This window comes from Janibacter terrae NBRC 107853 (assembly GCF_001591405.1).
GTDB lineage: Bacteria > Actinomycetota > Actinomycetes > Actinomycetales > Dermatophilaceae > Janibacter > Janibacter terrae.
Genome location: NZ_BCUV01000007.1, coordinates 790,381 through 1,014,565, shown reverse-complemented (window position 1 = coordinate 1,014,565; position 224,185 = coordinate 790,381). Strand labels below are relative to the sequence as shown.

218 protein-coding genes, 3 tRNA genes and 5 pseudogenes (2 of these 226 running past the window's edge) are annotated in these 224,185 nt (G+C 71.3%); 103 read left to right on the top strand and 123 right to left on the bottom strand.

The features are described 5' to 3' along the window. The 3 genes from JT1_RS18745 to JT1_RS14550 form a co-directional block, all read right to left on the bottom strand. Nucleotides 1–738, bottom strand: partial view of an HNH endonuclease signature motif containing protein gene (locus JT1_RS18745; RefSeq protein ID WP_068327994.1) — the 5' portion only. The gene continues 639 nt to the left of window position 1, outside the view; 738 of the gene's 1,377 nt are visible here — the first part of the coding sequence; the start codon lies at nt 736–738; its stop codon lies beyond the left edge, outside the window. A gap of 122 nt (nt 739–860) precedes the next feature. After that, nucleotides 861–2,276 carry an acyl-CoA synthetase gene (locus JT1_RS14555; protein WP_068327991.1) on the bottom strand — a complete coding sequence of 472 codons (1,416 nt, stop codon included), beginning with the start codon at nt 2,274–2,276 and terminating at the stop codon, nt 861–863. Then, on the bottom strand, nt 2,273–3,631 hold the full coding sequence (locus JT1_RS14550) for an SLC13 family permease (protein ID WP_068327989.1): 1,359 nt from the start codon (nt 3,629–3,631) through the stop codon (nt 2,273–2,275). Before JT1_RS14550 ends, JT1_RS14555 begins: the two co-directional genes overlap by 4 nt. An 89-nt stretch (nt 3,632–3,720) precedes the next feature. Between JT1_RS14550 and JT1_RS14545 the strand changes: the two genes are divergently transcribed. The 3 genes from JT1_RS14545 to JT1_RS14535 all read left to right on the top strand — a co-directional run bounded on the left by JT1_RS14545 (nt 3,721) and on the right by JT1_RS14535 (nt 8,722). Beyond that, nucleotides 3,721–4,473 (top strand): IclR family transcriptional regulator, encoded by a 753-nt coding sequence (locus JT1_RS14545; protein ID WP_068327987.1) that lies wholly within the window; start codon nt 3,721–3,723, stop codon nt 4,471–4,473. Nucleotides 4,474–4,628: 155 nt separating this feature from the next. After that, nucleotides 4,629–6,443, top strand: a complete 1,815-nt coding sequence (locus JT1_RS14540) for a calcineurin-like phosphoesterase C-terminal domain-containing protein (protein ID WP_068327985.1) — start codon at nt 4,629–4,631, stop codon at nt 6,441–6,443. Nucleotides 6,444–6,628: 185 nt separating this feature from the next. Further along, a complete protein-coding gene (locus JT1_RS14535; RefSeq protein WP_068327983.1) occupies nt 6,629–8,722 on the top strand; it encodes a heavy metal translocating P-type ATPase in 2,094 nt (697 codons plus the stop codon). 12 nt (nt 8,723–8,734) lie between these two features. Here the strand turns inward: JT1_RS14535 and JT1_RS14530 are convergent, their stop codons facing one another. From JT1_RS14530 to JT1_RS14495, 8 genes are all read right to left on the bottom strand, one after another. Beyond that, a complete protein-coding gene (locus tag JT1_RS14530) occupies nt 8,735–9,073 on the bottom strand; it encodes a TraR/DksA family transcriptional regulator (RefSeq protein WP_068327981.1) in 339 nt (112 codons plus the stop codon). Nucleotides 9,074–9,093: 20 nt separating this feature from the next. Next, nucleotides 9,094–9,483, bottom strand: a complete 390-nt coding sequence (locus JT1_RS14525) for a type II toxin-antitoxin system VapC family toxin (RefSeq protein ID WP_068327979.1) — start codon at nt 9,481–9,483, stop codon at nt 9,094–9,096. Further along, a complete protein-coding gene (locus tag JT1_RS14520; RefSeq protein WP_068327976.1) occupies nt 9,480–9,749 on the bottom strand; it encodes a type II toxin-antitoxin system VapB family antitoxin in 270 nt (89 codons plus the stop codon). The genes JT1_RS14525 and JT1_RS14520 overlap by 4 nt, the downstream gene beginning before the upstream one ends. Nucleotides 9,750–9,782: 33 nt before the next feature. After that, nucleotides 9,783–11,144, bottom strand: coding sequence for an MBL fold metallo-hydrolase (locus JT1_RS14515; protein ID WP_068327974.1), 1,362 nt, complete (start codon nt 11,142–11,144; stop codon nt 9,783–9,785). A 24-nt stretch (nt 11,145–11,168) separates the two neighbouring features. Further along, a complete protein-coding gene (locus tag JT1_RS14510; protein WP_068327972.1) occupies nt 11,169–11,759 on the bottom strand; it encodes a rhodanese-like domain-containing protein in 591 nt (196 codons plus the stop codon). A 25-nt stretch (nt 11,760–11,784) separates the two neighbouring features. Then, entirely contained in the window at nt 11,785–12,594 is an 810-nt protein-coding gene (locus JT1_RS14505; RefSeq protein WP_068327970.1) for a sulfite exporter TauE/SafE family protein, read from the bottom strand. A gap of 70 nt (nt 12,595–12,664) precedes the next feature. Then, on the bottom strand, nt 12,665–12,853 hold the full coding sequence (locus JT1_RS14500) for a DUF8730 family Cys-rich protein (RefSeq protein WP_068327968.1): 189 nt from the start codon (nt 12,851–12,853) through the stop codon (nt 12,665–12,667). A 34-nt stretch (nt 12,854–12,887) separates the two neighbouring features. Continuing rightward, nucleotides 12,888–14,264 (bottom strand): MBL fold metallo-hydrolase, encoded by a 1,377-nt coding sequence (locus tag JT1_RS14495; protein WP_068327960.1) that lies wholly within the window; start codon nt 14,262–14,264, stop codon nt 12,888–12,890. Nucleotides 14,265–14,340: 76 nt separating this feature from the next. On the opposite strand from JT1_RS14495, the gene JT1_RS14490 reads away from it, so the two are divergent. Together JT1_RS14490 and JT1_RS14485 are read left to right on the top strand one after the other, a co-directional pair. Then, a complete protein-coding gene (locus JT1_RS14490; RefSeq protein WP_068327957.1) occupies nt 14,341–14,742 on the top strand; it encodes a DUF302 domain-containing protein in 402 nt (133 codons plus the stop codon). 31 nt (nt 14,743–14,773) lie between these two features. Beyond that, the gene (locus JT1_RS14485; RefSeq protein ID WP_068327954.1) at nt 14,774–15,040 is read left to right on the top strand and encodes a metal-sensitive transcriptional regulator; all 267 of its coding nucleotides are present in this window, start codon (nt 14,774–14,776) and stop codon (nt 15,038–15,040) included. A 13-nt stretch (nt 15,041–15,053) separates the two neighbouring features. Here JT1_RS14485 and JT1_RS14480 read toward each other — a convergent pair whose 3' ends face one another. Continuing rightward, nucleotides 15,054–15,254, bottom strand: coding sequence for a hypothetical protein (locus JT1_RS14480; protein WP_068327951.1), 201 nt, complete (start codon nt 15,252–15,254; stop codon nt 15,054–15,056). Between the two features lie 118 nt (nt 15,255–15,372). On the opposite strand from JT1_RS14480, the gene JT1_RS14475 reads away from it, so the two are divergent. Beyond that, the gene (locus JT1_RS14475) at nt 15,373–16,545 is read left to right on the top strand and encodes a ScyD/ScyE family protein (protein WP_169702021.1); all 1,173 of its coding nucleotides are present in this window, start codon (nt 15,373–15,375) and stop codon (nt 16,543–16,545) included. A 22-nt stretch (nt 16,546–16,567) separates the two neighbouring features. Here JT1_RS14475 and JT1_RS19000 read toward each other — a convergent pair whose 3' ends face one another. Beyond that, nucleotides 16,568–16,870, bottom strand: a complete 303-nt coding sequence (locus JT1_RS19000) for a rhodanese-like domain-containing protein (RefSeq protein ID WP_255218349.1) — start codon at nt 16,868–16,870, stop codon at nt 16,568–16,570. 33 nt (nt 16,871–16,903) lie between these two features. Next, nucleotides 16,904–17,257 (bottom strand): annotated as a pseudogene (trxA, locus tag JT1_RS18995) (thioredoxin); the annotation flags it as partial. Nucleotides 17,258–17,412: 155 nt separating this feature from the next. Here trxA (JT1_RS18995) and JT1_RS14465 point away from each other — a divergent pair. Continuing rightward, on the top strand, nt 17,413–17,631 hold the full coding sequence (locus JT1_RS14465; protein ID WP_068327945.1) for an Rv3202a family protein: 219 nt from the start codon (nt 17,413–17,415) through the stop codon (nt 17,629–17,631). Between the two features lie 191 nt (nt 17,632–17,822). Here JT1_RS14465 and JT1_RS14460 read toward each other — a convergent pair whose 3' ends face one another. The 6 genes from JT1_RS14460 to JT1_RS18020 form a co-directional block, all read right to left on the bottom strand. Then, nucleotides 17,823–19,160, bottom strand: a complete 1,338-nt coding sequence (locus JT1_RS14460) for a hypothetical protein (protein ID WP_169702020.1) — start codon at nt 19,158–19,160, stop codon at nt 17,823–17,825. 5 nt (nt 19,161–19,165) lie between these two features. Then, the gene (locus tag JT1_RS14455) at nt 19,166–20,092 is read right to left on the bottom strand and encodes a hypothetical protein (RefSeq protein WP_068327938.1); all 927 of its coding nucleotides are present in this window, start codon (nt 20,090–20,092) and stop codon (nt 19,166–19,168) included. Nucleotides 20,093–20,162: 70 nt separating this feature from the next. Continuing rightward, nucleotides 20,163–20,852, bottom strand: a complete 690-nt coding sequence (locus JT1_RS14450) for an ABC transporter ATP-binding protein (RefSeq protein ID WP_218005605.1) — start codon at nt 20,850–20,852, stop codon at nt 20,163–20,165. Next, nucleotides 20,846–21,163: a peptidase inhibitor family I36 protein gene (locus tag JT1_RS19185; RefSeq protein ID WP_369407444.1), complete on the bottom strand. Its 318-nt coding sequence runs from the start codon at nt 21,161–21,163 to the stop codon at nt 20,846–20,848. The genes JT1_RS14450 and JT1_RS19185 overlap by 7 nt, the downstream gene beginning before the upstream one ends. A 209-nt stretch (nt 21,164–21,372) precedes the next feature. Continuing rightward, nucleotides 21,373–22,620 (bottom strand): IS256 family transposase, encoded by a 1,248-nt coding sequence (locus JT1_RS14445; RefSeq protein ID WP_068327898.1) that lies wholly within the window; start codon nt 22,618–22,620, stop codon nt 21,373–21,375. A gap of 117 nt (nt 22,621–22,737) precedes the next feature. After that, nucleotides 22,738–23,238 carry a GNAT family N-acetyltransferase gene (locus JT1_RS18020; RefSeq protein WP_169702019.1) on the bottom strand — a complete coding sequence of 167 codons (501 nt, stop codon included), beginning with the start codon at nt 23,236–23,238 and terminating at the stop codon, nt 22,738–22,740. Between JT1_RS18020 and tcmP the strand changes: the two genes are divergently transcribed. Then, entirely contained in the window at nt 23,227–24,357 is a 1,131-nt protein-coding gene (tcmP, locus tag JT1_RS14435) for a three-Cys-motif partner protein TcmP (RefSeq protein ID WP_068327932.1), read from the top strand. The genes JT1_RS18020 and tcmP overlap by 12 nt on opposite strands. On the opposite strand, the gene JT1_RS14430 is transcribed toward tcmP, so the two are convergent. After that, nucleotides 24,344–25,090, bottom strand: coding sequence for a DUF5131 family protein (locus JT1_RS14430; protein ID WP_068327929.1), 747 nt, complete (start codon nt 25,088–25,090; stop codon nt 24,344–24,346). The genes tcmP and JT1_RS14430 overlap by 14 nt on opposite strands. Before the next feature lie 454 nt (nt 25,091–25,544). Here JT1_RS14430 and JT1_RS14425 point away from each other — a divergent pair, with 454 nt between their 5' ends. Beyond that, nucleotides 25,545–26,132 carry a recombinase family protein gene (locus JT1_RS14425; protein WP_068327926.1) on the top strand — a complete coding sequence of 196 codons (588 nt, stop codon included), beginning with the start codon at nt 25,545–25,547 and terminating at the stop codon, nt 26,130–26,132. A gap of 287 nt (nt 26,133–26,419) precedes the next feature. On the opposite strand, the gene JT1_RS18990 is transcribed toward JT1_RS14425, so the two are convergent. The 4 genes and pseudogenes from JT1_RS18990 to JT1_RS14410 form a co-directional block, all read right to left on the bottom strand. After that, nucleotides 26,420–26,623, bottom strand: coding sequence for a hypothetical protein (locus tag JT1_RS18990; RefSeq protein ID WP_255218334.1), 204 nt, complete (start codon nt 26,621–26,623; stop codon nt 26,420–26,422). A 9-nt stretch (nt 26,624–26,632) separates the two neighbouring features. Then, nucleotides 26,633–26,764: pseudogene (locus tag JT1_RS19180) on the bottom strand (DUF411 domain-containing protein); the annotation flags it as partial. Between the two features lie 97 nt (nt 26,765–26,861). Further along, on the bottom strand, nt 26,862–27,797 hold the full coding sequence (locus tag JT1_RS14415) for a cation diffusion facilitator family transporter (protein WP_068327919.1): 936 nt from the start codon (nt 27,795–27,797) through the stop codon (nt 26,862–26,864). Continuing rightward, nucleotides 27,797–28,174, bottom strand: coding sequence for an ArsR/SmtB family transcription factor (locus JT1_RS14410; protein WP_068327917.1), 378 nt, complete (start codon nt 28,172–28,174; stop codon nt 27,797–27,799). Before JT1_RS14410 ends, JT1_RS14415 begins: the two co-directional genes overlap by 1 nt. An 85-nt stretch (nt 28,175–28,259) precedes the next feature. On the opposite strand from JT1_RS14410, the gene cmtR reads away from it, so the two are divergent. The 7 genes and pseudogenes from cmtR to JT1_RS14375 all read left to right on the top strand — a co-directional run bounded on the left by cmtR (nt 28,260) and on the right by JT1_RS14375 (nt 35,115). Continuing rightward, complete coding sequence (gene cmtR, locus JT1_RS14405; protein WP_068326586.1) at nt 28,260–28,640, top strand: Cd(II)/Pb(II)-sensing metalloregulatory transcriptional regulator CmtR; 381 nt, start codon at nt 28,260–28,262, stop codon at nt 28,638–28,640. A gap of 2 nt (nt 28,641–28,642) precedes the next feature. After that, the gene (locus JT1_RS14400; protein ID WP_068327912.1) at nt 28,643–30,607 is read left to right on the top strand and encodes a heavy metal translocating P-type ATPase; all 1,965 of its coding nucleotides are present in this window, start codon (nt 28,643–28,645) and stop codon (nt 30,605–30,607) included. Next, a complete protein-coding gene (locus tag JT1_RS14395) occupies nt 30,604–31,248 on the top strand; it encodes a DsbA family protein (RefSeq protein ID WP_068327908.1) in 645 nt (214 codons plus the stop codon). Before JT1_RS14400 ends, JT1_RS14395 begins: the two co-directional genes overlap by 4 nt. Continuing rightward, nucleotides 31,229–31,860, top strand: a pseudogene (locus JT1_RS14390) (vitamin K epoxide reductase family protein). The gene JT1_RS14395 and the pseudogene JT1_RS14390 overlap by 20 nt, the downstream one beginning before the upstream one ends. A 143-nt stretch (nt 31,861–32,003) precedes the next feature. Next, nucleotides 32,004–32,597, top strand: a complete 594-nt coding sequence (locus JT1_RS14385) for a TlpA disulfide reductase family protein (RefSeq protein ID WP_082807692.1) — start codon at nt 32,004–32,006, stop codon at nt 32,595–32,597. Continuing rightward, nucleotides 32,594–33,352, top strand: coding sequence for a cytochrome c biogenesis CcdA family protein (locus JT1_RS14380; RefSeq protein WP_068265955.1), 759 nt, complete (start codon nt 32,594–32,596; stop codon nt 33,350–33,352). The genes JT1_RS14385 and JT1_RS14380 overlap by 4 nt, the downstream gene beginning before the upstream one ends. Before the next feature lie 515 nt (nt 33,353–33,867). Continuing rightward, entirely contained in the window at nt 33,868–35,115 is a 1,248-nt protein-coding gene (locus tag JT1_RS14375; protein ID WP_068327898.1) for an IS256 family transposase, read from the top strand. Nucleotides 35,116–35,501: 386 nt separating this feature from the next. Here the strand turns inward: JT1_RS14375 and JT1_RS18010 are convergent, their stop codons facing one another. The 8 genes from JT1_RS18010 to JT1_RS14330 all read right to left on the bottom strand — a co-directional run bounded on the left by JT1_RS18010 (nt 35,502) and on the right by JT1_RS14330 (nt 47,560). Next, entirely contained in the window at nt 35,502–37,388 is a 1,887-nt protein-coding gene (locus JT1_RS18010) for a protein kinase domain-containing protein (protein ID WP_082807691.1), read from the bottom strand. Then, nucleotides 37,388–40,546 carry a type I restriction endonuclease subunit R gene (locus JT1_RS14365; protein ID WP_068327891.1) on the bottom strand — a complete coding sequence of 1,053 codons (3,159 nt, stop codon included), beginning with the start codon at nt 40,544–40,546 and terminating at the stop codon, nt 37,388–37,390. The genes JT1_RS18010 and JT1_RS14365 overlap by 1 nt, the downstream gene beginning before the upstream one ends. After that, nucleotides 40,546–41,703 (bottom strand): restriction endonuclease subunit S, encoded by a 1,158-nt coding sequence (locus JT1_RS14360; protein WP_068327888.1) that lies wholly within the window; start codon nt 41,701–41,703, stop codon nt 40,546–40,548. The genes JT1_RS14365 and JT1_RS14360 overlap by 1 nt, the downstream gene beginning before the upstream one ends. Before the next feature lie 125 nt (nt 41,704–41,828). Next, complete coding sequence (locus tag JT1_RS19175) at nt 41,829–42,164, bottom strand: hypothetical protein (RefSeq protein WP_068327886.1); 336 nt, start codon at nt 42,162–42,164, stop codon at nt 41,829–41,831. Then, nucleotides 42,161–43,353 (bottom strand): IS3 family transposase gene (locus JT1_RS14350; RefSeq protein WP_169701965.1). Its coding sequence is split into 2 segments (ribosomal slippage): nt 42,161–43,066 and nt 43,069–43,353, totalling 1,191 coding nucleotides; the frame shifts between segments, so codons are not numbered across the junction. Before JT1_RS14350 ends, JT1_RS19175 begins: the two co-directional genes overlap by 4 nt. A 39-nt stretch (nt 43,354–43,392) precedes the next feature. Continuing rightward, complete coding sequence (locus JT1_RS14340; protein WP_218005604.1) at nt 43,393–44,895, bottom strand: type I restriction-modification system subunit M; 1,503 nt, start codon at nt 44,893–44,895, stop codon at nt 43,393–43,395. 736 nt (nt 44,896–45,631) lie between these two features. Further along, nucleotides 45,632–47,008 (bottom strand): replicative DNA helicase, encoded by a 1,377-nt coding sequence (gene dnaB, locus JT1_RS14335; RefSeq protein WP_169702068.1) that lies wholly within the window; start codon nt 47,006–47,008, stop codon nt 45,632–45,634. A 276-nt stretch (nt 47,009–47,284) separates the two neighbouring features. After that, nucleotides 47,285–47,560 (bottom strand): DUF2277 domain-containing protein, encoded by a 276-nt coding sequence (locus tag JT1_RS14330; RefSeq protein WP_068327878.1) that lies wholly within the window; start codon nt 47,558–47,560, stop codon nt 47,285–47,287. A 54-nt stretch (nt 47,561–47,614) separates the two neighbouring features. Here JT1_RS14330 and JT1_RS14325 point away from each other — a divergent pair, with 54 nt between their 5' ends. Further along, the gene (locus tag JT1_RS14325; protein WP_068327876.1) at nt 47,615–49,072 is read left to right on the top strand and encodes a DHA2 family efflux MFS transporter permease subunit; all 1,458 of its coding nucleotides are present in this window, start codon (nt 47,615–47,617) and stop codon (nt 49,070–49,072) included. A 49-nt stretch (nt 49,073–49,121) separates the two neighbouring features. Here JT1_RS14325 and JT1_RS14320 read toward each other — a convergent pair whose 3' ends face one another. The 3 genes from JT1_RS14320 to JT1_RS14310 are packed head-to-tail and all read right to left on the bottom strand — an operon-like array spanning nt 49,122 to nt 51,878. Next, complete coding sequence (locus JT1_RS14320; protein ID WP_068327872.1) at nt 49,122–50,333, bottom strand: MFS transporter; 1,212 nt, start codon at nt 50,331–50,333, stop codon at nt 49,122–49,124. Further along, nucleotides 50,330–51,376 carry a LacI family DNA-binding transcriptional regulator gene (locus tag JT1_RS14315; protein WP_068327869.1) on the bottom strand — a complete coding sequence of 349 codons (1,047 nt, stop codon included), beginning with the start codon at nt 51,374–51,376 and terminating at the stop codon, nt 50,330–50,332. Before JT1_RS14315 ends, JT1_RS14320 begins: the two co-directional genes overlap by 4 nt. A gap of 1 nt (nt 51,377) precedes the next feature. Continuing rightward, nucleotides 51,378–51,878 (bottom strand): lysoplasmalogenase family protein, encoded by a 501-nt coding sequence (locus JT1_RS14310; RefSeq protein ID WP_068327865.1) that lies wholly within the window; start codon nt 51,876–51,878, stop codon nt 51,378–51,380. Nucleotides 51,879–51,913: 35 nt separating this feature from the next. Here JT1_RS14310 and JT1_RS14305 point away from each other — a divergent pair, with 35 nt between their 5' ends. After that, nucleotides 51,914–52,396: a glutathione peroxidase gene (locus tag JT1_RS14305; RefSeq protein WP_068327862.1), complete on the top strand. Its 483-nt coding sequence runs from the start codon at nt 51,914–51,916 to the stop codon at nt 52,394–52,396. Nucleotides 52,397–52,402: 6 nt separating this feature from the next. After that, complete coding sequence (locus JT1_RS14300; RefSeq protein ID WP_068327860.1) at nt 52,403–52,687, top strand: sulfurtransferase TusA family protein; 285 nt, start codon at nt 52,403–52,405, stop codon at nt 52,685–52,687. Between the two features lie 109 nt (nt 52,688–52,796). Here the strand turns inward: JT1_RS14300 and JT1_RS14295 are convergent, their stop codons facing one another. The 4 genes from JT1_RS14295 to JT1_RS14280 form a co-directional block, all read right to left on the bottom strand. Beyond that, on the bottom strand, nt 52,797–54,209 hold the full coding sequence (locus JT1_RS14295; protein ID WP_068327857.1) for an alkaline phosphatase PhoX: 1,413 nt from the start codon (nt 54,207–54,209) through the stop codon (nt 52,797–52,799). A gap of 113 nt (nt 54,210–54,322) precedes the next feature. Beyond that, complete coding sequence (locus JT1_RS14290) at nt 54,323–54,808, bottom strand: SRPBCC family protein (RefSeq protein WP_068327853.1); 486 nt, start codon at nt 54,806–54,808, stop codon at nt 54,323–54,325. 29 nt (nt 54,809–54,837) lie between these two features. Continuing rightward, complete coding sequence (locus JT1_RS14285) at nt 54,838–55,170, bottom strand: ArsR/SmtB family transcription factor (protein ID WP_068327850.1); 333 nt, start codon at nt 55,168–55,170, stop codon at nt 54,838–54,840. Nucleotides 55,171–55,220: 50 nt separating this feature from the next. Then, the gene (locus JT1_RS14280; protein ID WP_068327843.1) at nt 55,221–55,613 is read right to left on the bottom strand and encodes a YciI family protein; all 393 of its coding nucleotides are present in this window, start codon (nt 55,611–55,613) and stop codon (nt 55,221–55,223) included. A gap of 52 nt (nt 55,614–55,665) precedes the next feature. Between JT1_RS14280 and JT1_RS14275 the strand changes: the two genes are divergently transcribed. The 4 genes from JT1_RS14275 (at nt 55,666) to JT1_RS14260 (ending at nt 59,385) form a co-directional block, all read left to right on the top strand. Continuing rightward, nucleotides 55,666–56,280: a DUF5701 family protein gene (locus tag JT1_RS14275; protein WP_068327840.1), complete on the top strand. Its 615-nt coding sequence runs from the start codon at nt 55,666–55,668 to the stop codon at nt 56,278–56,280. Between the two features lie 135 nt (nt 56,281–56,415). After that, nucleotides 56,416–57,588, top strand: coding sequence for a phytanoyl-CoA dioxygenase family protein (locus JT1_RS14270; protein WP_068327838.1), 1,173 nt, complete (start codon nt 56,416–56,418; stop codon nt 57,586–57,588). After that, nucleotides 57,588–58,358, top strand: a complete 771-nt coding sequence (locus JT1_RS14265; protein ID WP_068327836.1) for an SDR family oxidoreductase — start codon at nt 57,588–57,590, stop codon at nt 58,356–58,358. Before JT1_RS14270 ends, JT1_RS14265 begins: the two co-directional genes overlap by 1 nt. Nucleotide 58,359: 1 nt before the next feature. Further along, a complete protein-coding gene (locus tag JT1_RS14260) occupies nt 58,360–59,385 on the top strand; it encodes a Gfo/Idh/MocA family protein (RefSeq protein WP_068327834.1) in 1,026 nt (341 codons plus the stop codon). 1 nt (nt 59,386) lies between these two features. Here the strand turns inward: JT1_RS14260 and JT1_RS14255 are convergent, their stop codons facing one another. Next, complete coding sequence (locus tag JT1_RS14255; protein ID WP_068327827.1) at nt 59,387–60,610, bottom strand: NAD(P)/FAD-dependent oxidoreductase; 1,224 nt, start codon at nt 60,608–60,610, stop codon at nt 59,387–59,389. A gap of 121 nt (nt 60,611–60,731) precedes the next feature. On the opposite strand from JT1_RS14255, the gene JT1_RS14250 reads away from it, so the two are divergent. Next, on the top strand, nt 60,732–61,541 hold the full coding sequence (locus JT1_RS14250; RefSeq protein ID WP_068327823.1) for an alpha/beta hydrolase: 810 nt from the start codon (nt 60,732–60,734) through the stop codon (nt 61,539–61,541). A gap of 127 nt (nt 61,542–61,668) precedes the next feature. Here JT1_RS14250 and JT1_RS14245 read toward each other — a convergent pair whose 3' ends face one another. From JT1_RS14245 to JT1_RS14230, 4 genes are all read right to left on the bottom strand, one after another. Continuing rightward, a complete protein-coding gene (locus JT1_RS14245; RefSeq protein ID WP_068327821.1) occupies nt 61,669–63,180 on the bottom strand; it encodes a CoA-acylating methylmalonate-semialdehyde dehydrogenase in 1,512 nt (503 codons plus the stop codon). Nucleotides 63,181–63,245: 65 nt separating this feature from the next. Next, the gene (gene uriT / locus JT1_RS14240) at nt 63,246–64,673 is read right to left on the bottom strand and encodes a uridine transporter UriT (RefSeq protein WP_068327820.1); all 1,428 of its coding nucleotides are present in this window, start codon (nt 64,671–64,673) and stop codon (nt 63,246–63,248) included. Beyond that, nucleotides 64,670–65,560, bottom strand: coding sequence for a carbohydrate kinase family protein (locus tag JT1_RS14235; protein WP_068327817.1), 891 nt, complete (start codon nt 65,558–65,560; stop codon nt 64,670–64,672). The genes uriT and JT1_RS14235 overlap by 4 nt, the downstream gene beginning before the upstream one ends. Before the next feature lie 6 nt (nt 65,561–65,566). Continuing rightward, nucleotides 65,567–66,478, bottom strand: coding sequence for a pseudouridine-5'-phosphate glycosidase (locus tag JT1_RS14230; RefSeq protein ID WP_068327814.1), 912 nt, complete (start codon nt 66,476–66,478; stop codon nt 65,567–65,569). Nucleotides 66,479–66,581: 103 nt separating this feature from the next. Between JT1_RS14230 and JT1_RS14225 the strand changes: the two genes are divergently transcribed. Next, on the top strand, nt 66,582–67,469 hold the full coding sequence (locus tag JT1_RS14225; RefSeq protein WP_068327812.1) for a LysR family transcriptional regulator: 888 nt from the start codon (nt 66,582–66,584) through the stop codon (nt 67,467–67,469). Here the strand turns inward: JT1_RS14225 and JT1_RS14220 are convergent. The 10 genes from JT1_RS14220 to JT1_RS14175 all read right to left on the bottom strand — a co-directional run bounded on the left by JT1_RS14220 (nt 67,466) and on the right by JT1_RS14175 (nt 78,176). Next, entirely contained in the window at nt 67,466–68,488 is a 1,023-nt protein-coding gene (locus JT1_RS14220; protein ID WP_082807690.1) for a Gfo/Idh/MocA family protein, read from the bottom strand. The genes JT1_RS14225 and JT1_RS14220 overlap by 4 nt on opposite strands. After that, a complete protein-coding gene (locus tag JT1_RS14215) occupies nt 68,485–69,375 on the bottom strand; it encodes an ATP-binding cassette domain-containing protein (RefSeq protein WP_068327809.1) in 891 nt (296 codons plus the stop codon). Before JT1_RS14215 ends, JT1_RS14220 begins: the two co-directional genes overlap by 4 nt. After that, the gene (locus tag JT1_RS14210; RefSeq protein ID WP_068327806.1) at nt 69,372–70,412 is read right to left on the bottom strand and encodes an ABC transporter permease; all 1,041 of its coding nucleotides are present in this window, start codon (nt 70,410–70,412) and stop codon (nt 69,372–69,374) included. The genes JT1_RS14215 and JT1_RS14210 overlap by 4 nt, the downstream gene beginning before the upstream one ends. Nucleotides 70,413–70,416: 4 nt before the next feature. Continuing rightward, entirely contained in the window at nt 70,417–71,388 is a 972-nt protein-coding gene (locus tag JT1_RS14205; RefSeq protein ID WP_068327804.1) for a substrate-binding domain-containing protein, read from the bottom strand. Nucleotides 71,389–71,464: 76 nt separating this feature from the next. Continuing rightward, nucleotides 71,465–73,444 carry a 3D-(3,5/4)-trihydroxycyclohexane-1,2-dione acylhydrolase (decyclizing) gene (gene iolD / locus JT1_RS14200; RefSeq protein ID WP_068327802.1) on the bottom strand — a complete coding sequence of 660 codons (1,980 nt, stop codon included), beginning with the start codon at nt 73,442–73,444 and terminating at the stop codon, nt 71,465–71,467. Next, complete coding sequence (iolB, locus tag JT1_RS14195; RefSeq protein WP_068327800.1) at nt 73,441–74,367, bottom strand: 5-deoxy-glucuronate isomerase; 927 nt, start codon at nt 74,365–74,367, stop codon at nt 73,441–73,443. The genes iolD and iolB overlap by 4 nt, the downstream gene beginning before the upstream one ends. Continuing rightward, a complete protein-coding gene (locus JT1_RS14190) occupies nt 74,364–75,275 on the bottom strand; it encodes a Cgl0159 family (beta/alpha)8-fold protein (protein ID WP_068327797.1) in 912 nt (303 codons plus the stop codon). The genes iolB and JT1_RS14190 overlap by 4 nt, the downstream gene beginning before the upstream one ends. After that, complete coding sequence (gene iolC / locus JT1_RS14185) at nt 75,272–76,234, bottom strand: 5-dehydro-2-deoxygluconokinase (RefSeq protein WP_068327795.1); 963 nt, start codon at nt 76,232–76,234, stop codon at nt 75,272–75,274. The genes JT1_RS14190 and iolC overlap by 4 nt, the downstream gene beginning before the upstream one ends. After that, the gene (locus tag JT1_RS14180) at nt 76,234–77,151 is read right to left on the bottom strand and encodes a TIM barrel protein (RefSeq protein WP_068327793.1); all 918 of its coding nucleotides are present in this window, start codon (nt 77,149–77,151) and stop codon (nt 76,234–76,236) included. The genes iolC and JT1_RS14180 overlap by 1 nt, the downstream gene beginning before the upstream one ends. 2 nt (nt 77,152–77,153) lie before the next feature. Continuing rightward, entirely contained in the window at nt 77,154–78,176 is a 1,023-nt protein-coding gene (locus JT1_RS14175; protein WP_068327788.1) for a Gfo/Idh/MocA family protein, read from the bottom strand. A gap of 147 nt (nt 78,177–78,323) precedes the next feature. Here JT1_RS14175 and JT1_RS14170 point away from each other — a divergent pair, with 147 nt between their 5' ends. After that, complete coding sequence (locus JT1_RS14170) at nt 78,324–79,064, top strand: GntR family transcriptional regulator (protein WP_068327785.1); 741 nt, start codon at nt 78,324–78,326, stop codon at nt 79,062–79,064. 77 nt (nt 79,065–79,141) lie between these two features. Here JT1_RS14170 and JT1_RS14165 read toward each other — a convergent pair whose 3' ends face one another. From JT1_RS14165 to JT1_RS14140, 6 genes are read right to left on the bottom strand one after another with little or no spacing between them, the layout of a single operon-like run. Continuing rightward, the gene (locus JT1_RS14165; RefSeq protein WP_068327782.1) at nt 79,142–79,882 is read right to left on the bottom strand and encodes a hypothetical protein; all 741 of its coding nucleotides are present in this window, start codon (nt 79,880–79,882) and stop codon (nt 79,142–79,144) included. Next, a complete protein-coding gene (locus tag JT1_RS14160; protein WP_082807758.1) occupies nt 79,879–80,850 on the bottom strand; it encodes a vWA domain-containing protein in 972 nt (323 codons plus the stop codon). Before JT1_RS14160 ends, JT1_RS14165 begins: the two co-directional genes overlap by 4 nt. Continuing rightward, nucleotides 80,847–81,833 carry a VWA domain-containing protein gene (locus tag JT1_RS14155; RefSeq protein WP_169702018.1) on the bottom strand — a complete coding sequence of 329 codons (987 nt, stop codon included), beginning with the start codon at nt 81,831–81,833 and terminating at the stop codon, nt 80,847–80,849. The genes JT1_RS14160 and JT1_RS14155 overlap by 4 nt, the downstream gene beginning before the upstream one ends. Then, on the bottom strand, nt 81,833–82,306 hold the full coding sequence (locus JT1_RS14150; protein ID WP_068327772.1) for a hypothetical protein: 474 nt from the start codon (nt 82,304–82,306) through the stop codon (nt 81,833–81,835). Before JT1_RS14150 ends, JT1_RS14155 begins: the two co-directional genes overlap by 1 nt. Beyond that, a complete protein-coding gene (locus JT1_RS14145; protein ID WP_068327769.1) occupies nt 82,296–83,177 on the bottom strand; it encodes a DUF58 domain-containing protein in 882 nt (293 codons plus the stop codon). The genes JT1_RS14150 and JT1_RS14145 overlap by 11 nt, the downstream gene beginning before the upstream one ends. A 6-nt stretch (nt 83,178–83,183) precedes the next feature. Then, nucleotides 83,184–84,176: an AAA family ATPase gene (locus JT1_RS14140; RefSeq protein ID WP_068327766.1), complete on the bottom strand. Its 993-nt coding sequence runs from the start codon at nt 84,174–84,176 to the stop codon at nt 83,184–83,186. Between the two features lie 167 nt (nt 84,177–84,343). Here JT1_RS14140 and JT1_RS14135 point away from each other — a divergent pair, with 167 nt between their 5' ends. Next, nucleotides 84,344–85,696 carry an MATE family efflux transporter gene (locus JT1_RS14135; RefSeq protein ID WP_068327763.1) on the top strand — a complete coding sequence of 451 codons (1,353 nt, stop codon included), beginning with the start codon at nt 84,344–84,346 and terminating at the stop codon, nt 85,694–85,696. A 67-nt stretch (nt 85,697–85,763) separates the two neighbouring features. On the opposite strand, the gene JT1_RS14130 is transcribed toward JT1_RS14135, so the two are convergent. The 8 genes from JT1_RS14130 to JT1_RS14095 all read right to left on the bottom strand — a co-directional run bounded on the left by JT1_RS14130 (nt 85,764) and on the right by JT1_RS14095 (nt 93,914). Further along, nucleotides 85,764–86,408, bottom strand: a complete 645-nt coding sequence (locus tag JT1_RS14130; RefSeq protein ID WP_068327760.1) for a suppressor of fused domain protein — start codon at nt 86,406–86,408, stop codon at nt 85,764–85,766. Between the two features lie 78 nt (nt 86,409–86,486). Further along, entirely contained in the window at nt 86,487–88,112 is a 1,626-nt protein-coding gene (locus tag JT1_RS14125; RefSeq protein ID WP_068327757.1) for a DUF3352 domain-containing protein, read from the bottom strand. 136 nt (nt 88,113–88,248) lie between these two features. Continuing rightward, on the bottom strand, nt 88,249–88,695 hold the full coding sequence (rplI, locus tag JT1_RS14120; RefSeq protein WP_068327754.1) for a 50S ribosomal protein L9: 447 nt from the start codon (nt 88,693–88,695) through the stop codon (nt 88,249–88,251). Between the two features lie 30 nt (nt 88,696–88,725). Then, nucleotides 88,726–88,962, bottom strand: coding sequence for a 30S ribosomal protein S18 (gene rpsR / locus JT1_RS14115; RefSeq protein ID WP_007925814.1), 237 nt, complete (start codon nt 88,960–88,962; stop codon nt 88,726–88,728). Between the two features lie 97 nt (nt 88,963–89,059). Next, nucleotides 89,060–89,674: a single-stranded DNA-binding protein gene (locus tag JT1_RS14110; protein ID WP_068327750.1), complete on the bottom strand. Its 615-nt coding sequence runs from the start codon at nt 89,672–89,674 to the stop codon at nt 89,060–89,062. Between the two features lie 76 nt (nt 89,675–89,750). Continuing rightward, nucleotides 89,751–90,038, bottom strand: coding sequence for a 30S ribosomal protein S6 (rpsF, locus tag JT1_RS14105; RefSeq protein ID WP_068327747.1), 288 nt, complete (start codon nt 90,036–90,038; stop codon nt 89,751–89,753). A gap of 168 nt (nt 90,039–90,206) precedes the next feature. Then, the gene (locus tag JT1_RS14100; protein ID WP_068327745.1) at nt 90,207–91,538 is read right to left on the bottom strand and encodes a glycosyltransferase family protein; all 1,332 of its coding nucleotides are present in this window, start codon (nt 91,536–91,538) and stop codon (nt 90,207–90,209) included. Then, nucleotides 91,539–93,914 carry a transglycosylase domain-containing protein gene (locus JT1_RS14095; protein ID WP_068327742.1) on the bottom strand — a complete coding sequence of 792 codons (2,376 nt, stop codon included), beginning with the start codon at nt 93,912–93,914 and terminating at the stop codon, nt 91,539–91,541. 165 nt (nt 93,915–94,079) lie between these two features. On the opposite strand from JT1_RS14095, the gene JT1_RS14090 reads away from it, so the two are divergent. From JT1_RS14090 to JT1_RS14080, 3 genes are read left to right on the top strand one after another with little or no spacing between them, the layout of a single operon-like run. After that, nucleotides 94,080–94,688 carry a PadR family transcriptional regulator gene (locus JT1_RS14090; protein WP_245634838.1) on the top strand — a complete coding sequence of 203 codons (609 nt, stop codon included), beginning with the start codon at nt 94,080–94,082 and terminating at the stop codon, nt 94,686–94,688. Then, nucleotides 94,685–95,779, top strand: coding sequence for an inositol-3-phosphate synthase (locus JT1_RS14085; protein WP_068327736.1), 1,095 nt, complete (start codon nt 94,685–94,687; stop codon nt 95,777–95,779). Before JT1_RS14090 ends, JT1_RS14085 begins: the two co-directional genes overlap by 4 nt. A 48-nt stretch (nt 95,780–95,827) precedes the next feature. Beyond that, nucleotides 95,828–96,046 carry a biotin/lipoyl-binding carrier protein gene (locus tag JT1_RS14080; RefSeq protein ID WP_068327732.1) on the top strand — a complete coding sequence of 73 codons (219 nt, stop codon included), beginning with the start codon at nt 95,828–95,830 and terminating at the stop codon, nt 96,044–96,046. 76 nt (nt 96,047–96,122) lie between these two features. Here JT1_RS14080 and JT1_RS14075 read toward each other — a convergent pair whose 3' ends face one another. From JT1_RS14075 to JT1_RS14000, 16 genes are all read right to left on the bottom strand, one after another. After that, on the bottom strand, nt 96,123–96,404 hold the full coding sequence (locus tag JT1_RS14075) for a WXG100 family type VII secretion target (RefSeq protein ID WP_068327729.1): 282 nt from the start codon (nt 96,402–96,404) through the stop codon (nt 96,123–96,125). A gap of 50 nt (nt 96,405–96,454) precedes the next feature. After that, on the bottom strand, nt 96,455–96,733 hold the full coding sequence (locus JT1_RS14070; protein ID WP_169702017.1) for a WXG100 family type VII secretion target: 279 nt from the start codon (nt 96,731–96,733) through the stop codon (nt 96,455–96,457). A gap of 122 nt (nt 96,734–96,855) precedes the next feature. Further along, a complete protein-coding gene (locus JT1_RS14065; RefSeq protein WP_169702016.1) occupies nt 96,856–101,256 on the bottom strand; it encodes a type VII secretion EssC family protein in 4,401 nt (1,466 codons plus the stop codon). A 5-nt stretch (nt 101,257–101,261) separates the two neighbouring features. Next, nucleotides 101,262–103,655: a transglutaminase domain-containing protein gene (locus JT1_RS14060; RefSeq protein WP_068327720.1), complete on the bottom strand. Its 2,394-nt coding sequence runs from the start codon at nt 103,653–103,655 to the stop codon at nt 101,262–101,264. A gap of 19 nt (nt 103,656–103,674) precedes the next feature. Then, the gene (locus JT1_RS14055) at nt 103,675–105,090 is read right to left on the bottom strand and encodes a DUF58 domain-containing protein (protein WP_169702015.1); all 1,416 of its coding nucleotides are present in this window, start codon (nt 105,088–105,090) and stop codon (nt 103,675–103,677) included. 19 nt (nt 105,091–105,109) lie between these two features. After that, nucleotides 105,110–106,078, bottom strand: a complete 969-nt coding sequence (locus JT1_RS14050) for an AAA family ATPase (protein ID WP_068327711.1) — start codon at nt 106,076–106,078, stop codon at nt 105,110–105,112. A 13-nt stretch (nt 106,079–106,091) separates the two neighbouring features. Then, nucleotides 106,092–107,456 carry a hypothetical protein gene (locus JT1_RS14045; protein ID WP_068327709.1) on the bottom strand — a complete coding sequence of 455 codons (1,365 nt, stop codon included), beginning with the start codon at nt 107,454–107,456 and terminating at the stop codon, nt 106,092–106,094. A gap of 6 nt (nt 107,457–107,462) precedes the next feature. Next, nucleotides 107,463–108,179 (bottom strand): FHA domain-containing protein, encoded by a 717-nt coding sequence (locus JT1_RS14040; RefSeq protein ID WP_068327706.1) that lies wholly within the window; start codon nt 108,177–108,179, stop codon nt 107,463–107,465. Further along, entirely contained in the window at nt 108,176–108,658 is a 483-nt protein-coding gene (locus tag JT1_RS14035) for a hypothetical protein (RefSeq protein WP_068327704.1), read from the bottom strand. The genes JT1_RS14040 and JT1_RS14035 overlap by 4 nt, the downstream gene beginning before the upstream one ends. After that, on the bottom strand, nt 108,658–110,286 hold the full coding sequence (locus tag JT1_RS14030; RefSeq protein ID WP_068327701.1) for a serine/threonine-protein kinase: 1,629 nt from the start codon (nt 110,284–110,286) through the stop codon (nt 108,658–108,660). The genes JT1_RS14035 and JT1_RS14030 overlap by 1 nt, the downstream gene beginning before the upstream one ends. Before the next feature lie 7 nt (nt 110,287–110,293). Further along, nucleotides 110,294–112,072: an FHA domain-containing protein gene (locus tag JT1_RS14025; RefSeq protein WP_068327698.1), complete on the bottom strand. Its 1,779-nt coding sequence runs from the start codon at nt 112,070–112,072 to the stop codon at nt 110,294–110,296. Nucleotides 112,073–112,074: 2 nt separating this feature from the next. After that, a complete protein-coding gene (locus tag JT1_RS14020) occupies nt 112,075–112,905 on the bottom strand; it encodes a PP2C family protein-serine/threonine phosphatase (protein WP_255218332.1) in 831 nt (276 codons plus the stop codon). 5 nt (nt 112,906–112,910) lie between these two features. Beyond that, nucleotides 112,911–113,384, bottom strand: a complete 474-nt coding sequence (locus tag JT1_RS14015) for a hypothetical protein (RefSeq protein ID WP_169702014.1) — start codon at nt 113,382–113,384, stop codon at nt 112,911–112,913. Nucleotides 113,385–113,428: 44 nt separating this feature from the next. Then, the gene (locus JT1_RS14010; RefSeq protein WP_068327691.1) at nt 113,429–113,908 is read right to left on the bottom strand and encodes a hypothetical protein; all 480 of its coding nucleotides are present in this window, start codon (nt 113,906–113,908) and stop codon (nt 113,429–113,431) included. A gap of 79 nt (nt 113,909–113,987) precedes the next feature. Next, nucleotides 113,988–115,322, bottom strand: a complete 1,335-nt coding sequence (locus JT1_RS18620) for a WXG100 family type VII secretion target (protein WP_068327689.1) — start codon at nt 115,320–115,322, stop codon at nt 113,988–113,990. Nucleotides 115,323–115,433: 111 nt separating this feature from the next. Beyond that, on the bottom strand, nt 115,434–116,879 hold the full coding sequence (locus JT1_RS14000; RefSeq protein ID WP_068327687.1) for a CCA tRNA nucleotidyltransferase: 1,446 nt from the start codon (nt 116,877–116,879) through the stop codon (nt 115,434–115,436). Nucleotides 116,880–116,940: 61 nt separating this feature from the next. On the opposite strand from JT1_RS14000, the gene JT1_RS13995 reads away from it, so the two are divergent. The 8 genes from JT1_RS13995 to trxA (JT1_RS13960) all read left to right on the top strand — a co-directional run bounded on the left by JT1_RS13995 (nt 116,941) and on the right by trxA (JT1_RS13960) (nt 126,062). Next, complete coding sequence (locus tag JT1_RS13995) at nt 116,941–117,423, top strand: NUDIX hydrolase (protein WP_068327685.1); 483 nt, start codon at nt 116,941–116,943, stop codon at nt 117,421–117,423. Next, entirely contained in the window at nt 117,396–119,480 is a 2,085-nt protein-coding gene (locus tag JT1_RS13990) for a DUF6049 family protein (protein WP_068327683.1), read from the top strand. Before JT1_RS13995 ends, JT1_RS13990 begins: the two co-directional genes overlap by 28 nt. After that, nucleotides 119,477–121,147 carry a murein biosynthesis integral membrane protein MurJ gene (murJ, locus tag JT1_RS13985; RefSeq protein ID WP_068327681.1) on the top strand — a complete coding sequence of 557 codons (1,671 nt, stop codon included), beginning with the start codon at nt 119,477–119,479 and terminating at the stop codon, nt 121,145–121,147. Before JT1_RS13990 ends, murJ begins: the two co-directional genes overlap by 4 nt. A gap of 121 nt (nt 121,148–121,268) precedes the next feature. Beyond that, a complete protein-coding gene (locus tag JT1_RS18470; protein ID WP_169702013.1) occupies nt 121,269–123,194 on the top strand; it encodes a hypothetical protein in 1,926 nt (641 codons plus the stop codon). Nucleotides 123,195–123,206: 12 nt separating this feature from the next. After that, a complete protein-coding gene (gene sigM / locus JT1_RS13975; RefSeq protein WP_068327676.1) occupies nt 123,207–123,824 on the top strand; it encodes an RNA polymerase sigma factor SigM in 618 nt (205 codons plus the stop codon). Then, nucleotides 123,817–124,566 (top strand): RsmA family anti-sigma factor, encoded by a 750-nt coding sequence (locus JT1_RS13970; RefSeq protein ID WP_068327673.1) that lies wholly within the window; start codon nt 123,817–123,819, stop codon nt 124,564–124,566. The genes sigM and JT1_RS13970 overlap by 8 nt, the downstream gene beginning before the upstream one ends. Before the next feature lie 118 nt (nt 124,567–124,684). Next, a complete protein-coding gene (gene trxB, locus JT1_RS13965; RefSeq protein ID WP_068327671.1) occupies nt 124,685–125,704 on the top strand; it encodes a thioredoxin-disulfide reductase in 1,020 nt (339 codons plus the stop codon). 34 nt (nt 125,705–125,738) lie between these two features. Beyond that, complete coding sequence (gene trxA / locus JT1_RS13960) at nt 125,739–126,062, top strand: thioredoxin (protein ID WP_068327668.1); 324 nt, start codon at nt 125,739–125,741, stop codon at nt 126,060–126,062. Between the two features lie 101 nt (nt 126,063–126,163). Here trxA (JT1_RS13960) and JT1_RS13955 read toward each other — a convergent pair whose 3' ends face one another. From JT1_RS13955 to rpmH, 8 genes are all read right to left on the bottom strand, one after another. After that, a complete protein-coding gene (locus tag JT1_RS13955; protein WP_068327665.1) occupies nt 126,164–127,306 on the bottom strand; it encodes a ParB/RepB/Spo0J family partition protein in 1,143 nt (380 codons plus the stop codon). Beyond that, the gene (locus tag JT1_RS13950; protein ID WP_068327662.1) at nt 127,303–128,154 is read right to left on the bottom strand and encodes an AAA family ATPase; all 852 of its coding nucleotides are present in this window, start codon (nt 128,152–128,154) and stop codon (nt 127,303–127,305) included. Before JT1_RS13950 ends, JT1_RS13955 begins: the two co-directional genes overlap by 4 nt. A 449-nt stretch (nt 128,155–128,603) precedes the next feature. Continuing rightward, nucleotides 128,604–129,248, bottom strand: coding sequence for a 16S rRNA (guanine(527)-N(7))-methyltransferase RsmG (gene rsmG, locus JT1_RS13945; RefSeq protein WP_068327659.1), 645 nt, complete (start codon nt 129,246–129,248; stop codon nt 128,604–128,606). 27 nt (nt 129,249–129,275) lie between these two features. Then, nucleotides 129,276–129,914, bottom strand: coding sequence for a Jag family protein (locus JT1_RS13940; RefSeq protein ID WP_082807685.1), 639 nt, complete (start codon nt 129,912–129,914; stop codon nt 129,276–129,278). Nucleotides 129,915–129,968: 54 nt separating this feature from the next. Continuing rightward, nucleotides 129,969–131,009 carry a membrane protein insertase YidC gene (gene yidC, locus JT1_RS13935; protein WP_082807684.1) on the bottom strand — a complete coding sequence of 347 codons (1,041 nt, stop codon included), beginning with the start codon at nt 131,007–131,009 and terminating at the stop codon, nt 129,969–129,971. Then, the gene (yidD, locus tag JT1_RS13930) at nt 131,006–131,338 is read right to left on the bottom strand and encodes a membrane protein insertion efficiency factor YidD (RefSeq protein WP_082807683.1); all 333 of its coding nucleotides are present in this window, start codon (nt 131,336–131,338) and stop codon (nt 131,006–131,008) included. Before yidD ends, yidC begins: the two co-directional genes overlap by 4 nt. Next, complete coding sequence (gene rnpA, locus JT1_RS13925) at nt 131,335–131,709, bottom strand: ribonuclease P protein component (RefSeq protein ID WP_068327656.1); 375 nt, start codon at nt 131,707–131,709, stop codon at nt 131,335–131,337. The genes yidD and rnpA overlap by 4 nt, the downstream gene beginning before the upstream one ends. 11 nt (nt 131,710–131,720) lie before the next feature. Further along, nucleotides 131,721–131,858 carry a 50S ribosomal protein L34 gene (gene rpmH, locus JT1_RS13920; protein WP_068327653.1) on the bottom strand — a complete coding sequence of 46 codons (138 nt, stop codon included), beginning with the start codon at nt 131,856–131,858 and terminating at the stop codon, nt 131,721–131,723. Nucleotides 131,859–132,308: 450 nt separating this feature from the next. Between rpmH and dnaA the strand changes: the two genes are divergently transcribed. The 7 genes from dnaA (at nt 132,309) to JT1_RS13885 (ending at nt 140,415) form a co-directional block, all read left to right on the top strand. Beyond that, nucleotides 132,309–133,805, top strand: coding sequence for a chromosomal replication initiator protein DnaA (gene dnaA, locus JT1_RS13915; RefSeq protein WP_068329288.1), 1,497 nt, complete (start codon nt 132,309–132,311; stop codon nt 133,803–133,805). 752 nt (nt 133,806–134,557) lie between these two features. Then, nucleotides 134,558–135,691, top strand: coding sequence for a DNA polymerase III subunit beta (gene dnaN / locus JT1_RS13910; protein ID WP_068327649.1), 1,134 nt, complete (start codon nt 134,558–134,560; stop codon nt 135,689–135,691). Between the two features lie 35 nt (nt 135,692–135,726). Beyond that, nucleotides 135,727–136,812, top strand: coding sequence for a phosphogluconate dehydrogenase (NAD(+)-dependent, decarboxylating) (gene gnd / locus JT1_RS13905; protein WP_068327646.1), 1,086 nt, complete (start codon nt 135,727–135,729; stop codon nt 136,810–136,812). A gap of 1 nt (nt 136,813) precedes the next feature. Further along, on the top strand, nt 136,814–138,019 hold the full coding sequence (recF, locus tag JT1_RS13900; RefSeq protein WP_068327642.1) for a DNA replication/repair protein RecF: 1,206 nt from the start codon (nt 136,814–136,816) through the stop codon (nt 138,017–138,019). Beyond that, nucleotides 138,016–138,534, top strand: a complete 519-nt coding sequence (locus JT1_RS13895; RefSeq protein WP_068327639.1) for a DciA family protein — start codon at nt 138,016–138,018, stop codon at nt 138,532–138,534. The genes recF and JT1_RS13895 overlap by 4 nt, the downstream gene beginning before the upstream one ends. Nucleotides 138,535–138,586: 52 nt before the next feature. Continuing rightward, the gene (locus tag JT1_RS13890) at nt 138,587–139,141 is read left to right on the top strand and encodes an LURP-one-related/scramblase family protein (protein ID WP_068327636.1); all 555 of its coding nucleotides are present in this window, start codon (nt 138,587–138,589) and stop codon (nt 139,139–139,141) included. A gap of 236 nt (nt 139,142–139,377) precedes the next feature. After that, a complete protein-coding gene (locus JT1_RS13885) occupies nt 139,378–140,415 on the top strand; it encodes an IS481 family transposase (protein WP_068321680.1) in 1,038 nt (345 codons plus the stop codon). A gap of 79 nt (nt 140,416–140,494) precedes the next feature. On the opposite strand, the gene JT1_RS13880 is transcribed toward JT1_RS13885, so the two are convergent. Continuing rightward, the gene (locus JT1_RS13880; protein ID WP_068327628.1) at nt 140,495–141,355 is read right to left on the bottom strand and encodes an alpha/beta fold hydrolase; all 861 of its coding nucleotides are present in this window, start codon (nt 141,353–141,355) and stop codon (nt 140,495–140,497) included. Nucleotides 141,356–141,528: 173 nt separating this feature from the next. On the opposite strand from JT1_RS13880, the gene JT1_RS13875 reads away from it, so the two are divergent. Both JT1_RS13875 and JT1_RS13870 read left to right on the top strand, forming a co-directional pair. Then, complete coding sequence (locus tag JT1_RS13875) at nt 141,529–142,338, top strand: fumarylacetoacetate hydrolase family protein (protein WP_255218331.1); 810 nt, start codon at nt 141,529–141,531, stop codon at nt 142,336–142,338. A gap of 273 nt (nt 142,339–142,611) precedes the next feature. Beyond that, on the top strand, nt 142,612–143,382 hold the full coding sequence (locus JT1_RS13870) for an FAD-binding protein (RefSeq protein ID WP_068327624.1): 771 nt from the start codon (nt 142,612–142,614) through the stop codon (nt 143,380–143,382). 20 nt (nt 143,383–143,402) lie between these two features. Here JT1_RS13870 and JT1_RS13865 read toward each other — a convergent pair whose 3' ends face one another. After that, on the bottom strand, nt 143,403–144,638 hold the full coding sequence (locus JT1_RS13865) for a flavin reductase (protein WP_068327622.1): 1,236 nt from the start codon (nt 144,636–144,638) through the stop codon (nt 143,403–143,405). Between the two features lie 198 nt (nt 144,639–144,836). Here JT1_RS13865 and JT1_RS13860 point away from each other — a divergent pair, with 198 nt between their 5' ends. From JT1_RS13860 to JT1_RS13840, 5 genes are all read left to right on the top strand, one after another. Next, a complete protein-coding gene (locus JT1_RS13860) occupies nt 144,837–145,481 on the top strand; it encodes a TetR/AcrR family transcriptional regulator (RefSeq protein WP_068327613.1) in 645 nt (214 codons plus the stop codon). After that, nucleotides 145,478–146,116, top strand: a complete 639-nt coding sequence (locus JT1_RS13855; RefSeq protein WP_169702012.1) for a TetR/AcrR family transcriptional regulator — start codon at nt 145,478–145,480, stop codon at nt 146,114–146,116. Before JT1_RS13860 ends, JT1_RS13855 begins: the two co-directional genes overlap by 4 nt. 128 nt (nt 146,117–146,244) lie before the next feature. Beyond that, nucleotides 146,245–146,613, top strand: a complete 369-nt coding sequence (locus tag JT1_RS13850; protein WP_068327607.1) for a 2Fe-2S iron-sulfur cluster-binding protein — start codon at nt 146,245–146,247, stop codon at nt 146,611–146,613. Nucleotides 146,614–146,615: 2 nt separating this feature from the next. Beyond that, nucleotides 146,616–147,545, top strand: coding sequence for a catechol 2,3-dioxygenase (locus tag JT1_RS13845; RefSeq protein ID WP_068327605.1), 930 nt, complete (start codon nt 146,616–146,618; stop codon nt 147,543–147,545). Then, nucleotides 147,545–147,979 (top strand): GlcG/HbpS family heme-binding protein, encoded by a 435-nt coding sequence (locus JT1_RS13840; RefSeq protein WP_068327604.1) that lies wholly within the window; start codon nt 147,545–147,547, stop codon nt 147,977–147,979. The genes JT1_RS13845 and JT1_RS13840 overlap by 1 nt, the downstream gene beginning before the upstream one ends. Nucleotides 147,980–148,060: 81 nt before the next feature. On the opposite strand, the gene JT1_RS13835 is transcribed toward JT1_RS13840, so the two are convergent. Beyond that, nucleotides 148,061–149,008, bottom strand: coding sequence for an AraC family transcriptional regulator (locus JT1_RS13835; protein WP_068327601.1), 948 nt, complete (start codon nt 149,006–149,008; stop codon nt 148,061–148,063). Between the two features lie 242 nt (nt 149,009–149,250). Here JT1_RS13835 and JT1_RS13830 point away from each other — a divergent pair, with 242 nt between their 5' ends. From JT1_RS13830 to JT1_RS13805, 6 genes are all read left to right on the top strand, one after another. Next, entirely contained in the window at nt 149,251–149,703 is a 453-nt protein-coding gene (locus tag JT1_RS13830; RefSeq protein WP_068327599.1) for a hypothetical protein, read from the top strand. 40 nt (nt 149,704–149,743) lie between these two features. Next, nucleotides 149,744–150,751, top strand: coding sequence for a ferritin family protein (locus tag JT1_RS13825; RefSeq protein ID WP_068327597.1), 1,008 nt, complete (start codon nt 149,744–149,746; stop codon nt 150,749–150,751). 12 nt (nt 150,752–150,763) lie between these two features. Continuing rightward, complete coding sequence (locus tag JT1_RS13820) at nt 150,764–151,078, top strand: MmoB/DmpM family protein (RefSeq protein WP_068327596.1); 315 nt, start codon at nt 150,764–150,766, stop codon at nt 151,076–151,078. A gap of 97 nt (nt 151,079–151,175) precedes the next feature. Next, a complete protein-coding gene (locus JT1_RS13815) occupies nt 151,176–152,744 on the top strand; it encodes a YHS domain-containing protein (RefSeq protein WP_068327594.1) in 1,569 nt (522 codons plus the stop codon). A 1-nt stretch (nt 152,745) separates the two neighbouring features. Further along, nucleotides 152,746–153,072 (top strand): phenol hydroxylase subunit P4, encoded by a 327-nt coding sequence (locus JT1_RS13810; protein WP_068327592.1) that lies wholly within the window; start codon nt 152,746–152,748, stop codon nt 153,070–153,072. Nucleotides 153,073–153,188: 116 nt separating this feature from the next. Then, on the top strand, nt 153,189–154,286 hold the full coding sequence (locus JT1_RS13805; protein ID WP_068327589.1) for an NADH:ubiquinone reductase (Na(+)-transporting) subunit F: 1,098 nt from the start codon (nt 153,189–153,191) through the stop codon (nt 154,284–154,286). A gap of 12 nt (nt 154,287–154,298) precedes the next feature. Here the strand turns inward: JT1_RS13805 and JT1_RS13800 are convergent, their stop codons facing one another. Continuing rightward, on the bottom strand, nt 154,299–155,060 hold the full coding sequence (locus JT1_RS13800; protein ID WP_068327587.1) for an IclR family transcriptional regulator: 762 nt from the start codon (nt 155,058–155,060) through the stop codon (nt 154,299–154,301). A gap of 65 nt (nt 155,061–155,125) precedes the next feature. Between JT1_RS13800 and JT1_RS13795 the strand changes: the two genes are divergently transcribed. From JT1_RS13795 to JT1_RS13765, 7 genes are all read left to right on the top strand, one after another. Beyond that, nucleotides 155,126–155,944, top strand: coding sequence for an IclR family transcriptional regulator (locus JT1_RS13795; RefSeq protein ID WP_082807682.1), 819 nt, complete (start codon nt 155,126–155,128; stop codon nt 155,942–155,944). Nucleotides 155,945–156,141: 197 nt separating this feature from the next. Further along, a complete protein-coding gene (locus tag JT1_RS13790) occupies nt 156,142–156,936 on the top strand; it encodes a 2-keto-4-pentenoate hydratase (protein ID WP_068329284.1) in 795 nt (264 codons plus the stop codon). Between the two features lie 11 nt (nt 156,937–156,947). Then, nucleotides 156,948–157,922, top strand: a complete 975-nt coding sequence (locus JT1_RS13785; protein WP_068327585.1) for an acetaldehyde dehydrogenase (acetylating) — start codon at nt 156,948–156,950, stop codon at nt 157,920–157,922. Then, complete coding sequence (gene dmpG / locus JT1_RS13780; RefSeq protein WP_255218330.1) at nt 157,919–158,980, top strand: 4-hydroxy-2-oxovalerate aldolase; 1,062 nt, start codon at nt 157,919–157,921, stop codon at nt 158,978–158,980. The genes JT1_RS13785 and dmpG overlap by 4 nt, the downstream gene beginning before the upstream one ends. Next, nucleotides 158,977–159,765 (top strand): 2-keto-4-pentenoate hydratase, encoded by a 789-nt coding sequence (locus JT1_RS13775; RefSeq protein WP_068327582.1) that lies wholly within the window; start codon nt 158,977–158,979, stop codon nt 159,763–159,765. The genes dmpG and JT1_RS13775 overlap by 4 nt, the downstream gene beginning before the upstream one ends. 1 nt (nt 159,766) lies before the next feature. Further along, complete coding sequence (locus JT1_RS13770; RefSeq protein ID WP_068327578.1) at nt 159,767–159,997, top strand: tautomerase family protein; 231 nt, start codon at nt 159,767–159,769, stop codon at nt 159,995–159,997. Beyond that, nucleotides 159,994–161,448 carry an aldehyde dehydrogenase gene (locus tag JT1_RS13765; RefSeq protein ID WP_068327575.1) on the top strand — a complete coding sequence of 485 codons (1,455 nt, stop codon included), beginning with the start codon at nt 159,994–159,996 and terminating at the stop codon, nt 161,446–161,448. Before JT1_RS13770 ends, JT1_RS13765 begins: the two co-directional genes overlap by 4 nt. A gap of 59 nt (nt 161,449–161,507) precedes the next feature. Here JT1_RS13765 and JT1_RS13760 read toward each other — a convergent pair whose 3' ends face one another. Then, complete coding sequence (locus JT1_RS13760; RefSeq protein WP_169702010.1) at nt 161,508–162,734, bottom strand: MBL fold metallo-hydrolase; 1,227 nt, start codon at nt 162,732–162,734, stop codon at nt 161,508–161,510. Between the two features lie 230 nt (nt 162,735–162,964). Here JT1_RS13760 and JT1_RS13755 point away from each other — a divergent pair, with 230 nt between their 5' ends. After that, a complete protein-coding gene (locus JT1_RS13755) occupies nt 162,965–163,843 on the top strand; it encodes a hypothetical protein (protein WP_068327569.1) in 879 nt (292 codons plus the stop codon). A gap of 1 nt (nt 163,844) precedes the next feature. Beyond that, entirely contained in the window at nt 163,845–164,723 is an 879-nt protein-coding gene (locus tag JT1_RS13750; protein ID WP_068327567.1) for a serine hydrolase, read from the top strand. A gap of 10 nt (nt 164,724–164,733) precedes the next feature. Here JT1_RS13750 and JT1_RS13745 read toward each other — a convergent pair whose 3' ends face one another. Next, nucleotides 164,734–165,390 carry a hypothetical protein gene (locus tag JT1_RS13745; protein ID WP_068327562.1) on the bottom strand — a complete coding sequence of 219 codons (657 nt, stop codon included), beginning with the start codon at nt 165,388–165,390 and terminating at the stop codon, nt 164,734–164,736. Nucleotides 165,391–165,634: 244 nt separating this feature from the next. Between JT1_RS13745 and gyrB the strand changes: the two genes are divergently transcribed. The 7 genes from gyrB (at nt 165,635) to JT1_RS13710 (ending at nt 172,269) form a co-directional block, all read left to right on the top strand. After that, the gene (gene gyrB / locus JT1_RS13740) at nt 165,635–167,743 is read left to right on the top strand and encodes a DNA topoisomerase (ATP-hydrolyzing) subunit B (RefSeq protein WP_439645751.1); all 2,109 of its coding nucleotides are present in this window, start codon (nt 165,635–165,637) and stop codon (nt 167,741–167,743) included. Between the two features lie 106 nt (nt 167,744–167,849). Then, the gene (gene gyrA, locus JT1_RS13735; RefSeq protein WP_068327558.1) at nt 167,850–170,441 is read left to right on the top strand and encodes a DNA gyrase subunit A; all 2,592 of its coding nucleotides are present in this window, start codon (nt 167,850–167,852) and stop codon (nt 170,439–170,441) included. After that, complete coding sequence (locus JT1_RS13730; RefSeq protein WP_245634814.1) at nt 170,438–170,908, top strand: DUF3566 domain-containing protein; 471 nt, start codon at nt 170,438–170,440, stop codon at nt 170,906–170,908. Before gyrA ends, JT1_RS13730 begins: the two co-directional genes overlap by 4 nt. Before the next feature lie 89 nt (nt 170,909–170,997). Continuing rightward, nucleotides 170,998–171,074: transfer RNA gene (locus JT1_RS13725), tRNA-Ile, on the top strand. 23 nt (nt 171,075–171,097) lie between these two features. Further along, entirely contained in the window at nt 171,098–171,277 is a 180-nt protein-coding gene (locus JT1_RS13720) for a DLW-39 family protein (protein WP_068327555.1), read from the top strand. A gap of 13 nt (nt 171,278–171,290) precedes the next feature. After that, nucleotides 171,291–171,363 (top strand) — tRNA-Ala (locus tag JT1_RS13715). A gap of 75 nt (nt 171,364–171,438) precedes the next feature. Beyond that, on the top strand, nt 171,439–172,269 hold the full coding sequence (locus tag JT1_RS13710; RefSeq protein WP_068327553.1) for an alpha/beta fold hydrolase: 831 nt from the start codon (nt 171,439–171,441) through the stop codon (nt 172,267–172,269). Nucleotides 172,270–172,332: 63 nt separating this feature from the next. Here the strand turns inward: JT1_RS13710 and JT1_RS13705 are convergent, their stop codons facing one another. Then, a complete protein-coding gene (locus JT1_RS13705) occupies nt 172,333–173,313 on the bottom strand; it encodes a hypothetical protein (RefSeq protein ID WP_068327550.1) in 981 nt (326 codons plus the stop codon). A 117-nt stretch (nt 173,314–173,430) separates the two neighbouring features. Between JT1_RS13705 and JT1_RS13700 the strand changes: the two genes are divergently transcribed. Both JT1_RS13700 and JT1_RS13695 read left to right on the top strand, forming a co-directional pair. Continuing rightward, complete coding sequence (locus JT1_RS13700) at nt 173,431–173,952, top strand: peptidylprolyl isomerase (RefSeq protein ID WP_068329278.1); 522 nt, start codon at nt 173,431–173,433, stop codon at nt 173,950–173,952. A gap of 6 nt (nt 173,953–173,958) precedes the next feature. Then, a complete protein-coding gene (locus JT1_RS13695; RefSeq protein WP_068327547.1) occupies nt 173,959–174,861 on the top strand; it encodes a rhomboid family intramembrane serine protease in 903 nt (300 codons plus the stop codon). Between the two features lie 170 nt (nt 174,862–175,031). Here JT1_RS13695 and JT1_RS17990 read toward each other — a convergent pair whose 3' ends face one another. Continuing rightward, the gene (locus tag JT1_RS17990; RefSeq protein WP_082807681.1) at nt 175,032–175,388 is read right to left on the bottom strand and encodes a cell division protein CrgA; all 357 of its coding nucleotides are present in this window, start codon (nt 175,386–175,388) and stop codon (nt 175,032–175,034) included. A gap of 83 nt (nt 175,389–175,471) precedes the next feature. Here JT1_RS17990 and JT1_RS13685 point away from each other — a divergent pair, with 83 nt between their 5' ends. The 3 genes from JT1_RS13685 to JT1_RS13675 are packed head-to-tail and all read left to right on the top strand — an operon-like array spanning nt 175,472 to nt 177,895. Continuing rightward, nucleotides 175,472–176,221 carry a DUF881 domain-containing protein gene (locus tag JT1_RS13685; RefSeq protein ID WP_068327545.1) on the top strand — a complete coding sequence of 250 codons (750 nt, stop codon included), beginning with the start codon at nt 175,472–175,474 and terminating at the stop codon, nt 176,219–176,221. A 16-nt stretch (nt 176,222–176,237) separates the two neighbouring features. Continuing rightward, nucleotides 176,238–176,894, top strand: a complete 657-nt coding sequence (locus JT1_RS13680; RefSeq protein WP_068329276.1) for an aminodeoxychorismate/anthranilate synthase component II — start codon at nt 176,238–176,240, stop codon at nt 176,892–176,894. A 14-nt stretch (nt 176,895–176,908) separates the two neighbouring features. Then, a complete protein-coding gene (locus JT1_RS13675) occupies nt 176,909–177,895 on the top strand; it encodes a YihY/virulence factor BrkB family protein (RefSeq protein ID WP_068327542.1) in 987 nt (328 codons plus the stop codon). Between the two features lie 11 nt (nt 177,896–177,906). Here JT1_RS13675 and pknB read toward each other — a convergent pair whose 3' ends face one another. The 8 genes from pknB to JT1_RS13635 form a co-directional block, all read right to left on the bottom strand. Further along, nucleotides 177,907–179,829 carry a Stk1 family PASTA domain-containing Ser/Thr kinase gene (gene pknB / locus JT1_RS13670; protein ID WP_068327539.1) on the bottom strand — a complete coding sequence of 641 codons (1,923 nt, stop codon included), beginning with the start codon at nt 179,827–179,829 and terminating at the stop codon, nt 177,907–177,909. 70 nt (nt 179,830–179,899) lie between these two features. After that, nucleotides 179,900–181,354 (bottom strand): peptidoglycan D,D-transpeptidase FtsI family protein, encoded by a 1,455-nt coding sequence (locus JT1_RS13665; protein ID WP_068327536.1) that lies wholly within the window; start codon nt 181,352–181,354, stop codon nt 179,900–179,902. Beyond that, a complete protein-coding gene (locus tag JT1_RS13660; RefSeq protein ID WP_068329274.1) occupies nt 181,351–182,724 on the bottom strand; it encodes an FtsW/RodA/SpoVE family cell cycle protein in 1,374 nt (457 codons plus the stop codon). Before JT1_RS13660 ends, JT1_RS13665 begins: the two co-directional genes overlap by 4 nt. After that, complete coding sequence (locus JT1_RS13655) at nt 182,724–183,962, bottom strand: Stp1/IreP family PP2C-type Ser/Thr phosphatase (RefSeq protein ID WP_068327532.1); 1,239 nt, start codon at nt 183,960–183,962, stop codon at nt 182,724–182,726. The genes JT1_RS13660 and JT1_RS13655 overlap by 1 nt, the downstream gene beginning before the upstream one ends. Beyond that, entirely contained in the window at nt 183,962–184,462 is a 501-nt protein-coding gene (locus JT1_RS13650; RefSeq protein ID WP_068327529.1) for an FHA domain-containing protein FhaB/FipA, read from the bottom strand. Before JT1_RS13650 ends, JT1_RS13655 begins: the two co-directional genes overlap by 1 nt. Before the next feature lie 34 nt (nt 184,463–184,496). Beyond that, entirely contained in the window at nt 184,497–185,411 is a 915-nt protein-coding gene (locus JT1_RS13645) for an FHA domain-containing protein (protein ID WP_068327526.1), read from the bottom strand. Between the two features lie 116 nt (nt 185,412–185,527). After that, the gene (locus JT1_RS13640; RefSeq protein WP_068327523.1) at nt 185,528–186,076 is read right to left on the bottom strand and encodes a DUF3253 domain-containing protein; all 549 of its coding nucleotides are present in this window, start codon (nt 186,074–186,076) and stop codon (nt 185,528–185,530) included. 33 nt (nt 186,077–186,109) lie between these two features. Further along, nucleotides 186,110–186,607, bottom strand: coding sequence for a DUF4188 domain-containing protein (locus JT1_RS13635; protein WP_068327522.1), 498 nt, complete (start codon nt 186,605–186,607; stop codon nt 186,110–186,112). Between the two features lie 77 nt (nt 186,608–186,684). Here JT1_RS13635 and JT1_RS13630 point away from each other — a divergent pair, with 77 nt between their 5' ends. Together JT1_RS13630 and JT1_RS13625 are read left to right on the top strand one after the other, a co-directional pair. Next, nucleotides 186,685–187,308 (top strand): MerR family transcriptional regulator, encoded by a 624-nt coding sequence (locus JT1_RS13630; RefSeq protein ID WP_068327519.1) that lies wholly within the window; start codon nt 186,685–186,687, stop codon nt 187,306–187,308. A 315-nt stretch (nt 187,309–187,623) separates the two neighbouring features. Then, nucleotides 187,624–187,706 (top strand) — tRNA-Leu (locus tag JT1_RS13625). A gap of 59 nt (nt 187,707–187,765) precedes the next feature. Here JT1_RS13625 and JT1_RS13620 read toward each other — a convergent pair. After that, nucleotides 187,766–189,184, bottom strand: coding sequence for an amidase (locus tag JT1_RS13620; RefSeq protein ID WP_068327516.1), 1,419 nt, complete (start codon nt 189,182–189,184; stop codon nt 187,766–187,768). Between the two features lie 160 nt (nt 189,185–189,344). On the opposite strand from JT1_RS13620, the gene JT1_RS13615 reads away from it, so the two are divergent. The 3 genes from JT1_RS13615 (at nt 189,345) to JT1_RS13605 (ending at nt 192,599) form a co-directional block, all read left to right on the top strand. Continuing rightward, a complete protein-coding gene (locus JT1_RS13615; RefSeq protein WP_068327511.1) occupies nt 189,345–190,286 on the top strand; it encodes a helix-turn-helix transcriptional regulator in 942 nt (313 codons plus the stop codon). 133 nt (nt 190,287–190,419) lie between these two features. Next, a complete protein-coding gene (locus JT1_RS13610; RefSeq protein ID WP_068327508.1) occupies nt 190,420–191,646 on the top strand; it encodes a globin domain-containing protein in 1,227 nt (408 codons plus the stop codon). A 74-nt stretch (nt 191,647–191,720) separates the two neighbouring features. Beyond that, on the top strand, nt 191,721–192,599 hold the full coding sequence (locus tag JT1_RS13605; protein WP_068327504.1) for a crotonase/enoyl-CoA hydratase family protein: 879 nt from the start codon (nt 191,721–191,723) through the stop codon (nt 192,597–192,599). Nucleotides 192,600–192,638: 39 nt separating this feature from the next. Here the strand turns inward: JT1_RS13605 and JT1_RS13600 are convergent, their stop codons facing one another. Then, complete coding sequence (locus JT1_RS13600; protein WP_068327501.1) at nt 192,639–193,238, bottom strand: dihydrofolate reductase family protein; 600 nt, start codon at nt 193,236–193,238, stop codon at nt 192,639–192,641. Between the two features lie 18 nt (nt 193,239–193,256). Next, nucleotides 193,257–193,805: an NYN domain-containing protein gene (locus JT1_RS13595; RefSeq protein ID WP_068327499.1), complete on the bottom strand. Its 549-nt coding sequence runs from the start codon at nt 193,803–193,805 to the stop codon at nt 193,257–193,259. Nucleotides 193,806–193,879: 74 nt separating this feature from the next. Between JT1_RS13595 and JT1_RS19235 the strand changes: the two genes are divergently transcribed. After that, nucleotides 193,880–194,011, top strand: a complete 132-nt coding sequence (locus tag JT1_RS19235) for a DUF8730 family Cys-rich protein (RefSeq protein ID WP_500780712.1) — start codon at nt 193,880–193,882, stop codon at nt 194,009–194,011. Here the strand turns inward: JT1_RS19235 and JT1_RS19095 are convergent, their stop codons facing one another. After that, the gene (locus JT1_RS19095) at nt 194,012–194,575 is read right to left on the bottom strand and encodes a TetR/AcrR family transcriptional regulator (RefSeq protein ID WP_068327496.1); all 564 of its coding nucleotides are present in this window, start codon (nt 194,573–194,575) and stop codon (nt 194,012–194,014) included. A 112-nt stretch (nt 194,576–194,687) separates the two neighbouring features. Here JT1_RS19095 and JT1_RS13585 point away from each other — a divergent pair, with 112 nt between their 5' ends. From JT1_RS13585 to JT1_RS17980, 6 genes and pseudogenes are all read left to right on the top strand, one after another. Further along, on the top strand, nt 194,688–195,908 hold the full coding sequence (locus JT1_RS13585; RefSeq protein WP_068327493.1) for an acetyl-CoA C-acetyltransferase: 1,221 nt from the start codon (nt 194,688–194,690) through the stop codon (nt 195,906–195,908). 38 nt (nt 195,909–195,946) lie between these two features. Next, nucleotides 195,947–198,121, top strand: a complete 2,175-nt coding sequence (locus tag JT1_RS13580) for a 3-hydroxyacyl-CoA dehydrogenase NAD-binding domain-containing protein (protein WP_068327490.1) — start codon at nt 195,947–195,949, stop codon at nt 198,119–198,121. A 2-nt stretch (nt 198,122–198,123) separates the two neighbouring features. Beyond that, on the top strand, nt 198,124–198,975 hold the full coding sequence (locus JT1_RS13575) for a CoA transferase (RefSeq protein WP_068327488.1): 852 nt from the start codon (nt 198,124–198,126) through the stop codon (nt 198,973–198,975). 29 nt (nt 198,976–199,004) lie between these two features. After that, a pseudogene (locus JT1_RS17985) lies at nt 199,005–199,142 on the top strand (acyl-CoA dehydrogenase family protein); the annotation flags it as partial. Nucleotides 199,143–199,183: 41 nt separating this feature from the next. Further along, nucleotides 199,184–199,936 carry a histidine phosphatase family protein gene (locus tag JT1_RS13570; RefSeq protein ID WP_068327485.1) on the top strand — a complete coding sequence of 251 codons (753 nt, stop codon included), beginning with the start codon at nt 199,184–199,186 and terminating at the stop codon, nt 199,934–199,936. Next, nucleotides 199,929–200,771: pseudogene (locus tag JT1_RS17980) on the top strand (ADP-dependent NAD(P)H-hydrate dehydratase); the annotation flags it as partial. The gene JT1_RS13570 and the pseudogene JT1_RS17980, both read left to right, overlap by 8 nt. On the opposite strand, the gene JT1_RS13565 reads toward JT1_RS17980, so the two are convergent. Further along, nucleotides 200,715–202,127, bottom strand: coding sequence for an MFS transporter (locus tag JT1_RS13565; protein WP_439645750.1), 1,413 nt, complete (start codon nt 202,125–202,127; stop codon nt 200,715–200,717). The pseudogene JT1_RS17980 and the gene JT1_RS13565 sit on opposite strands and share 57 nt — an antisense overlap. Beyond that, on the bottom strand, nt 202,120–202,704 hold the full coding sequence (locus JT1_RS13560) for an ArsR/SmtB family transcription factor (RefSeq protein WP_068327482.1): 585 nt from the start codon (nt 202,702–202,704) through the stop codon (nt 202,120–202,122). The genes JT1_RS13565 and JT1_RS13560 overlap by 8 nt, the downstream gene beginning before the upstream one ends. 105 nt (nt 202,705–202,809) lie before the next feature. Between JT1_RS13560 and JT1_RS13555 the strand changes: the two genes are divergently transcribed. The 9 genes from JT1_RS13555 to JT1_RS13515 all read left to right on the top strand — a co-directional run bounded on the left by JT1_RS13555 (nt 202,810) and on the right by JT1_RS13515 (nt 213,694). Further along, nucleotides 202,810–204,027, top strand: a complete 1,218-nt coding sequence (locus JT1_RS13555) for an endonuclease/exonuclease/phosphatase family protein (protein WP_068327479.1) — start codon at nt 202,810–202,812, stop codon at nt 204,025–204,027. Between the two features lie 145 nt (nt 204,028–204,172). After that, nucleotides 204,173–206,761 (top strand): circularly permuted type 2 ATP-grasp protein, encoded by a 2,589-nt coding sequence (locus JT1_RS13550; RefSeq protein WP_068327476.1) that lies wholly within the window; start codon nt 204,173–204,175, stop codon nt 206,759–206,761. After that, entirely contained in the window at nt 206,758–207,777 is a 1,020-nt protein-coding gene (locus JT1_RS13545; protein WP_068327473.1) for a transglutaminase family protein, read from the top strand. Before JT1_RS13550 ends, JT1_RS13545 begins: the two co-directional genes overlap by 4 nt. A gap of 10 nt (nt 207,778–207,787) precedes the next feature. After that, on the top strand, nt 207,788–208,609 hold the full coding sequence (locus JT1_RS13540; RefSeq protein ID WP_068327470.1) for a patatin-like phospholipase family protein: 822 nt from the start codon (nt 207,788–207,790) through the stop codon (nt 208,607–208,609). Continuing rightward, a complete protein-coding gene (locus tag JT1_RS13535) occupies nt 208,606–209,634 on the top strand; it encodes a 1-acyl-sn-glycerol-3-phosphate acyltransferase (RefSeq protein WP_068327466.1) in 1,029 nt (342 codons plus the stop codon). The genes JT1_RS13540 and JT1_RS13535 overlap by 4 nt, the downstream gene beginning before the upstream one ends. After that, nucleotides 209,631–210,590, top strand: coding sequence for an alpha/beta hydrolase (locus JT1_RS13530; protein ID WP_169702009.1), 960 nt, complete (start codon nt 209,631–209,633; stop codon nt 210,588–210,590). Before JT1_RS13535 ends, JT1_RS13530 begins: the two co-directional genes overlap by 4 nt. A 9-nt stretch (nt 210,591–210,599) precedes the next feature. Continuing rightward, the gene (locus JT1_RS13525; RefSeq protein WP_068327460.1) at nt 210,600–211,424 is read left to right on the top strand and encodes an N-formylglutamate amidohydrolase; all 825 of its coding nucleotides are present in this window, start codon (nt 210,600–210,602) and stop codon (nt 211,422–211,424) included. Next, nucleotides 211,421–212,611: a peptidase MATCAP family protein gene (locus tag JT1_RS13520; RefSeq protein WP_068327458.1), complete on the top strand. Its 1,191-nt coding sequence runs from the start codon at nt 211,421–211,423 to the stop codon at nt 212,609–212,611. Before JT1_RS13525 ends, JT1_RS13520 begins: the two co-directional genes overlap by 4 nt. A 42-nt stretch (nt 212,612–212,653) precedes the next feature. Further along, on the top strand, nt 212,654–213,694 hold the full coding sequence (locus JT1_RS13515) for a glutathione synthetase (RefSeq protein WP_068327455.1): 1,041 nt from the start codon (nt 212,654–212,656) through the stop codon (nt 213,692–213,694). 40 nt (nt 213,695–213,734) lie between these two features. Here JT1_RS13515 and pheA read toward each other — a convergent pair whose 3' ends face one another. Genes pheA through JT1_RS13500 form a run of 3 tightly spaced genes read right to left on the bottom strand, consistent with a single transcriptional unit; the run spans nt 213,735 to nt 216,345 of the window. Continuing rightward, complete coding sequence (pheA, locus tag JT1_RS13510) at nt 213,735–214,667, bottom strand: prephenate dehydratase (protein ID WP_068327452.1); 933 nt, start codon at nt 214,665–214,667, stop codon at nt 213,735–213,737. 20 nt (nt 214,668–214,687) lie between these two features. Continuing rightward, nucleotides 214,688–215,095, bottom strand: a complete 408-nt coding sequence (locus JT1_RS13505) for a DUF4446 family protein (RefSeq protein WP_068327449.1) — start codon at nt 215,093–215,095, stop codon at nt 214,688–214,690. After that, nucleotides 215,092–216,345 carry a glycosyltransferase 87 family protein gene (locus JT1_RS13500; RefSeq protein WP_255218328.1) on the bottom strand — a complete coding sequence of 418 codons (1,254 nt, stop codon included), beginning with the start codon at nt 216,343–216,345 and terminating at the stop codon, nt 215,092–215,094. The genes JT1_RS13505 and JT1_RS13500 overlap by 4 nt, the downstream gene beginning before the upstream one ends. Nucleotides 216,346–216,399: 54 nt before the next feature. Between JT1_RS13500 and JT1_RS18980 the strand changes: the two genes are divergently transcribed. After that, nucleotides 216,400–218,571, top strand: a complete 2,172-nt coding sequence (locus tag JT1_RS18980) for an alkaline phosphatase family protein (protein ID WP_255218327.1) — start codon at nt 216,400–216,402, stop codon at nt 218,569–218,571. A gap of 45 nt (nt 218,572–218,616) precedes the next feature. Here JT1_RS18980 and JT1_RS13490 read toward each other — a convergent pair whose 3' ends face one another. The 4 genes from JT1_RS13490 to JT1_RS13475 form a co-directional block, all read right to left on the bottom strand. Next, nucleotides 218,617–219,552, bottom strand: a complete 936-nt coding sequence (locus JT1_RS13490) for a hypothetical protein (RefSeq protein ID WP_169702008.1) — start codon at nt 219,550–219,552, stop codon at nt 218,617–218,619. 133 nt (nt 219,553–219,685) lie between these two features. Next, nucleotides 219,686–221,125, bottom strand: coding sequence for an MptA/MptB family glycosyltransferase (locus JT1_RS13485; protein WP_068327438.1), 1,440 nt, complete (start codon nt 221,123–221,125; stop codon nt 219,686–219,688). Further along, nucleotides 221,122–221,811 (bottom strand): glycosyltransferase, encoded by a 690-nt coding sequence (locus tag JT1_RS13480; RefSeq protein ID WP_068329271.1) that lies wholly within the window; start codon nt 221,809–221,811, stop codon nt 221,122–221,124. Before JT1_RS13480 ends, JT1_RS13485 begins: the two co-directional genes overlap by 4 nt. Before the next feature lie 14 nt (nt 221,812–221,825). Continuing rightward, on the bottom strand, nt 221,826–222,707 hold the full coding sequence (locus tag JT1_RS13475) for a DUF5926 family protein (RefSeq protein WP_068327435.1): 882 nt from the start codon (nt 222,705–222,707) through the stop codon (nt 221,826–221,828). A 101-nt stretch (nt 222,708–222,808) separates the two neighbouring features. Here JT1_RS13475 and JT1_RS13470 point away from each other — a divergent pair, with 101 nt between their 5' ends. Then, nucleotides 222,809–223,288 (top strand): ATP-binding protein, encoded by a 480-nt coding sequence (locus JT1_RS13470; protein WP_068327432.1) that lies wholly within the window; start codon nt 222,809–222,811, stop codon nt 223,286–223,288. A 1-nt stretch (nt 223,289) separates the two neighbouring features. Here JT1_RS13470 and JT1_RS13465 read toward each other — a convergent pair whose 3' ends face one another. Further along, nucleotides 223,290–223,967, bottom strand: coding sequence for a thermonuclease family protein (locus JT1_RS13465; protein WP_068327429.1), 678 nt, complete (start codon nt 223,965–223,967; stop codon nt 223,290–223,292). 192 nt (nt 223,968–224,159) lie between these two features. Here JT1_RS13465 and rsgA point away from each other — a divergent pair, with 192 nt between their 5' ends. After that, a protein-coding gene (rsgA, locus tag JT1_RS13460; protein WP_068327426.1) for a ribosome small subunit-dependent GTPase A crosses the window boundary here: on the top strand, nt 224,160–224,185 show its 5' portion. Its footprint extends 1,060 nt past the window's final position; the window shows 26 of its 1,086 coding nt (coding positions 1–26); its start codon is at nt 224,160–224,162; its stop codon lies beyond the right edge, outside the window.

Below are 224,185 nucleotides of genomic sequence, written 5' to 3'. Positions count from 1 at the left end.
TGCGGACAACGCGGCCAGCGCGGCGTCGAGGATGGCGGCGCCCTCGGGGTCGAGGTCGACGCGGTAGCGGGTCATCCCGCAGGGCCCGGGGGCCTTGGTCAACGACCGGGAGGCCCTGGCTGCGGCGTCCTCGTCGTCGAGGTCCTGCTCCGGGCGCAGCATCCGCCCGGTCTGGGTGATCGCGGCCGCGAGCTTCTTCTCGTCCAACCCGCCGACCCGGTCGGTGACCCGGGTCCCGTCGGGCGAGGTCAGCACCTCGTCCCGGGCGGCCCGGGTCAGGACTGCCAGGTCCTCCTCGAGGAGGTCCGGGTCGGCGACCCGGCGCACCGACTCGTGGAAGCGCACCAGCTGGTCGGCCTTGCTCAACGGCAGGTCACCGGCCTCGAAGGCCTGCGTGATCTCACCCGTCGCCCCTGCAGCGCCGGCGACCCGCACCACCCGCGCGACGTGCTGGGTCGAGGGGCGGGGCGCGCGGCGCCCTTCGTTGACCCCGACCCAGTCGTGCGCCGACCACGACCCATGGCCCGGCAGGCCCCGCGAGATCCCTTCGCGCACCAGCTGCACCTCGGCGACCTCCAGCAGCTGCCGGGCCCGACCGATCAACGCCAACCCGTCCGCGACGTCCGGGTCGGGCAGCTGCCAGGCCGTGCCCGGGTCGGAGTACACCAACGAGCGCAGCGCGTCCCGCAGGCCACCCATGAGGCCTGTGTCGCGGTACTGCAGCGGCGTCGCTGTCATGATTCGATCATACGTTCGATGACCTGCATCACACCGGACCGACACGCGGTGTGGACAACAACCCGGGATCACAGGGTCTGTGGACCCGGCCCGGGGCCCTACGCGGCAGTCACGGGCCGGAGCTAGACCACGCCGTCCAGCTGCTTCTTCTGGATCTTGCCCATCGCGTTGCGCGGCAACGAGTCCGTGAAGCGCACCTCACGCGGACGCTTGTGCCACGCGAGCTCCTCGGCGACGTGCGCGACGAGGGTCGCGGCGACGGTGTCGTCGGCCCGACCGCTCGGCACGACCCAGGCCACGATCCGCTGGCCGAGGTCGGGGTCGGGCACGCCCGCGACAGCGACCTCGGCGACCTCCGGGCGGCCGAGCAGCGAGGCCTCGATCTCGCCGGCGCCGACGCGATAGCCACCGGACTTGATGAGGTCGACGGACTCGCGGCCGACGATGCGATGGAACCCGCCGTCGTCCCACGCGGCCATGTCGCCGGTGACGAACCACCCGTCCTGCGTGAAGGACGCAGTCGTCGCGTCGTCCCTGTTGAGGTAGCGGTCGAAGAGCATGGAGCCCCGCACCTCGAGCCGGCCGATCGTCTCCCCATCGGCCGGCACCGCACGTCCGTCGTCGGTCCGGATGCGGGTCTCCGCGTCGCCGACCGGCAGACCGACCCAGCCCCGGCGACGCTCACCATCGGCACGTGTGCTCAGGGTGATCATGGTCTCCGTCATGCCGTACCGCTCGATCGGCGCCTGCCCCGTGAGCTCACGGATCGCGTCGAAGACCGGCACGGGCAGCGGCGCGCTCCCCGACACGAGGAGGCGCGCGCTGGACAGCGCCCGGGCGGAGGTCGGGTCGGCGGCCACCCGCGACCAGACCGTGGGCACGCCGAAGTACATCGAACCGCGGGCGGCGGCGTAGCGCTCCGGGCGCGGCCGACCCGTGTGGTGCAGCCGGCCGCCGAGGCGCAGCGGACCGAGCATGCCGAGGATCAACCCGTGGGTGTGGAAGAGTGGCAGACCGTGGACGAGCAGGTCGTCGGCGGTCCACTCCCAGGCCTCGGCGAGGCCGTCGAGGCCGGAGGCCATGGCCGCCTGGCTGAGGGTCACGCCCTTGGGGGCCCCGGTCGTGCCGGAGGTGTAGAGGATGATCCCGGTCCGGTCGGGGCCGGGCGTCGGGGGCAGCCCGGGCGATCGCCCGCCCGTGACGTCCACCGGGAGCGAAGGGAGCGACACCCCCTCTTGCGCCGCCCCGACCCAGGCGGTCGCGGCCGAGTCGCGGAGCACGTGCTGCACCTCGCCGGCACCGGCGTCCGGCGGGACGGGGACGGCCGGCACGCCGGCGAGCAGGCAGCCGATGACCGCGACCGCGGTCTCGACGCGGGGCTCGGCGCGCACCGCGACCGGGCCGTCGTCGGGCAGCGACGCGGCGAACCGCGCTGCGGCGTCGACGAGCTGGTGGCTGCCGAGGGTCGTGCCGTCGACGGTCAGGGCGTCGGGTCGGTCCGGTCCGTCGAGCAGGCCCTGGATTAGGGAGGAGGTCATGCGATCACCTTGCCGGGGAGGATGAGCAGGAGCGTCAGGGCGATGGGGCCGACGGCGACCATCGCGAGCCCCCACCGGGTGAGCAGGGAGGTCAGCCGGGGCCGGTCCTCCGCCTCGGCGGTCGCCACGTACGTCGCGCCGACGGTCGAGAAGGGTGAGACGTCCACGATCGACGCACACACGCCGATGGCGCAGATGAGCGCCCACCCGGGGACTCCCCCTTCGCTGATGAGGGGGAGGGAGAGCGGCACGAGCGCCGCCAGCATGCCGGTCGTCGACGCGAAGGCGGAGATGAGCCCGGCGACGACGCACAGGAGGAAGGCGGCGAGGATCGGGGTGCCCAGGGCGGCGGCGCTCTCGCCGAGCATGTCGAGCACGCCCATCTCCTTGAGCACGCCGACGTAGGTGATGATGCCGCCGACCAGCAGCACGGAGCCCCAGTCGATGCGGGTCATGGCTCGCTTGCCGGCCGCCGGGTCGATGACGGCGAGCAGGGCACCGAGCGCGAAGCCGAGGACACCGATGTCCGGCTCGCCACCCGTGACGGCGATGACGACCACGCTGATGACGAGGGCGGCCATCGCCACGAGGGTCACGACCTGCAGGGTGGTCGGCGGGGCGACGGTGCCGTCGGTGACGGCCTCGCGGACGGCCGTGGCCTGCGTCTTGAGCTGGAGCGAGGACTGGCCGTAGCCACCGATCTCGCGCCCGGTCCCGGAGCCTCCGGTCGGGCCGGCGACGGCAGGCTCCTCGGTCACCGGGCGAGGACGACGCCCGAACATCAGGTGGGCCACGGCGAGGAGCACGAGGTTCATCGCGAGCGCCAGGCCGAAGAGCAGCATGGGGTTGAGATCGATCCCGGCACTGTCGGCCGTGCCCCAGGTGATGATGCCGAAGAGGCTCGTCGGGGCGAAGGCACCCGCGGACAGGCCGGTACCCATGGCCAGCGCCATGAGCATCGGGTCGAGACCGCGCCGCGCGGCGACGGTCATGCCCACGGGTGCCATGACGAGGCCGCCGAGCGGGGCGCCCATCGCGGAGATCGCGGCGGTGAGCAGGAAGAAGACGAGAGGGAAGAGCCCGTCCCGGCCTCCGACGCGGCTGATGACGGCGTCGATGAGCCACTCGATCGTGCCGTTGCTGTGCGCGATGCCGAAGAAGTACGTGACGCCGACGAGCAGGACGAGGATCGAGAGCGGGAACCCGCCGATGACGTCCTCGAGGGCCATGTCGGCCAGCCCGAGGCCGACGGCCGCGGCGAAGGGGAACATCACCAGCCCGATGTTGACGTTGCGGATCGCCGCGAGGGCGAAGACGGCGACGAAGGTCGCCAGGGCGAGTAGCTGCACGAGCATGGGCACTCCTTTGTGGTCCACTGTGCGGTCCGTTGGTCTATTGTTTGGACCAGACGCACCGTAGTGCCCAGCACGCCGAGGAGCAACACATGTCCGGTAACCAGCCCACCCACAGCGTCGTCAGCGCCTTCCGGGTGCTCGAGACGGTCGCCGACCTGCAGCCGGTCGGGCTGTCCGAGCTCGCCCGAGAGGTCGGCCTGCCGAAGAGCACCACCCAGCGCATGCTCACCACGCTCGCGGAGATCGGGTGGCTGCGGGCCACGCAGGAGTCGCCCACACGGTGGGGCCTGACCTACCGGGCGCTCCGGCTCAGCCGCAGCGTCGACGGCCGGTCCGGGCTGCGTGACGTCGCGCTGCCGGTGATGAGCGAGCTGCAGCTCGCGACGACCGAGACGATCCACCTCGCCGTGCCGGACGGTGATGCGCTGGTCCTGCTCGAGCGCCTCGACACCTCGCACCGCCTCCGGGCCTTCCTGGCGCTCGGCACCCGCATCCCCTTCCACGCATCTGCCACCGGCCTCGCCTACCTGTCGGCCTGCAGCGATGCGGAGATCGACGACCGCCTCCGCGCGGACCTGGCGCCGCAGACCCGCGACACCCTCGTCGACCCCGACGCGGTGCGCGCGGCCATCGCCGAGGTCGGGGCTCGCGGCTGGTCCATCAACCCGGGCGGGCTGTCCGAGGGGATCACCGCCGTGGGCGCGCCGATCATCGACCGGACCGGCCACCCGGTCGGCGCGATGTCGGTCTCGGGACCGAGCAGCCGGATCACCCCGGACCGTTTCGACGGGCTCGGGGCCCAGGTGGCGGCGGCCGCCGGCCGCATCGGCCGCGCCCTCTGAGCCGAGCGCTGACCATTTCCTGGCCGGGAGTTCACCGGCCGTGGCCCGAGGGGCCGCCGGGACTCGTCCCGGACGTCAGGGACGGTTCACCCGGGCGCGGGAGCGTCGAGTCGGCCGCCACGAACGGTCATCCCCCCACCAAGGAGCCCCGCACCATGCCCCTGCACACGCCACGCATCCTCCCGCCCGTCGTCACCGGCGCCCTCGCGCTCTGCCTGACCGCCGCCATCGCGGCCCCCCTCGCGACCACCGCGACGGCCTCCCCTTCGTCCGCCGCCGAGCGTCCTGCGAGCGCCTGGTCCGAGACCGCCTACCGCGGTGCGGTCGAGGTCGTGCCCGGCACGGACGAGGCCAAGGACACGATCGACGGCGTCGTCTTCGACGACCGCGACAAGGACTCGACCCAGGACCGCGGCGAGCGCGGCATCAAGGGCGTCACCGTCTCCAACGGTCGCGAGGTCGTCACGACCGACGCCAAGGGTCGCTACGAGCTGCCCGTCGACGACAACACCAACGTCTTCGTCACCCAGCCCGCCGGCTACGAGGTCCCCGTCGACGAGGACAACATCGCGCAGTTCTCCTACGTCCACCTGCCGAAGGGCTCGCCGGAGCTGAAGTACGGCGGCATCGAGGCGACCGGCCCGGCCCCGGAGGCCATGAACTTCCCCCTCGCGCAGTCCACCGCGACGAAGAAGCCCCAGCAGGACTGCATCATGGGCGGCGACATCCAGACGTACAACCAGACGCAGGTCGAGTACGCGCGCAAGGGCGCGTTCGCCGACCTCGCCGCCCGCGACGACTACACCTCGTGCGGCGCGCTCTTCCTCGGCGACATCGTCGGTGACGACCTCTCGCTGTACGCGCAGACGCGTGAGCTCACCGGCATGATCAACGGTCCCGCCCGCCTGCTCCCCGGCAACCACGACCTCGACTTCGACGCGGCGGACAGCCAGAACCGCTTCGACACCTACCGCTCGCAGTTCGGCGCCGACTACTACTCCTACGACGTCGGCGACCTGCACATCGTCGCGCTCGACTCGGTCCAGTACCGCGCGGGCCAGTCCTACACCGGCGGCCTCGGCGAGGAGCAGCTCGAGTGGCTGCGCAACGACATCGCGGCGACCCCGAAGGACAAGACGGTCGTCCTCGCGGCCCACATCCCGCTCCTCAACTACCACGACCAGGGCCAGACGCGGCACCAGGTCAAGGAGATCAAGGAGATCCACGAGCTCATCGGCGAGCGCGACGCGGTCGGCTTCGGCGGCCACAGCCACACGACCGAGGTCATGCGCGCCGGCGACTCCACCGAGGGCTGGGCAAAGACGTGGGGCGTCGAGGAGCTTCCCTTCGACCACATCACCGCGGGCGCGATCTCCGGTGACTGGTACTCCGGTCGCGTCACCGACGCGGGCTTCCCCACGGCGATCCAGAAGGACGGCGCCCGCCCCGGCGTCCTCACGCTCGAGTCGCGTCCCGACCAGCTCAGTGAGCGCTTCACGGTGACCGGCGGCGACGAGTCCGAGCAGATGGCCGTGGGCATCAACTCGCCCCGCTACCGCGAGTGGTTCGCCGCCAACCGCGCCAACCGCGGCAAGGCGCCCGCCTTCGAGCGGCCCACCGAGGTCTCCGCGACCGACCTCGCCGGCGGCACGTACCTCACCACCGACGTCTTCGCGGGGTCGACCGGCACCGACGTCACCGTCGCGATCGATGGCGGCGAGGCGAAGGGGGCCACCCGCACCCAGGAGATGGCCGGCGAGGCCAAGCGGGTCGGTGCCCTCTGGTCCGACCCGGTCGCGGTCCAGGAGCAGCTCGTCCACGGTGGCAGCGTCGCCGAGAGCGGCATGCACCTGTGGCGCCTGGAGCTGCCGGGTGACCTCGGGGCCGGCAAGCACACGGCGGCCGTCACGAGCACCGACCGCTACGGCCGCGTGAGCACCGAGACGATCGACTTCACGGTCACCGACTGAGGCCCGACCAGCAGGTGACGGCGCCCGGGGCTGGTTGCTCCGGGCGTCGTCGCGCTGCTCGTCACCCGGCTACCGCGCAGGACCGCCGACGGTCCCCTCCCTCACGGCCAGCTCCAGCCCGTCGAGGAAGAGCCTCAGCGCCACCTTTCGGGAAGATACCCCCGAGGGGTATAGTTGGACACACTATGAGCAGCTCACCCGGCCCCCACCACGCCACCGTCGAGCACCGCGCGGACCCCCACGCCGGTCACGAGCACCACGACGAGCACGCGGGTCACGGAGGTCACGCCGGCCACGGTGACCACGTCGGGCAGTTCCGCCGGCTCTTCTGGATCATGCTCGCGCTGGCCGTGCCGGTCGTCGGGTTCAACGACATGTTCGCCGACCTCATCGGCTACGCCCTGCCGCACGGCGGGTGGGCGCGCTGGGTCTCCCCGGTGCTCGGCACGGTCATGTACGCCTGGGGCGGGTCCCCCTTCCTCACGGGGGCCGTGAGCGAGATCCGCGCCCGCAAGCCCGGGATGATGCTGCTCATCGGTCTCGCGATCACCGTGGCCTTCATCGCGTCCTGGGGCGCGAGCGTCGGCACCCTCGACCACGCGCTGAACTTCTGGTGGGAGCTCGCGCTCCTCGTCGTCATCATGCTGCTCGGTCACTGGATCGAGATGCGTTCGCTCGCCCAGACGACCTCCGCGCTCGACTCGCTCGCCGCGCTGCTGCCCGACGAGGCCGAGCGCGTGGAGGGTGACGAGGTCGTGACGGTCCCCCCTTCGTCCCTCGCAGTCGGTGACGTCGTCGTCGTCCGGCCCGGCGCCTCCGTCCCCGCCGACGGCCGGGTCGTCGAGGGCTCGGCGAGCATGGACGAGTCGATGATCACGGGCGAGTCCGCCACGGTCCGCCGCTCCGCGGGCGACGCGGTCGTGGCGGGCACCGTCGCGACCGACTCCGGTCTGCGGGTCGAGGTCACCGCGACCGGTGACGACACCTCGCTCGCCGGGATCCAGCGGCTCGTCTCCGACGCGCAGTCGTCCTCCTCCCGCGCCCAGCGGATCGCCGACACCGCGGCGGGCTGGCTCTTCTGGTTCGCCCTCGGCGCCGCCGTCATCACGGCGATCGTGTGGTCCCTCCTCGGCCTGCCCGACGACGCGGTCATCCGCACGATCACCGTCCTCGTCATCGCCTGCCCCCACGCCCTCGGCCTGGCGATCCCGCTCGTCGTCTCCATCGCGACCGAGCGCTCCGCCCGCGGCGGCGTCCTCGTCAAGGACCGACTGGCGCTGGAGTCGATGCGCACGGTCGACACCGTCCTCTTCGACAAGACCGGCACGCTCACCCTCGGCGAGCCGACCGTCACCGCCATCGAGACGGCCGGCGACCGGACCCGCGACGACGTGCTGGCCCTCGCCGCCGCGGCCGAGTCCGACAGCGAGCACCCGCTGGCCCGCGCCGTCGTCACCGCCGCGCAGCACCGTGAGCTCACCGTCCAGCGGGCCGGCGACTTCTCCTCGTCGCCGGCCGTCGGCGTGCGGGCCGTCGTCGACGGCACCACCGTGGAGGTCGGCGGGCCGTACCTGCTCGAGCAGCACGGCCTGGCCGAGCTGCCGGTCGCGGAGACGTGGCGCAGCGAGGGCGCGATCATCCTCCACGTCGTCACGGACGGCGAGGTCATCGGCGCACTGCGCCTGGCCGACGAGATCCGGTCGGAGTCGCGCGATGCCGTCGCCGCGCTCCACGCCGTCGGCGTCCAGGTCGTCATGATCACCGGCGACGCCCGCGCGGTCGCCGAGGCCGTCGCGGCAGAGCTCGGGATCGACCGGGTCTTCGCCGGGGTGCGTCCAGAGGACAAGGCCGCCAAGGTCGCCGAGCTGCAGGGCGAAGGGAGGAGGGTCGCCATGGTCGGCGACGGCGTCAACGACGCACCCGCCCTCGCCCAGGCGGACGTCGGGCTCGCGATCGGCGCAGGCACGGACGTCGCGATCGGGTCGGCCGGCGTCGTGCTCGCCAGCTCGGACCCGCGCTCGGTCCTGTCGGTCATCGACCTCTCCCGCGAGGCCTACCGCAAGATGAAGCAGAACCTCTGGTGGGCCGCCGGCTACAACCTGCTGTCGGTGCCCCTGGCCGCGGGAGTGCTCGCGCCGGTCGGCGTCGTCCTGCCGATGAGCGTCGGCGCGATCCTCATGTCGGCCTCGACGGTCGTCGTCGCGCTCAACGCGCAGCTGCTGCGTCGCCTGGACCTGCGACCGGAGGCGAGCACCGCGAAGCTGCGGGAGTCCACCTGAGGGCTACCGCGGTCAGCCCGCGGCGCAGACGATGCAGGTGCGGGCCGTCGGCCGGGCCTCGAGGCGGCCCGGCGCGATGGGACCGCCGCACCGCTCGCACGTGCCATAGGTGCCGTCCTCGAGACGCTCCGTCGCCGCCTCGATCTCGACGAGCGCCGCCCGGGCCTGACCGATCAGGGCGTCGAGCTGTGAGCGCTCGAAGGCGATCGTCGCCCCCTCAGGGTCGTGCTCGTCGTCGGCGTTGCTCCCTTCGCTCGCCTCCACCAGGGACGTGAAGTCCCCGGTGAGGGTCGTGAGGCGGGCGAGGGTCTCCCTTCGCTCCGCGTCCAGGCGCGCACGCACGTCGTCCATCGGGCCATCGTGGCACTGGGTCACGACACCGCCGGGACCACGTCCGTGTGGGTGAAGTCGTCGCCGACGAAGAGCAGGGGCTCCCCTGCGACGACGGACAGCGCATAGGCTAAGCAGTCACCGAAGTTCAGCCGCGCCCGCGAGCCCGACCCGCGCCCGTAGCGTTGGTACGCGCGGCGGGCAATCTCCCCTTCGCGCTCGGTCACGGGCTGGACCTCGATGTCGAGGGCCTCGACGAGCTCGTCCAGGCGTGCACCATGGGCCGCGGACCGTGCATCAGCGACGATCGACGCCTCGAGCCGGGTGGCGACGGACATCCGGCACGGCCCGACGAGGGCCGCCTCGACGAGGGCGCCCGCACCGGGCTCGTCCTCGAGGATCGCCATGAGGGCGGAGGAGTCGACGATCACCGCGGCAGGCCCGTCCGGTCGTCGAAGAGGTCCTCGACCCGCTCGATCTGACGATCAGGATCGGCAGGCGTGCCCAGGTAGGCACGCACGATGCCTTGGACGATGTCGACCTTCGCCGCACGACGCCGCCGCTCGGGGTCCTCGCCGTAGTCCTCGAGGAGGCGCCTCAGCGCCTCCTCGACGGCCCCGGTCTGCGACAGGCCGGTAGCCGCGGCCGCCTGCCTGGCCAGCTCATGGACCCGCTCGTTCTTGATGTTCAGCCCCATGGGACCAATCTACCCACGACGCGCGGTAGACGTCTACCGTGCCGACCAGGCCGCGTAGCCTCCCACGAGATCGCACACCTCGTCGTGCCCCCGCGCGCGCAGCAGGCTCGCCGCGACCGACGAGCGCCAGCCCCCGGCGCAGTGCACGAGCACCGGCCGGTCCGTCGGGAGGTCCTCGTGACGGCGGGCGAGCTCGGCCAGCGGGATGTGGACGGCACCGGGGATGACCTGGTCACCCTCGCGCTCACCGGCGTTGCGCACGTCGAGCACGAGGGTCCCATCGGCGACGTCGTCCCACTGGGTGACCTCCACGCGCTCGACCGAGGTGACGAGGTCGGGCAGCTGCGCGAGGACGGCCGGGCCACCTTCGACGTGGCCGACGACGGCGTCGAAGCCGATGCGTGCGAGTCGGAGCGCCGCCTCCTCGTGCCGGCCGGGCTCGGCGAGGACGAGGATCTCGTCACCGTGCTCGAGGACCATCCCGGCCGTCTCGGCGAAGCGTCCGTCGAGCCCCACGTTGAGCGAGCCCACGAGGTGGCCGGCGGCGAAGTCCTCCGGGGAGCGGGTGTCGACGACGACGGCCCCACCCGCCATCGCCGCGCGCACCTCGGCGGGCGTGAAGGGGACGACGGTCTCGTCCGGGTCGAGCAGCTCGCGCGTGCGCAGGTTGAGGGCCGCGTCGACCTGGAAGTACGGCGGCGCCGACGGCTGGCCGGTGGTGACCATGCCGACGAACTCGTCCACCGGCATCGTCGCGGCGAAGGGGTTGGTCGTCCGCTGCGCCCCGATGTTCGACTCGAGCTCGTCGGACAGGCCGCGGCCGCAGGAGGAGCCGGCACCGTGGGCAGGCATGACCTTCGTCGCGTCGGGCAGCTTCAGGAGCACGTCGTGCAGGGTGCTGTACATGGCCGTTGCCAAGGACTGCGGCGTGGACCCGTCGGAGACGACGAGGTCGGGGCGGCCGACGCCGCCGATGAAGAGGGAGTCACCGGTGAGCACCGCGTGCGGGTTCCCCTGCTCGAGCACGAGGACGCTGATCGACTCCCAGGTGTGGCCGGGGGTCTCGAGGATCTCGAGCGTCACCTCGTCGCCCAGCTCGATGCGGTCACCCTGCGCGAGGGTGCGCACCTCGAACTCGGCCCGCTCGGCGGCGGTCGGCCCGTAGCCGATCCACGCGCCGGTCGCGGCGGCCAGCTCGAGGTGACCCGCGACGAAGTCGGCGTGCACGTGCGTGTTGATGACGCCGACGATGTCGAGGTCGTGCTCCCGCGCATCGGTGAGGTAGTCGCTGATGTCCCGTCGTGGGTCGACGACGACGGCCTTGCGGGTGCCCTCGTCGGCGATGAGGTACGAGCCGTGCGAGAGGCAGCTGAGGTAGTACTGGGTGAGGATCATCGGGGGTTCTCCTTCTGGGGGGCGTCAGGCGCGGTCGGCGCGCAGCTGCGCGAAGACGGTCTCGGGGTCGGGCATGTCGCGACGGTTGTGGGGCAGCTTGGACAGCAGCATCCCCATGGCGCAGGTGTCGGTCAGGGCAGCGCCGGTCAGGCCGGCGCCGATCCCGGCCGCGACCCACTTCGCCGGGGGCAGGACGGCGCTCACGAGCACGCCGGTGAGGACGATCGAGCCGGCCACGAGGCGCACCTGGCGCTCGAGGTCCCACGTCCCCTCGCCGCGGACGACGTCACCGCCGGCGCTCTCCCACGCGGTGATGCCACCGTCGAGCACGTGCAGGTTGGGCAGGCCGGCACCGGCCAGGGCACCTTCCGCGCGACAGGCGCGGGCCCCGGAGCGGCAGACGAGGACGACGTCCTCGTCGAGGTGCTCGGCCAGCTCAGGGCCGTGCTCCTCGAGGAGCTCCAGCGGCACGTTGTAGGAGCCGGGGATGTGCACGTCGGCGAACTCGCCCGGCGTGCGGACGTCGACGATGCGGGGGCCGGTCGGTCCGGCCATCCACTCGCGCACCTGCGCGGCATCGAGGGTAGCGGGTCGGGTGGTGGTGCTGGTGGTCATGGGGTCCTTTCGGGAAGGGGGGTGGTCAGGTGAGGAGGGCCGGCACGGACTGCACGGCGGTGAAGGCGGCGATGACGAGCACGAGGACAGCGAAGGCCTGCGACAGCCCCCGGGCCGGGATCCGGTCGGCGATGCGGGTGCCGACCAGGCTGCCCACGACGGCCACGCCCGCGAAGCCGAGGATGAGCGGCCAGTCGAGGTCACCGACACCCTGCTGCGTCCGGGCCGCGAGCGCCGTGGCGCTGTTGACGGCGATGACGAGCAGCGAGGTGCCGACGGCCACGGGCATGGTGAAGCCGAGGACCAGGACGAGGACGGGGACGAGCACGAAGCCGCCGCCGACCCCGAGGAAGCCGGTGAGCAGCCCGACGAGCGTGGCGGCGGTCAGCAGCTTCAGCAGGCGTGGGCAGGCACAGGTCAGGGGGTGGAGGGTGAGGATCGGCTCATCGGGGTCACCCTCGGTCGCCGCGGCGGAGCCGCGGCGACTGCGTCGCAGCATGAGGGTGCCGACCACGACCATGAGGACGGCGAAGGCGGTCATCAGCAGCTCCGGGGGAACCAGCCGTGAGGCGGCCGACCCCGCGACCGCCCCGGCCGTGCCGAGGAGGCCGAAGGTCAGCCCCTGCCCGAGCCTCACCCGTCCGCCGCGGTGGTGCGCCGGCAGGGAGAGGAGGGAGGTGATCCCGACGATGATCAGCGAGCTGGTCGTGGCCGTGACGGGGTCCTGCCCCAGGACGTGCACGAGGGCGGGGACGGCGAGGATGGACCCCCCGCCGCCGAGGGCGCCGAGGGCGAGGCCGATGGCCAGACCGAGGGGGATGACTGCAAGGGGCACGTGAGGACTCCGGGTAGGACCGTCGGGGACGGGGCAGGGGGGAACCCGCCCCCGACGGCGTCTGGGTGGCTCAGCCGCGCCCGATGAGGCGGGAGAGCAGGTTGGGCGGGGTGCCGGGGGCGCCGGCTCCCTTCGCCGGGGTGGCGTGGCCGGGGCAGCGCTGGCTGCCGGGCACGCCCCGCATCACCTGGTCGACGTGCTGGCCGCAGCCGGCCCAGGTGGTCTTGCCGCACTGACGGCAGGTGGTTTGACGGCACATGGTGGGTCTCCTCGTGTGGATTGGGGAAGGGGGGTCAGGCGGGGGTGGTCATGGGCAGGCCCGCGGGGGCGGCGTTGTCGAAGTCGTCGTCGACGACGACGACCCGGCGCCCACGGGCGGCGAGGACGGAGGCCGCGATCGACGCGCGGTAACCGCTCGCGCAGTGGACCCACAGCTCGCGCTCGGGGATCTCGTCGAGCCGGTCGAGCACCTCACCGATCGGGACGTTCTGCGCGTCCTCGACGTGACCGTCGGCATACTCGCCGGCCAGTCGGACGTCGAGCACGTGCACGGGGCGGTGGTGGCGCACCTGTGACAGGTCGGCGAAGGTCGCCCGCTCCAGGGTGCCGACGGGACGGTCGGTCCAGTCGGCGGGCCCACCGGTGGCGGCGCCGGCGATCCGGTCGAGGCCGATGCGCGTCATCTCGCGCTGGGCCTCGACCACCTCGTCGGAGGTCTCGCCGAGCAGGGTCACGGACGCGTCCCACGGGATGAGCCAGCCGAGATAGGTCGAGAACTGGCCGTCGAGACCGAAGTTGAGCGTGCCGGTCACGTGGCCGGCGGCGAAGGCGGTCCGGGTGCGCAGGTCGACGACCCACTCGCCGGCGTCGATGCGCGCGGCCAGGGTCTGCTTGTCGGCGCGCTCGGGGGCCCGCAGGTCGGCCTCGGCGGGCCCGGCGGCGTTGGCCGGGTTCATGTGGACGTAGTACGCGGGGTACGCGTCGAGGCCGGCGAGCGTGTCGGCGACCCACTGCTCCTCGTCCTGCGTGAGCGCCGGGTTGAGCCGACGCTCCCGGCCGATGGTCGACTCGGTGGCGCCACCGGTCGACCCGGAGGAGCAGAAGGAGCCGAATCCGTGGGTCGGCAGCACGTCGGCCTGCTCCGGCAGCTCGTCCGCCAGACGGTGGATCGAGGCGTACTGGTGGTGGACGAGTGCGCTCGTGTGCTCCTCCCCGAGGAGGTCCGGCCGGCCCGTGGCGCCGAAGAGCAGCGACCCGCCGGTGAAGACCGCCGTGGTCGTGGCCTGGTCGCCGTCGCCGGTCTCCAGCGCGTAGGAGAGGTGGGTGAAGGTGTGTCCGGGTGTGGCGATGGCACGCATGCGCATCGCGTCGGACACCTCCACGACGTCACCGTCGCGGATCGGCTCACGGTCGAAGGAGACCTCGTCCGCGGCGTTGACGTGGTAGCGGGCGCCCAGGCGGCGGGCCAGTGCGAGGCCGCCGGTCACGTAGTCGTTGTGCAGGTGGGTCTCGAAGACGTCCGTGATGCGAACGCCCGCCTCGTCGGCCACCTCCAGGACGCGGTCGATGTCGCGCTGCGGGTCGATGACGACGGCGAGCTCGCCGTCGTGCGCGAGGTACGAGCGGTCCCCGAGGCTCGGGGTCTCGATGGTCATGATCGTCGGCTCCATGGGTAGCAAATTAATACCCCCATGGGTATGCTGTCAACATGCGGTCGGAGAGATCGCACGACGAAGGGAGATCGACATGCAGTACGCCATGACCACCACGGTGGACGCCTCGTTCGACGAGACGCTGGCCGCCACCCGGGACGCGCTGTCCGAGCAGGGGTTCGGTGTCCTCACCGAGATCGACCTGGCCGCGACGCTCAAGGCCAAGGTCGGTGCCGACATCGAGCCGCACGTGATCCTCGGCGCCTGCCGGCCGCAGCTGGCGGAGCGAGCCGTCGCCATCGAGCCCTCGATCGGGCTGCTGCTCCCGTGCAACGTCGTCGTCCGCGCCGTCGGCGAGGGCCGCACCGTCGTCGAGGCGGTCGACCCCGACATGATGGTCGGCGTGACGGACAATGAGCAGCTGAAGGATGTGGCTGCCGAGGCCCGCACCCGGCTCGACGCCGCCCTGGCAGCACTGCCCGGCCGCGTCGGCTGACGCAGCCGATCACGAGGAGAGAGACACACACATGGTCACGTTGGACATGGAGGACATGGGCCCGGTCATCAACCGGCTGCGCCGCGCCCAGGGTCAGATCGGCGGGGTGATCCGCCTCATCGAGGAGGGTCGTGACTGCAAGGACGTCGTGACCCAGCTGGCCGCGGCCAGCCGGGCGCTCGACCGCGCCGGCTTCGCCATCGTCGCGTCCGGGCTGCAGGAGTGCCTCACCTCGCCCGACGGGGTCAACGAGGACGACAAGGCCGCGATGGAGAAGCTCTTCCTGACCCTCGCCTGATGCGACGCCGACGTCACTCCTGCGGCTTGCGGTAGATCACCTGGCCCTCGGTCGCGCCGACGTCGGCACTCTCGTACCGGACGTCCTTGAAGGCGTCCCGGTAGGGAGCCGACCCTGCCCCCGCGTCGAGCACGAGGAAGTCGGGTCCCGAGGCGCGAGCCGCGGCGCGCTCGGCGAACTGGCGGGCATACACACGGGAGGGGTTGACGGCCATGGGTAGACCCTGCCATCCACGGGCCCCGTCGCCCCTTGGCAGGGCCCCCTTCCGGTGGAACTCTGGAGGCGCGGGTCGCCCGCCCAGGGGCGACTCGACCCCTTGAAATGAGAACAGCATGACAACGTCGTCAATAGGTTCTTCCCGGCGCCCACGCCGGTTCATCCTCCCGACCCTGAGCAGCGCGGCACTCGTCGCTGCTCTGGTCGCTGTCCCGGGAGCCGCCACCGCGGACCCCGGCTACCGGGTCGTCGCCAGCGGCCTGGACAACCCTCGCCACCTGTCGGTCGGCCCGGGTCACAACCTCTTCGTCGCCGAGGCGGGCACCGGCGGAGCCGGTCCCTGTCTGGTGGGCCCCGAGGGCGGGGTCTGCTATGGCAGGACCGGAGCGGTCACCCGTGTCGACGTCAAGCACGGCACCCAGAAGCGCGTCCTCACCGGCCTGCCGTCCCTCGGGTCGGCTCCGTCCACCGACCCCGAGGCTCCGCCGCCCGGCTCCCAGGCCATCGGGCCCGGTGACGTCGTTCTCCGGGGCTCCAAGCGCCTCGTCGTGACGATCGGCCTCGGCAACGACCCGGCCATCCGGACGCAGTACCCCGCACTTCGCGACATGGGGACGCTGCGCACCGGCACGATCGGTTCGTCCAGGACCCACCTCCTCGCCGACCTCGCCGGCCACGAGGCCGCGACCAACCCGGCCCCTCCGGCGGATGGGCCGGACAGCAACCCGGGCGGCTTCACCAAGGTCGGATCGGGCTACGTCGTCGCCGATGCCGGCGGTAACGACCTCGTCGAGGTCTCCAAGAGCGGAGGCATGAAGACCCGGGCGATCTTCCCCGAGCAGATGGCCACCGCGCCGGACTTCCTCGGGCTGCCGCCCGGGACCAAGATCCCGGCCCAGGCCGTGCCGACGTCGGTGGTCTCCGGCCCGGACGGGGCGTTGTACGTCAGCCAGCTGACCGGCTTCCCCTTCGAAAAGGGCCTGGCGAAGATCTACAGGGTCGACAGGCAGGGTCGGGTGAGCGTCTACGCGAGTGGCCTGACCAATGTCACCGACCTCGCCTTCGGGCCGGGTGGCCACCTGTACGCCGTGCAGATCTCCTCCGAGGGCCTCCTCACCGGACCGATCGGTTCCGTCGTCCGGATCCCGAAGGGGGGCGGACACGCGAGTGTCGTCGCCGGGGGTCTCTTCGCTCCGTACGGCATCGCGATCACGGGCAGGACCGGCTACGTCACGACCGGCAGCGTGGCTCCCGGTGGCGGGCAGGTGATCGCCCTCCACCTGCGCTGACCCGGTCACGAGCGGACCGGGGTCACCTCGGCAGCTCGCCCGCAGAGACCTCCCGGCCGCTCGCCTGCCAGCCGGTCGTCCCGCCCGCGACGGAGTAGGCCTCGATGCCGGCTCGCCGCAGCGCGTCAGCAGCTGACGCGCTGCGGCCGCCGGTGGCGCACACGACGTAGACGGCGCCACCTGCAGGGAGCTCGTCGAGCGCGCCCTCGAGCGACCCCAGCGGGACGGGGCGGGCTCCGGGGACGTGTCCGCTGGCGTACTCGTCCGGCTCGCGCACGTCGAGGACGGTGGCGCCAGCCGCGAGCGCGGTGGCGAAGGTCTCCAGGTCGACCTCCCGAGGCAGGTCGAGCAGCTCGCGCTGCCGGGCGACCTCCTGCCGGATGTCGGTCATGTCCAGACCCTTGATCCCCTCGATGACCTGCTCCAGGGCGGTGGCGGGCAGGGCTCCCGGCTGCGAGAAGACGAGGATCCCCTCGCGGAAGCCCATGAGGGTGGGGATCGAGCTGATGCCCGCGGCGCCGGCGATCTCCTGCTCGGCCTCCGTGTCGAGCTTGCCGAAGACGACGTCCGGGTGCTGCTCGGAGGCCGCCTCGTAGACGGGCGCGAACGAGCGGCACGGGCCACACCAGGCCGCCCAGTAGTCGACGAGCACGATGTCGTTGTCGAGGATGGTCGATTCGAAGTCGCTGCGGGTCAGGTCCTTGGTCGTCATGAGCTCATCCTATCAATACCCTGGGGGGTATCGTGTCAGCCACGCCCCAAGGGCGGTGCGGGTGCCGATGCAGACTGAGGGCCGGCGCATCGACCCGGGCGGCCCCCTTCGCTAGCCTCGGGGCACGTGGACCGACCGCGGGAGAGAGGCACCAGATGAGCACCCGGACACCCGACCCCGATGCGGGAGACCTGCCCGACGACGTCCCCGAGGCCGATGCCCTCGACCAGCAGAGGCCGGTCGGCACGGACGACGAGGTGGGCGTGGACCTGCCCGACGAGCCGGTTGGTCAGGTCCAGGACGCCGACCCGGCCGATGTCTGGGAGCAGTCGCAGATGATCCCGGACGGTGAGGACGAGCGAGACCAGGGGTGAGCCAGATGGGACCGCGAGAGGGAGGTTCCTCCCGTTACGTAGCGTCACGCACCGTGCATCTCGACATCAGTGTCGAGATGCAGCGCAGATTGCACTCGACACGCGGCCTACTTTGCACAGACCGGGCCTGAGCGTGGTGGGAGTGCAATGTATGCGCCGCCTGCTTGCTGGGGCGCCATCAGGCACAGGGGTCAGGTCCCCCGTAGCACTTCTGGCCTCAGTTGCCGGAGCGCGACCAGCGAGGCTGACGACTGAGCGACGATGAGGGCGGCTACGAGGAGCAGCAATACGCCCCAGGGTGGGTTGACGCTGGTCCCAGTTAGACGAAAGAGCATCACCGCGACGGTCAGCATGGTCACGAGGCTGGCTCCTACGATGGCGAGAGCAGTGATCACCCATTGGGTGATGAGCTGCACTCTGCGGACGACTCCACCGTCGGCTCCGACAGCGACTATCCGTCCGAACTGGCGGCGTAGCGACGCAGTGCGAGCGTGCGAAGAGATCGCCGTGATACCAAGCATGAGGATCGCCAACAGGGCCGCGCTTGCGATGAGAACCGCCGGCGCGAGTAATTGGCGAGGTGCGTGGTGCCGCTGAAGAAGACTTTGGTCAAGGCCCCCCTCACGGACAGCCGCTACCGCACGGTCAGCGGCATCAGTCGTCACGTGTGCGTAAACGGTGCCTCCTGATCGCAACTTCACCCCCTGGGCTCGGGCAGGCTCAGCGAGCATCACAGCACCCGTCTGAGTAGCCCACTCCTCGGTGGGCTGATAGGCGGCGGTCTTCACGGGTGGCGACGGCATGCGGCCGTTGATCTGGAGATCGGCGCCGGGTTCCCACACCAACGCCCCGCCTTGCTCGAGAGTCGACTTCTGTCCGGCCGAGAGCGGTGCGCCCCACACTGTCTCGACATCATCAACCGTGGACACAGCGATGACAGAGGCGTTCTTGCCAGGCCCGACTTCGTACCAGGTGTTGTCCGTGACGAAGAGCTTGCTGGAGGCAACTCCCGAGGACGTATCCAACGCTCCGGCCACCGTCTTGCTCACCGCGGATGGGGCCGGGGCGGCAAGCCCCCCTTCGCCCGCGACCAAGATCTGACCCGGACCGACAGGCGCGAGAGTCTCCGCACGAGCCGACGACCCCGACGTGGTCAGGAGTACCGCGGTGGTGAGAGGGAGGGCAAGGACGACCATCGTCAAGACGATCTCTGTTGTCACCGCGCGATCAGCCCGCAACAGTCGCGACGCCAGTCGCCAGTGGGGTGTCGGTCGCTCGACCTTGCGAGCGACGACCGAGACGATTTCCGGGGTCACCAGTGCGATGGCAATCAGGGTGAACGCGCCGACGACCATGGCGTGAGCTGCACTGCTGGTCCAGGCCGCGACGACCACCGCCGCGCACGCCAGAGCCAGGGCCGCCCACCGTCTGATGGCCGGGTTCGCCCTGCGCGAGGCCCCGACTCCGGTGCGTGGCGGCCGCAACTGGAGCATGCCCGCAGCCAAACCAATCAACGCGCTGACGGCCATCACCGCTACCGGCCCCAGCAGCCCAGGAAATGGGCTAGCGCACGGTCATTCCAGCTCTCGGCAACGGGCCGCGCTAGGTGACCCAGCCCCCAACCCAGGAGGTATCCCGCGAGCACGCCCAAAGTCACGACCACGAGGAACGCGGACGAAACCATCCCCAGGGCAGTGCTCCGTTGTCCCCCGACCTCAAGGACGCGCCGAACGAAGGCCCGCTGACGCGCTCTGCCAGCGCCAACACCGAGGGCCACCGCGAGCATCGGGACAAGCAGGGCAGGGACGACAAAGGCGAAGGGCGATGCATTGATCCAGCTCTCCTCTGCGGTAACGCTGGTGGCACGGTCCGTTTGGGCGGACACCTGCTGCTTCCGGAACTCTGCGACGAGCGTCCGCGCCTCCTTCTGAGAAGTCAGGACGGACGCCGATGCGACCAGGCCGGCGCGCGCGGTCCGCGCCTCAGGGGGCAACGACTCCCACGTACCCGGCCCCGCCAAGATGAACGCACCGTCGCTGTAGGCGTCGTCCGCGACTCCCACCACGCGGACGTCGACCGTGTCTGACAACAAGGAAAGTGCGTCGTCGGCCGCGGAGGCGAGATCCTGGCTAACGACCACTTCTCCGGCGCTCGTGGGCCAATGACCAGAGACCACGTTGAATCCGAAGGGCGCTGCCGACCAATCCGATTCCTGATAGCGCACACGCTTGTCCGGGTCATCGGACACACGCACGCTCGCCGAGTGCAGGACCACAGGAGCGCCGTTGGCGCTTTCGCGGATAGTCCGCAGCGATCGGTTCGCCCCTGGCTCGATCGGAGCATTCACTCGCACGACCGCCTCCCGGTCGGAGAAGTCCCGTTGAAGGACCTGCTCTCGCGACAGGCCCCAGGACGTCACAACCACATAGCTGACCAGGATCAGCACGGTGGCGACGACCACTCCCGCTCCGGGACGCCAAACCCAACTTGCACGCAACAATCGGGGTAGCAACCTCAGTGAGCGATTGAGCTCACCCATCGATCAGCCTGCCGTCGACCATCTCCAGAACGCGGGAGGCCGACGCCCGAGCCACGGCGTCGTGGCTGGAGAGGATGACGGTCTGGCCCTGTGCGCTCAGGTCCGCAAGCAGGTCGAAGAGCGCCGCGGAGTTGGCCGAGTCCAGGGCTCCCGTGGGCTCGTCTGCGACCAACACATCTCGTTCACCGACCAGGGCGCGGGCGACCCCCACGCGCTGCTGCTGGCCTCCGGACAACTCTCTGGGAAACCGTTCTCCGTATCCCCCCATCCCAACTCGCTCCAGCCACATCTCTACTTCTGCGGCTCTGTCTTTCGGGACGGTATCCCCGCGCAGGTCGAGGGGGAATGACACATTCTCCGAGACAGTGAGCTCTTCGATGAGGTTGTCGTGCTGGAACACCACTCCGACATGCCGCAAGCGAAGGGACGCCAGCTCGTTGTTCGACGCGTCGCTCACATCAGCACCCGCGACACGAATCTGCCCAGACGTAGGGCGGTCCAGACCTGCGATGAGGTTTAGCAGCGTCGACTTCCCCGACCCACTCGCCCCGAACAAGCAGACAAACTCGCCCGTGCGGGCGCTGAACGAAACTTCGTCCACCGCCCGCACGGTCTCTACTTGCGTCGAGAAGTGCCGAGACACGTCCGACATCTCCACCAAAGCGTCAGCGATGATCAACACCCAGCGGCTGTAGATGTGGACGAGACCTCATCGCTGTTCCACGGCGCGACGTGGCCGTCGCTATCTCCACGGGTAAAGGTCATGCAGTCCCCTCCGTAGTTCCACTCTGCATAACCCCGGGCGTTCTGGGTGCTTCGGTTGGCCCAAGAATCAAGCTCATTGTTCGCATCCCCTTGGTGGTTCGCCAACGGCAGACCCGAGTTACGTTCAATGATGAGCCAATTGTAGTCGTTGTTGCCCCACCCGCAGACGCGAGTAGAATCGCATTGTGCGAAAGAGGCCTGCGCGGCCCCTTGCGAAGCAAGTGTCATGGTCCCCAAAATGGCAGCGGCTACACACATTCTTTTGATGCTGTTTCTCATGGACTTCCCCTCCGATGTGGGCGCCGATCGGCACCTGCGGTAAGGATGGCAGAACAGAGGTCGACACTTGGTAAATGTTCAGTAAGTAGACTGCCAGCGAATCGTCACCGGTCAAGCCCCGGGTAGTGGTGTAGCGCCTGCGTGTTCCTTCTGGTGGTTCAGGCGGTCAATGCGGGCAGGTTGTCGCCTCCGGTCTCGGGGTCGAGGGCGGGCACGATGTTGACGCGGCAGCGGGCGAGGACCTCGAGGCCGAGGTAGCGCCGACCTTCGGCCCATTCATCGGTTTGCTCGGCCAGGACCGCCCCGACCAGGCGCACGATCGCGGCCCGGTTGGGGAAGATGCCCACGGAGTCGGTACGGCGTCGGATCTCGCGGTTGAGGCGTTCGGCGGGGTTGTTCGACCAGATCTGGGTCCACACGTCTTTGGGGAAGGCGGTGAACGCCAAGATGTCCGCGCGGGCCGCGTCGAGGTGCTCGTGGACCTCGGGCAGTTTGCCGTCGACGTACTCCAGCAGCCGCTCGAACTGCGCCTGGACGGCGTCCTTGTCGGGTTGGTCGTACACCGAGTGCAACATCGCCTTCACGGCCGGCCACATGCTCTTGGGCGTCACGGACATCAGGTTCGCGGCGTAGTGCGTGCGGCAGCGTTGCCACGACGCGCCGGGCAGGTTCGCCGCGATGGCCTCGACCAGGCCCTTGTGGGCGTCGGAGGTGACCAGCCGGACGCCGGTCAGGCCTCGGGCGGTCAGGTCGGCGAAGAACTCGTTCCACGCCGGACCTGTCTCGGAGGTGGCCACGCGTAGCCCGAGGACTTCGCGGTGCCCGTCGGCGTTGACCCCGACCGCGATCAACGCGACGGCGTTGATCACCCGCCCGCCCTCGCGGACCTTCATCGTCAGCGCGTCGGCGGACACGAACGTGAATGGCCCAGCATCGGCCAGGGGCCGGTGGCGAAACTCCTCGACGATCTGGTCCAGATCAGCGGCCATCCGCGACACCTGGGACTTGCTCAGCGAGTCGATCCCCAGGGTCTTGACGAGCTTGTCCATGCGGCGGGTCGACACGCCAGCGAGGTAGCAGTCCGCGACGACCGTGATCAACGCGGACTCGGCGCGCTTGCGGCGCTCGAGGAGCCACTCGGGGAAGTAGGTCCCCGAGCGCAGTTTCGGGATTGCGACATCGACGGTGCCGACGCGGGTATCGAGGTCGCGGTGGCGGTACCCGTTTCGCTGTGCCGCCCGCCCAGGAGTGGCCCGGCCATACTCCGCGCCAACCACGGCATCGGCATCCGCGGACAGCAACGCGTTGATCATGGTCTGCAACAGGGAACGCATCATGTCGGGCGATGCTTCGGACAGGGCTTCGCTCAACAGGCCATGAGGGTCGACAATGTGAGGTGCGGTCATCGTGATGACTCCATTCGAGAGTGCTGTGAGAGGTTCGCTCGAAGGATCACGCGGTGGCCGCACCCATGTCCACTACCGGGACGATGACGGTCACTGCGCTACACCACTATCGGGGACTCAACTGAATCCCAGCCCCCGATACAGCGTGCGTGCGGGCAGATTGGCCCGTCCGGTCGACACGGTCGCGCGGCGATGCCCTGCCCGAAATAGCACCGCCTGGACGAGCTTCCGTCCAGCACCGCGGCGGTGAACCGCCGGATCGACAACCAGCCGGTCGATGTCGACGCCGTCGGCGTCCTCGGCCCGCGCCACCGCTCCGATCAAACGACGGCCATCGTCGAAGGCACCGAGCCAACTCAGGCGCGCCGCACGAAGCTCCTCGACCTCTTCATGCAGCGCCGGGATGCGGTCATCTCCAATCAGAGACGCCTCCACCCGGTAGGCGGCGCGCTGAATGGCGAGGAGCCTCCCCGTCGCCGGTAGCCCCGCTCCGTCCGAACATTCGCATAGCCTGATCACCCAGCGCAGATCACTTCGGGGGCAACAGGCGTGTCCAGCAGCAGCACCAGCACCAGCAAGTTTCACAAAAGCCGGAAATCGGCGGCCGTGCTGAAGCACGCCATCATCAACCAGTACGCGACGCCCTTCGCCAGTAAGACTGGCAGCAGGTCGCTGGACCACCGGGTCACCTTCATCGACGGGTATGCCGGAGCTGGACGGTACGACGACGGCGCTGAGGGCTCGGGCGCCATGTTGCTCCGGAAGGCTCACGAGCTGGCGGCGATGAGCTCCCCCCGTCAGGTCGAGCTCCACTTTGTCGAGCAGGACCCTGTCACAGTCGCCAAGTTGCGCAAGGTTGTCGCAGCCGACGGCAACGGCCTCACGGTCACGGTGGATGACGGGGACATCTCCGTTCACCTGCCGAAGCTCCTCAGGGCCGCGGATGGCATCCCCCTGTTCGCCTACCTAGACCCATGCGGCCTGATCATCCCCATGGACGAGGTCGTGAGCATCTTCAACCGCCCTGGCGGCACGGCGCCGACCGAGGTCCTGATCAACCTGACCGCGCACCTGCGCCGGTTCGCGGGCATGCTGACAAGTGACAACCCCATCGAGGCATCGCTGAAGCGCGTTGACGCCGTCTGCGGCGGTGACTGGTGGCGGGACACCTGGCTGGAGAAGTGCGCGAACAAGGACGCCTCGGAGGACGACAAGGTCGCCGCCGAAGAGGCGGTCGTGGAAGGCTACGCCGCCAAACTCCGGGAGTGCCTAGGCGGTGGAGTGGGAACCTGGGTCATCGATGTCCGCCCCCGCGCGGACCTCAAGCCGCTCTACTACCTCGTCTTCGCGACACGGCACATCGACGGGATGCTCACCTTCGGTGAGTCGGCGTCCCTGGGGCTCCAAGAGTGGCGGAAGTACCACGCCAAGCTGGCTGCCGAGAACACGTTGTTCGCGGAGAACGACGCGTGGGAGAAGCACTGGAAGGTCCAGGAGGAACTCCTCAAGAAGCAGTGGGTCGAGACGCTCGCGGAGCGGATCACCGACGAGCTCGCGAAGGGCGAGGCCTTCCGCATCATCGACAAGCCGGAAGAGATCCTCGGCCAAGACCTCGTGGGCGTCGTCCGCACGCTGCATGTGCGCGCAGCCTTGAAGAAAGTGCTGGACGATGGCAACACATCGACCGACCCGAAGGGCAAGAGCGACCTGCTCACCCTGAGGATTAAGCCTGCGTAGGCACCGGCATCTCGTCCCAGAGCTGACCGTCGAGTTCCCGCCCGTTGCTCTTGGGTGTGCGTCCACCCCATTGCTTGAAGAAGAACGCTACGCCCTGCTCGCGGCAGGAGTCGCGAAGCTCGCGCACCCAGGTCGGGTCAAGGGGACGGTGGTTGGCTCCGCTCTCCCCTCCGGCGATCAGCCAGTGCATCCCAGTGAGGTCGAGGCAGGCAAGCGAGCCGAGGAGCGGCTCGGCGGACACAAAGCGGGTCGCGGCGGGCACTCGGCGCAGGTCATCGATGCGCCAGAGCTGGTCGGTTGTCTCCACGCTGACGCCGAGCCACACGTTGCTTGGCCACGGCAGTTCGGCAGCCATACGCGCCGCACGACGAGGCCGTTTGGTGAGCAGTTGGTAGGTGTGTCGCGGCGTCTCCTCCATGACTTGAAAGACCTCGCGGATGAACGACGACGAAATTCGCGCGTGGAAGAGGTCGGACATGCTGTTGACGAAGATGACGCGAGGCGACGCCCACCGGCGTGGGATGTCCAACGCGGATGGGTGCTCGGTGATTGCGAAGCCGGGGCCGCTTGTGCGCGGGTCGCCGTCCTCCTGGTACTTCGGGTTACCCATCGCTTTGAGTCGCTTGGCCAAGGTGAGGGCGTAGCAGTTGTCGCATCCCGGGCTGATGCGATCGCAGCCGGTCGTCGGGTTCCACGTGGCTTCCGTCCACTCGATGCCGCTACCGTCCGCCATGACAACAAGGTATGCCACTCGCTACCGACAGCCCGCGAAGGCTCGGTGCTTCGCGCGCCGGTGAAGCTGACCCGCTCTCTGCCTCGCGGACGACGAAGCAGGTGGCTCTGCAGAGGTACATCATTCTGGGCGGTATGCAGCGGTCTCGCGTCGGTCAAACGAAGGTTGCCGCAGGCTAAGTCCGAGGGTCGGGAGCAGGTCGCAGCGCCTGCCGAAGTTCCCGGAGGCATTTCGTCGCCGTTTACCCCGTCCGGACCTTTCACCGGGACGGGGACGTCTTGCGACACGGTGGTGGCGTCTCAGGAAACTACAGGTTGATGAGACGCGATCTGACGTCGCTGCCGAGGATCGAGTTCTCGCGGCTCTGCGGCTCATGGAGTGTCTCGGAAAAGTGTCTCGACGAGAAATGTCTCAGGCGACATCGCCGGAAGGGTTTCTGAGGCAGTATGGGTAGGTGAGACTTCTGGGGTACACGAGAATCAGCACGGCCAGTCAGGACGCGCAGTTGCAGCTGGACGCGCTGGCGACGGCCGGGGTCGAAGCTCGGGACGTGTTCTCGGATGTGACCTCGGGCAGCAAGAACGCGTCGCAACGGCCAGGGATGCGCCGACTCTTGGAGTACGCGACCGCTGGAGACACGGTCGTGGTCTGGCGAGTGGACCGGTTGGGACGCTCGTTGATCGATGTGCTGAACACGGTCACCCTGTTGCGCGAGTCCGGCATCGGGATCCGCTCTATTCAAGACGGCATTGACCCCGCCACCACCAGTGGACGACTGATGCTGAACATGCTCGCCACTCTGGCTGAATACGAGCGGGAGCTGATCACAGAACGGGTCAATGCCGGCATCGCCGCAGCCAAAGCGTCCGGCACCCAGTTCGGGCGGCCCCGCGTGGAGCCAGCCGTGATCGCCGAGAAGCTCGCGATCGTCAACGATGCCCGCGCCAAAGGACGTACCGCTACCGACGCTGCCCGGCTCGTGGGGTGGTCCCGCGCCACGTTCTACCGCCACAACGCCACCGCCCAGGCACAAGACTCCTGACCGCGCCAGATACCCGGCAGGCACCCGCCACGGCTGAACATCGACGAGCCGCCGGCCCTTGACAGCCAGCGGCCCCGATCGCCTTGGCGGGGCGGCCATCCTGCCGCGCGCTCATCGGCGGAGTGCGCCCGCCCAAAATCTTCGTATCTTAAATAGAAATCGCGTTGCTCCAATTTAGAGCGCTTCTCGACATCAGATGTCGAGAAGCACCGAAGACTGCGTACGACACGCGACCTAGATGGCACGAATCAGGACTTCGCCATCCGGAGTAGAAAGTAGAGCCGAGCTCACAATGACGCCGTGACGGATGACTGCGAATGTTCGCGCGCCTTCCCGGGCCGGACCGGGCTCGACATGAACGAGCCTCTGAGGGGCGAGATCGGGGTTAAGCCCGTTGGTGCGAAAGCCTTGGTCACCTTGGCAAGGACTCTCGGTTTGCCGTCGGTGAGCAGCAGCACGTCGTAGGGGTCGAACTGGTCACCCTGCTCCATGCCGGGCGTGCCTACGGGCATGGCTGGCACGCTCAAGCCACGGGCGCCCTTCGGTGGGTCGGCCAGGTACTCCAGGACGAAACGCGCTGGAACGTGGCCGACGAAGACGTCGCCGTCGGGGTTGAGCGCGGTGACGCCCAGTGAGCGCCCGGGCAGCCTTGCTCATGGGGCGAGATTGCTGGGCGATTCCCTGCCGTCGACCCGGGGATCTCACACCCCCGGAGGGTGGTAAGTCGCCCTACGTGTGTTGAACCGAGGTGCATGCTCGCTCTCGTATTGCGGTTGTCTCCAGCTGGATGGTGGCATGTTCGAAGGAAACGGGAAAGTGCTCCTTCACACACGAAATGATCTGCTCCAGAATCTGCGGTGCGTGGCCCGACTCGAAGCACTCGTCGTCGATCACGACGTGCGCGGAGATGACGGGTAGGCCAGTGCCGATCGTGGAGGCGTGCAGGTCGTGGACCTCACGAACATGCTCCAGCTCAAGGACATGTGTCCGCACGGCGTCCAGGTCGACGTCCTTCGGGGTGAACTCCATCAGCACCCGCACGGTCTCGCGCAAGAGTTTGTAAGCGCGGGGGAGGATCAAGGCCGCGATGAACAGCCCGGCGATGGTGTCCGCCCGTTGGAACCCCGTGGTGGCGATCACGATGGCGGCCACGATCACCCCGAGGGAACCCAAGGCGTCGTTGAGCACTTCGAGGAATGCCGCGCGCATGTTGAAGTTCGCGTCGCGACTGGAGGACAGGACCACCATCGCGGCGATGTTCGCCGCGAGTCCGATGATGCCGAAGAGCAGCAGTTCCCTGGCTTGGACCTGCGTGGGCTCAACCAGTCGGCGGACCCCTTCGATGGCCGCGTAAGAACCCACCAGCAGCAGCAACACCGCTTGGCCTAGGGCAGCGACGATCTCGATTCGCGCGAAACCCCACGTGCGCTGGCTGCTGGGGGGCCGCAGCATCATGGTGGCCGCGATGACCGCGACCAGCAGGCCGGTGGAGTCCGATAGAGCGTGGGCGGTGTCCGTCAGCAGCGCCAGGCTGCCGGTGACGACGCTACCGATCGCCTGCGCGATGACGATGAACGAGGTGATGCCAAAAGCAATCAGAAGACGGTTGCGCAAGCCACTGCCCGCTTGCCCATTTGCCGGGCCGTGGTGGTGGTCGGATCCCATCAGACCTCCTCGGTCGCAAGTTGGTCGTGGTCACGGTGCTCGCGCAGGGACAACGACGCGCCCGACGCTGCCAGTAGCGCATCCGCGCTTTCGAACAGGTCAGACAGTCGGGACGGATCGGCCAACGAGATCCACGACGCCCGGCCCTCGGTCCGCACCCTCACCAGCCCACAGTCCCGCAGGCACGCCAAGTGCTTGCTCACCGTCGACTGAGCAAGGTGCATGTGGTCGACCAGGTCACGGACCCGATGCTCCCCACTGGAGAGGTGCTTCAGGAGCGCCAAGCGCGTGGGCTCGGCCAAGGCATGGAACAAGGCAGCGCAGGCGTCAGACACTTCCATCGCAGCCGGACCTTCAGGCTGGCTATTGATCGTCATGAAGCGATGCTACCGCCATGGAGCGATCAGTTGGCATCCGTTGCTCGACTGGCCCACAAGTCAGTCTTCAATGTATGGTCACTGAATGCTGAATAGTGCTGCTCGACTGGACGTGCTCAATCGATTGGGTAGGGCGATGGCGGACCCGACTCGAGCGCGGATCTTGGTGTCGTTGTTGCAGGACGCGAGCTATCCGGCGCAGTTGGCCCGCGATCTCGATCTGAGCCGCACGAATGTCTCGAATCATCTCGCGTGCCTGCGTGGCTGCGGGATCGTGATCACCGCGCCGGAAGGCCGTCGGACCCGTTACGAGATCGCCGATGCGCATCTGACTCGGGCGTTGGAGTCGTTGATGGACGTGGTTTTGGCGGTCGACGACGGGGTCCCCTGCATGGACGCGAACTGTGACGTGCCGTTGTGTTGCGGGACTGCACCTGCGCTGGTTGCCGATGAGCAGAGGGTCTGACGATGAGTGATGTGTGCTGCGGAACGGACGGGCCCGTGACTGAGGATCTCGCGCCGTGGTGGCGTGATCAGGGCTTGGCACTGCCAGCCTCCGCTGGAGTGCTGTGGCTGACCGGACTGCTGCTGGAATTCGGCGGCGCCGAGGGCCTGAGCGTGCTGTCCTACGCGATCGGCTTGGCTGCGGGTGCCTGGACCTTTGCTCCGGCTGCCATCCGCCGCCTAGTCACGGGGCGTGGGCAGGGCCGGCTGGGTGTGGGCCTGCTGATGACGATCGCCGGTACGGGTGCCGTCCTGCTGGGGCACCTGGGCGAGGCAGCAGCTCTGGCCTTTCTGTTCTCGATCGCCGAGGCGCTTGAGGACCGCGCCATGGACCGGGCCCGTCACGGGCTGCGGGCGTTGTTGTCCCTGATCCCGGAAACCGCTGTCGTTTCACGAGCGGGAACGGACGAGCGGATCCCCGCCGAGCAGGTCCGGCGGGGCGATGTCCTTCTCGTCGGCGCTGGCGACCGGGTCAGCACGGACGGCGTCGTCGAGGCGGGTCACTCGTGGATGGACACCTCGGCAATCACCGGCGAGTCGATCCCCGTCGAAGTCGCGCCTGGCGACGAGATCGCGGCCGGATCGGTCAACACCTCGGGCACGTTGCGCATCACAGCAGTCGCCGACGGGCGCGACAACTCCCTGACCCAGATGGTCGAGCTCGTCGAGCAGGCTCACGCGGACAAGGGCGAGCGTGCGCGCCTGGCTGACCGCATCGCCCAACCACTCGTCCCATTGGTGCTGCTGGCCGCGGCTTTGATCGCGGCGTACGGGTTCGTCGTGGACGACCCAGAGACGTGGATCGAGCGTGCGCTGGTGGTGCTGGTCGCGGCCTCACCCTGCGCCTTGGCGATCGCGGTCCCGGTCACGGTGATCTCAGCGATTGGCTCGGCCAGCAAGTTCGGGGTGATCATCAAGTCCGGAGCAGCCTTCGAGCAACTCGGGACGATCCGCACGGTCGCCTTCGACAAAACAGGCACCCTGACTCGCAACGAGCCCCGGGTGGTGGCCACGCACGCGGCCAACGGTCACACCGACGCGGAGGTGCTCTCCTTGGCAGCGGCACTGGAGGCCACCAGCACCCACCCCCTGGCGGCGGCAGTGGTCGCTGCCTCACCAGATCATCCTGCGGCGAGCGACGTCCACGAGCACGCCGGACACGGCGTCACCGGGTTGGTGGACGGACTCCGGGTACGCGTTGGCAGCCCCCGCTGGGTCGCCCCGAACGACCTGAGCGGGCAGGCCGACGCCATGGCCACCCAAGGCATGAGCCTCATTGTGGTCGAGGTCAACGATCAAGCATGCGGCGTGATCGGCATCCGCGACGAGCTGCGCCCTGAAGCGGCCCAGGCCATCTCCGCCCTGCACCAGCAGGGGGTGTCCACCGTGATGCTCACCGGTGACAACACTCGCACTGCGCAGGCCATCGCCGGTGAAGCCGGCATCCGAGAGGTTCACGCGGAGACCCTGCCCCAGGACAAGGCCGACCACATCCGCGCCTTGATGGACACGGCCCCGACGGCGATGATCGGCGACGGCATCAACGACGCGCCCGCGCTGGCCACGGCCACCGTCGGTATCGCGATGGGCGCCAGCGGTTCCGCCGCTGCAGTCGAGTCCGCAGACGTTGCCTTCACCGGCCACGATCTGCGGCTGCTGCCACAAGCCCTCGCACATGCCCGCCGCGGACGAGCGATCATGACCCAAAACGTCGTCCTGTCCGTGGCCCTGATCGCGGTCCTCTTCCCGCTCGCTCTGTTCGGCGTGCTGGGTTTGGCCGCGGTCGTGCTGGTCCACGAGGTCGCCGAGGTCATCGTCATCGCCAACGGTTTGCGAGCTATCCGCACCCAGCGCCATTCCCAGCCTGAGGCCAGAAACGATGACTACTCTGCGCGCCAGCAGCGCCCTTCGATGATTGGAACCCGATGAGCAAGAGCCTGAAACTGTCCATGGCCATGATCGTGGCGGTCCTGGTGGCATTGGTCGCTGCGGTGACGTTCAGCCGGGCCAGCGAAGAAGCGGCACCCACGGGGTCCGGAAACGGGGCGTCCGCGCCCTTGGTGCGCGATGACAGCCCCCGCCTGACCTCCGGCAAGAAGGCAGTGTTCGTGGAGTACCTCGACTTCGAGTGCGAGGCCTGCGGCGCAGCCCACCCCGTCATGACAGACCTGCGAGAGAAATACGGCAACGACGTGACCTTCGTGGTGCGATACCTCCCCCTCCACGGAAACTCGATGAACGCGGCACTAGCCGCCGAGGCCGCCCGTGAACAGGACAAGTTCGAGGAAATGCACGACAAGCTCTTCGAGACGCAGACCGAGTGGAGCCACTCTGAGTCGTCCAAGGAGAAGACCTTCGAGGGATATGCCCAGGAGCTGGGGCTGGACATGAAGCAGTACCGCGCCAGCCTGAAGGACCCCGCCGCCGCGCAGCGCATCGAGCAGAGCAAGAAGGACGCCCAGACACTGGGCGTCACCGGCACCCCCACGTTCTTCCTCGACGGCAAAAAGATCGAGCCGACCACCATCGCCGACTTCGAGACCAAGCTTGATGCCGCAATCGAAGACTGAGCCGGCCGTCGTCACCCCGGCGGCTGCGGTCAAGGCACGTGGACTGGGCTGGCTGTACCTCGTCGGGGGCCTGGTCGGGCTGCTCTGCGCCGTCGTGCTGCTCGTGGAGAAGATCGAGCTGCTCAAGAACCCGGACTACGTCCCCTCGTGCAGCATCAACCCGATCCTGTCCTGCGGCTCGGTCATGGTCACCCCGCAGGCAGACGCCTTCGGCATCCCAACCCGCTCATCGGAGTCGCCGGGTTCGCAGCCCTTGCCATGCTGGGAGCAGTCCTGGTCAGTGCCACAAGCCTTCGTGCATGGTTGTGGGTGGCGACCCAAGCCGCGGTGACCCTCGCGGTGGTGTTCATCCACTGGCTGATCTTCCAGAGCCTGTACGTCATCGGCGCACTGTGTCCCTATTGCATGGTCGTGTGGGTCGTGACCATCGCCGTCTTCTGGCACACCACCATTCACAACCTTCGGCGTCATCAGGGTTCCCTCGCTTCACCCGCACACCGCGGTGTGGCGATGCTCATCGAGTACCGCGCAGCGGTCTTGACCGCCTGGTACCTCGTGATCATCGTGCTCATCGCTATCAGGTTCTGGGACTACTGGGTCACGCTCCTGTGATCACTGCCCCGTGGACCGAATCGCCATCACGCCGAGAGGCCGAGCGCCATCCTCCAGCCACCTCGGCGCTGACGAACGACGACCCCGATACCTTGCCGCGCATCCACGCACGCGCGGCGACAACCTCAGGAGCATGAGACCGAATGACCGCACGCTGTCCCTCCCGCCGAAGTCTCCTCGCCGCGGCCAGTGCCATCGCTGCCACCGGTGGTCTCGCCGCGTGCTCCTCATCCGGCGCCAAGGACGAGCAAGACCTCGGCTATCGATCCGGGGACGGCAGCGTGACCGCCTTCGACGAGACCCAGCGCGGCGAACCCGTCGAGCTCGCCGGTGAAACGCTAGACGGCCAGACGTGGGACAGCGCCGATCACCGCGGCCAGGTCGTCGTCGTCAACGTCTGGGCCAGCTGGTGCGGACCCTGCGCCAAAGAAGCCCCACACCTCGTCGCGCTGAACAAGGAGTTGAAGGGGGAGGAGGTGCAGATCGTCGGGATCAACTTCCGAGAGTCCTCCGTAGCGACCGGCAGAGCACAAGCCAAGACGTGGGGCTTCACGTGGCCCTCGATCTACGACAAGTCCGGCACCACCTCGATCGCCATGCAAGGCAAAATGACGACCCAGCCCTCCACCGCTGTCCTCGACCGCCAGGGTCGTATCGCTGCGGTGGTCCTCGGAGCGACCACGCAGTCGACCCTCCAAGGCCTGATCGAGGACACCCTCGCCGAGGAGGGCCGATGATCGTCGCTTTCACGACCGGGCTCAGTGACCAGGTCGCCAGCGGGGCTCTGCCTCTCGCGGCGCTCGTCGCGGCCCTCGCCGGGCTCGTCTCCTTCGCCACGCCCTGCGTGTTACCCCTCGTACCGGGCTATCTCGGCTACGTCACCGGCCTGTCCGACGTAGCACTGGAGAAGCGCAGCCGCGGCCGGATGGTCTTGGGCGCACTGCTGTTCATCCTCGGCTTCACCCTCGTTTTCGTTCTTGCCTCGATGTTCGTCGCCACCGCCGGCCGCGCGCTCGTTGAGCACCGAGAGCTACTGATGCGCATCGGTGGCGTAGTGGTGATTCTCATGGCCCTTGTCTTCCTCGGCGCCGGTTCGCAGCGGACCTTCCGACTGCCGATCAAGCCCGCCACCGGCCTGGCCGGGGCCCCTGTCCTCGGAGCCGTCTTCGGTCTGGGCTGGGCGCCCTGCATGGGCCCTACCCTCGCGGCGGTCCTCGCGCTCAACCTCGCCAGCGACGCCTCGATCACCCGAGCTGTCGTTCTCGCCGTGGCCTACTGCCTCGGGCTCGGCCTTCCCTTCATCCTCATCGCCGCGGCCTACGAGCGATGGGCCCCGGTCTCGTCGTGGCTGCAACGACACCAGCGCGCGATCCAGGTCGTCGGCGCAACCCTGCTGATCATCGTCGGGACACTCCTGCTCACCGGCGGATGGGATGCGATCGTCCAGCGGCTGCAAACCAGACTCATCAGCGACTGGGAAGTGCCCCTCTGATGTGAAGGAGCGTTGCCCACTGATGTCCGCCAAGGTCTCCAGAGCCTCGTTGTCGACGCCGGCCTCGCGGTGGCCATAAAGCGCTTGACCAGGAGTCCTGCGATCGACGCTGGGGCTTGGCCGGCGGTTTCGGTGACCAGCCAGGAGGGGGGTGGGGTGGCGCGCATGGGGCTTGCGGGAGTTTCGGAACAGTAGTGAGATGGAGGGGGCAAGTCTCCGAGGCGACGAAGCGAGACTTGGCCGAACACCTGCGGGGGACCGAGCAGAAGCGCGGTCAGCCGCAGGTGGACTTGGCGTGACTCGAGGCGCAGTTTCGGGAGCTCGACGCACTCGTGTCCCAGGAGCTCAGTTACCGCCACCGCCGCGAATTGAATTCTCACCGCACTCGGGTCAGTTGAGTCCCCGATAGTGGTGTAGCGCAGTGACCGTCATCGTCCCGGTAGTGGACATGGGTGCGGCCACCGCGTGATCCTTCGAGCGAACCTCTCACAGCACTCTCGAATGGAGTCATCACGATGACCGCACCTCACATTGTCGACCCTCATGGCCTGTTGAGCGAAGCCCTGTCCGAAGCATCGCCCGACATGATGCGTTCCCTGTTGCAGACCATGATCAACGCGTTGCTGTCCGCGGATGCCGATGCCGTGGTTGGCGCGGAGTATGGCCGGGCCACTCCTGGGCGGGCGGCACAGCGAAACGGGTACCGCCACCGCGACCTCGATACCCGCGTCGGCACCGTCGATGTCGCAATCCCGAAACTGCGCTCGGGGACCTACTTCCCCGAGTGGCTCCTCGAGCGCCGCAAGCGCGCGGAGTCCGCGTTGATCACGGTCGTCGCGGACTGCTACCTCGCTGGCGTGTCGACCCGCCGCATGGACAAGCTCGTCAAGACCCTAGGGATCGACTCGCTGAGCAAGTCCCAGGTGTCGCGGATGGCCGCTGATCTGGACCAGATCGTCGAGGAGTTTCGCCACCGGCCCCTGGCCGATGCTGGGCCATTCACGTTCGTGTCCGCCGACGCGCTGACGATGAAGGTCCGCGAGGGCGGGCGGGTGATCAACGCCGTCGCGTTGATCGCGGTCGGGGTCAACGCCGACGGGCACCGCGAAGTCCTCGGGCTACGCGTGGCCACCTCCGAGACAGGTCCGGCGTGGAACGAGTTCTTCGCCGACCTGACCGCCCGAGGCCTGACCGGCGTCCGGCTGGTCACCTCCGACGCCCACAAGGGCCTGGTCGAGGCCATCGCGGCGAACCTGCCCGGCGCGTCGTGGCAACGCTGCCGCACGCACTACGCCGCGAACCTGATGTCCGTGACGCCCAAGAGCATGTGGCCGGCCGTGAAGGCGATGTTGCACTCGGTGTACGACCAACCCGACAAGGACGCCGTCCAGGCGCAGTTCGAGCGGCTGCTGGAGTACGTCGACGGCAAACTGCCCGAGGTCCACGAGCACCTCGACGCGGCCCGCGCGGACATCTTGGCGTTCACCGCCTTCCCCAAAGACGTGTGGACCCAGATCTGGTCGAACAACCCCGCCGAACGCCTCAACCGCGAGATCCGACGCCGTACCGACTCCGTGGGCATCTTCCCCAACCGGGCCGCGATCGTGCGCCTGGTCGGGGCGGTCCTGGCCGAGCAAACCGATGAATGGGCCGAAGGTCGGCGCTACCTCGGCCTCGAGGTCCTCGCCCGCTGCCGCGTCAACATCGTGCCCGCCCTCGACCCCGAGACCGGAGGCGACAACCTGCCCGCATTGACCGCCTGAACCACCAGAAGGAACACGCAGGCGCTACACCACTACCCGGGGCTTGACCCTCGGGTCGAGTGGCTCCTGCCTGCTTTCCCTCAGTCCACGGTGCGCCGGAGGCCCCGACGCAGCAGCTCCACTCCTGAGGCCAAGTAGATCCATAGCAATCAATTTTTGCTGCAAAGAACGGCCGTCACTGCAGTCTTCGCTGCATCTCGACAGCGCCGCTGTCGAGATGCAACGCAGATTCGAGGGGACACGCGGCCTACTTTGCACAGAACCCGTGTTTAGAGAACTGCGCGCCAAGCACCCGCGTCAACTCGTGCGACTCGCCTCTGTGTCAAACGGTCGCGGCCAACGGCTGGCGCCCAAACGATGAGCGCTCCATAGTCGCCACAGCGAGTTCACCAGCCGAGCTGCACGCCATCCTCGCTCCATCGATCCAGAATTTGCAGATGCCAAGCACTGTCTGGACCTCGGAACCATCGCTCAACTTCTCGGGCAACGGCTCGGCCAGCGATGGCGTTAGCCTCGCTGGCGTCGTAGATCGCCCTCAAAGTGCCGAAGTCGCGACTGAGGTCAACCGCCCGGTGCGACCAGATCTGATCAACGATGCCGAGTGCGACCAGGTGCCGTTCGAGAGGAGCGGTGCGAGCGCTTTCCAACTCCTCGAGCAAGCGACGCGCCCTTTGCGACGGGGCTCGCCCGCTCCGAGCCGGGGGATCGAGATCGCACTCGCTGGCCTCCTCGAAGAACCCTGGTATTCCCTGCAAGGCTTTCGAAGTCAGGCCGAAGAGGTCGGCCTCGTTCGATAGGACGCCTGATTCCACCAGTGCACGTGCAGCGGAGCCGCGCAGGGATGCGATTTGCAGAGCCTGCTTGCTTGCCAGACGTGCAAGCCGCCATATCACTTGTTCGGGGCAGGCTGCTGAGTTCGGGCACCAGTCTTGTGGCTTCACAAGGACCCGATCGACCCAAATCTTGGACTCGCGGTACTCGAGGCGAGTCCCGCAGGACGGACACATCAAGGGGAGGCGTGCACGGGTCTCGGTACCATCTCGCCACCCGACGAACCACCCGTCGACGACGGCCGCCATCGGGCCCCGTCGAAATGGACGAACGGCGACCACATCTCCCACCAGGATGCGGCCATCACGTAAGTCGCGCTGGTTAACCCCCGTCACCCTTTCAGCATCAAACGGCTGGAACGGAGGCACTGCCTCCAGTTTCGGCCTCAGCTCCACGGGACCGAACGTGACCTGCGGTTCGACGTCCACGAGTCGCATCACGGCGAACTCGCGGGGCAAGATGGGGGGCCTCCTGGACCGAGGCCGCCGATCTCGGAGGTCGGGGCTAGCGATTTCAAGCTCTTTGAGTCGCGCGACCCTCAGGTCGTACTCATCGTCGGCCATGCTTGGATACCCCGAGTAGAAATCCCCCGCTGCAATACGAGTGGCCGTCAGGAGGTGATCGCGTTCTACCGCGGGAGCCTCGATCCGAACTCCCCTGAGGAACTCAACAACGCGGTCGGCTGAAGGTCGCTCACTCACCCGCTTCCTCAGGCACCGCGTCGCCAGAATGCGCAAGGGCGTCGGCATACCGGACAGGTCCGGCTCGTTCTGGGTGATCGCTTGATGCATTACACCGGGGGCCCCTTGCGAAAACGGCAGATGGCCACTGACTGCCTTGACCAGGCAGACTCCGAACTGCCAGATATCTACGGCCGGGGTGACAGCCGAACCAGTCCACTGCTCGGGTGCTTGAAAGGCAACCTTCCCGACCTGCTCTCTCGTGAATTCCCCGGCCTCCCCGAGCGCAGCGATCCCCAGATCGATCAGACACCCCTTCCCCTGACCGTCGACGATGACATTGTCAGGCGTGACATCCCTGTGGACCAGGCCCTCGGCATGGACGGCAGCCAGCCCCTGAGCCAGTGCAAGGAGCGCATCGACAGCCTGCTCCGCTGGCAGGGGGCCCTCAAGCAGCTTCTTCTTGAGGGTCGCGCCACTGATGAGCTGGTACGCGATCCACGGAGGGTCCGAGTGGAGGCCTGAGTCGACAACACGCGCCACGTGCGGGCTTGCGACGCGTTGTGCGGCGGCAAGCTCTCGTGAAAACCGGCCCCGGCCGGACCTCGAGTTGCCCGCCACAGAGTCCAAGACTTTCAGAGCGATCTTGGCTCCATGTCGGTCCTCCGCTTCGTAGACCCTGCCGAACCCACCCCGACCGATCTCACGGATTGTTCGATAGGGACCGAACCAGTCACCCTTCCTAGACTCTTGGCCGCCCATCACTGGCCAGCCCCTCTGGGCGTCGACACAGCAGGTGCTCGGTCCGCCGCCGTCTCATAAAACGCATCAGCAAGGGCCACCACAACGCCGGCCACCCCGGGCCCGTCACTGAAGAAGTAGTCCGCCATGGTGTTGTGCGCGTCCTGGTTCTCCACGACCGCCTCGGTGACAGCGGCTTGGAAGTCCTGCGACTCCATGAACTGCTTCTTCGAGTTCACCCGCGTCTGCGCCACCAGGTCGGGGTAGTCCAGCAGCCGCTCGACGAGCCCGTTGACGAACTCCCTGATCTGCGACTCCGCGAAGGACTCCGCGCCAAACAGGTCGTTCATCCGGTCGATGACGACCTGCAGCGCGACGTACTTCGGCTCCTTCTTCGCGCCTGACCCGGCAGCGCTGATTCCCTTCAGCTCTCCGTCACCGGTCAGCGCGATGTCCGCTTGCGCAGCCTTGGTGTGCTTGACCCCGACGAGCACGACGTCGGACAGGTCGACGTCGGCCGACCAGGACTCGTCCTTGATCACCCGCTCGAGTAGCCGCAGGTAGATCGAGAGCATCTCCATGTACGGGTCGCCGTAGTCGACGATCTGACTCATGAAGTCGTAGAGCCGCACGTACGTTGACACGTCCTTGCGGAAAAGTTCGAGCTCGTTGAGCAGCACCTTGTCGTCGGTCTCGAGTGCCTTCTCGTATCGCTTCGCAAAGGCCGTCTTCGCCGGCGCCACCGCCGCCGACAGCGCGTTGTTGCCCTTGCGCCGCACCCACAGCTCAGCCGTCTTGCGGACCTCATCCTCGGTGTAGATCCCTGCGTGCGCCAGCTTCGTCGCAAGGTGCACCACCACATAGGGGTCGGTCTCGGTCTCGAGACGGGCGGCCGTGAAGTACGGCTCGAAGGACTGCCGGATGTCCTCGGGCTTGTTCACGAAGTCGATGACGAATGTCTTGCGCTTCTGCTCCCCACCAGCGGTGCGGTGCGTGCGGTTCAACCGCGACAGCGTCTGCACCGCGGTCACCCCGGACAGGCGCTTGTCGACATACATCGCCGACAGCAGCGGCTGGTCGAAGCCAGTCTGGAACTTGTTGGCGACCATCATGATCTTGTACGTGTCGCCCTTGAACGCCGCCGCCAGGTCACTGCCGGCGCCAGGGTTCATGTTGGCCTCGGTGAACTCGTCGTCCTTGCTCGGCGCCGGCCCCCACTCGACGGTCCACACCTCGTTCTCATCCATCGTCACCCCACCGGAGAAGGCAACGAGCGTGCGGTAGTTGTACGAGGCGTCCTCCGCGGCACGCTTGGCGATGAAGGCATCGATCGCCTTCTTGTACTTCACCGCGGACTTGCGCGAGTCCGTCACGACCATCGCCTTGGCCTTGCCGTCGAGCAGGTGCGCGACGTTGGCGTGGAAGTGCTCGACGATGATCTGCACCTTCTGGCTGATGTTCGTCGGGTGCAGCTGCACCCACCGCATCAACCCCTTGCGCGCAGTCCCCTCCTCGACCTCCCCTTCGCCGGTGGCACTGGCCTTGCCGGCGATCTTCAGCGCGGTGTCGTAGGACTGGTACCCCTTGAGCACGTCGAGGATGTACCCCTCCTCGATGGCCTGCTTCATCGAGTACAGGTGGAACTCGACGGGCGTACCGTCGGGACCCTTCCGCCCGAAGAGCTCCAGCGTCTTGTTCTTCGGCGTCGCGGTGAAGGCCAGGTAGGAGATGTTCGGCGACTCCGCCCGCTCCCCCATCTCCGCGGCCAGGACCGACTCGACGTCGACCTGCCCGCCCTCCTCGATGTCCTTGACCTCCTCTGAGGTCAGCACCGCCTTGAGCTTCGCCGAGACCTGGCCGGACTGGGAGGAGTGCGCCTCGTCGGCGATGACGGCGAACTTCTTGCCCTTCAGCGCCGAGTCCTTGCGGATCTCGTCCAGCGCGTACGGGAAGGTCTGCACCGTCACCGCGATGATCAGCTCACCGTTCTTCAACGCCTTCGCCAGCAGGTTCGACTTCGACGTCGCGCCCGCCTTGTGCACGTCCTCCGGGCTGATCGTCGCCACGATCTTCTTCCCACCGTCGATCTGCCGGATCGCCTCCTGCAGCTGCCCGTCGAGGACCGTGCGGTCGACGACCACGATCACCGAGTCGAAGACCTTCTCGTCGTTCACGTGCAGCCGTGCCAGCCGGTGCGCGGTCCACGCGATCGTGTTCGTCTTGCCCGACCCCGCCGAGTGCTCGATGAGATACCGCTGCCCGACACCTTCCTCCTCAATAGCCGCGGCGATGTTGGTCACGGCCTCCCACTGGTGGAAGCGGGGGAAGAGCATGGACGTGCGGCGAAGGGAGGTCCCGGTCGCCACGTCCCACTCCTCCTTGGTCTCGACGATCATCAGTCGGCCGATGATGTTGAGCCAGGCGTGCTTCTCCCACACGCGTTCCCACAGATATGCCGTCGAGGACTTGCCGTCCGCGGCCGGCGGGTTACCGGCACCGCCCTCGTTGCCGGTGTTGAAGGGGAGGAAGTGCGTCTTGTCGCCCTCGAGCCGCGTGGTCATCGCGGCGAGGTCGTTGGAGACCGCGAAGTGCACCAGAGCCCGGTGGCCGAAGGACAGCAGCGGCTCGACCCGGCCGTTGGTGATCGGGTGGCGATCCTTCTTGTACTGGTTGACCGCCTCGTCCAGCGACTGCGTGAAGTCGGTCTTCAGCTCCACCGTCGCCACCGGCAGCCCGTTGACGAAGAAGACCAGGTCGATGCTGCGCTGGTCCGCCGTCGAGAAGTGCACCTGACGCATCACCCGCACCCGCATCGCCGCGTACTGCTCGACGGTCGTCGGGTTGAGCGAGGTGTCGGGGCGGAACTGCGCCATCTTCAGCCGGCCCCCACCGACGAACTGGACGCCGTTGCGCAGGATGTTGAGCATCCCGCCGCCGTGCTCAAGCGGCTTGTCGAGTGCTGTGGCCAGGACGTCGAGGAACTTCGCCTCGGTCCCCGCGGCCTTCAGTGCTTTGGCGAAGGGGGTCGGTTGCGTCTCCTCCAGCCAGGCGAAGAGGTCGGCCGGGAAGAGCGCCCGCTCCCGGTCGTAGCCCTGATCATTCTTGGCGTACAGCCAGCCGTGCGCCTCGAGGTGCGCGCAGATCTCGTCCTCGAAGACCACCTCGTTGTGGTCAGCCATTACGCCACCTCTCGTACGTCGATCTGCCCCGTCACCGCAGCCGTGATCAGCGCCGCCCGCCGCTCACGTGACAACTCGATGAACCGCTCCGTCTCAGCGATCAGTTCGTCGATCTTGGTTGTCTGCTCATTCACCGTCGCGACGAGCTCCCGCTGCTCTGCCAATGTGGGCAACGGAATGCGGAGCGCCCCGATGATGTCGGAGTTCAGGTTGTCCATCGTGGAGCCAACCGACGCGAGGGCAAGGGCATCTCGGTTTCGGCGGCTACTGAAGACCAGTGCCGCGAACGGTGCGTCTATCCGATCGGGATCGACGCGCACCAAGGCAGAACCTGTCCCGCACAGATATCCCGCAGAGGACTCGTCGACGACCGCGCACCTTCCGAGGTCGCCTCGGCGGGCACAGATGAGGTCGCCTCCCATCAGAGCGTGGCGACCCAGTTCCTGAGCCTTCGGTGCGGATACAGCAACCCGAGGGTCTGGGACGATCTCGCCTGCAACCATGTGGGAAGGGTTGATGATCGGCGTTCCCCCGTCTTCGTACTCGTCCGACTTGAGTTGACTCCCAAAGGGACCTGTCTGGATGAGCGTGGCCACTGACTTGAAGGGCACAGTCCAGTCGAGCATCGCGATCGAGCGCTCAACTGCGGCAACGCGACGCTCGCGGAGCATCTCGATCAGGCGCTGCTGCTCCTCGATGAGCGTGTCGATGCGGGCGGTCTCTCGGTCCAGGTATTGAGCGATAGCCCGCTGTTCGCCCAACGGCGGCAGCGCGAGGGCCACCCTCGCGAGATCCCCAGACTTGATCCCCACGCGGGTTACACCGGAAGCAAGCACCGCCCACTGGCCAAGCGTCGGCTGCGCCGCAAGAGCCCAGTACAGGAACTTGGGGTCGGCTACGAAGGCATCGGGTCGCACGATAGACAAGTGGTAGCCGCACACGAGATCCGCAGCTTCGTACTCGACGAACGCGGGAACCCCGATGTCGTCGGCCGTCTCCGAGTCCTTCGTTAGCAACGTGTCACCGACTGCGAGCCGGAACTTGTCGATCTGCTCCCGTGAGGCAGTCGCTTGCATGAAGTCCATACCTTCGGCGATGCTCGCGTTCTTGTAGACATCCGTGTAGTTGCACAAGCGAACGGCCTGCTCGCCTTCCACTGAATGCTTGTCCACATTGCTAGGCCATGCACGTGCGACCTGATCGAGCCGGCCCAGGCGCCAGTGAGCTGGGATTTCGTTAAGCCACTTTGAATCCAGGACCATGCGGTCGGGATAAGCAACCATCACTGCTCAACCTCGTGCAAGAGCTCGAGGATCTTGGCGACCTGCTTCTCGAGGTCGGCGTCGATCTCGGCGAGAGGCCGGGGTGGCACGTACTTATAGAAGTGACGGGTGAACGGGATCTCGTAGCCGACCTTCGTCTTCGCGTGGTCGATCCACGCGTCGGGGACGTGGGGGGCGACCTCGGCGTCGAAGTAGGTCTGGATGACTTCGCTTCGAGACGCTCCTTCGTCGCTCCTCAGCGAGCGGTCGTCATTGGGGGCGAGTCCGTAGGTGAAGGGGACGTTCTCGGTGTCGCGCTTGGGACTGCTGCACGAACGGGTGACAGGTTGGGTCACGCAGCCTGAGTGGCGGGCGTGGTCATGATGGCTTCGTATTCAACAGGGGTCAATCGTCCGAGGCCGGCCTGGCGTCGGCGTCGGTGGTAGGTCCTCTCGATCCAGGTCACGATCGCGATCCGGAGCTCCTCGCGGGTGGCCCAGGCGCGGCGGTCGAGGACGTTCTTTTGGAGCAGTGAGAAGAAGCTCTCCATGGCCGCGTTGTCCCCGGCCGCACCGACGCGGCCCATGGATCCGACCATGCCGTGCCGGTTGAGTGCGTGGACGAATTTCCTGCTTCGAAATTGCGATCCTCTGTCCGTGTGAACCACACAGCCGGCCACGTCGCCGCGCCTGGCGACCGCGTTGTTCAGCGCCGCGACCGCCAGTCGCGACTTCATCCTCGAGTCGATCGAGTAGCCCACGATCCGGTTGGAGTAGACGTCCTTCATCGCGCAGACGTAGAGCTTGCCTTCCGCGGTCCAATGCTCCGTGATGTCCGACAGCCACAACTCGTTCGCGGCATCAGCCTTGAACTCGTGCCGGACGACGCCGTGCTTGTCGACCACGGCGCACAGGTCGTCGTGGACCGGTGGACCGGGCTTCTTCGCCTTGCCGTGCTTGGGCTTGCCGAACACCGACCACCACCCCAGCTGGGAACAGATCCGCCACGCGGTCCGCTCCGCCATCGCCTCACCTGCGATAGCGGCCTCGTCGACCAGGAACCGATACCCGAACTCCGGGTCGTCCTTGTGGGCGTCGAACAGCGCGTTGGCGCGGTAGGCCTCGACCAGTTCTGCGTCGGTGACCGGCGCCTGGAGCCAGCGGTAGTAGGGCTGGCGAGCGATCTTGAGTACCCGGCACGTCACCGTGACGGGGATCCCGTCGACGGCCAGCTCGCGGACGAGCGGGTACATCATTTTCCCGGCAGATTGGCCTGCGACAAGTAGGCAGCCGCCCGGCGCAGCACCTCGACTTCTTGCTCGAGGAGCCGGTTGCGCCGCTTCAACTCGCGTAGCTGGGCGTTCTGGTCCTCGGTCATCCCGGGCTTGGTGCCGTCTTCGACGTCGGCGGCGCGCATCCAGGAGTTCAACGTGGTCTGGTGGATCCCGAAGTCCTTCGCGATCTGCTCCAGCGGGGTCTTCGGATCCCGGCTCCTGGCGACACGAACAACGTCGTCACGGAACTCGCGGGGGTAGGGCTTGGGCACAGCGACATCCTCTCAAGCCTGCCCGTCGGGCAAGCCAGTTCAGTTGTCACCTATTCGTGCAGCAGTCCCCTTTTTGCTGTCCGGCTTGGGCTTGCCCTTGCGGTCGGTGACGACCTCCCCTTCGTCATCCAGCAGAGGCCGCTCGACGGTGATGGTCCAGTAGCCGAAGTCCTCGTTGCGGAGCACCTTGGAGTGCTCCGGGTCCGCGTCCTCGAAGTCGTCGTAGAGCTTGAGGACCTTGGCGCGGTCCGCGTCGCTGATCTCGCGGTTCTTCGAGCCGAGGCTCTTGCGCATCTTCGTCCAGTACGACGTGCCGTCGATGAGCTGGACCTTGCCCTTGCGCTCGTCGATCTTGGAGTTGTCGAGGATCCAGATGTAGGTGGCGATACCGGTGTTGAAGAACATGTTCGTCGGGAGCGCGACGATGGCCTCGACGAGGTCGCCTTCCAGCAGGTGCCGTCGGATCTCCGAGGGGCCCGAGCCTGCGGCGCCGTTGAAGAGCGGGGAACCGTTCATGACGATGCCGACGCGGCCGCCACCGTCCTGCGGGTCGCGCATCTTGTGCGCGAGGTGCAGGAGGAAGAGCATCTGTCCGTCAGAGGTCGCGGGCAGACCGGGCGCGAAGCGGCCGTAGGGGCCGGCCTGGTCGCGCTCCTCCTTGACCGCCTTCGCGTACTGCTTCCAGTCCACGCCGTAGGGCGGGTTGGACATGCAAAAGTCGAACTGGCGATTGGTGAAGGCAGGTTCGGTCAGGGTATTGCCGAAGGCGATGTTGGTGGGGTCGTTGCCCTTGGCGAGCATGTCCGACTTGCAGATGGCGTAGGACTGCGGGTTGTACTCCTGCCCGAAGAGGCTCAGCCGCGCGTCCGGGTTCTGCGCCAGCAGGTGCTCCTGGGCGAGCGAGAGCATGCCGCCCGTGCCAGCCGTGGGGTCGTAGAGCGTGCGCACGATGCCGGCCTCGCCCAGGCCGGCGTCCTCCTCGGCGAAGAGCAGGTCGACGAGCAACTTGATCGCGTCGCGGGGCGTGTAGTGATCTCCCGAGGTCTCGTTCGCGGCCTCGTTGAACTTGCGGATGATGTACTCGAAGGCGTCACCCATGTCCGAGTTGGAGACCCGATCGGGGTGCAGATCGATCGCCGCGAAGGAGCTGACGACCTCGCGCAGGAGTTCGGCCTTCTCGAGCGCGACGATCTCCTTCTTGAAGTCGAAGTACTCGAAGACGTCGACGTCCGGGGAGAAGCGGTCGATGTAGTCGTTGAGGTTGTCTGCCAGGCCGTCGGCGTCCTTGAGCAGGTTGGCGAAGGAGTAGTTCGAGGTGTTGTAGAAGGTCCGCCCGGTCGCCTTCTTCACCTCGACCTTGAGCCGGTTGGGGTTGTCGAACTTGGCCGCGAGGTCACGGACCATCTCGCGGTCGGGGGCGAGGATGCAGTCGAGGCGTCGGAGGATCGTCAGCGGGAGGATGACGTTGCCGTACTGGTTCGGCCGGTACGGCCCCCGCAGCTGGTCAGCGATCGACCAGATGAAGCTTCCGAGCGTGCTCAACAGGACCCCTCACGGCAAGACGACGATTGTTTTCGTCATCTTGCCGCAGCTCGGATTGCTTCTGCCGCGAGGGCCGCGTTCAACATGCACGTCGCCCGACCCGGAGGTTCTCGCGCCGCCTTCGATTCAGCCTTGAACGACGGTCTGCCCGCACAGTCTCTGGTGCGGGCAGACCTTTTCAGACGGCGCGGACCAAGACGTAGCCTCGCCGACGGCTCTCCAGCAGGTTGTCCCTCAGCTCGCGCTCAACGATCCCGCTGAGATCTGCGGGCGTCTGGCACCCGCACACAGAGCCACCGCCCCGGCCATAGCCCACCGGCGCGGAGTCCTCACAGCGCAGTTCCGGCGGAACTCCGCGGGTGAGGGGGACACAAAGGTCGTGACCATCACAGGATCGGCCGACCAGCTTGACGCGACAGCGATGTGGAGACATCGCGTCCTCCTTCCCGGTCCAGTTGGACCGAAATGGGGAGGCACCTAGACTCGCGACTGCTACATCGAGGTTGTCTCAGGCGACCTCCGGCGGGGCGAGCGTTCCAGCGCTCGTCCCGCTTCTTTTGGGCATGGACCCGCGGATGCGGGCCCATCCTGCCGACGACCACTAACAGCCGTCGGAAGCTACTCGCTGGCCAGACCCGGTCAGGAACCGATACCGGAACGCGTCGAACAGGGATGCTGCACCCGAGGATGGGCGGCTGAAGGCCACGTTCCACCACGGAAGCAGCCCCATTGCCCATCAGAACCCGCCGGAGTCCTTCGCCAGGTTCGAGAACCGCGCGTAGTGCCCCTGGAAGCCCAGCACGATGTCGGCCGTCGGGCCGTTGCGGTGCTTCGCGACGATGACGTCGGCCTCCCCTTCGCGCTCCGACCCGGGGTCACGGTCACGGTGGAGCAGGATCACGAGGTCGGCGTCCTGCTCGATGGAGCCGGACTCACGCAGGTCGCTCATCGCGGGGCGCTTGTCGGTGCGCTGCTCGGGGCCACGGTTCAGCTGGCTGATCGCGATGACCGGGACCTGCAGCTCCTTGGCCAGGAGCTTGAGCGCACGGGAGAACTCCGAGACCTCCTGCTGGCGGGACTCGACCTTCTTGCCCGAGCTCATCAGCTGCAGGTAGTCGATGACGATGAGCTTGAGGTTGTGCTGCTGCTTCAGCCGCCGCGCCTTGGCGCGGATCTCCATGAGCGCGAGGTTGGGCGAGTCGTCGATGTAGAGCGGGCTGTCGCTGATCCGCCCGACGACCCGCGAGAGCTTGCGCCAGTCGGGGTCGCTCATCTTTCCGCGCCGCAGGTGCTGCAGCTGGATGCTGGCCTCCGCCGCGAGGACACGCATGGTGATCTCGCTGCGGCTCATCTCGAGGGAGAAGATCGCGGTCGCCATGCCGTGGTGGATCGCTGCCGCCCGGGCGATGTCCACACCCAGCGTGGATTTGCCGATTGCCGGCCTCGCCGCGATGACGATCATCTGCCCCGGGTGCAGACCGTGCGTCAGCTCGTCGAGGTCCTGGAACCCCGTCGGCACACCGGTCATCTCGTCGGTGCGCCCCGCGGCGACCTCGATCTCGGTCATCGTCTCGTTGAGCGTGTCCCACAGCGGCGCGTAGTCCTCGCCGCCGCGCTTCTCCGCGACCGTGTAGACCTCGGCCTGCGCGGCGTTGACGATCTCCTCGACGTCGCCACCGCCCTGGGCGTAGCCCATCTGGACGATCTTGGTGCCGGCCTCGACGAGGCGGCGCAGCACGGCGCGCTCGGCGACGATCTGGGCGTAGTAGCCGGCGTTGGCGGCCGTGGGGACGGACTGGATGAGGTCGTGCAGGTACGCCTGGCCGCCGGCGCGCTGCAGGTCGCCGCGCTTGCTCAGCTCGTCGGCGATCGTGATCGCGTCGGCCGGCTCGCCGCGGCTGTACAGGTCGATGATCGCGTCGAAGATCAACTCGTGCGCGGGCTTGTAGAAGTCGTGCCCCCGCACCGCCTCACCGACGTCGGCGATCGCGTCCTTGGACAGGAGCATGCCGCCGAGCACGGACTGCTCCGCGCCCAGATCCTGGGGCGGCAGACGGTCCGGCGGCGGAGCGGAGGAGTACGGGCCCGTGTCCCCGAAGACCCTCGTGTCCATCTCGCTCGTCGTCACCGCGTAACAGTCGCACCCAGCACCGACAACACCAAACGACTCTGTGGACAGACCTGTGGACAGTGTGTGGACGACGCGCCATGTGACTGTGCACAGCCCGTGGAGAACCCTGTGGATCTCGCTGTCCCCCAGGTCACAACACCGGGTCTGACCTGCGGAAACGTCCGCTCACACGTGTGGACCCAGAAAAGATTCACCATCCGCCATCCACAGGCGGCGACACGCCCGAGGCCACACTCACCCCCCTTCGCGCAAGTCGGATCAGCCGGTGCGGCCGTACCTGACCCGGGCCCGCTCGCGGGCCTTGTCCGCCTCCACGTCACGGTCCTTGGGCGGGGCGCTCGTCACGAGGTGGTCCAGCAGGTGTTGAGTGACCTGGGCGATCTCCTCGACGGCCTCGTCGAAGGCCGCCTGGTTGGCCTGGCTCGGCTTCGTCGACCCGCTCACCTTGCGCACGTACTGCAGCGCGGCGGCCCGCACCTCGTCGCTCGTGGCCGGGGGCTCGAAGTTGTGCAGCTGTCGGATGTTTCGGCACATGCCTCCAGTGTCCTCCCGTTTGGTCCACTCGTTGCGGTACCGGACCATGGACGCATGCCCCTCACCGCGGCCCCGCCGCACCCCGTGACCACGCCTGCCCGGACGACCCTGGTCCTGCGCGTGCTCACCGTCGCCACCTTCGTCGTGATCCTCAACGAGACGATCATGAACAACGCGATCCCGCGCCTCATGGACGCCTTCGCCATCCCGGAGACGTCGGCGCAGTGGTTGACCACGGCCTTCATGCTGACGATGGCCGTCGTCATCCCCATGACCGGGTGGATCCTGCGACGCCTCGCCACCCGTCGCACCTTCGCGCTGGCCATGGGCCTGTTCACGATCGGGACGGCCCTCGCCGCGGCGGCGCCGACATTCGAGGTCCTCGTGGCCGCCCGGGTCGTCCAGGCGAGCGGCACCGCGGTGATGATCCCGCTGCTGATGACGACGCTGATGGACCTCGTGCCGGTCGGCGACCGCGGCCGCACGATGGGCAACGTCTCGCTCGTCATCGCCGTCGCCCCGGCCATGGGCCCGGCGGTCTCCGGCGTGCTGCTCGAGCTCGGCTCGTGGCGCCTGATCTTCCTCGCGGTGCTCCCCATCGCCGCGGTCGCGCTGTGGCTCGGCCTGCGGCAGCTGCCCGACGTCGGCGAGCGCGGGCCGAGCCGCCTCGACCTGCCGAGCGTCGCGCTGGCCACGGTCGGCTTCGGCGGTCTCGTCTACGGCCTCTCGGGGCTCGGCGGCGGCCACGGGGGCGAAGGGGGTACCCCGGCCGCACCGCTCGTCCCGCCTGCTCCGGCGGCCGGCCTGGCAGTCGTCGCACTCGTCGTCTTCGCCCTCCGCCAGCGTGCCCTCGCCCGCAGCGGCGACCCGCTGATGGACCTGCGCGCGTTCCGCCACCGCAGCTTCACCGGGGCCTTCGTCACCATGTGCCTCGGCTTCGCCGCGCTCATCAGCTCCGTCATCCTGCTCCCGATCCACCTGCAGAAGGGCCTCGGGCTCACCACCCTCGAGACCGGCCTGCTCCTCATCCCGGGCGGGCTCGCCATGGGTCTGCTCGGGCCGGTGATCGGCCGGCTCTACGACCGCATCGGGGCGCGCCCGCTCGTCGTGCCCGGCGCTGTCGGCATGACGGTGTCGCTCGGGCTCTTCGCGGTCCTGCTGCCGCACGTGGGGCAGTGGACGGTCCTCGTGCTGCACGTCCTGCTCAGCCTGTCGCTGGCGCTGCTCTTCACACCGCTCTTCACCGCGGGCCTCGGGTCCTTGCCCACCTCCCTGTACGCCCACGGGTCGGCGCTGCTCGGCTCCTCGCAGCAGGTCTTCGGCGCGGCCGCCACGGCGACGAGCATCGCCGTCATGTCGCTCGTCGCCGGCGCCGACCCGACGACGGCCGAGCGCACGGGCGGGGTGCAGGCGGCCTTCGTCATGCTCGCCGTCGCTGCCGCGCTGAGCATCGCGACCTGCTTGATGGTGCAGACGCCCGGGCAGGCCGAGGAGCCCACGAGCCACGAGTGACCCGCGCGGACCCCTTCGCCGTCCTCGGGGCGTCTGGCCGCGAGCGGGCTCACCACCGACCCGGCACCAGCGACGGCGTCCGGTGGAGCACCCGGATCAGCACGGCGGTGACGACCAGCAGCGTGATCGCGAGCGCGACGACCCCGCTCCACCCGCCGTGCGTCCAGGCGAGGCCCGAGGCCGAGCCGAAGACCGAGGACCCGAGGTAGTACGTGAAGAGGTAGAGCGAGGCGGCCTGACCGGCGCTCGTCCCACCGGCGACCGCCCGGATCGGCACCCAGCCGCTCGCGATGCCGTGCAGGCCGAAGAACCCGACGATGAGCACCGCGAGGCCGAGCACGACGAGCGGCAGGTGGTCCGGGATGGTGATGAGGACGCCCGCGATGGCGATGACGACGGCTGCGGGGATGACCGGTCGTCGTCCCCGCAGGTCGACCGCGCGGCCGAACCACGCGGAGCTGAGCGTGCCGAGCGGGTAGACGAGGAAGACCATGCTCGCGGCGCCGAGCCCGAGCGAGAAGGGCTCGTCGGTGAGCCGGAAGCCCACGGCGTTGAAGATCGCGACGAGCGCGCCGAGGCTGCAGCCACCGATCGCGTACAGCGCGAGCAGCCCCCGGTCCGACAGCGCCCTGCGGGTCGTCGCGAGCAGCGCCCGCGGGTTGCCGGGCGAGGCCCTGAACCCCCGCGAGGCCGGCAGCGCGATCCGCACGACCAGCGCGCACACCAGCGCGACGACCACGGTCGCCCCGATCCCCCAGCGCCAGCCGCCGAGCTCGGCCCCGAGGCCGGCGACGAGCCGCCCGGACATCCCCCCGAAGGCCGTGCCCCCGACGTACAGGCCCACCGCCCGGCCCTGGCTCTCCCGGTGCAGCTCCTCGCGCAGGTACGCGGTCGCGACCGCGGGCAGACCGGCAAGCACGACGCCGGCCACGAAGCGCAGCACGAGCAGGGCCGGCCACGTCGGGGCGAGCGCGGAGGCGATGCCCGCGACGACCGAGGCGGCGAGCGACAGGTGGATCAGCTGGGTGCGCCCGACGACGTCGGAGACCGGACCGGCGACGAGCAGTCCCGCGCCGATCCCGAGCGTCGTGAGCGAGATGCTCAGCGTCGAGGCCTCCGCGGAGACGCCGAACTGCTCGCGCAGGTCCGGCAGCAGCGCCTGCGTCGAGTACAGCAGGGTGAAGGTCGCCAGGCCCGCCGCGAAGAGCGACGCCACGACCCGCCGGTACTCCGCGCTGCCGTGCCGGTAGCCCGCGCTCACGCGCCTCCCCCCGGCAGCAGCCGCGCAGGGATGTTGTGCCGCGTCACGACCTGCACCCCGGAGGCGACCGACAGCGGCGCGCCGGGCACGAGCCCGTGGTGCTGCAGCACCGCCCGCACCGCCGAGCGCGCGTCCTCGCGCAGGTCGTGGTGGAGGACGAGGTCGATCTCGCCGGCGCGCAGCAGCGCGAGGTTGTCCGCGTCGAGGTCGTGCCCGACGTGGGCGAAGGGGGTGACCCCCTTCGCCCGCAGCGCCGCGATGATCGCCCGGTTGGCTCCCCCGACGGAGTAGACCCCGACGGGTCCGGTGAGGTCGTCGAGCTCACCCGCGACGACGGCCCCGGTCGAGGCGTCGAGCCCATCGGCGTCCCGCACGCGACGCACCTCGAGACCTGGGGCCTCCGCGGCGAGCTGTCGCACGAAGGCCTCGACCCGGGTGCGCTCCCCGAAGAAGCTGGCCCGGCTGAGGGTGACGAGGACGGTGCCGCGGTCGGTGGCGCCCCACCGGTGCACGAGGTGCGCGGCGGTCCGGCCGGCCGACTCGTGGTCGGGCCCGGCGTAGGCGATGCGGCGCGAGCCGTGGACGTCGGTGACGAGGGTGACCGACGGGATGCCGCGGCCGGCGAGGTCGTCGATCGCCGCGGCCACGCGCGGGTCGTCGGGGACCTTGAGCAGCGCGCCGTGGCTGGTGCGCCCCCTTCGTCCGATGCCGTCCAGGGTGGCGACGACGTCCTCGACGGTCCCCGACTCCCGCAGGTGGAACCGTGCGCGCACGGACGCCGGGCGCAGGCCGGTGAGCTGGGACTCGAGGGCTTCGCGCACGGCGCCGGAGAACCGCTCGGGCGCCTGCATGACGACGTCGAGGACGAGCGAGCGCGCCCCGAGCCGCAGCGCGCCGGCCTGCCGGTCGAGCTCGGCGACGGCCTGCTCGACGGCCCGGACCGCGCGTGGGCTGGCCCCGGCGCGGCCGTGCAGCACGCGGTCCACGGTGGCACGGGAGAGCCCGGCCTGCTCGGCGACGTCGGAGATGCGGTGGCTGCGCACCTCAGGCGGCCTCGGGGCGCGCCCGGTCCTGGTGCGCGATCGCCGCGACGAGCAGGGCCTGCCCGAGGACGTAGGCGAGCATCACCCACACGGCGTGCAACGGCAGCTCGACGTCGGCGAGGGCCCGCAGCGCGACGAGCACGTCGAAGACGACGAGGGCGACGACACCACTGCTCGCAACACGGTCCAGACCGGTGCCGCGCAGGACCACGGCGTAGACGACCTGGGCGAGGAGGAAGCAGGCGAGCATGAGCGCGAGACCCGTGGTGCTCCCTTCGTCCGCGAAGCGCGGCAGGGTGTCGCCGAGCCACGACAGGCCGAGCGCGAGGAGCGCCAGCCGCACCGGGCGCGAGGGCGGCGCGGGCGTGGTCGCGACCAGGAACCACGCGAGCACCGGCACGAGCAGGACCTGCGTGAGGTCCGCGAGCACCCCGCCCGGGGCCGTCGCCTGCGCCCCGAGGTGAATGAGCGTGACCACGACGAAGGCGATGGCGGCGGGCATGTCGGCAGCCTAGTCAGGGCCCGTATCGTCGACCCATGAGCATCCTCGACGCCCCCCTCGCCCGACTCGACGGCACGCCCGGCACCCTGCGTGATCTCACCGGTGGGCGCCCCGCGCTCCTGGTCAACGTCGCCAGCAAGTGCGGCTTGACCCCTCAGTACGCCGCCCTCGAGGCCTTGCACGAGGAGCACCCGGACCTCGCCGTCGTCGGGCTGCCGTGCAACCAGTTCGGCGGGCAGGAGCCGGGCACGTCCGAGGAGATCGCGCAGTTCTGCTCCGCGACGTACGGCGTCGCCTTTCCCATGAGCGAGAAGGTCGAGGTCAACGGCCCCGGTCGCCACGCCGTCTACGAGGGCCTCGTCGGGACGCACGACGAAGGGGGCGAGAGCGGCGACGTCCGGTGGAACTTCGAGAAGTTCGTCATCGACGCCGACGGCACCCCGGTCGCGCGGTTCAGCCCGCAGGTCACGCCGGACGACGAGCGGGTGCGCGACGCCCTTCGCTCCGTCCTCGCCTGACGCCGGGTGGAGGCACACGAGCGGGCCGTCGAGCGGATCGACGGGGGCGACCTCTCGTGCGCGCGGCTGCTCATCCTGCTGCGCGCCCGGGTCGCCGAGCTGGACGCGGAGTCGGTCGTGCACCTGAGCACGACCGACCCCGTCGCACCGATCGACCTGCCCGCATGGTGCCGGATCACCGGCCACACCTACCTCGGCGTCGCCGACGCGGGACCGCCGCCGGTCTACGCGGTGCGGGTGAGCGGCTCGCCGGTCGCGACGCGGCCCGATCGGCCGTGGCACCCGGCGTGACGCCTCACCCGCCCCAGGTTTCTCGGGTCACCCGATAAACCTCGCCTTCGCAAGAGTTTGAAACTCCTGCGAAGGCGAGGTTTCTCTTGCTCAGCACGAAGGGAGCAGCTCAGGCCTTCGCGTTGGACGGACGACCCCACGGCCCGGTGATCGCGAAGGTGCGACCCGGGCTGCTCTGGATGTTGACGAAGAGGGTCGAGCCGTCCGCGCTGAAGCACGGGCCGGCCCACTCGCTGTCGCTGCTGAGGTTGCGCGCCAGCGGGTAGGCCTTGCCCTGGTCGGTGACGCCGACCAGGTGCGACGTGCCATTGCCGTCCTCGGCGAGGATCAGGCCGCCGTGGGGGGAGACGGTGATGTTGTCCGGCCCGTCGAACTCGTCACTGGTGTCCGGGTCGGAGTTGACGCCGAAGATCGTCGTGAGCGTGATCGTCTGCTTCTTCGGGTCGTAGAACCACACCTGGCCGTCGTGCTCGTTGACCGAGCCGTCGGACAGGCGCGCGAAGGAGGAGACGACGTAGGCGCCGCCATCACCCCACCACATGCCCTCGAGCTTGCGGGCGCGGGTGACCTGGTCGTCGCCGAGCTGCTTGCGCACGGAGGTGGTGCGCGCGTCGCGGTCGGGGACCTCGACCCACGTCACGGTGTACTTCGTGTTCGGCTTGGTGGCGTAGGACAGGTCGGGCACGTGGCGGCCCTCGGAGTCGAAGGCCTTGAGCGCCTCGAAGGCACCGACCTCGACCGCGCCGTCCGCAGCGAGGGCGTGGAGCGAGCCCTTGCCCTGGACGTAGCCGGTCGGCGGGGTCCAGCGGTAGAAGAGGCCGTTCGGCTTGCCGGCGTCCTCCGTCAGGTAGATCTGGCCGACGGTCGGGTCGACCGCGGCGGCCTCGTGGGCGAAGCGGCCGAGGAACTTCAGCGGGATGTTGGCCTTGCCGAGGTTGGCGGCCTGGCTGGTCGGGTCGACCTCGAAGACGTAGCCGTGGTCCTTGGTGTAGCCACCGCTGCCTGCCATGGCCTCGGTCTCCTCGCAGGTCAGCCAGGTGCCCCACGGGGTGATGCCACCCGCGCAGTTGGTGGCCGTGCCGGCGACGGAGGTGTAGTGCTCCAGGACGTTGTCGTCCTTGTCGACGACGAGGGTGGAGGTACCGCCCTTCGCGCCCTCGTCGTAGACGAGGCCATCGACGTGGGGGACGGGGGTGGCGGAGGACCCGAGCTCGTGGTTGCACACGAGGGTCGAGCCGCCGGACGGACCGGCGAAGCAGCCCATCGCGTCCTGCTTGCCGGGGACGGCATACCCACCGCGGGTCGTGGTGCCGGCCTCGGCGAGGACCTTGTACGAGAAGCCCTCAGGCAGGGCCATGAGCTCGCCGGCCGTGCGCAGCGGGCCGTACCCGGCCGACATGCGGGTGATCTGGGCGGCGGAGGCGTGCGAGGCGAAGGGGGCGGCGCTGCCGGCGACGAGCAGGCCGAGGGCGCCGGCGGAACCGCCGAGCAGGGTGCGACGGTCGAGGGTGTGGTCGGACATGTCTCTCCTGGGGATCAGAGGATGAGGGGTGTCCTGCCACCCTTGGTCGCGCAGACGTCCGCCCGGGAGACCCGTGGGGGTCCTCCGGGCGAACTCTCGGTGAAGATCGGCGGCTACGCGGCGAGCAGCGCGTCGATCTGGCCGGCGGCCGAGCGGGAGCCCTCCTCCATGCCCATGTCGAGGACGGTCTGCAGCTCCTCGGCGGTCGCATAGGCCGAGGTCGTGACCATGCGGGCGCCCTCGGGCGTCTCGCTGAGCTCGACGGTCATCGTCGAGACGGGGGCGTCCTCGACCTTGTTGCCGTCGGCGTCGGCGAAGAAGTCGCGGGCCGTGAACCCGCGCGGCTCGTCGACGCTCGTGATCTCCCACCCACCGGGGTAGAGCTGCCCGTCGGGTCCGGTCATGTGGTACCTCACGACGCCGCCGGGCGTGAGGTCGTGCTCGGTGACGGTGGCGGGGTGGGTCTCGGGGCCCCACCAGCGCTCGAGCTGGCGCGGGTCGGCCCAGACCTGCCAGAGCCGCTCGACGCTGACGGGGTACTCCGCCGTGATGACGAGGGCGTGGTTGTCGGTGTCCTTGGTGATGTCGGTGACGGGCATGGTGCCTGCTCCTTGTGTCGTGGTGCGTGTCAGTCGGTGGTGTCGGCCAGCAGGGCGTCGATCCCCGCGAACCGGCCGCGCCACACGTCCTCGAGCTCGGTGAGCATCGCGCCGACCGCTCGCACGGCCTCCACGTCTCCGCTCGCCAGGGACTCGCGTCCGCTGCGCCTCTTGGTGACCAGCCCTGCCCGCTCCAGCACGGCGACGTGCTTCTGCACGGCGGCGAAGCTCATCGGGTACTTCTCGGCCAGGGCGGACACCGAGTGCTCGCCCGCCAGCACGCGACGCAGGATGTCCCGCCGTGTGCTGTCGGAGAGCGCGTGGAAGAAGGCGTCTGCCCGCTCCTCGTCCGTCGGTGTCATGACACCAACATACAACCGTTTGGTTGTACATTGTCAAGGGGCGCTGGTGGTCACTGCTCCTCACCATCGGACCGCATCACGGGCCGCAGCTCGATCGTCTCGCCGGGACCGGCGAAGTGGCGGGCGATCTCCTCCGCCCGCTCCCGGTCCACGACGTCGACGAGGAAGTACCCGGCGAGGTGCTCCTCGCCCTGCGCGTACGGGCCGTCGGAGGCGACCGGGTCACCGTCCGCCCAGCGGTGGAGTGTGGCCCTCGCCGGGTCACCGAGGGCCTCCGCGGTGACGAGCTCTCCCTTCTCCTGCATGTCGGTGAGGAGCCGCCCGAAGCGGGCGTCCATCTCGTCGCGCTGCTCCTGCGGCAGCGCCTGGTGCTCGGCGACGAAGTCCCCGGTCGGGTGACCCCACGGCTGGGGGCTGGAGTGGACGAGGATGACGAATTTCATGGTGGACATCCTGCCGGGAAGCACGCCGTCGTGCCGGACGTTGGGACCGGCGATGACTGCTGACGCCGCCGCCCAGACCGCCCGCCTCATCGACCTCGGGGCACACACGCTCGCCGGGCTCGACCCGACCGCCTTCGCCGAGCTCGTGCCCGACGCCCCGGAGGGCGAGGGCGTGCTCGTGGTCTCCCCTTGGCTCGTGCCGGCGGCGGACCTCGCGCCGCTCCTGGCGCTCGACGGCAGGCCGGGGTTCGTCGTCGAGGACATGACCGATCTGGCCGACTTCACCCCGATCGAGGGCGAGACCGTGCCCGACGCGCCGCTCTACTGGGTCACCGACGTCGAGCGCGGCGACGAGATGGCCAACTGGTCGCCCGACGAGGCGCTGCCGGCGATCCGCGCCCGCGGGCGCCACCCGCTCACCGTGAGCGAGGGCATCAGCTGGCTGCTGCAGGAGCCGGAGCGGCTCGAGCGCAACCGGTGCTTCATGACCATCGCCTCGCGCAAGCCCAAGGCGAAGGGCCTCGACGCGCGCACCCCCGCCCTGTGGATCAGCAACGGCACCGGCCGCGACGGCGCGGCACGCAAGGGTGCGCCCAAGGTCGGCTGGTGCTGGGCGGGCAACCGGCACACGTGGCTCGGCTTCGCCTCGGCCGTCGCGCGGGTCTGAGGCCGCCGAGGGCTTCGAGGCTCCGGCCGGGGGCGACCGCTCGTCTGCATTGCCCTAGGGGAATGCAGCGTCCTGAGGCGTTATTGAGGCCTTCCGCCCTTCCGTCCGCCCGGCCGGGCAGTGGAGGCTGGAGGCATGACAGCGACGTCCACCCCCTTCGCCCGGCTGCGGCAGGCCGACTGCCGGGTCGAGGACCTGCGCGCCCTCCTGGAGGCCCAGCGCGACCCGGAGCTCGCCTTCACCGACCGGGTCGAGCAGCAGGTGCCCGTCTACGACGCGGCGGCCCTGCGCGAGGCGATCGCGACCGAGGCCGGCGTCGAGGCCGTCGAGGCCGAGCTGGCCGCGGTCCTCGCCGACGGGCCGGGGATCTTCGTCCTGGCCGGCGCCCTCGACCACGCGGTGGTCGACCGGGTCTCCGCGGCCTTCGAGGAGATCATCACGGCAGAGCGGGCGAAGGGGGGCGAGGTCGGCGACCACTTCGCGGCCGGCGGCGTCAACGACCGCATCTGGAATGCCCTGGAGAAGCTCGCGACCGCCCACCCCGAGGACTTCGTCGACTACTACCGCGACGACCTCGTCGCCCTCGCCGCGCGCGCCTGGCTGGGACCCGGCTACCAGGTGACGAGCCAGGTCAACGTCGTCAACCCCGGCGGCGTCGGGCAGACCGTGCACCGCGACTACCACCTCGGCTTCGCCTCGCCCGAGGTCACCGAGCGCTACCCGCGGCACGTCCACGCGCTCTCCCCCGTGCTCACCCTCCAGGGCGCGGTCGCGCACTGCGACATGCCCGTCGAGACCGGCCCGACCCTCTACCTGCCGCACTCGCAGAAGTACGCCCACGGCTACCTCGCCTACTGGCTCGACGAGTTCCAGGAGTACTTCCGCGACCACCACGTGCAGCTGCCGCTGGCGAAGGGGGATGCCGTGTTCTTCAACCCCGCGCTCTTCCACGCGGCCGGGTCCAACCACACCGCCGACGTGCGCCGGATGGCCAACCTGCTCCAGATCTCCTCCGCCTTCGGCCGCGCGATGGAGTCCGTCGACCGCGAGCGCATCGTCACCGCGATCTACCCGGCGCTCCTCTCCCGCAAGGCCGCCGGGCACGACGTCGACCACGCAGTGGCGGCGGCTGCGGAGGGGTACGCCTTCCCGACCAACCTCGACCTGGACCAGCCCGTCGACGGCATGTCACCCCCTTCGCAGGCCGACATCGTCCGGCAGGCTCTCACCGAGGGAGCCTCCCCCGAGGAGCTCGCCACCCGGCTGCGTGACCACGCGGCCGCCCGACGCACCACCCAGGAGGACTGATGCAGGAGCTGCTCACCGACAAGGTCGTGCTCGTCGTCGGTGGCACCTCGGGTCTCGGGGCGGGCATCGCCCGCGCCGCGGCCCGGGAAGGTGCCACCGTCGTCGTGAGCGGTCGCCGGGCCGAGCCGGGCGAGGCCCTGGCCGCGGAGATCGGCGGGTCGGCCTCCGCCGTCACCGGCGATGTCTCAGTCGTCGAGGACGCGAAGGGGGTCGTCGCCCAGACCATCGAGCGCCACGGACGCGTCGACGCCCTCGTCAACTGCGCCGGCCTGACCGACCGCGGGTCGATCCTCGACACCGACCCGGAGCTTTTCGACCGGCACATCGCGACCAACCTGCGCGGGCCCTTCTTCACGATGCAGGCGGCGATCGCCGACATGACCGGGCGCGGGGCGGCGGGCACGATCGTCAACATCGCGAGCATCAGCGCGCTCGGCGGCCAGCCGTACCTGGCCCCCTACGTCGCGGCCAAGTCGGGCCTGCTCGGCCTGACGAAGAACGTCGCCCACGCGCACCGCTTCGACCGGGTCCGGGTCAACGCCCTCAACATCGGGTGGACGCAGACCGCGGGTGAGGACGCGACGCAGCGGCGCTTCCACGGCGCCGGCGACGACTGGGTGGAGCAGGCGAACGCCCGCCTGCCCATGGGCAAGCTCGGGCAGGTCGACGAGATCGCGGACGCGGTCGTCTTCCTGCTCTCCGACCGCAGCGGCGTCGTCACCGGCTCCGTCATCGACTGGGACCAGCAGGTCATCGGAGGACAGGACTGACATGCGCATCGGACTCATCGGCCTCGGGCGCATCGGCGCGTTCCACGCCGACACCTTCGCCGGGCTCGACCACGTCGACGAGCTCGTCGTCACCGACCCGGTCGCGGCAGCCGTCGAGGCCGTGACGGCCCGCACCGGCAAGGCGCGCGCGGTCGCCGACCCGGCCGCCGTCCTCGCCGACGGCGTCGACGGGGTCGTCATCGCGGCGGCGACCAACGCGCACGCCGAGCTCATCCGCGCGGCGGTCGACGCGGGCATCCCGACCTTCTGCGAGAAGCCGGTCGCCGGCACCATCGCCGAGTCCCTGGCCGTCGAGGCGGCGGTCGCCGGGAGCGACGTGCCGGTGCAGATCGGCTACCCGCGCCGCTTCGACCCGGCCTTCGTCGCCGCCCGTGCCGCCGTCCGATCGGGCGCGCTGGGGCGGATCACGACGGTCCGCTCGACGACCCTCGACCCCGCGCCCCCGCCGGCGGCCTACCTCGCGGTGAGCGGCGGGATCTTCCGCGACTGCTCCGTGCACGACTTCGACGCGGTGCGCTGGGTGACCGGTCAGGAGGTCGTCGAGGTCCACGCCGTCGGCTCGGTCGACCCCCACGCCGCCCCGGAGATGTACGCCGACAATGGCGACTTCTCGAGCGTCTCGGCGCTGCTCACCCTCTCCGACGGCACGATCGGCGTGGTGTCCGACACCCGCACCAACGGCGCCGGCTACGACGTCCGCCTCGAGGTGCACGGTGTCCGCGACGCGGTGGCCGCCGGTCTCGACGAGGGTCTGCCCCTGCGCTCGACCCAGCCGGGCATCTCCTGGCCGGGCGGCCCGGCGCACGGGTTCTTCATGGACCGCCTCGCGCAGGCCTTCCGCGTGGAGCTCGGCGTCTTCACCCAGGTCGCGGCCGGGGAGGTCGACAACCCGTGCACCGTCGCGGACGCGATGGGCACGGCGTGGACGGCCGAGGCGGCGACGCTGTCGGCCGCGCAGCGCCGGCCGGTGACGATCGCGGAGGTCCGCGCCGCCGCGGGCGCCTGAGTCACAGCAGCGAGCGAAGGGGGACCCCCGGGTCCTCGAGGTCGCTCACGTCGGGCCTCGCGCCCGCCGCGATGAGCTGCTCCGCGACGCGGATGTCCTTGGCCACCACCGGTCCTCGCCCCAGCGAGGTCGCATCGAGCACGCGCCCGTCGGCGGCCAGGCCGAGGTGGAGGAGCGAGCCGTCCTCGCGCGCGCGGACGACCTCGCGCTCCCCGGGGCCGGGCACCCCGGCGGTCTGCAGCATCTGGTCGTACTGGTCGGACCAGAACCACGCGACGGCTGCGTGCGGCTCGGTCTCGCCGAGCATCGCCGCGGCCGCGCTCACCGCCTGGTCGTGGGCGCTGCGCCAGGACTCGATCCGCACGCGCCGGCCGGTGCGCGGGTCGGGGTAGGACGCGCAGTCCCCCGCCGCCCAGACGTGCGGGTCGCTCGTGCGCAGCAGCTCGTCGACGACGATCCCGTCCTCGACGAGCAGGCCTGCGGCAGCGGCGATCTCGGTGACCGGCTCGGCGCCGACGCCCGCGACGACGGCGTCGGCCACGATGGTCTCCCCGGTGGAGAGGGTGGCCAGCAGGTGGCTCCCTTCGTCCTGCACGGCGGTGACGGTCGTCCGGGTGCGGATCGTGACGCCGTGGTGGGCGTGGAGGGCGACGACACGCTCCGCGACGACCGCGGGGACGGCCCGGGCCAGGGCACGGTCGGCGGCCTCGATGACGGTGACCTCCATGCCCCGCTCGCGCGCCCCGGCAGCGACCTCGAGCCCGACGAAACCCGCCCCGATGACGAGCAGGCGCCCACCCTCGCGGACGACGCCGCGCAGCGCGTCCGCGTCCTCGCGGGTGCGCAGGTAGTGCAGGTGCTCGAGGTCGAGCCGGCGGGCGCGCGAGCCGAGCGCGAGGAGCAACCGGTCGTACGCGAGCGGTCCGACGTCGGTGACCACGGTCCGCGTCCCGAGGTCGATCGAGGTGACCTCCACCCCGAGGCGAAGGGAGATCCCCGCCCCCTCGAGCTCCTCGCGGGTCCATGGGTGGACGAGGTCCGAGGCCTCGGCGGCGAGCGAGGCCTTCGACAGCGGGGGACGCTCGTAGGCGTGCACCGTCTCCCGGCCGATGAGGGTGATGGGGCCGTCGAACCCCTTGTCCCGCAAGGTCATCGCCGCGCGGGTCCCGCACTCGCCGGCCCCGACGACGACGATGCCCGGCTCGTGGGGTGCGCGCTCGCTCATGTGCCGACCCTCGCACACGCACCGTATCCCGCGATCGTGCCCACCCGCCGGGACGTGCCTCCCCTTCGCCCGCCGGTCACTGCGAGACTGGGTAGGACACGGACGTCACCCAGGAGGACCCATGAGCCCCATCCCGCCCGAGGACATCGAGACCCAGGGCCACGCCGGCCTGCTCATCGGATCGCTGTGGAGCCCACCCGGCGACCCGACCTGGGTCGCGGTCATCGCCCACGGCTACGGCGAGCACATCGGTCGCTACCAGTGGGTGGCCGACCGCCTGACCGCGGACGGGGCCGTCGTCTACGCCCACGACCACGTCGGCCACGGGCGCAGCGAGGGTGAGCGGGTGCTCGTCGAGGACTTCGAGCCGGTGGTCGACGACCTCGACCTGCTCGTCCAGCGGGCCCGGGCGGAGAACCCGGGGCTGCCGCTCGTGCTCATCGGCCACTCGCTGGGCGGCATGATCGCCGCGCGCTACACCCAGCGGTACGCCGACCGGCTCACGGCCACCGTGCTCTCCGGGCCGGTCCTCGGGACGTGGGCGGCCACGGGCCTCGCCGACCTCGAGGAGATCCCGTCCACACCCATCGACCCCACGACCCTCAGCCGGGACCCCGACGTGGGCCGTGCCTACGAGGAGGACGAGCTCGTCTGGCACGGCGACTTCAAGCGCCCGACGCTGCGCGCCCTCAAGGCCGAGCTCGAGGCGATCACGCTCGGTGGGCGCCTGACGGTCCCGACGATCTGGCTGCACGGCGAGGACGACCAGCTCGTCCCCATCGGTCCGAGCGACGAGGGCTGGGCACACATCGCGCCCGACCAGGCACCGTCCAAGCGCTACCCCGGCGCCCGGCACGAGATCTTCAACGAGGTCAACCGCGAGGAGGTCCTCGACGACGTCCTGGCCTTCGTGCACCAGCACATCCGCTGAGCGCGTCCCAACACCTCAGGGCGGTCCGCCGCCCCCTTCGTCCCTGACTCGTACTCGCGATCAAGATTCACAGGACGAGTCAGGGGCGAAGTCCGGCGGGGAGCACAGAGCATGCCGCCGCCGGTCATCAGTCGTTCTGCGGGAACCCCAGGTTGAGCCCACCGTGGCTCGGGTCGAGCCACCGCTGCGTGACCGCCTTGGTCCGGGTGAAGAAGTGCACGCCCTCGATGCCGTGGGCGTGGGTGTCGCCGAAGAGGCTGTTCTTCCACCCGCCGAAGGAGTAGTACGCCATGGGTGTGGGGATCGGCACGTTGATGCCGACCATCCCGACCTCGACCTCGTGCTGGAAGCGCCGCGCGGCCCCGCCGTCGTTGGTGAAGATCGTCGTCCCGTTGCCGTACGGGTTGTCGTTGATCAGCTGCAGCCCCTCGTCGTACGAGCCGACGCGCACGACCGAGAGGACCGGCCCGAAGATCTCGTCGGTGTAGATCGTCATGTCCGGCGTGACCCGGTCGAAGAGCGTCGGCGCCAGGAAGAAGCCCGAGCCCAGCTCGTCGGCGCCCTCGCGCCCGTCGATGACCAGCTCGGCACCCGCGGTGACGCCGGCCTCCACGTAGCCCGTCACCTTGTCGAGGTGGGCGCGGGTGACGAGCGGGCCCATGTCGGCCTCGCTCATGCCGTCGCCCGTGCGCAACGTGCGGGTGCGCTCGGCGATCTTGGCGACGAGCTCGTCCGCGATCACGTCGCTCGCGAGGACGACGGAGATCGCCATGCACCGCTCGCCGGCCGCGCCGTAGCCCGCCGAGACCGCCGCGTCGGCCGCGAGGTCGAGGTCGGCGTCGGGCAGGACGAGCATGTGGTTCTTCGCCCCGCCGAGCGCCTGGACGCGCTTGCCTGTCGCGACCCCGCGCTCGTAGACGTAGCGCGCGATCGGGGTCGACCCGACGAAGGAGATCGCCTTGACGTCCGGGTGGTCGAGCAGCGCGTCGACGGCCTCCTTGTCGCCGTGGACGACATTCATCACGCCGTCGGGCAGGCCGGCCTCGCGCCACAGGTCGGCGATGAGGTTGACGGCGGTCGGGTCCTTCTCGCTCGGCTTGATGACGACGGCGTTGCCCGTCGCCACGGCGACGGGCACGAACCACAACGGCACCATCGCCGGGAAGTTGAAAGGCGAGATGATCCCGACGACACCGAGCGGCTGCAGGATCGAGTAGGCGTCGATGTCGGTCGAGACGTTCTCCGAGAACCCGCCCTTGAGCAGGTGCGGGATCCCGCAGGCGAACTCGACGACCTCCTGGCCGCGGGAGATCTCCGCCTTGGCGTCCTCGTAGGTCTTCCCGTGCTCCGCGGTGATGGCCCGCGCGATCTCGTCCTTGTGCTGCTCGAGCAGCTGGCGGAAGGCGAAGAGCACCCGGACCCGGCGGGCCAGCGAGACGTGCCGCCACTCCTGCCACGCCCCCTTCGCCCGGGCCACGACCTCGTCGACGACGTCGGCGCTCGCGAGGTCGAGCGCCCCCGTGACCTCGCCCGTCGCGGGGTTGAAGACCTCCGACGTGCGCGCGGCCTCCCCCTCCCACGACGAGTGACCGACGAGGTGGGTGATGCGGCCGGGAGCGGTGCGGGTGGAGACGCTCATCTGTGCCCTCCTTTGGGCAAAGCGGGGTATTTGTCCTGACATGCTAACAAGACAACCCCGGCACGTCACCCCCCGTGGTGCGACTCCTCGTCGGGCCGGGGGATGAGGAAGGACAGCGCGAGCGCGAGGACGAGGAGCACCGCACCCGTGAGGATGCCGGCGCGGTACCCGGCCCCTGCGCCCGCTGCCGAGCCCACCGCGGTGTCGATCCCGAAGAGGAGCGCGAAGCTCAACCCGGCGCCGAGATTGAAGGCACCGGAGTTCATCCCCGGCAGGTACCCCTGGTTGTCCTTGGGGCTGAGCACGACACCGAGGCCGTTGAGCATGATGTTGCACGTGCCCGCATAGCTGATGCCGACGAGGACGAAGACCGCCAGGAGCAGCGCCGGCGTCAACGACTCCGCGAGGAGCGCCGTCCCGACGAGCGCCCCGATGCTGACGCCGAGCCCGACGCGCAGCACCCGCGCGTATCCGCACCGCGCGGCGAGCTGCCCGGCGACCGGCCCCATGACGAAGCCCGCGAGCGCATACGGCGTGAGCGTCCACCAGGACACCTCGTCCGCCCCGAGGGCGATCCCGCCGTCGGGGTCCTGGGCGATGTTGGGCAGCAGGCCGTTCATCACCGCGAAGACGCCGGACATCGTGAGCAGGGTCGTCCCGAGCAGCGCCCAGGTGCGCCGTTGCCGCAGGTAGCGTGTCGTGACGAGCGGGTGCGCGACCCGCTGCTCGAGCTGCCAGAAGACGGCGAAGGCGACCGCCGCGACCCCGGTCAGGCCGATGACGAGGAGCCAGCTCGCGTCGGCGACCTTGCCCGCCTCGTCGAGGGCGAAGTACAGCGCCGCCAGGACGATGACGAGGGCGGTGACCCCCTTCCAGTCCATGGGCACCGAGCGCTCCGAGCGGGACTCGCGCGTCCCCAGCGCGATCGCCACGAGGGCCAGGACGCCCATGACGGCCATGACCCAGAAGACCGAGCGGAAGCCCCAGGTCGCCGCGAGCCACCCGCCGGCGAGCGCGTCGACGCCGGCGATGCCGCCGTTGACCGCGGTGAGCACCGCCATCAGCCGGGCGTACCGCCGTCCGTCCGGCACCTGCACGCGCAACATGATCAGGGCCATGGGCACGATCGGCCCGGAGATCCCCTGCACCACCCGGCCGACGCCGAGCGCCCCCACCGTCGGGGCGAGCGCGGAGACGACGGCGCCGACGGTGGTCACGGCGAGCATGCCGAGCATCAGCCGTTTGCGCCCGACGAGGTCGCCCCAGCGCGGCAGGAAGAGGGAGAAGAGCGCCGCCGACGCGAAGAAGGCCGTCTGGGTCAGGCCGACCTCGGCCGACGTCGCCCCGAGCTCGCGCTCCATCGTCGCGAGGACGGGCGAGAGCATCGACGCGCTGAGCTGGAAGGCGAAGATCGCCGACAGCAGCGCGGCCATCAGCCCCACCACACCGCTCACTGTCGTCGTGGGGCGGACGTCGGGCGGCATGGTGGTCATGCGGGGAGGGACTCCGGGCCCTCGCTCGCCCCCGGGTGGGCGAGCACGCGCCGGGACAGGGCGTGGCCGGACTCGACCGCCTCCTCCAGGCCTGCCCCGCGGAGCACGGCGGTGAGGAACCCGGCGTTGAAGGCGTCGCCGGCGCCGGTCATGTCACGGACGCCGTCGACGGGCTCGACGGGGACGGTCGCGACGACCTCGGGGCCGCGGATGATGCGGGTCGGGTCCTGGCCGGCGCGGGCCAGGACGACGGTGTCCGGCAGGTCGCGGGCGAGCGGACCCGCGCCGTCCCCCTCGACGAGCTGCAGGAGGGCGGTCTCGTCCTCGTTGGCCGAGATGAAGTCCGGCGCGAGGTCGCGGACGAGGTCGGCGAAGGCGTCCCGCCCGTGGAGCTCGATCATCCCCGTGGACGACAGGTCGATCGAGATGCGGCCACCGGCCGCGCGCACCCGCCGGGCCGCGTCGAGGACGCTCGACGCGGAGGGGTCGCTCGCCAGCGAGTAGCCGGTGAGGTGCAGGATCTCCACGCCCTCGAGCCAGGCGTCGTCGACGGGAGCGATGCGGGCCGACTCGCCGCGGGAGGGAAACATCATCCGCTCGCCGCGGTCGTCGATGAGCACCACGATCATGCCGGTGATCTCGCCGACCTGGAGGCGCACGTCGACGCCGCGCTCCTGGAGCTCGCGGCGCACGGCGTCACCGCCGAGGTCGTCGCCGACCCGTCCGATGAACCGCGTCGGGTGCCGCGGCCCGGCGAAGGCGGCGACATTCGCCGCCGACCCGCCGCGCCGCGTGGTGATCTCGGAGAGCGTGTCCGTGGCGGGGCGCAGCGGCTCCTGCATCCACACCACGACGTCCTGCACGACGTCGCCGATGACGCCCAGCACGGCCGGTCAGCCCTGCGTCAGCGCGACGGCGATCTCGGACGCGAGCCGGACGTTGTTGCGGTAGAGCGCGACATTGGCGTCGAGGCTCGCGTCACCCGTCTCGCGGCGGATGAAGTCGAGGAGGAAGGGGGTGACCTGCTGGCCGGAGATGCCCTGCTCGTCGAGCGCGGCCCAGGCCTTCTCGATGACGCCGTCGAGCAGCGCGGGGTCGAGCTGCTCGTCGGCCGGGACGGGGTTGGCGACGAGGAGGGCGGTCGTCAGGTCGAGGGCGCGCTGGGTCGCGTAGATCTTCGCGGCATCCTGCGGGGTCTCGATGCGGTGCGGCACGGGGAACCCGGACTCGCTCGAGTAGAAGCCGGGGTAGGCGTTGGTGCGGTAGCCGACGATCGGCACGCTCAGGCTCTCGAAACGCTCGAGGGTCGCGTGGACGTCGAGGACCGCCTTGGCGCCGGAGCTGACGAGCACGATCGGGTTGAGCGCGAGAGCGAGCAGGTCGGCGGACTCGTCGAAGTTGGTCGACGCACCGTGGTGCACGCCACCGAGGCCGCCGGTCGCGAAGACCTTGACGCCCGCACGGTGGGCCACGAGGGAGGTCGCGGCGATGGTCGTGCCGGCGTTCTTGCCGTTGACCGCGCCGATCGGCAGCTCGCGGATGCCGGACTTGAGCACGTCGTCGTCCTGGCTGAGCTCGACGATCTCGTCACGGGTCAGGCCGACGACCGGCTCGCCGTGGACCACACCGATGGTGGCCGGTACGGCGCCCGCGTCACGGACGATCTGCTCGGCCTCCTCGGCGACCTCGACATTGCGCGGGCGGGGCAGTCCGTGGGTGAAGATCGTGGACTCGAGGGCGACGACGGGTGCGCCGGCGGAGACGGCCTCCTGCACCTCGGCGGCGACGCGGACGAAGGGGGTCATGGCTCTCCTGACGATGAGGACGAAGGGGATCTCCCTCCCACGGTAGGAAGACCTGCCCCGGTGAACCAGACCCACGTCGGTATCGCGTCATAGGCTGGCGCCTATGCAGTTCACGCTCCGTCGGCTGACGGTCTTCGCGACGCTCGCGCGGACCGGGCACTTCGGGCGCGCCGCCGACGCCCTGGGGTTGGCCCAGCCGACGGTCAGCGGGGAGATCCGCGGCCTCGAGCGCACCCTCGGCCTCCGGCTCTTCGAGCGCTCGCGCGCCGGGACGACGCTCACCCCTGCGGGCCGGGAGCTGCTGCCCGCGGCGCAGGAGGTCCTCGACGCCGCGCACCGCTTCGAGTCGGCCGTCGACCGGGTCTCCGCGACGCGCGAGGTCGTGCGCCTCGCCGCGTCCCCCAGCCTGGTCAACCGCGTCGTGCCGCAGGCCCTGCGGGCGGTCGGCGCGCTCGACGACGGCCCCCTCGTGGAGGTCGTCGAGGTGCTCACCGGCGGGGTCTCGGCCGCCCTGACCGCCGGCGAGGCCGAGGTCGGTATCGGGCACCTCGTCGACCGGGTGCCCGGCACGAAGCGCGCGACGCTCGGCGCGGACGAGCTGTGCGTGCTCGCCGCCCGGGGCCGCCTCCCCGCGGGCGAGCCCGCCGACCTCGGTGCGCTCGAGGACCTGCGGCTGCTCATCTGGCCGCGGGAGCAGAACCCCGCGTACTACGACCTCGTCCTGCGGGCCTGCGACGCCAACGGCGCCCACCCCCGGGTCGTCGAGTCGACGACCCGGTTCTCCGGGTCCTACTCGTACCTGCTGACCGACGAGCAGGCCTTCGCGCTCGTGCCCATCGACTACGCCCGGGAGGCCCCTGCCAGCCTGGCGTGGGCCCCCCTTCGTCGTCCGGCGCGGCTGCCGCTGCACGTGACCTGGCGCAACGACCCGACCCGCGGCGCGCAGGTGCTGCTCGAGGCCCTCTCGCGCACGAGCCGCGAGGGCGCCTAACCCGCGACCAGATCGACGTCGACGGCCTGCCCGCTCGTCAGGGACTCCATGCCGGCGGTGCACACGACCGTCGAGGCGTAGCCGTCCCAGCTCGTCGGACCGACCCGCTCGCCACGACGGCAGGCATCGACCCAGGCCTGGACCTCGAGGTCGTAGGCCCGCTCGAAGCGCACCCGGTAGTCGGGGTCGATCGGGCCGCCCCACGCGCCGGCGCCGCCGTCCGGGTCCGAGGAGGTCGTGTAGACGCCGCTGGAGGGACGTCCGATGACGGCGCTGCCGTCCTCGCCGACGGCCTCGACCCGCACCTCGTAGCCGGTCCGGCTGTTGACGAAGACCTCGTTGGTCACCACGGCTCCCGAGGCCATCTGGAAGATCGCGACCTGCGGGTCGAGCACCCCGGCGAGCGCGTGGCGCGTCGGCCTCGGGCCGAGCACTTGGATCGAGACGATCTCCTCGCCGAGCAGCCACCGGGCGCAGTCGACCTCGTGGACGAGGCTGTCACGCACGATCATCTCGGAGCGGAAGGCGGGGTTGGGCACGCTGAGGTTGCGGTGCGTCTGGTGCAGCAGGAGCGTGCGACCCATCCGGCCGGAGTCGAGCACGGCCTTCAGGTGCGCGTACTCCGGGTCGAAGCGCCTCATGAACCCCACCTGGACGAGCGGTCGGCCGCCGGCCCGCTCGGCCTCGATGACCCGCAGCGAGGACGCGCTGTCCATCGTCAGCGGCTTCTCGCAGAGCACCGGCAGCCCGCGCCCGATGCAGGCGAGCAGCTGCTCCTCGTGCACGGCCCCCGGCGAGGCGAGCAGCACCGCGTCCACGTCGTCGGCCGCGACGAGGTCGAGGGGGTCGGCGTGGACCGTGACACCGCCGAGCTCCTCGGCGAGGTCCGCCGCCCGCTCGACGTCCGGGTCGGCGACCGCCGCGAGGCTCGCGCCGGCGATCCGGGCAGCGAGCCGGTGGGCGTGGTCGGCCCCCATGAGCCCGACGCCGACCACCCCGACACGCAGCGTGGGGCTCACCCCTCGTCCCGGACCTGCGGCTTGCCGGGCCCGGCCAGCTGCACCTCCGGGTGGGCCGGGTCGACGGTCTTGTCGGGATCGACGTCGCCGAGCTCGTGCTTGAGCTCGGCGAGCTCCTGGCCACCGGCCATCTCCGCGGTCAGCTGGTCGAGGGTCAGCTCGTCGCGTGGTGCGTCGAGGGTGAGCCGACCGAGCTTGAGGATGATGAAGTGGTTGCCCACGAGGTAGGCGTGGTGCGGGTTGTGCGTGATGAAGACGACGCCGAGGCCGGCGTCGCGCGCCTTGGCGATGTACTTCAGCACCACGCCCGACTGCTTGACTCCGAGGGCAGCGGTCGGCTCGTCGAGGATGATCACCTTGGCGCCGAAGTAGATCGCCCGGGCGATGGCGATGCACTGCTTCTGCCCACCCGACAGGCCACCGACCGGACGGTCGAGGTCGCCGATCTGGATGCCCATCTTCTGCAGCTCCTGGTCGGCGATCGTCCTCATCCGCTGGGCGTCGAGGAAGGGCCCCTTGCGGATCTCGTTGCCCATGAAGAAGTTGCGCCACACGGACATGAGCGGCGTCAGGGCCAGGTCCTGGTAGACGGTCGCGATGCCCAGGGCCTGCGCGGCCCGGGGTGAGGCGAGATGGCGCTTGATGCCGTCGACCTCGAAGCTGCCCGAGGTGTGCTCGTGCAGGCCCGCCATGATCTTGATCAGGGTGGACTTGCCGGCGCCGTTGTCGCCGAGGACGCAGGTCACCTCACCGGGGTAGACCTCGAGGTTGACCCCGCGCAGGGCGTGGACGTTGCCGTAGGACTTGCCGACGTCCCTCATGACGACGAGGGGCTCGATCCCCTCCGGCCGGGCGTGGCCGGTCCTGGTGCTGGTCACGGTGCTCATCGCGCATCCGCCTTCTTCTTCACGTAGAGGTTGACCAGGGTCGCGAGCAGGAGCATCACGCCGAGGAAGGTGTAGAACCAGTCGACGTTCCAGCCCGCGTAGTTGATGCCCAGACGGGTCATGCCGAAGATCAGGGCGCCCAGGGCCGCACCGACGACGGAGCCGTAGCCACCCGTGAGCAGGCACCCACCGACGACCGCGGCGATGATGTAGATGAACTCGTTGCCGACGCCCTCTCCGGACTGCATGACGTTGTAGGAGAAGAGCAGGTGCATGCCGAGCATCCACGCGCAGAACCCGACCGTCATGAAGAGGCCGATCTTCACCGCCTTGACCGGGACGCCGACGGCCCGGGCCGCGGCCGCGTCACCACCGACGGCGAAGATCCAGTTGCCGACGCGGGTCTTCTGCAGCACGAGCGCGCCGATGACCACCAGGACGACCCAGTAGACGACGAGCGACTTGATGTTGACCGGGCCGACCTGGACGCTCCACGCGAAGACCGACTGCGCCGAGGTGAACCCGGACATGTCGGAGATCGCCGGCGTCGAGACGGTGCCGCCGACGAGGCGGGTCACGGCGAGGTTGGCGCCCTGCAGGACGAAGAAGGTCCCGAGGGTGACGAGGAAGCTCGGCAGCCCCGTCCGCATGAGCAGCCACCCGTTGAAGGCGCCGATGGCCAGCGAGACGACGAGCGCGACGAGCACGCCGACCCAGACGTTGACGCCGAAGTTCCACGCGGTGAGCGCGGCGACGATGCCCGAGCTCGTCGCGGCGACACCGGTCGAGAGGTCGAACTCGCCGCCGACCATGAGCAGCGAGACCCCGACGGCCATGATCCCGATGGCCGAGGCCGCGTAGAGGATCGTGCCGGTGTTGCCGAGGCTGCGGAAGGACGGCGCCACGGCCATGAAGAGGACCATGACGGCGAGGGCGCCGATGAGTGCGCCGACCTCGGGCCGGGCGAAGAGGAGTCCCATCCTCCCCTTCGCCGCGACCCGGTCGTCGACCTCGGCGGTGGACGTCTGCGCGGTCATGAGATCACTTCTTGAGCAGCAGGTCGACGTTCTTGTCGTCGACGAAGGCGGGCCCGGTGAACGTGGGCTGGCCACCACCGACGGAGGCACCCTTGTTGGCGCGCAGCCACAGCGCGTCGACGGCCATGTAGCCCTGGACGTAGGGCTGCTGGTCGACGGCCCACTCGATCTTGCCGTCCTTGATCTGCTGCAGGGCCTCGTCGTTGAGGTCGAAGGTCGCGACCTTGGCCTTGCTGCCGGCCTCGCCCACCGACTTCTGGGCGATGAGGGCGAAGGGGGCACCCAGCGTGAGGACGTGGGTGATCGCCGTGTCGTCCTGCAGCTTGGCGGTGATCGTCGACTGGACGTCGGCCGTGTCGGTGCCCTTGACGTAGATCTTCTCCGACTTGTCGAACTTGGAGGCGACGCCCTTGCAGCGGGCCTCGAGGCCGACGTGACCCTGCTCCTGGATGACGCAGAGGGTCTTGCCCGCCTTCTCCTCGGTGAGCCGCTCGCCCGCGGCCTCGCCGGCGAGCTCGTCGTCCTGCCCGAAGAAGGACAGCACGCCCATGTCCTTCCAGTCCTCCATGCCGGCGTTGAGGGCGACCACGGGGATGTCCGCGCCCACGGCGTTCTCGACATTGCCCTTCATCGCCTCGGGCTTGGCGAGGGTGACGGCGATGCCGTCGACCTTCTTGTCGACGGCCTGCTGCACGAGGGTCGCCTGACGGGCCCCGTCGGGGTCGGCGGTGTACTCGAGCTTGATGTTGTCCTTCTTGGCCGCGTCCTCCGCGCCGGCCCGCACCTGGTCCCAGAAGGTGTCCCCGGGAGCGGCGTGGGTGACGAGGGCGACGGTCATCTCGGGGGTGTCGGCCTTGCCGCCGGCGGAGTCCTCGCCGGAGTCCGTCTGCTTGCCCCCCGAGGAGGAGCAGGCGGCGAGCGCGAGCGCAGCCACCGCCGAGGTCGTCATGACGCCGACGCGAGTGATGCGTGACATGGGATCTGCCTTTCTCTCGTCCGCCGCGCCGTTGCGGTGGACCGTGGAGGGAGGGTGCCCGGGACGGGCACCTCGTTCAGTTGTGAGTCTGGCCGCTCTCGTCCGGGTGGTGTCGGAGATCGGCAGGTGCGAGATGTGTTCGTTGTGCGGTCTTGGCCTGCTCGTACCCGGTGCGCGCCCCCTGCGTGCTCGCCAGGTGGCTGACCTCCGCCACCGGCACGTCCCACCAGCTGGCGGAGTCCGGGCCGAAGACCATCGGGTCGGTCTCGACGTGGATGACCACCGGCCCGCCGTCGGCCGGCGCGGCCTTGGCCGCGCGGATGGCCGCGGCGAGGCCCTCGCGGTCGTGCACCTCGATGACGTGGCAGCCGAGCGATCGGGCGTTGGCGGCCAGGTCCACCGGCAGCACCTCCCCGTCGAGCCGACCCGACTGCGCACCCCGCGCCCGGTAGGCCGTGCCGTAGCGCTGGGACCCCAGCGACTCCGAGAGCGACCCGATGGAGTGGAACCCGTGGTTCTGCACGAGCACGACGATGACCTTGGTCCGCTCCTGCACGGCGGTGACGAGCTCGGTGGGCATCATGAGGTAACCCCCGTCGCCGACCATCGCGAAGACGTCGCGCGTCGGGTCGGCCCAGCGGACGCCGATGGACGCCGGCACCTCGTAGCCCATGCAGGAGTAGCCGTACTCCACGTGGTACGCCCGCCGCTCACGCACCCGCCACGCCTTGTGCAGGTCACCGGGCATCGACCCGGCGGCGCAGAGCAGGACGTCACGTGGGTCGCTCAGCTCGTTGACGAGCCCGAGGACGGTGCCCTGGGTGAGCCGGCCGTCGGCGAGCGCGTCGGTGACCCGGCGCGAAGGGTGGTGGCTCGCCTCGACCTGCGCGTCCCAGTCCGCCCACAGGCGGGCCTGCTCCTCCCGGTACGCGTCGTCGACGGACCAGCCGTCCAGGGCGGCGGCGAGGGCGGTGAGGGCCTCGCGGGCATCACCGACGACGCCCAGGCCGGAGTGCTTGGCCGCGTCGAAGGAGCCGATGTTGAGGTTGACGAACCGGACCCCCTCCGCCGCGAAGGCCGTGCGGGAGGCGGTCGTGAAGTCCTGGTAGCGCGTGCCGACGCCGATGACGACGTCCGCCTGCGCCGCGACGGCGTTGGCCGCGGTCGTCCCCGTGGAGCCGACGGCGCCGAGCAGCTGCGGGTTGCCGTGCAGCAGCGAGCCCTTGCCGGACTGGGTCTCGCCCACGGGGATGCCGGTGGCCGCGCAGAGGGCCGCGAGCGCGTCCTCCGCCCCCGAGTGGTGGACCCCGCCCCCGGCGACGATCATCGGCCGCCGGGACCCGCGGATGATCTGGGCTGCGGCGGCGATGCGCGCCGGCTCGGCCGGCGGCCGGGCGATGTGCCAAGCGCGGTCGGCGAAGAGCTCGACCGGCCAGTCGTGCGCCTCGGCCTGCACGTCCTGCGGCAGGGAGATCGTCACCGCACCCGTCTCGACGGGGTCGGTGAGCACCCGCATCGCCGCGAGCAGGATGCTCGGCAGCTGCTCGGGGCGGCGCACCTCGTCGTAGAACCGGGAGAGCGGGCGGAAGGCGTCGTTGACCGTGAGGTCCCCGCCGTGCGGCTGCTCGAGCTCCTGCAGCAGCGGGCCGGCCGCGCGGGTGGCGAAGGTCGAGCTCGGCAGGAGCAGCACCGGCAGCCGGTTGATCGTCGCGAGCGCCGCCCCGGTGAGCATGTTGGTGCTGCCGGGTCCCACGGAGGCGGTGCAGGCCCACGTCTGCAGCCGGTCGCGCTGGCGGGCGTAGGCGACGGCGGTGTGGACCATCGCCTGCTCGTTGCGCGCCAGCACGTAGGGCAGGGGCGGCTCCCCGTCCGCCGCGAGCTCCTCCTGGAGGAGCGCCTGCCCGACGCCGGCGACGTTGCCGTGGCCGAAGATCCCGAGGCAGCCCTCGATGAGCCGCTGCCGCTGCCCGTCCCGCTCGCTCCACTGGTGCCCGAGGAAGCGCACCAGCGCCTGGGCCACCGTCAGCCGCACCGTCTCCCCACGCTCGCTGCTCATCGCTGCCCCTCCCAGGTCTCCCGGATCGCCCCGTGGGCGGGGTCGTCGCAGATCAGCCAGACCCGGTCGGGTCCGGGACCGGCCATGACGTTGAGGTAGTACAGGTCCGCGTCGGGCGCGGCCATCGCCGGGCCGTGCCAGCCGTGCGGGACGAGGACGGTGTCGCCGGTCGCGACCTCGACGAGGACGTCGATGTCGCGCCCCTGCGCGCCGTAGACCTGCTGGTACCCGACGGGCTGGCGGCCGTCCGCGCGGTCGGTGCCCCGGGTGACCGGCGCGGCCTGGTCCCCGGCGGTCTGCGTCTCGAAGTAGTAGATCTCCTCCAGCCGGCTCTCCTGCCCGGGCCGGTCGGTGTCGTGCTTGTGCGGCGGGTAGGAGCTCCATCCGCCGGCGGGCGTGACGACCTCGCAGGCGAGGACCTGCTCCGCACCGGGCAGCGTGCCCGGCATCGCGAAGCCGCGGACCTCGCGGCTGCACGCCCCGGCCCCGCGCAGCTCGACGGGCACGTCCGCGGCCGGCACGAGCACGATCTCGCGGCCGCCGCCGGTCGGGTCGTCGACCCGGGCACCGCACAGGGCGATCCGCGCGGGGGCGGCACCCGGGTTGGTCAGCGTGAGGGCGGTCCCGGCCGGCAGGTAGAGGGTGTCGCTCGGCCCGGCGAAGACGCTGGGGCGCCCTGCGAGCACGTGCTCGGCACCCCCGGCGGTCACGGTGACCCCGCCCACGAGGGGCACGACGACGCCCTCCTCGCCGACGAGCTCGTGGTCGAGGGTGGCGCCCGGCTCGAGCACGGCGACGCGCAGCGAGGTGTGCTGCCAGCCCTCGACGGCGTCGGTGATCTCGACGACCCAGGCTCCCCCCTTCGGCGCGAAGGGGTGGAACCAGCGCTCGTTGTCCGCTCCGGTGCGGGGGGTGTGGTTCACGCGGCACCCCCGTGGACGAGGCCGGCCGCGATGTCGACGGCGCCGGCGACATCGCCGTCCGGCGGGTAGAGCAGCGCGCGCCCGACGACGAGGCCGCGCACCTGCGGGAGGGCGAGCGAGCGGCCCCACGCGGCGTACGTGTCGTGCGGGTCGCCCAGCGGGTCACCGCCGAGGAGGAGCGAAGGGAGGGTCGTCGCGTCCATGACCCGCTCCAGCTCGTCGACGACGGGCAGCTTGAGCCAGGTGTGCGCGCTGCTCGCGCCCAGCCCGGAGGCGACCGCGATGGACCGGATCGTGGAGTCGGGGTCGAGCAGGTTGACCACCTTGCCGTCGCGGCGCGCGGACCAGAAGGGCTCGACCATGGCCATCGTCCGCCCCGCAGCCAGCTCGGTGACCGCCCGGGCGCTCGCCTCGAGCGTCGCGGCCGTGGCGGGGTCGTCGAGGGCGATGCGGGTGAGCATCTTGCCGCCGTCGAGCCCGCGGGCGACGATCTCGGCCGCCGTGTAGCCGGTGAAGCGGTCGTCGAGCTCGAACGAGGAGCCTTGCAGGCCACCGCGGTTCATCGAGCCGACGACGACCTTGCCCTCGAGCGCGCCCATGAGGAGCAGGTCGTCGAGAACGTCCGGCGTGCCGAGCACGCCGTCGATCCCGGGCCGCGAGAGGGCGGTCGCCAGTCGGGCGAGCAGGTCGGATCGGGAGCCCATCGCGAAGGCGTCGCCACGCACCCCGAGCGCCCCCCGGGCCGGGTGGTCGGCGGCGACGACGAGCATCCGACCGTCGTCGGCGAGGAGCGGGCGGCGGGTGCGGGCCGCCCAGCCGCGCTCGACGGCGCCCGGGTCGGCGGCACGGACGCCGGTGATCGCGGCCACGTCGACGAAGGGGGTGGTGGCGGAGGTCGGCGTGCTCATGCGGGCGCTCCCTCGGTGGTGCGTCGGGCGAGGGCGTCCTCGACCTCGGCGGTGGTCGGCATCGCGGTGCTGCACTCGAGCCGGGAGGCGACGAGGGCCCCCGCGACATTGGCGAACTCGAGGATGCGTCGCAGCTCCCACCCCGCGAGCAGCCCGTGGACGAGCGCCCCGCCGAAGGCGTCCCCCGCGCCCAGGCCGTTCACGACCTCGACGGGGAAGGGCGGCACCTCGACCCGCTCGTCGGCGGTGGCGGCGAGCACCCCCTTCGGTCCCTGCTTGACGACCGCCAGCTCCAGGCCGCGCTCGAGGAGGGCGTCGGCGGCGCGGTGCGGGTCGGTCTCGCCGACGGCGACCTCGCACTCCTCACGGTTGCCGACGGCGATCATCACGTGCTCGAGGGCACGGCCGACCTCGGCGCTCGCCTCCTGGGGCGTGGACCAGAACATCGGCCGGTAGTCGAGGTCGAGCACGGTGTGGCGGGCTCGGCCCCGTGCCGCCCAGGCGGCGTGGTGGGCCGCGCGGGAGGGCTCGGCGCACAGACCCGTGACGGTGGCCCAGAAGACCCGCGCCCCGCGGATCTCCTCGAGCGGCAGGTCGGCCTCGGTGAGCATGAGGTCCGGCGCGGTCGGCCAGCGGTAGAAGTACAGCGGGAAGTCGTCCGGCGGGTGCACCTCGCAGAAGGTCACCGGCGTCGGCGGGCCGTCACCCTCGATGGGGGTGATGAACTCGCCCGCGACACCGAGCCGCTCGGCCTCGGCGCGCACGTACCGCCCGAAGGCGTCGGCCCCCGTCTTGGTGACGAGCGCGGCCCGCAGCCCGTACCGCGCGGCAGCGACGGCGACATTGGTCGCGGACCCGCCGAGGAACTTCTCGAAGGTGCGCACCTCCTCCAGCGGCACCCCGTGGTCCAGGGGGTAGATGTCCACCCCGGTCCGGCCCATCGTCACGAGGTCGTACATCAGCGCGTCCCCTCCGCGATCGACGTCAGGTGCGCGACCGACTCCCGGACGTCCGCGACGGGGTCGGCGGCCCCCTTCGCCGTAGCGGGGTCGGCGGGGTCGCCCGCGAGGACCGTGTCCTGCTCGAGCACGTACCAGCCGTCGTACCCGGCCCCCTCGAGCGAGCGGACGATGGCGGCGATGTCGACGTCGCCGCGTCCGAGGGCCACGTACATGCCAGCCGCGACGGCCTCGGTGTAGCCGGCCGCGCCGTCCTGCACCTTGCGCGCCCAGGCGAGGTCGACGTCCTTGAGGTGGACGTGGGCGATCCGCTCGGGGTGCTCCTGCGCGACGCGGACCGGGTCGCCGCCGCCGATGAGGAGGTGCCCGGTGTCGAGGCACAGCCCGATGCGGGACCCGGCGAGCACGCGGTCGGTCTCCCCGCCGGACTCGACCATCGTGCCGACGTGCGGGTGGAGGGTGGCCGTGAGCCCTTGTGCCGCAGCGGCATCCGCGATCCGGTCGAGGTTGCGCAGCAGCGTCGCCCAGCCGGCGTCGTCGAGCTCGGGCCGGGCGTCGTACCCCTCCGCGCCCGTGGCGGCGGCGATGACGACGGTGGTGGCCCGGGCGGCGACGAGGCCCGCCATCGCGGTCTCCACGGTGGGAAGGAGGTCGACCCCCGGGTCGTGCAGGACGACGGGGACGAACTGGCCGACGGCGGCCAACCCGTACCGGGCGAGCGTCCCCGCCTTGTCGGCCGGCGCGTCGGGCAGGAAGCCGTCGGGGCCGAACTCGGTCGCGGCGATGCCGAGCTCGCGCATCTGCGCCAGGACGGTCGCCGGCTCGTGCTGCCAGCCCCAGCCGGGCACCTCGCAGACGCCCCAGGAGATGGGCGCGGCGGCGATGCGCTCGGTGAGTGGGGTGCGGGTCTGGGTCATCGTCACAGTCCTTCGATCTCGGTCAGGTCGACGGGGCGGCGCTGCGCACGCGAGAGCTCGCAGGCCTCGGCGGTGCGGTACGCCGCGAGGGCGTCGGAGATGGTGCAGGGGCTCGGCACGCGACCGGCGGCCACCTCGCAGAAGGTCGCCAGCTCGGTCCGGTACGCGGGGCGGAAGCGGTCCATGAAGGACCAGTGCTGGGGGCCGCGGGGGAAGTCGACGTCCGCCTCGGCGCTGAACATCGGCAGCGAGTGGTCGAGGCCCACGGCGATCGTGCCGAGCTCCCCCATGACCTCCATGCGCACGTCGTGGCCGCCGCCGTTGTAGCGGGTCGTCGACATGAGCACGATCGTGTCGTCGTCGAGGGTGAGCACCGCGGCGCCGGTGTCGACGTCACCGGCCTCGGCGAAGAAGTCCGCGCCCTTGTTCGAGCCCACGGCGTACACCGAGGCGATCTCGCGCCCGGTGACGAAGCGGATCGCGTCGAAGTCGTGGACGCCGCAGTCGCGGAAGATGCCGCCCGAGGTCGGGATGAACTCCGCCGGCGGCGGGGCCTGGTCGTGGGTCGTGGCGCGGATGGTGTGGACGAAGCCCAGCTCGCCCGAGGCCACCGCCTCGCGCGCCCGGCGGAACCCCGCGTCGAGGCGCCGCTGGTGCCCGATGTGCACCGGGGTGGCGCTGTCGGCCTCCAGGCGGGCCAGCTCGATCGTCTCCCCGAGCGAGGCCGCGACCGGCTTCTCGCAGAAGGTGGGGACGCCTGCGGCGATCCCGGCCCGGATCCACTCGGCGTGCCCCGGGGTCGCCGTCGCGATGACGAGCCCGTCGAGCCCGGCCCCCAGGAGCTCGCCCGGGGTCACGGTCTCCACCGTGGCGTCCGGGTGCCCGACCCGCAGGTCCTCCGCCACCCGCGCGACCGTCGCCGGCCGGGCGTCGCTGATGACGAGGCTCGTCAGGGCCGGGAGGCCGAGCAGGGTGTCGGCATGGAAGGCACCGATCCGGCCGAGGCCGATGAGACCGATCCGCATCGCGGGGGACGCTCCTTTGCGTAGGTGGCCGCGCACCGTGGCGCGAGGTTGCGCGCAACTCTTCCCCACCCTTCGTCCTGCTGTCAATGCTTTGTCAGGACATATGCACGTCATGCCTCGCTGACGTCCTGGGCGTATGCTCCCCGCATGCCAGCGCTGCAGCTCGACGTGGTCATCGACCGCGGGTCGCCCGTCCCGCTGTACCACCAGCTCGCGGAGCAGCTGACCGCGGCGATCGACGACGGCCGGCTCCAGCCCGGGGACCCCTTCGAGAACGAGATCGCCCTCGCCGGACGGCTGGGCCTCTCCCGCCCCACCGTGCGCCGCGCGATCCAGGAGATGGTCGACCAAGGGCTGCTCGTGCGGCGCCGGGGGCTCGGCACGACCGTCGCCAACCGCAAGGTGCACCGCCGCGCCCGGCTGTCCTCGCTCTACGACGACCTCGAGGCCGAGGGGCGCGAGCCGCGCACCGAGGTCGTCGAGATCGAGCTGCGCACCGACGAGCGGGCCGCCGCGGCGCTCGACCTCGACGCCGACACCGAGATGCTCTCGATCGTGCGGGTGCGCTCCGCCGGCGACCAGCCGCTCGCCCTCATGCACAACTGGCTGCCGCCGGCGCACGCGGACATCTCGCGGGAGGACCTGCAGGAGCAGGGCCTGTATGCGCTGCTGCGCCGCCGCGGCGTCAAGCCGGTCGTCGCCCGCCAGTCGATCGGGGCCCGGATGCCGACGGCCGCCGAGCGCCGCTCCCTCGGGATGCGCTCGGGCCAGCCGGTGATCACGATGACCCGGATGGCCTTCGACGCCTCCGGCGCCGCCATCGAGTTCGGCGACCACGCCTACCGGGCCGAGGACTACACGATCGACCTCATGCTCGACGAGCGCTGACCGCAGCCCCCTGCATTGCCCTAGGGGAATGCAACTTCTTGACGTCCAGAGTGTGCATTGCCCTAGGGGACTTCAGGTCACCAGGGCTTGTCGACGCCCCCGTCGTTGCCCTTGTCGCGGGCCTCCTTGTCGCGGCGGTTCTCCTCCGACTCCTGCTGGCCGTTCTGGTTGCGCTCCTGCAGCTCCTTCTTCTTCGGGTCCTCCTCCTCGCCCGAGCCGTCCTGCTCGTCCTCACCCTTCTTCGGGTCCTCGCCACCGCCGTCGTCCGGCTTCTTCTGGCCGGTCTGCTCCTCGAGCTTGTCCTTGGCCTCCTGCTGCTTGCGGCCCGCCTCGCCCTCGTTGCCGTCGTCGGACCCGTCGAGGCACCCTTCCGGTCCTTCCTCGATGAGCTTCAGCGCCTCCTGCGCGAAGGCCTTCTCGCCCGCCGGGTCGCCGGCCTCCTTGGCCTTGTCGGCCTGCGCGGAGACGGTCAGCACGAGGTTGGTCCGGACGGTGCAGTCGTCCTGCGGGTCGTCGGTGCGCGAGAGCGCCAGCTCGAGGTCCTCACGACCCCCTTCGAGGTCGCCCTGGACGGACCGTCCGGTGCCCTCGACGAAGGGGGCGCGCCACCGCTCGACGATGTTGAGCACGCCGAGCTTGTCGGCGGCGTCGCGCATGCCCTGCCCGTCGTCGCGGCCGTGGGCGTCCTGGGCCTGCCCGATGAAGACCGGCAGGGTGAGGAAGCGGATCGCGAGGACGATCAGGACGATGGCCGGGAGCACCGTCGCCCAGATGAGGCGCCGCCGTCGTCGCAGTCGGGGTTCGGTGGGTGTGCTCATGCCGTGGCCCTCCGCAGTCGGCCGATCTCACGGGTCGTGATGAAGAGGTCGACGAGGAGCAGCAGGGACATCACCGTGGCGAGGACCCACACGAGCGAGGTGTACGTCTCGATCGCCGCGCCGGCGCCCTCGACGGTCGTGCCGGGGTCCGCGTCCTCCAGGGCCGGCCCGATGTCGCCGCCCGTGCGGTGCGTGTAGGGCACGCCGAGCTGGTAGGCGACCTCCTTCAGCCGCTGCTCGTCGATCGTGCTGACACCGGGGTTGCCCTGGGCGTCCTTGACGTCCTCGCCGGGGGTCCCGTCCGCCGACGTCGTCGCCATGCGGCCGCCCTTGTCGCTCCCGTACCCGAGCACGGCGCCACCGTCGACGAGGTCGGGCAGGTCGAAGGGGGCGGGCTCCTGCGCCGCGGTCTGCTCGCCGTCGCCGAGGTAGAAGACGATGCGCGAGCGCTCCGGCTGGCGCTCCTTGGCGCCCTCCAGGGTGGTGCGCAGCCGCTCCTGGGCGATCGTGATCGAGGACCCGCCGGAGTACAGGCTGTTCTCCGGGCGCAGGTTCTCGGCGGCGGTCTTCAGCGCCTGGGTGTCCGTCGTGAGCGGCATGACCACGCGGGCCGTGTAGTCGAAGGTGATGATCGAGAAGCGCGCCCCCGGCATCTCCGCCTGGATCTTCGCGATGTCCTCGCGGTAGCCCTCGAGACGCGTGCGCTCGCCGTCGTGGTCGCGGGCCATCGACGAGGTCGTCGTGTCGACGACGAAGAAGACGTTGACGTCCGAGGAGGCCTGCCGCGCGATCGAGCCGCTGACCGCGGGTCCGAGGAGGGCGAGGACCATGACGAGGGCGGTGACCAGTCGCAGGACCCACCGCGGGCGGTGACGCCCGTCGGCGAGGACGCGCCAGCCGGTGAAGCCGACGAGCAGCAGGCCGGCGACCACGACCAGGGGCCACGGGATGACGGGGTGCAGGCTCATCGGCGCCACCACCACAGGAGCGGGTAGAGCACGACGAGGCCGAGGAGGCCGAAGCTCAACCAGAGCGTCGGCAGGTCGGTGCGCACGTGGACCGGTGCGACGTCGGGCAGGCGGGCAGCCTCGAGCTCCTCGATGTTGCTCGTGACCTCCTCGGTCACACTGGCCTGGTCGAGCCCCCACGTGCGGCCGCCGGTCCGCTCCGTCGCCGCGGACAGCGTGGAGTGGTTGGCGCCGTAGGGCTGCGGGTTGAGGGCGTAGACGCGCACCTTGCGCTCGACGGCCAGGTCGGTCGCCTCGCCGAGCGAGTACACGCCGTCGCCGTGCACCTCGTTGTCCGTGCCGAGGATGATCGCCCGCGGTCGCTCCTGGTCGAGGTGGTCGAAGTTGAGCACGCAGCTGGCGAGACCGTCGCCGACGAGCGAGCTGGCGAGGATCTTCTGGTTGAAGGTGCCGTCGATCGGGTTGTACTCGCCCTCGCCGCCGAAGAGGCTGAACCCGTCGGCGTAGCCCTTGAGCTGCTCCTCGACGAGCTCGTAGTCGTCGGTGAGGGGGAAGGCGGTCACCGCCTGGTTGTTGAAGAGCACGAGGCCGATCCGCTCCCCGCGGAAGCGGCCGACGATCTCGGCGAAGTCGTTGAGCACCGCCTGGTCGGTCGTGAACATGGACCCGGAGACGTCGAGGCAGAGCATGATGTCGCGGTTGTTCTTCTCCGGGTCGATGGTCTCGGTCGTGCCGGGGCGACCGGCGGCGACGGCCAGGGGCAGGACGGTCAGCCCGATGACGGCGGCGATGCCGAGGAGGCGCACCCGTTGGCGCGAGATCGCGGCGCGGTAGGCCGGCAGGCGGGTGAGGCGGGCCGAGTGGGCGACGAGGACGGCGTCCTTGGCCGCTGTGTCGCGCCCGGCCAGCCACCAGCCGAGCCCGGCGACGACGAGCAGGACGAGGACGATGAGCAGGGTGAGCCACCACCAGGTCAGACCCATCACGACCACCCCCCGACGACGTCGCGGGCGGCGCCGGCCGAGCGGGTGAAGCTCGGCGGGTCGGCCTCGTCGGCACCGAACTGGCGCGGGTAGTACTCCTCGATGAGCGCCGCGAGATGGGCGGGGCCGCGCTCGCGCAGGTCGGCCGCGGTCATGATCTCGGCCTTGAGCCCGCTGGCCCTGCTGACGAATCCGCGCACGATCTTCGACAGCTCGTGGTGCCCCCTTCGTGCCGTGATCTCCTCGGCCCGCACCCTGGCCTCGACCTCGTCGATGCGGGTGAGCGCGTCGCGGCGCAGCTTGGCGAGCGCGGACGGCGGCAGGCTGCCGTGCAGCTCGGGGTCCTCCGGGCGGCGGGTGAGCAGCCAGATGGCGACGGCCCAGATCAGCAGGCCGAAGAGGATGAAGCCTCCGAGGACCGGCCAGGTGACCGCGTAGCCCTGGGGCGCGAGGTAGATCGGGTCAGCGTCCACGGCGTCTCTTCTCGAGCATGCGCACGATCATCGGCACGACCTCGTCGGTGTGGCCGGCGCGCGCGGAGGAGACGTCGGTGCGCCGCAGCATCGCGTCGACGTCGTGCCGACGGGTGCTCTCCGCCTGCCGGAAGGCGGTGGCGAGCGCGCGGTCGGCGGCGAGCAGGTCGGGCAGCGGGTGGTCGGACGCGACATCGCGCACGAGGGTCTCGGGGGCGAGGGCCAGCGGGTCGAGGTCGGCGATGTCGACCCACAGCACCTCGTGCCGCAGGCGGAGCGTGCGGAGGGTGTCCTCGACTGCGGCCGGCTCCACCCCGTCGTCGGCGATGACGAGCACGACCTTGCGCCCCTTGACGTTGCGGGTGATGTGCCGCAGCAGCCCCGGCAGGTCCGACGAAGGGGAGTCGGCCTGGGAGAGCGTCATCGCCTCCTGCAGGAGCAGCTCCAGGTGGCCCTCCGAGCTGCGCGCCCGGGTGGCGTGGATGCGCCCGGGAGCACCGCTGATCATCGACACGTCGTCGCCGTGCCGGACGGCGAGCCAGCCGAGCACCCCGGCGGCGAGGACCGCGACGTCGCGCTTGGGCTCGCCGCCCGCCGCGGTCGCGGCCATCTCGCGGCCGGCGGGCATGACGATGATGAGCGAGAAGTGCCGCTCGGCCACGTACCGCTTGATGAGCATCGAGCCGTGGCGGGCCGACGCCCGCCAGTCGATGTCGCGGATGTCGTCGCCGACGGCATAGGCGCGCAGGTCGTCGAAGTCCATCGAGCGACCCTTGTGGACCGAGGCGTAGCCGCCGTCGAGCAGCGCCACCGAGCGTCGCCGGACGTGGATCGACAGCTTGCCCTTGACCTTGTGGACGAGACGCGTCATGGCGTCCTAGGGGGTGCGGACGGCGCGCACGACGGCGTCGATGATCGTCTCGACGCGCACGTCGTCGGCGGTGGCCTCGTAGGTGAGCAGGACGCGGTGGCGCAGCACGCGATGGGCCAGGTGGCGCACGTCCTCGGGGATGACGTGGTCGCGCCCCTGCAGCAGCGCGGAGGCGCGGGCGGCCTTGGCGAAGGCGATCGAGGCGCGCGGGCTGGCCCCGATCTCGACGTAGCGGGCCAGCTCGGGTGGCATGACCTTGCCGGGGGTGCGGGTCGCCGCGACGATGAAGGTGATGTAGTCGAGGATCGCCTTGTCGAGATAGACCGACGCGGCCAGGCGCTGCAGCTCGCGAGCGTCGGCGATGTCGATCATCGCCCGCTCGGGCTGGTCGAAGACGCCGGCGTCGATGCGGCGCACGACCTCGACCTCCTCGGCCGGGCTGGGGTAGTCGAGCAGGTCCTTGAGCATGAACCGGTCGAGCTGGGCCTCGGGCAGGACGTAGGTGCCCTCCTGCTCGATGGGGTTCTGCGTCGCGAGGACGAGGAAGGGCTCCGGCACCTTGAAGACCTGGCCGCCGATGGAGGTCTGGCGCTCCTGCATCGCCTCGAGCATCGCCGACTGGGTCTTGGCCGAGCTGCGGTTGATCTCGTCGAGCAGGACGAAGTTGGCGTGCACCGGTCCGAGCTGGGTGACGAACTTGCCCGTGCTCGCGTCGTACACCTGGGTGCCGACGATGTCGCTCGGCAGCAGGTCCGGGGTGCACTGGATGCGCTTGAAGGACCCGCCGATCGCCGTCGCGAGCGCGTGCGCCGCGGTCGTCTTCGCCAGACCGGGGACCGACTCGAGCAGGACGTGGCCGCTCGTCAGCAGACCGATGAGCAGGGTCTCGCGCAGCCGACGCTGGCCGACGACCTTGGACTCGAAGCCCTTGTCGACCAGGGCGACGAGGCTGCGAGCCCGCTCGAGGTGGTCCTGGCTGATCCTGCTCGCTGGCGGCACGTACGTCCCCTTCGATCCTGTGGTCCTGATGTCGCGGTCACTCTACGGACCGCGGGCGGCCACGGCACCGGGGAGCACTCCCCCGAGACTCGGCCCATGGCCGCAATGTGGCCCCGATAGCCGACCTGGCCCGAGTCTCGCGGGCGGGGCGACCTAGGGTCGGGGGCATGACCTCCGAGCCCGGCACCCCGATGACGGTGCGGGCCGGGCCGCGAGAGGTCCTCGCCCTGGCCGTGCCGGCCTTCCTCGCGCTCGTCGCCGAGCCGCTCTTCCTCATGGTCGACGCCGCGGTCGTCGGTCGTCTCGGCGTGATCCCGCTCGCCGGGCTCGGCACCGCGAGCTCCGTGCTCCTCACCGCGGCAGGCGTCTTCGTCTTCCTCGCGTACGGCACGACGAGCGTCGTCGCGCGGCAGTACGGCGCCGGGTCGACGCGCGGCGCGATCGAGCTCGGCACCGGCGGGATCTGGCTCGCGGGAGGCCTGGGGCTCGTCGTCGCGGCGGTCGTCGGGCTCGGGGCCCGGCCGCTCGCCGGTGCCTTCGGCTCGTCGCCGCAGGCGCTGGACCAGGCCGTCGTCTACCTGCGCGTCAGCGCGCTCGGCCTGCCCGCGATGCTCCTCGTGCTCGCGGCGACCGGCATCCTGCGCGGCCTGCAGGACACCCGGACCCCGCTCGTCGCCTCGGCGGCGGGCTTCGGCGCCAACGCCGTCCTGTCGGTCCTCCTCGTCCACGGGGTCGGCCTCGGGATCGCCGGCGCCGCGTGGGGCACGGTGATCGCCCAGTGGGGCATGGCCGTGGCGCTGCTCGCGGTCGTGGTGGGCCGGGGACGAGGCGTGGGGGCCTCCCTTCGCCCTCATGTGGGGCGGGTCGTCGACGCCGCGCTCGACGGCGCGCCCCTGCTGGTCCGCACGCTCGCGCTGCGCGCGATCCTGCTGCTCACGGTCTGGGTCGCGGCCGGCTTCGGTGACGTGCCGCTCGCGGCGTACCAGGTCACGACGACCGTCTGGTCGCTGCTCGTCTTCGCCCTCGACGCCCTGGCCATCGCCGGGCAGGCGCTCACCGGGGCCGCGCTCGGCAGCGGTGACGCGAAGGGGGCGCGCGCCGCCACCGCCTTCATGGTCCGGTGGGGCGTCTGGGGCGGGGTCGGCCTCGGGCTCGTCCTCGCCGCGCTGCACCGGGTGCTCCCCGCGCTCTTCACCGACGACCCGCAGGTGCGCGGCGCCATCGCCGCGGGACTGCTCGTCGTCGCGCTCGCCCAGCCGCTGTCGGGCTACGTCTTCGTCGTCGACGGGGTGCTCATCGGCGCGGGCGACGGCCGCTGGCTCGCCGGGTCGATGGCCCTCGTCCTGCTCGCCTACGTCCCCGTCATCTGGCTGGCCAGGACCCTCGGCGACGGGCACGGGCCCGAGGCCGCCGTCGTCACCCTGTGGCTCGCGTTCACCGCGTTCATGGCGATCCGGGGTGGGTTCATGGCCTACCGGGTCCGCGGCGACGCCTGGGCGGTGACCGGCGCCCGCCGCTGAGTCGAGGTGTCTCCGGTCGAGGTATCTCGGACCGGACAGACCGTCGCAGTTACCTCGAACCGCGGGGTCAGGCGACCGGGGGCCGGGTGCTGTCGGCGTACGAGTACCAGCCGGCGTCGGCGAGCGCCTCGGCGATCCGGCGGCGGCCGGCCGCACCCTCGGCGGTGACGACCGCCAGCTCGGACGGACGAAGGGGGGTCAGCGCCAGCGCCCGGACCCGCCCGCCCTCGACGTCGAAGGCCTGGCCGCGGCCCGGCAGCTCGACGCCCACGAGGGCACCGAGGCGACCCTCGGCCACCCAGTCGGCGGGTGCGTCGCCGGCGGAGAGCTCGAGGGAGAGCAGGTCGTGGGAGGCGAGCGCCTCACCCAGGCTGGTGCCGGCACCGGCGATCGCGCCGGCGGCCTCCTCGAGCGCGGTGGCGAGCCACCGCCCTTCGCCCTCGGGCCCCTCGACCAGCTCGCGGCCCTCGACGTAGACCTCGACCCCGAGGCCGGGCGCGGCGGACTCCCCTTCGTCACCCGAGGGGTCGCTGAGGCCGTCGGTCGCGACGACACCCGAGTGCGCGGTGACGACGTGCAGGTAGGCAGAGGAACCGGTCGGCCACAGCGCCGGCTCGTCGGCGTCGCCCAGGGGACCGCGCTGCGCGCCCAGCTGGCCGACGCCGCGCCAGAACTCGTCGCGGCGCTCACGGATCCGGTCGGTCTGCTCCATCGAAGTCACCCCTGCATCCTGCCCGCTGCCCGGCACCGGTGGAAGACCGGGGCCGGGCTGCGGACGAGGTCGAGCGGGTCAGCTCGTCGTCAGGCGGAAGCGGAAGTCCGCGTGGTCGCTCTCGCCCCAGACGGCGAATCCGGCGGACTTCAACGCCCCGAGGTTGGCGCGCTCCTCGTCGCCGAGGTCCTCGCCGAAGAGCTCGACGGCCTTGGCGATGTCGAGGTACCCCACGCTGCCGGCCTTGTCGGCGTCCGGGACCGCGTCCCTGAAGGCGTCGGCGTCCGCGAGACCGGACCCGGTGGCGACCTGGTCGGCGTAGCCGGCATCGGTCGAGACGACCGTCCGGTTGCCGTCGGCATCCTTGACCGTCAGCTGGGGCGTGCCGCCCGTGCCGGTGGTGCTGCTGTTGACGGAGGCGACGAGCTTGTCGATGAGCCCGCGGTCACCGTTGGTCACCAGGGCGACCTTGGGGGTGTCCGCGTCCGGCCCGACGGCGAGGCTCGTCTCGCTCCCGACCGCCTTGGCGAGGTCATCGGGCACGGAGAGGCCGGTCTCCTGGGTGAAGGAGTCGATCCCGTCCTGCCAGTCCTCGCCGAGGCTCCCCCTCGCACCCTTGTCGAACTGGGGCCAGGCCTTGCGGATCGACTCGTCCAGGCCGGAGATCGACAGTGCGGCGAAGGTGTCGGCCGGCAGGTCGCCGACCGCGGTCCCGTCCCCGGCGGGGACGCTGCCGTCGGGCAGGCCGTTGGCGCGGCCGGCGATCTCGAGGGTCGGTCCGTCGAAGCGGATCGCGGCGGCGTAGCGGCCGACCGGCTCGGAGGTGGTGGAGACACCGGTGCCGAGGGCGCCCAGGAGCTGCTGCGCCCTGTTCGCGTCCATCCAGCCGGTGACGAGGCCGTCCTCGCCGAGGTCCTCCATGTCCTGGGTGAAGCGGTCGTCCTCGGCGAGCGGGCTGTCCTGGGCCTCGTCGACCGCCGTGTCGACGACCGACTGCTCCTCGCCGCAGATCGCGAAATCGGGCTGGACGGAGCAGTAGCCACCGGTGCCGGTCACCTTCGACAGGCCCCGGCGGGCGGCGTCCTCGTCGGTGCTCGCCAGTGCCACGACGACACCGGGCTCGCTCGAGCCGTCGGTGGGCGGGAGGACCGCGACGCCGAAGCGCTGGCCGAGCCAGGGCTCGACGTCCTGCGCGTAGTCGACGCCCTCGAGCCCGCCGTCCTCCTTGATGGCGTCGAAGAGCTCCTGGCGCAGGTCGCTGCCCTCGTCGATGTCGGCGAGCTCGTCGCGGGCGCCGGGGAACTTGCGGGCGAAGCGGAAGGCGTCGACCTTCTGGTCGGCGGACGGGTCGAGGTCGACCTTGGCGAAGGCGATGGCGGTCGCCGGCAGGGCCGTCTCCGGCTGGGGGCCGCCGCCGTTGATCTTGCCGTAGGCGAAGAGCGCGCCGCCGCCGAGGAGACCGAGGGAGAGGACACCCGCGACACCGAGGGCGCCCCACCTGAGGGCCCTGCGGGAGCTCGGGGCCGGCTGGGGCGGGAGCTGGTGCCCCCACTGGCCGGGCTGCTGCTGGACGCCGGGGTACTGCGGCGGGACGCCCGGGTACTGCCCGTGGACGGGCTGTCCGTACCCAGGCTGCCCGTACCCGGGAGGCGGTGGGGGCTGGCCGCCGGGCGCGGGTGGCTGGCCGAAGGGCGGCTGGGTCATGATCTCTCCCCGGGTCGTGACGAAGTCTTGGCACGAACCTTACGGTTTGCCGACCCTCCGTGGACATGGGGAGGACTACCCACGACGACGGGGGGCCCACCGTGATGGTGGGCCCCCCGTCGGGATGTGACCGGACTCAGCCGGCGACGACGTCGAGGCTGACCTTCGCCTGGACCTCGGGGTGCAGGCGCACGAGCGCCTCGGCCGGGCCGACCGACTTGATCGGCGTCGGGATCTCGATCGTGCGACGGTCGAGCTCCGGGCCACCGCCGGCCTTGACGGCCTCGGCGACCTCGCGGCTCGTCACGGCGCCGAAGAGGCGACCGGACTCGCCGGCGTGGGCGGCGATGGTGACCTTCTGCGACTCGAGGTTGCCCTTGATCGAGGTCGCCTCCTCGAGGGACTTCACGGCGCGAGCGGCGCGGCCGGCGGCGAGCGCCTCGACCTGCTTCTGCGCACCCTTGGTCCACGCCTCGGCGAGGCCGCGACGGTAGAGGAAGTTGCGGGCGTAACCCGGCTTGACGTCGACGACGTCACCGGCGGTACCGAGGCCGGAGACCTCGTGGGTGAGGATGACCTTCATGTCTGCTCCTGGATTCTTCGCGGCCGCGGATCAGCGGTTGGACGAGGAGTAGGGCAGCAGGGCCATCTCCCGGGCGTTCTTGACAGCGGTCGCGATGCGGCGCTGCTCCTGGACGGACACGCCGGTGACGCGACGGGCACGGATCTTCCCGCGGTCGGAGATGAACTTGCGCAGCAGGTTCGCGTCCTTGTAGTCGATGTTCTCGACCTTCGCCGCCTTGAGCGGGTTGGCCTTCTTCTTGGGCTTGCGCACTACGGGCTTGGCCATCGTGGTGCTCTCCTTCGGTGTTCACGAGAGCCCGAGGTTGGTCCTCGGGATGGGGGTGTTGTCTGGTGCTCGGGCGGACCCGGGCGTGAGGGATCGATCAGAAGGGGGGCTCGTCGTAGCTGGGCGCGTTGCCCCAGCCACCGCCACCCTGGCCGCCGCCCTGCGGGGCGCCACCTTGGGCGGGAGCCTGCTGGCCGCCGAAGCCGCCACCCTGCGGGGCGCCCCCCTGCTGGCCGCCGGTCGCCCACGGGTCCTCCTGCTGGCCGCCGAAGCCGCCGCCGGAACCACCCTGCTGGCCACCGCCGCCCCAGGAACCGCCGCCGCCCTGGCCGCCGCCACCGCCGCGCTGGGTCTTCGTCACCTTGGCGGTGGCGTAGCGCAGCGACGGGCCGACCTCGTCGACCTGCATCTCCATGACGGAGCGCTTCTGGCCGGTCTCCTTGTCCTCCCACGAGCGGGAGATCAGGCGACCGGTCACGACGACCCGGGTGCCACGGGTCAGGGACTCCGCAACGTTCTCGGCGGCCTCGCGCCACACGGAGCAGCGCATGAAGAGCGTCTCCGCGTCCTTCCACTCGTTCGTCTGGCGATCGAACGTGCGGGGGGTCGAGGCAACGGTGAAGTTGGCCACTGCGGCGCCACTCGGGGTGAACCGGAGCTCCGGGTCAGCCGTGAGGTTGCCGATAACGGTGATGGGGGTCTCGCCTGCCATGGGTTTCCTTCTCGATCGGTGATCGTCTCAGGTGAGTCCGTCGGCATGCACCGACGGACCGGGGGTCGAGGCTGTCTCAGGCCTCGATGCGCATGAGCTTGGTCCGCAGGACCTGCTCGGAGAGACCCAGCTGGCGGTCGAGCTCCTTGCTCGTCGCCGGCGTGCAGGTCAGGTTGGCGACGGCGTAGAGGCCCTCTGCCTTCTTGTTGATCTCGTAGGCGAGACGACGACGGCCCCAGTGGTCGATCTTGTCCACGCTGCCGCCGTCCTTGGTGACGACGGTGAGGAACTTGTCGAACAGCGGCTGGACGGCCCGCTCGTCGGTCTCGGGGTCGAAGATGACCATGAGCTCGTACTGACGCATGCTGATAACCCGCCTCCTTCGGTCTGTGCGGTCACGGTCTCTCCGTGACAGGAGGGTTTGTGCATCGGTCCCCGGGCACGCCGTCAGGACGACGACGACACGGGAGACACCCGAGGGTATCGGCTGCACTCCCTTCGCACCAAAGCGTGCACCCGGGCGACGGGCCGCTCAGACGGTGACCGGCTCCTGTGGACGCTCGTCGTCGACCGTCGGGGTCTGGGGACGAAGGGAGGGCGCCGGGTTGTCGACCGGCGTGTACCAGACGCTCCACAGCAGGAAGCCCCACGCCATCGCCCGGCCGAGGACGATGACGGCGTACCACGGTGCGGGCAGGCCCGTGTCCGGGTCGGACGCCGCACCGATGTGCAGCCACAGCGCGGTGGCGTGGACCGCCTCGACGGCGACGAAGCCGAGGTGGGTGCGCCACGAGACGCCCGCGAGGATCGCCAGCGGCAGCACCCACAAGGCCGCCTGCACCGGCACCGAGGCTCCGGTGAGCGCCACGAGCGGGACCGTGAAGGCGGCGACCTGCGCCCACGTCGCCGGTCGCCAGGCGCGGCGGGCCATGAGCACACCCGCCCAGGTCGCCGCGGCCCAGCCGACGAGGGCGAAGAGGGGCGCGACCCGGCTCGGCAGGGGGTGGCCCGCGAGCTCGGGGATCATCAGGACCGAGCCGTAGCCGGGCTTGCCGCCCCACCACGCGCGCAGCGGTCCGGTGGCGATCTCCGGGGAGGCGAGCGCGAGGACGAGACCGACGGCCAGGGCGGTGCCGAGCGCCACCGCGACGGTGCGCACGGCGTCCTCGACGTGCCCGACGCGGCGCGCGGCGACGACCAGCGCGACGGCGACCATGCCGACCCAGGCGTGCCCGAGCAGGGCCACGCCCAGGAGGACGCCCGCGAGGACGGGGCGCCGCGTCCAGTCGGCGAGCATCGCGGCCAGCACGAGGGTGACGACGACCATGTCCGGCGAGAGCAGCGCCGCGACGACGTGGACCGGCGAGAGGGCCAGCTGGGTCGCCAGGTCGAGGCGCTGGGGGCGCATCCGCCCGAGGCACCACACGGCGACGACGAGGCAGATCGCGATGAGCAGCGTCCAGGTCGTCAGGTACCAGCGGGTGTCGGTCAGCCAGCCCCCGGTGTCGGGGATGAGCCCGCCGACGAGGGACATCAGCCCGGACAGGAGCGGCATCTGCTCGAGGCGGATCTCGCCGGCGAGCCACCCGCCGATGCCCCGTTCGAGCCCGCCGAGCTGGTACTGCGCCGGCAGGTCGGAGAAGCACCCGCGCCAGAACTGGTCGTCACCGTTCCAGCCGGTGCCGATGCAGTGGCCTTGGCGCAGCACGGCCCCGGCGAGCGGGACCATGCTCAGCGCCGCGACCAGCGGCAGCACCCGTCCCAGTGCGAGCTGCCGCGCAGCGACCCGGCGACCCATGGGCCCGCCGAGCAGCTCGCTCGCGTCCTCGGGCAGCAGGTCCCGCGGGGTCGACTCGCGGGGCACCTACTCCCCCTGCTCCGTCCCGCGGCCACCACCCGTGGGCCGCGGGATGGTCGGCAGCGGCGTGGTCGTCGGCGTCGTCGTGGTCGTCGGCGGCGGTGGCGGCGGCGTGGAGGTCGTCGTCGTCGTCGGCGTCGGCGGCGGCGTGGAGGTCGTCGTCGGTGGCGGCGGGGTGGTGCTCGTCGTCGTGCTCGAGGAGGTGCTGGACGAGGAGGAGGAGCTCGTGCTCGTCGAGGACGGCGTCGACGTGGTCGTCGTCGTGGTGGTGCGCGGCGTCTGGGAGGTCGTCGTCGGCACGGGCTCCGGGGCCTGCGTCGTCGTCGTGATCGGCGGCGGCGCGTCGGTGGGCCCGTCGGTCTGCGGCCGGTACTTGACGTTGCCCGGCGGTGGCAGCTTCCTGACCGGCTCGCCCTCGAGGGCGCCGATCATGAAGTCGGTCCACATGCGGGCCGGGACCGTGCCGCCGGTGATCTCGCCGTACCCGCCGAGGTTCACCAGCTGGTTCTTGTCGACGAGCCGCCCGTCGCCCTTGTACATGCCGACGGCAGTGGCCAGCTGCCCCGGGGTGAAGCCGTCGAACCAGGCGGCGTAGTTGTTGGACGTCGTGCCGGTCTTGCCCCCCACCGGGCGGCCCAGGTCGGCCACCGTCGGGTACCCGGTGCCCCCGGGCTGGCCCACCTGGCTCATCGCCTGGATCGCGTCGCGGGCGACGTCCTGCGGGAAGGCGCGGCGCACGTCCTTCTTGACCTTGTAGTCCAGCTCGTACTCGCCGGTGCTCTTCACCGAGGAGATGTAGTACGGGGTGGCCCGTCGTCCCTCGGCCGCGATGGTCGCGTAGGCGTTGGCCATGTCGATGACCCGCACGGCGTCCGTGCCGAAGACATTGCCCGGCCCGGTGGAGATCCCGGTGCGCTTGTCACCGTTCCACGCGACGACGCCGGAGTCCTTGGCCGACTCGGCCGTCGACCTCGCCCCGGCGGCGAGGTTGAGCTGGGCGTAGTACGTGTTGACCGACTTCTGCGTCGCGGTGCGCATGTTGACCGGTCCGTACGACGTGTTGCCGTAGTTGACGACACCCCCGGCGCGCTGGATCGCGGTCGCGTCCTTGCCGTCGTAGATGAACGCCTTGTCGTAGTACGGGCTCGCCCCGCTGTACGTCGTGTAGAGCGGGATCCCCTTGCGCAGGGCGGCGATCATCGTGAAGGGCTTCATCGTCGAGCCGGCCTGCATCTTGCCGTCGACGGCGGAGTTGAAGTAGCCGTAGCGGCCCTTGCCGAAGCGGGAGCCGCCGTACATCGCGCGGATCGCGCCGTCGCCCGGCTGGATGGCCGCGAGGCCGATGTGCAGGTCGGAGGTCCGCTCGCCGGTCGGCCGGTTGTCCTCGACCGCCTCACGGGCGGCGCGCTGCGCCTTCTTGTCGATCGTCGTGACGATCTTGAACCCGCCCCGGTCGATGTCGGCGTCGGAGAGCTCGAGCTTGCTGCGCAGCTCGGTGCGCACCTCCTCGGTGATGAAACCGATGTCGCTCGAGGGCGACTGGGAGCGTTTGGGCGCCTTGACCTTCGGGAACTTCTGCTTCGCGCGCTCGGCGGGCGTCATCCAGCCCTTCTCGACCATGCCGTCGAGGACGTAGGCCCACCTCCCCTTCGCCAGGGTGGTCTGCTCCTGCCCGAGCGAGGGGTCGTAGAGCGAGGGACCGCGGATGACGCTGGCCAGCAGGGCGCCCTCGGAGGCCGAGAGGTCCTCGACGTCCTTGCCGAAGTAGGCCTGCGAGGCGGTCTGGATCCCGTCGGCCCCGCGGCCGAAGTAGATGGTGTTGAGGTAGTTGGCGAGGATCTCGTCCTTGCTCAGCTCGCCGTCGATCTTCACCGAGATGAGGATCTCGCGCGCCTTGCGCTCGATCGTCTGGTCCTGGGTGAGGAAGTAGTTCTTCACGTACTGCTGGGTGATCGTCGAGCCGCCACCGCGGTCCTCCCCGGCCAGGGCCCCGCTCACCGCGCGGAAGATGCCCTTGGGCGAGATGCCCCGGTTGTCGTAGAAGGAGCGGTCCTCGGCGGCGATGAACGCGTGCTGCACGTCGTCGGGGATCGCGTCGAGCTCGACGGCCTCGCGGTTGACGGTGGCGATCCGGTCCATCTCCGTCGTGCCGTCGGAGTAGTAGATGACCGAGGCCTGGGCGACCGCGCGGTCGTTCGGCTCGGGGATGTCGGTCATGAGGTACGCGATGACGACGGCGACGATCCCGAGGGCGACGAGGGCCGCGAGGCCCAGGAGCACCTTGTGCAGGAGCCCGCGGCCTCGTCGTCGTGGGCCGCCGCCACGCGCGGTCGACGAGCGCCGGCGGCGGACCTCGGCGCGGGTACGGGGGGAGTTGGACATGGGGACCTCGTGTACTGCGGGATCGGGGGGAGACGCGCCACCAGTATGGCTGCTGCTCACGGCGCGTCACGACGAAACTCGATGTATCTCCCCGATACATCGAGTACGATCAACGGGCACCACCCACCGAGCGGTGCACCGAGATCAGGGACGAAGGGAGGGCACGTGCGCCGCAGGGAGATGCTCGAGTTCGCCGTGCTCGGCCTCCTCCACGAGAGCCCCCTGCACGGGTACGAGCTGCGCCGGCGGCTCAACACCGGCCTCGGCGCCTTCCGTGCCCTGTCCTTCGGCACCCTCTACCCGTGCCTGGCCAGCCTGCAGGGCCAGGGCCTCGTGAGCGTCGACCGCGACGAGCCCCGCGCCACCAGCAGCCGTCGGCAGCGGATCACCTACACGATCACCGACGCCGGGCGCGAGGCCTTCGCCGCGCTCGCCGGCCGCACCGACCCCGGCAGCTGGGCCGACGAGGCCTTCGACGTGCGCGTCGCCTTCTTCGCCCGCACCGAGCGCGAGGTGCGCGTGCGCATCCTCGAGGGCCGCCGGGCGCGCCTCGCCGAGCAGCTCGCCGCGATGCGCGGCGCCGAGGGCCCGAGCCGCGGGGACCGCTGGACCGCCGCCCTTCGTGCCCATGACGAGGACGCCGTCGAGCGCGCGCTGCGCTGGCTCGACGACCTCCTCGACGCCGAGCGCCGCACGCCCCTCGTGCGCCCCGGCTCCCTGAGCGACCCGACCCACCCCGCCTTCAACCCGCCCCCCACCAAGGAGAACCCATGACCGCCATCCGCGTCGCCATCGTCGGCGTCGGCAACTGCGCGAGCTCGCTCGTCCAGGGTGTCGAGTACTACAAGGACGCCGACCCGCAGGGCACCGTCCCCGGTCTCATGCACGTGAAGTTCGGCGACTACCACGTCTCCGACGTCCAGTTCGTCGCCGCCTTCGACGTCGACGACAAGAAGGTCGGCAAGGACCTCGCCGAGGCGATCAACTCCTCGGAGAACAACACGATCAAGATCGCCGACGTCCCGACGTCCGGCGTCACGGTCCAGCGCGGCCCGACCCTCGACGGCATCGGCAAGTACTACGCCCTGACCATCGACGAGTCCCCCGCCGAGCCGGTCGACGTCGTCCAGGCGCTCAAGGACGCCGAGGTCGACGTCCTCGTCAGCTACCTGCCCGTGGGCTCGGAGGAGGCCGACAAGTTCTACGCGCAGTGCGCGATCGATGCGGGTGTCGCCTTCGTCAACGCCCTGCCCGTCTTCATCGCCTCCGACCCCGAGTGGGCCAAGAAGTTCGAGGACGCCGGCGTCCCGATCATCGGCGACGACATCAAGAGCCAGGTCGGCGCGACGATCACGCACCGCGTCATGGCCAAGCTCTTCGAGCAGCGCGGCGTGGTCCTCGACCGCACCTACCAGCTCAACGTCGGCGGCAACATGGACTTCAAGAACATGCTCGAGCGCGAGCGCCTGGAGTCGAAGAAGATCTCCAAGACGCAGGCCGTGACCTCCAACCTCGACGGCCCGCTGGCCGGCGTCGGTGCGGACGACCGCAACGTCCACATCGGCCCGTCCGACTACGTCGCGTGGCTCGACGACCGCAAGTGGGCGTACGTGCGCCTCGAGGGCCGCGCCTTCGGCGACGTCCCGCTCAACCTCGAGTACAAGCTCGAGGTCTGGGACTCGCCGAACAGCGCCGGCATCATCATCGACGCCATCCGCGCGGCCAAGATCGCCAAGGACCGTGGCATCGGCGGCGCCCTGCTCTCCGCGAGCAGCTACCTCATGAAGTCCCCGCCGGAGCAGCGCGAGGACACCGAGGGCCGCGTCAAGCTCGAGGCCTTCATCGCAGGCACCGAGGAGCGCTGATCCGGACCCGGGTACCTCCCGGTCGACCGCTCCACTAACCTCGGTGGCATGGGTCACAGAGTCGAGTCAGAGCTGGTCGCCAACGTCCTCGCCGTGCAGGTCGCGGCCGACCAGGTCGTCGCGGTGGGCGACGAGCTCGTGCTCCTCGAGTCGATGAAGATGGAGATCCCCGTGCTGTCCGACCGCTCCGGGCGCGTCCTGGAGGTCAAGGTCTCCCCGGGGGACGTCGTCCAGGAGGGCGAGGTCCTCGTCGTCATCGACGACTGAGCTCGTCCGGGCATGACGAAGGGGGCGGGTCCGACCGCGTGGTCGGGCCCGCCCCCTCGCGTGCGCGTTACGGCGATCAGGCGCCCACGGACTTGGACTTGTCGTCCTGGCGGTCCGCGTTGTTGTTCGCCTTCTGCGAGTACTCCTCGAGCGACTGCTGGGCGTTCTGCAGCTGCCGCGCGGCGTCCTGCCAGTCCTGGCCGAACTGGTCGGAGTCGTGGCCGAGCCAGTTCTCCGCCAGCGTGCCGGCCTGGGTGGTGCCGTTGCTGATGATCTCGTTGACCTTGCCGGCCTCCGTCTTCAGCTTCGCGGCGATGTCCCTGATCCGCTCGACGTCCATCGCGTGATCCATGGCCATGTCAGTTCTCCTTCAAGTCGTGGTGTGTGGGGGGGGTGTGCTCGGGTGGGTCAGGCGTACTCGTTGGAGGCCGACTCCTGGCCCGCGATGTCCCGGTTGAGCTGCTGCTCCAGCGCCTCGAGGAGACCGACGATCTTCTCCAGGTTGGGACGGTGGTTGCTCTCCCACTCGGTGACGAACTGCTCGGAGTCCGGGCCGTTCCAGTTCTGGTCGGCCTCGTTGACCTGGGTGTTGACCGAGGTGATGACGTTGTTGAGGTCTTCCTTGAGCTGAACCCACTTCGGGAGCTCGCCCTTGACGGTGTCGAGGTTCATACCGAGCCAAGCCATGTTGTCCTCCTGCGATCGGGTGGTGCGTGGTCTGTGGTGGTTCGCGGGCCGTGTCCCTGCCCGACTGCTGCCAACACTAGGGAAGGAACCGCGCCGCGGTACATGGGGAGAACTCCCCCGGCTCATCGCCGCCAGGCGGGCTCCTGCAGGGCGACCTGGACGATGGCGGCGCGTCCGCGACGGACGAGCACGCCCCGGCCCTCGGGCATGACGACACGCGCGAGCGGCGGGAAGTTGGTCTTGAAGACCATCGTCCCCTCGGACCCGTCCGGGGCCAGGGCCATGCCCGAACGCGAGGACTTGATGATCCCCGGCATGCCCATGCTCGAGCTGAAGGCCTGGGGGTCCGCCTCCCCGATGACGAGGTGGTCGTTGTCGACGAGCGGCTTGACGACGTCCTGCACCGGGGACTGGAAGGGCGGCGCGTTGAGGTCGTCGACCTTCTCGAGCACGAGCACCTGCAGCGGCGAGGACTCGTCGAGCGCCCGTTCCTTGAGCCGGTTGCACAGCTCCTTGACCGCCTCCTCGCGTGTGGCCGTCGTGTCGAACTCGGGCATGTCCAGCAGCTCGGAGTTGCGCCGCGCGGTGATGAGGTGCGCCTGGGCCGCGGGGTTCCAGCGCTTGACCGCCCGCACCATCGCCGCGACCGTCGTCGTCCGGCCGCTGCCGGGCGGGCCGGTGACGACGAAGCCACCCCGGGGGTCGAAGGCGACCGGGGCCAGCTCGTCGGAGTCCATGCCGATCACCGGCAGGCCGCCGACCTCCGCCGGCAGGTCGCTCGCGGGGACGACCTCGGGCAGCGACGCGATCGGCGGTGCCGGCGTCCGTCCGGACTTGGCCATCGTCTCGGCGAAGCCGCGCACCATGCGCGACTGCTCGGACGCGTCCTGGCTCCCGCCGAGCACGGCCACCTGGACCTCGCGCTTCTTGAAGATGCCCCGCCCCGGGGGCGACTCGGGCGTCAGCACGTCCGAGGGCACACCGAGGAACCCGTAGTCCTCGTCCGTGGCCATGCGCAGCGCGAAGCGGGACTGCACCGACGAGCCCATCGACACCGGCAGGCCGTTGCGCGCGTCGACGGAGAGCACGAAGTGCACCCCCACGGGGCGGCCGTCCCCGAGCAGCGCGGTGAAGGCGTCGAGCCACCTCATGAGGGCACCGGAGGACTCGTAGGCGTTGCGGAAGGCGGTCAGGCCGTCGACGAGCACGAAGATGCGCGGCTCGTCGGTGTCGCCGGTGAGCCTGCGGTACTGCGTGATCGTCGTGGCGCTGCTCCTGGAGTAGCGGATCGCCCGCTCGTCGATGGTCTCGCGGAGCATCGTGATGAGCCGCTTGACCCGCTCCTCGTCCTGGCCCGAGATGATGCTGCCGACGTGCGGCAGGTCCTCGAGCATCGACAGGCCGCGGTTGCCGAAGTCGAGGCCGTAGACGTGGCAGGGGCCGCCGCGCACGGTGAACCCCGCGGTGATGGCGATCGTCCGCAGGAAGGAGCTCTTGCCCGCACCCGAGGCGCCGTAGACGGCGAGGTTGCCCTCGGCGTCGGGGCGGAAGCTGATCGTCGGCTGCGCCTGCCGGTCGGGGTCGTCGGCGACACCGATGACGAGCTCGTCGTCGCGACGCTCGGTCGGGAGCTTGGCCAGGTCGTACACCTCGCCGAGCTCGGGCAGCCAGGGCTTGCGCGGGAGGGGGATCTCGGACTCGACCCGCGCCCGCTCGACGGTCTCGACGACGCGCTGGATGTCGGTGGGCCCGAGGTCGGGGTCCTCGTCCCCCTTCGGCTTGGCGGGCAGCTCCCAGGTCACCGGTGCGCCGAAGGCGAGCGTCGAGACGAGCATGTCCGGCGGCGGGGGGGTGTCGCTCGTCCACCCACCGGCGTACCCGGTCTGGAAGGGCACCAGCCGGCCCGGGCCGGACTTGGCCATCGCGCGGCCGGGCAGGGCCGGGTCGAACCAGGCGGCGTCCTTGGTCCCGAGGACATCGCTCGAGTCGGCCTCGTCGGCCATGCGCAGCGCCATGCGCAGGTTGGTGTTGGCGCGCAGGTTGTCCTTGATGACACCCGCCGGACGCTGCGTCGCGAGGATCAGGTGGATCCCGAGCGAGCGACCCCGCTGGGCGATGTTGACGACCCCGTCGACGAAGTCGGGGACCTCCTGGACGAGGGCGGCGAACTCGTCGACGATGATGATCAGGCTCGGCGGTGCCTCGACCTCGCCGCGCCGCTCCAGCTCGACGAGGTCCTTGGCCTTGAAGCGCGCCAGCAGGTGCTCGCGGTAGTGCAGCTCGGCCGACAGCGAGGCCAGCGCGCGGCGCACGAGGTGCGGCGAGAGGTCGGTGACCATGCCGACGGTGTGCGGCAGCTGGACGCAGTCACGGAAGGCCGAGCCGCCCTTGTAGTCGACGAGCAGGAAGGTCACCCGCTGCGGGCTGTTGGCCGTGGCCATGCCGAGGATCCACGCCTGCAGCAGCTCGGACTTGCCGGCGCCGGTGGTGCCGCCGACGAGCGCGTGCGGCCCGTCGGAGCGCAGGTCGATGCTGTACGTGCCCATAGCGGACTGGCCGATGACGGCGCGAAGGGAGCCGGGCCGGCGGCTCGGGGTCGGGGGGGCATGGCGGCCGGTGAGGATGGAGCGGTTCTCGTTCCACCGCTCGATGACGGCCGTCTCGGAGGTGGCCAGCTCGGTGCCGACGAGCGCGAGGTAGGAGACCGAGCGCGGGATGTCGGAGTCGTCCTGGGAGAGGGCGCTCGAGTCGGTGATCGGGGCGAGCCGGCGCGCCGTCGTCGCTGCGTCGCTCGCCGGGAGCAGGTCGGCGGAGACATCGGTCGCGACCTGTGCCGGGCCGACCCAGCCGACCTGGCAGGCACCGGTCTCGGAGACCTCGACGAAGGTGCGGCACGCCGCGGGCAGCTGCTCGGTCACGGGGGCGACCCAGATGACGACGACGGCCTCCCGCCACCCGGCCTCGGCGAGCTGCACGAGCCGCGCCCGCTCGACGGGGGCGTCGTTCTCGACGAGCACGACGACGGCCGGGGCCTTCCTCGCCTTCTCCCCCTGCGCAGCGCGCGTGCTGACGAGCGTCTCGAGCTGCTCCATCATCGCCGAGCAGCCCGGCCCGGAGCTCGCCGTGTGCTGCACGTCCAGCGGGCTCTGCGGCGACGAGGTGTGCGGCGTCCACTTCAGCCAGTCCCAGTCGCGCCCGGACGTCGTCGACGCCAGGGCGCACAGGACGACCTCGGCGGGCGAGTGCGCGGCGATCGTCTGGGCGACGAGGGAGCGGGCCAGGCCCAGGGCCGCGTCGCGCGGACCGGAGACACCGATCGCGCCGTCGAGGAGCGGGTGGGCGGTGACCGGCACGTCGGCGACGACCCCGAGGCCCTGCATGAGCTTGGAGACCTCGAGCCAGGCCTCGGCGCGGGTGCGGCCCATCTTGGGCAGCTTGATCTCGCTGCGGCTCGGCCGCACCCCCAGGCCGAGGCGGTACTCGAGGAAGCCCGGCTCCCCCGGGCGGCGGGTCCACATGAGCGGGTGGTGCACGGCGACGGCCCGGGCGAACTCCGAGACCGCCGGGTGCTCCTGGCGCCGGATGTCGTGCTCGCGGTCCAGCTCGACCTCGATGTCCTCGACGAGGTAGCCGACGTCCTCGCGGAAGTCCGCCATCGCCTCCTCGAAGTCCAGCCGGACCCGACGCCGCGACTCCCACGCGTTGGCGAGCATCATCATCGGCATCATGAGCATGAACATGATGGTGAAGCGCGAGCGCGTGATGGCGAAGAGCGTCGCGCCCATGAAGATCGGCACGAGCATCATCGCGAGCGGCATCCGCTGGGGCTTGCCGCGCTCCGGGAGCTCGGGCACCTCGAACTGCAGCCCCTGGTAGACGGGCGCGATCCGCGGCGAGCGGGTGAAGGCCATGTCTCCCGCCTCGGTCGTCGTCACCCCCGCGGCACGGGTCCTGGCCGAGATCTCGAAGGTCGTGTCGCCGATCGTGAAGGTCTCGCCCTCGCGCAGGATCGCCCGGTCGACCTGCTCGTCGCCCACGACGACGCCGTTGGAGCTGCCGAGGTCGGTCACCTCGACGACGTCGGCCACGAGCAGCTTGGCGTGCCGGCGGGAGACCGACGCGTCGTTGATCTGCACCTCGCAGTCACGGCCGCGGCCGACGTGGGAGGTGCCCCGCTGCAGCGCGTACTCCCGGCCGGCGTCGGGCCCGGCGACGACCCGGGCCACGGCGACGGGCGCGGCGGTGTCCTTGTAGCCCGAGGAGCGCCAGGTCACCGCGAGGTGGGCACCGGAGCGCAGGCCGGACTCCTGGACCGTGGTGTTGGGGTCGACGGCGCGGTGGTTCTCGTCGACGAGGGCGAGGGTGTGCTCGCCGAGGTCGGAGCGGTCGTAGTGGCTGCCGCTGCGCTGGCGCTCGGGGTCGGCGAGGACGAGGTGCTCCGCGAGGTCACCGACCGTCGTGCGTCCGTCGACCGTGGCGACGAGGTCGGTGTCCTCGTTGCCGGAGCCTCGGAGGGTGAACATCAGCTTCATCGGAGCGCCTTCCGGGCGGGGGCGGTGGTGGAGTCGTGCAGGCCGATGTCCTCCTGGTGGGAGAAGAGCGGCCGGGGGTCGAAGGTCGCACGCAGGCGCCTGCCGACGGGGGCCCGGCGGCGCAGCCGGCGACGGACCTGACGCAGCTCGCGCTGCCAGTCGGCGACGGCGGCCGGGTGGGGCGGGGCCTCGCCGAAGACGATCGCGTCGGCCCGCATCGCCGAGGGGACGGCGTCGACGGCCGGTCCGAGCGCGACCGCCTGCTCGAGGCGGGTCCCGCCGGCGGGGAGCACCAGGCCGAGGGCGCGGGCCTCCTCGACGAGGTCGTTCCACGCGCGACCGACCCGGCGGTCGGGGGTGCCCCCGCGCAGCCGCAGGGCCCGCCGCAGCATCGTGACGAAGGGGGTGAGCGCCAGCAGGAGCAGCGGCAGCGCCCCGAAGACGGCGAGCAGCTGGGCCCACAGCGGCCACGTCGAGGGGGCCGACCAGTCGACCACCTCCGCGGGCGGGGGCGGCGGCTCCGCCGGCGGGGGCGGGGGCGGCTCGGTCTCGGTCGGCGTCCAGGGCTGCGGCTCGGTGCCGGCCGGCGTCCCCCCGGTCGGGACGAAGGTCTGCGGGAGCACCTGGAACCAGCTGCCGTCGGCCTGCTGCACCTCGACCCAGGCGTGGATGTCGCGCCCGCGGACGATCCCGTCGTCGGTCGCGGTGGCGCCGACGACCACCCGGGTCGGGATGCCCAGCCGGTTGCCGATGAGCCCGAGGGTCGACGCGTACTGCTCGTCGTTGCCGGCGAGCGGCTGCGAGTTGAGGAAGCGGTCGAGCACGCCCAGGCCGTGCCCTGCGGGGAAGCGCTGCACGTCGGTGGCGGCGGCACTGCGCTCGGCCTCGGTCGGCGAGCGCCGACCGGTGGACGGGCTGCCGTCGGTGTAGGTGCCCTGCTCGCGCATCGTGGTCGCGATGGCACGGAACTGGCCCCACGGGTCGCGCGCCTCCCCCTTCCACGCGTTGATCCGACCGTCGACGAAGGAGGTGTCGCCCGGGATCGGCATGCTCCCCCGCGCCACCGGCAGCTGCTCCGGCAGTGCGCCCTCGCCCGGCGGGGGCAGCTCGGTGCGCAGCTCGTAGACGTCGCCGGGACGCAGCTCGGGCGGGGCGAGGACGGTGTTGGTGCTCAGGTTGAGCCAGACGCTCTCGTCGAGGCGCTCCCTCGCGTCACCCGTGAACTCGATGCCCTCGACCCGACCGGTCGTGAGCACCCAGGACCCCGAGTAGCCGCCCTCGGGGATCGTCACCGTGACCCGGCTCGGGTCGCTGCTCTCGAGCACCCCGACGCGCCGGCCGAACTGCTGGAAGGAGCGGCCGGCGTCGGCCCGGGAGTCACCACGACCGGCGATGCCCCACGTCGAGCCGTCCCAGGTGTCGAGCGTCGCGAGCCGCATCGGGGTGGTCGGCGGGACCCCGTCGACCCGCATGAGCTCCTTGTCGTAGAGCCCGCTCGGGCTGGACTCGGTGAACTCGCGGTAGCGGCCGAGCGGCGAGGCCAGGACATTGGTGTCGTGCCCCGGGACGACCCCCGTGCGCGCGACCCGACGGTCGCTCTCGACCCCGGGCAGGTGCGGCCCGAGCAGGCCCCCGACGAGGGTCGCGACGCCGAGGAGCAGCAGCCCGGAGAGGACCCGCGACGGGGCCGGTCGCCGGGTGCCGGGACGGGCGATGCCGACGCCGGGGTCGAGGTGGTCGCGCACGACGAGCCAGGCGATGAGGAGGGTGCCGAGCAGCAGACCCTGCACCCAGCGGGCGGCCGGCTCCTGGGTGCCGAGCGCGATGGTCACCGCCAGCAGGGCGAAGGGGGGCAGGACGAGCCGCAGCCGCGACCGGGTGACGCGGGCGGTCGCGTAGGTCACCGCGGTCCCCACGAGCGCGAGGAAGAGGGGGATCGCCAGGAAGCGGCCCCGGGCGTCGACCGGGGGCACGAGCGTCAGCAGGTCCATCCAGCCCGTGACCGGACCGGCGACGAGGTCCTTGAAGGTCTGCCCCACGGGCAGGAAGCCCCACCTCACGTCGTCGCGGACCGCGAGCGGACCGCCGAGGAGCAGGTGGAGCACGGCCCCGAGGGCGGTGATCGCCACGAGCGGCCAGCGGTAGGTGCCCTGGACGTGCCCCACGACGAGGCCGAGGACGATGCCGACCGCCGCGGCCCGCCAGGCCTCCCAGCCGAAGAGCGCGGTCCGCAGCCCGACGAGCGCACAGGCCACGACCGCCACGGTGAAGACGATGTCGACCCAGTGCCCGGTCCCCGGGCGCATCCGGCCGAGCGTCGCGCGGACCTTGTCCCGCCCGGTGAGCTCGGGCTTGATCATCCCCGGCCGGGGTGCGCCGACGAGGCTCATCGCGTGCTCCCCTCGTGGCTCATGCGGGCACCAGACCCGCGCGCACGCGCGCGAGGTCGGCGAGGTCCGTGATCGTCACGATGCTCAGGCCGCGCACGCGCCGCAGGCCGGTCCGGGCGCGGGGGTCGACGACGACCGCCACCTTGTGCACCTCGGTCTCGAACTCGCCGAGGCACTGCTGGATCTCGAGGAAGGCGCGGCCGGGCCCGGTGCACAGGACCGCGACCGAGGAGTCCGGCGCGGCGGTCACGACCGCGCGGGCCGAGCGCACGAGGTCGGTGCGCCCCGTGCCCGCCGTCGTCAGGGTGTCGAGCACGAGCGGCACGGTCGTGCGGGTGGCGAAGGCGTCCTTGCACACGACCGTGGCCTCCTGCTCGTCCTTGATCGAGGCGACCATGAGCGACGCCGCGACGGCGATGGCGGTCTCCACGTCCCCTTCGCCCCCCGGGTACATCGCCGGGTCGGGGTCGACGACGACGCCGAGGTGCGAGCGCCGCGTCTCCTGGAACTGCCGCACGAGGAGGCGGCCGTGCTTGGCCGAGGAGCGCCAGTGCACGTAGCGCCGGTCGTCGCCGGGCTCGTACTCGCGCAGCGCGTGGAAGGAGATGTCGGCCATCGACAGCTCGGGCGTCACCTCGCCCTCGAGGTCACGCAGCAGGCCGTGGGCGCCGGACTCGAGCGCGACGTGCCGCGGGTGCACGTGCATGAGCTGCTGCCCGCCGAAGGTCGCCGTGCGACGGGTGATGCCGAGCGGGTCACCGACGACCGTCGTCGGGGGGCCGACCGGGATGACGCCGCGCCTCGGCGTGCCGATCGGGAAGGAGATCCGGTGCTGGGCGCCCTTGCGCAGCAACGGGACCGCGATGACCTCTTCGGCGTCCCCGACCGGCAGGCGCACGAGCGAAGGGAGCATCGTGCGCCTCGACGCATTGGTCAGGACGACGTGGCCCTGGGCGAGGTCACCGATCTCCGCCCGCAGCGGCTCGACGACCAGGTCGACGTCCGCACGGTGCCGGCCGAGGGAGACCAGGACGCCGAGCGCGACGAGCACGAGGGCGGTGACCGCCATGATCGCCAGCTCGACCCAGCCGAGCAGCACGGCGAGCACCCCGAGCAGCACGCCGACGCCCAGGAGGCTCCAGCCGAGCGAGGTCACCCAGTCCAGCCGGCCGCCGAACCACCGGCGGCGCAGCCGCTCGTCGCTCGCGTGGGCTCCCCTGCGCACGGCTCGGGTGGCCCCCTTCGACGCCTCGAGGACGGCGGCGCCGGGCAGGGTGACGGTCCGACGGTTGCCGGACGCCCGCTGCTGGCTGGCCTGCGCCATCCGCTCCAGCCGCGCGTCGCTCGACGGGACGTCGGGTGCGGCGGTGGAGGCGCCCACGCGGCCGCGCCCGCGGGGGCGCTCCGGCGGGGGTGTGGGCAGTCCTGTCGTCATCGTCGGCTCGTCCTCGCGGTCAGGCGACCCGCTCGGTCGGCGGGGCGACCTCGCCGAGGATGCGGCCGATGACGTCGCTCGTGCGGACCCCGGCGAACTCGGCCTCGGCGGTGAGCAGGAGCCGGTGGCTCATCACCGGCTCGGCGAGCGCCTTGATGTCGTCGGGCACGACGTGGGCACGCCCCTGGGACACCGCCCAGGTCTTGGCGCAACGGACGAAGGCGAGGCAGCCGCGGACGGACAGCCCGAGGCGCACGTCGGAGTGCCGGCGCGACTCCTCGGCGAGGCGCGAGACGTAGGCGAGGATCGCGGCGTCGACGTGGACCTGGTCGGCGAGCCCGGCCATGTCGCTCACGACCTGCGCGGTGACGACGGGCCGCAGACCCTTCGTGCGGTCGCGGCGGGCCGCGTCGGACAGGACGGCGACAGTGGCCTCGTGGTCGGGGTAGCCGATCGAGGTCTTCATGAGGAAACGGTCGAGCTGGGCCTCCGGCAGGCGGTAGGTGCCGGCCTGCTCGATGGGGTTCTGCGTCGCGACGACCATGAAGGGCCGCCCGACGTCGTGGGTCGTGCCGTCGACGGTGACCCGCCCCTCCTCCATGACCTCCAGGAGCGCGGACTGCGTCTTGGGCGAGGCCCGGTTGATCTCGTCCGCGAGCACGATGGTCGCGAAGACCGGGCCCCGGTGGAAGTCGAAGGTCTTGGTGCGCTCGTCGTAGATCGTCACGCCCGTGACATCGCTCGGCAGCAGGTCGGGGGTGAACTGGATGCGGCTGCTGCTGCCCTGCACGGTCGCGGCGAGCGCGCGGGCGAGCTGGGTCTTGCCGGTGCCCGGGTAGTCCTCGAGCAGGAGGTGTCCCTCGGAGAGCAGGCAGGTGAGAGCCAGCCGCACCACGTGCTGCTTGCCGAGGATGACCTGGTCGATATTGCCGACCATCTGCTGGAAGGCCTGGTTGAACCAACCGGCCTGCTCCTGGGAGATGCTCATCTGTCCTGCTTCCTCATCCGGTCTTCGTTGTCGAGGTGGTCGTGGGCGGCGTCGGGCGGTCCCGCTGCACCGGGGAGATCCACCGCTCCGGCTCGCTGCGCGGGGCGCCGCCGGGCCAGGTGTCGATGCGCACGTCCCCGGTGAGGGCGATGTCGAAGACCCGCCCCGTGTCGAGGTCGTTGAGGAGGATCTGCCCCCGGTTGGTCCGGAAGACGACGCCCTCCCTGCGGGTGGTGTTGCCGACGAGCTCCAGCGCCGAGGTGCCCTCCGCCCTGCCGCCGCAGGAGCGACCCCACCGGATGGTGCTGCGGTCCCCCCAGGCGGCGTAGAGGCAGTCGCCGTTGATCGCGGGACGGGAGATCTTCTGGAAGCGGTCCCGCGTGCGCTTCTGGTCGATGCCCGACACGACCTGGTCCTGGGGCACCTGGTCGAGGTCGTCACGGATCGGCACGAGGCCGGCGTCATCGATCGTCTGGTAGGCGACGACATCGGCCTCGGGCCCGGCCTGCTGGAGCAGCGCCAGCGACAGGGTGACACCCGGCGTCTCCTGGGTGCCGTCGGGCAGGGACTGCGGCTCGGGCAGGCCCTCGGCGTGGATCCGGCCGGTCTCGAGGTCGAGGATGACCCAGGTGTCGCCGACCGCGGTGATGTCCGCGGCCCGGCTGCCGGAGAAGCCGGCGTCGGCGCGCCTCGGGGGGCCGAAGCCCTCCCCCTTCGCCGGGATCTCGACGACCGTCCCGCTCTCCGCCGAGACGGCCATGATGTCCCCGTCCACCGAGACGGTGATCGCGGCGCCGGGGCCGACGGTGTCGACGAGGCCCGTCTCGAGCAGGTCGGTGATCGGGGTGCCGCCCTTGGGGTCGAGCCGCTTGGCCCAGATGCGGCCGGTGTCGTGGTCGACGGCCGCGATCGTGTTGCCCTGCAGGGCGACGAGGTCGGGACGCTCGAAGGGGGTCCCGGACGGGTAGTGCGGCTGCGGCAGCTGGACCTCTCCCTCCAGGGGCTCGCCGGTGCGCGAGTCGACGGCGACGAGGCGGCGGTCCCCGGTGATGCCGACCGCGTTGCGCCCGTCCTGGAGGATGTCCGGGCGCAGGTCCTCGGCGTCCTTCTCCCCCGCGCCGTGGAGGATGAGGTCGAGGCTGTGGGCCCCGGTGTTGACCCGGCCCCAGTACCCCGTCGTGCCGCCGGAGACCCAGACGCTGCCGTCGGTGAGGGCCACGTCGTGCACGGGGCGGCCCTCGGCCCGCAGGGCGAAGATCCCGGCGACGGCGAGCGCGAGCGCGACGACGCCGCCGGAGACGACGCGCAGCCACGTCGCTCGACGACGTGGCTCGCTCCCGGCAGTCCCCTCGGCCGCTCCTGCCCCCTGCTCGGTCATCCGGGCTCAGGCCTCGATGCTCTCCGGGTCGTCCAGCAGCACGAGGTCGTCCTCGGTCACCATGCGCGTCGACAGCGCGTGCTCGACGAGCCGCGACTTGCGGTTGCTCGCGAGCTTGCCCGGTCCGCCGTGGAGCCCGCGGATCCCCGCGTCGGCGAGCTTCTGGCAGACGTTGTCGAGCTTGCGGTTGAACTTCGTGACCTTCCAGCCGAGCCGCTGCGCGGCCACGGCCGAGCTCGGGATGGCGCCCTGCCCCGCGCCCGCGCGGCGCAGGAAGTCCTCGCACAGGGCGACGACGAGCAGCTTCTGGTCGGGGGTGAAGGCGACGCGCCCGACGGTGGTCTCGCCGCCCTGCTGCGGCAGCAGCACCTCGTGGTCGACGGAGGTGAAGCTCGGGTTGCCGACGAGGACGTCGAAGTCGTACGTCGTCGGGCCGGCCGTGAACCACACGGTGACCTTCTCGAAGGCGAGCGGGATGCGCGCGCCGGGGTTGAGCCAGGCCTGGAAGAGGCCCTTCTTGTCGGCAACGGTGGCCGTGAGGGTGGAGCCGATGTTGGTCAGCCACCACCAGCCGCCCTCGTGGCTGATCTGGAGGAAGTGCCGGTGGAGGAAGGGGTTGTCGTCGATCTCGACGTCACCCTCGCGCCCGATGGTGAGCGTGCCCTCTGTCGGTGCCTCGTGCAGCTCACCGCAGAAGTCGACCGTCACCACGCTGTCACTCATTGCTGTCCCACCCTCTCGCACTGGACGTCGGACCACCCGGATCGTTGGGAGCCGCGCACGACCTGGACCATCCCACACCGCTGCTCGCCCGGCGAGACGCCCTGCTCGAGGGTCGTGCCGTCGACGCGTACCGGGTCCCCGGTCACCGCGTCGGGGTCGGGGCCGGTGGAGAGCATGAAGACGTCCCCTTCCTGCAGCCCCTCGAAGTCCATGGTCCACACCAGTGTCGTGCCGTCCGGCTCGACCTGCAGCGTGGGGCGCCCGGAGAGTGCCCCGCCGGGCTGCGTCGGGTCGGTGTGCGTGGTCGCGACGGGGTCGGCACCGTCGCGGGTGGCCCACAGCACCCCGCCGATGATCCCGGCGACGAGGAGGATCCCGATGATGCTCGCGACGAAGGGGAGGAGCCCCACCTCGATCCCCCGGCGCGGCGGCTCCGGCGGGGCGGGGTGCTGGCGGGTCGGCGGCACGTGGTGGCTCATCAGCCCTCCTTGTCCATGCACTTCGTCTCGCTCCACGGCCCGTACTGGTCGCCGCGCTGGATGCGCACGTGGGCGCACAGTCGCGTCGCGCTGCCGAACTCCTGCTCGAAGGTCCCCGTCCTGGTCTCCGGGTCGACCTTGACGCCGGAGGGGGTGACCCGCGAGAGCTCCTCGGCGACGGGCGTGGAGCTGATCTGGTAGTAGTCGCCGTCCTGGTAGGCGTCCGAGGTGATCGTGTACTGCGCCGAGGTGCCCACGACCTTGCTCGTGAAGGTCGGTGCCGCGAGGCCGGCGCCGCTCCCACCGCTCGAGGTCGCCGCCGAGCCGCTGCCGCCGTCGAGGGAGAGGGCGACACCGACCACGGCGACGACGAGCAGGATGCCGGCGATGCCGGCCGCGATCGGCCACCAGGTGCGCCTGGTCGTCGAGGGCGCGGCGCTCGGCCGGGGCCCGGAGGCCTGCGGCAGTCGGGGCCCGGAGGCCTGCGGCGGGCGCGGACCGGTCGACTGCGGCGGTGGCGGGCCCGAGGGGCCGGTGGCGGTCCGGGCAGAGATCCCTTGCGCGATGGGGACGGCTCCGGCGGCACCGATCCCCCGACCGCCGCTCAGCTGGCCGCCGATGACGGGCTGGCCGAGGGGTGGCGGCGGGGCGCCCGTGGTCGGGCGCGGGCCGGAGCCGGAGGCCGGGCCGGAGTTCGCGCGCAGCCGCGTGCGGTCCTGGGTGTGGGCGGGCAGCGACCTCGAGTCGCCGGTGTGGCCGAGCTCGTCGAGCACGACGATGGCGGTGCGGGAGAAGCGCTCGTCCTGCTCGATGGCCTGCAGGCTGCGCGCGAACTCGATGGCGCTGGCGGGGCGGGCGAGCGGGTTCTTGCTCATCGCCTGGGCGAGCAACCGCTCCAGCGACTGCGGCACGTCCGCGCGGCCGGTGCTCGGCGGCGGGTTGGAGCGGATGCGCGGCATGAGCGCGTACGCGGAGTTGTCGCCCCCCGGCACTTCGAAGGGGGACCGGCCGACGAGCAGCTGCCACAGCGTCGCCGAGAGCGCGTAGACGTCGGCGCGGGCGTCGCCGTTGCTCTGGCCGAAGAGCACCTCGGGCGGCGCCCACGGGATCGAGACGCCGATGTCGTCGTCGAGCTCCTCGAGCGCCCCGCCGCGGCCGGCGATGCCGAAGTCGGTCAGGCCCGGCGAGCCGTACTGGCTGACGAGCACGTTGGCGGGCTTGATGTCGCGGTGGATGACGCCGGCACGGTGGGCGGTCTCGACGGCGCTCGAGAGCTGGATGCCGGTGCGCAGCACCTCCTCGACGGAGAAGCGCGCCGTCCGCGCCCGCTGGGCGAGGTTGGGCGGCGGGTAGTACTTCATGACGAGGAAGGGACGACCGTCCTCACTCGTGCCCGACCGGAAGACCTGGACGATGTAGGGGTGGTCGGCGAGCTGGGCCATGGTGTTGGCCTCGTCGATGAACTGCTGCTTGATCGCCGGCGTGAGCCCCTCGGTCCTCAGCACCTTGACCGCGACCTTCATCCGCGGCATCTGCTGCTCGTAGAGGAAGACGTCGGCGTAGCCACCGGAGCCGAGCGGTTGGACGTAGTCGAGACCATCGAGGTCGGGAGGGAGGGTGGTGCTCACTCAGGCATCATCCCGTGACCTCGAAGACCATCGAGACCTGGTCGGCGAGGGTGATCGTCGTGCCGGGCTCGATCGTCTGCTGGTCACCGGGCCGCACCCGCACGGGCGATGACCCGGGCAGCGCGACGGTCGTGCCGTTGGTGGAGCCCAGGTCGCGCACGAGGACGTGCCACCCGTCGAGCACGATCTCGACGTGGTTGCGCGAGATCTCGTTGTCGGGGCTGGAGATGCGCACGAGGTGCGGTGCGCGCGCCCCGCTGGCCCCGGTGGCCGCGCGGGGCGCACGGCCGATGAGGACCCCTCGGTCGAGGGTGACGACGTCGCCCGTGGACAGGCGGAGCAGGCCGAGCGCGGGGCGCGGGGTCTGCTCGGACTGCTGGGTCGGCAGGTCCTGGCCGCACACCCGGCACCGGGTCGCGTGCGGGGGGTTGTGGTGGCCGACGCTGCACCGCACCGCGAGCACCATCGGGCCGGCCGGGACCTCCCCGGTGTCCGCGGCGGGCTCCTCGCGGTCGTCCACCGGCTGGGCCGGGCCGAGGTCCTGCACCGGCAGGCCGGGCAGGCCGCCGGGCAGCCCCGGGAGGCCTCCGATCGACGGCCCGACGGGCGCACCCGGGCCCCACGGCACGGCGGAGATGATCCCGGGGTCCTGGTCCGCGGACGAAGGGGGCTCCCCGCCGGTGCCCGCTCCGGCACCCGCCTCGTCGGGCACCGCACGCAGCACGCGCGAGCCGACGAGGTGGCCGTCGGCGAACTGCGGTCGCCCGCCTCCCGGCTCGTGACCGGGGGCGTCGTCGCGGGCGGCCTGCACCCGCAGGGCAGGGCCGTCGGCGGGCGGGGTGGAGTACGAGGGACCCGGCATCGAGGGCGCCGCCGGTGCCTGCTCCGGGTCGGCCGCGGGCACGCTGCCGGGCATCGGCGGCAGGCCGCCCGGCAGGGCGCCGAGGCTCGGACCGGACGGGGCCGGGTCGACGGGCGCGTGCTCCTCGTCGTCCGAGGGCGGCGCGAGGGTGGCGCCCGCCCGGTCCTGCGACGGCTGGAAGCCCCCGGCGGCGGCGACCGGACCTGAGTCGATCTGCTCCTGGTGCTCGTGGTCCTCGAGGGCGGAGACCAGCGAGCTGCGGTGGTGGCTGGTGTTGCCGAAGAGGAAGTCGAAGCTCGGCAGCTCCTCGTCCTCGCCCTCGCCGGCCACGTCCTCGTCGACGAGGTCCTGGCCCTGCGGGGCCGGGGTCTCGACGACCCGGCCCTCCTCGATCGGCTGGGCCGGGTCGGGCACGACGCTCAGGGCGGGGCGCTCGGCCGCGGGCGCACCGAAGACCGACGGGACGGCCCAGCCGCCCGCCGCCGGGGGCGTCGCGGGCGCAGCCGGCGCCTCGGGATCGGGCTCGGGCTCGGGTTGCTGCTCGGGCTCGGCAGCCGGCTCGGCCTCGCCGGTCACGAGCACCACCTCGGCGGCCTCGTCGAGGTCCTCGTCGGCCCACGGCCCACGGCGGGGCGCGAGGACCTCGCGGGTCCCCCCTTCGCCGTCGACGAGACGGACCACGGCGGTGCCGCGCACGAGGACGCGACCGGCGGCCGTGTCGACCAGGGCGAAGTCCGGCGCACGGCGCACGCCGTCCGCGCTCAGCTCGTCGGTGACGACGTCGGCGAGCTCCTCGCCCTCCTCGGCGGAGTCGAGCGCCGTGGTGAGGCGCGCGGCGAGGTCCGGGTCGCCCTTCGCGAGCACGGTCAGCCCGTCACGGGTGACCTCGACCCAGCCGGCGTGGCCCTCGATCCTCGTGCGCATGGTCACTCCTTCTCGTCCAGGCCGCCCCGGGGCGAGGTGACCTCCCCCGACTCCCGCGGACTCGTCTCCGACAGGTCGTCGCCCACGTCGCCGTCGAGGTTGACGACGACGACCGTCACATTGTCACGCCCGCCGGCCTCCACGGCCGCGCGGACGAGCTCCTCGGCGGCGACCTGCGGATCACCGTGGGCCTGCAGGATCTCATGCAGCCGCTCGTCGTCGATCTCGTTGGTCAGACCGTCGCTGCAGATGACGAAGCGCTCCCCCGCGTACGGCGGCAGCACCCAGATGTCGGACTGGTAGGCGTAGTCGGTGCCGAGCGATTGGGTGACGACATTGCGCGAGGGGTGGACCCGCGCCTCCGCGGCCGTGATGACTCCCGCGTCGACGAGCTCCTGGACCTCCGAGTGGTCGACGGTGACCTGCGTGAGCGTCCCGTTGATGTGCCGGTAGACGCGCGAGTCGCCGACGTTGAAGACGGCCCAGTGGTCGGCTCCGCCGGCCGTGACGAGCGCGATGCCGGTCGCGGTCGTGCCCATGCCCCGCTGGTCGGGGTGGGCGGCGACGGCGTCGAGGATCCGCTGGTTGGCGGCGAGCAGCTGCTTGCCGACGTCGTCGGAGGTGAGGTCCCGGACGGCCACGAGCTCCCGCATCGTCTCCACGACGATGCCGCTCGCGACCTCTCCCGCGGCGTGCCCGCCCATGCCGTCGGCCACGACGAAGATGCCGCCCTCGGCAAGCGCGGAGTCCTCGTTGTGCTCACGCACGCGCCCGGTGTCGGTGGCGGCGCCGACGCGCAGCACGAGTCGGGGGATCTGGTCGGGGTCGGCCACGGCGGTCACTTCGTCACTCGGAGGGTCTGGAGGATCTGCTGCACCTCGGCGTAGGAGCTCTGCGCGTCGTCGCCGCCGACGGAGCCCGTCGCCTGGACCAGGTCGACGATGCGGCCGCGCCGGGAGCCGGCGAAGAGGTGGATCTGCACGACGGTCCCGATCTCGGGGTCCTTCCACGAGACGTTGACCCCGAGGAAGGGGACCCCCGCGAGCTCGAGCTCGAAGGGCTCGTCGACGTGCCCCTCGGCCTGGTCGGCGACGAAGCTGCGCAGCTCCTCGAGGGCGTGGCGCATGGTGAAGTCGGAGGTGCGCTGGAACCCGCGGACGACGACATTGGGCGCGAAGTCCTGCTCGCTCTCCACGCGCCGGCAGGACAGCAGCGTCCCCCCGACCCGCACCGGTGCCCAGGTGTCGGGCACGTCGATCGTCACTCCGGGAGGTCCCGGGAAGACCTCACTCGGATAGGTCAGCTCTGGCATGTGTGGTGGTACCTCCCTGGTCCACGTCCATCATGTCCGATCCGTCAGGGGTTGACCCGGATGGAGTCGACGACGCGGTCGATGATGGCGTAGTCGGTCTCCCGGCGCGAGCCCGCGTACGAGCCGGTCACCTGGATGACGTCGAGCACGTCGTGGGTCTGCTGGGCGGTGAACCAGTGCGCCTGCCCGACGGTCCCCGCCTGGTCGTCGACGAAGGCGAGCTCGGCACCGAGCCACTCGCGGTCCCCGACGGTCTGCGACCTGAGCGGGCTGAGCTCGCCGTCGCGGCGCGCGTCGACGTACTCCTGCAGCTCGGCGTGGATCTCCTCGCCGCCGAAGGGAGCCATCCGCTGGTAGTAGCGGACGACGACGTTGGCGAGGAAGTGGTCGACACCCTGGGCGTCGTCGCGGATGGCGATCAGCGTCTCGGGTGCCCACACGTGGGTCCAGCCGTCCGGCATCTCGAGCCGGATCGGCGGCGGGCCGGGGACGACCTCGCTCGGGTACGTGACGGTCGTGGTCATGCTGCACTCCTGGGGTTCATGGGGTGGTCATGGGCGAGCAGGTCCGGTGCCAGCCTGCCACCCGGTGGACGAAGGGGGGTCACCACCAGTTGGCGGGGTTGAGCTCGGAGTCGGCGATGGCCTGGCCGGCGTCCCCGAGCCCGTCGACGATCTCCTTCGGCGAGACGGAGACGTCGAACTTCACGCCGCCACCGATGCCGAGGGTGGCGCCCACGTCGACCTCGACGCCGACCTTGTCCCAGCCCGCCTCCGCGTCGAGGTCGGCGTGGGCCCCGATGCCGTACGACAGCTCGCCGGCCACACCGACCTCCGCGGGCCCGAGGTCCTGGTTGACGCCCCCTTCGATCTTGCCGCCGGCGAAGGCCTCGACGCCGAGGTCGACCTTCGCGCCGCCGGGGCCGATCTGCGCGGTGCCGCTCGCCTCGGCCTCCGCGCCGGCGACGTAGCCCTCGACCTGGGCCTGGGTGCCGTGCTCGTTGCCGTAGTGGGCCTCGCCCTTGCCGAGGTAGACGCCCGCCTCCGCGGCCGCCTCCACGTAGGCGCCGCGCGTCGCGTCGATGCCGGCCGTGCCCTCGGTCCTGGCCTTGGCCTCGGCGAGCGCGATGCTGGCACCGGTCTGCTCGTCACCGGCCCGGGCGGAGACCCACTGCTTCTCCCCGCCCTCCTCCCAGAGCTTCTGCTCGACGATCGGCTCGCTGCGGACGTTGTCCGTGACCTTCTTGACGTCCTGCCCGATGTTGTCGTCGAAGGACTTCTCCTTCGACCACTTCTCGCCGTACTCACGGTGCCCGCCCCCGTCGCCGCGGGTGGACTCGCGCTCCCAGCCGGTGTCGCCGACCGGGCCCTTGCGGGTGTCGCTGTCGTGCCCGAAGCGGTCCTGCGAGGACTCGTAGGTCCCACCCGGCGACTCCTGCCACCGCTTGCCGGTCACCGGGTCGTAGTAGTGCTTGCCGCCGGACCCGTCCGTGTTGACCTTGACCCAGGGCGCGTCCCTGCCGGGGTACTCGATGTTGCCCTTGGTGACCTTGGTCTCCTCGGTGGGGTCCCCGCCGGGACCGCCGGGGCTCTCACCGGGTCCACCGGGTCCACCAGGGCCGCCCGGTCCTGCGGGACCGCCCGGGCCACCGGACCCGCCCCCGACGACGTCCGAGGTGTCGTCCTGGTCGTCGGCGTTGCGCACCAGGGCCCGGGAGGCCTGGCGCACCGTGTCCGAGGCGGCGGTCAGCTGCCGGCTCGCCTCGTCCTGCCAGGTGGTGAGCATCCGGCGCACGTCCGCCCCCGCCCAGTTGGCCGAGAGGACGTTGGCGCTGGTGCCCCCGCGCGCGACGATGTCGGCGAGCTTGTCCGCCTGCGTCTCCAGCCGGCTCGCGATCTGCCGGATCCTGGCAGTGTCCATGCCCTGCTGCACGGCCATGTCGTCTCCCTGGTGGGCCCGGAGGCCGTCGTCATCGGTGTCGCGACAAACCTAGGGCGAGCAGGGTCGGGGAGGACATGGGGAGCACTCCCCGCCGGCTCCCCCGCCGGGTCAGCCGCGCTGCGCCCACCAGGTCCGCAGCCGCTGCGCCGCGGCGTCCTCGCCGATCGGGCCCTCGTCGAGGCGCACCTGCAGCAGGTACCGGTAGGCCTCCCCGAGCACGGGCCCCGGCGGGATCCCGAGCACCTCGGCGATCTGGTTGCCGTCGAGCTCGGGACGGATCGAGTCCAGCTCCTCCTGCTCACGGATGACCGCGATGCGCTGCTCGAGGTCGTCGTAGGCACGGCGCAGCCGGGTCGCCTTGCGCTGGTTGCGGGTGGTGCAGTCCGCCCGGGTCAGCCGGTGGAGCCGCTCGAGGAGGGGACCGGCGTCCGTGACATAGCGGCGCACCGCGGAGTCGGTCCACTGCCCGTCGCCGTACCCGTGGAAGCGCAGGTGCAGCTCGACGAGGCGGGCGACCCCCTTCGTCGTCTCCTTGTCGAACCGCAGCGCCCGCATCCGCTTGGCCGTGAGCTTGGCACCGACGACGTCGTGGTGGTGGAAGGAGACGCCGCCGTCGGGCTCGAAGCGCCGCGTGCGCGGCTTGCCGATGTCGTGCATGAGGGCGGCGAGGCGCAGGACGAGGTCGGGCGCGGGGACGGCACCCTCGTCGTCGGTCTCCAGGTCGATCGCCTGCTGGAGGACGGTGAGGGAGTGCTCGTAGACGTCCTTGTGCCGGTGGTGCTCGTCGATCTCCAGACGCAGGGCGGGCAGCTCGGGGAGCACTTCCTCGGCCAGGCCGGTGTCGACGAGGACGCGCAGGCCCGCGACCGGGTCGGCGCCGAGCAGGAGCTTGACCAGCTCGTCCCGGATGCGCTCGGCCGAGACGATCTGCAGGGTCGACGCGGACTCGGTCATCGCCGCGAGGACCTCCGGCGCGGGCACCAGCCCGAGCTGGGCGACGAACCGGGCCGCGCGCATCATCCGCAGCGGGTCGTCGGAGAAGGAGACCTCGGGGGCCGACGGGGTGCGCAGCCGCCCCGCGGCGAGGTCGATCATCCCGCCGTGCGGGTCGACGAGCTCGAGGTCGGGCAGCCGCAGTGCCATGGAGTTGACGGTGAAGTCCCGCCGGACGAGGTCGTCCTCGAGGTTGTCGCCGAAGGCGACGACCGGCTTGCGGGTCACGCCGTCGTACGCGTCGGCGCGATAGGTCGTCACCTCGACGGTGTCGGATCCACGTCGCGCGCCGATCGTGCCGAACTCGCGACCCATGTCCCAGTGCGCGTCGCCCCAGTCCGCGAGGATCGACTCCGTCTCCTCCGGCGACGCGGAGGTCGTGAAGTCGAGGTCGCCGCTGGTGCGCCCGAGGAAGGCGTCGCGCACGGGTCCGCCGACGAGGGCCAGCTCGTGGCCGTCCTGCGCGAAGCGCTGCCCGAGGTCCGTGAGCAGCGGCACGGCCGGGGCCAGGTGGGCCACCGCGGCACGCAGGATCTCGGGGGGCAGGGCAGGGGAGGACATGGGCCCCAAGGTTACTGCCGCGCCACCGGGCGGTCTCGGACGGGATGGCTACAGTGACCACATGACGCACCCCGCCCACGCCTCCGGTTCGCAGCGTCGGCTGCCTGCCGTCGAGGAGCGGAGCGCCGGCGGTGTCGTCGTCGACGTGCACGAAGGGGAGGCCCGCATCGCCGTCATCGCCCGCCGCAACCGCGCCGGGCGCCTCGAGTGGTGCCTGCCCAAGGGGCACATCGAGGGCGAGGAGACCCTCGTCGAGACCGCGGCCCGCGAGGTCGCCGAGGAGACCGGCATCGAGGCCCGCGTCCTCGTCGAGCTCGGCACCATCGACTACTGGTTCGCCACGTCCGACCGGCGGATCCACAAGTTCGTGCACCACTACCTGCTCGAGGCCATCGGCGGGTACCTGACGATCGACAACGACCCCGACCACGAGGCCGTCGACGTCGCCTGGCTGCCGCTGCGCGAGGCGCACCGGCACCTGACCTTCCCCAACGAACGACGCATCGCGAGGGAGGCGTGGCAGCGGCTCGCCGGCGACGCCTGACACGCGGGGGCGCCGCGCTCCTGCTCGCCGCGCCCGTCCTGCTGCCCGGCCTTGCCGTACCCACGTCCGCCATGTCCGCCGGGCGCGCCGCGGAGCCCGGGGACGCCCGCATCACGATCACCTCGATCACCCCCGTCGTCGACGGCGACGGCACCGCCACCGTCCGGGGACGCGTGACCAACACCGGCAACGGCACCCTCGAGGACCAGCGCATGGCCCTCGTCGTGCAGCCCGGGGAGACCGACCGCGCCGGGCTGGACGCCTGGGCCGAGGGCGAGGATCCCGTCCTCGGTACGGCCCTGGACACCACGTCACCCCTCGACGTCCCGTCGGGTGGGTCCACCCCCTTCGCCCTGACCGTGGACGGTGCCGACCTCCTGCCCGGGACCGCGGCCGGGGCCGTCCGGCTCAGCGTGCAGACCGAGGCGACCGCGGTGCACACCTTCCTCGGGGTGCACCGGGCCAAGGAGTACGAGCCGCTGCGCATGGTCTGGGGCCTGCCGCTGCTGCTGCCCGGCGACCGCGAGCTCTTCGGCGAGTCCGGCACGACCCGCACGCAGACCTGGCAGGAGGCGGTCGGACCGGACTCGCGGCTGGCCCGGCTCACCGCCGACCCGCCCGGCGAGGACGAGGCGTGGCTGCTCGACCCCGCCCTGCTCGACGTCCCCCAGCCGTCCGAGGACTCGGGTGTGGAGGACACCGGCATCAGCGAGGAGGAGCGCACGGTCCGGGCCGAGCGGGCGGCCACCCTGCGCCGTCGCCTCGTCGCGAGCCGCACCCTCGTCCTGCCCGACGCCGACGCGGACGTCGCCGCGGGCGCCGCCTCCCCCGAGGCCCACCGGCTCGTCGCCCCCCGCGTCAAGCGCGGCACGAGCGTGGCCCGCGGCCTGGGCGCGCGCAGCGACGTCATGTGGCCCGCCGACGGGCTCGTGACGAGCGAGCGGGCGAGCGCCCTCTACCAGCTGCGGCCCTCGGGCAACCGGCCGACGGTCCTCGTGCCCGGCACGAGCCTGCAGCCCGGCGGCTTCACGCCGACCGGCGGCGCGCGCACGAGCGACGGGACCCCGCTCGTCGTCACCGACAGCGCCCTGTCCGACCTCGTCTCCGACCTCGAGTCCACCGACGACGTGACCCTGGCGCGGCAGCGGCTCGTCGCCGAGACCGCCGAGCTGCTCGCGGAGCGGCCCGGGACGAGCCGCACCGTGCTCGTCGTCCCGGACCGGGACAGCCAGCCAGAGGTCGACGCCTGGCAGCTGCTGCGCGACGGGGCCGGTCGCATCCCGTGGCTGGAGCCGGGCAGCCTCTCCTCGGTGCTGGCGGAGTCCGCGCAGGCCGACCCCACCTTCGTCGCGCGCACGCCGGGACAGATCGCCGAGGCGACGAAGGGGGACCCCGCCCCCGCCCCGCTCCTCACCCCGGAGCGGGCGCGCCGCGTCCAGCGCGACGAGCGGGCGATGGCGACCTTCGCCTCCGTCCGCTCCGACGGCACGTCGTGGCGGCGGGTCGTGCAGCCGGCGCTCCACCAGCTGACGTCCACGCGGTGGCGCTCGGACTCCTACGACTTCATCCGGCTGCACCATCACCTGCACGACGCCGTGACCCTGGCCCGCGACGACCTCGTCGTCTCCTCCGGTGACGTCAACTTCTTCGCCGACACCGGGCGGCTGCAGATCACCGTCATCAACAACACCGACGTCGAGCTGTCCAACCTCGTGGTGCGGCTCACCCCGCGCAACCCCTCGCTGCGCATCGACGCGCCACCGGACCCGGTGACCATCGGCCCGGGGGGGCGCCAGACCGTCACCGTGCAGGCCTCCGCCCTCGCCGCCGGGCAGGTGCCGGTCGACGTGGGCGTCACGACGCCGGCCGGGCACCGGCTCTCCGCCCCGGCGACGCTCCACGTGCGGGTGCGGCCGACGGGTGACTCGATCTACTGGCTGGTCGGCGGCGCGGCCGTCCTGCTCCTCGCGGCCGGCACCTGGCGTAGCGTGCGGGGCGGCCGCCGCTCGCCGGCGGCCACCGCCAGGACCACCGAGCCCGAGGGACACGACGCATGAGCGAGGCCGCCACGCCGGACGAGGCGCTCGGCGACGGTGGGCGCAGCGCGCCGGACATCGGCCGCTCGAGCGCCGTCATGGCCACCGGCACCCTCTTCTCCCGCGTCCTGGGCTTCGCCCGCAACAGCCTCACGGCCTACGTCGTCGGCCTGACGATCATCGCCGCCGACGCGTGGAACGCCGCCAACACGCTGCCCAACATCTTCCACCTGCTCATCGCCGGCGGCGTGCTCAACGCCGTGATCGTCCCGCAGATCACCCGGGCGATGCGGGATGCCGACGGTGGCGAGACCTACATCAACCGGCTGCTCACCATCTCCGTCGCGGCCCTGGCGGGCGTGACGGTCCTGCTGACGCTCGCGGCACCGCTGCTCGTCTCGCTCGTCGTCTCCAGCAGCTGGCCGCCGGAGGCGCGCACCCTCGCGACCGCCTTCGCGGTGCTGTGCCTGCCGCAGGTCTTCTTCTACGGGCTGTACACGCTGCTCGGCCAGGTCCTGACGGCGCACCACCGCTTCGGGGCCTTCATGTGGGCGCCCGCGCTGGCCAATGTCGTGGCGATCGGTGGTCTGCTGTGGTTCGTCCTGGCCGACCAGCCGAGGCAGGGGCCGGTCTCCTCGTGGGACCCGACGATGATCGCCGTGCTCGGTGGGACGGCGACGCTGTCGATCGCCCTGCAGGCGCTCGCCCTCGTCCCGGCCCTGCGGCGCACCGGGCTGCGGTTCCGGCCGGTGTGGGGGCTGCGTGGCAGCGGCCTGCGGGGCGCCTCGCGGATGGCGATGTGGGCCTTCGCCGCCGTGGCCGTCGGCCAGCTCGCCTACCTCGTCAACTCCCGCGTGCTGACGGGCGCGCTGCACGCCGCACAAGCGGAAGGGGTCGAGGGCGCTGGCCTCACCGCCTACGCCAACGCCTTCCTCCTCTTCATGCTGCCGCACGGGATCATCACCGTCTCGCTCGTCACCGCGCTCTTCACCCGCATCTCGCACGCCGCGCACGACGACGACACCGCGGCCGTCACGGCGGACCTGCGGCGCGGGCTGACGATGCCCGGCGTCCTGCTCGTCCCCGGCACGGCCGCCATCCTGCTCGTCGCCCCGCACCTGCTGGCAGCGGTCCTGCCCGGCACGCCGCGCGTGCAGACCGACGCGTCCGTGGGGGTGCTCTTCGCGATGATGCTCGGCCTCGTCCCGTACGGGTGGTTCTTCCTCGTGCAGCGGGCCTACTACGCCTACGAGGACGGACGCACCCCCTTCGTCCTGCAGCTCGTGGTCACGGGCATCGCGCTGACCTTCACGGTCATCGGCAGCATCGGGCCACCGACCCACGCCGCGACCTGGGTGGGCCTGGGCCAGACCGTGTCCAACCTCGTCGCGGCCGTCATCGGCCTGTGGCTGCTGCGCCACCGCCTCGGCTCGCTGGGCCTGTCCTCGGTCGTGCGCACCCTCGTGCGGCTCGCACTGGCGACCGCGGTCGGGACCGCGATCGGGTACGGCGTCCTGCGCGGGCTGGCGCTCGTCGTCGACGAGGGGACCTGGCTCGGCTCCGTCGTCATCACCACGGTCGTCGGGCTCGTCGTGCTCGGCGTGGCGCTCGTGCTCGCTGCCCGCCTGCGGGTCCGCGAGGTCGACGAGGTCCTCGGGCCGCTCACCCGACGGCTGCGACGGGGCTGATCGGGCCGGCCGTCCGGCCCAGCGGCTGACGCGCCCCGGGTGCGGCTCCCGGACGCAGCCCACGCGTCCACCTAGGATGGCGCGGCAGGCAACCACCGACGAGAGGGACAGCGTGCACGGGGTGAACCCGGGGACGGAGCTCGGTCGATACACGGTCGGCAGCAGGATCGAGACGATCGCTGGTGCCGAGCGCTGGAGCGCCCGGGACACGACGCTCGACCGCGACGTCACCCTGCTCGTCATGGCCGCCGACGCACCGCAGACGGCGGCCGGGCTCGACGCCGCACGGCGCGCGGCCGGGGTGGAGGCCTCACAGCTGGTCCGCATCCTCGACGTCGGCACGGAGGGCGGGCTGTCCTTCGTCGCCGAGGACGGCGTCGGCGACGGCGCGCGCACCTACGCCGACCTGATCGGGGGCGACGGCCTGCCCGCCGAGGAGGTCCGTCGGATCACCGGCGAGGTCGCCACCGGACTCGAGGCCGCCCGCAGCCGCGGCCTGCACCACCTCGCCCTGGGCCCGGACCTCGTCCTGCTCACCTCCGACGGACGCGTCAAGGTGCGCGGCCTGGCCACGATCGCCGCGCTGTCCGGGATCGAGTCCGAGGGCGAGGACGCCGACCGCGACGACGCCGTGGGGGTCGTGGCCCTGGCCTACGCCGGCCTGACCGCGACCTGGCCCCTCCAGCGCCCGTCGAGCCTGCCGAGCGCCGCCACCGGAGGCGACGGCCCGCCCGCCCCCTCCCGGGTCGCCGTGGGCGTCCCGGGCGATCTGGACACGATCTGCCGCGAGACCCTCGCCGAGGGCACCGGGCCCGACTCACCCGGGGACTACGCCGCCCAGATCGCCCCGTGGTCGCGCATCCCGCTCGCCGGCGCCGTGCGCACGAGCCCCGGGGCCCGGTCCGCGGCGACCACGCCTGCCGTGCCGGGCCATGCCGCCGACAGCCGCGCCGACGACGACACACCGACGACCGCCATCCGGGTGGTCGGTGCAACCCCCCGTGCGGAGGAGACCGCCCTCCCCGAGGACCAGGTGACGCGGGAGATCGCGCTCGACGCGGACGACGAGCCCACCGCGGTCATCCCCCGGGCCGCCGGTGGTGAGCGCGAAGACGCACCGGAGGACGGTGACGACACGCAGGCCGGTCGGGCTGCGGCTGCTGCCGCCGCCGCGGCAGCAGCGGCGGCCGCAGCCGCAGCGGGTGCCGTGGGCACCGGCGGCAAGGTCATCGGTGACCGGCTGGGTCGTGTCGCCAAGACGGCGAGCGGGCGCTCCAAGGAGGCCCTGCAGGACGCCCGCGCCCGCCGTGAGGCGATCCGCGCCGACCAGCGCACCCGCAGCTCCCTGGGGTCGGCCGCCGTGACCGCCGACCTGGAGGCCCCGGCCCCCCTGCTGCCGGCCGAGGCCGGCGCACCGCCGAGCCGCAGCCAGTCCAACCTCGTCCTGGTGCTCATGGCCGGCCTCGTGCTCATCGCCTGCGTCATCGGCGGCATCGGCGTCTCCCACATCGGTGAGGGCAGCGACCTGGGCAAGATCCTCGGGGGCGACGAGACCACGGCCGTGGCCACCAGCGAGGTCTCGAGCAGCACCCGCTCCAACCGTGGCGCCACCGGTGACGAGCCGTTGGGCATCCTCAACGCGGCCGGCTTCGACCCCCCGCCGGGGGACGGTGTCGAGCACAATGCCGAGGTCCAGCGGGTCTACGACGGTGACCCCTCGACCACCTGGACGACCGAGGGGTACGGCAGCGAGGCCTTCGGGGGCGTCAAGCAGGGCGTGGGCATCACCGTCGACCTCGGACAGGCCCAGGACGTCTCGTCGGTGACCCTCCAGCTCCCGACCACCGCCCAGGCCACCGTCTACGGCGGCGACCAGGCGACCAGCTCCGGCGACGAGATCGGCCGGACGCAGGGACGGACCGGTGAGGTCACCCTCCAGCCGGCGTCCCCGGTCCGAGCCCAGTACGTCACCGTGTGGTTCACCTCGCTGGCGCCCAGCGACGACGGCCGCTTCCGTGCCGCGCTCGGCGAGATCACGGTCCGCTGAGAGCCGGGCCCGATGACCGACACCGCCCTGGCCGAGGTCGACGACCGGCTCCTCCTGCGACGTCACGTCGAGGGGGACCCGGACGCCTTCGCCGAGATCTACCGGCGGCACCGGGACCGCATGTGGGCCGTCGCGGTCGGCGTCTGCGGTGACCGAGAGCTCGCCGCCGAGGCAGTGCAGGAGGGCTTCGTCTCCGCCTTCCGCAGGGCGAGCTCCTACCGGGGCGACTCTGCGGTCACCACCTGGCTGCACCGCATCGTCGTCAACGCCTGCATCGACCTGACGCGACGGGCCCGTCCCTCGAGCGAGCTCACCGACGAGGTCATCGCGCGCGCGCCCACGGCCCCGGACGCCACGGCCGGCGTGGACACCCGGCTCGCCGTCCACGAGGCGCTCCGCGCCCTCCCCGAGGCGCAACGGCTGGCCCTCGTCCTCGTCGACATGCACGGCGTCCCGGTGGCCGAGGCCGCCGAGATCCTCGAGGTCGCACCCGGCACGATCAAGTCCCGCTGCTCGCGCGGCCGGGAGGCCCTCGCCCGCGCCCTCGGGTCGACCGAGGGAACCTCGCGGGCCGCTGGCTCGTCAGACACATCAGGCCACTCGCAGACGAAGGGAGGTGGCCATGACTGACGACCAGGACCCCACCGGCATGCGTCACCTGCTCTCCGGCCTGAAGGAGAAGGGGCCCATGCCCGCCGACCTCGCCGAGCGCATCCGCGCCACGCTCGAGGACGAGCACGCCCAGCGGGTCGCGTCTGCGGGCGAGGACGACACCTCGACCTTCTTCAGCGAGATGGACGACCCCGACGAGGCACGGCCGCGTCGCCGCTACCGTTCGGCGCCCCTGGTGCTCGCGGCCGCCGCGGCCCTCGTCATGGTCCTCGGCGTGGGTGGGCTCATCCTGGAGCGCAGCGCCGGGGGCTCCGACGAGGCAGGCTCGTCCGCGCAGACGGCCCAGCAGGAGTCCCGTCAGGGCAGCGATGCCGCTGCCCCGCGGGAGGGCAAGGACTCGTCCACCGCCTCGGCGTCGGAGGCGCCCGCCTTCGCCATCACCGCTTCGGGCAGGGACTACACCCGGGGCACCGCCGGCGACGACGCCGCCCGGCTCCTGGAGGACCCCGGATCGGTCAAGGCCAACGAGGACGACGACGTCCTCGGGACCCTCACCACCGCCGCCGGCGCTACCGACTGCCTCGCGCGGCTGGGCCAGCCCCAGATGACCGCCGTCGTCGTCGACGTGGCCACCTTCGACGGGGCTCCGGGTCTGCTGCTCATCGCGCAGGCGCTCCCCGACGGGGGGGCCCGGGCGTGGGCCGTCACCGAGGGGTGCGCGCCGATCTGGTCCGACCCGGTCGACGTCCCCGTCCGCTGACCGAGCAGCGTCGCCGGCCGGTCGACCTGCGACCCGCTGGAACAGACGCACCTACGATGGCGTTGTCACCGTCAGACCCCGCGCCCCCCGGCGCCCCAACGACGCAAGGACTTCACCCGTGGCCGACGCCAGCACCGACATCCACGACGTCATCATCATCGGTTCGGGCCCAGCGGGCTACACGGCGGCCGTGTACGCCGCCCGCGCCAACCTCGAGCCACTGCTCTTCGAGGGCTCCGTCACCGCAGGTGGCGCCCTGATGAACACGACGGACGTCGAGAACTTCCCCGGCTTCGTCGAGGGCATCATGGGCCCCGACCTCATGCTCAACATGCGCGCCCAGGCGGAGCGGTTCGGTGCGCAGATCGTCACCGACGACGTCTCCTCGGTCGACCTCCTCGGTGACGTCAAGGTCGTCACCGACGGTGAGGGGACCACCCACCGCGCGCACGCCGTGATCCTCGCGATGGGCTCCGCCTACCGTGAGCTCGGGCTGCCCGACGAGAAGCGCCTGTCCGGCCACGGCGTCAGCTGGTGCGCCACCTGCGACGGCTTCTTCTTCCGCGAGCAGGACATCGTCGTCGTCGGCGGTGGGGACTCGGCCGTCGAGGAAGCGACCTTCCTGACGAAGTTCGCCCGCTCCGTGACGATCGTCCACCGCCGCGACGAGCTGCGGGCCAGCAAGATCATGGCCGAGCGCGCCCACTCCAACGACAAGATCCGCTTCGCGTGGAACTCCGAGGTCACCGCGATCCACGGCGAGGACAAGGTGACCGGGGTGACACTGCGCGACACCGTGACGGGTGAGAGCCGCGAGCTGGCGGCGACCGGTCTGTTCGTCGCCATCGGCCACGACCCGCGCAACGAGCTCGTCCAAGGGATCGTCGACCTCGACGACGAGGGTTACGTCCTCGTCGACGGCCGCTCGACGCGTACCAACGTCGACGGCGTCTTCGCCGCCGGTGACCTCGTCGACCACACCTACCGGCAGGCGATCACCGCCGCCGGCTCCGGCTGCTCCGCCGCGCTGGACGCCGAGCGCTGGCTCGCCGCCCGCGAGGGCGCGGCCGCTCCGGCGCAGGACCAGGCCCTCATCGCCCAGGACTACCCCGTCGCCGGCACCGTCGGCGCCCGCTGACCACCGAACCACCCCGAGAGAGGAAGACCCACCCATGGCCACCACCCCCACCACCGACGCCACCTTCGACCAGGACGTCCTCAGCAGCGAGACCCCCGTGCTCGTCGACTTCTGGGCCACCTGGTGCGGCCCGTGCCGCGCGGTCGCCCCGGTCCTCGAGGAGCTGTCCGGTCAGTACGACGGCAAGCTGAAGATCGTCAAGCTCGACACCGACGCCAACCCGCAGATCACCGCGCGCTACGGGATCACCTCGATCCCGACGATGCACGTCTTCCAGGGTGGCGAGATCGTCAAGACGATCGTCGGTGCCATGCCGAAGCCCAAGCTGGTCAAGGAGCTTGAGCCCTTCGTCGGCTGAGTTCACCTGCGCTGCAACGGGTTTCGTCCCGTCGCCGTCAACGAGAGGGCCCCGAGGCGATTGCCTCGGGGCCCTCTCGCACGTGGCCACACCATCGCGGCTCAGCCGTGGTCGGGGTCGACGCCCATCTGGCCGAGGACACGGTGCAGGTCCTCGATCGACGCGAACTCGATCGTCATCCGCCCCTTGCGCTGACCGAGGTTGATCTTGACCCGCGTGTCGAGCCGGTCGCTGATCCGGCCCGCGAGGTCGTCGAGCTGGGGATGGTGCGCGCCGGCACGCGGCCCCGCACGCCTCTCCTTCTCCGGCTCCATGCCCAGGGCGACGATCTCCTCGACCGTGCGCACCGACAGCCCCTCGGCGACGATGCGCTGGGCCAGCCGCTCCATCTGATCGCCGTCGTCGAGGGTGAGGAGCGCGCGCGCGTGGCCCGCGCTCAGGACCCCGGCCGCCACGCGACGAGCCACCATGGGCGGCAGGCGCAGGAGGCGCAGGGTGTTGGAGATCTGCGGTCGGGAGCGGCCGATCCGCCCGGCGAGCTCCTCCTTGGTGCACCCGAAGTCGTCCAGCAGCTGCTGGTAGGCCGCGGCCTCCTCGAGGACGTTGAGGTTGCTCCGGTGCAGGTTCTCCAGGAGGGCGTCCCGCAGGAGCTCGTCGTCCTCGGTGGCCTTGATGATCGCCGGCACGGTCTCCCTGCCGGCCTCGCGGCTGGCGCGCCAACGGCGCTCACCCATGATCAGCTCGTAGGCGATGTCGTCGTCGCCCGTGACCGGCCGGACGACGATCGGCTGGAGGACGCCGATCTCCTGGATCGAGTGGACCAGCTCGGCCATGTCGTCCTCGTCGAAGACGCTGCGCGGTTGCTTCGGGTTGGGTCGGATGGCTGCGACGGGGACCTCGGCAAAGCTGGCCCCGGGGACGGGCGCCAGCCCTCCGGGCTGGGCGTCGGCAGCCCCGGGGCCGCCCTCGTGCGTCCCCGCGACCGACCCCGGCGAGGTTCCCTCCTGCGACTGGTCCGCGTCCCGTGCACCCACGCCCGAAGAGTCCGCACCGACGGACCCTGCGCCGGCGGCGTTGCCCGTGGGTGTTGCGGCGAGCCTGCCGGCGACCGTGTTGGGCACGGCGGGGCGGTCCTGGTCCCGGAAGAAGACGTCGACCGGCCGCTCGGTCGCCCGACCTGCCGTGCCTGCATCCGGGATCAGGGCGCCCAGGCCGCGCCCGAGCCCACGTCGCTTGTCACTCATGCGTTGTCCTTCTGCTCTGCGCCGCGGTGCGCGATCTCGGCGGCTGCTGCGTGGTAGCACCGGGCGCCGGTGCTCTGGGGGTCATAGGTGATCACGGTCTGCCCGAAGCTCGGGGCTTCCGATACCCGCACCGAACGGGGGATCGTCGCCTCGAGGACCTGCTCGGGGAAGTGCTCCCTCACCTCTTGCGCCACCTGGGAGGACAGCCGGGTCCGTCCGTCGTACATCGTCAGCAGGATCGTCGAGACGTGCAACGCCGGGTTGAGGTGGGTGCGGATGAGGTCGATGTTGTTGAGCAGCTGGCTCAGGCCCTCGAGGGCGTAGTACTCGCACTGGATCGGGATGAGCACCTCGTCAGCGGCGACGAAGGCGTTGACGGTCAGCAGGCCCAGGCTGGGCGGGCAGTCGATGAGCACGTAGTCGATGCGCTCCTCGCCTCGATCCTGCGCGGTCTGCATCCACGCGGCGATCGCCTTCGTCATCCGGCTCTCCCGCGCCACGAGCGAGACGAGCTCGATCTCCGCACCGGCCAAGTCGATCGTCGCCGGCACGCACCACAGGTTGTCCACCTCCGGACATGGCTGCACGACATCCGCGATCGGCGTGCCGTCGACGAGCACGTCGTAGACAGAGGGCACCTCGGCGCGGTGGTCGATGTTCAGAGCGGTGCTCGCGTTGCCCTGGGGGTCGGTGTCGATGAGGAGGACACGCAGACCCGCCTGGGCGAGTGCCGCGGCGAGGTTGACTGCGCTCGTCGTCTTGCCGACACCGCCCTTCTGGTTGGACACGGTGATGACCCGCGGCCGGTCCGGCCGGGGCAGGGTGGCCGCTGGAGCGGGAGTCGGCACGCGCCCCACGTCCGGCGTGCTCGGCCCCGGCTGGGCGGTCGGCTGCGCTGACCCAGAGGGCGCCGAGGTCAGGCTCGGCCCCTCGGCGGGCTGGTCGCCTCCCTCACCTCCGAGCCATCCGACCGGTGCGGTCTCCGCAGGTCCGGCGACTGCCGGCCAACCGATACCCATGACGACGGAGCGTGGTGAGGTCACCGAGACATTCCTCCTGTGGGGACTGCGAGCCCAGCCATACAACCCCACCACGGCCCGACACGCCAAAACGGGGACCGGGGGACGGTCTGCCGTGGGGCCGCGAGGCACTTGTCCACCGGATGTCCACAGCTTGTGGTGGAAAAGTCGGGCCCGCGAGGCGTTTCACGTGAAACGCGCGGACCGCGCGGCGGACGACGCAGGGCACCGTTTCACGTGAAACGGTGCCCTGCGTGCACAGGCGGCGATGCCGGCGGTCAGTGCGTGCGCGGACCGGTCGTGCAGTCGACCGTGAGAGTCGGCTCGGCCAGGACCTCGGTACCGTGAGCGCTGATCCGGCTCGCGACCACTCCGAGCCGACGCAGCGCCTTCGTGGCCGCCTCGAGCTCCTCCTGCGCGGATCGGCCCTTCATGGCGACCATCGTGCCGCCGGGCGCGGTGAGGGGGAGACACCACCGGGCGAGCTTGTCCAGACGGGCTACCGCCCGGGCGGTCACGTACGACCCCTCCAGGCTCCCGTGGAGCTCCTCGGCGCGACCCCGGTGCACCGTGACATTGTCCAGGCCGAGGTCGGCCACGGTGGACTCCAGCCACTGCGTGCGGCGGAGCATGGGCTCGACGAGGTGCAGGTCGAGGTCGGGGCGGGCGATGGCCACGGCCACCCCGGGCAGGCCCGCCCCCGATCCCACGTCCACGACGCGGGCGTCACGTGAGAAGGCGTCCTCGATCACGGCGCAGTTGAGGATGTGGCGCTCCCAGAGGATCGGCACCTCCCGTGGACCGATGAGGCCGTGGCTCACGCCGGTGTCGGCGAGGATCGCGGCGAAGTCCTCGGCACGGGCAAGGCGCCCACCGAAGACTCGGCGGGCGCCTTCCGGTGCCTGGGGCAGCTCAGCTGTCATGGGCCCAGCGTTTCACGTGAAACGTCCTCAGTCCTCGTCCGTCGCGGAAGTGTCGTCGGCCTGATCCGTAGCCACCTCTTCCGTGGGCAGCTCCTCCGTGGGGGCGGAGTCCTGCGTCGCGGGATGGATGACGACGAAGCGACGTGGCTCCGTCCCGGACGAGTCGGACACGAGTCCGGCGGCGAGCACCTCGTCGTGGACGACCTTGCGCTCGAAGGCGCTCATCGGCTCGAGCTCGACGGACTCGCCGTCGGCCGTCACCGAGGCGATGGCGGTCCGGGCGATCTCCACCAGCTCGGCGCGGCGGGCGGCCCGGTGGCCGGCGACGTCGAGCATCAGACGGCTGCGGTCTCCCGTCGCGGACTGCACGGCGAGGCGGGTCAGCTCCTGGAGCGCCTCGAGCACCTTGCCGTCCTGGCCGACCAGACGTCGGGGCACGCGTCCCTCGTCGGAGTCGACGATGGCGACGGCGGCCCGGTCACCGTCGATGTCCAGGTCGATGTCGCCGTCGAGGTCGGCGATGTCCAGCAGTGTCTCGAGGAAGTCAGCCGCGACCTCACCCTCGCGCTCGAGCAGCTGACGCCGCGTCTTCTTCGGGGCCGCGTCCTGTGCGGGTGCGGCGGCCGAGTCCTCGGTGGGGGCCTCGGTCGTGGTGTTCTCGCTCATGCACTTCTCCTGCGTGTGGCGGGTGGTCGTCCGGCGCTGCCGAGACGACCGAGGTCAGTGGTCGGTCTCGGGCTGCTGCTCGTCGACGGCAGCGCCCGGCCCCGTCCTGGGCGGCTGACCGCCCTTCTTCTTGGCACGCTTCTTGCCGGTCGGCTGCTGGCGCTGCCCGGAGATGACGCCCTTCGCCTCCAGCTCGGAGGCCATCTCGGCATCGTGCCTGCGCTCCCGCGACTCCTCGGGGGTGTCCAGGGGCTTGCCCGACTTGCGGCGTCGGTCCTGCATCGCCTTCTCCGCGGCGGAGCCGGGGGCCGGCATGCGGCGAATCACGTAGAACTGCTGGCACATCGTCCACACGTTCGTGGTGAACCAGTAGAGGAGGACACCGATCGGGAAGTAGACGCCGGACACGGCGAAGATGATCGGGAACAGGTAGAGCATGATCTTCTGCTGCTGGGCGAAGGGGCCCTCCAGCGCGGACGCCGGCATGTTCTTGCGCATCAGCTGGTGCTGGGTCGTGAAGGTCGTGAGCGACATGAGGATGATCAGCGTGATCGTCACGAGCTTGACGCTCAGCCCGCCCTCGGTCCCGAGGAACTGGGCGGACAGCTGGGCCCCGAAGATCGAGGAGGACTCGGCCTGCGCCGCCACCTGCTGGGTGATCGGGCCGATACCCCGCTGGGCGCCGGAGCCGATCTCGTCGAGGCTGTTGAGGACCCGGAAGAGACCGAAGAAGAACGGCATCTGGGCGAAGATCGGGAGGCAGGAGGCGAAGGGGTTGGTGCCGCTGTCCTTGTACAGCGCCATCGTCTCTTCGGTCATCTTCTGCTTGGACTCGGGGTCGTTCTTCCCCTTGTACTTCGCCTGGATCTTCTGCATCTCCGGCTGGATGAGCTGCATCTTGCGCGAGGCGTGGATCTGCTTGACGAAGAGCGGGATGAGCGCCGCCCGCATGACGATGACGAGGCCGACGATGGACAGGCTCCACGTCCAGCCGTTGTCGGCAGGCAGACCCACCGCGGTGAGCAGCCCGTGCCACAGATACATGATCCAGGCGACGAGCCACTCGAAGGGGTACATGATGTCGCTGAAGCTCACGTGGTGGACGTCCTTCTGTCTGTGGCGTCGCGGGGGACGCCGTCGTCGTGGTCCTCGATGTCGGCGAAGCGCGGTTGGCTCAGCTCAGGAGCGCCGCGTTGCGCCCACGTCTCGGGCACGTGGTCGATGCCCCCGGCGGACCAGGGGTTGCACCGCACGATCCGGTGCACGGTCAGGTAGCCCCCACGCAGCAGGCCGAACCGCTGCAGGGCGGTCACGCCGTAGGCCGAGCAGCTCGGGAAGTACCGGCAGCTCGGCGGGAGCAGCGGCGAGACGAGCAGCTGGTAGCCGCGGACGAGCCAGATCAGGGGCCGGGCGAGGAGCGTCATGGTCCCTCACCAACGAGCAGACCGCGCAGGCAGTGTCGCAGCGCCTCGCCCAGCTCGTGCGAGTCGGCGTCGGCCGCGGCCGGGTTGGCGCGGACCACCACGTCCGTCCCCGCAGGGAGGGAAGGGAGGAGGCTCGCGGCCTGCGCCCGCAGGCGCCTCTTGACGCGGGTGCGCGTCACGGCGTTGCCCACGGCTTTGGACACGACGAGACCGACGCGCGGGGAGTCGTCTCCTCGAGCGTCGGTCCGGGTCGAGTCCGCCACACGGGCATGGACCACGAGCAGTCGGGAACCCTGGCGTCGAGCGCCTCGTCCCCGGATGGTTGCCGCGAAGTCCGCGCGATCCGTCAGGCGGTGCCGCGCGGGCAGCACCCGGCAGCTCGTCAGGCGGAGAGCTTGGAGCGGCCCTTGGCGCGGCGGGTGGACAGGATCGCCCGACCGGCGCGGGTGCGCATGCGCAGACGGAAGCCGTGCGTCTTGGCGCGGCGACGGGTGTTGGGCTGGAAGGTGCGCTTGCTCATTGCAGTCTCCGATGGGTCGATGGGGCCCGTGTGGCCCGGTGCGGAAGTCGGCGAGCCTCTTCGGCCGCGATCGGAAGCCCACGTCGTGACGCCGGAGCGGTCCGGCAGATCATGGGCATGCGAAAGCGGCCGACAGGCCGACGTCCACGGTACGGGACGGCCGAGCGCGGGGTCAAACCGCCCTTCGTCCTCGTGCGGAGTGACCCCAACCGGGCCACGCTGCCAGCACCTGGCCCCTGGTCCCCGCAGACACGCCGAGGGCCGGGACACATCGACGGGCCCCGGGTTGCCCCCACCCGTCCGGGTTGTTAGCGTCGCTCCTCACCACCTGCCATCGGTATATACCCACAGACTGTGGACAACGCTGTGGATCCCGCGACCGGCAGGCGATGATGTCAGTACCAGCGCGTGAATCGATCGGCCACCGGCCGCAGGAATGTGGGTGAGTCCGTGACCGGAGCCGAGGTCGACTTCGGTCAGGTCTGGCGCACCACGCTGGACTCCCTGGACGCCGACGGTGTCCCGGTCACCCGCCGCGCGTTCCTGAGCATGGCTCGCCTCGTCGGTCTGCTCGACGACACCGCGCTCATCGCGGTGCCGGACGACTTCTCGAAGAACTTCGTCGAGCAACGCCTGCGCATGCACGTCACCCAGGCCCTGTCCGAGCAGCTCGGCCGCGAGGTCCGCCTCGCCGTCACCGTCGACCCCGAGCTGGCCGACAGCGAGCCGCTGCCCCCGACCCAGGGTCTCGCCGAGCCGCTGCCGGGCCCGGTCGAGGAGCCCACGGACCGGCCCCGCCCCCAGGGCCTGTCCTCCACGCTGCCCGTCGACGGGCGCGACGACGGCCTCGTCGACGAGGACCCCGAGCCGGCCCCTCCCTCCCGACGCGGCCGCCCCGAGCCGGAGCAGGTGGAGCTGACCCGGCTCAACCCGAAGTACACCTTCGACACCTTCGTCATCGGCTCGAGCAACCGCTTCGCCAACGCCGCCGCGGTCGCGGTGGCCGAGGCGCCGGCCAAGGCGTACAACCCGCTGTTCATCTACGGCCAGTCGGGCCTGGGCAAGACCCACCTGCTGCACGCCATCGGTCACTACGCGCGCAGCCTCTACCCCCACGTCAAGGTGCGGTACGTGAACTCGGAGGAGTTCACCAACGACTTCATCAACAGCATCCGTGACGACAAGGCCGCCAACTTCCAGCGTCGCTACCGCGACGTCGACGTGCTGCTCATCGACGACATCCAGTTCCTGCAGGGCAAGATGCAGACGCAGGAGGAGTTCTTCCACACCTTCAACACGCTGCACAACGCCAACAAGCAGGTCGTCATCACCTCCGACGTGGCGCCCAAGTTGCTCTCGGGGTTCGAGGAGCGCATGCGCAGCCGCTTCGAATGGGGCCTGCTGACCGATGTGCAGCCGCCCGACCTCGAGACGCGGATCGCCATCCTGCGCAAGAAGGCCATCCAGGAGAAGCTCTCGGTGCCGGCCGATGTGCTCGAGTTCATCGCCAGCCGGATCAGCACCAACATCCGCGAGCTCGAGGGCGCCCTGATCCGCGTCACCGCCTTCGCCAGCCTCAACCGGCAGCCCGTCGACATCGGTCTGGCGCAGATCGTCCTCAAGGACCTCATCCCCAACGAGCAGTCGAGCGAGATCTCGAGCGCGACGATCATGGCCCAGACGGCCGACTACTTCGGCCTGACGATCGAGGACCTGCAGAGTGCCTCCCGCACCCGGCTGCTCGTCACCGCGCGCCAGATCGCCATGTACCTGTGCCGCGAGCTGACCGACATGTCGCTGCCCAAGATCGGTGACCAGTTCGGCGGTCGTGACCACACGACGGTGATGCACGCCGAGCGCAAGATCCGCGAGCTCATGGGCGAACGACGCGCGATCTACAACCAGGTCACCGAGCTCACCAACCGCATCAAGCAGCAGGTCGGCTGACGATCCCGGACTCTCGTCCAGTCTACGAGCGATCTGATACACGCTGATACACCGCCATCTGGATCGGTGATGCCTGCTTGTCCACAGGCTTCTCCCCACCTGTGTGTGCCCGGAGACCACATCGTGACCGTCTCCCCCGATCGGTCGCGCTCTCCCTTCACCCACCCTCTGTCCACAGATCCACAGGGTGTGGACAACCCTGTGGGTCGTCGAAAGATGCCGGGACGAGCACGGATCCGTCCCCGCTGTCCCCATCTCCACACCGAGCCTGTGGGAAACCGGGGACGCCGAGGGCCGGCGACGGGTCACCGCTGTCGGTGTCCGGGCGACGCGTCGGGATCGGCCACCCAGCCTGAGGACGACGGTGTGCGCAGGCCTGTGCACGGACTGTGCAGGACGCCTGCGCCCTGGTGACGAGCTCGCGTCACCCACACCCGGTCCTTGTCGTTCCCCCCTTCGTCCACAGGCTCGCTCACAGGCACGATGCCCGGGACGACGGGGCCCAGCAGGGTTGTCCACGGTATCCACACCGCCTATGACAACGATGAGTCCTCTCTCCATCCGATCCCTCCCCCACGCATGGCTCCTGCCCGGTCTGTGGACCACGGCCTGACGGGCGGATGACAACGGACCCTCGGTTCCCCGTCGCGGCCCCGACCGCGTAATGTCAGGAACCCACGCGCTCGACGGCGCGTGGATCCGTGTCATTCCCATGAGCACGCGCACAGGGCGCGTCGAAGGGCAGGTCTGTCGTGAAGTTCCGCGTCGAGCGCGATGTGCTGGCCGAAGCGGTCACCTGGGTGGCCCGCGGGCTGCCGAACCGTCCCCCGGTGCCCGTGCTCGCGGGTGTCCTCATCGAGGCTGCCGACGACGGGACCCTCACCCTCTCGACCTTCGACTACGAGGTCTCGGCGCGCATCTCCGTCGCCGCCGAGGTCGCCGAACCCGGCACCGTCCTCGTCCTCGGCCGTCTCCTCGCCGACATCTCGCGCAACCTGCCCGCCAAGCCCGTCGACGTGGCAACCGAGGGCGCCAAGGTCCAGGTCACCTGCGGCAGCTCGCGGTTCGCCCTGCTGCAGATGCCGGCCGACGAGTACCCGACCCTGCCGACCTCGCCCGAGGGCAGCGGCTCGGTCGACGGCACCGTCTTCACTCAGGCCGTCCAGCAGGTGCAGATCGCCGCGGACCGTGGGGACACCCTCCCGATCCTCACCGGGGTGCGCGTGGAGATCGAGGGCGAGAAGGTCACGCTGCTCGCGACCGACCGCTACCGACTCGCGATGCGCGAGCTCACCTGGAACCCCAACGTCTCCGACGCGAGCCACGTCGCCCTCATCCCCGCCCGCACCCTCTCCGACACCGCCAAGGCGCTCGGCGCCGCCGGCTCGATCGAGGTCTCCCTCGGCGCGGCCGCGGGCGGGTCCGGGCTCGCCGGGTTCGAGGCCGGGCAGCGGCACACGACGACCCGCCTGCTCGACGGCGAGTACCCCAAGGTCGCCAAGATCTTCCCCACCTCCAGCGAGACCGAGGCGGTCGTCGACACGGAGGTGCTCACCGAGGCGGTCAAGCGCGTCGCGCTCGTCACGGAGCGCAACACCCCGGTGCGGCTGCGCTTCACCGAGGGTCAGGTGACCATCGAGGCCGGCGCCGGTGACGACGCCCAGGCCTCCGAGGCGGTGGAGGCGGTCGTCCACGGTCCGCAGATCGAGGTCGCCTTCAACCCCGGCTACCTGCTCGACGGGTTGGGTGTCCTCGGCACGGCCTTCACCCGCCTGTCCTTCACCGCCCCGCTCAAGCCGGCCATGATCACCGGCCAGGAGAGCCAGGACGGCGAGATCGACACCACCTACCGCTACGTCCTGCAGCCGGTTCGACTCGCCGGCTGAGGCCCCCCTTCGTCCCCGTCAAGGAAGGTCCCGTCATGCAGCTCGGTCTCATCGGTCTGGGCAAGATGGGCGGCAACATGCGTGAGCGTGTGCGCCGCGCCGGCCACGAGGTCGTCGGCTACGACACCAACCCCGAGGTCTCCGACGCCGAGAGCGTCCAGGCGATGGTCGACGCGCTCGCCGCGCCGCGGGTCGTGTGGGTCATGGTCCCCTCCGGCGAGATCACCCGGGCGGTCATCAGCGACCTCGCCGAGCGCCTCGAGCCCGGTGACCTCGTGATCGACGGTGGCAACTCACGCTTCAGCGACGACGGCCCCAACGCCGAGCTCCTCGGTGCGAAGGGGGTCGGCTACCTCGACTGCGGCGTCTCCGGCGGCATCTGGGGCTTGGACAACGGCTACGGCCTCATGGTCGGCGGCGACGCGCAGCACGTGGAGCAGGCGATGCCGATCTTCGACGCCCTGCGGCCGGAGGGACCCCGCGACGAGGGCTTCGTGCACGCGGGCGCCGTGGGCGCCGGCCACTACGTGAAGATGGTGCACAACGGCATCGAGTACGGCCTGATGCACGCGTACGCGGAGGGCTACGAGCTGCTCGAGCGCAAGGACATCGTCACCGACGTGCCGGGGGCCTTCAAGGCGTGGAGCCGCGGCACCGTCGTGCGGTCCTGGCTGCTCGACCTCATGGTCAAGGCCCTCGAGGAGAACCCCTCGCTCGAGGACGTCAGCGACTACACCGCCGACTCCGGCGAGGGGCGCTGGACCGTCGAGGAGGGCATCGCCAACTCGGTGCCGATGCCGGTCATCTCTGCCTCGCTCTTCGCGCGGTTCGCCTCGCGCCAGCAGGTCAGCCCCGCGATGCAGGCCGTCGCGGCGCTGCGCGGGCAGTTCGGTGGTCACCAGGTCATGACGGTCGCCGAGGGCGAGGACCTGCGGGCGGAGGCGGCCAAGGGCGTCGCGGCGGCCAGGACCAGCCGGGCGCAGGAGGAGAAGAAGATCGACAAGCCAGCCTCCCCCGCAGAGGCGCCGAAGGGGGACGCGGCCGATGCCGGTCCGACCTCCGGCACGCAGAGCACGGGTGGGTCGCCCGGGCCGACGAGCGGGACCGGCTCGACGCAGTGACGTGCACGTACGCCACCTGAGCATCGGCGACTTCCGCAGCTATCCCAGCGCCGAGCTGGCCCTCGAGCCGGGGATCACGACCCTCGTCGGGCTCAACGGGCAGGGCAAGACCAACCTGGTCGAGGCGATCGGGTACGTCGCCTCGCTCTCGAGCCACCGGGTCGCGACCGACCAGCCGATGGTCCGCTTCGGCTCCGACCGGGCGATCGTGCGCTGCGCGGTCGTGCGGGACGGGCGCGAGAGCCTCGTCGAGCTGGAGATCACCCCCGGCCGTGCCAACCGGGCCAAGCTCAACCGCTCCCCCCTCCCCCGGACCCGCGACGTGCTCGGCACGCTGCGCACGGTGCTCTTCGCACCCGAGGACCTGGCCCTGATCAAGGGTGACCCGGGCGAGCGGCGACGCTTCCTCGACGACCTGCTCGTGCAGCGCCAACCGCGCTGGTCGGGGGTGCGCTCGGACTACGACAAGATCCTCAAGCAGCGGGGCGCCCTGCTGAAGTCGGCGGCCGCGCTGCTCGGCTCTCGGAGCGGGCGTGGGCGACGCAGCTCCTCGGCCCCCGAGGGCGTGGACCCGCGCGCCGCGGTCGAGGACGCACTGCGGACCCTGGAGATCTGGGACGACAACCTCGCCACCCTCGGCAGCCAGCTGCTCTACGCCCGGCTGCGTCTGCTGCGCGACCTCGTGCCGCACCTGCAGGAGGCCTACCGGGAGGTGAGTGCGAACCAGTCCGAGGCGACCGCGGTCTACCGCAGCTCGCTCCACGAGGAGGCCGCCGAGGCGATCGCTGCCGGCGAGGTGCCCGAGCCGGAGCAGCTGCGCGCCGCGATGCTCGAGTCGATGGCGCGGGTGCGTGACCAGGAGGTCGAGCGGGGGGTCAACCTCGTCGGCCCGCACCGCGACGACCTGGTCCTCGGGCTCGGTGCGATGCCGGCCAAGGGGTACGCCAGCCACGGCGAGTCGTGGTCCTTCGCCCTCGCGCTGCGGCTCGCGGCCTACCACCTGCTGCGTCACGACCTCGGGGACGACCCGGTCCTCGTCCTCGACGACGTCTTCGCCGAGCTCGACTCCGGCCGGCGCGAGCGGCTGGCGGCCATGGTCGCCGACTGCGAGCAGGTGCTCATCACCGCGGCGGTGCCGCAGGACGTGCCGGAGAGCCTGGCGGGGCAGACCTTCACGGTCTCGCTCGGTGAGGTGGGCGCGGCATGAGCGAAGGGGAGGTCCCCCCGCCCGGGGACGAGATCGACGCGGCCGCCGCGGCGCTCGCCCGGGCGCGCGCCGTCGCCAAGGGCAAGGGGCTGCGCCCCGGGATGAAGCCGCGCCCCAGACGGAAGTGGCAGCCGCAGGGCATCCTGTCGACGGGTGGCCGTGACCCGCAGACGATCGGCGACCAGGTCGAGCGCCTCGTCGGTGACCGCGGCTGGCAGGTCGATGTCGCGGCGGGGTCGGTCATGGGTCGGTGGGGCGAGATCGTCGGTCGCGAGGTGGCGGAGCACTGCGAGCCGGTGACCTTCGAGGCCGGGGTCCTGTCCGTGCGCGCCGACTCGACCGCCTGGGCGACCCAGATCCGGCTGCTGTCGAGCTCGCTCCTCGGACGGATCAGCGAGCTCGTCGGGCCCGACGTGGTCCACGAGATCCGGGTGCACGGGCCGAGCGCGCCGTCGTGGTCGCGCGGTCTGCGGCGCACGAGCGACGGCCGGGGTCCTCGCGACACGTACGGGTAGCTCCTCGAGACGGCCGCGGGCGGCCTCCTCAGGATCCGGGCAGGATGGGCCCATGGGGATCCTCGACACCGACGCCATCGTCCTGGACCAGGTCCGGTCCTTCCTGAGCAACGACTTCGCGATCCACGACCTCGCAGGCACGCCCATCGGGCGCATCGTGACGGAGGGGAGCGCTGGGGCACGGATGCTCATGGGCAGCCGGCAGCTCGCGGTCGTCGACACCGACGGCACCCTGCTCGTCCGCGTCGTCGACACGCCCGACCTCGGCCTCGACCGCTTCCAGGTGCAGGACGGGCAGGGCGGGGTGATCGCCCAGGTCGTCAAGGAGTTCACCTTCTTCACGAAGGCGCTGCGCATCGAGTGCTGGACCGGGCCGCAGCTGTGCCTCGAGGGATCGATGTGGGACCGCGAGTTCACCGTCACCGGGCCCGGCGGGCTCGCGGCGACCGCGAGCCGGCACTGGCCGGGCGTGGCCCAGGCCTTCCTCGGGCGGGAGCGCTACGTCCTGGGGTTCAGCCCGCAGGTGCCGGTGCCGGAGAAGCTCGGCACGATCGGCGCGGTCATCGCGCTCGACCTCATCCGGGCCAAGGAGCGCAACGACGGGTGAGCGCCGCCCCGCAGACGCGGGACGGGCCCCCTTCGTCCGGCATTCCCCTAGGGCAATGTAGACCTGGACGTGCATTCCCCTAGGGGAATGCGGACCTTGACGCGCATTGCCCTAGGTGTTGCGGGGCATGAGGTTGGTGACACGAGGAGGGGCGTAACAGGGCGGGCAGGTCCCCGTGGCGACAGGATGAGGGTGTCAAAGCCGTTCATCACGAGCCAGCCAAAGGAACCTGCCCTGTGTCCCACGCTAATGCCCCGATGACCCCTGGTGGTCGCCTACGTCTGATCGAGCGAGTGCTGGGTCAGGCCAATGATGAGGCCGGCCCGCGGCCGATCGCGCACGTCGCAGCCGAGGCCGCGATCTCACGCCAGTGCCTGTCCAAATGGGTAGCCCGCTACCGCGAGCACGGCGAGGAAGGGCTGCACGACCGCTCCAGCCGGCCACAACGCTCCCCGAGCGCGACTGCCGAACCGGTGGTCGAGCGGATCATCGAGCTGCGGCGCCGTAAGTGGTCCGCGCGGCGCATCCATCTGGCGCTGGCCGATGAGGGCACGAATGTGGCGGTGTGCACCATCGCCCGGATCCTGCGCCGCGAGGGCTTGAACCGGCTGCGGGACCTGGACGTCGACGGGCAGCCCCTGCGCCAGCAGCCCGCCGGCAAGATCATCGCGCGCTACCCCGGGCACATGATCCACCTGGACGTGAAGAAGGTCGGACGCATCCCGCCCGGGGGCGGGTGGCGCGTCCACGGCCGCGGCTCGGACGCTGACCGGGCCCGCGGCCTGCGAGGACACCACCGCGGCGCCAAGGTGGGCTACACCTACCTGCACTCGGCCGTGGACGGCTTCACCCGGATGGTCTACACCGAGGCCCACGACGACGAGAGCGCCGCGACCGCGATCGCGTTCCTGGCCCGCGCCCGGGTCTTCTTCGCCGCGCACGGCATCACCCGCATCACCCGCATCGTCACCGACAACGGGTCCTGTTACCGCGCCAAGAACTTCACCCGCTCGGTGCTCTCCTTCGCCTCGAAACACAAGCGGATCAAGCCCTACACGCCCAAGCACAACGGCAAGGTCGAGCGCTACCAGCAGACCATGGCCCGCGAGGTCCTCTACGCCGACGCCTACCCCTCCGAAGAAGCCCGCCGACGACAGCTACAGATCTGGGTGACCCACTACAACTACCATCGCCCACACAGCGCCATCGGGGACCAACCCCCAGCCAGCCGCGCCAAGACCCGTGTCACCAAGGTCATGCCCAGTTACACCTAGGGGAATGCACGACCGGGACGAAGGGGGACGCCGCGCCTCGTCGTCGGAGCGTGCCGGAGCGTCCGGACGCGCCAGCGTCTCAGAACTTGTCGGCGACGAGGCTCTCGAGGAGGAACACGAAGGTGTCGTGGGCCTCGATCTGGGTCCAGTGACCGCTCTTGGGGATGATGTGCAGCGACGCGTCCGGCAGCTGCTGGGCCAGCCAGGTGCTCGACTGCACCGGGACGATGATGTCGTCGCGACCGTGGACGCACAGGATCTTGTGCGGGATCGTCGCCATCTCCTCGGCCGTGAAGCCCGGCTTGGGCGCCGAGGGGTCGAACATCGCCGCGTGCGAGCGCTGGATGTCGGGCCGCTCGATGTAGGGCATCCGCTCCGCGACGACCTCGTCGACCTTGGCGGCCAGGACGTCCATGTCGTAGACGAAGGACGAGAGCAGCTGCTTCATCGACGCCGGCGTGGGGTCGGCGTAGAAGCCGAAGAGGTGCTGCAGCCCCTCGGTGACCGGCAGGTCGGGTGCGCCGCCGGAGCCCATGAGGAGCATGGTGCGGATGCGCCCGCCGTCGAGGAGGGCCATCTCGAGCGAGATCATCCCACCCATCGAGTTGCCGACGAGGGTGACCGGCTCGGTGATGCCGAGGTGGTCGAGCAGCTCGAAGAGGGTGCGGGCCTGGACGAGGTTGAGCGCCTTCATCCCCCGCGGCGGGTCCTCGAGGTGCGTGGAGTCACCGAAACCGATCATGTCGGGGGCGATGCAGTGGTAGCGGTCCCCGAGCTCCTCGATGACGGCCTTCCAGTTCGAGGTCCCGGTGGCCCCGGGCCCGGAGCCGTGCAGCAGCAGGAGCGGGGTCATGCCCGGCTCCCCGGTGGTGTGGACCCGGTAGGTGACCTCGCTCAGGGCGACGTCGCGGCTGGTGACCTCGGCGTTCTTCGTCGGCATTGACGTGTCCTTATCTAGAGTGGTCGTTACACGATATGCCGGAAGCCGACGCGGAACAAGGTCTTGCCATGGCCCGCCTGAACTGGTGATCTGTTGCATCTACTACACGGAAGGTGGGTTGACGGATGAGGATGGCCAGCAGCGCAGGACGAGGGGTGGTTCTGCCGGGAGGTGTGGAGGGACCCCTCCACGGGTGGGACGTCGCGACCCTGAGTGAAGGGAGGATCGGCCCGGACCCCATGGCGATGTACGCGGCCGTGGACGAGCTGCGCTCTCTGGTCGCTGCGGCCGACCCGTCCACCGCCACCCCCGTGGCGCTCGAGGAGCTCGACGCGCCGGTCCCCCGCCCGTCGTCCGTCGTCGCCATCGGCCTCAACTACGCCGAGCACGCCCTCGAGTCCGGCTTCGAGCCGCCGGCGGACCTGCCGCCCGTCTTCACCAAGTGGCCGAGCTCGATCACCGGCGCCCACGGCGAGGTGGTCCTGCCGGAGGGGTCGGTCGACTGGGAGGTCGAGGTCGTCGCCGTCCTGGGACGTACGCTCCACCGGGCGAGCCCGCAGGAGGCCGTCGCCGCCCTCGCCGGGGTCACCGTCGGGCAGGACCTCTCCGAGCGGGACCGCCAGCTGCGCGGCCCCGCGCCGCAGTTCGGCCTGGCCAAGTCCTTCCCCGGCTTCTCCCCGATCGGTCCCTGGGTGGTCACCCTCGACGACGCGCCACCCCTGGACGATCTCGCGCTCGGGTGCGCGGTCGACGGGGAGGTCGTCCAGGACGGCACGACGGCCAAGCTCCTCTACCCGATCGCCCGGGCGATCGCCGAGCTGTCGCAGGTCCTGACCTTCTCCCCCGGCGACCTCGTCTTCACCGGGACGCCCGACGGGGTCGGCATGGCCCTCGACCCGCCGCGGTTCCTGCGGCCCGGGCAGACGCTCACGACATGGGTGACCGGGGTGGGGCGCATGGAGCACCGGCTCGTCACGGGCTGAGCCGACCCGACGGATCGTGCCCCGCCCCCCCTTCGCTGCACCGGAACTGACAGAGAAGTCTCGCTCACGACGAGCACGTCGTGACCGACCCGGAGCGCCGGGGCGGCGGACCGCTCATGTCCTGCCTGCGGGCCGAGCTGGTCTCCCGGGACAACGTCGCCTTCGTCGACGAGGCGCCGGTGCGCCGGCTGCTCACCGAGCCCGACCCCGAGCGCCCGGGCGACGAGCGCGTCGTCGGGTCTCGTCGCCGAGCAGAACGGCGAGCTCGTCGAGGTGCGGGCGGCGACGACGGTGGTCGCCACCGACGGCTTCGCGAACAACCCCGAGCTCATGCGGCGCTTCGCGGCGTCCCTCGGCACCCCCTTCTACGGCGGCGTGAGCACGTCGACGGGTGACTCCGTCGCGTGGCTCGAGCCGCTCGGGGCGCAGTGGACGCACATGGAGGCCTGCCTGCGGCACGGCCAGATGACGCTCGGCCACGGCACGCGGGTCAACCCGGCCCTGCCGTGGGCGGGCGCGGTCCTCGTCAACACCGACGGGGAGCGCTTCGTCGACGAGCAGGCCCACGGCTACTCCGGGCTCGCCGCGCAGATCCAGGCGCAGCCGGGCGAACGGGCCCTGATGCTCTGGGACGAGCAGGCGATGGCCGAGACGATCACCTCGGAGATGATGCGCGACTCCCTGGCCGCCGGGGCGATCCGCGAGGCAGAGGACCTGGCAGACCTCGCCCGGCAGACCGGCATCCCGCTCGCCCGGCTCGAGGAGTCGGTGCGCCCGATCGAGGGTCGTCGGGCCCAGAGCGGGCGCCTGCACCACACGTGGGTCACCCACGGGGTGCTGACGACCCAGGGCGGGGCGCTCGTGGACCCGCGGGGCCGGCTCGTGCGTGCGGACGGCTCGACCGTGGTCGGCCTGCGGGTCGGGGGCGGCAGCGCGGTCGGGACGGCCGGCCCGCGCTCGGAGGGCTACTCCTCCGGCGGGGGGCTCATGGCCGCCATGGGGGCCGGGTGGATCATCGGCGCGGAGGTGGCGAAGGGGGCCTGAACCCCCTTCGCCCTCCGCGCTCACATCATGAACCAGCTCTGGTAGTCCCTGAGCAGCTCGCTGCTGCCGTTGTGGCCGAGCGCGTCGGTCATCTCGGCGGCGGCCTGCTGCAGCGAGGCGACCCACTCCCGCACGACCGTCCCGTCGACGTCCTGCGGGAGCTGGGTCATCCGCAGGACCATGGAGACGCCGCCGTGGGGGTTGAAGACCGGGACGACGATCGAGCCGAGGTCGTAGGTGCCGTCCTCGCAGATGTCCACCGGTCCGAAGAAGAGCGACATCTGCGCGATGACCTCGCGGACGGCACGCTCGCGGCTCGGGGTGAGGGGGCCGGAGGCGTACTCGTCGAGCGCCTCGTGCAGGCGCGCGTACTCCTCCTCGCGCTCCGGACCGACCTGGACGACCGCGAAGCCGTCGCGGCGGATCGCCTCGAGCCGTCCGCGGTAGTGGGCGATCGCCTCCTCGTCCTTGGCCGCCTTCGCGAGCCAGTGCTCCTGGACCTGCGGCGGGGCGAACGCGACGTAGACCTCGCCGATCGGCGGCATCAGCGGGATCCGGGCCCCGAGCCGCTCGTACGCCTCCGCGCTCCCGCCGAAGGCGGAGTCGGCCGTGGTCATGTCCTCGTCGTCGATCGCGACGAGGACGGCCGACTCGCAGCCGTGCCGGTCGGCGATGCGGCGGATGTGCGGACGGGCCGTCTCGGCGAGGCGCAGGGCGGCGATGAAGTCACCGTCGCCGAGCGCGGACAGGCCCTTGGGGTTGAACCCGCCGTACCCGCCCTGGAAGAAGAGCAGGGGGGTCACCGGACGGTTGACCTCGAGGTCGTCGACCGCGCAGATGGTGATGTAGTGGTCGCCGGCGAGCACCTCCTGCTCGCGGCGGCAGTGGATCAGGGCGACCGCGTCGTCGAGCACGGGCGCACCCTGCGCGGAGGGCGACCAGCCGACGCGCTCGAACTTGTCGTCGGCCGGGATCGCCATCGTGCGGCAGACATCCGTCTGGTCGTGGGCGAGGACGTTGATGACGAAGGAGGGGCACTCGCGCAGCCGCGCGTAGGTGCCGGAGTGCGCCCCGGGCATGAAGGCCACGAGCGGGGGGTCCATCGACACCGAGCTGAAGGTGCCGACCACCATGGCGACCGGCTCGCCGTCGGGGTGCGTCCCGGTGACGGCGACCACGCCCGTCGGGTAGTGGCCGAGGACCTCGCGGAAGGTCGCGTCGTCGAAGCGGCGCTCGAGCGCCTGGTCCGCTGCCATGTGAGCTCCTCGTTGAGTCTCGGATGACGGCCCCACGGGGGAAGCCTGTAGTGGTTGCTACAGCGAGAGTAGCCATCGCGAAGGGGGTTGATCAAGCCTCCGTCGCAGGATTCCGCGCCAGACGGCATCGATCCCTGTAGGATCGCTTCCAGCACCGGCCCTGCTCGAGGCGGACCGAACGAGACCCGAGGGGGTGGCATGCCGCGCAAGACCGACCGCGTCCACAAGCAGGGCGAGGAGTCCAAGGAGTCGATCCTGCGGGCGACGCTGGAGATCGCCGCGACCTCAGGCTACGACGGCACGACGGTCGCCAAGGTGGTGGAGCGCACGGGCCTGCCGGCCAGCTCGATCTACTGGCACTTCGGCAACAAGGACCAGCTGCTCGCGGCGACCCTCGAGTACTCGTACCGTCAGTGGCGCCCGACCGCCCCGACGTGGGTGGAGCGGGCCGAGCCGGAGGACCTGCGCGAGCGGGTCGAGCAGCGCTTCCAGCGCGCCGCGCAGTCGCTCGTCGACACCCCTCAGTTCTGGCAGCTCGGCCTGCTGCTCACCCTGCAGAAGCGGGTCAAGCAGCCCGAGGCCCGCGCGCGCTACCTCGACGTGCGCCGTGACACCGAGGACGCGATGGCGAGGTGGTGGACCGAGGTGCTCCTCCCCGAGGCCTTCCCCGACGAGAGCGCGCGGCTCGCTGCCGCCCAGCGCGTCGCGCGGACCCACATGGTGCTCATGGACGGGCTCTTCGTCCACGTCCGCTCCAGCTCTCCCAAGGACGTGCGGCGCCTCACCTCGCTGCTCGCCATGGGCTGGTCGGCCCATCTCCGCGAGCTGGGGTGGGCCCGATGAGCGGCAGGCCGACCGGCGCGGCCGACCCCAAGGACCCGGGCCTGGCCTCCCGTGACCGGATCCTCGTCGCCGCCGCCGAGGTCGCCCGGGAGCGTGGTGTCACCGGCGCGACGATCGCCGCCGTCTGCAAGCGCTCCGGGCTGCCGGTCTCGAGCCTCTACTGGTATTTCAGCGACAAGGACGCCCTCTTCGCCGAGGTCGTGCGCACCAGCTTTGCCCGCTGGCTCGCCGAGTCGCCCGGGTGGGGTGCGCAGCCCGGCGACGTGCTCGACCACGTCGGGCAGATCCTGCAGGCTACGGAGGAGACGCTGCGACGGCGCCCGAGCTTTCTCAACATCGGCATGCAGGTGCTCCTGGAGACGGGCGAGGACACCCGCCAGACCCGACAGGCCTACCTCGACGTGCGGGCACAGACCCTGACGATGCTCATCGTCTGGCTCGAGCGGGCGCTGGGGCAGGTGGCCGACCCGCAGCTGACGATGGACGTCGCCGTGCTCGTCCGGGCGTTGTCCGAGGGACTGGTCGTCGCCGGCGAGGCTTTCGACGACTTCGCCGCCGCGGAGGTCATCGACCTCTTCCTCCCGATGATCCAGACCGTCATCCGCGAGGCCATCGGGACCGGCGGGCGTCCCTGACCGGACGCGACGCCTTGGCGCCGTCGTCGTTCCGCGCAGGGGAACGGTCTACCCCTTCGCCCTGGCGATGGGAGAGAGTCGTGGTACGGGGCGCAGTTGCCTCGTGAGCGACCACGAAGGAGTGTTCGGTGACGACGATCATCGTGCAGCCGTCGGGGACCGAGATCCACGTCTCGCCCGACGACACAGTGCTGGCAGGCCTGCAGAAGGCCGGCTACGCCTACACGGTGGGCTGCCGACGCGGCGGCTGCGGTATCTGCAAGATCGACGTGCTCGAGGGTTCCTTCACGTACAACCGACCCGTGGCCGACTCGGTCGTGACGAAGGAGGAACGCACCGACGGCACCTGCCTGAGTTGCCGTGCGGTCCCCGACGTCGACCTGACGATCCAGATGCGAGACGCGTCCCTGCGCCTCGTCAACCCCCTGCTCGGCCAGATCAACGCCGCCAAGCGCGAGCGCGTCAAGCCCGAGCGAACCCTCCCGGAGGAGCAGTAGATATGGGCATCATGCGAATGGGCTACGCCCACGTGCGTGTCACCGACATGACCGAGGCCAAGAACCACTACGCGTCGACCCTTGGGCTGTACGAGACCCTCGAGGACGTCTCCCCGGAGGGCAACAAGCGCGTCTTCTATAAGGGCTGGGACGAGTGGGACCACCACTCCGTCGTGCTCGAGGAGGGTGGCGTCGGCGTCGTCAAGTACGGCTGGAAGGTCGAGCACGAGAGCGACATCGATGACATCGAGGCCAAGGCCAAGACCTTCGGCGTGTCCGTCGAGCGGATGTCGAAGGGGGAGAACCCGGAGGTCGGCGACGGCATCCGCTTCGTCACCCCGAGCGACCACGTCTTCGAGGTCTACCACTCGCAGACCGCCATCGGCACCGAGGTCGGCACGCACAACCCCGACCCCTTCCCCCGTCACCTCGTCGGTGTGGGCGTCCCCGCGCTGGACCACTCGCTCGTCACCTGCGAGGACCCCAAGACGATGGAGCGCATGCTCATGGACGTCTTCGACTTCTACGCGACCGAGCGCATCCAGACGAGTCTCGACGACGACCACGAGCTCGCCGGCACTTGGCTGACGTCGAACAACCAGATCCACCAGTTCGCCGTCATCGGGGGCCCGCAGGGCAAGCTGCACCACTTCGCGTTCAGGCTCGACGACTGGAGCCAGGTCGGGCACGCAGCCGACCTGTTCACCATGGACGACGTGGCGGTCGACGTCACGCCGACCCGCCACGGCATCACCCGTGGTCAGACGACGTACTTCTTCGACCCGAGCGGCAACCGCAACGAGGTCTTCGCCGGTGGGTACCTGGCCTTCCCCGACCGCCCGACGAACGTCTGGACGGTTGACCAGATCGGGCAGGGCATCTTCTACCACGCGCGTGAGCTCAACGAGCGCTTCACCACCGTCCTGACCTGATGAGCCACACCCGACGCAGCGCCGTCCTGACCCTCGAGGGGGCCGGGGCGGCGCTCGCCGCTGCCCTGGCGTACGCCACCGAGCACGGCCTGCGGATGAACATCGCGGTCGTCGACCCCGGCGGCGCGCTGCTCACCTTCGCCCGGATGGACGGCGCCTTCGCCCACTCCGGACCGATCGCCATCGACAAGGCCCGGACGGTCGCCGGCTTCGGCGGCGCACCGACGGCGGGGCTCTACGAGGCGCTCGCCGGTGAGGACGCGGTGATCCGCGGCATCGCCAACCGCCCGGGGGTCGCGGCCTTCGGTGGCGGCGTCCCGATCCACGTCGACGGCGAGCTCGTCGGCGCGATCGGCGCGTCGGGCGGCTCGGCCGAGGAGGACGCGCAGGTCGCGTCCGCCGGCGCGGCCGCCGTGCACCCCGCACTGCCCTAGGCACGTGCACGAGAAGTCTGCATTGCCCTAGGGCAATGCAGAGTCAGCGGTGATCCCCCTTCGGCCTCGGGCGAAGGGGGATCAGCTCGCCATGGCCAGGGTCCGGCTCGGCAGCTCGCCGTACCGCGCCCGGTAGGCCGCCGCGAAGCGGCCCAGGTGGGTGACCCCCCAGCTGAGCGCGACGTCGGTGACGCTCGCGCCGCGCCCGTGGACGAGGTCGTCGTGGATCCGCTCCAGCCGCACGTCGTGCAGGTGGGCGAAGGGCGTCGTGCCCAGGTGCTCGCGGAAGGCCTGCTGCAGCCGCCGCACGCTCACGCCCGCGATCTCGGCGAGGTCGGCCGGGGTCCACGCGCGGGCCGGGTCGGCCTCCATCGCCGCGACGGCGCGGTGGACGGGCCGCGGCCGCAGGGCCTCGCGGGCCGTCGGCTCCTCGGGCACGGCCGCGAGGAGCAGCCCGGTGACGAGCATGCTCGCGACGGCACCGGCGACCTGGGGGTCCTGGTAGAGGAGCCCGCCGCTCTCGCGCGCGTTGTCGAAGGTCGTGCGCGCCATCCGCAACCACGCAGCCCCCGCCGGGGTGCGCAGGTCGATGTCGGTCGGCAACCGCACGCCCTTGCGGGCGAAGACCCGCTCGCTCTCACGGTGCAGGTGCGCGCTGTCGATGCGCAGGCCGAGGACGACGAGGTCAGGAGCCCAGGCCGGCATGTGTGCGGGGGTGTCGGCCGGGAAGGCCGTGGCCCGACCGGGTGCGGCGTCGTAGTTCATGCTGCCGATGCGGGAGGCGAGGTGACCGCTCAGCGGGATGTTGACTGCCACGGCACCGGGGTGGTCCGAGTCGATCCCCACGGTCGCGCCGAACTTGATGCGGGCCAGCCGGCAGCTGTCGAGGTCGACGACCTCGATGCCCGAGGCAGCAGCCCCGGACACGGCCTTGGGGTGCATCGCGTGCGGGAAATAGGCATTGGACAGGGCGTCGTGCACCCCCTCCCAGTCCTCGAACCGGGGTGCCGACTGCAGAAGGTGCCTCATCGCACTCCTCTCGCGATCATCCGTGATCGTTTGATGATGACCCGCCAGGGCGACGGGGCCGGTGGCGTTCCGCAGCGGGGAACAACGATGTGCTGACGGGTGCCTGCGCCGAGCGGACAGCGACTGCGCTCATCGGATCGTGGCGGGCGCCACACCCGGCCTACGTTGCCTCCACGACAGACCACGCCGGGGTGGTGGGGCGGACCTCGCTCCTCGTCCCCGGATCATCGAGGAGAGGTGCCATGACGCCCTTCATGACGCGCGTCGCCGAGCTCGTCGGCACGCCCCATCAGCACCTGGGCCAGCTGTCCCAGGGGCCGTCCACCGTGCCGCGGACCCGGATCAGCGAGCGGGTGGCGACCGGGACCGGCGCCGACCGGCACGTCGCCCTGCGGTCGCTCGCCGAGCAGTACGTCTGCGAGGCGAATGCCGTCCTCGGGTCCGAGCGCGAGCATCTCGGCCTCGTCGACGAGACCCTCCCGAACGAGCTGGCGTTCACCGTGACCTTCGGTGACGCCGGTGCCCGGTGCTCCACGACCTTCGCCGACGGCCGAGCGGTCGGTCGTCTCGTCGGCACCTTCGACGAAGGGGGTGACGAGCGTGAGCTCGACGGTCCCGACGCCCTGCCGGATCTGCTCGTCCGGCTCCTGGAGACCGCCCCGACGCAGGCGACGCGCACCGCGCAGCCGAGCTGACTCCCCCTTCGCCAGCCCACCAGACCAAGGAGAACGTCCAGTGCAGTACGAGCTCAAGACCCAGGTCATCGAACCCCAGCGGCAGACCTTCACCCACATCGCGAAGCGCTATGGCGACAAGCCCGCCTCGCGCTACATCGAGGGCAGCATCGACGTGCAGCCCAAGGAGCACTTCCAGTACCGCCCGACGTGGGACCCGACGCGGGAGATCTTCGACGACTCCTACAGCGTCTTCCGGCTGACCGATGCCTACAGCTACCTCGACCCGCGGCAGTACTACTACGCCCCCTACGTCACCGCCCGCTCCGGCCACCACGAGGCCTTCGCGACCTCGCTCGAGTACATCGAGGCACGTGGTTTGCTCGAGCGTCTGCCCGACGGCTGGCGCAGCGTCCTCACCGAGCTCGTGCTGCCCCTGCGGCACCTCGAGAGCGCCGGCCAGCTGATCCTCTGCGGGATGGCCCGCTTCGGCTGGGGCGCGACGGTGACCCAGGCGGCTGCCTACTCGGCCTTCGACCGGGTCGGCAATGCTCAGGTCCTCAGCCGGGTCGGCATCGCCCTCGGCGGCGGCACGGCGGACCTGCTCGCCGAGGCCAAGGAGCACTGGCTGCAGGACGCACCCCTGCAGGGGCTGCGCCGGATGGCCGAGGAGACCATCGTCGAGACCGACTGGGGTCTGGCGCTCTTGCGTCTCGACGCCGTCGACCGGCTCGTGTACGACCTGCTGTACCAGCACCTCGATGACCAGGCCGTCGTCGGCGGTGCGCCGGCCTACTCGCTCGTCGCGCAGCACATGACGAGCTGGTTCGCCGACAACCGCAAGTGGATCGACGCGCTGTACACGGCCTGGCGCGAGGACCCCGAGCTCGGTGCGACCAATGCTGCCCTCCTCGCGGAGCACGGCGCGGCCGCCGTCGACGCGGCGCTCGAGGTCGTCACCCCCTTCGCCGCCCGCATCGACGAGCTGCTCGGCGGTAGCTCGGCCGTCGACCGGATCACCACGACCGCCGCCGAGGTGCGCGCTGCGCACACCGGCGCGGCCGCCTGAGAGGAGAGCGCCATGCAGGAGCAGACCACGGCAGACGATCCGCAGACGAAGGGTGTCCGCGACGTCGGCGTCGTCATCCAGGAGTCGGAGAACAACAGGCCCGTCATCGAGGCCATCGAGGCCGACAACCCCGGGTGCACCGTCATGCACACCCCCGGCCTCGTGCGGATCACCGCCCCCGGACGGATCGTGATCAACCAGGAGACGGTCGAGGAGAAGGTCGGCCGGGAGTGGGAGACGCACGAGTTCCAGATGGCGATCGTCAGCTACTTCGGCAACATCCAGGAGTGGGACGACGACGAGATCGTCATCGCCTGGGACCACTGAGACAGACAGACAGACCAACCGACCGCATCAGGTCTCGAGGCTCGGGCGCCCGGCGCCCTCACACCTCGACCACCGTTGACCACAGGAGAGACCCACGATGACACTTGCACCGGAGAAGAAGACGAAGAAGGCCAAGAAGCTGTCGATGAAGGCCCGCTACGAGGCCCTCACCCGCGGCCTCGACTGGGAGCCGTCCTACGTCGAGAAGGACGAGATGTTCCCGCACCTCGACTACGAGGGCATCAAGATCCACGACTGGGCGGCCTGGGAGGACCCCTTCCGCCTGACGATCGACGCCTACTGCAAGTACCAGGCCGAGAAGGACAAGCGCCTCTACGCCGTCCTCGACGGCTTCGCGCAGGGGCAGGGCCACCTCGGCCTGACCGATGCGAGCTACCTCAACGCGATGAAGATCTTCATCCAGGGCGTCACCCCGCTCGAGTACGGCGCCCACCGGCACTTCGCCTACCTGGCGCGGCACTTCGCCGGACCCGGCCCGCGGTTTGCGGCACTGTGCCAGTCGATCGACGAGATCCGTCACATGCAGACCGAGATCCACACCCTGTCCAACTACAACAAGTACTACTCGGGCCTGCACAACTGGCCGGAGCAGTACGACCGGGTCTGGTACCTGTCGGTGCCCAAGAGCTTCATGGAGGACGCACTGTCCTGCGGGCCCTTCGAGTTCCTCATCGCGATCGGCTTCTCCTTCGAGTACCTGCTGACCAACCTGCTCTTCGTGCCCTTCATGTCCGGGTCGTCCTTCAACGGCGACCTGCCGACGATGACCTTCGGCTTCTCGGCGCAGTCCGACGAGTCGCGGCACATGACCCTGGGCCTCGAGGCGATCAAGTTCCTCCTCGAGCAGGACGAGGCCAACGTCCCGATCGTCCAGGGCTGGATCGACAAGTGGTTCTGGCGCTCCTACCGCGTCACCGCACTCGTCGCCCAGATGCTCGACTACATGCTCCCGCGCAAGGTCATGAGCTGGAAGGAGTCCTTCGAGCTGTACTTCGAGGAGCAGATGCTCGGTGGCCTCTTCGAGGACCTCGCCTTCTACGGCATCACGCCTCCGCGCCACGTCGAGGACGCCATCAAGGAGAAGGACATCCTCTCCCACCAGGTGTACTGGACCCTCTACCAGTTCTCCTTCGCGGCCGCCTTCACGACGAGCGTTCCGAGCGACGAGCACATGGACTGGCTCTCGCAGGCCTACCCCGACACCTTCGACACCCACTACCGACCGCTCTGGGAGAAGGAGAAGAAGAACATCGAGGCCGGCGGACGGCATTTCGCGCCGGGCCTGCCCCAGCTGTGCCAGGTCTGCCAGGTGCCGATGCTCTTCACCGAGCCCGGCGACGTGACCACCTTCGCCCAGCGCGAGTCCGAGTTCGAGGGCGAGATCTACCACACCTGCTCCAACGGCTGCCAGTGGATCTTCGAGCGCGAGCCGGAGAAGTACCGCCAGGCCTGGCTGCCCGTGCACCAGATCTACCAGGGCAACTGCGGGGGCCCGACCGTGCCGGAGGTGCTCGAGTGGTACGGCCTGCAGGACGGCGACGCCGGTGAGTACATCGGATCGCGCGACCACCGCAACTGGCAGGCCTGGCACGACGAGGCCGCAGCCGACACCGCCACCCCCGACGACACGAAGGCAGGTGCCTGACATGGCGCTCAAGAGCATGGGTGCGTACGACTTCCCCTCCCGCTCCCGGCAGGAGCTCTACGGCGACGACCAGCTCGTCTCCGTGTGGTTCCAGGACACGATGTGGTTCGCCTCCCCGGCGATGTTCCGGGCACCGAGGGCGATGACCTGGGCCGACTTCCGGGACCAGATGTTCGTGCCCTTCGCCGAGGAGGACCCCGACTACGACCCCGCTGCTCCCCGCACGTGGACGCTGCACGGCGCCCCCTTCGAGCCGCGTGACGACCAGACGCTCGCCGAGCTCGGCGTCCGTCACAAGGACGTCATCGGCACTCGCGTGGCCGCCTGAGGTGGAGACGACGATTCCCTGAGGCGCTCCTGCGTGGCGCTCCGGGGAATCGTCGTCTCCTAGACCTCCCGCACAAGCCGTCAGCTCCCCCCTTCGTCCCGCTCGAGGAGAGACCCATGACCACCCACACGATCACCGTCGAACCCGTCGGCCGCGAGGTCGAGTGCGACGAGGACCAGACGATCCTCGACGCCTGCCTGCGGGCGGGGGTGTGGCTGCCCCACAGCTGCACCCACGGCACCTGCGCGACCTGCAAGGTCGACAAGCTCGACGGCGAGGTGGACCTGGGCGAGGCGAGCTCCTTCGCCCTCATGGACTTCGAGCGGGACGAGGGCAAGCTGCTCACCTGCTGCGCGAAGCCCCGCGGGGACGTGACGATCGAGGCCGACCTCGACGTCGACGAGGACATGGAGGTGCACCCGGTCGAGGACTACACGGGCACCGTCGTCGTCCTCGAGGACATCGCGCAGGACACCAAGCGGCTCGTCGTCGAGCTCGATCGTGAGATCGGTTTCAACGCGGGCCAGTACATGAAGTTCACCGTGCCCGGCGCGGGCGGGGCCGAGCCGTGCGACCGCACGTGGTCGATCGGCTCGCCCCCCGGAGAGAGCTCCCGGCTGGAGTTCCACATCCGCAACGTGCCCGGCGGGCGCGGGACGGACGGCTGGGTCTTCTCCACCCTGGCGACGGGGGACGAGGTCCGGTTGTCGGGGCCCTACGGGCGCTTCGTGCTCAAGACGGGTGACGACAAGCACGCGATCCTCGTCGGCGGCGGCACGGGTGTCGCGCCGCTGAAGTCGATGGTCCGGCACGCCCTCGAGGCGGGCGAGTACGAGGGAGACCTCACCCTCTACGCCGGAGGGCGCACCCGAGCCCACCTCTACGACGTCGACGTCTTCCGGGCGCTCGCCGACGAGTACGACGAGTTCACCTACCGGCCCTGCCTCTCCGACGAGACCCCCGAGCAGGTCGAGGCCGACGGCGAGGACCCGGACGACTACGCCTTCGGCATGGTCACCGATGTCATCGAGGCCGACCACGCGAAGCTCTCCGGCTGCCGCGGCTACCTCTGCGGCCCGCCGCAGATGGTCGACGCGGCCCTGAAGACCCTGATGAGCCGACGCCTCTTCCCCCGGGACATCTTCCGCGAGGACTTCTTCGACGAGTCGGACAAGAACTCCACAGGCCTGAAGAGTCCGCTCATCAAGCGCTGAGCCGACGGTGCGCTACAGGCCGGCGTCCCGCAGCTGCCGCGAGAGCGTGAAGGCAGCGGTGCGCACGGCCACGCCGAGGCGGGGCAGGTCCATCAGCTGGGTCTGCCCCGTCACGGACAGTGCGGCGCGGATCTTCTTGTCCGCGCCGAAGACGGGTGCGGCGACGCACGAGACCCCGAGATGGGACTCCTCGTGGTCGTAGGACGTGCCGTTGGTGCGGATGTCGCGCAGCGCCCGCTCGAGGCCTGGCGCCGTGACGATCGTGTGCCGCGTCATCGGCGTCAGGCCGGCCTCGACCCGTTGCGCGACGACGGCCCGCGGCGAGTACGCGAGCAGGGCCTTGCCGACGCCCGTCGCGTGCGCCGGGAGACGTCCCCCGATGCTGGAGGAGAGGGGCAGGCCGCCGCGCACGATCTCCACGTAGACGACCTCGACGCCGTCGAGGACCGCGAGGTGGACCTGGCGGTCGGTCGCCTGGTGCAGGTCGACCATGAGCGGCAGCGCGGCCTGGGCGAGCGTGCGCGGCAGCGGCACGTGCGTGCCGAGCTCGAAGAGCCGGACCCCGAGCGACAGCCGGGAGTTCTCGTGGCGCTCGACGAGGCGCTCGTCGACCAGCTGCGCGACGAGGCGGTGGACCGTCCCCTTCGCCAGCCCCGTGGCACCGGCGATCTCGCTGATGCCCACCGGGCCGGGCGCCTCCTCGATGACGGTGAGGATCGACGTGATCCGGCCGACGACGGACGAAGGGGGGTCGTTTCGTTGATCGGAACGCACTCCTTGATCATGCCCCATCCGAGGGCGACAGTGGACTCACCGACGCAGAGAAAGGGTGGACGAAGATGACCACCGCGACGCACGACCCCCACCCCCACGCCACCGTCGAGGACGCCTACTGCACCTCGACCCCCAAGCGGGCGGCCGGCGGCGGGCTGCGCTCGGTCGGCACCGCGCTCGACGTCCTCGAGTGCTTCGCCGTCGACTCCGCGCTCGGGGTCTCGGACGTCGCCCGTCGCCTCGGCGTCGCGAAGTCCACGGCCCACCGGGTGCTCACCACCCTCGCCGGTCGCGGCTTCGTCGAGCAGGACGCCAACGGCCTCTACCGTCTCGGCCTGCACCTCTACGACCTCGGGATGCTCTCCCACGCCCGCAACGGTCTGCGCCATGCAGCCTTGCCTGTCATGCAGGCCGTCGCCGAGCAGACCGGGCACACCGTCAACCTGGGCGTGCCCGACGGAGGCGACGTCGTCTTCATCGAGCGCATCGAGTCCGTCGACGGCGTGCGCATCCTCGGGCACAGCGGGCGGCGGCAGGCAGCCCACTGCGTCAGCTCGGGCCTGGCCATCGCGGCCTTCAACCCCGACGTCGACCGCGCCCGTCGCGAGGCCGGCTTCCCGCCCCGCACCCGCGGCACCGTGCGTCGGGTCGAGGAGTGGGAGGAGGCACTCGGCGTGGTCCGCCAGCGCGGCTATGCGGTGCTGCACTCCGGCTCCATCGCCGGGGCCAGCTCGGTCGCCGTCCCGATCCGCTCCCAGGGGCGTGCCATCGGCTCCTTGTCGGTCTTCGGCCCGACGCCCCTCATCGAGGCGGACGTGCGGCGGGTCGTCCCGCTGCTCACCGCCGCCGCCAACCGCATCGCCAAGTCGTACCAGACGACCTGAGCCGTGCCCCGACCGCTGCATTCCCCTAGGGCAATGCAGACCAGACCCTGCATTCCCCTAGGGCAATGCAGACGAACGGCCCCCAGATCGTGCATTCCCCTAGGGCAATGCGGGCGAAGGGGAGATCACGACCGAGTGCGTTCCCTCCGCGGGAACGTACGCCCCGACCAGCGAAGGACAGTCCTAGCGTGACCACCATGGAAGAGAGCACAGACGTCCGGTCCCGGGCAGCCCGGGTCCTCCTCGAGGCCTACGAGACCGGCCGTCCCACGGCCCCCCTCACCGAGCAGTTCGACGGGCTGACCGTCGAGGACGCCTACGCGATCCAGCTCGAGCAGGTGCGGTCCTGGACCGACGCCGGCCGCACGATCATCGGCCACAAGGTGGGGCTCACCTCGCTGGCGATGCAGAAGCAGCTCGGGGTGGACCAGCCGGACTTCGGCCACCTCACCGACGACTTCGCCCACCTGGAGCACCAGCCGATCGCCCTCGACACCTACCTGCAGCCGCGGGTGGAGCCCGAGATCGCCTTCGTCCTGCGCAAGCCCCTGACCGGGCCCGGCGTCACCCTGACCCAGGCCATCGACGCCGTCGACTACGTCCTGCCCGCGCTCGAGGTCGTCGACAGCCGCGTCGCGGACTGGAAGATCACCCTCGTCGACACGATCGCCGACAACGCCAGCTCCGGCGGCTTCGTCCTCGGCAGCACGCCGACCCGTCTCACCGACGTCGACCTGCGCCTCACCGGCTGCGTGTTCTCCCGCAACTCCCAGGTCGTCGGGACCGGCGCCGGCGGCGCCGTCCTCGGCTCGCCCATCTCCAGCCTCGTGTGGCTGGCCAACACCGTCGGTGCCTTCGGCACGACGCTCGAGGCCGGCCACGTCATCCTCCCCGGGTCCGTCACCTCGATGGTTCCCGTCGCGCCGGGCGACGTCTTCACCGCGACCTTCGGTGGTCTCGGCAGCGTCACCGCCGTGTTCGCAGACAAGTGAAAGGTGCACCCATGACCACCCGGACCAAGGGAACTGCCGCGATCGTCGGCCCCGGCAACATCGGCACCGACCTGATGTTCAAGCTCATGCGCCGCTCGGAGGTCCTCGAGCCGCGCTGGATGGTCGGCGTCGACCCCAGCAGCGACGGCCTCCGTCGCGCCAAGACCCTCGGCCTCGAGGCCAGCCACGAGGGCGTCGACTGGCTCCTCGCCCAGGACGAGCTGCCCGACGTCGTCTTCGAGTGCACCTCCGCCAAGGCCCACGAGGCCAACGCGCCGAAGTACGCCGAGGCCGGCATCCTCGCCGTCGACCTCACCCCCGCGGCCGTGGGTCCCTACCTGTGCCCGCCGGTCAACCTCGACTTCAACCTCGACGCGATGAACGTCAACATGATCACCTGCGGTGGCCAGGCGACGACCCCGATCGTCGCCGCCGTCTCGTCGGTCGTCGACGTCCCCTACGCCGAGATCGTCGCCTCGATCTCGAGCAAGTCGGCGGGTCCCGGTACCCGGGCCAACATCGACGAGTTCACCGAGACCACGAGCGAGGCCCTCGAGGTCGTCGGTGGCGCCAAGAGCGGCAAGGCGATCATCATCCTCAACCCGGTCGAGCCGCCGCTGATGATGCGCAACACCGTCTTCTGCGCCATCCCGCAGGCCGCGGCCGAGGCCGGCGCCCTGCGTGACCGCGTCGAGGAGTCCATCCACGCGATGGTCGCCCGCGTCCAGGAGTACGTGCCCGGCTACCACCTGCGGGCCGACCCGCAGTTCGACGACGCCCGCGACCTGTGGAACGGCATGGCCCGGGTCACCGTCCCGATCGAGGTCAAGGGTCGCGGCGACTACCTGCCGGAGTACGCCGGCAACCTCGACATCATCACGTCCGCCGCCGCCCGTGTGGGCGACATGATGGTGGCCCACAAGCTGGGGGTCGACTCCGGCTGGGTCGCCAGCGACGCCACGACCGGCCAGGAGGTCCCCGCATGAGCAACCAGATGACCCACCCCATCCCCCAGTTCTCCGGTGACGTCGACGTCCGCCTGACTGACACGACCCTCCGTGACGGCTCGCACGCGATGTCCCACCAGTTCACCGAGGAGCAGGTCCGCACGACGGTCCGCGCCCTCGACGACGCCGGCGTCCAGGTCATCGAGGTGACCCACGGCGACGGCCTCGGCGGCTCCTCCTTCAACTACGGCTTCTCCGCCGTCGACGAGATGTCCCTGATCAAGGCCGCGGTCGCCGAGGCGCACCAGGCCAAGATCGCCGTCCTCATGCTCCCGGGCCTGGGCACCGTCGAGAAGCTGCACGAGGCGCACAACATGGGTGCCCAGATCGCGCGCATCGCGACCCACTGCACCGAGGCCGATGTCTCGATCCAGCACTTCGGTGCCGCGCGTGACCTCGGCATGGAGACCGTCGGGTTCCTCATGCTCAGCCACATGATCGGCCCCGAGGAGCTGGCCAAGCAGGCCCGCATCATGGTCGACGCCGGCTGCCAGTGCGTCTACGTCGTCGACAGCGCCGGCGCCCTCATCCTCGAGGACGTCTCCGACCGCGTCGCCGCGATCGTCGCCGAGGTCGGCAAGGACGCCCAGGTCGGCTACCACGGCCACCAGAACATGTCCTTCGGCGTGGCCAACTCGGTCCTCGCCTACCGGGCGGGTGCCCGTCAGATCGACGGCTCGCTGTGCGCCCTCGGCGCAGGTGCCGGCAACTCCCCCACCGAGGTGCTCGCCACCTCCTTCGAGCGCCTGGGCATCCGCACCGGCGTCGACATCAGCGGCGTGCTGGCCGCGGCGGAGGACGTCGTCAAGCCCTTCATCCGCCGGATGCCGATCATGGACCGCTCCTCGATCACCCAGGGCTACGCGGGCGTCTACAGCTCCTTCCTGCTCCACGCGGAGCGGGCGGCCGAGCGCTACGGCGTGCCGGCCCACGAGATCCTCATGAAGGTCGGCGAGTACGGCTACGTCGGCGGCCAGGAGGACATGATCATCGACGTGGCCCTGGAGCTGCGCGACGGGAAGAAGGTCTCTGCATGAGCACGCAGTGGGACGTCGAGTCAGTCGCGACCGAGCTCCTGGCCTGCGAGGACGAGCGTCGCGACCGGGTGAAGTTCACCGACGAGTGGCCCGAGCTGGACGTGGCCACCGGCTACGAGATCCAGGACCTCACCCTGCAGCGCCGCCTCGACCGCGGGGAGAAGCTCATCGGCATCAAGCTGGGTCTCACCTCCCGGGCCAAGCAGCAGCGCATGGGGGTCGACACCCCCTTCGTCGCCTGGCTCACGGACGCCATGATCCTGCCGGCCGGTGACCCCGTGCCGCAGGACCAGCTGATCCACCCGCGCATCGAGCCCGAGCTCGTCTTCGTCATGGGCGAGCGGCTCGAGGGCCCCGGCGTCACCGCTGCCCAGGCGATGGCGGCCGTCGACCACGTCCTCGGCGGGGCCGAGGTCATCGACAGCCGCTACCGCGACTTCAAGTTCGCCGCCGGTGACGTCATCGCCGACAACGCGAGCTCCGGCGCCTTCGTCACCGGGCCGGTGGCCCTCACGCCGAGCGAGCTCGACCTCTCCCTCGAGGCAGTACTCGTCGAGGTCGACGGGCAGGTCGTCGACTCGGCGACCGGTGCCGCCGTGCAGGGACATCCCGGCGAGGCGCTCGCCCTCGCGGCCAACGACCTCGCCACGCGGGGCCACGCCATCGAGCCCGGCTGGATCGTCCTCACCGGCGGCATGACCGACGCGTACTTCGCGACGCCCGGGACCTCGATCTCGCTACACTTCACCTCCCTGGGATCCGTGCGGATCAACGGGGGCGAGTGACGTGCCCGTCGTCCAGGTCACTCTCACGCACGGGCGCAGCCCCGAGACGATCCGGTCGATGATCTCGGCGATCACGCAGGCCATGGTCGACTCCGGGGTCGCCCCCAAGGAGGCCGTGCGCGTCATGGTCTCCGAGATCCCCACCGCCCACTTCGCCGCGGGTGACGTCACCATCGCCGAGCGGCACGCCGCGCAGCAGCCCGCCACCCCCACCGAGGAGACCCCGACATGAGCGACCAGTTCTTCGGTCACATCATCGACAACGAGGAGGTCGAGTCGCTCAGCGGTGAGCGCTTCGACGTCTACAACCCGTGGACCCAGGAGGTCTTCGCCCAGGCCGCCGAGGGTGGTGCCGAGGACGCCGAGCGCGCCATCGCCAGCGCCCGCAGGGCCTTCGACGAGGGCCCCTGGCCGCGGATGACCCGCCCCGAGCGGGCCGCCGCGATCCACCGGCTCGCGGACCTCATGGAGGAGCGCGCCGACGAGCTGGCGACGCTCGACTCGACCAACATGGGCAAGCCCTTCGCCCAGGCCAAGCACGACGTCGGCCGGTCGGTTGCCAACTTCCGATTCTTCGCCGACCACCAGCGTGACCACACCGGTGACGTCTACCCGATGCCGTCCGGGCACCACACCTACAGCGAGTTCGGTCCCGTCGGCGTCGTCGCGGCGATCTCGCCGTGGAACTTCCCGCTGATGATGGCGACGTGGAAGATCGCTCCCGCGATCGCCTGGGGCAACACCTGCATCATCAAGCCGAGCGAGGACACCCCGGCCTCGGTCACCCTGCTCGGCCGGCTCGCGGTCGAGGCCGGGTTCCCCCCGGGCGTGCTCAACGTCCTCAACGGCCACGGTGCGCCCGCCGGATCGACGCTGACGGCCGACGACCGCGTCGACCGCGTCACCTTCACCGGCTCGTCGACCACGGGCAAGGCCGTCATGGCCTCGGCCTCGACGCACCTCGCGCCGGTCTCGCTCGAGCTGGGCGGGAAGGGGGCCAACCTCGTCTTCGACGACGCGGACATCGACAACGCCGTCTACTGGGCGGTCGAGGCGATCTTCCGCAACTCGGGGCAGATCTGCCTCGCGGGCTCGCGCCTCTTCGTCCAGTCGGGGATCTACGACGAGTTCATGGAGCGCTTCCAGGCCGCGGCCGAGGCGCTGACGATCGGCGACCCCTTCGACCCCGAGGTCAAGTTCTCCGTCCTCTCGTCCAAGAAGCACTTCGACAAGGTGTCGGGGTACGTGGGCGGCGTCGAGGGCGACGGCGGGACCATCCGCACCGGTGGCGTCGACGAGGACGGGCGCTGGCTCGTGCGGCCCACGATCATCGAGGACCTCCCGCTGGACGCCGCGGCGTACTGCGACGAGATCTTCGGTCCCGTGGTCGTCGTCAACAGGTTCGACACCGAGGCCGAGGCCGTCCGCCTGGCCAACGACACCCGCTACGGGCTCAACGCGATGCTCTTCACGGAGAACCTCTCCCGTGCGCACCGCGTCAGCTCCAACCTGCGGGCCGGCACGGTCTGGGTCAACTGCTTCTTCATCCGCGACCTGCGCACGCCCTTCGGTGGCGTCGGCGACTCCGGCGTCGGCCGCGAAGGGGGCGACTTCAGCCGCGAGTTCTTCACCGAGCCCAAGGCCGTGGTCATGCAGATCGACCGGAGCGTCCCCGGCGCCTGACGCCCCTGAGCGAGACTCCCGGACCCCAGCCCTCGGGCGGGTCCGGGAGTCTCGTCGTGTCAGCGGGTGCCGATGACGTCGTTGTCCTGGCCGGCCACGACCCGCGTGCGCGTGCCCCGGGCCAGGCGCTGCGCGACGCGCTGCCAGCCGCCCCGAGGCAGCTCGCCCGGGACGACGTGGTGCAGCACGAGCTGGCGGACCTCGACCTCGCGCAGCAGGTCCCGCAGCTGCGCCTCGGTCGTGTGCGCACCGAACATGTGGTTGCGGAAGGCCTCCTTGATCGCCTCCGGCACGGGCAGCGCGTCGATGCTGGCGACGATGCTCGCGTGGTCGACGACCTCGTGGAGCAGGACGTCGCTGCCGTCCGCCATCTCCAGCAGGTTGGGCGTGAGCGTCGTGTCGCCGGAGATGACGATCGAGCCGTGGTTGGAGTCGAAGCGGTAGGCGTAGGACGGCGCCATCTGGCCGTGGTCGACGAGCGTCGCCGAGACGCGAACGCGGTCGTCCTCGTGGACGGTGAACGGGCTCATCCGGGCCGGCGGACCGGCGACCGGGACGGTGATCCCCGACGGCAGCGCGATGTCGTGCGCCTGCACGACCCGGTCGATGCGCGGGGACCCGGCGTCGAAGATCCGGTCGTTGACGTCGGTGGCGAAGGCGGCGAGCAGCTGCCGCACCATCGAGGTCGTGCCGGGCGTCGGCTCCGACGGGTTGAAGGGCGCCGGAGCGGGTCGACCCGGTGGGAAGACGGTCGGCAGGGCGCCGCGGTCGCCCGGTCCATACACGTGGAACGGTAACTCCAGAGAACCGAGCCCGCCACCGATGAAGCCCTGGACGAGGAAGGTCGCCAGGTCGGTCACGTGGTCGGAGTGGAGGTGGGTGATGAAGCCGGCACGGAAGGCGGTGAGGTCGTTCTTGCCGTCCGCAGGGCCCATCACACCGGCGTCGACCATGCCGGCCGCCGATCCGTGCCCGGCGTCGACGAGGTACCGCGCGCCGTCCACCTCGACCACGGTGCAGATCCCCCGTCGGCCGCTGGCCATGGGCCAGATCGGGCCGCCCGCGGTCCCCACGAGGACGGCGCGCATCCGGGCGTCGGACCGGCGGGGTGCCCGGGCCGTCGCGGCGGAGGCCGGGCCCGCCGAGGCCAGGGCGGCGGTCAGGGCGGCCGAGGCCCCGAGCCCGCCGTAGAGCAGGCCGCGCCTGCCGATGCCCGCGCGCGGCGGGGTGTCCCCGGTGTCCCCGGTGTCCCCGGTGTCCGGGTGGTCGGGTGAGGTGTCAGCCAAGGGCACGACAGGTGTGCAGGATCCGCACATGAGAGCTCCTTTGATCCCAAGCGTGTGTAGTGCTCACTACAATGACGGGCCACGCGCGAGGGCGCAAGGGCGGCGTCGACGCCGTGGGACGCGGACATTCCGCGGAGCCGGACGATTGGCCGTCTCCCCGGGTCGTTATGGCATCGTGAGATGTCGCTCTTGATCCCGGGGGCGGTGACGTGCATTCGAGGAGAGCAGACATGAGCGGTCCGGAGAGCCCGCGGGGCGGCGACGCCTTCGACGACTTCTTCGGCGACCCCACCCCGTCCGGTCGGATGGGCCCCGCGCCCGACCAGCCGGCGGGAACCCCCTTCGCCGATGCCGACGACGAGACGACCCGAGCCATGGCCCCGGCCCGGCCCGAGGCCGACCCGGAGGCCACCCAGGCCGCCGAGGTGCTCCCCCCGATCACGCCCGAGCCGACGCCCCACGGCGCCGTCCCCGAGGCCTGGTGGGCACCCGAGCCCGAGAGCGCGCCCCCGCAGCGCGCCGATGGCGGCCACGGCAGCACCTGGCAGCCGGTCCCGTCTGCCGGGCCTGCGCGCGACGAGCCCCAGCCGTACCGCGAGCCGGGCCACCCGGGTCGCTCGGTGTCCCCGCTCGCCCTCGTCGCCATGCTCGTCGGTGGCGTCCTCCTCGGTGGGCTCTGCGTCGGCGGGCTCGTCATGACCCTGGGCGGCGGCGACGAGCCGGTCGCGCAGTCCACGACGGTCACCGAGCCGGGCACGCCGCCGGACTCGACGTCGTCGGGTGCGACACCGCCGTCCACGTCGTCGACGCCTCCGCCGTCCTCGTCGTCCTCGTCGTCCTCGTCCGCCCGCACCGGTCAGCTGCCGGCGGGCGCGAGCCGGTGCGCCGGCCCCAAGGACGGCACCTCGGTCGCCCGGGGCACCCAGGTCACCAGCTGCGAGTTCGCCGCGGTCGTGCGCGACGCCTACCTCGCCGAGGCCCCCGAGGACGGGCGCGCCACGCTCGAGGTGCGCAGCCCGGTGACCGACAAGACCTACACGATGACCTGCAGCGGGGCGGCGGTCACCCGCTGCACCGGCGGTGACAACGCCGTCGTCATCCTCTACTGACGTGCGCCTGCCGCTCGTCGGGGTGAGCGCCCTGCTGCTCGGCCTCCTCCCCGCCTCGGCGTGCACCCGGGAGGTCGCACCGACGCCACCCGCGACGACGGCCAGCCCCACGTCCGCGGCCACGACGGCCCGGCCCTCGTCCACGAGGACACCGACGCGCCCGGACGCCCGTCGCCTGGACGCCGCCCTCGAGCGGGTCGCCCGGCAGCACCCCGACTCCGAGGTCGCCGTGGCCTGGGCGCCCGTCGGGACGAAGGGCAGGCCCCACGTCGTCGGCGACCCCACCCGTCTCGTCGCCTGGTCGACCATCAAGGTCCCCTTGGCCCTCGCCGTCGTCCGCGCCGGGCACGGCGACGAGATGGCGGATGACATCGACCGGGCGCTGCGCGCCTCGGACAACGAGGCGGCGACCCGGCTCTGGGAGCGCCTCGGCGGCGGCAGCCGCGCGAGCGAGGCGGTGGGCACCCAGCTGCGACGTGTCGGGGACCGGACCACCGACGTCCCGGCCGAGGTCACCGTCCCGGGGTACTCCCCCTTCGGCCAGTCGTCGTGGGCGCTCACGGCCCAGACCCGCTTCACCGCCGCCCTGCCGTGCCTGACCGGGTCGGCGTCGGTCACCGACGCGATGGGCCGGGTCTCCGACGGCCAGCGCTGGGGGCTGGGGGGCATCAGGGGTGCGCGCTACAAGGGTGGCTGGGGGTCGACGCCGGGCGGGTACGTCGTGCGGCAGCTGGGCATCGTGCCCGGGACGAAGGGGGACACCGCCGTGACCCTGCAGGTGCGGACCGGGACCCACGAGCAGGGCACGGCGATCGCCGACGAGCTCGTCGCGGCCCTGCGGGGGCACCGCGACGGACTGCCGGTCGGCACCTGCCGCTGAGCGGGGCGGATCAGGAGGTCGTGACCGAGTCGATGATCGTCTCCGCGACCTCGTCGGCGGTGTCCTGAGAGCCGGCCGAGACGGTGATCATCGCGGCGCCGGCATCGGTCGGCACGGCGAGCATCCGGGCGTGGAACTGCTGAGAGCCCTGGCCCATGGTGTAGCTGCTGTCGAGGGCCGCGCCGAGCTCGGTGCCCGTCTCGTCGATCTGGCCGACCTTGGCGCCGATCCCCTCCAGCTGCGACGTCATGTCGGCCTCGGTGGGCATCGCCGGCGAGGCGACGACGTTGACGTTGTTGCCGAAGCCCTGCTCCGTGTCACCGATGACCATGACGTCGACGGACTCCGCCACCTGCGCGACGAGCTCCTTGGCCGTGGTGCCCTGCCGTTCCGCCGAGTCCTCGAGGGCCTGGGGCGCCTGCTGGCTGCCGTCGGCGATCTTGGCCGGGTCGACGACGGTCCAGCCCTCGGGCACGTCGAAGGCGACGCCGGCCTGGGTCGCCGTCGCTGACTCGGCCTCGGGGGTGGACTCGGCCGAGGACTCGGCGGAGGACGTGGTGGCGGCGCTCGACTCGTCGCTCGTGCCGTCCCCGCCGCAGGCGGAGAGGGCGAGGACGGCGGCGCCGGCCAGGGCGGCGAGGACACGGGAGCGGTGCGTTGTCGTCATGCTTCGACCCTCGTGAGGCCACCCGGATCCGCGATGGGGAGCCCTCCCCGTCGACGACGCCCGCAGGCGGCGATGAGAGCGCCGCGGGGGCCGGGACACGTGTGGGGAGTCGTCCGACCGTCCCTCCCGCGCCGAGAGCGGCCGCCACGGGGCGTGCATGATGCTTCGTGGAGAGGGGGCGCGGGGTAGAATCGGGGGGTTGAGGCCGCGGCGCCAGCCCCATGGGGCCAGCCCGCGGTAATCCATGCACCGCACCAGCTCGAGGAGCACCGTGGCAGACGAGCAGTCGCCGAAGGCCCAGCCGAAGACCCCGGACCCCGGGGGGCCGGAGTACGACGCCAACGCGATCCAGGTCCTCGAGGGCCTCGAGGCCGTCCGCAAGCGCCCCGGCATGTACATCGGCTCCACCTCGGAGCGGGGCCTGCACCACCTCGTGTGGGAGATCGTCGACAACGCGGTGGACGAGGCGATGGCCGGCTACGCCGACACCATCGACGTCACCCTCATGGACAACGGCGCGGTCCGGGTCAAGGACAACGGCCGCGGCATCCCGACCGACATCCACGAGGCGGAGGGCATCTCGGCCGTCGAGCTCGTGCTCACCCAGCTGCACGCCGGCGGCAAGTTCGGCGGCGGCGGGTACAAGGTCTCCGGTGGTCTGCACGGCGTCGGCTCGTCCGTCGTCAACGCGCTCTCGACGCGGCTCGACGTCTGCGTGCGGCAGAAGGGGCACGCGCACCGCATGTCCTTCGAGCACGGCGTGCCGACCGGCCCCCTTCGCCGGGAGGAGGAGACCGATGCGACCGGCACGACGATCACCTACTGGGCCAACGACGAGATCTTCGAGACCGTCGAGTACGACTGGGAGACGATCCGGGCGCGCTTCCAGCAGATGGCCTTCCTCAACAAGGGCCTGACGATCAACCTCGTCGACGAGCGCGTCGAGGAGCCCACCGAGGCCGAGCAGGCCGAGGACCTCGACCACGTCGACGACGACATCACCGAGGTCGTCGACTCCGAGGACGGCGCGGCCGCGGCCCCGAAGAAGGCACGCAAGGTCTCCTACCGCTACGACAACGGCATCGTGGACTACGTCACCCACCTCGTCTCCTCCAAGAAGGCCGAGCCGGTGACCGCCGAGATCATCTCGATCGAGACCGAGGACGTCGACCGGGCGCTCTCCCTCGAGCTGGCGATGCAGTGGACGAGCGCCTACAGCGAGTCGGTGCACACCTACGCCAACGCGATCAACACGCACGAGGGCGGCACCCACGAGGAGGGCTTCCGCGCGGCGCTGACCAAGCTCGTCAACGACTTCGCGCGCAAGCAGAACATCCTCAAGGACAAGGACGACAACCTCACCGGTGACGACATCCGCGAGGGCCTGACCGCCGTCATCTCCGTCAAGCTCGGCGAGCCGCAGTTCGAGGGCCAGACCAAGACCAAGCTCGGCAACTCCGAGGTCAAGGGCTTCGTCCAACGGGCCATGACCGACGAGTTCGGCCACTGGCTCGAGGCGCACCCCAACGAGGGCAAGGACATCGTGCGCAAGTCGGTCCAGGCCGCCGCGGCGCGCATGGCCGCCCGCAAGGCGCGCGAGGCGACCCGCCGCAAGGGCCTGCTCGAGTCCGGCGGCCTGCCGGGCAAGCTCTCCGACTGCCAGAGCAAGGACCCCACGGTCTCCGAGGTCTTCATCGTCGAGGGCGACTCCGCCGGCGGCTCGGCCAAGGCCGGCCGCAACCCGGAGAACCAGGCGATCCTCCCGATCCGCGGCAAGATCCTCAACGTCGAGAAGGCCCGCATCGACAGGATCCTCGCCAACCAGGAGGTCCAGGCGCTGATCTCGGCCTTCGGCACGGGCATCGGTGAGGACTTCGACATCGCCAAGGCGCGCTACCACAAGATCGTGCTCATGGCCGATGCCGACGTCGACGGCATGCACATCCGCACGCTCCTGCTGACCCTGCTCTTCCGCTTCATGAAGCCCCTCATCGAGGCCGGGTACGTCTACCTCGCCCAGCCGCCGCTCTACCGGCTCAAGTGGTCCAACCACGACCACGAGTTCGCCTTCACCGACCGGGAGCGTGACGCGATGATCGCGGCCGGCCAGGCGAAGGGGTGGCGACTGCCCAAGGACAACTCGATCCAGCGCTACAAGGGTCTCGGCGAGATGAACTACCAGGAGCTGTGGGAGACCACGATGGACCCCGACACCCGGGTGCTGCTCCAGGTGACGCTCGACGACGCGGCCGCCGCCGACGAGATCTTCGCCGTGCTCATGGGCGAGGACGTCGAGTCCCGACGCAGCTTCATCCAGAAGAACGCGCGCGACGTGCGCTTCCTCGACATCTGAACCCTCGGGGGGCTCCGCCCCCCGAGTGCCCCCCCGAGAACCGCGGAGCTGGCCCCGAACCCGCCTCCGCCCCCTTCGGCCACGACCCCGAGGTGACCTGCAGACCATGACCGACACCCCCACCACGCCCGAGACCGACCGGACCGAACCGGTCGACCTCAACGCGGAGATGCAGCGCAGCTACATCGAGTACGCGATGAGCGTCATCGTCTCGCGCGCGCTGCCCGACGTGCGCGACGGCCTCAAGCCGGTGCACCGCCGCATCGTCTACGCGATGTACGACGGCGGCTACCGCCCCGACCGTGGCTACAACAAGTGCTCGCGCGTCGTCGGCGACGTCATGGGCCAGTACCACCCGCACGGTGACAGCGCGATCTACGACGCGATGGTCCGCCTCGTGCAGCCGTGGTCGCTGCGCTACCCGCTCATCGACGGCCAGGGCAACTTCGGCTCCGCCGGCAACGACGGCGCGGCCGCCCCCCGGTACACCGAGTGCAAGATGGCTCCGCTCTCGCTGGAGCTCGTGCGCGACATCGACCAGGAGACGGTCGACTTCGTCCCCAACTACGACGGCAAGACGCTGCAGCCGGACGTGCTGCCCGCGCGCTTCCCCAACCTGCTGGCCAACGGCTCCGCCGGCATCGCCGTCGGCATGGCCACGCAGATCCCGCCGCACAACCTGCGCGAGGTCGCCGACGCCGCCCAGTGGATGCTCGACCACCCGGAGTCCTCCCGCGAGGAGGCCCTCGAGGCCGTCATGGGCTTCATCAAGGGCCCCGACTTCCCGACCGGCGCGCTCATCATGGGCCACCGCGGGATCGAGGACGCCTACCGCACCGGCCGCGGGTCGATCATCATGCGCGCCGTCGTCGAGGTCGAGGAGATCCAGGGCCGCACCTGCCTCGTCGTCACCGAGCTGCCCTACCAGGTCAACCCCGACGCGCTGGCGCAGAAGATCGCCGAGATGACCAAGGAGGGTCGCCTGAGCGGCATCGCGGACATCCGCGACGAGACCTCCGGGCGCACCGGCCAGCGCCTCGTCATCGTCCTCAAGCGGGACGCGGTCGCCAAGGTCGTGCTCAACAACCTCTACAAGCACACCCAGCTGCAGACCAACTTCGGCGCCAACATGCTGGCCCTCGTCGACGGGGTGCCCCGCACCCTGCCGGTCTCGGCCTTCATCCGGTACTGGGTCGAGCACCAGATCGACGTCATCATCCGGCGCACCGAGTACCGGCTGCGCAAGGACGAGGCCGCGATCCACATCCTGCGCGGCTACCTCAAGGCCCTCGACATGCTCGACGAGGTCATCGCGCTCATCCGCCGCTCGCCGACGGTCGACGAGGCCCGTGCGGGTCTGATCGAGCTCCTCGACATCGACGAGGTGCAGGCGATGGCGATCCTCAACCTCCAGCTGCGGCGCCTCGCCGCGCTGGAGCGGCAGAAGATCATCGACGAGCACGACGAGATCGAAGCCCGGATCCTCGACTACAAGGACATCCTCGCCAAGCCCGAGCGGCAGCGGCAGATCGTCAAGGACGAGCTCGCGGAGATCGTCGACCGCTACGGCGACGACCGGCGCACGCGGATCCTGCCCTACGACGGCGACGTCGCCATGGAGGACCTCATCCCCGAAGAGGACGTGGTCGTCACGATCACCCGGGGCGGCTACGCCAAGCGCACCCGCGTGGACGAGTACCGGGCGCAGAAGCGTGGCGGCAAGGGGGTGCGCGGCGCCTCCCTGCGCGGTGAGGACGTCGTGCGCAACTTCTTCACGACCACCTCCCACCACTGGCTGCTGTTCTTCACCAACCTCGGCCGGGTCTACCGGGTCAAGGCCTACGAGCTGCCCGAGGCGGCGCGTGACGGCAAGGGCCAGCACGTCGCCAACCTGCTGGCCTTCCAGCCGGACGAGCAGATCGCGGCCGTCTACGCGATCAAGGACTACGAGGCGGCGCCCTACCTCGTGCTCGCGACCAAGCGCGGCCTGGTCAAGAAGACCCGCCTGACGGAGTACGACTCGCCGCGCAGCGGCGGCCTCATCGCCATCAAGCTGCGCGAGGACGACGAGCTCATCGGCGCCGCCCTCGTCGCCGCCGAGGACGACCTGCTGCTCGTCTCGCGCAACGCGATGTCGGTGCGCTTCCACGCCACGGACGACGTCATCCGCCCGATGGGCCGCTCGACGAGCGGTGTGACGGGCATGAAGTTCCGCGGCGACGACTCGCTGCTCGCGCTCAACGTCATCGAGGACGGCACCGACCCGGACGTCTTCGTCGTCTTCGAGAACGGTGTGGCCAAGCGGACCGCCGCCTCGCAGTGGACCGCCAAGGGCCGGGCCGGTCTGGGTGTCACGGCGGCCAACTCCGGCAAGGGCGGCCAGCTCGTCGGCGCACTCGTCGTCGACGAGAGCGACGAGGTCATGGTCGTCATGGAGAAGGGCAACATCGTGCGCTCCGCGGTCACCGAGATCAACCGCACGAGCCGCAACACGATGGGGGTCAGCTTCGCCACGCCGCGCAAGGGCGACGCGATCGTGGCCGTCGCCCGCAACGTCGACCGCGGCGACGCGGACCCGGAGGCTGACGTCGACGAGCAACCCGACGGGGTAGCGTCGGAGCCTGACGAGCAGTCCGCCGGGAGCGACCCGGTGGAGCCCGCCCAGCAGGGGGACATCCCCGGAGGTGACCAGGAGTGAGCCCGACAGGAGACACCACGGCCGTGCGCACGGCCGCCGGCCCGTCCCAGACGCCCCGCCGCGCCCCGTCCGGCAGCGCGGCCCGTCCGGCCCCGAGGGCCGGCCGACGTGTGAAGCTCATGGTCTCGCGGGTCGACCCCTTCTCCGTGATGAAGGTCGGCTTCCTCGTCTCGGTGGCCATGGGCATCGCCATGGTCGTCATGACCGGCGTGATGTGGGGCCTGCTCTCGGCGATGGGGGTCTTCGACTCCGTCAACGAGCTGGCCGGCCAGATCATCGGCGACGGCTCCGGTGAGACCTTCGACGTCATGGACTTCCTCGGCTTCGGCCGCGTGCTGTCCCTGTCGATCGTCCTGGCGGTCGTCGACGTCTTCCTGCTGACGGCCATCGCGACCCTCGGCGCCTTCCTCTACAACATCGTCGCCAGCCTCGTCGGCGGCGTGCACATGACGCTGACCGACGACTGATTCCCCCCGGCCTGCCGCCGTTTTGGTGGTGGCGGCAGGTGTGGGGTAATCTCGGGCGTCGCGCCACGGAGAGGTCCACGGCGCAGCACGGGCCCATAGCTCAGGCGGTTAGAGCGCTTCGCTGATAACGAAGAGGTCGGAGGTTCAAGTCCTCCTGGGCCCACCACTTTCGACGGTGAGGAGAGATCCATGAAGAAGGTCCTCGTACTCGTCGCGGCAGCAGCCGGCGCGGTGTACGCGCGGCACAGGATCGAGCAGCAGCGTTCCGAGAAGGACCTGCACGCCGCCACCAGCCGCATGGGCAACGCACCGAAGTCCTCCTCCGCGACCGGCGCCGCATGGGCGGCCGCCAGCGACCGTCCCACCTGATCCACCAGCCCTCGGGGGCGTGGCGCAATTGGTAGCGCACCTGCTTTGCAAGCAGGGGGTTGTCGGTTCGAGTCCGATCGCCTCCACCGAGGACGAAGGGGGTGTTCCGCGCTGCGGTTCACCCCCTTCGTCGTATCCGGGTCATCCCTAGATTGCGGGGTATGACCTCTGTCGAGACCGCCAACCCAGAGATTGCCGAGACGATCGACGTCAACGGCATCGCCACCAACTACCACGACGTGGGGGCGGGCGACCCGGTCCTGCTGATCCACGGCTCCGGGCCGGGCGTCAGCGCCTGGGCCAACTGGCGCGGCGTCCTGCCGGTCCTCGGCGAGCGCTACCGCGTCATCGCTCCCGACATCCTCGGCTTCGGCTACACCGAGCGGCCGGACGGCGTCACCTACGACCTCGCGACCTGGACCGAGCACCTCGTCGGTCTGCTCGACGCGCTCGGCCTGGAGCGGGTCGCGGTCGTCGGCAACAGCTTCGGCGGGGCGCTCGCCCTCAACGTCGCCGTGCACCACCCCGAGCGGGTCTCCAAGCTCGTCCTCATGGGTGCCGCGGGCGTCCCCTTCGAGATCACCGAGGGCCTGGACCGGGTGTGGGGCTTCGAGCCCAGCCTGCCCAACATGATCGACCTCATGGACCTCTTCGCGTACGACAAGTCCCGGCTCACCGAGGACCTGGCGAAGATCCGCCTCGCGGCCGCGACGCGCCCGGGCGTGCACGAGGCCTTCAGCGCGATGTTCCCGGCGCCGCGGCAGCGCTCGGTCGAGGCGCTCACCGTGCCCGACCAGTACATCCGCGAGCTGACGCAGCCCACGCTCGTGATCCACGGCCGCGACGACGAGGTCATCCCGCTCAGCACCTCGCTGCGCCTGCACGAGCTCATCGAGCAGTCGGAGCTGCACAGCTTCGGCCAGTGCGGCCACTGGGTGCAGATCGAGCACGCCGAGGGGTTCAACCGGCTCGTCGGGGACTTCCTGGCGTAGGTCCGGGCACGACGAAGGGGAGGTCCCACCGCACGGTGGGACCTCCCCTTCGTCGTGCGGGGCTCAGGCCTTGGTGTCACCCTCGGCCGGCAGGTCGCCACCGAGGTGCTCGGTGGACAGGTCGGTGCCCTCGGAGGTCCCCGAGACGGACGGGATGGACGAGTTGTCCGCCCAGTCACGCGCGGAGCTCCAGGCGTCGCTGCCCTCGGCGGCGTCGGCGTCCGCGCTCTGGGCACGGGCCTCCGGGGTGTCGTCGACCGGGGTGGCCGGTGCCGCCAGCGGGTCCTGGTCGAGCGCCGTCGGCGCGGCCAGCGGGTCGCTCGCCGGGGCGGGCGCGCTGTCGGACTTCTCCGCGAGCGGAGCCGCGGCCGGGGCGGCGACGGTCGACTCCCGCCCGGTCGTCGGGGCCTTGTACGGGTCGCCGGCGGGGACCGCCCACGGGTCCTTCTTCGGCGCCTGCTTCTGCTTCGCGACGAAGGCGGCGATGCCACCGGCCACGAGGGCGAGGAGCAGGAACTTCAGGCCACGACGCTTCGTGCGGGGCCGCTCCCCCTTGGCGGCGGCGAGGGCCATGCGGGGGTCCTGCTCGTCACGCAGGGCGGCGACCACCTCGGGCGCGCGGGTGGCGGCCTCGTCGGCGGCCTTGCGCCCGGCGGCGACACCGGCCGCGGCCAGGGTCGTCGCGGTCGCGGTGACCTTGGGCAGCACGTCGTCCACGAGGGTGTCGCGCAGGTCGTGGACCTCCTTGCCGGCCTTCTTGCCCCGCTTGCGCGCGGCCTTCTTGCCCTTCTTGGCGTCCTTGACGGCCTGCTTGCGGGCCTCGTGAGCCTGCGCGCGCAGCTCGGCGGCGTGCGCGGCGGCGCTCTCGCGGGTGGCGGCGGCCTGCTCGGTGGCGGCAGCGCGCAGCACGTGGGCCCGCTCGGCACCCGTCTCACCGTGCTCGGCCATCCTGTCGATGATCTCGTGGACCTTCAGGGATGCGGACTCGGCGGTCTCGTGGGCGCGTACGCGCCCGGTCTCGACCTTGTTGTTCTGCTTGAACACTCTTCCTCCTGCGCAGTCGGGTACCTCCCCCATCCTGCACCGGATCGGCGGACAGGGAAACCGAGGAGGCGTGGGGGGCGCCACATCCCCCCTTCGTCCGTGTCTACGATGGTCGTCATGAAGGCGATCCTGCACACCAACCACGGCGACATCTCCATCGAGCTGTTCCCCAACCACGCTCCCAAGACCGTCGACAACTTCGTCGGCCTCGCCACGGGCGAGAAGGAGTACACCGACGACGCCGGTCGCTCCAACCCCACGAAGTTCTACGACGGCCTGGGCTTCCACCGGATCATCCCCGGCTTCATGATCCAGGGCGGCTGCCCGCTGGGTCAGGGCGTCGGCGGCCCCGGCTACGCGTTCGACGACGAGATCCACCCGGACCTGACCTTCGCCAAGCCGTACCTGCTCGCCATGGCCAACGCCGGCAAGCAGATGGGCCGCGGCACCAACGGCTCCCAGTTCTTCGTCACGGTCGGTGAGACCCCGTGGCTCAACGGCAAGCACACGATCTTCGGCGAGGTGTCCGACGGCCCGAGCCGCGAGGTCGTCGACAAGATCGCCGCCGTCCCGACCGGAGCGATGGACAAGCCGGTCGAGCCGGTCGTCATCGAGTCCGTCGAGATCGTCAAGGACTGATCCACGATGTCGCAGCCGCCGTCCGGCGTGCCGGGCGGCGGCTCCGGCACCGACGTCCCCGTCTGCCCGCGCCATCCCGACCGGGTCACCTACATCCGGTGCCAGCGGTGCCGGCGCCCCGTCTGCTCGGAGTGCCAGCGCAGCGCCGCGGTCGGTGTCCAGTGCGTGGACTGCGTCCGCGAGCAGGCGAGGGCGGACCGCCCCCGGGTCACGGTCTTCGGTGGGCGCGCCGGCGCCTCCGCCGAGAAGCCGTACCTGACGATGGGCATCATCGCCGTCTGCGTCGTGGTCTGGGTCGGTGAGCTGGTCTCCCCGCGGGTCTTCCAGGAGGTGGCCTTCGCTCCGGCGATCGGCGCGAGCGAGCCGTGGCGGCTGCTCACCTCGGCCTTCGCGCACAGCCCCAACCAGCCGATGCACATCATCTTCAACATGCTGGCGCTGTGGCTGGTCGGCGGCTACCTCGAGCGGATGCTCGGCTGGGCCCGCTACCTCGCGATCTACCTCGTCACCGCCCTCGCCGGCTCGGTGACCTGGCTGCTCTTCCAGCCCGTCGACCCCTTCGACCCAGAGGCCTACGTGCCGGTCGTGGGTGCCTCGGGCGCGGTCTTCGGGCTCTTCGCGGCGGTCATCGTGCTCAACAGGCACCTCGGCCGGGACAGCTCGGCGATGGTGGCGACGATCGGCATCAACGCCGTCATCGGTTTCCTCGTGCCCAATGTCGCCTGGCAGGCGCACCTCGGCGGCCTCGTCGCCGGCGGCGTCATCGCCGCGGCCCTGGCGCTCTCGCGCACCCGACGGCAGCCGGTGATCGCCTGGGTGGGGATCATCGGCGTGCTCGTGGTCGTCCTGGCCCTGGGGATCGGCAGGTACGCGTTGTCCCCAGCCCCGGTGCTCGGTCCCTTCGCCTGAGGCCCCCGGTCGACGGACCCTGTGAAACCGGGGAGTTACACCGATGTCATTTGTCCCCAGCTGTGAACAAGCCTGTGGATAACCCGGGTTGTCCACAGCACGTGTGGACGACGAGAGGCCGCACCCGCGGTGAGCGGGTGCGGCCTCTCGTCGTGAGCGAGGGCGGGCGGCTACTTCCAGCGCGTCGTCATCGCGAAGCCGGCGAGGATGAAGGCGAAGCCCGCGCCGAGGTTCCAGCGACCCCATGACTCGACGGGGTACTGCTCCTGCGAGATGTAGAAGGTCACGACCCAGACCAGGCCGATGAGCATCAGGCCGAGCATGACCGGGGTGAACCAGCCGGGGTTGCCCACGCGCTGCGCCTTGACCTTGTGCCGCGCCCTGGCCTCGGCGGCGTCGACCTCGCTCTGGGCGGTGGCCCGCTTGCGCGGGTCGCCGGAGCGCTCGGCGGCGCTGCGGGTGGTCTTCCTGGCGGAGGTGACCGCCTGGTCGGTCGTGTCCTTCGCGTCGTCGGCCGACTTCGCCACTGGGTGCTCCTCGAGGTTGTGCGGGTTCGTGGCCTAGCGTAGAGGTCGAGACCGTCGTCACCGATCGAAGGGGGGTCCCCGCCGTGCGGACCTGGCTCACGCACCGCCCGAGCCGGTGGTCGGCCCTGGTGCCGGTCATCGCCGTCGGCGCCGGCCTGCTCTTCGCGACCTCCAGCACGACCGCGCGGGGCACGGACCTGCGCAGCGAGGCGACCGGGCTGCCGGATGTCATCCGGGAGCGCACCATCGACAACGAGCGCTCCGGCCAACGGGTCGAGGCGCTGCGCTCCGACGTCGACCGGTTGACCTCCGACGCCGCCCCCGGCAGCTCCCGCCTGCGGCAGATCGACCGCACCACCCGCGCCAACGCCGCCCCGGCGGGGCTCACTGCGGTCCAGGGCCCCGCCCTCACGGTGACCCTCGACGACGCTCACCTCAAGGCGAGCGAGGTCCCCGAGGGGTTCACCGTCGACGACGTCGTCGTGCACCAGCAGGACGTGCAGGGCGTGGTCAACGCGCTGTGGCGCGGCGGCGCCGAGGCGATGCAGATCATGGACCAGCGCGTCATCTCCACGAGCGCCGTGCGCTGCGTCGGCAACACCCTCATCCTCCAGGGTCGGGTGTACTCGCCGCCCTTCACCATCACCGCGATCGGCGACCCGGACGAGCTGCAGCAGGCACTGGACGACGACCCGGCCGTGAGCATCTACAAGCAGTACGTCGACGCGGTCGGCCTGGGCTACGAGGTCCAGCGCGATGACGACAAGGAGCTGCCCCCCTTCGCCGGTCGGACGAGCCTGGAGCACGCCCGGCCCGTCGCCGACAACGAGTGAGGGACATACTGTGCCGGTGAGCCAGATCCTCGTCGTCGACAACTACGACAGCTTCGTCTTCACGATCGTGGGCTACCTGCAGCAGCTCGGCGCGCAGACCACGGTCGTGCGCAATGACGCACTGGGCCCCGGTGACGGCGCGGACTTCGACGGGGTGCTCGTCTCTCCGGGCCCCGGCACACCGGAGGGTGCGGGCGTGTCCATGGCGATGATCGAGGCCTGCGCGGAGCGCGCCCAGCCGATGCTCGGTGTCTGCCTCGGCCACCAGGCCCTCGGCGTCGTCCTCGGCGCCACCGTCGGCCGCGCGCCCGAGCTGCTCCACGGCAAGACGAGCCGGGTGCTGCACGACGGGGCGGGGGTCCTCGCGGGCCTGCCGTCCCCCTTCACCGCGACGCGGTACCACTCGCTGACGATCGACCCGGCGACGGTGCCGGACGAGCTGGTGCCGACCGCCCACACGCAGTCCGGCGTCATCATGGCGGCGCGCCACCGGGACCTGCCGCTCCACGGGGTGCAGTTCCACCCCGAGTCGGTGCTCACCGAGGGCGGCCACCGCATTCTCGCCAACTGGCTCGCCCTGACCGGCGACGCCGACGCCGTGGGCCGCAGCGCCGGCATGTCCCCGCTCGTGCGTGACGTCGAGGGCGTCGCGCGCGCCGTCGCCGCCGGCTGAGCGGCAGGGCTGCTGTGGGCGAGCCCCGCGTCGGTCCGCTCGACCGGCTGCAGCGGCGCCACTCCGTGCTCGGGTTCCCGATCGGGGTCGTCTACAAGTTCTTCGACGACTTCGGCGGGTACCTGTGCGCCCTGCTCACGTACTACGGCTTCCTCTCGCTCTTCCCGGCCCTGCTGCTCCTGTCGACGGTCGTCGGATTCGTGCTCCGCGACCAGCCCGACTGGCAGCAGGCGATCCTCGACTCGGCCCTGTCGGAGTTCCCGATCGTCGGCGACGAGCTCGCCTCGACCGGCACTCTCGGGGGAGGGCCGCTCGGCCTGCTCATCGGTGGGTTGGCCGCCCTCTACGGCGGGCTCGGCGTCGGCCAGGCGCTGCAGTACGCCAGCAACACGGCGTGGATGATCCCGCGCAACTCTCGGCCCAACCCCTTCGCCAGCCGGGCGCGCGGGCTGCTCCTGCTCCTCGTGGCCGGCGTGACGATCGTCCTGACCACCGGCCTGACGATCTACCTCAAGCAGGTCGTCGCGGGCGGCTACGCCGGGTGGGCGATCACCATCGCCTCGGTCGTGCTCAACACGCTCGTCTTCGGGGTCGTCTTCGTCATCGCGACGACCAGGCCGCTGGACCTGTGGGACGTGCTCCCCGGCGCGGTCCTCGCGGCGCTCGCGTGGCAGGGGCTGCAGACCGTGGGGGCCTTCTACGTCAGCACGGTCATCGAGGGGGCGAGCAACCTCAACTCGGTCTTCGCCATCGTCCTGGGCCTGCTCGTCTTCCTCTACACGATGGCCGTGGTGACGATGCTCTGCGTCGAGGTCAACGTCGTGCGCAAGGAGCACCTGTGGCCGCGGGCGCTGCTCACGCCCTTCACCGACCAGGTCGTGCTCACCACCGCCGACCAGCGGTCCTACTCACGCCACGCGGAGGCGCAGCGTCTCAAGGGTTTCCAGCGGATCGACGTCTTCTTCGACGAGTCCCGCGGTCACGACGACCCCGCGGAGTGACCTCGTCGGGGTCATGGGCTCCGGTTGGGGCTCGCGGGGGACTGGGTCGTGCTGCTGGTCGGCGGGCCGGTCGGTCGCGGCGTCGTGGACGACGGCGTGAGCGGGTCGGACGTGGGGCTCGTGGACGTCGGGCTCGGCTCAGTCGTCGGTGAGTCGGTCGTCGTCGGCTCCGTGGTCGACGTGGTCGACGAGGGCGTGGTCGACGTGGGCGTGGGCGTCTCGGTGACCGTCGCCGTCGTCGTCTGCCCCGGGGGCCGCGCCACGACGAGCGTGACCGTGCTGCCCTGCTTGACCTTGCCGGGGCCGGGGCGCTGCGAGAGCACCGTGTCGGGCTCCTCGCCCGACTCCTGCGACTCGCGGACGACCTTGAGGTTGAGCCCGAAGATCTCGCGCGTCGCGTCGTCCACCTGCTGCCCGGTGTAGTCCCCGAGCTCGACGTTGCCGCTCGCGACGACGAGGTCGACCTCGCTGCCCGCGGCCACCGACTCGGCCGGCCCCGGCGAGCTGGAGATCACCCGGTTGGTCGTCTGGTCCGGGCTGTCCTCCTTGGTCACCGTCCCGAGCTCGAGCCCGGCGGCCTCGAGGTCGCGGGTCGCCTCGGCGAGGCCCTTGCCGGACAGGCTCGGCACCGGTACCTGGTCCGGGCCGCTCGAGGCCACGAGCGTCACGGTCTCGCCCTCGGGCAGGGTGGTCCCCTCCCGGGGGTCCTGCTCGAGCACCTCGCCCTTCGCGGCCTCGTCGGCACGCTGCTCGACGTCGACCTCGAGCCCGACCTTCTCGATCGCGGCCGTGGCCGCGTCCACGTCGCGGCCGACGACCCCGGGCACGGTGACCTGGACGACGTCGGGTCCCTGCGCGGCGTCCCAGGCGAACCACCCGAGCAGCGCGAGTGGGATGAGCAGGAGGGCCGCGAAGACCCACCCCAGCCGCCCGCTGCGCCGTCGCGGCTGGGTCGCGGGCATGGAGGCGGTGTCCGGGTCGGTGCGCGGCACGGGTACCGCTCGCGGCGCGGTGAGCGGGATCGTCGCGGTGGCCGCCTCGAGGCTGTCGGTCGCGACCGGGCTGATCGGCATGCCGCCGCGGTAGGCCTTGAGGTCCTCGGCCATCGACCGCGCGTCGGTGTAGCGCTCGTCGCGGTCCTTGGTGAGCGCGTGGTGGACGATCGCGTCCAGCTGCGGCGGGACGTCGGGGTTGATCGACGAAGGGAGCGGGATGTCGGCGTTGACGTGCTGGTAGGTCAGCGAGATCGGCTCACCGGTGTACGGGGTCCGTCCCGTGAGCAGCTCGAAGAGGAGGCAGCCGGTCGAGTAGACGTCGCTGCGCTGGTCGACCGTCTCGCCGCGGGCCTGCTCGGGGGAGATGTACTGGGCGGTGCCGATGACGGCCTGGGTCTGGGTCATCGTGGCCTGGGTGTCGGCGAGGGCGCGCGCGATGCCGAAGTCCATGACCTTGACGCTGCCGTCGTCGGTGACCATGACATTGCCCGGCTTGATGTCGCGGTGGACCATGCCCATCTCGTGGCTGTAGGCGAGTGCCTCGAGGACCGCCTGGACGATGCGCGCGGCCTCGTCGGGATCGAGGTAGCCGTGCTCGGAGTCGTTGAGCAGCTCGCGCAGCGTGTAGCCGTCGACGAGCTCCATGACGATGTAGGGGATGTCGAGGGCGGCCCCACCGGCCTCGGTGTGCCGGTCCTCGCCCGAGTCGTACACGGCGACGATCGAGCGGTGGTTGAGCCCGGCGACGGACTGGGCCTCGCGGCGGAACCGGCCGAGGAAGGCGGCATCCCGGGCGTGGTCGGTGCGCAGGATCTTGATCGCGACGGGTCGACCGAGCCGGGTGTCGTGACCGAGGTGGACCTCGGCCATGCCGCCACGGCCGATGAGCTCACCGACCTCGTAGCGCCCGCCGAGCAGGCGGGGTGCTGACGTGCTCATGCGCTCTCCCTCGGCGAGGTGCTCGGTGTGTCCGGGTGACCGGTGTGGTCGGGGTCGTCTGCTGGGCAGGTCACTGGAGGGCCGCCTTCATCACGGCCGCGCTGATCGGCCCGGCGACCGAGCCCCCGTAGCCCTCGTTGCCCGCCCGGCCGCCCTCCTCGACGACGACCGCGACGGCGATCTGCGGGTTGTCGGCCGGGGCGAAGGCGGTGAACCACGCGTGCGGCGCCTCGTCGTCCGCGTGCTCGGCGGTGCCGGTCTTGCCGGCGACGCTGTAGCCGGGCACGGCGCCCTGGGTGCCGGTGCCCTGCTCGACGACGAGCTTCATCATGTCGGTCAGCTGGTCGGAGGTCTCCGGCTCCATGGCCCTGGACAGCTGCTCGGGCTTGGTCTCGTCGATCTTCGACAGGTCCGAGCCGAGCACCGACTGCACGAGGTGCGGCTTCATGACGACGCCGTCGTTGGCCACCGCCGCGGTCACCATCGCGACCTGCATCGGGGTGACCCGCACGTCGTACTGGCCGATGCCGACCTGGGCCTCCTGCGGCGGGCTGAGCTCCTCGGGCACGGTCGACGGCGTGACGCTCATCGGGATGTCGAGGTCCTCGCCGAAGCCGAACTTGCCGGCCTGCTCGCGCACCGCGTCGCCGCCGAGCTCCATGCCGAGCCAGCCGAAGGCGGTGTTGCACGAGTCCTGCATGGCGACGGCCAGGGTCACCTTGTCGTCCGGCCCGCAGGCGCCGGGGTGCGAGTTGGGCAGACCGACGTCGGTCTGGGGCAGGTCGAGCACGGCGGGACCGGGGATCGAGGAGTCCTCGGACCAGCGACCGTCCTCGATGGCCGCGGCGGCGGTGACGATCTTGAAGACCGACCCCGGCGGGTAGAGGTTGCCGCCGATGGCCCGGTTGACGAGCGGGCGTGCCGGGTCGCTGTTCAGCGAGTCCCAGGCCTTCTTCTCCGTGGCGGGGTCATGGCTCACCAGGGGCGTCGGGTCGAAGTCGGGATGGGAGACCATCGCGAGCACCGCGCCGGTGCGCGGGTCGAGGGCCACGACGGCCCCCCGCTGGTCGCCGAGCGCCTCGTCGGCCGCCTGCTGCACCCTGGGGTTGATCGTCAGCTCGAGGCTGGCGCCCTTGGGCTCGCGCCCGGCGATCGTGCCGGTCACACGGTCGTAGAAGAGCTGGTCGTCCCGGCCGGAGAGCAGGCCGTCGGCGGCGCTCTCGATGCCACCACCGGGGCCGTAGGTGAAGGAGTTCCACCCGGTGACGTGGCTGTACAGCTCGGGCTCGCTGTAGCGGCGCTGCCACTGCAGGTCGTCCTGCGTCGGGGTGGAGCGCGCGATCGGCCGGCCGCCGAGCAGGATCTGCCCGCGCTCGCGGGCATAGCTCTCGAGCTGGGTGCGCCGGTTGCCGGGGCGGTCGTTGATGTCCTGGGAGCCGAGGACCTGGATCCACGTGCTCGACCCGAGCAGCAGGACGAAGAGCATCGCGAGGAGCATCGACAGGCGGCGGATGGGCTGGTTCACCGGGCCTTCACCACCTGGGTCGGCTCGTCCATCGACGCCGGGTCGAACTCCGGCTCGGGGCGGCGGGCGTGGTCGCTGATGCGCAGCAGGATGGCGACGAGGGTCCAGTTGGTGAGGAGCGAGGATCCGCCGTAGGCGACGAAGGGGAGGGTGAGGCCGGTCAGCGGGATGACCCGGGTGACGCCGCCGATGACGACGAAGACCTGGATCGCGAGGACGAAGGTCAGCCCGGTGGCCAGCAGCTTGCCGAAGCCGTCCCGCAGGCCGATGGCCGAGCGCAGCCCGCGCTCGACGAGCAGCGCGTAGAGCATGATCAGCGCGAAGACGCCGATGAGGCCGAGCTCCTCACCGAGGCTGGTGAAGATGAAGTCGGACTCCGGCAGCGGGGTGAGCCAGGGTCGGCCGCGGCCCAGGCCGGTGCCCGAGATCCCGCCGGCGGCCATGCCCATGATCCCGGTGGCCAGCTGGCCGCACTGCTGCATGCCCTCCTCGGAGAAGGTGTCGGTCCAGCACAGGACGCGGGTCTGCACGTGCGAGGCGAACTGGTAGACGACGAAGGCGCCGGCCGCGGCCATCGTCAGGCCGAGGACGATCCACGAGACCCGCTCGGTGGCGACGTAGAGCATCGCGACGAAGAGCCCGAAGATCAGCAGCGTGGTGCCGAAGTCGTTCTCCAGCACGAGGACGGCGGCCGCCGCGAGCCAGGCGATGGCGAGCGGCCCGAGGTCGCGTGCCCGCGGGAAGCTGATGCCGAGGAACTTGCGTCCGGCGAGGGCCAGCATGTCGCGGGTCTGCACGAGGTAGCCGGCGAAGAAGATCGCGAGCAGGATCTTGGCGACCTCGGCCGGCTGGAAGGTGAAGGCGCCGAGCTTGATCCAGATCTTCGCGCCGTAGACGGAGTGGCCGAAGGGGGTGAGCGGCAGCGTGATGAAGAGCAGCGCGAAGAACCCGGCGGTGTAGGTGTAGCGCCGCAGCACCCGGTGGTCACGCAGCATGATCAGTACGACGAGGGCGATGGCGACACCCAGTCCCGACCAGATGAGCTGGCGCAGCGCGAGCCCCTCGCTGAAGTCTCGCCCTGCGGCCAGGTCGAGCCGATGGATCATCACCAGCCCGATGCCGTTGAGCAGCGTGACGATCGGCAGGATGATCGGGTCGGCGTAGGAGGCCCGCCAGCGCAGCACGAGGTGCACGACGAGCGCGATGGCCGCGAGCAGGCCGGTGTGGCCGAGCAGGTCCGGCGGGACCTCGCCGGACTCGGCGACCGAGACGTTGACGTAGGCGAGGATCACGACGCCGATGGCGAGCGCGGTGAGCAGCAGCTCGACATTGCGGCCGCGGGCAGGGGTGATCGTCGTGATGGCGCGCATCATCGGCCGCAGGGCTCCCCTGTGGCCCGCAGCTGGCCGCACTTCTCCGCGGCGACGCGCAGGCTCTCGACCCGCTGGTCGGCGGCGGAGCGCGAGTCGACGGAGATCGTCGCCTCGACCTCGTCGCGGTAGAAGGTGGGCAGCTCGGACAGCTGGATGTCGGTCGGGTCGACGGCCGAGCTCAGCGAGATCGGGCCCAGGTCCTCGGCCACGCCCCGGTAGACCGTGACCTTGCCGTCCTGCGCCCCGACGAAGTACTGCTGCTGGGTCCACGCGTACCCGGCGTACAGGCCGGCGCCGAGGAGCAGCACGACGACGAGCAGGCCGCCGAGCCGACGGCCCCAGCGCCCCCGGCGACTGGTGGCGCCCTCCTCGTCGAGCTCCACCCCTTCGTCCTCGTCGTCGGTGCGGGTGAGGGCGGCGGCCTTGCCGGCCGGGGAGGTGTCGACGCGCTTGCGCGGGCGGCGCAGGGCGGCGCTGCCGACCACCTGGGGCTGGGTGGACGGCGCGGACCCGGCCTCGACGACGTCGGCGACGACGACCGTGACGTTGTCGGGCGCCCCGGCGCGGATGGCGAGGGAGACGAGGTCGTCGGCGGTCCGGCCGGGGGCCGCGCCGGCGGCGAGGATCTCCTCGATGGTGTCGCGGGCGACGAAGCCGGAGAGGCCGTCGCTGCACAGCAGGTAACGGTCGCCGAGGCGCGCCTCGCGGGCGCCGAGGTCGGGCTCGTCACCGTCGGCGCCGGTGAGCACGCGGGTGACGACCGAGCGCTGGGGGTGGGTGCTCGCCTCCTCCTCGGTGATGCGGCCCTCGTCGATGAGGGTCTGCACGAAGGAGTGGTCCTTGGTGATCTGCGTGACCCGCCCCTCGCGCAGGAGGTAGGCCCGGGAGTCGCCGATGTGGGCGAGGATCAGCTTGTTCCTCGCCCGCATGATCGCGGTGACCGTCGTGCCCATGCCCTCGAGCTCGCTGTGCTCCGCGGCGGTGCGGGCGATCTCGGTGTTGGCCGAGGTGATCGCACGGCTGAGCCGGGTCGAGGCCTCCGCGGCCGTCAGCGAGTCGTGGTCGATCTCGACGAGCTCGGTGATCGCGGTCGCCGAGGCGATGTCGCCGCCGGCGTGCCCGCCCATGCCGTCGGCGACGACGAGCAGGTGCGGCCCGGCGTACCCCGAGTCCTGGTTGTCCTTGCGGACGAGACCGACGTCGGAGCGCGCGGCGAAGTGGAAGGTCAGCGCCATCAGTTCCTCAGCTCGATGACCGTGCGACCGATCCGGATCGCGGTCCCGGTCTCGACGGGCACGGGGTCACCGACGCGGTACTGGCCGAGGAAGGTGCCGTTGGTCGAGCCGAGGTCCTCGACGTACCACCCGTCCTCGGCACGGATGATGCGCGCGTGGCGGCCCGAGGCGAACTCGTCGTCGAGGACCAGGGCGCACTCGGGGTTGCGGCCGATGAGCACGCCGGAGTCGCGCAGCGGCAGGGAGGTGCCGGTGAGCGGGCCGGTCGTCAGGACGAGGTGGGTGGGCGTGCGCGGGTTGCGCGGCGCCCGGCGCGGCGCCTCGGCGCCGGCCTCGGAGCGGCTGGCGCGGCGCCCCTCCTTCTTGGGTGGGGCGGGGCGGCGGTTGACCACCCGCGTGCCGAAGAGGTCGGTGCGCAGCACGGACGCGACGGACAGCACGAAGACCCACAGGAGCACGAGCAGGCCGAGGCGCAGCACGGTGACCGTCAACTCGCTCAACTCTGGGCTCCTTGTGTGTGGGTGGCGCGACGCGTCAGCGACGGCCGGCGTGGAAGGTGGCGTGGGTGCGACCGACGGTGATCCGGTCACCGTCACCCAGCCGGACGGCGTCCGTGGGCTCGCCGTTGACGAAGGTGCCGTTGGTCGAGCCCAGGTCGCGCAGGTGTGTCACGAGGTGCGGCCCGTCGTGGGTGACGCGCACCTCGCAGTGGCGACGGGAGATGCCGGGGTCGTCGAGGACGACGTCCGCGCTCTCGTCGCGGCCGAGCACGGTCATCGCTGAGACGAGCGGGTAGCGCTCGCCGTCGACCTCGAGCCACGGGCGGTCCTGGACGGAGACCGGTGGCGGGGTCTGGCGTGGTGGCTGGGGGCGCTGCACGGAGGTCGGCGCCTCCTCGGGCACGTGCCGGGGCGAAGGGGGTCGCGGCACCGTCCGCTCGACGGCGGCGACCGGGGCCGGGACGGGCTCGTCCGGCTCGTCGTCGAGGTCCCAGCCGCCGGAGTACTCGTCGTATGCGTCGTCGTCGCCGGCCTGCTCGTCGGAGTAGGCCCGCACCTGCTCGGCGCGGTCGACGCGCTGCCGGGCGGTGGCGGGGCGCACGCGGAAGACGCCGGTCTCGAGCTCCTCGTCCTCGTCGAAGAGGACCTGCAGCGGGCCTCCGGGCTGGTAGCGCTGAGACTCGGCGTGCTCCTGGGCGGCGGCGACGAGCTCGTCCTCGAGCTCCTCGTCGAACTCGGTGAGGCGCTCGTAGTCGCTCGGGGCGAGCTCGATGGTGAAGAGGTTGGGGACGATCGTGCGGCCGCGGCCGAGCATCGTGGCCCGGTCGTCCATGGCGCGGCGCAGCGCCGAGGCGAGCTCGAGCGGCTGGACCTCGGCGCGGAAGGCGCGCGCGAAGACACCGTTGACGGTGCGCTCCAGCTTGCGCTCCATGCGCTCGAAGAGGCTCACGGAAGCCCTCCTCCCTTCGCTCGGTCTGACCCTGCCCGCATGGACATGGGTGCGCCGATCCTAACTGCGGAGGCTGGAGGATCGCTGGACCCGCGCCGAGGGGGGAGCGACGCGGGTCAGGACCCTGACGGCGCACCCAGCCGGGGACCCGCGACGACACGGACGGGACCGCGTGCCGTGCGGACGTCGACCGGCTGGCCGCCCTGGGTGACGACGAGGGTCCCGTCGGCGGCGAGGGCCGCGGCCACGGCACGGACCTCGTCCATGAGGTCGCGCCACCCCTGGCCGCCCACGGCGCGGGCGATGTCACTGGGGCACGCGCTGCGCGGGTCCCGGTGGCGCAGGAGCACCCTGAACGTGGCTGCGATGCGCTCGCGGCGCGCCTGGTCGTCGGCGTCCTCCCACCACGGGTGCCCGCGCTCACCGAGCGCGACCTTGGCGTCATGGACCCGCGGACGCGCCGTCCCGGGATCAGTGCGCACCGCCCGTCGCGCGGCCATGAGCTCGGAGACGAGCTCGGCGCGCAGCGCGTCGGGGATGGCGGGGTCGCTGGCCCGCCACCGCCGACCGTCGACGAGCACGTAGCGACCGTCGTCGACGTGCTCGACCCCGTCGCTCCCGTCGCCACGGTCCGAGCTCGACCCGTCCCGGGTGTGGTGCGGCATGCAGCCGACCCTAGTGCGGGTGGGCGGTCCGGGTCAGGCGACCGCCGAGCCCAGTCGCTCGCGGGCTCCCCGACCGCGTCGGGTCGCCTCGACGGTGCCCGTGAGCGCTCCGAGGCCGGTGCGGGCGCCGTTGCCGTAGAGCGTCTCGATCCCGCCGGCCGGCACGGCGAAGGTCTCGTGCCAGATGCCCACGGCCTCGGGGTGCCGGCGCGCGACGGCGTTGAACTTCTTCCACGCCGGCAGGTGCTTGGCGTCGGCCATGGAGGCGTAGCGGTAGAGCTGGTCGGTGCTGCGCCAGTACTGGACGACCCACGGGCCGCCGCGACCCATGAGCGTGTAGGCGCCCAGGAAGCCGAGGTCCTCGGCCTCCCCGCGCTCGGCGGCCGCCCGGTTGCGGGAGAGCTCGCCGATCATCTGCGGCATGGCGACGAAGGGGGCCCACCACAGGTCGGGCCGGTGCGGCTTGCGGATCGTCATGCCGATGTGGAAGACGACGACGTCGCCGTCGTGGGCGTGGGTCTCGTGGCGCATGGTCTCTCCCAAGAGGCCGGATAGTGATGGTATCCAGTATTGGGTACCGCTACTATCCAGCGCAAGAGGTGAGGCGCGTGAAGATCTCCGAGCTGGCTGCGGCCACCGACGTGCCGGTGGCGACCCTGAAGTACTACCTGCGTGAGGGGCTGCTCCCTCCCGGGGAGGCCCTGACGCGGACGAGTGCCGCCTACGGGCCGGAGCACGTCGAGCGCGTGCGACTGGTCCGCGCACTCATCGGCGTCGGCGGGCTGTCCGTCGCGACGACGAGGCGGGTGCTCACCGTCATCGACCAGCCCGGCACCGGCCGGGTCGACGTCCTCGGCGCGGCCCAGCGGGCGCTCCTGGGTGAGGAGTTCGTCGGTGAGCCGCCGCCCGCGGACGCGCCGGCGCCGGAGTCGCGGGCCCGCCGCTGGCTCGCGGACATGGGGTGGCAGGTCCACCCGCACGACCCGGTCATCGACGACCTCGACACGGCGTGGGCGGCCTGCGACGCCGCGGGCCTGGGCCTCGACGAGGAGCGGATGGCGGCGTACGCGGAGGGGGTTCTGCGGATCGCCCGGGCCGACGTCGACTCCGTCCCGGCGGACCCGGCCGGCGCCGTGCGCCAGGTCGTCCTCGGCACCGTCCTCGTCGACCCGGTCCTCGCCCCCCTTCGCCGCCTCGCCCAGCAGCACCTCGCGGTGAGCGAAGGGGGCTGACCCCCGGCCCGCGTCCACCGCTCCCTGAGGAGCTCCGCGCCACCGCTCCCCGAGGAGCCCACGCCCACCGCTCCCTGAGGAGCTTGCGCAGCAAGCGTCTCGAAGGGCCCGGCTCGCCCCCCCACCCACCGCTCCCTGAGGAGCTTGCGCAGCAAGCGTCTCGAAGGGCCCGACTCACGCCCCCGCACCCACCGCTCCCTGAGGAGCTTGCGCAGCAAGCGTCTCGAAGGGCCCGATCACCCGCTTTGGGATTCCGCCAGGTCATGGGGCACAATGAGACGGCTCACGCGCCCATGGTGCGGGGCATCACTCATTGCGCGAGTGGCGGAACGGCAGACGCGCTGGCTTCAGGTGCCAGTGTCCGAAAGGGCGTGGGGGTTCAAATCCCCCCTCGCGCACAGTCCGAAGGGCGTCGCACCACATGGTGCGGCGCCCTTCGTCGTGCGGGGCGTGCGCGTCAGGTGGGATCGATCGGGGTGAAGCTCCCGCGGGCGCGCTCGATGACCTCGCCGACGTCGAGCAGGCGCTCGTCGTCGAAGCGGCGCCCGATGAGCTGGACCCCGGTGGGCAACCCCCCGACCACCCCGGTCGGCACGGCCAGCCCAGGGACACCGAGCAGCGGGAGCGACATCATCGGCCACTGGATGTCCATGCACCGCCGCATGCCCTCGGCGCTCTGGATGTCGGCGTCCTGGAGCATGACCTCGTCGGCCGAGACGGGCGTGAGGAGTGTCGGGTACTCCTCGAGGACGGTGCTCAGCTTGCGCATCAGCTGGCCCCGGCGGGCATAGCCCGCGATGTAGTCGTGCAGCGTGGGCTCGGTGCCCCACCACTCGGCGGACCCTTCTTGATAGAAGAGCGCGGCTCGCTGCATCGCCTCGTCGCCGACTTCCCGCACCAGCGGCATGATGGTCAGGAACTCCCGCAGCACGAGGAGGTACCAGATGCGGTAGGCCTCGGCGAAGAGCGGCAGCTCGACCTCCTCGACCTCGTATCCCGCCGCCTCGAGGTCACGGCCCGCCTGGGTCAGGGCAGCATCGACGGACGGGCTGGGAGTGACGACGCCGGGGTCGCGCAGCAGCCCCACGCGGCGAGCGTTCGGAGACGGAGCAGGCGTCGGGTTGCCGGCCACCTGCCACGGGTCCCGCGGGTCCCGACCGCTCATGCCGTGCAACCCGAGGCGAACGTCACCGACGGTGCGAGCGTGCGGCCCGTGGACCGCCATGGTCTGCACCGACAGCGTCTCCGGTGGGTCCCCGGCCGCCGTGCCACCAGATACCAGGCCGGGCGTGGGGCGCAGCCCGACGGTCCCTGTGGCGTAAGCGGGGTAGCGGACGGAGCCGCCGATGTCGTTGCCGTGCCCCAGGGGGAGCATCCCCGAGGCGACGGCTGCGGACGACCCACCGCTTGAGCCGCCGGGTGTCCGTCCGGCGTCCCAGGGGTTGAGGGTCCGTCCGTGCAGGTCGTTGTTGGAGAACCAACGGAAGGCAAAGGCGGGCGCGTTCGTGCGGCCCACGAGGAGGGCGCCGGCATTGCGCAGGCTGGCGATCACGGGCGCGTCCTCCTCCGCGACCGCCTCCGCCCAGGCCACGACCCCTTGGGTCGTGGCGTAGCCCCGCTGCTCCGTGTTGATCTTGGTGGCGACGGGGATCCCGTGCAGGCAGCCGTGGGCCTCACCGGCGGCCCTCGCCGAGTCGGCCGCCTCTGCGGCCGCGCGCGCCTCGTCGGGCCGGACCTCGACGAGAGCGTTGAGTCGGGGGTTGACGGCCTCGATGCGGGCCAAGCAGCTGTCGACCAGCTCTCGCGAGCTGGCCTCACCGGAGTCCAGGAGGTCGCGCATCCTCGTCGCAGGGAGCGTCCAGAGTTCATTCGTCATCGTTGACACCTACTCGCTCGGGAGATCTTCGCGATCATCGTGCGCCCACGACGACGAGGAGAGGAAGGTCGCTGCGTGCCATGACGACGGCACTCAGCGACCTTGCCCTCGGGGAGGTTCTACGCTGGCGCAGTCCGCTGTTCTCCAGAGTGGGAGGGCCATGTCAACGGTCGAGCAGGTCGATGCCGGGACGATCGTCTCCGACTACCTCGTCGGGTCGGTCGGGGTTGATCGCGTCCTCATGACGGCCACGGGCAGAGGCCGCGCCGGGACCCGGTTCACCGGTGACTTCACCTCGTGGGAGGCCGGCAGCCTGGCCGGCTGTGATGTCGCCGGCGAGGGCCCGACTCGCGCCTCCGCGCGGTGTCGATGGCCCTCGGGCGTCCACGTCGTCGGTGCGCTCGTCGACGGATCTGCCGAGTACACCGACGACACGGTCAGCCGCTCCCTCCTCCCGGCGTCCGTCCTCATCTACCCCGGCGATGCCCCCTTCGTCTTCGACTTCGACGACGTGTTCCGTTACGTCGTCGTCACGGTGACCGCACAGGACCTGGGGGTGACGAAGGGGAGCATGGAGCGGCTCGCCCGCCCGCGCGTCGTCGAGCCGTCACCCTTCGCCGGCGCGCTCGCCGCGCTCATCGGGAGCTCGGCGGCCTGGGCCTCCCGCACCCCGACGGCGACCGCGGGGCTGGGTGACGAGATCCGCAGCCTGCTGCAATGCATGGCTCGCTTCTCCGACGAGCAGTACTTCGGCGTCGGGGTCCACGCCCGGCACGCGGTCGTCCTGGAATGGATCGAGCAACACCTGGCGGACCCGACTCTGGACCCCGAACGGATCGCGGCGGCGCACCACATCTCGATCCGCCAGCTGCACCGTCTCTTCGCCGAGCTCGGCATCACCTGCCGGCGCTACGTCCTCCGCCGACGGCTGGAACGGGTGCGCGCGGACCTCGTCGGGACGCAGCTGTCCCTGGGGGAGATCGCGATGCGATGGGGTCTCGGAGACTCCACGTACCTGTCCAAGGCCTTCAAGGCCGAGTACGGGGCCAGCCCGAGCGAGGCACGGCGACACGCGTCTCCCCGGGACCGGCCGAACGAATAAACACGGCTCGATTTGTGAATTAAATACTCGGGGAGAAGACTGACCGCGCCGGTGCAGGTGAGCGTGATCCGGCCGGGTCACGCCCTCCACCGAGGTGGTGCGAGAGCCGTGCCACCGCTCCAGGAGGTCGTCCGTGCTGTCACCCGAGTCCGCCGAGATCGTCCGGTCGACGTTGCCCGTCATCGGCGCCAAGATCGACGAGATCACCCCGATCTTCTACCGCCGGATGTTCGCCGCCCACCCCGAGCTGGAGCGCGATCTCTTCAACCGCGGCAACCAGGCCCAGGGTGACCAGCAGCGGGCGCTCGCCGGTGCCATCGCTGCCTACGCGACCCTCCTCGTCAGCTCGCCGGAGAGCGACGTCGACGGGCTCCTCTCGCGCATCGCGCACAAGCACGCCTCGCTCGGCATCGCCCCGGACCAGTACCCGATCGTCCACCGGCACCTCTTCGAGGCGATCGCCCAGGTGCTCGGTGACGCGGCGACGCCCGAGATCGTCGCGGCCTGGGAGGAGGTGTACTGGCACATGGCCCACGCCCTCATCCGGATCGAGCAGGGCCTCTACTCCCGCTTCGGCGTCGAGCCGCACGAGGTGTGGCAGGAGCTCGTCGTCACCGCGCGCCACCACGAGTCGCCCGACACGGTCGCCTTCACCGTCGCCCGGCGCGACGGGACGCCACTGCCGCAGGCTCTGCCGGGCCAGTACGTCTCGGTGCAGGTCCCGCTGGCCGACGGTGCCCGCCAGATCCGCCAGTACAGCCTGACGGGGGCGCCCGACAGTCCGACGTGGGGCTTCACGGTCAAGGCGATCCGCGCGAGCGAGGCCGCCGGGCTCCCGGCCGGCGAGGTCTCGACGTACCTCCACGAGGAGGTCTTCGAGGGCGACACGCTGCGCGTCTCGCTCCCCTTCGGCGACCTCGTCCTCGAGGAGGGCAGCGACCCGGTCCTGCTCGTCTCCGCGGGCATCGGCTGCACGCCGATCATCGGGATGCTCCACCACCTCGCCCGGGAGGGCGCCGACCGGCCTGTCACCGTCCTGCACGCCGATCGTTCGCCCGCGCGCCACGCCCACCGCCGTGAGCTCGCCGACCTCGTCGGCCGGATCGACGACGCGCGGCTGCACCACTGGTACGAGGACCTCGGGTCGCGTGCGGCGACCGAGACCGTGCGGCACGGCCGCATCGACCTCGCGTCGGACGACATCGACCCCTCCGCGGAGGTCTACCTCTGCGGTCCGCTGCCCTTCATGGAGTCCGTCCGCGGGCAGCTCGCCGAGCGCGGCGTCCCCGAGGAGCGGATCCACTACGAGGTCTTCGGACCGGACACCTGGATCCCGCACGTGGACACCGCCGGCGTCTGAGGACCACGACGACGAAGGGGGCCGCACCAGCGGGTGCGGCCCCCTTCGCCCTCGTCGTGCGGCAGAGTCGGGGCATGACGTACACGACGATCACGCACGACCTCGACGACGGGGTCCTCACCGTCACCCTCGACCGGCCGGAGCAGCTCAACTCCTTCACGCCGCAGATGGCCGAGGAGCTGGAGCGGACCTTCCGGGAGGTCAACGACGACGACGCGGTACGCGCGGTGGTCGTCACCGGCGCCGGGCGCGCCTTCTGCGCCGGGATGGACCTGGGGGCGGAGGGCAATGTCTTCGGGCTCGACGAGACGATGAGCCCGTCGCTGGCGGACATGGACCGGCTCGAGGACCCCGCGCTCATCGCGGGCGTGCGCGACACGGGCGGCCGCGTGACGCTGGCGATCCACGACTGCCGCAAGCCGGTCATCGCGGCGATCAACGGCCCGGCCGTCGGCATCGGCGCCACGATGACCCTGGCGATGGACGCCCGCCTGGTGTCGAGCAAGGCCAGGGTCGGCTTCGTCTTCGGCCGCATCGGGATCGTGCCGGAGGCCGCGTCGAGCTGGTTCCTGCCGCGCATCGTCGGGCTGCCGACCGCCCTCGACCTCGTCCTCTCCGCCGACATCCTCGACGCGGACGCGACGGTCGCCGCGGGGCTGGCGGACGGCCCGCACGCGCCGGACGACCTGCTCACGGCGGCCCGCGCGCTCGCCGACCGGTGGACGAAGGGGAGGTCCCCCGTCGCCGTCGCCCTCGCGCGGCAGATGCTGCGGCGCAATGCAGCCCAGGACCACCCGGCCGAGGCGCACCGGATCGACTCGCTGGCGATGTTCCACACGAGCATCGGTGACGGCAAGGAGGGCGTCGCGGCCTTCCTCGAGAAGCGGGACCCGCAGTTCACCGGGCGGGCCTCGCAGATGCCGGACTTCTACGACGAGTGGATCGGCGGGTGAGCCACGCGTGGCCGGGGCCCACCCGCGGGTGGCGACGGCTCAGGCGCGCGCCGGCCGGTAGGTCAGGTGCGTGACGAGCGACGTCGCGCGGACCGACACCCGCTCCATCCGCTGGGCCGGCACGCCCTCGAAGAGCCGCTCGCCCGCCCCGAGGATGCTCGAGGTGACGTGCAGGCGCAGCTCGTCGAGCAGGCCGGCGGCGAGGAACTGGTTGACCGTGCTCGTTCCGCCGGCGACGGAGATGTTGCGGTCGCCGGCCGCCGCACGGGCCCGCTCGAGCGCGACCTCGATGCCCTCGGTGACGAAGTGGAAGGTCGTGCCGCCCTCCATCCGGATCGGCTCGTGGGGGAAGTGCGTGAGCACGAAGACGGGACCGTGGTACGGCGGCTCATCACCCCACCAGCCGCGCCAGTCGCGGTCCCACTCACCGCGGACGGGACCGAACATGTTGCGACCCATGATCGTCGCGCCCGCGTCGAGGATCGCGTCGACCTCGGCGCGGTTGCCCTCGTAGTCCTGGAGCATCCACGCGTGGAGCGCGCCGTCCTCGATCTCGCCCATGGGCGCGGCCTCGCTCTGGTGAGGCCCCGCGGCGAAGCCGTCGGCGGAGACCGCGATGTCGGTGCAGACGATGCCCACGGCGTCGCCCCCTTCGTCTCAGATGAACTCGAGCGGGTCGAACTCGTCGATCTCGATGACCCGGACGCGCGGCAGCCGGCTCCTGAAGGCCGAGACGTCGTACTCCAGGTCGAAGAACTCCATGCCGTCGACCTGCCGCAGCCCGTTCGCCATGAACTCGCCGAAGCCGACGACGCCGATGCGGCGCTCCTCGTCCTGCGCGAGCGCCTCCATCTGCGGGGTGAAGTCGTTGTCGTGGCTGACGAGCATGACGTCCGCGTCGCGCTCCAGGAGCGCCTCGGCGGTGCGCTGGATCGCGATGTCGACGACCTTGCCCTCGCCGCGCAGCGGCACGGGCCGGTAGCCCATGGCGAGCAGCGCCTGGACGAAGGAGGCGGGCAGCTCACCGGAGACGGCGAGGAAGAACAGGCCCTTGACCGGCTGGTCCCACGCGGTCTCGGTGTACTCCAGCAGCGTGTTCCACCGCGGGCGCTCCTGCGGCTCCGGACGGCGGCCGAGGACGGAGACCCCCAGGGTCGCGTCGATGTTTTCCCCGTCGACGAGGAGGTACGTGGTGCGCTCGGCCATGCTCGGACCTTACTGTGGGTCGGGTCGGCGCGTCTGCCGGCACGACGACGAAGGGGAGTGAGCCGCCCGTGTGCATGCCGGTCCGGTGCCCGAGATGTGGCAAGACGACGTGGAGCGGGTGCGGCGAGCACGTCGCCCAGGTGCGGGCGCAGGTGCCCGCCGACCAGTGGTGCCAGTGCCCGGAGAACGCCGATCCCGACGCCTAGCTAGTCGAGGGTGATGCGGACCTTCGGAGGCTCCCCCTCGGCGCCGGCGAGCTGCCACAGCCGCCCGAGGGTCGGCTGCAGGAGCCAGGCGCCGATCTGCCGGACGAGGACGGTCACGGCCTGCTCGGTCACGGGCACCCGGCTGCGGGTGACGCCGTGGTCGCGCAGGGTCTGGGTCTGGGCGACCGTCTCCTGGACGAGCTTGCGGGCCAGCCCGACGTCGCCCGGCTCAGGGGTGACGACGACGCGTCGCAGGTAGTCGACGACGTCGGGGTTGCCGGCGAGCATCCGGGCGATGGCCCGGTCGCGGGCCGCCGCGATCTCGGCGGTGCTCCCTTCGAGCGGGACCGAGGCGAGGGCCTCGCGGAACCGCAGCACGACGAAGTCGTCCACGGCCTCCCGCAGCCCGTCCTTGCCCCCGAAGTGGTGCCCGACGAGACCGGGTGCGACCCCGGCGGAGCGGGCGACCTCACGCAGGCTCGTCGCCCCCACCCCGCGGGCCGCGAAGAGCGCGAGGGCGGTCGCGCGGATCCGCTCGCGCGAGTCGGTCGCGGGTGAGGTCACGGGGCTCCCTTTTGCTCGTCGTGTGAACTGTCGGACACACCATTGCACAAGTGTTCAACGCGTGCGTAGGGTGCGCAGCAGATCATCCCCCCGTGACCCGAAGGAGCCGGCCATGCCCGAGCAGCCCCAGGCCGTCATCTACGACGCCGTCCGCACACCCCGTGGGAAGGGGAAGTCGTCCGGCTCCCTCCACGAGGTCAAGCCGATCGACCTGACCGTCGGTCTCCTGCACGCGCTGCGGGAGCGCAACCCCGGGCTGGACGCCGCGCAGGTCGACGACCTGGTCATGGGCATCGTCTCGCCGGTCGGCGACCAGGGCGCGGTCCTCCCGCGCATCGCCGCGCTCAAGGCCGGCTACCCGGAGCCGGTCGCGGGCGTGCAGCTCAACCGCTTCTGCGGCTCCGGCCTGGAGGCCGTCAACCAGGCGGCCTCGCGCGTGCGCTCCGGCTTCGAGGACCTGCTCATCGCCGGTGGCGTCGAGTCGATGTCGCGCGTGCCCATGGGCAGCGACGGCGGCGCGTGGGCGCTGGACCCGCGGACCGCGCTCGAGACCGACTTCGTCCCGCAGGGCATCAGCGCCGACCTCATCGCGACGATCGAGGGCTACGACCGCGCCGAGGTCGACCGCTTCGCCGCGCAGTCCCACGAGCGCGCCGCGGCGGCGTGGGCGGGCGGGTACTTCGACCGGTCCGTCATCCCCGTCACGGACGCCAACGGCATCACGATCCTCGACCGCGACGAGACGATCCGCCCCGGCACGACCGCCGAGTCGCTCGGCGGGCTGCGCCCCTCCTTCGCCGCGATGGGCGAGCAGGGCGGCTTCGACTTCGTCGCCACGGAGAAGTACCCGCACGTCGACCAGATCAGGCACGTGCACCACGCCGGGAACTCCTCGGGGATCGTCGACGGCGCGGCCCTGCTGCTCGTCGGCAACGAGCGCGTCGGCGAGGAGATGGGCCTCACCCCCCGCGCCCGCATCATCTCGACCGCCGTCATCGGCTCCGAGCCGACGATCATGCTCACCGGTCCCGCGCCCTCGTGCCGCAAGGCGCTCGACCGCGTCGGCATGACCGCCGGGGACATCGACCTCGTCGAGATCAACGAGGCCTTCGCGGCCGTCGCCCTCAAGCTCATGCGCGACATGGGCTGGAGCGAGGAGCAGACCAACGTCAACGGCGGCGCCATCGCCATGGGCCACCCGCTCGGCGCCACGGGCGCGATGATCCTCGGCACGCTCGTCGACGAGCTCGAGCGCCGCGACCTCGAGCGTGGCATCGCGACCCTGTGCATCGGCGGCGGCATGGGTGTCGCGACCGTCGTCGAGCGCGTCTGACCCCCCCCTTCGTCACGGACAGGAACCGAAGAACAGCCATGAGCGAGAACATGATCCGGTACGAGCGCGACGACGAGGGCATCGTCACCCTGACGATGGACGACCCCGGCGCCGGCGCCAACACCATGAACGACACGTACACCGCGGCGATGGGGGAGACCGTCGACCGCCTCGAGGCCGAGCGCGACGAGATCACCGGCGTGGTCCTGACCTCCGCCAAGAAGACCTTCTTCGCCGGCGGCAACCTCACCGACCTGCAGTCGGTCACCCCCGAGAGGGCCGGCGAGTTCTTCGCCGGCATCGAGCGCATCAAGTCCCAGCTGCGCCGCCTCGAGCAGCTCGGCACGCCGGTCGTCGCCGCGATCAACGGCACCGCCCTCGGTGGCGGTCTCGAGCTCGCGCTCGCGACGCACCACCGCATCGCCGTCGACGACCCCAGGATCAAGCTGGGCCTGCCCGAGGTCACCCTCGGGCTGCTGCCGGGGGGCGGCGGCGTGACGCGCCTCGTGCGGATGCTCGGCATCCAGGAGGCGCTCATGGGCTGGCTGCTGCAGGGCCAGCAGTACGCCCCGGCGCAGGCGCAGGCGAAGGGGGTCGTCGACCAGCTCGTCGCCACCCGCGAGGAGCTCGTCCCGGCCGCCAAGCAGTGGCTCCGCGAGCACCGCGACGACGAGAGCGCGGCCGTGAGGCCGTGGGACGTCAAGGGGTACAAGATCCCCGGTGGCACCCCGTCGGTCCCGAAGTTCGCGGCCAACCTGCCGGCCTTCCCCGCGAACCTGCGCAAGACGCTCAAGGGTGCCCCGACCAGGTCGCCCCGCGCGATCCTCGCGGCGGCCGTCGAGGGCGCCCAGGTCGACTTCGACACCGCGAGCCGCATCGAGTCGCGCTACATCACCGAGCTCGCCGCCGGTCGTGAGTCGACGGCGATGATCCAGGCCTTCTTCTTCGACCTGCAGGCGATCAACAGCGGCAAGCTGCGCCCGGCGGGCATCGAGAAGCGGACCGTCGGCAGGGTCGGCATCCTCGGCGCCGGGATGATGGGTGCCGGCATCGCCTACTCCGCCGCGATGGCGGGCATCGACGTGGTCCTCAAGGACGTCTCGGTCGAGGGCGCGGCCCGGGGCAAGGGCTACTCGGAGAAGCTCCTCGCCCGGCGCGTCGAGCGCGGCAAGCTCTCGGACGACGCCGCCAGCACCATCTTGGCGCGCATCACCCCGACGGCCGACGCGGCGGACCTCGCCGGCGTCGACGTCGTCATCGAGGCCGTCTTCGAGGACTACGACCTGAAGAAGCAGGTCTTCAGCGAAGTTGAGGCGGTCGTCGGCCCGGACACGCTGCTGTGCTCCAACACCTCGACGCTGCCGATCACCTCGCTGCAGGAGTTCGCGACCCGGCCCCGGGACTTCATCGGCCTGCACTTCTTCTCCCCGGTGGACAAGATGCAGCTGGTCGAGATCATCCGCGGTGAGCAGACGTCCGACGAGACGGTCGCCCGGGCGGTGGACATCGTCCAGCAGATCCGCAAGATCCCCGTGGTCGTCGGCGACGGTCGCGGCTTCTACACGAGCCGGGTCTTCGGCACACTGATCCTCGAGGGTGCCGTCGCGGTGGCCGAGGGGATCGACCCGATGGTCGTCGAGCGGGCCGCGACGAGCGCCGGCTTCCCGGCGCCGCCGCTGGCGATGCTCGACGAGGTCTCGCTGACCCTCACCCAGCACATCCGCGCGGAGGCCGAGAAGGCCGCCGCCGCGGAGGGCAGGAGCCTGCCCAAGGGCCCGGGCGAGGAGCTCATCGACAGCCTCGTGGCGGAGGGACGCAAGGGCCGCGCCGCAGGCGCCGGCATGTACGACTACCCGGCGGACGGCCCCAAGGTGCTGTGGCCGGGCCTGCGCGAGCGGTTCGCGAAGGGGACGCAGGTCCCGGTGCGCGACCTGCAGGACCGGTACCTCTTCGTCATGGCGCTGGAGACCGCGGGCTGCTTCGAGGACGGTGTCCTCACGGACGCGGAGTCGGCCAACATCGGCGGCATCTTCGGGATCGGCTTCCCGCCGCACACCGGTGGTCCGGCGACCTTCATGACCAACTACGAAGGGGGCCTGGCCGGCTTCGTCGCCCGGGCCGACGAGCTCGCCGACGCCTACGGCGAGCGGTTCCGCCCGTCGGCGTGGCTGCGCGGTCGCGTCGCCACCGGCACCCTGGTCGACCAGGCCTGACCGTGGACGCACCCCTGACCGGCGTCCGTGTCGTGTCCGTCGCGGTCAACCTGCCGGGGCCGGCCGCCGTCGCGCGGCTCACCCGGCAGGGGGCGGACGTCGTCACCGTCGTCCCGCCGGGCGGTGACCCGATGGAGCAGTTCGCGAGGGCCTACTTCGACGAGCTGCACGTCGGTCAGGAGGTGCGCCGGGTCGACCTGAAGTCCGACGCCGGCCGGGCCGAGCTCGACGAGCTGCTCGCTGCCGCAGACGTCCTCGTCACGAGCTCGCGGCCGTCGGCGCTGCGTCGGCTCGGGCTCGACTTCGCGTCCGTGCACGCGCGGCACCCGCAGGTCTGCCAGGTCGACATCGTCGGCTACCCCGGCGACGACGCGGAGACCCCCGGGCACGACCTCACGTACCAGGCCGCCACCGGCCTGCTGGGCGAAGGGGGGATGCCCGCCACCCTCGTCGTCGACCTCGCCGGGTCGGAGCGGGCAGCGGCCGAGGCCGCGGCGGCGCTCGTCGCCCGGGCCCGGGTCGGCGAAGGGGTGCGCCGCGAGGTCGCCCTCTCCGACCTGTCGGAGACGATGTCGCGCCCGCTCGCCCACGGCCTCACCGCGCCGGGCGCCCTGCTGGGCGGCGGCTTCCCGGCGTACGGCCTCTACGACGTGTCCGACGGGCGCATCGCGCTCGCGGCCCTCGAGCCGCACTTCACCGCCCGCCTGCTCGAGGTCCTCGGCATCCCCTCCGAGGAGCTCTCGCGCGAGCGGCTCCAGGCCGTCTTCGCCGAGCGCTCCGCCGACGAGTGGGAGGAGTGGGCGCAGGCCCACGACATCCCGCTCACCCCCCTTCGCGCCGCCACCGCTCCCTGACCCGCCCACCGCACGCCCGCCACCGCTCCCGCTGCCTGCAGCTCCTCGGCGGGTACGGCTACATGCTCGAGTACCCGATCGCGCGCCTGTACGCCGGCGCTCGCGTGCACAAGATCTACGGCGGGACCAACGAGATCATGGAGGAGCTGATCTCCCGCACCCTGTGAGTCCCTTCCCGCTCCGTCCGTGCGTTGTCTAAGGTCGCACCATGGGTCTGACGGATGTGATTCTCGTGCGGCACGGCCAGTCCGAGGGGAATGTCGCTGCGGAGCGCGCGCAGGCGGAGCGCAGGGACCGGATCGAGGTGCCGGCGCGGGACCCCGACGTCGTGCTGTCGCAGGTCGGGCAACGACAGGCCGACGCCGTGGGGCGCTGGTTGACCGCGCTCCCACCTGATGAGCAGCCCCAGGTGATCTGGACGAGTCCCTATCGTCGCGCTCGCGAGACGGCGGAGCGCGCCCTGGCCGTCGCCGAGGTGGACCTCGACTACCGCGTCGACGAGCGGCTTCGGGACCGCGACATGGGGATCACCGACCAGCTCACCGCGCAGGGGATCACGGCCCGCTTCCCCGAGGAGGCGGAGCGACGCCAGTGGCTGGGCAAGTTCTACTACCGCCCGCCGGGCGGCGAGTCGTGGGCCGATGTCGCCCAACGCGTGCGCGGCGTGCTGACCGATCTCGCCAACACCGAGACGCACGAGCGGGTCCTCGTCACCGGGCACGATGTCGTCCTGCTGCTCTTCTGCTACGTCGCCGAGGGCCTCGGCGAGGAGGAGGTGCTCGAGCGGGCGCGCACCAACGGGTTGCGCAACGCCGCCATCTGCCGGATCCGCCGCGACGAGGAGTCCGTGACCGGATGGGTCGTGACGGAGTACAACCTGGACTCCCACCTGCGCGAGGAGGGCGTCGAGGTGACGGATCAGCCCGGCGCCTCGGACGAGGTCGGGGCCGAGCGTGCCTGAGGAGAGCGCTCCTCGAGGGCCCGACAGCGGCGTGGTCGCGGGGGTGGAGGGCGGCTCGCCGAGGTTGCCGCGCCTGGTCACCCCGGCGCTGCTGCGGTCCTGGCCGCTGCCCGAGCCGGACGGGACCAAGTACAGCCGTGGCCTGGCCCTCGTGGTGGGCGGCTCCTGCTCGACCCCCGGCGGAGCGATCCTGGCCGGGGTCTCCGCGCTGCGGATGGGTGCCGGTCGGCTGCACCTGGCCACGGCGGAGGGGGTCGCCACGCAGGTGGCCGTCGCGGTGCCTGAGTGCGGTACGACAGGGCTGCCGCAGGACGGCCGTGGCGCCGTCACGGGGGAGGACTGCGGGGTCCTGCTCGAGCGGGAGCTGTCGCGAGCGGATGCGGTGCTCGTCGGGCCCGGACTCTCCGACGCCGAGGGCTCGGCCCGGCTCCTCCACGAGGTCGTCGGGGTGCTGCCGGAGGGCACCCCCATCGTCCTCGACGCGTTCGCGGCGACGACGCTGCCGGACGTCCCGGACCAGGTCGCCCGCGCACTCGCCGGCAGGCTCCTCCTCACCCCCAACTCCAGCGAGCTGGCCCGGCTCGTCGACCGGGGCACGCTGGCCGAGGACGACGTCGTGGATGCTGCCCTGGCCGTGGCGCGGCGGTTCGGCGCGGTGGTGAGCTGCGACAGCTGGATCGTCGCCGGGGGCGATGTCTGGCAGGTCACGACCGGGGACACCGGGCTCGGCACGTCGGGCAGTGGTGATGTCGTGGCCGGGGCCGCCCTGGGTCTGCTCTCACGGGGCGCCGGGCTGGTGCAGTCGCTGGTCTGGGCGAAGTACGTCCACGCGGCTGCCGGCGACGCCCTCGCAGCCCGCTTCGGTCGGGTCGGCTACCTCGCGAGCGAGATCCCACCGGAGCTGCCCCTCGTCCTCGGGACGCTGCGGGGCGACTGAGTCCCCGAGCGAACGCTCGGCCCGCAGCGCCGGCAGGAGGCACCACACGCCGCCCAGGCCGAAGACGCCGGCGGCCGCCATCGCGAGCTGGGTCGACGTCGCGGAGGCGAGCAGACCGGCCAGGGGCATGGTGATCGCGGTGAAGCCGAAGGCCGACATCGAGGCGAGCGACAGCACGGTCGAGCGGTTGGCCGAGCTCGCCTCGCGGTGCAGCAGCGCGTTGTAGGCCGGGCCCTGCATGCCGTGGCCGGTGTAGGCGAGCAGGTGGGCGACGACGAGGCCGATGGGGCCGACCGCCAGCGCCATGCCGATCGTCAGGACGCTGTGCACGAGCCGGCCGAGGATCGCCGCGCGGGCCACGCCCCAGCGAGCAGAGGCCCTGCCGCACGCCCACGCCCCGACCGCGAAGACGAGCCACGCGACGGCCGCGAGCGGACCCATGACGATGCCGGCGCGCTCCTCGCCGCCGAGGAGCTCGGCCATCCGCACCGGGGTGAGCGACTCCGAGGCGATGAGCGCCGTGCTCCAGAAGCACTCGAGCAGCACCAGCCCGCGCAGCACCGGGTTGTCGCGCACGAGCCGCAGACCGGACCCGATGATGCGCGGCGTGGCCCTGGCCGACGTCGCCGCGCGGGCCCAGCCCGTCGAGTCGAGGTGGGTGACCGGTTCGCGCATGAGCGCGACGACCGCGACCAGGTGGACCACCGACAGCGCCAGGCAGACGACGACCGGCAGCCACAGCGCCGAGTGCGACCCGATCGGGTGCCACGCGACGAGCCCACCGGACAGCAGCGCCCCACCGGCGATCGCCAGGCCGAGGATCGAGGTCGAGCGGGAGAGGTCCTGGTCGACGTCCGCGCCCGGACGGCTCGCGTGGACCGTGTCGACGTACCAGGCCTCCAGCGGCCCCGAGTCGAGCGCGCGGAAGACACCGGTGAGCAGGGACGCGAGGACGAAGGCGAGGAAGGACTGGGCCACGAGCAGCGCCACCATCGACGCGACGTTGGCGACCGCGGCCGCGACCAGCACCGGGCGGCGGCCGAGCGCGTCGGCGAAGCCGGACGTCGGCAGCTCCAGTGCCACGACCGCGACGCCCATGACCGCGGAGGCGGTGAGCGCCTGCGGGAGGGTCAGACCCCGCTCGAGCTGCCAGAGCGTGAAGAGCCCGACGACGAAGCCGATCGGCAGCCAGCGGGTCGTCGTCAGGGTGAGGAAGACGCGGCGGGCGGCATCGGGGGAGAGCGGCTCACGCATCCCAGGGGTCCTCGTCCTCGGTGGGGAAGCTCGAGACGATGACGGCGTAGCGGCGCTGGCCCTCCTCGAGGGGGCCGGGGGCCGGGGGATGCTCCTCGATGACCTCCCAGACGAGGGCCTCGAAGCGCTCCTGGATCCTCGCCGCCTGCTCCTCCGTCACGGGCACCTGCAGATCGCTGATCGAGGTGAGCGGGCGCCAGTCGTCGGACTCGCCCCCACGGCGGGTCGCGGCCGCCTGCATCCGGCTCGCCGAGTGTGTCACCGCCAGCTGGTGGAAGGCGTCGGTGGCGTCCCTCCCTTCGTCCGTGGTCACGTCCTCGTCGCGCACCGAGGTCGACAGCGCGCTCGCCCGCCACCAGCGGTCCCGCCTGGTGCCGAGCTCGGGCGCCTCCTCGATGAACCCGTGCTCCGCGAGCTGGCGCAGGTGGTAGCTCGTCGCGCCAGAGTTGAGCCCGAGGCGGCGCGCGACCTGGCTCGCCGTGGCGGGGCCGAGCGTGCGCAGCATGCTGAGCAGCCGCAGGCGCACCGGGTGCGAGAGGGCCTTGAGCTGGGTGATGTCGGGGACGACGGGCTCCATGGGACGAAGATAGACCGCAAAGAGATGTTTGCAAAGAGCCCTTTGCGATGCACTGTTCGCGTAGACGTCAGGCGGTGTTCTCCCTTCGCGCCTACCGTCGGGCGCATGACCCGACTCCCGAGGTACGCCGCCCTCCTCGGCGTCGCCGCCCTGGCCGCGACCGCCGCTCCCGCCACCGCCACCCCTCAGGCGAAGGCGGGTCCCGGCACCCAGACCGTGCGCTTCGCGACCTTCAACGCCTCGCTCAACCGCGCCACCGAGGGCCAGCTCGTCAACGACCTCTCGACACCCGACGACGTCCAGGCCCGCAACGTCGCCGAGACGATCCAGCGCGCGGACCCGGACGTGGTGCTCGTCAACGAGTTCGACTACTCGCCGGAGGCCGCCGAGCTCTTCCGCGACAACTACCTCGCGGTCGGCCAGCGCGGTGCGGACCCCATCGCGTACCCGTACCACTACATCGCCCCGAGCAATACGGGCGTGCCGAGCGGCCACGACCTCAACGACGACGGCCGGGTCGGCGGGGGCGACGACGCGTTCGGCTTCGGGCTCTTCCCGGGGCAGTACGGCATGGTCGTCTACAGCAAGTACCCGATCGACCTCGACCGCGTGCGGACCTTCCAGGAGTTCCGCTGGGCCGACATGCCGGGCAACCGCATCCCCACGGACTACTACTCGCCGGCCGAGCAGGCCGACCTGCGGCTGAGCTCCAAGAGCCACTGGGACCTGCCGATCGAGATCGGCCGCAAGGACGTGCACTTCCTCGTGAGCCACCCGACGCCGCCCACCTTCGACGGTCCCGAGGACCGCAACGGTCGGCGCAACGCGGACGAGATCCGCTTCTGGGGCGACTACGTCACGGGTGGGCGGACCGCCTCGTACATCCACGACGACGAAGGGGGCCGGGGCGGGCTGGCGCGCGACGCGCGCTTCGTCATCGCCGGCGACCAGAACGCCGACCCGAACGACGGCGACAGCACGGACGGCGCCATCCACCAGGTCCTCGACAACCCGCGCGTCAACACCTCGCACACCCCGACGAGCGGGGGTGGCGTCGAGGCCAGCGAGACCCAGGGCGGGATCAACGCCGAGCACGTCGGCGACCCGGCCCAGGACACGGCCGACTTCGCCGAGCCGCCGGGCAACCTCCGGGTGGACTACGTGCTGCCGAGCCGCAACCTGCCGATCCGCGACTCCGGGGTCTTCTGGCCCACGAGCGACAGCCCGCTGTACCGCCTGACCGGCACCTACCCCTTCCCGACGAGCGACCACCGGCTCGTCTGGGCGGACGTGAAGGTCGCGGGGAGCGGGACGCGACGCTGACCCCCTTCGTCCGCAGCTGAGCAGGACTTTCCTCGCCTTCGCAGGAGTTTCAAACTCTTGCGAAGGCGAGGTTTATCGGGTGACCCGATAAACCTGGGGCGCATGGGGTTCGGGGTCGGACAGGCGGGCGCGTTAGTGTCGCAACATGTCAGCTGCGGCCGTCGGTGACGATCCCTCCACGCTGCTCGACGACTACCGCGAGGTCGTCACGAGCAGCGAAGGGGTGGACGAGCTCGTCACCCTCGACGGGGTCCGCGAGGCCGCGCAGCCGCTCGCGGACCAGCTCGCCGGGGCCGGGCTGCCCGCGCTGCTCGCCGCCCGCGCGGCTGCCCGCCGCTTCGTCGCCGACGATGGCATCACCTACGGCGCCGGGGTCCCCGCGGAGGGCAGCGACGCCGCCGAGGGGCCGCAGGTCCCGACGGAGCCGCGCGAGTGGGAGCTCGACCCGCTCCCGCTGACCTTCGGCCCGGCCGAGTGGGCGCGGCTGGAGCAGGGCGTCAGGCAGCGCTCCGCCCTCCTCGACGAGGTGCTCACCGACCTCAGCGGCGAGCAGCGGTTCGTGCGCCACGGCATCCTGCCGGGCGCCGCGGTCTTCGGCCACGACGGGTGGCTGCCGCAGGCCGACGGGATCCGCGTCCCCGGACCGCGCCAGCTCGTCATGCCGGCGATGGACCTGGCCCGCGACCGCAACGGCACCTGGCGGGTCTTCGCCGACCGGACGCAGGCACCGAGCGGCGCGGGCTTCGCCATGGCCAACCGGCGGATCACCGCCCGGGTCCTGCCCGACCTGCACCGTGAGGTCGACCTCGCCCGGCTGCGCGGCTTCTTCTTCCAGGTGCACAAGGCGCTCGTCGCGGCGGCCCCCGAGACCGACGACGTGCCCCGGATCGTCATCCTCACGCCGGGCGCGCTCAGCGACGCCGCCTTTGACGAGGCCCTCCAGTCCACGGTCCTCGGCGTGCCCGTCGTCGAGTCCGAGGACCTCGTGAGCCGGGACGGCCGGATCTGGATGCGCACGACCTCCGGGCTCACCCCGGTCGACGTCATCATGCGCCGGGTCGAGGGCGACGCGGTCGACCAGCTCGACCTGCGCGGCGACTCCCGGCTCGGGCTGCCGGGCATGGTCGAGGCCGCCCGCCTCGGCAACGTCTCGATCGTCAACCCCGTCTCCTCCGGCGTCCTGGAGAACCCTGCCCTCATCCCGTACCTGCCGCAGATCTGCCGGCACGTCCTCGGCGAGGACCTCTCGCTCGCCTCGACGCAGACGTGGTGGGCCGGCGAGCCGACGCACCTCAGCCACATCGTCACCCAGCTCTCCAGCCTCGTCGTCAAGCCCGCCTCGCGCCAGGGCAACACCAACTCGATCTTCGGCTGGGAGCTGAGCGCGCAGGAGCGCGACGACCTCGCGATGCGCATCCAGGCCGAGCCGTGGCGGTGGACGGCGCAGGACCCGCTGACGATGTCGACCGCGCCCGTGGTCACGGCCGGCGGCCTCGAGCCGCGCAGCGTCGTGCTGCGCACCTTCGCCGTCGCCGACGAGGACGACTACGCGGTCATGCCCGGTGGTCTCGCCCGGGTCGCCGTGCGCCCCGACTCCGGGGCGATCTCGAGCATCAGCGGGGCGATGAGCAAGGACGTGTGGGTCCGCGCGGACCCCGACGCGCCGCGCGAAGGGGAGGTCCTCACCTTCCCCAGCGTCCAGGGCGGGACGGCGAGCGGCTACGCAGCCCCGGCACCGCGCGTCGCCGCCGACCTGTACTGGATGGGCCGCTACGCCGAGCGGGCCGAGGCCGCCGCCCGGCTGCTGCGCGTCGCCGACAACCTCGTCGACGACCACGCGGCCCGGCCGGGGACGACCGGCCACACCGCGATGCTCGCGATCCTCGACGCCGTCACCGAGGTCATGTCGGTCTCGCCCGGGTTCCAGGGCGAGGGCGCCGCGGCTCGCCGCGAGGACCCGCTGCCGTACCTGCGCGAGCTGACGCTCGAGCCGCGGGTCGTCGGGTCGGTCGCCTACAGCACCCACCGCGCCGTCATCGCCGCCCAGGCCGTGCGCGAGAGCCTCTCGCTCGACACCTGGCTGGTCATGTCGCGCCTCGAGCGCACCCTCCAGCACGCCGTTCCGCAGGACGACCTGCAGGAGCTGCTCATGGAGACCATCGAGGGCCTGCTCGCGCTCGCGGGCATCGGGGTCGAGTCGCTCATCCGCGACCCCGCCTGGGCCTTCACCGACGCCGGCAAGCGGGTCGAGCGCGCCCAGCAGACGATCCGGCTGCTCTCCAGCGTGCTCGCCGTCGAGCGCGCGCCCGTCGTCGAGGGCACGACGACCGAGGCCGCGCTCATGGCCGCAGAGTCCGTCATCACCTACCGGCGGCGGCTCACCGGTGGACTCGGGAGCCTGTCCTCGCTCCAGGCGGCCGTCGACCTGCTCCTGCGGGACGTCACCAACCCGCGCTCGGTCGCCTTCCAGGTCGAGCGGCTCGTCGAGGCCCTCGACCTCATCGACGACGAGGACGCGCTGCCGCTGGCGCGCGAGCTGATGGAGCGGATCGCGGTCCTCGACCTCGACGAGCTCTTCGCCGACGCCCGCGCGCCCCTCGGCGAGGCACTCACCCGGCTCGGCAACGACCTGCGCACGATCCACCGCACGATCGACGCCTCGTACTTCAGCCGCAAGACCCCGGGACGCAGTGTCCAGTGGGTCCAGTGGAACGGTGGGGAGGAGTCCTGGTGAGCATCGACAACACCTCTGTCCCCCCGCACCCGCCGGCCCCCGAGCCGGTCGCCACCGGCAACCCGCTGGTCCCCGTCATCAAGCCGGAGCACCACACCCTTCGTCGGTACGAGGTGCGCCACCGCACGACGTACACGTACGAGGAGTACGTGACCGACTCCTTCGGCCGGGCGCTGCTGCGGCCGCGGGAGACCGCGCAGCAGCGGGTCGTCGAGCACTCCGTCGAGATCGTGCCCGAGCCGCACATCCACACCGAGCACGTCGACCACTTCGGCAACCACTCGAGCTTCTACGAGGTGCGCACGCCGCACACCGTGCTCGACGTGTACAAGCGCAGCCTCATGGAGATCGAGTGGCCGCCGCCGGACATGGGCCGGCTGGACGCGTGGACGGTCGCGGAGGTCGCCGAGCTCGTCGACGCCGGCGAGGGGATCGACCGGGCCGAGGCGGCGCAGTACCTGCTGCCGTCGGCGCTCGTCGAGATCGCACCCGAGGTCATCGCCTACTCGGCCGGCATCCTGCCCCCGGACCGGCCCTTCGGCGAGGCCCTCGTCGCGCTGTACTCCGACATCTACCGCGACTTCACGTACGCCAAGGGCACGACGAGCGTGAAGACCACGCTGCCGGAGCTGCTCGCCCAGCGCGAGGGCGTCTGCCAGGACTTCGCCCACCTCGCCGCCGGCTGCCTGCGCGCCGTCGGCATCCCCGGCCGCTACGTCTCGGGCTACATCGAGACCCGGCCGGCGCCGGGCAAGGTCAAGCTGCAGGGCTCGGACGCCTCGCACGCGTGGGTCGCGGCGATGACCCCCGACGGCGACTGGGTCGACCTCGACCCGACCAACAACCACTTCGCCGACTCGCGCTACATCGTCACCGGCTGGGGGCGGGACTTCCGCGACGTCTCGCCGCTCAAGGGCGTGATCTTCGGCGAAGGGGGTGGGTCCAGCCTCAAGGTCGGCGTCGACGTCATCCCCCAGGACGGGTCGGACCCGCGCGCCGGGAAGACCCCGCAGTAACCTGACGACCATGCCCATGACCGCCTTCGTCCTCGGTGGCGGTGGCGTCCTCGGAGCGACCCAGGTGGGCATGCTGCGCGCGCTGCTCGCCGCGGACATCACGCCCGACCTCGTCGTCGGCACGAGCATCGGCTCCGTCAACGGTGCCTTCATCGCCGCCGACCCGACCGCCGAGGGCGTCGAGCGGCTCGAGGGCCTGTGGCGCGATGTCGTCAGCTCGGGGGAGATGAACGAGAACCCCGTGCGGCAGGCCGCGCGCTTCGCGAGGCACCGCACGCACGTCATGCGGCGCGGGCTCATCGCGGACCTCGTCGAGCGGCACCTGGGGGTCGACCTCATCGAGGACCTGCCGGTGCCCTTCCAGTGCGTCGCCGCGGAGATCGAGAGCTCGGCGTCGCGGTGGTTCACGTCCGGCCGGATCGGGCCGGCCGTGGCCGCGAGCTGCGCGGTGCCCGGTCTCTTCCCGCCCGTCCAGATCGACGGCGCGCACTACTACGACGGCGGGCTCGTGCACTCGATCCCCGTGGGGCGGGCGATGGCCCTGGGCGCCACCGACATCCACGTGCTCCAGGTCGGACGGGTCGAGCAGCCGCTCCTCGCGCCGACCAACCCGCTCGACGTCGGGCTCGTGGCCTTCGAGATCGCGCGTCGGCACCGCTTCGTCGAGGAGATCGCGGAGGTGCCCGACTCGGTGCGCCTGCACGTGCTGCCGAGCGGCGTGGACCGGACCCCGACCGCCTCCCTGCTCGGGCAGGGGTCGGTGGCCAAGGTCGAGGACCGCATGGCCCGGGCCTTCGCGGCGACGACCGGCTACCTCGAGGGTCGGGCGTGAGGATCTCGGCGCTGCCCTCGCTGCCCGCTCCGCCGATGTGGCTGCGGCTGCTCCTGCAGGCGCTCTACCCGTTCGTCGGCATCGTCGTGTCCCTGCTCTTCGTCGTCATCACCCCCTGCCTGCTCCTGCTGTGGCCGTGGGACCGGCGGCTGGCGCTCCTGCGCTGCCTCTTCCTCGCGCTCTACGTCATGTGGGAGGACATCGGGCTGGTCGTCGAGTGCTGGTACCTGCGCCTGCGCTCCCCGCGGGGGACGAGCCCCACGTGGGACGCGGACCACCTCGAGCTCATCCAGCGGGCGCTCGACCACGTGCTCTTCACGGCCCGGCGGGTCGTCGGGTTCCACGTCGAGATCGAGGGGGAGCTGACCGTCGGCCGTCCCGGCCACCCGCTCGTCGTCATCTCCCGGCACGCCGGCCCGGCCGACTCGCTCGCCATCGCCTGGCTGCTCGCCTCGACCGCCGGGCGCATCCCCCGGGTCGTCCTCGCCGACGCGATGCTGTGGGACCCGGGCATCGCGATGGTGCTGCAGCGGCTCGACTCCTACTTCGTGCCCTCGCGCTCCGGTGCCGGTGACGACCGGGCGCGTGGCGTCGCCGAGCTCGCCGCGACGCTCACCGCCAAGGACGCGATGCTCATCTTCCCGGAGGGTCGCAACTGGACCCGGGAGCGGCACGAGGTGCAGGTGCGTCAGCTCAAGGCCCGCGGCGAGGCCGAGCGGCTCGCCACCGCCGTCGCCCGCCCCTGGGTCCTCGAGGCCCGCTCCCGCGGCGTCGCCGCGATCCGCGAGCGCGCCCCCGAGGCCGACGTCATGGTCATCGCCCACACGGGGCTCGACATGATCTCCGGACCGGCCGCGGTCGTGCGGGCCGTGCCCTTCCGCAACCGGCTGCTCCTCCGCGGTCGCACCTTCCGCAGCGAGGACGTGCCGACGGACCCGGACGAGGTCGCGGTCTGGCTCGAGCGGCAGTGGGGCCAGGTCAACCACTGGGTCGACACGCACGTGAGCGGACGGGAGCACCTGTGAGGGCGTGGTTCCCGCCCACGGTGAGCGCCGTGGCGGTCGCGGCCGCGGCCGCGGCGGACAACCGGGTCCACCGGTGGCCGCTCACGCCGCGGACCACCCGGTGGCTGCGGGCGAAGGGGGCGAAGCAGCGCCTCGCCGGGTTCGAGGCGGACCGAGCCGGTCTGGGCGTCGGGACGCGACGCGATGCGCGGGGGCACCTCGTCATGGCGACGCCGGGGGCGAGCGAGGGCGCGTGGGTGCTGTGGGTCCACGGCGGCGGCTTCTGCTGGGGCTCGGCGCATGACGGGACCGGGCTGCGGCTGGCGGCCGGGCTCGGCCGGCCGGTCGTCTCGGTCGAGTACCCGCTCGCTCCCGAGGCGCGCTTCCCCGTCGCCGTCGACGTCTGCCTCGAGGCCTACGTGGCGGGGGTGGAGGAGCGCGGCCCGCGGGTCCTGCTCGGCGGCGTCTCGGCCGGCGCCAACCTCGCCCTCGGTGTACTGCAGCGCATCCGGGAGCTGCGAGCGGCCGGTGACGGGCCGCCGCTGCCGCTCGGGATGGTGGCGCTGACCCCCTTCGGGGACCTGGCGGGAGAGGGCGACAGCCACCGGGTCAACGAGGGCCGCGACGCCTACATCCGGTGGCGGGGGCAGCAGGAGCGGTTCGCCCGGGCCTACGCCGGCGACGCGGACCTGCGCGACCCGCTCGTCTCACCCGTGCACGCCGACTGGTCGGGCGGGGCACTGCCGCCGGCGATCTTCACGACCGGCACGCGCGACCTCTTCCTGTCCGACACCGCCCGGATCCACACGGCCTGGCGGGCCGCCGGCGGGGAGGCGGACCTCGTGCTCGCCGAGGGGCTGTGGCACTCCTACCTCTCCGACCCCCGGCTGCCCGAGTCGGCGGCGCTCACGGCGCGGCTGCTCGACTGGTGCGAGGGCGCGTGCGACGGTTCTTCCCCGCGGGCTCCCATGCTGTAGACAACAAGCATGTCCGAAACCCGCGCTCCGCAGGCCACCCACGATCTCCCCGTGCTCTCCGTCGACGGCGACTGGAGCGGCCAGCTCGTCGCCACCGCCGTCCACGCCGGCCACGACCTGCGACCCGAGGTCCACGAGCAGATGGTCCTCGACGAGGAGGTCCGGCTCCGCGAGGAGGACCCCTTCACCGACCGCTTCATCGAGCGGCTGCCGGCTCGTCTCGTCGTGCACCGGTCGCGCTTCGAGACCGACCTCAACCGGGTCCGCGAGGAGGCGGTCTACCGCGAGCCCGAGGACGCCTGGGGGCTCGACATGTGGCGCGGCGGCCGGCTCCCGGACGACATCGCCGAGCGCTCGCTGGAGGTCTTCGACGAGGTGTACGACGAGCTGGGGCGTCGCTTCGACGAGATCGCGGCCCGCGGCCCCTTCGTCGTCTACGACGTCCACTCCTACAACCACCGTCGTGACGGTGCCGACGCCGTACCGGGCCCCCAGGAGGACAACCCCGACGTCAACGTCGGCACCGGCAGCCTCGACCGGGAGCGCTGGGGCAGCGTCGTCGACACCTTCATGGAGCACGTCGAGCTGTCCGGCGGACGGCTCGACGTGCGCGAGAACGTCAAGTTCCGCGGGCGCGGTATCGCGCAGTGGGCGCACGCGCGCTACCCCGACCAGGCCGTCGTGCTGGCCATCGAGTTCAAGAAGACCTACATGGACGAGTGGACCGGCGAGCCCGACGACGAGCGCATCGCGGCGATCGCCGCGGCCCTCGCCGCCACCCGGGGCCCGGTCCTGGCGGCGCTGGAGCGGCTGACCGAGGGGGCCACGGCATGAGCGAGGACGCCGCGGCGCTGCGCAGGGTCAGCGTCAACGACCTCGCGATCGACCACGCCCTCGCCCAGATGTCGGGGTCGATGCGCTTCCTGCTCGACGTCACCCCCGTCAACGCCGACGACATCAAGGCCGAGTTCGTCGCCGGCAGGGTGAGCGAGCCGCGCTTCGTCTACCGCGAGCTCGAGGCCGACCAGGAGGTCCTCAAGCAGGTCGTCACCAACATCGACGTCAGCCAGGTCGAGGACACCACGCTCGCGTCCCTCCTGCGGGCCAAGCACCGTGAGCTGCTGCTGCAGATCGACATGCTCATGGCACGGGACAGCGACGTCTTCCGCCAGCTGAGCACCGAGCTCTACGGCGGGACCTCCCCCCGCCTGCGGGAGCAGGCGGAGAACATCCTCGCCGCCGTCCCCACCCCCGAGACGAAGGGGGAGGGGGTCACCGCCGAGGAGTTCCTCGGGCTGGCCCAGGCGGAGATCGACCACTACACGGGGATCGACCCCGGCATCGACATCCACGCAGAGGTCCGTGACGACGTCAACGGCGTGGTCGTCTCCGGCAACACCCTGCTCATCGACCCCGACGCGACCGTCCAGCGGGCGCGGGCCGACGCCCTCCTCCAGCACGAGGTCGGGACCCACCTCGTCACGCAGGTCAACGGCTCGGCCCAGCCCATCCAGGTGCTCGGCACCGGTCTCGCCGGCTACGACGAGACCCAGGAGGGCCTGGCGGTGCTCGCCGAGATCGGGTGCGGCGGTCTGACCCCCTTCCGGCTGCGGCAGCTCGCGGCCCGGGTCGTCACCGTCCACCGGATGACGGGGGGTTCCTCCTTCGTCGAGGCGTGGGAGGGACTCGTCGACGCCGGGTTCCCCGAGGCCAGCGCCTTCACCACGACGATGCGCGCCTACCGCTCCGGGGGGCTGACCAAGGACGCCATCTACCTGCGCGGCCTCGTCGACCTGCTGGACCACCTGAGGGGCGGCGGCACCCTCGATCGCCTGTGGCTCGGCAAGTTCTCGCTCGACGACCTGCCGCTCATCGACTCGCTCGACGAGGCCGGCATCCTCAACCCCCCGCGGATCCTGCCGCGGTGGCTCGACGACCCCTCGACGGCGGACCGGCTCGCGGCCGCCGCCGAGTGCTCCGACGACGTCACCCGGCTGCTGCCCCCGAGCGTCCACGCCTGAGCCACCCCCTTCGTCCCCCACCTGACCCAAGGAGAAGCCCGCATGAAGATCGGATTCGTCGTCAACGACGTCCTCACCGAGGAGCCGTACTACACCACCACCCGCCTGGCGATGACCGCCCACACGATGGGCCACGAGGCCTACCTCATGGGCCTCGGTGACTTCGCCTACGAGCCCGACGGCTCCCTCTCGGCGCGTGCCCGCACCGGCGCGGCGAAGGCCTACAAGTCGCTCGAGCGCTTCCTGGCGGACGTGCAGAAGCCCAAGATCGAGGAGCAGATGCGCATCGACGAGTTCGACGTCGTCATGATGCGCTTCGACCCGGCCGACGACGCCGAGGACAACCCGTGGGCGGGCAACGCGGGCGTGGCCTTCGGCCAGCTCTTCGCGGCTGCCGGCGTCCTCGTCGTCAACGACCCCACCTCGCTGGCCAACGCGCTCTCCAAGGCCTACTTCCAGCACTTCCCGGAGATCGTGCGGCCCAAGACCCTGATCTCCCGCGACGAGGCGCTCATCGAGCAGTTCGTCGGCGACCTCGGCGGCCGGGCCGTGCTCAAGCCCCTGCAGGGCTCCGGGGGCAGCGGCGTCTTCCTCGTCGACCGCAAGGAGTCCCCCAACCTCAGCCAGATCATCGAGGCGATCGCCCGTGACGGCTACGTCGTCGCCCAGGAGTACCTGCCCGAGGCCAAGGACGGTGACGTGCGCATGTTCGTCATGAACGGCCGCCCGCTCGAGGTGGACGGGCAGGTCGCCGCCTTCCGCCGCAGGAGCACGAGCAAGGACCTGCGCTCGAACATGTCAGCCGGCGGCAAGGCCGTGAAGGTGACGATCACCCCCGCGATGCGCGACCTCGTGGAGGCGGTGCGCCCCAAGCTCATCGCCGACGGCATGTTCCTCGTCGGGCTCGACATCGTCGGCGACAAGCTCATGGAGGTCAACGTCTTCAGCCCCGGTGGGTTCGGCTCGTGCGAGCAGCTGTACGGCATCGACTTCGTGCCCGCGGTCATCGCCGACCTCGAGCGCAAGGTCGCCGTCGGCAAGCACTACGCGGACATCGCCAACACCCGCCTGGCGACGCTCTGAGCGGCGCCCGGCCGGCGGGCGCCGACCTCAGGCTTCGACCTCAGTCGCCGAGCCGCCGCAGCCGGTCGAGCCAGTCACGGGCGGCGACGAAGGCCGCGTCGCTCGTGATCGGGTCGACGGTGATCGGGGTCCCGGCGGCCGCCGGGTAGGAGCCGAGGAAGCGCACGTCCGCGCAGACCCGGTGCAGGCTCATCAGCGCGGCACCGACCCGCTCGTCCTGCACGTGCCCCTCGAGGTCGATCGAGAAGCAGTAGGAGCCCATCGACTTCTTCGTCGGGCGGGACTCCAGCCGCGTCATGTTGATGCCCCGCACCGCGAACTGCTCGAGCAGCTCGAGCAGGCCACCGGCCCGGTCGGCGCGCTGGTAGAGCACGACGGTCGTCTTGTCGCGGCCGGTCGGGGCGGGCAGCCAGTCCGGCCGCGCCACGACGACGAACCGGGTGACGGCGTTGGTCATGTCGCCGATGTCGTGCGCCAGCACCTCGAGCCCGAAGTGCTCCGCGGCGATCAGGGCGCACACCGCGACGTCGTAGCCGAGGTCGTCCGGGTGCTCGGCGAGGTCCTTGGCCGCGGAGGCGGTCGAGAGCGTCGGCACGTAGATCGCCTGCGGCGCCTCCTTGCCGGCCCACCCGCGCACCTGCGCCCACGCGTGGCTGTGCGTGCCGATCGCGCGGACCCGGCCCAGGTCCGTGCCCGGTCGCGCGCACGCGACGAAGGTGATCGGCACGAGCACCTCGCCGACGACGACGAGCGGGTCGCCCGAGGCGAGGGCGTCGAGGGTGGCCGAGACACCCCCTTCGACGCTGTTCTCGATGGGCACGACCGCCGCGTCGACGTCGCCGGCGCGCAGCGCGTCGAGCGCGGCGTCGACCGACCCGAGCGGCACCTGCTCGTGGGCCGCGTCGGCCACCCACGACAGCAGCGCCTGCTGGGTGAAGGTGCCCTCGGGTCCGAGGTAGGCGTAGCGGGTCATGTCTCCTCCAGTGGTCGGGGTCAGGCGTCCGGAGACCCGGTGCGGGCCGCCGCGAGCGCCTGACGCTCCTCGGGGGTGAGGGTGGCGTCGGCGTCGCCGCCGACGACGCCCTTGGCGTAGGTGCGGGACTCCCCGCGGCCGTGGATGCTGCTGAGGACGAAGCCGTCGCCGGTGTCGTCGACGACCGCGGCGGAGAAGCTCAGCCGCCCGCCCATGTCGCCGAAGGCGTCGTAGCGCACGACGGCCACGTGCCGCAGCGCCTGGGCGAGCTCGTGACGAAGGGCGACGAGGTCACCGTCGCCGACGGGCGCGCGCTGCTCGAGCACCCCGACCCGTTCGGTGAGGCGGCGCACCCCGGCGAGGAGCACGACGACGCACAGCAGGGCGAGCGCGAGCCCGCCCAGCAGCGCGATCTCGACGGCACTCATGCGGTCACCCTAGGGGCTGGGTCGGGCCCGTCGACCGGCGTCTCGTGGGCGCGCTCGCGGTCGGTGCGCAGCACCGCCCAGCCGAGGAGGGCGAGGACGACGACGCTGCCGATGACATTGCCCTCGACGAGGAGGTCGCCGACCCAGGCGGGGGAGCGCCCTTCGCGCTTCCAGAGCACCCCCCAGAACGGCATCGTGCAGACGAACCACGCGACGACGACGGCCGCGGCCGCGACCCGTCGCACGTCCGGGCAGGCCCGCAGCACTGAGACGCCGAGGATCGCCGGGACGATGACCATGATCCAGTGCAGGTGGTGCACCCAGGAGACGGGCGAGAGGAGGAACCCGGCGAGCCCGATCGCCGCGGCCTCGGCCACCCAGTCACCCTGCCGGTACGCGCGGTGGCCGACCCAGAAGACGAGCGCGCCCATGACGAGCAGCCACGGTGCCCACGCGAGGGTGAGCTCGGTGCCCTCGAGGCCGCGCCGCAGGAGCGTCGCGCGGAAGGCCTGGTTGGCCGAGCCGTCGTTGGGTCCCAGACGGGTCGGGTCGGAGAGCGCGCCGCCCCAGAAGGCGAAGGAGGCCTGCGGCAGCACGAGCCACGCCGCGACCGAGACGAAGGTCGCCGTCCCGATCGCCCACCCGGCCTCGCGCCACCGCCTGTTGAGGAGGTAGTGGATGACGAAGACGCCCGGCGTGAGCTTGATGGCCATGGCCATCCCGACGAGCATCCCCGGCGGGACCTGCATCAGCCAGCGGTGCCGCGGCCGCTGCAGGTCGAGCAGGATCATCAGCACGAGGAAGGCGTTGACCTGCGCGAAGCGGATCCCGTCGCCGACCGGCTGCGTCCACAGGAACCCGGCAGCGACGACGCCGACGAGCACGGGCGCCCACCGGCCCACGCGCTCGCGGAGCCGGTACCAGGCGATCCACGTGATCGCGACGTTCGCGAGGAGCTGGGTGATCGTCCACCCCCACGCCGCGACGGGGAAGGGGACGAGCGCGAGGGGCACCGACAGGAAGGCCGCGATCGGCGGGTAGGTGAAGGGGAGCAGCTGCGGTGGCTGCGTCATCTGCGCGTAGATCGGGCGCCCCTGGAGCACCGACAGGCCGCCCTCGCGGTAGACCTGCACGTCGACCTGCCACTGGTCCTGCGGGAAGAGGAAGAGGAACTTCGCGACCGGCCAGGCCGCGACCAGAACGAAGAGCACCACCCCGAGCAGCAGGTGCGGGCGGCTCACTCGGGTCATGGCCTCCATTGTGTCCGACGCGGATCCGCGTCGGCCCATCACTACGGTGGGTCCATGCTCCGCCTCGCCCTGCTCGTCCTCGCCGGCCTCGTGCTGCTCGGCGCTGCGACGCCGGCGCAGGCCGCGGACGCTCCCCGCGACGTCGTCGTCATCGGCGCGCCCGGCCTCTCGTGGAGCGACATCACGACGAAGGGGGCCCCAGCCATCCACTCCTTCGCCGGCGACGCGGCGGTCACCAACGTCAACGTCCGCTCGACGTACTTCACCTCGTGCCCGAGCGACGGCTGGCTCGGTCTGTCGGCGGGCACCCGCGCCGCCGAGCCGCGTGATGTGACGCGGGGACAGCTGCGCGCTCACCCGCGTGCGCTGCCGCGCTGCTCGCCGCTGCCGAGCCTGCCCGGCCCAGGGTCCGGCCCCGAGCTGGTCGCGGTCGACATGGACCGCGAATTCTGGCGCGGCCTGTCGCAGGGCGTCGCGGCACAGGGCTTCGACGCCCGGATCGGGGTCCTCGGCCAGGCCGTTGCCGACGCCGGCGGGTGCATCGCCGGCTCGGGCGACGGCGCGGTCCTCGCGATGCCGGACCTCGAGGGCGTCATCCCGCACGGTGAGCCCGGCGTCCACGAGACCTGCGCGATCACGCTCGTCGGCGCGCCGGCGGTCACCGTCCCCGCCGCCCCCCGTGACCTGAGGAGGGACGAAGGAGCCTCGAAGGTGCGCGCCGACCAGGTGACGGCGGTCGACGAGACCGTCCGCGACGTCCTGACGACCGCGCACCCGGACACCGTGGTGCTGCTCGCCGGCCTCTCCGACGACGGCGGCCAGCCCGGCCTGCGGGTCCTCGCCATGGGTGGCGGCGGCACCGAGCCCGGGTGGCTGCACTCCGACTCGACGACCCGGGACGAGATGGCGCAGGTGGCTGACGTGACGCACACGGCGGTCGCGATCGCCGGGATCACACCCCCTGACGGCATCGCCGGTCGCGAGCTCGTGCCGGTCGGCGACACGGGGTCCTTCGCCGAGCGCCGCGCCCGGCTCGTCGACGACGACACCCAGCTCCGCGAGGCGGACCGGGTGATCCCGCCCTTCTTCCGGGGCTTCGGGGTCGGGCTGGCGCTCCTGCTCGTCGCGGCCGCGGTGGCGTGGCGGTTCGCACCGCGCGCCCGGCCGGTCGTCACCGCGGTCACCGGGGTCGTGGGGCTGGCCGCGATGGCCCTGCCCGTCTCGACCTACCTCGTGACACGGACGCGGTGGTTCGCCACGGACGAGCCCTTCGCGGGGTTCGTCGCGCGGGTGGTGGTCATCGACCTCGTGGTCGTCGCGCTCACCCTGCTCGGGATGCTCGTCCTCGGGCGGCGGAGAGCGCCGGACTCTCCCTTCGCCCCAGCGCTCGTGCCGGTCGGGGTCGTCGCCGGCCTCACCTGGCTGGTCCTCGCCGGCGACCTGCTGCTCGGCAGCGGTCGGATGACGATGCTCTCCGTCCTGGGGCTGCTGCCGCTCGACGGCGGGCGGTTCCACGGGTTCGGCAACGTCCCCTTCGCCATCTTCGTCGCCTCCGCCTTCCTGCTGGTCACGGCGCTCGTCAGCCCGCTGCTCGCGGCGGGGCGGCGCCAGGCCGCGGTCGGGGTCGTCCTCGTGCTGGGCGGCGCGACCTTCCTCGTCGACGCCTGGCTCGGGGCCGACGGGGGTGGGGCGCTCGCGCTCATCCCCTCCGTGGTCTACCTGGTGCTCGCGGTGGCGGGCGTGCGCGTCACGTGGGCCCGGGTGCTCGGGATCGGCGTGGTGACCGCGGTCGGGTTCCTCGCGATGGCCGGCGCCGACTGGTTGCGGCCGGAGGAGCAGCGCACGCACCTCGGCCGGTTCTTCGGCACGCTCCTCGACGGCGACGCGTGGGCGATCATCGTGCGCAAGCTCGAGACCAACGTCGACCTGCTGCTCGGCCCGGAGCGCGCCGCCCTGCTCGTGCCGGTCGTGCTCGTCGCGGTGATCTGGGTGCTCGCGCGCCCGGACAGCGCCCTGGGCCGCCGCGTGTCACCCCTGCTCGATGCCCACGCCGGCCTGCGCGTCGGCCTCACGGCCCTCGTCGTGGCGCTGACCGTCGGCTTCCTGCTCAACGACTCCGGCACCGCGATCCCGGCGGCTGCCGCGCTCGTCCTCGCGCCCGCGCTCGTCGTGCTGTGGGCGGCCGGCACCACGCGCGCCCCCACCCGCACCGGCGGTTGGGGGTGATCCCGACCGGATGATCGGTCGGGATCACCTCGACCGAGCGGGAAGTCAGGGCGTGCTGAGCCTGCGCGGGTAGCAGGCGTTGTCGAGCTCGACCCCGCTGAGCCACGAGAACTGTGCCTCGCACCACATCTCGGCGTCATCACGCGAGGTCAGCCAGCCGGGGTCGACGATGGTCATCCAGATCTTGTCGTCGTCGGCGCCGACCGTGCTGCCGAGGTCCTCCGCCTTGAGTAGGTAGACCTCGTCCAGCGGGTACGTGCTCACGACGGCCTGGTGCAGCTCGAGGATGTCGGGCAGACGGAAGACGTGCGACCCGCTGCTCGTCAGCTGTCGGTCGTCACGGGTGCCGTCCTGCTTCGCCGAGAGGCTGACGCCCCAATCGCCGTCGGTGACCAGTCGGCCGAGGGACTCCTCGCGCAGGTCGTTCAGCTGGTCCGCGGCGCTCAGTGGGGCGGCGGTCGTCGTCACCGTGGTCGTCGGGGGTGGGGACGCCGTGGTCGTCACGGTCGTCGTGGGCGGCGGCGTGCTCGTCACTGTCGTCGTGGGCGGCGTGCTCGTCGCCGTCGTCGGGGCGGTCGTCGCCGAGCCGGCGGTGGTCGTGTCGTCGTCCTGCGAGGCGACGAACCACAGGGCGCCGGCTCCGGCACCGAGGAGGACGACGGCGGCGAGGCACGCGGCGGCGATGAGCCCCCACGCCGGGCCACCGGGGCGGCCACCACCGGGGGGCGCCATCGACGTCCGGCCCGCCGGGGGCGCGGCCGGAGGAAGCGTCGTAGGCTGCTGGACGAGCCAGTCCTCCCACGAGCTCTGCGGCGTCTCCTGCGCCCACGACGGCCCGGGGACCGCCGGCAGTTGGGCCCGGGTCGGCTCGTCCTCGGCCCAAAACCGGTCCGCGCCGTCCTCACCCGCAGCGGGCATCCGCGCCCCGCACCGCGAGCAGAAGGTCCCCTCGCTCGTCGCCCCGCACCCCGCGCACTCCATGTCGCTCCCCCTCAGGTCCCCACCGCTCAGGAGCCGAGTGTAGATCCACTGGTGGATTCTTGACCATTGCTTGACCATCGATCTGGACCCGCACCGTGGTTCGAGGTGTCCCCGACCGGACAGTCGGTCGGGATCACCTCGATCCGGTGGACCGGCGCCACATCACGGCTATGACGACCCAGACCGTGAGCGTCGCGAGCGGTGAGGCGACGAAGCGGAAGCCCAGCGTCACCGTCTCGATGTCCTCGGGCAGGCGCACCCGGCCGGGGACGTAGGCGAGCGCGAGGACGCTCGAGCGGGCGAGGAGCACCAGCAGCAGGGGCCGGAACCGCTCCCAGCCCTCCCGCCCGAGCAGCCCGACGAGCACGGCCGTCGCGAGCCACTGCGGCAGCTCGTACCAGGGCAGCACGTACCCGGCGCCGAGCGCGTAGGCCGTCGACAGCACGAAGAGCACCCGCACCGCGACCACGTCGGTGAGCCCGGCAGTGATGTGCCACAGCGCGACCGCGAGCAGGACGCACCCGATCGCGGCCAGCCAGGTCGTCACCGAGCGGGCGCTCCCCTCGCCGAGCACGACGTCGAGCGCCGTGTAGACCGCGCGCCAGGGCATCGCGTACGAGATCCCGCCGCCGGCGCCGACGACCCGGGAGATCGCGTGGGTGCCGACGGCCAGGTGCGTGGGGACGAGCACGAGGAGCGCGCCGCCGACGAGCGCGAGGGCCGGGCGGAGCCGCGCGGGGCCGGTGTCCCGGGCGAGGATCGCCCACAGCAGGGCGATGCCGACCACGCCGGCGGTCAGCTTGGTGCTCGCGGCGAGTCCGACGGCCAGCCCCGCGAGGAGGGGCCTGCGGGCCAGGCCGAGGCCCAGCGCGGCGGCCATCGCGACGACCGCGAGGACGTCGACGTGCGCGCCGAGCACGCCCGCGCCGAGGACCAGGACATTGGTCGTCCACCAGCGGTCGACGGTCGCGCGGTCGGTGCCCAGGCGCACGAGCAGCTCGCGGGTGCCGAGCCACGCGGCCACGACGAGGACCTGCCAGACCTGGACGACCTGCCGGGCGGTGTCGCCGCCGAGCCGGCCCGCGAGACCCATGAGCCACACCGCGAGCGGCCCGTAGACGCTCGGGGCCTCCCGCCACGGGGCCTGGACCAGGCTCACGACCGGGTCGAGGCCGTCCTGCCAGCTCGCCGGGACGACCGACCAGGGGTCGCCGCCCTCGACGAGGATCCGCCCGTAGGCGGCGTAGTTCGTGTGGTCCGCCGTGCCGAAGGGGGCCGTGAGCAGGACGAGCGCAGCGAGCAGCGCCAGGTGCCACCACCGCAGGCGAAGGGGGCTCGGCCGCCGCACGTACCGCCACAGCGACGCGGCACCGAGCAGGTAGCCGGTCGTCTGCAGGGCGACGACGGTCCAGCCACCGAGCTGCCACGGCAGGTCCGGCGAGGCCCAGCCGGGCGGGCCGAGCGGTGGGAGCGCGAGCGACTCCCCGCTCGCGCCGACGAGCAGGAGCAGGCCGATGCCGGCGACCAGCAGACCCACGCCGAGCGGGTCGCGGTCGGTGCGGGCCCGCGTCACGACAGGAAGCGCCGGGCGAGCAGCGCGCCCGAGACATCGCGCAGCTGCATGGCCCGGTGCACGCGCCCCTTGATGTCGTTGCCCGTGCGGCGGTGGGTCAGCTCGACGGGCACCTCGACGACCCGGCGCCCGGCGCGCAGCACGTCGACGAGCATCGCCGCCTCCACGCCCCAGCCCGTGGCGAGCGGCGTCGCGTCCGCGAAGGTCTCCCGGGTCAGCGCGCGCATGCCGTTGAGCGGCTGCTCGATCGTGCGTCCCGTCATCGCCTCGATCTGCGCACGGGCGAGCCGCACGACCCGCCCGGCGCCGAGCGAGGAGGCGCTGCGCGGGATGTTGGCGACGGCGAGGTCGGCCGTCCCCGCGAGGACCGGCACGAGCAGCGGCTCGAGGTTGGCCGCGGAGGGGCCCAGGTCGGCGTCGGCGAAGAGCAGCACGTGCGGACCGGTGCCGGTGCGCTCCTCCTCGGCGGCGAGCCTCGCCACGCCCGTCTCGAGCGCGGCGGCCTTGCCCTGGTTGGCGGGGTGCCGCGCGACGAGCGCACCGGCATCGGCGGCGTTGGCGGCCGTCGCGTCGGTGGAGCCGTCGTCGACGACGACGACGAGGGCGACGTCGTCGAGGCCGAGGAGTGCCGTGACCGTCGACGCGACGAGGTCCGCCTCGTCCTTGGCCGGCACGATCGCGGCCACCCGCGCACCCATGGTCAGCGCAGCGTCACCTGGCGCGAGATCAGGCCGGACCGGGCCCGACGCTCCTCGGCGGTGAGCTCGTCGGTGGATGCGGCAGCCGTCGCGTAGCGCGCGGCGAAGTCGGCCACGGCACCCTCGTGCTCGGCCGGCTCGGAGTCGGGGGCGACCTCCCAGACGGGGACGATGAGGCCACCGGCGCGGAAGGCACCGAGGAGGCGACGCTCCTCGTCGAGGTGGGCCTCCCCCTTCGCGTGGAGGCGGGCGAGGGCGGTCGTCGCGGTCTCCTCGTCGTCGGCGAGCACGTGGCGGATGTACGTGCGCTCGCCGATGCGGCACCAGTACGTGCTCGGGGTACCGGCGACGGGGGTGCTCGGGACGACCGACTCGTTGGCGCGCTCGAGGGAGGCCGCCGCCTCGCCGGAGACCTCCTGGCCCTCGACCCAGAAGTTGAAGCCCTCGTGCACGGTCAGCTCGAAGGGCGCGGAGGTGTCGACGAGGTCCTGCAGGCGCGGGGTCTCGGCTGTGGTGCGCGGCAGCTGCGCGACCGGGGCACCCGGCTCGGTGGCGAGGGCGGTGAGCAGGGCCTGGGCCATGTCGCGGCTCGGGTCGCCACTCGCGGACCCGGCCTGGGTCGCGACGAGGATCTCGCCGGTGTCGCGGCGCAGGGCCGGCCATGCCATCGGCAGCACCGTCGCGAGCGTCACCGTCTCGGGCGAGCCCTCCGGCACCGCCGCCGGGTCGAGGTGGAGCGTCGCCGTGGCGGCGGGCAGGATCTCGTACGCCGCCACCCAGTCCGGCTCGCCCGGCAGCCCCGCGAAGGGGCGTGCGACATACGGCGCGGGGGCGACCTTGGTCTTGCCCTGCGCGTCCTTCTTGCGTCGTGAAGCCTTACCCATGGCGGTCAGCGTAGGCCGTGAGGGGGTGGGAGTTGGGCCGCACCGCCGGGGCGGGGACAATGACGGGGGCCAGCGACCGCAACCGAGGGAATCCGCACACCATGTCCGAGGCACACGACCGCCGCACCGACGCGCCGAAGCTCGACTCCTTCGGCGGCGAGATCGGTCGCGGCCAGGCCCGCACCATCCGCGCCCGCTGGGAGCTGCAGACCGTCACCAAGGTGCGCGAGGCGATCGCCCTCGACCTCGTCGCCCGCGGGGTCGGCGAGCACGTCGTCGGCGAGGCGGAGCTCGTCGTCACCGAGCTCGTGACCAACTCGCTGCGTCACGCGACGCCCCTGTCCGACCGGACCGTGCGGGTGCACTGGAAGGCCCGCGGGGACAACGTCGAGGTCGAGGTGAGCGACGGTGGCTCCGACACCGAGCCGGTCCCCGCCGCCCGGGCGGTCTGGGCTACCTCCGGGCGCGGCCTGCGGATCGTGCGCAGCATCGCCCACGAGTGGGGCGTGCAGCGCGACGACAAGCAGACGACCGTCTGGGCCGCGCTCGGCGGCCCGTCGCGCCGCAGGGTCGGCCCCTGACCTAGACCTTGGACTTGCGCCAGCCGGCGTTGCGGGCAGAGGTCTCGGTGCAGAACCAGCGCTCGCCCTTGCCGAGGTCGATCTTGGTCACGCTGTAGTAGCGACCGCCGGGCACGTGGTAGATCTTCTCGCCGCTGCTGGAGATGTTGCCCTTGATCTTGCCGACGCAGGTGGAGGTCGGGGTGGGCTTCGGCCTGGCGCACGCACCCCACAGACCGCGCGCGGCGGCCTTGGCGGAGGACTGTGCCCGGCGGTGCGAGTACTGGCCCTTGTAGGCGCGGCTGTACGTGTACTCGCGGGCGTAGCCACCCTTGATCATCGTGAGCGCGAGCGAGGTGCCGCCCGGGGTGTAGACGTGCCGCAGCAGCCGGCCGTACCTGTCCTTGTTGCCCTGGGTGCCGTCGGTCCTGATGTAGACGGTGCCGCCCTTGGTCAGCTGCGCCATCCGGGACGTGGCCTGGCTGCCGTAGCACTCGCGGGGGGAGATCTCCGGGGCGTCGAGGCCGATGAGGCGCACCGGGGTCGAGCGGCCCTGGTAGCGGATGCGGATGGTGTCCCCGTCGGTGACGCTCACGACCTTGGCGGCGTAGCTGCCCTTGGGTACGGCTGGGGCGGCCGTGGCGGCGGGGGCGGACAGGACGAGGGCAGCGGCAGCGAGGGCAGCGGTACGGCGGATCACGGCAGGGGCTCCGGGGGTGAGGGTGTGGCGAGGAGTGGCGAAGGGAGGAGATCTGGACCGGCGGGAGGGGTCACCGTCGGTCGTGAGCGCATCCTCGCGGCAGGAAGTTGATCTGTCAATGGTTCCTCGCCGAGGCGGCCACGGGCGGTAAATCGCTGGCGCCCGCCGCGGCCCGGTGCCACCTTGGACGGGATGACGGACTCCACCGAACTCACCTC

Excerpts from the sequence above, each read along its gene's own strand:
- JT1_RS14555 (WP_068327991.1), bottom strand. The coding sequence starts at position 2,276 with ATGACCTCCTCCCTAATCCAGGGCCTGCTCGACGGACCGGACCGACCC.
- JT1_RS14550 (WP_068327989.1), bottom strand. The coding sequence starts at position 3,631 with ATGCTCGTGCAGCTACTCGCCCTGGCGACCTTCGTCGCCGTCTTCGCC.
- JT1_RS14545 (WP_068327987.1), top strand. The coding sequence starts at position 3,721 with ATGTCCGGTAACCAGCCCACCCACAGCGTCGTCAGCGCCTTCCGGGTG.
- JT1_RS14540 (WP_068327985.1), top strand. The coding sequence starts at position 4,629 with ATGCCCCTGCACACGCCACGCATCCTCCCGCCCGTCGTCACCGGCGCC.
- JT1_RS14535 (WP_068327983.1), top strand. The coding sequence starts at position 6,629 with ATGAGCAGCTCACCCGGCCCCCACCACGCCACCGTCGAGCACCGCGCG.
- JT1_RS14530 (WP_068327981.1), bottom strand. The coding sequence starts at position 9,073 with ATGGACGACGTGCGTGCGCGCCTGGACGCGGAGCGAAGGGAGACCCTC.
- JT1_RS14520 (WP_068327976.1), bottom strand. The coding sequence starts at position 9,749 with ATGGGGCTGAACATCAAGAACGAGCGGGTCCATGAGCTGGCCAGGCAG.
- JT1_RS14515 (WP_068327974.1), bottom strand. The coding sequence starts at position 11,144 with ATGATCCTCACCCAGTACTACCTCAGCTGCCTCTCGCACGGCTCGTAC.
- JT1_RS14510 (WP_068327972.1), bottom strand. The coding sequence starts at position 11,759 with ATGACCACCAGCACCACCACCCGACCCGCTACCCTCGATGCCGCGCAG.
- JT1_RS14500 (WP_068327968.1), bottom strand. The coding sequence starts at position 12,853 with ATGTGCCGTCAAACCACCTGCCGTCAGTGCGGCAAGACCACCTGGGCC.
- JT1_RS14495 (WP_068327960.1), bottom strand. The coding sequence starts at position 14,264 with ATGGAGCCGACGATCATGACCATCGAGACCCCGAGCCTCGGGGACCGC.
- JT1_RS14490 (WP_068327957.1), top strand. The coding sequence starts at position 14,341 with ATGCAGTACGCCATGACCACCACGGTGGACGCCTCGTTCGACGAGACG.
- JT1_RS14485 (WP_068327954.1), top strand. The coding sequence starts at position 14,774 with ATGGTCACGTTGGACATGGAGGACATGGGCCCGGTCATCAACCGGCTG.
- JT1_RS14480 (WP_068327951.1), bottom strand. The coding sequence starts at position 15,254 with ATGGCCGTCAACCCCTCCCGTGTGTATGCCCGCCAGTTCGCCGAGCGC.
- JT1_RS14475 (WP_169702021.1), top strand. The coding sequence starts at position 15,373 with ATGACAACGTCGTCAATAGGTTCTTCCCGGCGCCCACGCCGGTTCATC.
- JT1_RS14465 (WP_068327945.1), top strand. The coding sequence starts at position 17,413 with ATGAGCACCCGGACACCCGACCCCGATGCGGGAGACCTGCCCGACGAC.
- JT1_RS14460 (WP_169702020.1), bottom strand. The coding sequence starts at position 19,160 with ATGGCCGTCAGCGCGTTGATTGGTTTGGCTGCGGGCATGCTCCAGTTG.
- JT1_RS19185 (WP_369407444.1), bottom strand. The coding sequence starts at position 21,163 with ATGACACTTGCTTCGCAAGGGGCCGCGCAGGCCTCTTTCGCACAATGC.
- JT1_RS14445 (WP_068327898.1), bottom strand. The coding sequence starts at position 22,620 with ATGACCGCACCTCACATTGTCGACCCTCATGGCCTGTTGAGCGAAGCC.
- JT1_RS14430 (WP_068327929.1), bottom strand. The coding sequence starts at position 25,090 with ATGGCGGACGGTAGCGGCATCGAGTGGACGGAAGCCACGTGGAACCCG.
- JT1_RS18990 (WP_255218334.1), bottom strand. The coding sequence starts at position 26,623 with ATGGAGCAGGGTGACCAGTTCGACCCCTACGACGTGCTGCTGCTCACC.
- JT1_RS14415 (WP_068327919.1), bottom strand. The coding sequence starts at position 27,797 with ATGGGATCCGACCACCACCACGGCCCGGCAAATGGGCAAGCGGGCAGT.
- JT1_RS14410 (WP_068327917.1), bottom strand. The coding sequence starts at position 28,174 with ATGACGATCAATAGCCAGCCTGAAGGTCCGGCTGCGATGGAAGTGTCT.
- cmtR (WP_068326586.1), top strand. The coding sequence starts at position 28,260 with ATGCTGAATAGTGCTGCTCGACTGGACGTGCTCAATCGATTGGGTAGG.
- JT1_RS14400 (WP_068327912.1), top strand. The coding sequence starts at position 28,643 with ATGAGTGATGTGTGCTGCGGAACGGACGGGCCCGTGACTGAGGATCTC.
- JT1_RS14395 (WP_068327908.1), top strand. The coding sequence starts at position 30,604 with ATGAGCAAGAGCCTGAAACTGTCCATGGCCATGATCGTGGCGGTCCTG.
- JT1_RS14385 (WP_082807692.1), top strand. The coding sequence starts at position 32,004 with ATGACCGCACGCTGTCCCTCCCGCCGAAGTCTCCTCGCCGCGGCCAGT.
- JT1_RS14380 (WP_068265955.1), top strand. The coding sequence starts at position 32,594 with ATGATCGTCGCTTTCACGACCGGGCTCAGTGACCAGGTCGCCAGCGGG.
- JT1_RS14375 (WP_068327898.1), top strand. The coding sequence starts at position 33,868 with ATGACCGCACCTCACATTGTCGACCCTCATGGCCTGTTGAGCGAAGCC.
- JT1_RS18010 (WP_082807691.1), bottom strand. The coding sequence starts at position 37,388 with ATGGGCGGCCAAGAGTCTAGGAAGGGTGACTGGTTCGGTCCCTATCGA.
- JT1_RS14365 (WP_068327891.1), bottom strand. The coding sequence starts at position 40,546 with ATGGCTGACCACAACGAGGTGGTCTTCGAGGACGAGATCTGCGCGCAC.
- dnaB (WP_169702068.1), bottom strand. The coding sequence starts at position 47,008 with ATGGACACGAGGGTCTTCGGGGACACGGGCCCGTACTCCTCCGCTCCG.
- JT1_RS14330 (WP_068327878.1), bottom strand. The coding sequence starts at position 47,560 with ATGTGCCGAAACATCCGACAGCTGCACAACTTCGAGCCCCCGGCCACG.
- JT1_RS14325 (WP_068327876.1), top strand. The coding sequence starts at position 47,615 with ATGCCCCTCACCGCGGCCCCGCCGCACCCCGTGACCACGCCTGCCCGG.
- JT1_RS14310 (WP_068327865.1), bottom strand. The coding sequence starts at position 51,878 with ATGCCCGCCGCCATCGCCTTCGTCGTGGTCACGCTCATTCACCTCGGG.
- JT1_RS14305 (WP_068327862.1), top strand. The coding sequence starts at position 51,914 with ATGAGCATCCTCGACGCCCCCCTCGCCCGACTCGACGGCACGCCCGGC.
- JT1_RS14295 (WP_068327857.1), bottom strand. The coding sequence starts at position 54,209 with ATGTCCGACCACACCCTCGACCGTCGCACCCTGCTCGGCGGTTCCGCC.
- JT1_RS14290 (WP_068327853.1), bottom strand. The coding sequence starts at position 54,808 with ATGCCCGTCACCGACATCACCAAGGACACCGACAACCACGCCCTCGTC.
- JT1_RS14285 (WP_068327850.1), bottom strand. The coding sequence starts at position 55,170 with ATGACACCGACGGACGAGGAGCGGGCAGACGCCTTCTTCCACGCGCTC.
- JT1_RS14280 (WP_068327843.1), bottom strand. The coding sequence starts at position 55,613 with ATGAAATTCGTCATCCTCGTCCACTCCAGCCCCCAGCCGTGGGGTCAC.
- JT1_RS14275 (WP_068327840.1), top strand. The coding sequence starts at position 55,666 with ATGACTGCTGACGCCGCCGCCCAGACCGCCCGCCTCATCGACCTCGGG.
- JT1_RS14270 (WP_068327838.1), top strand. The coding sequence starts at position 56,416 with ATGACAGCGACGTCCACCCCCTTCGCCCGGCTGCGGCAGGCCGACTGC.
- JT1_RS14265 (WP_068327836.1), top strand. The coding sequence starts at position 57,588 with ATGCAGGAGCTGCTCACCGACAAGGTCGTGCTCGTCGTCGGTGGCACC.
- JT1_RS14260 (WP_068327834.1), top strand. The coding sequence starts at position 58,360 with ATGCGCATCGGACTCATCGGCCTCGGGCGCATCGGCGCGTTCCACGCC.
- JT1_RS14255 (WP_068327827.1), bottom strand. The coding sequence starts at position 60,610 with ATGAGCGAGCGCGCACCCCACGAGCCGGGCATCGTCGTCGTCGGGGCC.
- JT1_RS14250 (WP_068327823.1), top strand. The coding sequence starts at position 60,732 with ATGAGCCCCATCCCGCCCGAGGACATCGAGACCCAGGGCCACGCCGGC.
- JT1_RS14245 (WP_068327821.1), bottom strand. The coding sequence starts at position 63,180 with ATGAGCGTCTCCACCCGCACCGCTCCCGGCCGCATCACCCACCTCGTC.
- uriT (WP_068327820.1), bottom strand. The coding sequence starts at position 64,673 with ATGACCACCATGCCGCCCGACGTCCGCCCCACGACGACAGTGAGCGGT.
- JT1_RS14230 (WP_068327814.1), bottom strand. The coding sequence starts at position 66,478 with ATGACCCCCTTCGTCCGCGTCGCCGCCGAGGTGCAGGAGGCCGTCTCC.
- JT1_RS14225 (WP_068327812.1), top strand. The coding sequence starts at position 66,582 with ATGCAGTTCACGCTCCGTCGGCTGACGGTCTTCGCGACGCTCGCGCGG.
- JT1_RS14215 (WP_068327809.1), bottom strand. The coding sequence starts at position 69,375 with ATGAGCACCGTGACCAGCACCAGGACCGGCCACGCCCGGCCGGAGGGG.
- JT1_RS14210 (WP_068327806.1), bottom strand. The coding sequence starts at position 70,412 with ATGACCGCGCAGACGTCCACCGCCGAGGTCGACGACCGGGTCGCGGCG.
- JT1_RS14205 (WP_068327804.1), bottom strand. The coding sequence starts at position 71,388 with ATGTCACGCATCACTCGCGTCGGCGTCATGACGACCTCGGCGGTGGCT.
- iolD (WP_068327802.1), bottom strand. The coding sequence starts at position 73,444 with ATGAGCAGCGAGCGTGGGGAGACGGTGCGGCTGACGGTGGCCCAGGCG.
- JT1_RS14190 (WP_068327797.1), bottom strand. The coding sequence starts at position 75,275 with ATGAGCACGCCGACCTCCGCCACCACCCCCTTCGTCGACGTGGCCGCG.
- iolC (WP_068327795.1), bottom strand. The coding sequence starts at position 76,234 with ATGTACGACCTCGTGACGATGGGCCGGACCGGGGTGGACATCTACCCC.
- JT1_RS14180 (WP_068327793.1), bottom strand. The coding sequence starts at position 77,151 with ATGACCCAGACCCGCACCCCACTCACCGAGCGCATCGCCGCCGCGCCC.
- JT1_RS14175 (WP_068327788.1), bottom strand. The coding sequence starts at position 78,176 with ATGCGGATCGGTCTCATCGGCCTCGGCCGGATCGGTGCCTTCCATGCC.
- JT1_RS14170 (WP_068327785.1), top strand. The coding sequence starts at position 78,324 with ATGCCAGCGCTGCAGCTCGACGTGGTCATCGACCGCGGGTCGCCCGTC.
- JT1_RS14165 (WP_068327782.1), bottom strand. The coding sequence starts at position 79,882 with ATGAGCACACCCACCGAACCCCGACTGCGACGACGGCGGCGCCTCATC.
- JT1_RS14160 (WP_082807758.1), bottom strand. The coding sequence starts at position 80,850 with ATGAGCCTGCACCCCGTCATCCCGTGGCCCCTGGTCGTGGTCGCCGGC.
- JT1_RS14155 (WP_169702018.1), bottom strand. The coding sequence starts at position 81,833 with ATGGGTCTGACCTGGTGGTGGCTCACCCTGCTCATCGTCCTCGTCCTG.
- JT1_RS14145 (WP_068327769.1), bottom strand. The coding sequence starts at position 83,177 with ATGACGCGTCTCGTCCACAAGGTCAAGGGCAAGCTGTCGATCCACGTC.
- JT1_RS14135 (WP_068327763.1), top strand. The coding sequence starts at position 84,344 with ATGACCTCCGAGCCCGGCACCCCGATGACGGTGCGGGCCGGGCCGCGA.
- JT1_RS14130 (WP_068327760.1), bottom strand. The coding sequence starts at position 86,408 with ATGGAGCAGACCGACCGGATCCGTGAGCGCCGCGACGAGTTCTGGCGC.
- JT1_RS14125 (WP_068327757.1), bottom strand. The coding sequence starts at position 88,112 with ATGACCCAGCCGCCCTTCGGCCAGCCACCCGCGCCCGGCGGCCAGCCC.
- rplI (WP_068327754.1), bottom strand. The coding sequence starts at position 88,695 with ATGAAGGTCATCCTCACCCACGAGGTCTCCGGCCTCGGTACCGCCGGT.
- rpsR (WP_007925814.1), bottom strand. The coding sequence starts at position 88,962 with ATGGCCAAGCCCGTAGTGCGCAAGCCCAAGAAGAAGGCCAACCCGCTC.
- JT1_RS14110 (WP_068327750.1), bottom strand. The coding sequence starts at position 89,674 with ATGGCAGGCGAGACCCCCATCACCGTTATCGGCAACCTCACGGCTGAC.
- rpsF (WP_068327747.1), bottom strand. The coding sequence starts at position 90,038 with ATGCGTCAGTACGAGCTCATGGTCATCTTCGACCCCGAGACCGACGAG.
- JT1_RS14095 (WP_068327742.1), bottom strand. The coding sequence starts at position 93,914 with ATGTCCAACTCCCCCCGTACCCGCGCCGAGGTCCGCCGCCGGCGCTCG.
- JT1_RS14085 (WP_068327736.1), top strand. The coding sequence starts at position 94,685 with ATGACCGCCATCCGCGTCGCCATCGTCGGCGTCGGCAACTGCGCGAGC.
- JT1_RS14080 (WP_068327732.1), top strand. The coding sequence starts at position 95,828 with ATGGGTCACAGAGTCGAGTCAGAGCTGGTCGCCAACGTCCTCGCCGTG.
- JT1_RS14075 (WP_068327729.1), bottom strand. The coding sequence starts at position 96,404 with ATGGCCATGGATCACGCGATGGACGTCGAGCGGATCAGGGACATCGCC.
- JT1_RS14070 (WP_169702017.1), bottom strand. The coding sequence starts at position 96,733 with ATGGCTTGGCTCGGTATGAACCTCGACACCGTCAAGGGCGAGCTCCCG.
- JT1_RS14065 (WP_169702016.1), bottom strand. The coding sequence starts at position 101,256 with ATGTTCACCCTCCGAGGCTCCGGCAACGAGGACACCGACCTCGTCGCC.
- JT1_RS14060 (WP_068327720.1), bottom strand. The coding sequence starts at position 103,655 with ATGAGCCTCGTCGGCGCACCCCGGCCGGGGATGATCAAGCCCGAGCTC.
- JT1_RS14055 (WP_169702015.1), bottom strand. The coding sequence starts at position 105,090 with ATGACGACAGGACTGCCCACACCCCCGCCGGAGCGCCCCCGCGGGCGC.
- JT1_RS14050 (WP_068327711.1), bottom strand. The coding sequence starts at position 106,078 with ATGAGCATCTCCCAGGAGCAGGCCGGTTGGTTCAACCAGGCCTTCCAG.
- JT1_RS14045 (WP_068327709.1), bottom strand. The coding sequence starts at position 107,456 with ATGACCGAGCAGGGGGCAGGAGCGGCCGAGGGGACTGCCGGGAGCGAG.
- JT1_RS14040 (WP_068327706.1), bottom strand. The coding sequence starts at position 108,179 with ATGAGTGACAGCGTGGTGACGGTCGACTTCTGCGGTGAGCTGCACGAG.
- JT1_RS14035 (WP_068327704.1), bottom strand. The coding sequence starts at position 108,658 with ATGAGCCACCACGTGCCGCCGACCCGCCAGCACCCCGCCCCGCCGGAG.
- JT1_RS14025 (WP_068327698.1), bottom strand. The coding sequence starts at position 112,072 with ATGCGCACGAGGATCGAGGGCCACGCCGGCTGGGTCGAGGTCACCCGT.
- JT1_RS14015 (WP_169702014.1), bottom strand. The coding sequence starts at position 113,384 with ATGCCAGAGCTGACCTATCCGAGTGAGGTCTTCCCGGGACCTCCCGGA.
- JT1_RS14010 (WP_068327691.1), bottom strand. The coding sequence starts at position 113,908 with ATGACCACGACCGTCACGTACCCGAGCGAGGTCGTCCCCGGCCCGCCG.
- JT1_RS18620 (WP_068327689.1), bottom strand. The coding sequence starts at position 115,322 with ATGGCCGTGCAGCAGGGCATGGACACTGCCAGGATCCGGCAGATCGCG.
- JT1_RS14000 (WP_068327687.1), bottom strand. The coding sequence starts at position 116,879 with ATGTCCTCCCCTGCCCTGCCCCCCGAGATCCTGCGTGCCGCGGTGGCC.
- JT1_RS13995 (WP_068327685.1), top strand. The coding sequence starts at position 116,941 with ATGACGCACCCCGCCCACGCCTCCGGTTCGCAGCGTCGGCTGCCTGCC.
- murJ (WP_068327681.1), top strand. The coding sequence starts at position 119,477 with ATGAGCGAGGCCGCCACGCCGGACGAGGCGCTCGGCGACGGTGGGCGC.
- sigM (WP_068327676.1), top strand. The coding sequence starts at position 123,207 with ATGACCGACACCGCCCTGGCCGAGGTCGACGACCGGCTCCTCCTGCGA.
- JT1_RS13970 (WP_068327673.1), top strand. The coding sequence starts at position 123,817 with ATGACTGACGACCAGGACCCCACCGGCATGCGTCACCTGCTCTCCGGC.
- trxA (WP_068327668.1), top strand. The coding sequence starts at position 125,739 with ATGGCCACCACCCCCACCACCGACGCCACCTTCGACCAGGACGTCCTC.
- JT1_RS13955 (WP_068327665.1), bottom strand. The coding sequence starts at position 127,306 with ATGAGTGACAAGCGACGTGGGCTCGGGCGCGGCCTGGGCGCCCTGATC.
- rsmG (WP_068327659.1), bottom strand. The coding sequence starts at position 129,248 with ATGACAGCTGAGCTGCCCCAGGCACCGGAAGGCGCCCGCCGAGTCTTC.
- JT1_RS13940 (WP_082807685.1), bottom strand. The coding sequence starts at position 129,914 with ATGAGCGAGAACACCACGACCGAGGCCCCCACCGAGGACTCGGCCGCC.
- yidD (WP_082807683.1), bottom strand. The coding sequence starts at position 131,338 with ATGACGCTCCTCGCCCGGCCCCTGATCTGGCTCGTCCGCGGCTACCAG.
- rpmH (WP_068327653.1), bottom strand. The coding sequence starts at position 131,858 with ATGAGCAAGCGCACCTTCCAGCCCAACACCCGTCGCCGCGCCAAGACG.
- gnd (WP_068327646.1), top strand. The coding sequence starts at position 135,727 with ATGCAGCTCGGTCTCATCGGTCTGGGCAAGATGGGCGGCAACATGCGT.
- JT1_RS13895 (WP_068327639.1), top strand. The coding sequence starts at position 138,016 with ATGAGCGAAGGGGAGGTCCCCCCGCCCGGGGACGAGATCGACGCGGCC.
- JT1_RS13890 (WP_068327636.1), top strand. The coding sequence starts at position 138,587 with ATGGGGATCCTCGACACCGACGCCATCGTCCTGGACCAGGTCCGGTCC.
- JT1_RS13880 (WP_068327628.1), bottom strand. The coding sequence starts at position 141,355 with ATGCCGACGAAGAACGCCGAGGTCACCAGCCGCGACGTCGCCCTGAGC.
- JT1_RS13865 (WP_068327622.1), bottom strand. The coding sequence starts at position 144,638 with ATGGCAGCGGACCAGGCGCTCGAGCGCCGCTTCGACGACGCGACCTTC.
- JT1_RS13860 (WP_068327613.1), top strand. The coding sequence starts at position 144,837 with ATGCCGCGCAAGACCGACCGCGTCCACAAGCAGGGCGAGGAGTCCAAG.
- JT1_RS13855 (WP_169702012.1), top strand. The coding sequence starts at position 145,478 with ATGAGCGGCAGGCCGACCGGCGCGGCCGACCCCAAGGACCCGGGCCTG.
- JT1_RS13845 (WP_068327605.1), top strand. The coding sequence starts at position 146,616 with ATGGGCATCATGCGAATGGGCTACGCCCACGTGCGTGTCACCGACATG.
- JT1_RS13840 (WP_068327604.1), top strand. The coding sequence starts at position 147,545 with ATGAGCCACACCCGACGCAGCGCCGTCCTGACCCTCGAGGGGGCCGGG.
- JT1_RS13835 (WP_068327601.1), bottom strand. The coding sequence starts at position 149,008 with ATGAGGCACCTTCTGCAGTCGGCACCCCGGTTCGAGGACTGGGAGGGG.
- JT1_RS13830 (WP_068327599.1), top strand. The coding sequence starts at position 149,251 with ATGACGCCCTTCATGACGCGCGTCGCCGAGCTCGTCGGCACGCCCCAT.
- JT1_RS13820 (WP_068327596.1), top strand. The coding sequence starts at position 150,764 with ATGCAGGAGCAGACCACGGCAGACGATCCGCAGACGAAGGGTGTCCGC.
- JT1_RS13815 (WP_068327594.1), top strand. The coding sequence starts at position 151,176 with ATGACACTTGCACCGGAGAAGAAGACGAAGAAGGCCAAGAAGCTGTCG.
- JT1_RS13810 (WP_068327592.1), top strand. The coding sequence starts at position 152,746 with ATGGCGCTCAAGAGCATGGGTGCGTACGACTTCCCCTCCCGCTCCCGG.
- JT1_RS13805 (WP_068327589.1), top strand. The coding sequence starts at position 153,189 with ATGACCACCCACACGATCACCGTCGAACCCGTCGGCCGCGAGGTCGAG.
- JT1_RS13795 (WP_082807682.1), top strand. The coding sequence starts at position 155,126 with ATGACCACCGCGACGCACGACCCCCACCCCCACGCCACCGTCGAGGAC.
- JT1_RS13790 (WP_068329284.1), top strand. The coding sequence starts at position 156,142 with ATGGAAGAGAGCACAGACGTCCGGTCCCGGGCAGCCCGGGTCCTCCTC.
- JT1_RS13785 (WP_068327585.1), top strand. The coding sequence starts at position 156,948 with ATGACCACCCGGACCAAGGGAACTGCCGCGATCGTCGGCCCCGGCAAC.
- dmpG (WP_255218330.1), top strand. The coding sequence starts at position 157,919 with ATGAGCAACCAGATGACCCACCCCATCCCCCAGTTCTCCGGTGACGTC.
- JT1_RS13775 (WP_068327582.1), top strand. The coding sequence starts at position 158,977 with ATGAGCACGCAGTGGGACGTCGAGTCAGTCGCGACCGAGCTCCTGGCC.
- JT1_RS13765 (WP_068327575.1), top strand. The coding sequence starts at position 159,994 with ATGAGCGACCAGTTCTTCGGTCACATCATCGACAACGAGGAGGTCGAG.
- JT1_RS13755 (WP_068327569.1), top strand. The coding sequence starts at position 162,965 with ATGAGCGGTCCGGAGAGCCCGCGGGGCGGCGACGCCTTCGACGACTTC.
- JT1_RS13745 (WP_068327562.1), bottom strand. The coding sequence starts at position 165,390 with ATGACGACAACGCACCGCTCCCGTGTCCTCGCCGCCCTGGCCGGCGCC.
- gyrB (WP_439645751.1), top strand. The coding sequence starts at position 165,635 with ATGCACCGCACCAGCTCGAGGAGCACCGTGGCAGACGAGCAGTCGCCG.
- gyrA (WP_068327558.1), top strand. The coding sequence starts at position 167,850 with ATGACCGACACCCCCACCACGCCCGAGACCGACCGGACCGAACCGGTC.
- JT1_RS13720 (WP_068327555.1), top strand. The coding sequence starts at position 171,098 with ATGAAGAAGGTCCTCGTACTCGTCGCGGCAGCAGCCGGCGCGGTGTAC.
- JT1_RS13710 (WP_068327553.1), top strand. The coding sequence starts at position 171,439 with ATGACCTCTGTCGAGACCGCCAACCCAGAGATTGCCGAGACGATCGAC.
- JT1_RS13700 (WP_068329278.1), top strand. The coding sequence starts at position 173,431 with ATGAAGGCGATCCTGCACACCAACCACGGCGACATCTCCATCGAGCTG.
- JT1_RS13695 (WP_068327547.1), top strand. The coding sequence starts at position 173,959 with ATGTCGCAGCCGCCGTCCGGCGTGCCGGGCGGCGGCTCCGGCACCGAC.
- pknB (WP_068327539.1), bottom strand. The coding sequence starts at position 179,829 with ATGAGCACGTCAGCACCCCGCCTGCTCGGCGGGCGCTACGAGGTCGGT.
- JT1_RS13660 (WP_068329274.1), bottom strand. The coding sequence starts at position 182,724 with ATGCGCGCCATCACGACGATCACCCCTGCCCGCGGCCGCAATGTCGAG.
- JT1_RS13655 (WP_068327532.1), bottom strand. The coding sequence starts at position 183,962 with ATGGCGCTGACCTTCCACTTCGCCGCGCGCTCCGACGTCGGTCTCGTC.
- JT1_RS13640 (WP_068327523.1), bottom strand. The coding sequence starts at position 186,076 with ATGCCGCACCACACCCGGGACGGGTCGAGCTCGGACCGTGGCGACGGG.
- JT1_RS13635 (WP_068327522.1), bottom strand. The coding sequence starts at position 186,607 with ATGCGCCACGAGACCCACGCCCACGACGGCGACGTCGTCGTCTTCCAC.
- JT1_RS13620 (WP_068327516.1), bottom strand. The coding sequence starts at position 189,184 with ATGACGAATGAACTCTGGACGCTCCCTGCGACGAGGATGCGCGACCTC.
- JT1_RS13615 (WP_068327511.1), top strand. The coding sequence starts at position 189,345 with ATGTCAACGGTCGAGCAGGTCGATGCCGGGACGATCGTCTCCGACTAC.
- JT1_RS13605 (WP_068327504.1), top strand. The coding sequence starts at position 191,721 with ATGACGTACACGACGATCACGCACGACCTCGACGACGGGGTCCTCACC.
- JT1_RS13595 (WP_068327499.1), bottom strand. The coding sequence starts at position 193,805 with ATGGCCGAGCGCACCACGTACCTCCTCGTCGACGGGGAAAACATCGAC.
- JT1_RS19235 (WP_500780712.1), top strand. The coding sequence starts at position 193,880 with ATGCCGGTCCGGTGCCCGAGATGTGGCAAGACGACGTGGAGCGGGTGC.
- JT1_RS13585 (WP_068327493.1), top strand. The coding sequence starts at position 194,688 with ATGCCCGAGCAGCCCCAGGCCGTCATCTACGACGCCGTCCGCACACCC.
- JT1_RS13580 (WP_068327490.1), top strand. The coding sequence starts at position 195,947 with ATGAGCGAGAACATGATCCGGTACGAGCGCGACGACGAGGGCATCGTC.
- JT1_RS13570 (WP_068327485.1), top strand. The coding sequence starts at position 199,184 with ATGGGTCTGACGGATGTGATTCTCGTGCGGCACGGCCAGTCCGAGGGG.
- JT1_RS13565 (WP_439645750.1), bottom strand. The coding sequence starts at position 202,127 with ATGCGTGAGCCGCTCTCCCCCGATGCCGCCCGCCGCGTCTTCCTCACC.
- JT1_RS13560 (WP_068327482.1), bottom strand. The coding sequence starts at position 202,704 with ATGGAGCCCGTCGTCCCCGACATCACCCAGCTCAAGGCCCTCTCGCAC.
- JT1_RS13555 (WP_068327479.1), top strand. The coding sequence starts at position 202,810 with ATGACCCGACTCCCGAGGTACGCCGCCCTCCTCGGCGTCGCCGCCCTG.
- JT1_RS13550 (WP_068327476.1), top strand. The coding sequence starts at position 204,173 with ATGTCAGCTGCGGCCGTCGGTGACGATCCCTCCACGCTGCTCGACGAC.
- JT1_RS13540 (WP_068327470.1), top strand. The coding sequence starts at position 207,788 with ATGCCCATGACCGCCTTCGTCCTCGGTGGCGGTGGCGTCCTCGGAGCG.
- JT1_RS13525 (WP_068327460.1), top strand. The coding sequence starts at position 210,600 with ATGTCCGAAACCCGCGCTCCGCAGGCCACCCACGATCTCCCCGTGCTC.
- JT1_RS13520 (WP_068327458.1), top strand. The coding sequence starts at position 211,421 with ATGAGCGAGGACGCCGCGGCGCTGCGCAGGGTCAGCGTCAACGACCTC.
- JT1_RS13515 (WP_068327455.1), top strand. The coding sequence starts at position 212,654 with ATGAAGATCGGATTCGTCGTCAACGACGTCCTCACCGAGGAGCCGTAC.
- pheA (WP_068327452.1), bottom strand. The coding sequence starts at position 214,667 with ATGACCCGCTACGCCTACCTCGGACCCGAGGGCACCTTCACCCAGCAG.
- JT1_RS13505 (WP_068327449.1), bottom strand. The coding sequence starts at position 215,095 with ATGAGTGCCGTCGAGATCGCGCTGCTGGGCGGGCTCGCGCTCGCCCTG.
- JT1_RS13500 (WP_255218328.1), bottom strand. The coding sequence starts at position 216,345 with ATGACCCGAGTGAGCCGCCCGCACCTGCTGCTCGGGGTGGTGCTCTTC.
- JT1_RS18980 (WP_255218327.1), top strand. The coding sequence starts at position 216,400 with ATGCTCCGCCTCGCCCTGCTCGTCCTCGCCGGCCTCGTGCTGCTCGGC.
- JT1_RS13490 (WP_169702008.1), bottom strand. The coding sequence starts at position 219,552 with ATGGAGTGCGCGGGGTGCGGGGCGACGAGCGAGGGGACCTTCTGCTCG.
- JT1_RS13475 (WP_068327435.1), bottom strand. The coding sequence starts at position 222,707 with ATGGGTAAGGCTTCACGACGCAAGAAGGACGCGCAGGGCAAGACCAAG.
- JT1_RS13470 (WP_068327432.1), top strand. The coding sequence starts at position 222,809 with ATGTCCGAGGCACACGACCGCCGCACCGACGCGCCGAAGCTCGACTCC.